Here is a 230,686-nt window from a genome sequence, read left to right on the forward strand (position 1 = left end):
AAGCAGCGATTAAAGAAAAAATTAGGCGATAAATATGATCTCTTGTTTGAAATGATAGATTATAATAGCTAAATGTATCAAATGTATTGGTCGACAATTATTACATAAAACATTTATAGATTATCAATGAATGGTATTAGTATCGAATAGCCCGAAGGCTGGTTTATTTGAGAAAAAAGATATTTGATTTAAAAGAAAAAAAAAGAATCTGTCCTGTTGGGCAGATTCTTTTTAAGTTTATAATAGCAATGTATTTGTTATCTCAATCTTCCAACAAATATTAAACTACCACCAATTGCTTCAGAAACAGCTTCAAATTCAGCAGCTCCTTTTTGCTTTAAAAGACTGAATTTACCATCAGGAGCAGTGATATTACCATAATATTCTACACCATCAATTGTACCAACTGTATAAACAGTACCATATTTTTCAAAAGAAGTAAAAGGCTCAACTTTTAGCGTTTTTAAATCTACAAGTGCAAATTTCGTTGGAGCATTGTACCAGTCAGCTGGTTTTGCCGGTGGCGTAAAAGTATTGTCAAGATACTGTGCAAGAGCTTTATCTCCATGTACATAAGCAACTACGTTTACTGAATGTGCATTTAGAGGTGCTTTTAAATCTACGAAAAAGTTAGGATCAAATGTTCCGTTAGGATTTACCTTTAAAAGTGCGCCCGCAGGAGGAGCACTAGTTACAGTACTGTAATCCAGTGACAGAGATGTAGCACGTGAAGGTCTGTAGTACAAAGTACCATCATTTCCTTTTGCAAACGTATCATAACCCATTGACATACGAGTATCTTTAACATAAGTAACCACTTTTGAAGCGATATCAAAAACCGCAATTTGAGCATATTGTGGAAACTTATTAAAATCAGTTGGTGTTGCCGCTACAGGTAAAATGATTTTTTTTGCAGAAGTCACATAGCTCATGTAAGTAGATGTTTTAACATCAGCATCGTTGCTTAATGGTAATGGAGTAACAGTTATAGTTTCAGTTATAGTCATAGTTGCCGGATTGAACTTAATAATTTTTCCATCATTTAAAGCGAAAAAATAAGCTTCTGTTTCAGATACGAAAGCAGGTGGTCCAAAAGTACCGCTTACACCAGTGCCGGCAAGACTTAAAGCGTCTGCACTCGAAATTTTCATATCATTACTTACATTGTATTTGGTTAAAGTCGAAGCCGTACCATTCCAAACGTAAGGATGTTCGCCATAAGAATAGATTGTTGCACCCGGACCAATCTCAGTCATCGTTTTGTAATCAAGAGTAGAAGGGAATTTATCATATGCTCCTAAATAAAAAACCCTTCCTGAAGGAGTATTTACACGAACTGATGCAATAACAGCCGGATTATTACCCTGACCTTCATCAGTTTTGTTGTCATCTGAACTACATGATGTTAAAGCAAATACCGAACACATTATTGCAGCAACGGTATACTTTGTAAAAAATCGATTTGTTTTCATACTTATCGGTTATATAATTAATTAAAATTGAGTTACTAATTTGATGTTAAATGATCTTCCTGGTTTTTGTACACCAAAAAAGTCATAGTTTTTTTCATTGCTTAAGTTTTGAATTTCTGCAGTTATGGCATATTTTAAACTAGTAAAGCTGCTATGATAAGTCGTGCCAAGATCAAATGTCTGCTGACTTGGGATAACAAATGGATTTACAGAAGCGCTTTCCCAGCTTCTGAAAAATTCATACACATATCTTGCATCAAGAAAAAGAGATAACTTATCCGACTTGCCAATTAGGTTACGAAAAGAATAATTAGCACCTCCATTGGCAAAAAAGTACGGCTGATTAGGTACTCTGTCTCCTTTGTAAGCCGCAAATATTCCTTCGTCTGAATCATTATAAAAGTGCTGGTAGGTACTATTGGCATGAAAGGAAAGTTTATCATTTTTAGAAGTCCAGCTTCCTGAAACTTCAATTCCTTTAGAAGTTGCAGCAAATACATTCTGGAAAGTATTGTTACGGTCTAAGCTCGGCACAAATAAGATTTGATTGTCTATTTTTCTTAAAAAGACATTGGTTTGAACCTGCCAGTTACTTCTCTCATAATTTTCTTTGGACTTAAAGAAAAGCTCAAAATTAACGTTATGGCTTCGCTCCGGTTTTAGGTTCATATTACCTTGTATAAATTGCCCGTCTCCAAATAATTCATCTGTTTGGGGCAAACGTGTAGCGTATTCATAGGTTAATCTGGTAGAAAATTGTTCATTGAATTTAAAACGAAACCCATTTCCAAAACCAAAATAGTTCACGCTTCTGTTTTCTTTGATTACGGAGTTGTTGGAAGGGATTTTCTCTTCAGAATTTACTTTTTGCAGGTAATTTTTAACGAATAAAAGATTCTCTAATTTTTCATTAAATGCATTTATTTTAAAGTCTGCACCATTAACCCATGTAAATAATTCTCTTACAGCGGTCGCTGGATCATATCCGGTAATAAGTCTGTCGTCTCCGGTTTGTTTAGAATAAGTGGGAGCTGAAGTGAAACTTAAGGCATATTGGTTATTGATTTTCCATGAAGCTTTCAAACGGGAAAAAACATCATTATTCCAAGTGTAAGTATCGCTTGGTCCGGTAGATTCTGAAATCTCTCCGCTTACATTTCCGGCAGAACCTTCAATACGTTCGCCATACCAATTGTAGACATAATCAGATACATCTGTAAACTGACGTTCTCTGTAATTGTATCCTGAGACAAAATCTAACATAAAATTTTCACCAAATTCATTGCGATAGGTAAGGACAGTTCCAGCCGATTTGCGATACGTCATGACCTCTCCGTAAGGAACTCCAACCATTAATTGATTGTGTTGAATTTCTTTTGTGTAATCAGTGTAAAAACCTTCGATGCTCAATTGTTTTGCCCAGATTCTGTCTTTAAAACCCGTCATTAACTGTACTCCGAAACCGTCGTATGCATCATGAAATCTTGGTACGGTTACTTTTTTAATCTTACCAAGATTATCAGCAACATCCACATCTACTTTATAATTGTTTTTGGAGGTATCATAAAAACCGCTTCCTTTTATAAAAAATCCGGTCTTTTCATTGTAATTATTAAGTATCAAAGAAGTTCGGTAGGTTCCAAAAGATCCCGCCTGAGCCGAAAAAGAACCACTAAAACCGGATTTAATTCTTGGAGTGATTAAATTAACAGCACCACCAAGAGCATCTGCTCCAAATTCAATTGGAACCACTCCCTTATATACTTCAACACGATCAATTAAATTAACAGGAACCGTCGAAATTCCGAAAGTATAACCGTGATATTCCAACGGAATACCATCTAAGAAGAAACGAATTTGATTGCCTGTTAGTCCATTCATCGAAAAGTTTGTTCTGGAACCTAAACCACCGGTACGCCTAACATTTATACCCTGAGTTTGTGAAAGTACTTCTCCTAAATCTGTCGTTTTAAATTTAGCTTCCCGCATTTCTATTACAGAAACGGCTTGTGCAGTTTCTTCTTTTTTTATTTTTTCAGATTTACTTTTTACTACTACATCATTTAATTTCTCTGCGTTGTTCGATGTTTTTGCTGTTTTTTCTAAAATAATGTCAACAGAAATAGTTTGAGAATTTTCTAAAACAACGGAATGCTTTTTTGAAATGTATTCCTCTGAGCTAACTTCAATAGTATATCTACCATTTACCAGATTTTCTATCTGATAAAATCCGTTAGTATTTGTTTTTGCAATTGTTTCTGTGCCTAAAAGCTGAACAGTAACTCCTGATAATGGACTTCCTGATTCATTACTTACTTTACCTGATATTTTGTTTTGTCCTAGTAAAAATGTCGACGAAAAAATAAAGAGCAACGCTATTTTGAGTTTCATGAAATACGATTAGATTTTGTATTGTTTTTATTTAGAATGAATAAAAACAATACGAAAGTATGAAATTATTTATTAATAATATACTAAGAGTATATAAAAAATGTAATAATGAATCTGATGTGGGTTTGGTAGAATATTTTGTTAAGAAAATGAAGAGAATCAATGAGGTATAATAATATCAAACAAAGTACTGTATGTATTTTTCGTCATTGCTGCTAATTGTTTTATTATATTTGAAATGCTGCATAAACGAAAGGGAAGTTTTTGCATAGACTTATAGTGTACGGTAAATTTGATAGTATTATGAAAATTAAATTTTTTTTGGCTATTTCAATTTTGTGGATAGCAGGTTGTTCCGGACAGGAGGTTTCTTCAAATAAAGTATTTAAAGAGATCGCTCTGGTGAACAGGATAGAATTTGTAAACCCGAAGTATGACCAGCCAAAATTCAGTTGTGGCTTTCTTATAAAATATAACAATGAAACTTTTGCTGTTACAGCAAAACACATACTTAAGATTATTAAGCCGGAAAGTATGAAAACCCTGTCATTGGAAAAAGATATTAAAAATTGGGCATTATACCCATTGAACAATAAATCCGAAATGGTAATTTGTGATAAATTATTAAATGAAAACAATTCGGAGTTATTAGAAGCGAAGTCTACTTACGACAATGACTGGCTAGTTTTTTCCATAAAGCAAAACACTTCCCATATTATACCTTTGGAAATAAGAAATACGCCTTTAATTCAGGGAGAAAAATTATATGTTGTTGGTTGGACCAGAACGATGGAAAACGGACCCCAAAGGGTGTATGAATTTGCATATTATAAAACAATTTCAAATCGCATTTTATTAAAAGATATTCTGGTACCGGAGAAATTTGGTGGACTTAGCGGAGCTCCATTAGTAGATGAAAATGGTTTACTTGTTGGAATTGTCTCAAATGGAACAGTTGATCCGGAGTCAAACAAGAAGTTTTTCTCTCCATGCTCAGTAACGAATTTAGTAACTTTTATTGAAAACAGGAAGTCTGATAAACAATAAGCTATGGTATAAAGCAACAACTATTCAATAATAATTTGTGCGTAATAAATTCAGCCATTCTATCTGATGACAACTATTAATTATTTGTTTTTTTCATGTGAGGATGGCCTACTTTTGTAAAGACGGATTTATTGTAAATACTTTAAATAAAAAAATGAAACGTCAATTAAGCGGTTTATTTTTAGAAGAATAAAAAAAACGCTAAAACCATAGTTTTAACGTTTTTAAAATAGTGATGATTACGGAACAATTTACAAACTACAAATCGTGAAAAATAGAATCTTTCACGATTTGATTTATTTAATTGTTATGGTTTATGAAGAAACTGTCTTAACACATACTGTAAAATACCATCGTTTCTGTAATATTCAATTTCAATCTGTGAATCAAGTCGTGCAATTGCACTGAAGCTAAATACTTCTCCGTTTTCTTTAACGGCAGTAACAGATAGTTCTTTTAACGGACTAATGTCTTCTGCAATTCCTGTAATAGTAAAGGTTTCTCTTCCAGTAAGTCCAAGACTGGCTGCATTTTCACCATTTTTATACTGAAGTGGTAAAACGCCCATTCCCACTAAGTTGCTGCGATGAATTCTTTCGTAGCTTTCTGCTAATACTGCTTTTACACCAAGAAGAAAAGTTCCTTTGGCTGCCCAGTCTCTCGAAGAACCGCTTCCGTATTCTTTTCCGGCAAGGATAATTAAAGGTATTTCTGCTGCTTTATATTTTTTAGAAGCTTCATAAATGCTCAATTCTTCTCCAGTTGGAAGGAAAGTCGTAAAACCGCCTTCTTGTTTGGCTAAAGCATTTTTGATACGAACATTGGCAAAAGTCCCTCTGATCATAACTTCATCATGGCCACGACGCGAACCATAAGAGTTGAAGTCGTTTTTCTCAACTCCTCGGCTTAATAAATAACTTCCTGCTGCAGAGTTTTCTTTAAAAGAACCTGCAGGGGAAATATGATCTGTAGTAACGCTATCTCCTAAAACCAATAAAGTGCGGGCATTTACAATATCTTGTAACGCTTTAGGCTGATCTGGAAGATCTTTAAAAAATGGCGCTTCTTTGATATAAGTCGAATTCTCATCCCATTGGTAAATTTTTTCTTTAGGAATCTGCAATTGTTGCCAAATTTCATTTCCTTCAAATATGGTTGCATAACTTGACTTGAATTGCTCTGGAGTCAGAACATTGCTGAGCATTTGACGGATTTCATCTTCGGCAGGCCATAAATCTTTTAGATAAACGGGCTGTAGATTAGAATCATACGCAAGCGGTTCGTTTACAATGTCAATATCGACTCTTCCTGCTATGGCAAAAATTACGACAAGCATAGGAGACATCAGGAAATTCATTTTAATCTGCGGATGAATTCTGGCTTCAAAATTTCTATTTCCAGAAAGTACAGACGCCAGTACAAGATCATGTTCGTCTGCCGCTTTAGCCACATGCGGAGGAAGCGGGCCTGAGTTTCCAATACAAGAAGTACAGCCATAACCCACAACGTGAAATTTCAAAGCTTCGAGATCTTTTAGTAAATCTGCTTTAATTAAATAATCGGTTACAACTTTGGATCCTGGAGCCAGTGATGTTTTTACCCAGGGTTTTGTATTTACGCCTCTTTCTCTTGCTTTTTTTGCAATTAATCCGGCACCAATCATAAGGAATGGATTAGAAGTATTCGTGCAGGAAGTGATGGCCGCAATAGCCACAGAACCGTCAGATAAAGTAAAACGTTCTGAACCAATAGTGACTTCAACACTTTTACTGCCATTTTCTATTTTTGGATCAATCTGAATTTCTTCCGGAACTGGTTTACTTTCATTTAAAGGCTGAGAACCGCCTTCTGCCAGCCATGTTTTAATTTGTTTTTCCGGTTTTAGATATTTTCTGCCAAAGTTTTTGTCTAAAGCATCAATAAAAGAAGGTTCAAGATTTTTAAGCAGAATTTTATCCTGCGGTCTTTTTGGGCCTGCAATTACAGGTTCAATAGAAGAAAGATCCAACTCTAAAATATGCGTATAGGTAATATTTTCGTCTCCCTTTCTCCACAACAAATTCGCTTTGCAGTAATCTTCAACCAAATGAATCTGCTCCTCCGATCTGCCGCTGAGTTTCATATATTCTAATGTTTTTTCGTCAGTAGGGAAGAAGGTAACGGTACAGCCAAATTCAGGAGACATATTTCCAATGGTTGCGCGATCAGGAACACTTAAATTGTCAAGACCTGGACCAAATACTTCCACAAATTTACCTACTACGCCAAATTTTCTAAGCAGTTCAGCAATGGTCAGTACCATGTCAGTTGAAGTAGAGCCTAGCGGAATTTTCCCCGTCAATTTCAATCCGATTACTTCGGGCATGATGAAATAAATAGGCTGTCCTAAAATTGCCGCTTCGGCTTCAATACCGCCGACACCCCATGCGATAACCCCAATTCCGTTTACCATTGGTGTATGACTGTCCGTTCCAACAAGCGTATCCGGGAAAACTTCTCCGTTGCGTTCTATAACGCCTTTCGATAAATATTCAAGATTAACCTGGTGACAGATTCCCATTCCCGGAGGTACAACGCTGAAGTTGGTAAACGATTCCTGTGCCCATTTTAAAAACTGATATCTTTCGCCATTACGTTTGTATTCTTCGTCCATATTGCGCAGATACGAATATTCGGTTCCAAAGTAATCTACCTGAACAGAATGATCTACAACAAGATCAACAGGAATCAGCGGATTAATCGCATCCGGATTTTTGCCTCTTCTTGCTGCTTCGGCACGTAATGAAGCAATATCAACTACGGCGGGAACACCTGTAAAATCCTGCATTAAAACTCTTGCAGGTTTAAACGGAATATCTTTGTCTGATGCTTCCGGTTTCCAGTTTAATAAGGTTTCAACGTTTTCTTTGGTAATTGCAAAATCATCGAAATTTCGCAAGGCATTTTCCAAAAGAATTCGGATTGAAAAGGGCATTTTTTCGATTTCAAATCCTTGTTGCTGCATTTCAGCAAGACTGTAATAAGAAAACTCCCTGCCAGAAGTTTTTAATACTTTTTTAATCTGGTAAATGTCGTTTTGCATGTTAGTTATAATTAATTAAAAAGATATTGGTAATTCGTTTTTTGAGTTTTTCTAATTTTATCTTTTGACTTTATTTCGTTAAAAAAATAGGTTTTTACGAAATATAGGAAACAAATAAATCTCAGTTTTACGATAGCTTCTTTAGTTCTCACTTTATTAGTATTTAAAGTTAGACAATTAAAAGCATCAATAAAAGTTTTTTAATTTCAATTTGTTGAAATTCAGTGTCTTGTTTTTTATGTTAAATTACACTGGTCTTTTATTGTTGTATAAAACTCCTAAGTAATAATTCAATCAGTATGCCACTCCTATAGCATTATAAAATTATACTGGTTTGATTAATCTCTTTTTCAAAAGTTAGTTTAAAAGTGACCCCATTTTTATTTTCTATAGATAATGTTCCTTCAAGTGTTTCGCTTAAACCTTTGATAAGTGTCATTCCGAAAGAACTGCTATGCTCCAGTTCTGAAATATCGGCAATACCAATTCCATTGTCTGAAATAATAAGAATACAGTAATTTTCTCTGTCATTTAGTAAGGCAATTTTAATCTCGCAATTTTCTTTATCCTTAAAAGCATATTTTATAGAATTGGTCACGACTTCGTTAATAATTAATCCTAAGGCAATAGCTTGCGAAATATCAAGTTCGATAGGATCAATATTTAATTCGAAGTGAATAAATTCTGAATGGAAAGATTCTTTTAAATAATCGACCAGTTCGTTGCAGTATTCGGGCATGTCTATAGTAGACAAGTTGTTCTCCCGATATAATTTTTGGTGAATTAATGACATGGCATAAATTCGGTTTTGACTGTTTTTTATTGTGTTTATTGCCAAATCATCTTTTAAATAATTCGACTGAGAATTTAACAGACTGATTACAGTTTGAAGATTATTTTTCACACGATGATGAATCTCCTTCAAAAGCCATTCTTTCTCTTCAACCAAACGTTGCAGTTTTATATTTTTAAGGTTAATTTCTTTTTCTTTTTGCTCTAATCGGATGTTATTTTTTTGTTTAATTTTTGATCTGTTATATAATAAAATAATAATGACAAGAAGTAAAAACAGAGAGCTTATCGAAATTATATTTAACAGTTTAGAAGTATGTAATTCTCTAATCTGTAGATTGGATTGTTTTTTTAACAACTTTATATTTTGTTCTTTAGCAGTAGTTTCAAACTGAAATTTTAATACTTCATATTCTCTGTTTTTAATAATATCATCCATTGAATCCTGTAGGATGGTGTAATTTTCAAAATGTTTGATAGAGGAGAAATAGTCTCCGTTTAATGAATCAATTTTAAACAGGGAAAGTTCCAAAATACGACGATTAAAGCCTTCTGCATTTTTTTTTGTAATAGCTATAATCCGATCCGTAACTTCCCGTGCTTTTTCCGGTTTATTAATTTTTGTGTAAAACAGGGCCATCATAGAAGAACTGTTGGCAATGTCTTTAATTGTTTCTGATGAAGTTAATTTTTTTGAAAAAAACTCCATTTTCTGATAAGCAAATTCAGCTTCTTTCAATCTTCCCAATCGTTCGTAACAAATGGCTTTTTGCTCATTAAGAATCATATTATCCAGATTATTTTTAGGAGGATATTTTTTAGAGTTGGTTAGTAGATAATTTAAGGCCTCGCTATATTTATCTCGATTCATCAAGGATCGAACAGCGCCAAAAAAACTTTTGTACCACGTACCAGCATTTATTTCCTTTTGATTGAACTCAATACCTTTTTGATAAAATTTGAGTGCATCTTCACAATATCCGGTTTGGTTGTATATATTTCCCAGACGAATGTAAAAGCTGTCAGCAAAAGCATAATCTTTGGTATTTTCCATAGATTTAACGCTTTTCAGAGCATAATATAATGAACTTCTTAAGTTATTGTGGAGCAATTCGATGTATGAAATTGTAGTTTCAGTATATTGCGTATGCAATAAGCCTACCTTTTTTTGCAGTTTTAGACTTGTTAGACATTCTTGTTTGGCAAGTTCCATATTTCCTGTCCAGAAATGCACCGGTATTATTTTCATTAGGGAGACAAGTTCTTTTTCCTTGTCGTCCAGTTTTTTATAAAGCTGCATCGCTTCAGCCAGAATAACTGCTTTTTTAGGATTATCATTTGGCATAAAAGTGCCTTGATTTTCAATTGCTTCAGCTATTAATTTATCTTTTTTAGTTTTTCTGGCAGTTTTAACAAGTTCCGCAAAAATGCTACTGCTTAATTTGGTGTTTTTTGCCTGAAAGTGATATTTTGCTAATAAAAGTTTGGTTTCAAAAATCCATTTCGGAATTTTTGTTTTTTCTGCAATTTTTTGAGCTTTAATGATATATAACAGAGCATTTTGCATATCACTTGTTTTCGTGCCCGCTCTAAAGAGATAAGCATTACTTATTTGTAATGCCAATTTGATCTGTTCAATTGTTTTGAGTCTGGGAAGCAAAAGTTCGGCGCCGCGAATAAAATTATTAGTAATTAAATCATTTCCGGGAAAATAAGTACCGTCATTATAGCCTTCGTCATTAACCAGAGTGTAAGGAATTTTCTGGGCCTTGCAGGCTAAAATCATAGCGCTGTCAATATCGATACTGCCCTGATTAACACTATGAAGATAAATCCCAATGTTTTGGATCAATAAACGGTTCTTTTGCAGTTTTAAATTAGTGGTCTGGTTTTGGCAAAACGAGGTTATAGAAAAAAAATATAGTAAAGTATGGAGTAGTATTTTTTTCATATTTTGACTTGGTTTCTTGCAGTAAAGCTAACACTTTACAAAAAGATATATTCTTCTAAACTTGTACTTTTTTAGACTTTTTTGGATAATTTATCGATACTTAGAACTTAAGGAAAGATCCTTTTTAAACAGTTTTATATAGCAACACATAAAAGCATTAAAAATTGCTTTTATGTGGTGAAGCTGGCTCCGGATTAATTGATTTTAACCAAATTATTTTCGATGGTTTTTCGATGTGCTTCATATTGAGCAGGAAGTTTTAAGTTTTGGCCCAATTCTTCCAAAGGTTCATCTACAGTAAATCCCGGATTGTCAGTAGCAATTTCAAATAAAACACCTCCCGGTTCTCTAAAATATAAAGAGTGGAAATATTGTCTGTCAATCTGAGGTGTAATTGATAATCCATATTCTTCAATTTTGTCACGGAAATGCATTAAAATTTCATCATTTTTTACGCGGAAAGCGACATGATGTACAGTTCCGTTAGCTACATGACCTTTTTTTTCTTCCGGTATTTCTACCAAATCAACAATAGCGGCATTTTCTACAGTAGCTGTAGCGTAACGGAAACGGTTATCTTCCTGACCGATTAATTTATAACCGAATATTTCTGTTAAAACAGCAGCAGTTGGTTTGACGTCTTTTAATGTCAGTGTAACGTTATGAAAACCTTTTGTAGCCACATTTGCCTTTACTTCCTCTGTTTCCCAGGCTTTTCGGTTATCTTCTGTTTCAGATTCGATTAATTCTAATTTTAAACCGTCCGGGTCCTGAAAACTAAGGTATTTTTCTCCAAATTTCTCAGCAGGTTTTTCATAAGTAACCTTGTACTGATCAAAACGTCTCTGCCAGAAATCAAGACTTCCTTTTGGTACAGAATAACCAATTTTTGTAGCCATTCCCGAACCTTCTCTGCCTTGTTGAATCGCAGACCCCCAAGGGAAAAAAGTTAAAATTGTTCCCGCACTTCCAACCTCATCACCAAAGTAAAAGTGATAGGTTCCCGGATCATCGAAGTTTACGGTTTTTTTGATGAAACGTAATCCTAATATTTTAGAATAAAAATTGAAGTTTTGTTTCGCATCACCTGCAATTGCAGTAATATGGTGTAAGCCTAAAATTTTGTTTTCCATGGTATTTTTATATTAAATGGTTTATTGATTTTTCTATTGCAAGTTTACTTCCGATATAGTTCTGAATCGATTAACATAGATTAAGAAATAAAAAGGCATAGAATATTGTGCCATTACTATTACCCAAATAATATTCCAGTTTAAAAAAGGTATTGTTTATGAGAGGTTTGGCGTTTTATCCAATTTTTCATTAATACGATATATCGTAATTTTATGATTTCAATCTGCATATTTAGAAAAGGAATCACAATTTAATAAAGGCTCTTTCTTAAATTTACGGTATAAAATACCGCGAGAATTTTTTATTTATGGAAAAGCCGAATGACCAAACTCCAATTATGATGAACCGATTGCAGGAAAGAGAAAGAGAACAAATGCTAATTATGTCGTTTTGTTCGGAAATCGGTCAGACTTTAACTAAAGAAGAATTAAATGTGGTGATAGGCCAATTGAAAGAACAAATTTTTTTTGATGATTTTATTTTGGCTTCTTCAAATGAAAGTGAAACAGAATATTCTGTTTTCTGTCAATTCCTTCAGAAAGATAAAGACTTAAAAAAATATCCTGTAAATGATGGTTTTTTCGATACTTGTCTGGATTCTGCCGATGCCGTTGTTTTTGATTTAAAAAATCAGAATTCCTTTCCTGAGTTTATTAAGAAAGCAAATGACAGCGGTTTTAAAAACGGAATCGGTATTTCGCTGCCTTATGCTAAAGGAAAAAGCAATGTTCTTTTTATGTTTTTTAAAAGTGCACAGACTTTTAGCAGAGAATCTAACCGAATTATAAGAGGAATTGCAACTCAGTTATCTATAACCATCCAAAACATTGCTCTTAGTGAGAAATATGAAAGTGAAATTGCCGAACTAAAAAAACTCAAGCAAAGTTCTGTTCAAAAAGAAGAAGAAAAAGAAACTTCAAATGAAACTGACTCAGTAGGAATTGTGGGTGACAGCGCCGTAATGAAACAGGTTTCTGAGTTGATTGCTCAAGTTGCGCCCTCACAATCGACCGTTTTGATTTATGGAGAAACAGGAACCGGAAAAGAATTGGTTGCCGATGCAGTACATCGTTTATCGACGGTTTCAAAAAATAGAATCATAAAAGTAAATTGTGCCTCAATTCCGGTAAATCTAATTGAGAGTGAATTGTTCGGACATGAAAAAGGCGCTTTTACCGGAGCAACCGAACAAAGAATTGGAAAATTTGAACAGGCGCAGGATGGTACTATTTTTCTGGATGAAATAGGGGAGTTGCCTTTGGAACTTCAGGGGAAATTGCTTCGTGTGCTTCAGGAAAAACAGATTGAAAGAATTGGAGGAAAAGAGACGATCAAAGTAAATGCAAGGGTAATTGCTGCAACTAACCGTTCATTAGAAAAAGAAGTTGCAGAAGAAAGATTCAGAAGTGATTTGTATTATCGTTTAAATGTGTTTCCAATTTCACTTCCGCCACTTCGGGAACGAAAAGAAGATATTCGGGTTTTAGGAGAATTTTTTCTGGAAAGGCACAGTTTGAAAATAGGGAAGAAGATAAAAGGCTTCTCTAAGAAAGTATTAAACAGCATGATGGTTTATGAATGGCCCGGAAATGTTAGAGAGCTTGAGAATATCATCGAAAGAAGTATTCTGTTTGCAAAAGATGAGCTAATAAAAGAAATCATTCTCCCTGAAATTTATAAACCGAAGTCTTATACTACAGAACCGGATTTTTATATTAAAACTTTACAGGAAGTAGAGAAAGAGCATATTTTGAAAGTGGTAAAAAAATGCAACGGAAGAATTTCCGGACCTCAGGGTGCTGCGATTTTACTGGGACTTCCAAGTACAACTTTAATTTCCAGAATGCATAAATTAGGCATTAAAAAAAAGCATTTTCTGGATTGATTTATTCTTCGACCATATTAATTTTCCCCGAAGAAACAGCCCAATAAATCAATAAAAGCATGCTGATTGCCAAAGCAGCAGCTGGATAGTGAAACGAAATTCCGAAGGCAATTAAATAAGTCGGGAATCCGTATAGATAATTGTTTCTTATTTTTTTGATTGCTGAATTGGTAATGCCGGGACGTAAAAGTTTTTTATTGTTACTGGCAATAAACCAAAGCAGATTATACGAAATATTGATAAGAACAAAAATTCCGGTATAAATAGCAACCGAAATACTGGAAGCTTCTCCTTCGAAAAATCGCGATAAAAGCGCCGTAGGATAAGATACTGCAGTTACAAGAAAAAGAATTAATCCGTTTGAAAACATAATGGCTGTATTGCGACTATAGATTTGTTTGAAAATCTTGTGATGATTGACCCACATAATAAAAATACTGAAAAACGATAGCGTAAAAGCAAGATACGCTGTCCATTCGTTTTTTAAATACGCTAATAATTCAGCACCATTTTTTACAGTTTGTATGTCCGGAGCATGAAGATCCAGTACCAAAAGCGTAATCGCAATGGCAAAAACAGCATCGCTGAAATTTTCTATTCTAATCGTTTCTTTTTCCATTTTTTTTGATTTTTTTAAATCCGAAGAGACAATACTTTTCCAGCCCATAGGTTTCTATGCGCTTATTGATTCAGGAAATGTGACTTCAGTGTTTCTTAATTGTATCCTTGTTTGATACCTAATTTTTTCATTTTTGAGAACAGCGTCTGTGGCTGCATTTTAAGTAATTCTGCTGCTCCGCCCGGGCCGGAAACTTTACCATTGCAGAGTTGAAGAGCATTCATAATATGCTCTTTTTCCATTTCTTCCATAGATTTTAATCCTCCGGATTTCAATTCTAAAGGTTGTTGATTGTGGGATGGAAGATCAAATTTTTCAATTTCACTGGTTTTGGCGAGCAGGACATTTCTTTCAATCAAATGTTCTAATTCGCGAATATTACCCGGCCAGTCGTACTGCATTAATTGTTCTAAAGCAATCGGACTTATGACTGTTACATTTTTACGGGAACTTATCGCATATTTTTTTACAAAATAATAGGCAAGAGCTTCAATGTCTTCTTTGCGTTCCTTGAGGGTTGGAAGTTGTATTGGAAATACATTTAAACGATAATACAAATCCAGTCTGAAACGACCTTCTGCAACTTCTTTTTCTAAGGTTCTGTTGGTTGCGGCAACAATTCGGACATTGACTTTAATGGTTTTATTACCGCCAAGACGCTGAATTTCCTTTTCCTGTAAAACACGCAATAACTTTACCTGTGAATCAAGTGGTAATTCTCCAATTTCGTCCAGAAAAATAGTGCCTTCATGTGCCTGTTCAAATTTTCCGATTCGCATAGAGTTGGCTCCGGTAAAAGCGCCTTTTTCATGCCCAAAAAGTTCTGATTCTATTAGTGAATGGGGCAAAGCAGCACAGTTTACAACCACAATCGGACTGGATTTGCGCCCGGAAAGTTCGTGTATAGAATGTGCGGCTCTTTCTTTCCCGGTTCCGCTTTCTCCTAAAATTAAGACAGAAGTTTCTGCGGGAGCCACAATTTTTATCTTTTCAATGACTTCTTTTAGAAGTGGGCTGCTGCCAATGATTCCGTCTATTTCCTGATTTTCTTCATGGGTATTTTTATCGGTTAATGTTCCTGTTTCCTGATCAAATCTGTATTTAGCAATATCAAGCATTACGATAAGATCTTTTTCGCGAAAAGGCTTCACCATAAAACCATACGGATGTGTTGCTTTAACAGCTTCGAGCGTACTTTGGTTGGTATTGGCAGAAATATAAAGAAAAGGAAGTTGTAACTCCCGAAGTTCCCATGCGAGATCAATTCCGGTTAGACTGCCTTTTAGCATAATGTCCAGCAATACCCAGTCCGGTTTTTTGTCCTCGATTAACTTTCTGGCCTGAACAACCGATGAAGCAATACCGATTATTTGATAGCCCGCTTTAATTAGCATGATTTTTAAATCATTTGCTACAATAAATTCATCTTCAACAATTAGAATTTTCTCCTTCATTACCTTGATTTATATGATTTCAGAACTTTCGTCTATAACTTCAAATTCTGTATTTCTTGTAAACGTAATCGTGATTTTTAACCCATTGTCATTTTTCATCTCAAAATTTCCATCAATTTGATCTGTCAATCCCATCATTAGATTCATTCCGAGAGAATCTCTTTCGGTGTCATGAAAATCTTCCGGAAGCCCAACACCATTGTCTGCTATAATAAGTTTGTAATCATTATTTTCTATTTTTTTCAGACTAATAATGACTTCTCCTTTTCGGTTTGACGGAAAAGCATATTTAATAGCATTATTTATGGCTTCATTTATAATTAGCCCTAACGGAACCGCTTTAGCAACATCAAGACAGACTTTTTCAGTATCGAGTACAAAATGGATTTTGTTATCAGTATTAAAACATTCTTTCATATAACTGATTAACTCATAAATGTACCAGGACATGTCAATATTAGCCAGATTATCAGACTGATATAGTTTTTGATGAATCAAAGACATAGCGTGCATTCTGTGCTGGCTGTTTTGTATCGCCATTAAGGCATCTTCGTTATCGAGATAAGCAGATTGTGTGTTTAATAAACTAATCACAATCTGAAGATTGTTTTTCACACGATGATGAATTTCTTTTAAAAGCCATTCTTTTTCAATGAGCATTTTTTTGTTCAGCTCGTTTTGTTCGTTAATCTGCTGACGCTGTATTTCTAATGCTTCGTTCTTTTTCTTTTTTATTCTGAAGCTATTATACAAAAACGCTAAAAAAAGTATCAGAACAACAACGCTTCCTATAAAAACAGATCGGATTACATTATCTTTCTGAATCTGTATTTGTTGTACTTTCGCCTGTTGTTGCAGTAAATCTATATTTTTATCTTTCTTCTCGCTTTCAAATTCGATCTGAAGACTGTTAATCTGTTTGCTTTTTTCGCCTTTAAAAACAGAATCAGATAAACTTTTATACAGTTGATAATGTTTGATGGCATTCAGATAATCTCCTCTGGAAGAATCGGCTTTAAACCAGATTAAATAACTTTCTGACCGAATTAAATTGTTTCCTGCGCTTGCCGCCAAAGTGTCCAGTCTTTTTACCGTTCTGTAGAAATCATCGTATTTTTTTATTTGATACTGATAAGAAGCAAAACTTCTTAAAATCGCAATGCTGTTTCCGTTTCGATCTGCATTTTTACCATAGAAATCAGCCAGTTTTCTATAGTAAATTGCAGCCGTTGCATTATCATTTAAGATTCTGTAAATATTAAAAAGCAGGTAATTCTCTTTCATGATTCGTTCCATGTTAGAGCTTGGAAATTTTACCTGCATTTCTTTAATCAGTTTAAGAGCATTTTTTTCTTTTTTCTGACGAATAAGCAATGAACAAAGATTTTCTCCGATTGTTCTAACATACTCTGTATCGTTATGTTTTTTAGCAATTTCAAAGGCTTTATACCAGTATTCTTCTGCATCATCATTTTGGCGCAAGTAATAATAAACAAGTCCAACATGATTGTAAATAGAGCTTAACTGTAGTGAAGTATCATTTACGGCAATAGCTGTTTTTTCTGCTAAAAGTGCAAATTTTAAAGACTCTGGATAATTGCCTTTTTGGGTATTTACTTCCGAAAGCAGATTGTAAACACCTTGCAGCTTTTTGTATTTTATTGTTTTATAAAGTGCAAGAGATTCGAGTAAAAACGATTCTGCTTTATCCGGCTGTTCATTTATACTGTATAATTCACCCAGTTCTTTTAAAGTTGTAGCTTGTTTTTCTTTGGCTCCGGCCTTTTTATAAAACTGAATGGCTAGTTTTTTGTATTTGGCTTTTTGTTCAACATCGGCATCATATATAGAGAATTCGGCATAACTTGCTGCCTGCTGCTCTATAAGATTATTTTTTTTAGAATAGGCAATCGCGTTTTTGGTTTTTTCTAATGCATTTTCGATATCGCCTTTTTCTCTGTAAATCTGAGCCCCTAAAAGAATTGATTTTCCTTTCCCGACTTTATACTTTAAACGATCACTTAATAAATTGGCTTGTGTATTGATACGATCTGCATTGTCCAGATCTGCTTTAATTTCGCCTGTTTTATTGAGATAATAGCTGCTTAACCTTAAAAGCAATTCTACTTTTTTAGTATTGTTTTGAGCTTCAGCTATTTTCTTGTTTAATTCGTCAGGGTTTTCAACAGACTGTGCATTTCCTTTTGTGTTTATAAGAAACATTAAAAATGCAAGACAAAGAAAACAGGAGTAATTTTTCAAGTGGTTTAGGGGATTAAATTTCAATTTTTAAAGATACTCTATTATCAGAAAACTGCAACCTGATGTCAATGTTTTTCTAGCTTTCGCGGTGATACCAATAACAAATTATCATGGCTGTACCGGGAATAATTAAAGTTCCTAATCCAAAAAACTTTCCGGCAACTGCTCCTAAAAAACAGCCTGTAAGAAATCCAATAATAGTAACAAGTTGCTTCTTAAAACTTAAAAGCACATCGACATCTTTTAATCCGTTTTTGAGCAGATTTCCAAGATCAAGAGAAGCCTGAGTTACATTTCCTGTCATCATGGTTGTTGGACCGTAAGTTTCTTTGGCGTAAAGCTTTCCAAAAGCATTCTGAAGTCCCATTGCAAATACAGTTGTCATGGCTATAGCATAAACTGTCCATTCAGCTGTATTTTCTAAGTATCCAAAAATGTAAGAAGCAATACCACTTACTGCCAGAATAACACCTTCCCAGCATAAAATAGTGTAATGATTAGCACTTTTTAAAGCAATTCTTCCACCGGTAATGACGGCTAAGATGAAGACGGGGAAAGTAAGCAGTTTTACCCACGCATGAATGTCTGAGCCTTTGATAATCTGATAAGCAAAGACAATAAAGTTACCCGTAACATGAGCTGAAAATATAGAATCCGCCGCGACAAAGGTTACGGTATCGCAATACCCTGCTATCATCGTGAGAAGCAGGGTTACGTACCAAATGTTTTTTTGTATTTCCATAAAATTATTTTTTAGCTTAAGTGTGCTCTAAGCATCCAGGCCATTTTTTCGTGCGTTTCTAAAAGACCAGTGATATAATCACTTGTTCCGGCATCCTGAAGTTCTGAAGCAAAATTATTGATGTTCTCACGCAAATGAATTAAAATGCTTTCGTGATCCACCAATAACTCTTTAATGTAACTGATGCTGTCGTTTTGACCTTTTAATTCTTCTGTTAAATGCGTTAATGCCAGATATTCTTTTAAAGTTCCCGGAGCGTAGTGTCCTAAAGTTCTGATTCTTTCGGCAACTGCATCAACAATTTCGTCAAGTGCTTCGTATTGCTGTTCAAAGAAAAGATGTTTGTTGTAGAAATCCGGACCTTCAACGTTCCAGTGTGCTTTTTTTGTTTTGGTATACAATACAAATTCGTCAGCTAAGACTTTTGTTAATACATCCACTACTGTTGTGATGCTTTCTTGTTTGATTCCGATGTTTGCTTTCATTTTTAAATAAGGTTTAATAAATAATAATCAAGTGAATAGGTTCCTGCTCCAAGTGCAAGCAGCAGTAATAAGGATAAAGTGTACATATAAGGAACGTCACGGACTTCCAGTGAATCTTTTCGGTGTACTACAAAATAACCAATTGCAGTAACACCAATTGTTGGAAGGACAGCCAAACGGGTTCCTAAGCCTAGTATAATAAAAACAGGAACTACAGTATCTGAAAATGTTGCCATTAACCCGTTTAGTTTTTCCGGTAAATGCAGTGGATTCGGAACATGTTCTTTTTGTCCGTTTTCCAATCTGAATTTTTTCATTCCATGTACTCTGAATAGTTCAACAGCCAGCAGTATTCTAAAAACTAAAATTGCTGTATTGTTCAATGTTGATCCTAAATCGGAGTGCAGGATTAGTTTAATAATTTCGTTCATTTTTTCAGTTTAAAATGCAAAACAGGAACAGCCCAAAGCGCCCCAAAATGCGTTATAATTATTTACAGGAACATTGCTCATTCTGGCAACATCGTGATTGTGAGCGTGAACATCACAACTTCCGGAGCAGCTATGAATTTGTGCTGTCAGTTTTGGTTTTGCATCCGCTTTTGCATTTTTTTCTATAGCACTCTGCAAACCGCTTCTAACAGGATATCCGTTGTAAATATTCGTTGGCGACCAATCAGGTAAAATCGGAATGTGAGGCGGTGAGAATGAAGAAAAATCACCATTTGCATAGACAATTTTTCCATCGACAATCGTTAAATCCGATTCGATTTTTTTGATGTCTTCGTCGTCAATTGTAAAATAATCACGATCCAGGACTACTAGATCCGCAAACATTCCTACTTTAATATCTCCTTTTTTAGTCTGTTCCTGAGAAAACCAGGCGCTTCCTCTAGTATAAAGTTCCAAAGCGGTTTGTCTGTTCAATCTCGTTTCATTGTATAATTGTAGACCTCCAACCGTTTTTCCGACCGTCATCCAATACATGGAAACCCACGGATTGTAACTGCTTACTCTGGTAGCATCTGATCCTGCACCAACAGGAACTTCCATTTCAATCATTTTTTTGATTGGCGGTGTGTTTTCTGCTGCTTTTGCTCCATATCGATCCGTAAAATATTCTCCCTGATACGCCATTCTACTTTGAATTGCAATGCCGCCTCCCAGCGCTTTTACACGTTCGATGTTTCTTTCGTCAATAGTTTCCGCATGGTCAAAAATCCAAGGAAGTCCGTTAAAAGGAATTTCTCTGTTGATTTTTTCAAAAACATTCAAAAAGCGCGTAATACTTTCATTATAAGTAGCATGAAGTCTGAACGGCCAGCGGTTTTCTACCAAAAGACGAACAACCTTTTCCAATTCGGCTTCCATGTTTTCAGGAAGATCAGGTCTTGGTTGTAGAAAATCTTCAAAATCAGCTGCAGAAAAAACTAACATTTCGCCCGCTCCATTATGACGATACATATCATCGCCCTGATATAATTTCACGGTATCAATCCAATCTTCAAAATCTTCAAATTCGTGTTTCGGTTTTTGAGTGAAAAGATTATAGGCAATTCGAACCGTTAATTGTTTCTTTTCGTTCAGTTCATTGACCACTTTATAATCGTCCGGAAAATTCTGGAATCCGCCGCCGGCATCAATAACACTGGTAATTCCAAAACGATTCAGTTCTTTCATAAAATGACGTGTCGAATTGATTTGATGTTCATACGAAAGAGTAGGGCCTTTAGCCAAAGTCGAATACAAAATCATAGCATTTGGTGTTGCAATGATCAATCCGGTTGGTTCGCCTTTTGTATCTCTCTCAATATGTCCTCCCGGCGGGGCAGGTGTATTTTTAGTATAACCAACCGCTTTTAAGGCTGCTCTGTTCATAATGGCTCTATCATACAAATGCAAAATAAAAACCGGAGTTTCAGGAGCTATCGCATTGATTTCTTCAAGAGTTGGCATTCTGCGTTCGGCAAACTGAAATTCAGACCAGCCGCCAACCACACGAACCCATTGCGGATTTGGTGTACGATCTACTTGTTCTTTTAGCATTCGGAGCGCATCTGCAAGTGAAGGAACACCATCCCATCGCAATTCTAAATTATAATTCAAACCACCTCGGATCAGGTGAATGTGAGAATCGTTAATTCCGGGAACCACTCTTTTATTTTGAAGATCGATTATTTTAGTTTCTTCAGATGCCAATTCCATAACACTGCTGTCGTTTCCCACAGCAATAAATTTCCCATCTTTTATGGCAACTGCGGTTACGTTTGGTGTTTCGGTGTTGAAACTATGAATTTTACCGTTGAATAGAATTAGATCTGCTTTCATAATTTCGATTATTTAGCGTTCAATTTTGCAATAGCCTCTTTGATTCCCTCGCCGGCAACAGTATAAAAAGCAGGTCCTGCAAGCAGAATAACTTTTGTTAAAGGTTTGTAGTCAGCTAATTTTTTTGCTTTTAGATAAGATTGTGTTCTATAAGCTTCGAATGAACCTAAAACTACATTTGTAGCCACCAAAGCCGTTGGAGAATCAATTCCTGCATCTTTAATATCACTTGCAAAAGAATAGTTGGAAACGCCCAAACGTAAAGCTTCACGCATAGCGGTGCTTCCAACGCTAATCATTAAATCAGGAGTAAATTTGGTGCGGTCTCCCAATCCAATCAGTAATAATTGTTTTGAAGCCAAAGTTCCTTTTGGAGGTGTAATCAATAAAGTTTCAAGAGAATGACCTGTAAATTTTCCGCTTTTACGTAATTCAGTTATAATACCTTTTAAGGCATCGTCTAAATGTACCATTCCGTTTAAATTTGCCGGAAGAGCAGGAGGATTGAAAATATCACCTTCTGTATATTCAAAAACACAAGCAACCTGAAGGTCAGCTTCTGCAGCGGATGGACCCTGAACCAATCCGTTTACGGCAACTCCATCTACTTTTCCCCAGGTAACTGTAGAACCGATTGAAGCTGTTTGTGCAAAGCCATTAAACGAAAATGTTAGGATTAAAAGAAAGAGATAGGAGTATCTGAATTTGTAAATTGAAGTTTTTGTTTTCATTGTTAAGGGTTTAGTATTGTTAAAATTTGAATCCAAGTCGGGTGTTAAAGAAAACACCATCTTTTGAGTTCGGAATAATGTCATTGATAAAAGCACCAGTTTTAAAGTATTGAATACCACTGACTACTGAAATATATTTGTTTACGTTGTACGTGAAATTAGCCAGATAAGCAGTTCCAATATATTTTTCGTCAGAATCGCTTCCGCGAAGGTTCAGCATGCCGCTTGGCCTGTAAACTCCATCTTGAGTTGAGTATCTCCAGTTTAATACCATATCGACCTGCATCTTAAGTTGTGGCAGTAAATCCATCGTAACATAAGGATGAATGTCGATAAGGTTTACGGGGCCAACCTGAGGGCTAAAGCCAAAATAACCTCCTTTTGGATAAAGCGGATTAAACGTCTGAAGATTTCCATTTCCCTGATTTCTATCTCCTGAGATATAGTCATTTCGGAGATTTATCGTAGGTTTAAATTTTGTGTTTTCAAACATATATCCAATGTCGACAGATCCTGTCCAGGCATTAATATCCCCTGAGCCAAAAGTTCCAAATTGATAGGCCGCTTCCAGATTGTATATAAATCCGCCGCCGTATTTCCATAATCTTGTTCCAATTGTATGACGTCTTTCCGGAGCGATTCCTTCTTCAAAAAGCGATTCGTCTCTTCTTATTCCGAGATAATAAACATCGAGATTTCCTGCTTTTGGAAAGATTATTTTAGAATAAGCTCCCCATAGATTGAATTGTTTAGACATTTTATTGTCAAAAACTCCTGTATGAATTGTATCTGCCATCATCGCAAAGGCATCAACAGATACTCTTGAAGAGTTATACATTAATTTGGCTCCTGTAAAATAAAGTCTTGCATTTGGACCTTCTCTAACAGAAATTAATCTTCCGGAACCATAATCTAATTCCTGTCTTCCGGCACGAATGGTTATTTTTTTGTCTTTTTGCTGCCAGACATTTACATCCAGAAACAAATTCTGAACATTTAACTGATCTTCATCAATTCCTCTTGCTCCGTTTACGCGGCCGTCTTCGAGGGCACTTCTTAACTGAGCAAATACTCTAAAGGTTTTTCCTAAATGAATATCGGCATGAAGATCATAACGTTGCAGTAAAAAATTGTTGTGACCAATATTTAATCTTCCCCAATCTTCATTGTTGAAATCAACATATTCATATCGGGCTTCGCCTCCAAGAGACATATAAATATCTTTCTGTTTGTTTAACGGAATGAATTTTAGTTTTTCATAAAAGTTTCTGTTTGAATCTTTTAGAAATTCATAATTTTCATCGTAACGCAAAAGCTTAAAACTTTGAGCTATTGTCGTTGTTCCAATTAAAAGAAAGCATAAAAGAATAATCCGGAAGAATTTGTTTGGCGATATGGATTTTGATGATTCCAACATAATGAAGCGTAAGAGATTTATAATAAAATGAATTAGTCGAATTAGTGTTTCAGCATGTTGTGAGCATAGTGAATTCCTAAACCATAAGAACCACCGTGTTTTTTCATTAAGTTTGTTACCGGAACATAGGTTTCCTGACGCGCCCAGTCTCTTTGCAGTTCTAAGATATATTGAATAGAAGTCACAGGTTGTGCACCTGCCTGGATCATTCTCTGAATAGCACGTTCATGAGCTTCATCACTCACATCACCACACGCATCTGTGATAACATAAACTTCGTAACCTTCTTCAAGTGCTGATAAAGCCGGACCAACGATGCAAACACCTGTCCATAATCCGGCTAAAACTATTTTTTGTTTTTTTGTTCCCGTAATAGCCTTGTAAGCATTTTCATCTTCCCAGGTATTCATTGTAGTACGATCGATATAACCTGAAGTGGCAATTGGATAATATTCTTCGATTTCCGGAAAAACAGGACCCGCAAAACTTTCTTCAAAAACAGTAGTTACAATAGTGGGTACATTAAAAATTTTAGACGCACCACAGATAATAGCAACATTATTACGAAGTTCACTTATTGCAATATTATTGGTTGCAAAAGCCATTTGTCCTTCAAAATCGATTAATACTAATGCATGGTTATCTGGTGATAATAAGTTTACGGATGGTTTCATGATATTTATTTTTTTAGATTTATAATTAGTCAAGCCAATGAAGTGCCAAACATTCATTTTATTGTATAGCAAGACATTGTGCTATTGGGATGCCAAAAGCATTTACGATATTTCGTGATTTTATTAAGCCTTATTCGTTATACAGGAAAAAGTGTAGAAAGTTTCTGTTTGATTTCAGTTCAAATAGAAACCCTTTTTGGAAGATTTAAAACCGTCGGTAAAGGCGTCCCCTTGCAGACAGTTTTTAGTTTCTTTATTAAGAAAAATTATTCTTTGATAAAAGCAAGAATATCTTTATTGATTGTTTCTGCTTCTGTAGTTGGCATACCATGAGGGAAACCAGGATAAGAAATTAGTTTTCCGTTTTTCAAAAGTTTTGCCGCCCTTGGAGCCTGATCGTAAGGAACAATTTGGTCATCTTCTCCGTGAAGTACCAAAACGGGAATGTCTAAACTTTTAAGATCTTCTTTAAAATCGGATTCTGAGAAAGCTTTGATGCCTTCATAATGAGCATAAACAGATCCCATCATGCCCTGACGCCACCAATTGTGTCTAATTCCTTCTTTAATAGTTTGTCCTTCGCGGTTCCATCCGTAAAATGGAATAGGGAAGTCGTAGAAATATTGCGCTTTGTTGAACCCGGTTCCTTGTCTGATTTCATCAAAAACAGCTAAAGGAACACCTTCAGGATTATCTTCGTTTTGAATCATAATAGGTGTTACAGCGCTTATGATTACTGCTTTTGCAATACGTCCTTTTCCGTATTTTGCAGCGTAACGGATTACTTCTCCACCTCCGGTTGAATGTCCTACGTGAATAGCATCTTTTAAATCAAGTGCTTCAGTTAATGCTGCTACGTCTGAAGCGTAAGTTTCCATGTTATTTCCTTCAGAACTTTGACCAGAGCGACCATGTCCGCGACGATCATGTGCAATAACTCTGTATCCTTGTTTTAGAAAAAACATCATCTGTGCATCCCAGTCATCAGATGATAATGGCCATCCGTGGTGAAAAACAATTGGCTGACCTGTTCCCCAATCTTTGTAAAAAATTTCTGTTCCGTCTTGTGCTTTAATAGTGCTCATCTTAATGTGGTTTTGGATTAATAAATGTTTATATATAATTGTTTAAAATTCTGATCGTAATTAAATCTGATTTTGATTCAATTATGTTGTTGTTTTTTTTTACAAACTTAGAACAGGAATGAAAGTTTGTTGATTAATGTAGATTAAGAAAGAAAAAAATCTCTTTTTTATCTTTTTTTTTTTCGAAGTACTGTTTCCATATTTTTTGATTAAGAATATTTTTGGTACAGTATTTTCAAACAATATGCCGTGTATATTAATTCGCTTGTTTGTAAGGCTTTAAGTGTTTTTGAAGTGTTTTTGAATTTACGATATTTCGTAGATTTATTATCCGCTTTTAATAAAAAAGTATTTTAAACAGCATTTTTTTCGAAAGAGGCTGATTTTGGAAAAGGAATAAAATGAAAGTTTTGAATTGTTTTTTTGATATTTAGGGTCGTCAAACTACCCAATTCTACTTCGATGTTTTACAAAACAGTTTCAGTATTTCAGAAAGATTATATGATAACTCCAAAGCATAGCTTTCCCTTTTATTGCTTTGAAAATCCTGATTAGAACAACGATGTTCAGATTGAATTAAGCAATAATTTTATTTCCGTACTTTAAGAAAACATTATTTTGGTTGGTTTTACTGAAGAATTACATTCGTTTTATCTTTTGGTAAATGGCAGGGTCATGTTTTTTTACTTTTATTTTCACGTATTTAGAGGCTGGCATATTACTTTCTTTCACGACATTATTTACAGATACCAATACATTTGTTTCAGGAAAATAAGTTACCGTATTCCGCTCTGGAATCTGATACGAAACGATAAGGAATAAAGGAGCAATTCGTTCGATTCCATCATTGTAATTGAATAAATCTACTTTGTCTCCCGCTTTGAATCCTGCTTTATCAATATCATTTTGATTCATAAAAATAACGCGTCGTTCATTTTTTATTCCTCTGTAGCGATCATCCATGCCGTAAATAGTAGTGTTAAACTGATCATGCGTGCGCGTTGTAGCCATCATGTATTCATCTGCTTCTAATTCGTTATCGGGAATTTCAGTTAAAGTAAATGCCGCACGATCAGCCGATTCTTTGGCTTTAAATTCGCCATGACGAGGAGCATTTGGCAGATAAAAACCACCTTTTTCCCTAACTCTGACATTGTAATTTTCAAAACCCGGAATACAGTTTTCGATTGCGTCTCTCACGGCATCATAACTGCCATGATACAGCAGCCAATTAACAACAGATTTTTCACCAAGCGTTGCCATGGCCATACGGCAGACAATTTGAGTTTCATTTAGGAATTGGTCTGATATGGGTTGAAGTACGCCTTTTGAAGACTGCACAACACCCATAGAATTTTCGGTACTGATAATCTGTATTTCGTTATTTACGATATCCATATCACTTCGGGAAAGCGTTGGCAGTATCAGAGATTCTTTTCCGTGTATTAAATGACCTCTGTTGAGTTTCGTAGATACACAAACCAAAAGTTTCAGTTTTCTAAGTGCTTCAGCAGTATAAGTAGTATCTGGCGCAGCCGATAGAAAATTTCCTCCCATGCAGAACATCACTTTTACTTTCTCTTCATGAATTGCTTTTATAGTTCCAACGACATCATAACCGTGATTTCTTGGTGGATTAAATCCAAAATAAGCTTGCAGACGGTCTAATTGTTCGTTTGTAGGTTTCTCATCAATAAGCATCGTTCGGTTTCCCTGCACATTACTGTGTCCGCGAACCGGACAGACACCGGCGCCGGGTTTTCCAATACTGCCTTTAATCAATAGAATATTGACAATTTCTCTAATCATGTCAACGCCATTTGGCTGTTGTGTAAGTCCCATTCCCCAGCAAATGATAATTCTTTTTTTGAAAGCAATCATTTCTGCAGCTTCAATAATTAATTCTTTAGAAACTCCGGAAAGAAAGGCAAGATGATCTAAATCTAAATTTTCAAATTGTTTCTGGAAATTTTCAAAACCAGTTGTTTTGTCTCTGATGAATTCATGGTCAAAAACTTCCCCCGGATTTTTCTTTTCCAATTCAATTAACAAAAGTTCAATAGCTTTCAGCAAAGCCATATCGCCGTTGATTTTTATGGGAAGAAAAAGATCGGTTAGTTTTCCGCCAGAACCAATTATTCCTTTTATGGCCTGCGGATTATGAAATCCCATTAAACCAGCTTCAGGCAGCGGATTGACAGCAATGATTTTTGCGCCGTTTTTTTTGCCTTTTTCTAAAGCGCTCAGCATTCGGGGTGCATTAGTTCCTGGATTCTGTCCGATTATTATAATAAGATCAGTATCGTAAAAATCTTCTAAAGTAACTGTTCCTTTTCCAATTCCGATTGTAGTTTTCAAAGCAGTTCCGGAAGTTTCGTGGCACATATTAGAGCAATCCGGCATATTATTGGTTCCAAATTCTTTTGCAAAAAGCTGATAAAGAAACGAAGCTTCATTACTGGTTCTTCCCGAAGTATAAAAAGCAGCTTCATTTGGAGATTCTAGTGCATTTAAATGAGAAGCAATTTTTCCAAAAGCATCCTCCCAGGTGATAGGCTGATAATGCGTTCCGCCAACGGGCAAATACACAGGTTCCGTCAATCTTCCCATTTTTCCAATCTGATAATCATCTAACTGAGAAAGACTGTAAACAGAATTTTCTTTGAAGAAAGCAGCAGTAACTTTTTTGGTTGTAGCTTCTTCAGCTAAAGCTTTTGCTCCGTTTTCGCAATATTCACCCAAAGGAGATCGATCGTCATCAGGATCTGGCCACGCACAGCTCGAGCAGTCAAAACCGCCCATTTGATTCATTTTAAACAAAGCTTTTCCGCCTCTAAGAACTGTTTTGTCTTCAATAAGATCACTTACCGCAGCCATCACCGCAGGAACACCGGCTGCCCATTTTTCAACTTTAGTTAATTTAAGTTTAGAAAGCTGGTATGGATTTTCCGCTTCAGGTAATTTATGGGTTAAATCATCTGTATTTTGTTGCTGATCGTTCTTCATTACATTTTGGTTTAATGGCTATTGTGTTACGATTACGGTTTGATTCGATGAATTGTATATGTTCAATCTGTTATCTTTTAGAAATCCTAAAAGAGTGATATTGAATTCTGCTGCAAGTTCGACTGCCAAACTCGACGGAGCGCCAATAGAAGCAATGATAGAAATTCCGGCCATTGCTGCTTTTTGGATTAATTCAAAACTTGCCCTTCCGCTTAGAAGCAAAATATGTTCGTTTAAAGGCAGTGATTGGTTTATTAATGATCTTCCAATTAATTTGTCTAATGCATTGTGTCTTCCAACATCTTCAGTTAAAAGAATCAAATCGCCTTGACTATTAAAAAGTCCCGAAGCATGCAAACCTCCAGTGGATTCAAAATCACTTTGTGCGATTCTTAATTTTTCAGGAAGTTTATAAAAAACGGATGCATCAATAGCAATTTTTGGTCTCACTAAGTTGCTAAAAGGACTTACCGTTTTTATAGACTGAATCGAACTTTTTCCGCATACGCCGCAACTTGAAGTGGTATAGAAATTTCGATCCGTCTGCATTAAATTTGGACTGAAACTCTCCTTAAGATCAACCTGTACAATGTTTTGCTTTTGAGAAACACAATTCGTTTTTAAAGGATAAGCATCCTGAACATCTTCAAAAGAAGTAATAATTCCTTCTGTAAACAGAAAACCTATTGCCAGATCAATATCATTGCCCGGAGTTCGCATCGTAACCGAAATATTTTTTTGAATTCTCTCTGAATCAGAACCATAAGAAAGCCTGATTTCCAAAGGTTCCTCAACGGAAAGTGTGTCTAAAAACGATGAAATCTCGTTGCCGTCTATTCTTTGGACGTTTACGTGTTTGATGGAAACTAATTCCGAATAATTTATTTCCATATTCTGATAATTAAGGTTCTTACGTAAATTTAATTAAAAATTGGTTCAAAATATAGATTTACTCCGTTAAATAGATACTTATCAGTACTCCTTTATTTCACAATTTCACTTATAAGCAGTAACAGATCATCTGCGCCAGCATTAAATTTCCTTCCGTTAACAAAAAAGGAGGGAGTACCATTGACACCGCTCATGACGCCACTTTCAAAATCAGAATCTACTTTTGCAGCCAGTTCCGGTTTTTTAATATCAGCATTAAATTGATAAGGATCTAGTCCCAATTTATCGGCTAATTCTAATAAAAGGGGTTCGCTTAAAACTCTCTGATTTTCGTAGATGGAATCGTGCATTTCCCAAAACTTTCCCTGCAATGCGGCCGCTTCTGCGACAATTGCCGCAGGACGGGCGTATTGGTGCATTTCTGATAATGGAAAATTTCTAAAAACAAATTCTATCCGTTTGCCGTATTTCTTCATCATTTCTTTAAGAACGGGATAAGCTGCCCCGCAATAAGGGCATTGATAATCTCCGTATTCTACGATTACTATTTTAGCATCTTTTTTTCCTTGTATATGATCAGTTTTACTGACCTCTGGTTGTAGTGACATAATTAGTTGGTTTTAAATTTTTTCTAAAGCTTCCAGAATTCCATCAGCTCCGGGATTTACCGCCATTGGTGAGAGATAACTCCATTGTATAATTCCTTCTTTATCAATTACAAATAGAGCACGATTGCATTCGCCTTCGGTCTCATTGTAGACACCGTATTTTTTTGATATTTCTCCTTTCGGTTCAAAATCTGCCAATAAAGGGAAATGCAGATTTCTGGATTGAGAAAAAGCCATGTGACACCATTTGCTATCTACAGAAATACCGAAAATTGCGGCATTGTATTTCTTGAAAAATTTCAGCATTTCATTGTAAAGTGCCATTTGATCGCTGCAAACCGGACTCCAATCGGCTGGATAAAAAGCCAGAATCACATTTTGTCCTTTAAATTCTGATAAAGTGATTTTTTGGTCGGGTGTTGCAAATAGTGTAAAATCCGGGGCAATGTCATTTTTCTTCAGCATAAGATTTATTTTTAAGGTTAAAGTCAGTTATAAGCAATAGCAATGCACAAATATTTAATAATGCAGCGGGCAGAATTAGTGTCCAGTTTTTTAATAATGGAAGCATAAGCGGAACAACTGATGCTCCGAGTAAAAAGCCAATCCATAATAACAAAAGCCGAAGAGCATTCAGTTTATAAAACTTCCGACTGTTTTTATTGCGGGACAGACTTAGCATTGCTGTATTTCTAGCCAGACTATTTAGAGTTCCTGTTACGAAATCGGTATTTATTTTTTGGTCTCCGACTGTTGTTACAATGGTATTCATAACGCCAGTTGAAAATAGAATTATAGGAATCGACAATCCGTTATTTATAGTATAATAATTGGATGCCATTGTATAGACAATCAGAATACCGGAAACAATATAAAATGGCAGTGTCTGAATTTTAGATTCTCGCCATAACGAAATACAGGTTCCCGCGTATATTCCGAAGACAAAACAGCCAATAACACTTAAAGATGAAATAAGTATGTTTAGTTTACCACTTGATAAAGCGATTCCCAGTTGCGTACTGTTTCCGCTGATAAAAGAAACATATACTTTCCATTTAAGAAAACCTGTAGCATCAAGATAACCAGCAATAAATGCCAAAAAAATGGCTAGTTTTTCCTGTGATCTGGTTTGTTCAGACGAATCAATGAACTGTGTTTCGGCAGCCACAATGCTTACTTTTAAGGTTGAATGAATAATTTACTTTTAGGAAATTTTTCGATTTCACCTTTCGCCAAACCAAAATTCGTTACCACCACATCCTTTGGATTTCCTGAAAGCCATTCGCTCAAATCAATAGATTGATAAACACCACTGTTAAATCCGATTAAAATTTTGCAAACGGTATCTCCTGTGTTTTTGATATAATGTCCGGCGCCCATTGGCACATAACCAACGTCTCCTGCGTTGAATTGTTCCGTTACCACTGTACTTTCTGCTAAAAACACAGACATTTCGGCCTGACCGGAAATATAATACTGCCATTCATCAGCGTTTGGATGCCAGTGCATTTCTCTCAAAGCACCAGGTTGTAGTTCTATAATTGATCCTGCCATTGTTGTACTGATAGGAAATTCTTTGCTCGTTACCAATCTTTGCAAACCACCACCCGGAATTATTCTCGGTTGTTGAGAATGCAATGGATAACGGTGTAAATTGGTTAATTCGACATCAGATTCTTCAGGTCTGGAAGCGGCTGTAAAGGATAGTTCATCCGGAACAATTCCGGCAGCAAAATAAGCTTCTTTTTGAGGTAATGCAGCGACTTCTTCAACTGAGATTCCTAAGTTTTGAGCAACAATTTCCGGTGGCATACAGGATACAAAATCGGTTACGCTAAAGGTATGATCTTCAGAAAAATTACCATTATCGAATATTAAAATAAAATGACATTCTTCTGTTCCTGTTGCTTGTATAGAATGTCCGTATCCTTTTGGGAAATACCAAACATCTCCCGGTTCGAAATTATCAGTATAACTTTTGCCATTTGGATGAATAATAGTCGTACGCACAGTTCCTGAAATAACATAAGCCCATTCGGCTGCATTTGCATGCCAGTGCAATTCGCGCATACTTCCGGGTTGTAATCGCATTGAAACTCCTGCAATGCCAATTGAAGCAGGAAAATCTTTTACAGAAGCTCCTCTTGTTGTGCCGCCATCATTGGTGCGTGGTTCTTTTTTTTCCAGTTCGTATTTGAAACTTAATAATTCGGTAGTCATAATAATAGCTTTTGATGATTAATTATATTGGTTTGTAATTCTATTGTAAAGCTATTAAAGATATACGCGGACTATAGTTTGAATTCGTTGGATGGGCAAAATGAGTCGTTGAAACTTTAGGAAATTATTTGGCTTATTAAACTATAATGAGTTTATTTTTTAAGGATTTAAAATCAAAAATCACTGCAATAAACAGTGATTTTTGATTTTATATAATGGATAGACTTTATTATTTATAAAGCCATTTTTTGATCAGTTTGGTATAATTTGGCATTACGACAAATACCATTAAAAAAACGATGATTCCCGAAATTATTAATCCATCAAAGTAATGATTTTGAGGGATTTTCAAAAAGCTTAGAAAGGGGAGTGCCAACAATGGAATTAAAAGTGACAATGGATAAATGGCTGACCAGGTAACAAGGAATTGTTTCCAGCGGACAGGTACTTTAGTCCCTTCATTTTCGGCATTAAAAAGAAAATCCAACCCCGATTTTATTTGGTAATTGTCATTTTTTCTAAATAAAGGATTTGCTTTTTGAATGAGTATTTTTCGATCTTCGGATTCCATCCATAATTTTAGGTTTTCAATAGTATCAAATCGGATAATGACTGTATAAACAAACGTTAAATGCGGAATTGGTCGCACCATCTGCAAGTCAATAAAACCATTTGAATGTTTCGTAATAGGAACAATTTTATCCAGCCATTTTTCATATTCCTGTTCTTTCCCATCCAGAATGTGGTGCGTAATAACAACAGATGCGCCTTGATTTTCCATAGTACTGTTTTTTAGGTTGCGTTTTCTTTTCAGTAATTATTGAACTAATATAATCTTACCTGTATGGCTGCCGTCTTCTAATAGTCGATGTGCATCAGGAGCTTCTGTGAAAGGAAAAGTTTTATAAATTATTGGTTTAAACTGTTTCGATTCGATCAATGGCCAGACGTTTTTTTGTACTTCTTTAGCTAATTGTCTTTTAAAATCATACTCTCTGCTTCTTAATGTACTTCCGGTAATAATTAAACGCTTTAGCATCACTTTCCAAATATCGAGATCTACGTGACTGCCACTTACGGCATTAATATGCACTAATCTGCCTTCGGGTTTTAGGATGTTTACATTTTTACTAAGGTAATTGCCGCCAATCATATCTAAAATAACATCAACACCTTCTTCCTGCAAAACGGTTTCGAAATCCTGAGTTTTGTAATTGATATAAGAATCAGCACCAAGATCAAGGCACTTTTGACCTTTTTCATCAGATCCGACCGTCACAATTACACGCAGTCCTAAAGCATGAGCGATTTGGATTCCTGTAATACCAATTCCGCTGTTACCGCCATGAATCAAAAGAGTTTCTCCAGATTTAAGAGCTCCTCTTTGGAAAACATTTGACCATACTGTAAAAACCGTTTCGGGCAGACTTGCCGCTTCTGCAAAAGTTAATCCTGATGGAATTGGAAGACATTGACCTTCGCGCACGCTGACATATTCTGCATAACCGCCGCCAGCAAGAATAGCACAGACTTTATCACCAACTTTAAAATCGGTAACATCTGGACCGCATTCGACTATAATTCCAGATACTTCTAAACCGGGAATTTCAGATGAAACTCCGGTTGGCGCAGGATAATTGCCTTCACGCTGGAAAATATCAGAACGGTTTAACCCTGCTGCTTTTACTTCTATTAATACTTTGTCTCCGCTTACTTCCGGAGTCGGATATTCTTGTAATTTTAATACATCTGGACCTCCAGATTGCGTTATGACTATTGCTTTCATTTGGTTTTTGATTAATGGTTTTTATTTGGTTGTCCTATTCTTTTCCAGGTAAGTTTATGAATTACCAAATGCGAATTACTCATAAATGGTTTCTCGGTTTCCAGATGCAGTAATCCATCTTTAAAAAGAACTTTCCTGTTTTGTGTCTGATCTCTCCAATTTTCAAAAAGCGAAACATACATGGTATGACTGACTATCTGTTTTTCGTCATCAGTCTTGAAAGGACCGGAGTAGGCCAGATAAGGTTTATTATTTTTTGTATCAGAATGTTCAAAATCAGTATTCATTATTTGTGCCGACATATAGCCGTCACGATTATAAATGATAATGCCTTTTGGTTTGGTTCCCATTGGATTTGTAATCTCTCCACCCTCTAAAGGTACTTCAATCAGTTCAACTAAAGTCCAAGATCCGACTAGTATTTCAAACAAGTTTTTTTTCATAATACTCAAAATAAAAGGAGCGCACATTGGTGCGCTCGATTTCTATGCTATTAAAATGGCTGATTGTATTTTCCAGTTAATGCTTTGTTCTCGATACTTTTAGCAAAATTTGGAGTTTCTTCGTGGTTGTGTGCGTCAGAAGCAGCTTGTCTTGAAGCTGCCGCGCCTGCTAAATCAACACCATGTTCTTTTAGATATTCAAACATTTCCGGAGTGGCAGTTGCGTGAATTTCATTAGTATAAAGACAGGTATTATCATCGATTTTAGTTGCTTTAAGTTCCCATAAAACCTGAACTTTAGTACGTCCGTTTTTAGTGATTGAATCTGAGACAGACAACATACGGCAATAATCCGGACGGTGGACGGTTGCCACATAGTGCTGTACCATTAAAGCGTCGCCAATTGTTTCTACATTAATTGACATCGGCTCGCCTTCATAAGTGCTCGTAATTCCCGCGCCGATATGCTGTGTAGAACAACGTTGGTATTCTGCATCCGGAAGGTTTAAAAGCCAGTCCGCGATATTTACTTTTTCTATTGGAGCATTAATGATAGCTGTAACTGCTGAATGTGATAATGCGTTTTCTTTGGTTTGGATGATTTCCATGATTTTTTGGTTTTAAATGTTTAACTGAAGTAAATTTACCTCCTTAAAACGGTGAAACATCCTACTATTCATCGAATGGGCAAAAGCACTCGTTGAAAAAGCGAAATCAATCGTTTGTTGTTTTTGAAGTTCAAAATGAAGAGCAAAAAAAGACCTCAATTTGAGCAAGCATTGCCAGTGGTTTCAACCACTGGGGAACAATGATACTCATGTTCATTATTAAAACGAAATTATCGGCGCAATAGGAATTCAATACGTTTCCCGAGGTTGAAACCTCGGGCTATATTTTAATGCAGGAATGGAAAAAGATTTCAGTTTTATAAAACATAGCCAGTGGTTTCAACCACTGGAACACAAAGATGATCACATATAAATAATTAAAACACAATTATCATCACAATCTGAATGCCAAGCTTTTCCCGAGATCGAAATCTTGAGCTATGTTCGAAAAACAAAAAGGAACAAATGAAAAAAGAGACTGTCTTTTGGAACAGTCTCTCAATTGAATAATATATAGTAAGATAATTTGTTTTACTAAAAACGAGTTGTTTTCTTATTTATTTTGCAGCAATTCAAAAAGTATTTTAGCTTCTAAAAGGGATGAGTTCAAAATCTTTTCTACATCGTCTAAAAGCTGCTGCAAAATTGTGTTTTGTTCGACAGCCATTTCAAGAATATCGAGTTTTTCTTCTAAAAGAGGCAGTAAGCCCATTATTGCTGCACTAGATTGCAAATCATGCGCTCTGAGTTTTACAATCTTAAAATCCTCATTTCGATAAGCCGTTTTGAGTTGTTCCAAATGCAGCGGTACATTGTCAACAAACTGTTTAGTCACGGTTTGTTCAAACGTTTTGTTTCCACCGCTTACCGATTGCATATACGAAAGATCGATATGCTCAAAAACAGGATTAGATTGTAGAATTTTTGTTGTTTCTGAATTTGATTCTTTTAGTCCAAAATTGGCAATCAGTTTAAAAAGTTCTTCTTCTTTTATTGGTTTTGAGATGTATTCGTCCATGCCTCGGCTCAAACATCTTTCTCTTTCCCCAGGAAGTGCATGTGCCGTCATGGCAATTATCGGAATATCCAGTTTTAAGATTTCTCTAATTTGCTGTACAGCAGTATAGCCATCCATTTGAGGCATTTGCAGATCCATTAACACCAAATCACAATCTTTTTTTCTCAGATATTCAACTGCTTCCAAACCATTAGAAGCCATATCAAAATCAACATTCCATTGTAAAAGCAAGTGTTTCATTAAACTTTGATTGATCGCATTATCATCTACAACCAAAACTCTCAAAGCAGTGTTCGAGATATCTTTAAAATGGCTAATATTTACAATGGGTTTAGAATTAAGCTGTTCTTTAGCAATGCCATATGGAATATGAAAACTAAAAGTGGTTCCTTTTCCTTGTTCACTACATACTTCAATATCACCGTCTTGTAATAAAATTAGCTTTTTTACTATTGATAAACCAAGACCAGTTCCTCCGTAATTTCGGGTTGTAGAGTCTTCACCCTGATTGAATCTTTCGAAGACTTCGTTAAGTTTTTCTTTATCAATTCCAATTCCGGTGTCTGTGATTTTAAAGCCCACAATAACCTGATTTTCATTTTGCAGTTTGTTGTAAACCTCGATGCTTACAGATCCCTGATGGGTAAATTTTATAGCATTTCCAATAAGGTTTACCAATATCTGCGTCAGTCTGGTAGCATCGCCTATCAAAGTATCCGGAATTGAACTATCGACTTTACTGGAAATGGTTAGTTTTTTTTCTTTTACTCTTTCCAGAAAAAGTGTTTCAACTGAATCTAATAGTCCGTTGATACTGAATATTCCTGGCGTGATACGCATCATTCCGGCCTCAATTTTAGATAAATCGAGTATATCATTAATAATGGTCATTAAATTTTCGCCCGAGCGCTGAATTGAAGTCACAAACTCTGCAGAAGTCTCGTCCAAATTCCTTTTCTGTAATAAATTAGTAAAACCTAAAATACCGCTCAAAGGAGTTCTGATTTCATGACTCATATTCGCCAGAAAATTTTCTTTGGTTTGTGCAGCAATCGATGCTTTTTTTTCTGCAATATCCAATTCTTTGATGAGAAAATGCTGTCTTCTGAATTGTCGCATAATATGATATCCAATAACGGCCCCGCTTACAACTAACAAAACCAATAATGAAATGTCATAGAGTTTGGCTCTTTGTCCCATTTCCAAACTTAGATTTCTAAGTTCAACCATGTGCAATTGGCGCTTGTGATAAATTTTTGCTGTAATGTCGGTAATCTCATTAGAAATTATTCTGGCTCTCGGATTTGCTATCGAGCTGTCATCATCCATATTACCAACAGAATCGTAACGATGCAGCAGTTTTCCTTTTGTCACCATTTTATCCTGTGCCAAAACTCCAAGTCTTTGGATTAATTTTTCTTCTTCAGGATCTGAATTATCTACAGACAATGAATCCAGAAAATTTCTAATCTGTCTGATTTTCTGGTCAATCCCTTCGAGATGCGTAGTGTCATTGGTAGCAATAGAAGCCCGAATTCTGCTTTCGACCCCTAAAATATCACGGTCGATTTCTCTTAAATGATTGCTGGAGCGCAGTTCGTTTAAAAGCGTGTTGTTATTTCGTATGAGTTCTTTAGTATTTTGAGCCGAATTAATTTGTACAGCAATCAATAATATGCTGCATAAAATAAAACTACTGATTATAAAATAACTAAAGTGTTTGTTACCCATTACGGTAGACGTATTTATCATAAAATAAGTGTATATGAAATTGTACTATCTTATCAATAAGACAGGATTCTAGTTTACCCGGCAGACAAAAACGAAATGGTATTTAGAAAACATTCATTCTTGTATTGAGCGCTTTTCGGTAAGCATCTGCAACAGGAATAAATTTTTTATTAATCATAATGCCACCATCTTGTAAAGTATCAATTTTACCAATAGAAACGATATAGGAACGATGTACTCTAATGAAATCATCTTTTGGCAGGCGTTCTTCAGCCGTTTTCATTTTACCGTGTATGGCAAACATTTTTTCTTTCGTGTAAAACTTTACATAGTCGCCCATTGCTTCAGCATAAAAAATATCATCCAGTTTTAAGCGTCTTGTAATATTGGAATCTCTAACGAATAAAAACTCTTCTTTGCCAAACTGCACATTCTCTTTTCTGCTTTCAATGATAGATTGCGCTTTACTTACTGCTTGTAAAAATCTTGCAGGCATAATCGGTTTTAGGATATAGTCTGCAATATTCAGTTCAAATGCTTCGAGCGCATATTCTTTTTTAGAAGAGGTGAAGATGATGATGATATCTTTGCCTGAAAGGTTTTTTGTCAACTCGATTCCTGTCATCTCTGGCATTTCGATATCCAAAAAGATCAAATCTACGTGATTTTCCTGTAAATGATGATAAGCCTCAATGGCATTTGAATATTCATTTACAACAGTAAGATTCGGAATTTGTTTCGCCAAATGTGACAAAGTGGTTCTTGCAATATCGTTGTCATCAACAATTAACGCTTTCATGGTATTTGGTTTTTGGTTTAGACAAATATACTTATTCCTTGTTATTTTATCTAAAGTAAGAGCGTATCATCCATGCCATTTCTTCATGAATTTCTATTAAACCCGTAATAAAATCGCTTGATCCGTAATCTTTGTAATCATCAGCAAAAGGAGTAATGTTACCACGGATAAATTCAATAATGCTTTCATGATCTTTTAATAGATCTTTCATAAATCCTAAACCATCGTTTGTCCTTTCGCTATATTCGGTAAGATGTGTAAGTTCAAGATATGATTTTAAGGTTGCTGGTGCATAGTGACCAATTTTACGCATGCGTTCTGCAACACTGTCAATGATTTCATCCAGCTGTTTGTACTGATTTTCGAAGAAAATGTGATTGGCATGAAAATTATCGCCTGTAACATTCCAGTGTGCATTTCTGGTTTTAGTATAAAGTACAAATTCGTCTGCCAGTAGTTTTGCTAATTCATTAGAAACAGCATCTGTGTTTTTTTCTGTAAGGCCAATGGTTGCTTTCATAATTTCAAGTTTTTAAGTTATAAGCACTAAGGCTTGTTTTTCTTTATGTAAAGGTCATTAGAAAACTTCTTTAAGAGAGATGTTTTTAGGTAAACAGGCAAAATGAGTCGTTGAAATGGAATTCTTGTCTTTTGAGGAAATAGTCTGACTGAAAAAAGTATAATCTTTTTATGTCTGCAAATGTTTATGGAAGTTTGCAGCATTAAATGCTGTTTAAATCTTCTCAGCCAAATTCAAATAATTGTGGAAAGTATTAAATCATTTTAAAACAAGATTTTATTTTCCGAAATTGAACAGTAACCAGAAAAAAGTAAAATATCGTAAATCCATAGTCTCTCTTCATTCTTTGTTAAGTTATTGGATGTCGCTGGTTTTAAATTTTTCATAATAATACTCCATGATTCTGTCACAAAAATTATGCAGGATAAAAATGGTATAAATTACTTAGATTTTTATAGCAGAGAAGGTATCAAGTCCACAAGGTTGAACATATACTTTTTCTATAATAATTAACATTTCTAATACTATTAATAAACTTTCGTTATCATTTCATCTATAGGTAAACGAACTTTTTTTGTAGCTGCCATATAGTCTTTTTCAGAATCGCGATAACCTAAAGCGAGGATAACTGTAGTATGCAGTCCTTTCTCTTTCAGCCCCAAAACCTCATCGATAATAGAGGCATTAAATCCTTCGATAGGAGTGGCGTCTACTTTTAATTCTGCTGCAGCGATAAGTGCAGTTCCTAGTGCAATATAAGCCTGTTTAGACGCCCAAATAGCTTTTTGTTCTGTATCGATAGATCCAAAATAGGAATGTAATCCATTTCTAAATCCTGATAAGGCACCAGCATCAAGACCTCTTTGTTTTTCTGTCATTGCCATGTAATTGTCAATATAAGTCGGAGTCATGTCATTGAAGGCAGCAAAAACCAGTAAATGAGAGCATGAGCTAATCTGTTTATTATACGAATCAGCACCTAATTTGTTTTGGATTTCCGCATTGCTTACAACAAAAACACGGTAAGATTGTAAACCGCAAGAAGATGCTGAAAGATTTATAGCCTCTAAGATCTGATCAACTTTTTCTTCTGCTACTTTAATGTTGGAATAAGCTTTTGCGGCGTAGCGCCATTTTAAATTTTCTATTAAGTTCATTACTGTATCTATCTTAAATTTCAGCAAATATAGATTATATTGTTTTGTTTTTCGAGGCTTGAATTGCTATGGGAAACTTCAAATCGGTCCTATTCTGGTTCTCTAAAGAATAATTATCTGTTTTTCCTTATTATTACATTTGTAAAAAGATTATTAATCTTTTAAAGTGAATAAATAAAGAATAATTATCTGATTTTTTTAGTTTTGTAAAATATTAAATCTTTTATTTTCAAATTTGCAGGGTAAAAAAACTAAACCTTGTCATCAGATGAAAGCGAACATACAAGAAGATTTAAGAATAAGCAAAAAGCAAGATGTTGAAAATATCGGGAATACAACCAATAATGATTTTGCATTCACGCTAAAAAGTACATGTTTAGATGAAAACTATCATCCCTCAAGTAAAACGCGTCTGACAACCAATTTTGCCAACTTGGCCAGAGGGGCTAATCGCCAGCAAAACTTGCGCAATGCCTTAAATATGATTAACAATCGGTTCAATGCATTGGCTCATTTGGATAATCCAAAAGGGGATCGTTACCATGTAGAACTTGAAATCCTCACAGTAACAATGAGTATTGATGATAAAAATGGTAGTAACGATCTGCCGATGATTGAAGTTTTAAAAACGAATATTTTTGACCATAAGACTGGCCAGCAAATCGAAGGGGTTGCCGGGAATAATTATTCCTCTTATGTTCGGGATTATGATTTCAGTATTTTATTGATTGAGCACAATAAAAATAAAGCTGCTTTTTCTATTCCTGAAAATTTTGGTGATTTGCACGGAAAACTTTATAAGTGCTTTGTGAATTCAGTCACTTATAAAGAGCACTTTAAGATGTCACCGATTATTTGTTTAAGTGTATCGAGCAACAAAACGTATACTCGCACGGAGTATCAGCATCCGGTTCTGGGCTTTGAATATTTGCAGAGCGAGTATTCTCTGACTGATCAATATTTCTCTAAAATGGGCTTAAAAGTTCGTTTTTTCATGCCTCCGAATAGTGCGGCACCGATGGCTTTTTATCATTCCGGAGATCTGCTTGCTGACTATACGGATCTTGGATTAATCAGCTCTATCAGTACGATGGAGACTTTCCAGAAGATTTATCGCCCTGAAATTTACAATGCAAATTCAGTGGCTGGGACAATCTACCAGCCTAGTCTTAAACACGAAGATTATTCTCTTACCCGCGTGGATTATGACCGCGAAGAGCGTAGCCGACTGGCTGTCGAACAGGGTAAATATGCAGAAGGTCATTTTATCAAACCTTATAGAAATGTTCTGGAGCAGTGGTCTGCTAATTTTACTCTTTAATTGATTACAACGCATTAAAATTATACTATTATGAAGAAGTTATTATTACCAACTTCAATTGTTGGAAGTTTACCTAAACCAGCCTGGCTTGCACCACCAGAAAAACTTTGGTCGCCGTGGAAATTAGAAGGAGAGCAATTGCTTGAAGGAAAACAGGATGCTCTGCGCATTTCTCTGCAGGAACAACAATTGGCAGGTCTGGATATCATTTGTGATGGAGAGCAGACACGCCAGCATTTTGTAACGACTTTTATCGAGCATTTAAGCGGTGTAGATTTTGAAAATCGTAAGACCGTGAAAATTCGTAATCGTTATGACGCTAGTGTTCCGGTAGTTTTAGGTGAGGTTGCACGCCAGAAAGCAGTTTTTGTGGAGGATGCTAAATTTTTACGTAAACAGACTAATAAGCCTATAAAATGGGCATTACCAGGTCCGCTGACAATGGTAGACACCTTGTACGATGACCATTACAAAAGCCGCGAAAAACTGGCATGGGAATTTGCGAAAGCGCTCAATGAAGAAGCAAGAGAACTTCAGGATGCAGGGGTAGATATTATCCAGTTTGATGAACCTGCGTTTAATGTGTTCTTTGATGAAGTAAACGATTGGGGAATGGCAGCCTTAGAAAGAGCCATTGAAGGTTTACACTGCCAGACTGCGGTACATATTTGCTATGGTTATGGAATACAAGCCAATACGGATTGGAAAAAGACATTAGGTTCAGAGTGGCGTCAATACGAAGAAATTTTTCCGAAAATTCAAAAATCTAAAATTGATGTGGTGTCATTAGAATGTCACAACTCCAATGTGCCTTTAGATTTAATGGAATTGGTTCGCGGTAAAAAAGTAATGGTTGGTGCCATTGATGTGGCAACCAATACTATTGAAACACCAGAAGAAGTAGCCGATACGCTGCGTAAAGCTCTTGAGTTTGTAGATGCCGAAAATCTTTACCCTTCTACAAATTGCGGTATGGCTCCTTTGTCCCGAAGTATAGCCAGCGGTAAGTTAAATGCTTTAAGCGCAGGAGCAGAAATTATTCGTAAAGAACTTGGGATTTAGTCATAAATATATTAATAATGAAATCCATGCCTCTACGGAGGAATAATATTTAAAACACATTGAAGAAATTATTAGAAATATTAAAAAAAGCAGGTTTCGACGGTTTCCTGTTAATGATAGCCACCATGATTCTGATGGCTTATTTTTTGCCAAAGCCAGGTATGATCAAAGAACCTATTTCGCTGGAGGAGATTGCAAATGCTGGCGTTTCGTTGATTTTCTTGTTTTATGGGATGCGACTGAGTGTTGAGAAACTAAAAGCCGGACTTTCCAACTGGAAAATGCATATTATAGTTCAGTTGACAACCTTTTTGTTTTTTCCGCTCATTGTTTTGGCATTTCGTCCTTTGTTTGTCAATAACGGCTTCGAGCTGCTTTGGCTGGGTGTATTTTTTCTGGCAGCTTTACCGTCTACAGTATCGTCTTCTGTTGTCATGGTCTCCATCGCCAGGGGAAATATTCCTGCAGCTATTTTCAATGCGAGCATTTCCAGTTTGATAGGAGTAGTGGTTACGCCGCTTTGGGTTGGATTGTTCATAGCTTCCGCAACAGGTGATTTTGATGTTACTGATATCGTAATAAAGTTGGTTCTTCAAGTTTTGCTACCTGTCATCATTGGGATAAGCCTCAATTCCCGATTTGGTGCCATTGCTGAAAAGTATAAGAAACAGCTTAAATATTTCGATCAGGCAGTCATTCTAACGATTATTTACACATCGTTTTGCAAGTCATTCTCCGAACATCTTTTCGAAGGCTTTACCGCCCTTGAACTTGCCGGACTCGCTGTAGGAATGATGGCGTTATTTTTTGCTGTATTCTTTTGTGTCGGACTACTCAGTCGTTTGCTTGGTTTTTCAGTTGAGGACCGTATTACCGTCTTATTCTGCGGGTCTAAAAAGTCATTGGTACACGGCACCGTTATGTCAAAAGTACTCTTTCAACAGAGTACTATTACCGGAATCGTATTGTTGCCTTTAATGCTTTATCATGCCTTACAATTGATTGCCGCCAGCATTATCGCTCAGGGCATGGCTCGACGAAAAGAAGTATAATTTTTGTTTTATGAAATTAAGTACAGGTTATTATGTTTTTAATTTGTTTAAAATAAGAATTTTGTGTTGTTTTTAGTTGTATTTGAAGAATTTTATTCTAATTTAGAAATAAATTAAACCTAATTTAAAGTAAAATATACTATACTATGGAACAAATAGACGATATTGATCTTCAGTTATTAAATATACTTCATGACAATTCTAAATATACAGTAAAAGAACTCGCAAAGATGGTAAATCTTTCGGCATCACCTGTTTTTGAGCGGATTAAAAGATTGGAGAACAATGGTTATATCAAGAAGTATATAGCACTCCTTGATGCAGAAAAATTAAATCGAGGATTTATAGTTTTCTGTAATATCAAGCTTAAACAGCACGATCGTAATATTGGAAATCAGTTTGTTAGTGATATTATGAAGATAGAAGAAATTGTGGAATGTTACAATATATCAGGAGATTATGATTTTTTAATGAAAGTCTTTGCCAGAGATATGAAGCATTATCAGGATTTTGTCTTTAATAAATTGGGATCAGTTGAAAGTATAGGCAGTACCCAAAGTACTTTTGTTATGTCGGAGATAAAAAATTTGTATGGATAGTGAAAAGATGGTTTATTTATTTGAAATAGCGTAAAAAAATCAGCAGTAAAATGTTAGGCTGCAAAGGCTTAAAAATCTACATTTTGGTTTATAAAAAAAGAGAGATAATTAAAAATAGTTGTCTCTCTTTTTAGTCGTTCAATTGAGGTTAAAAAATTGACTTATTTGTTTATGAAATGGTGCTGTTTTTAATACCGTAAATGATTGCATAATATTTATTCTGATTTTTTTAATCATATCCCTAATTGATATTTTATAAAACCTTCCAATGAAATTATAAGATAAAATTAACCGCCTTTTTTTAAATTTAGGTTGCAATTTAAAAGCAAAGATTATGAGATCAATATGGACAGGTTCGGTGAGTTTTGGATTGATAAATATTCCAATTAAAATATTTTCTGCAGTAGAAGAAAGCAGTCTTGATATGGATATGCTGGATAAAAAAGATCATGCCAATATCAAATTCAAACGTGTAAATGAAGATACGGGCAAAGAAGTCGATTTTGCTAATATTGTTAAAGGATATAAGCTCAATGATAAATATGTGATACTCGAAGATGCTGATTTTGAAGCGGCCGACGCCATTAAAACCAAAACTATTGCTATTGAGAGTTTTGTGTTGGAAAGTGAAATACAGAGTATTTATTATGAACAGCCCTATTATCTGGAACCAGACAAAGGAGCAATGAATGCGTACGGGCTTCTTCGGGATGCATTAGAGGCTTCGGGAAAAGTTGGTGTTACTCGTTTTGTTTTACGAAATAAGGAAAGTCTCGCTATTCTTAAACCTTACAAAGATGTTATTGTGCTGAACAGAATCCGGTTTGAACAGGAAATACGATCAACAAGTGAACTAAAACTACCGCCTGTTTCTAAAAAAGCTACCAAAGAAATGGACATGGCCGAAAAGCTTATTGACCAGCTTACGGAAAAATTTGATATTACGGGCTTTAAAGATGAGTACACTGCCAAGCTTTTGGAAATAATAAAAAAGAAAGCCAAAGGAAAAGCCAGCAAAATTTCGCCTAAACTTAAAGTGGTCCACAAGCAGAGCGATGATCTGATGGAAATGCTAAAAGCGAGTTTAGAAACGAAAAAGAAAAAATCATCCTAAAGATGAATCCTGTTTTTCTTCCAGTTTCTTTATAATTCTTTTGATGTTGGCTCCATTGGAAAGTACAGGCTGCCATAAATCTCCTTTTTTTTCAAAACGTTTTAAAACATTTTTTATAGTAAACTGTGAAGGATGTAATTTTTCTGTGATTTCATCCCACTCAAGCGGTGTTGAAACAGTTGCGCCTGGTTTTGGACGGACAGAATAAGGCGCAGCCAGTGTTTGTCCGCGTCTATTTTGAAGATAATCGATATATAATTTTCCTTTTCTCTTTTTTATGCTTCTCTCAGTTGTAGTACTATTCGGTAGTCTTCCCTGAACTTCTCTCGCCAGTAGTTCTCCCAATATTTTAATGGAATCATAATCGTATTTTGCTCCAAGCGGAATGTAAATATGAAGTCCGGTTGCTCCGGAAGTTTTACACAAACATTCGGTTTCCAGTTCGTCCATTACCTGTTTTACCATTTGGGCAGTCTGAACTACAATAGGAAAGTCAGATGCTGTCGCGGGATCCAGATCCATAACCAGCCAGTCAGGATTGTGAATATGTTTAATTGTTGAATTCCAGGGATTCAGTTCGATGCATCCGAGATTGGCCATATACAACAGTGTTTCTTTATTATTGCAGATCAAGTAATCTATATTTTCATTGTTAGATTCTGAATATATTTTTTTTGTATTCAGCCATTTTGGTGTTTTGTCCAGATCAATATCCTTTTGGTAAAAACTGGGTGCATCAATACCGTTCGGAAATCGATTCATTGATTCAGGACGATCTTTTAAATAGGGAAGAATTAGAGCCGAGACTTCATTGTAATATTGTACAATTTCTCCTTTTGTAATCCCGTCTTTTGGAAAATAAATCTTGTTCTGATTGGTTAAATGAAGTATTGTTTTTCCAATTTTCACATCGTAATCATTTTCCGTTTTATGATCTTTCAATTCTTCCATTTTTCCTTCTTTAAGCGTTGTAATTGTATTTTCTGCTTCATTGGATGAAAATTTCACTTCATTTGCTTTTTTATCTATTCTCAGCCCCAGATAAACCGGATGTCTTAAATGCTGATCCTGTGTCCATTCTGAATATTTAACCTGACAGACCAGTTTTGGATTTACCCACTGAATTTTATCCTTTAATGGTACTTTTTCCTCTAATGGTGATATTTCAATAAAATAAGGCTTAAGCTTGTCATAAAGTTCTTTTAAGACCAATTCTGTAAAACCTGTTCCGCATTTACCAATGTATTGCAATTCTTTTCCTTTGTATTGTCCAAGTAGTATTGCTCCAAAGAATTTTCGTGAATTTTTAGGTTCAGTAATACCGATTATAATGGCTTCTTCTATATTCGAAAGTTTTATTTTGAGCCATTCATTGCTTCTTTTTGATGCCAGATAATGACTGTCAGATTTCTTTGCAATAATACCTTCACTTTTATTTTTTCTTGCTTTTTCAAACTGTTCAATTCCGTTTCCAATGGTGTGTTCAGAATAGAAAACATTTGAAAAAGAATATTTGTTGAATAAGATTTTAAGAAGTTCTTTTCTTTCCAGTAAAGATAATTCGTTGAGTTCATTGCCATCTAAATTCAGCAAATCAAAAACATAATACTTTAAATTTCCAATTCCTGTTTTAAGATAATTTTGAAGCATTTGAAAGTCTGTACGGCCGGTAGGATCTTCGACAACAACTTCTCCGTCTAGAACTACGATATGATCAATTTTAGCAAGTTCGTCTGCAATGGGTTTAAATAATAAGTCAAAAGATATTTTGTTACGGCTGAAAAGCTGGGTATTGTCAGGATTTACAACAGCAATTGTGCGGTATCCGTCATATTTATTCTCAAAAATCCACTGCTCATCATTAAAAGGTTTTTCGCTAGTTCCGGCAAGCATGGGTTTAATAAAGTGTGCCGTTTTTAATTTTGCTGAAGGCTTTTTTTTTAATGTTTCAGAATTCTCTTGTTTTTTGGATTTTTCAGCTGCTTTTTTAGAATTTTCCTGAAGCTCTTCCAGAGTTCTTTTGGAAAGGACAGATTTATTTTTTTCCAAAATATCTATATCTGTTGCATATTTATCCTGCTTCTTGATAAGCAGCCATGCATTTTCCTGTTTTCCGTGAAGCTTTACCAGCGAAAATTCACCTTTCAGTTTTTTTCCATTCAATACAAAACTGAGTCTTCCTTTTTGAAGGTCTGTAAGAAATTGCTTTTCGATGTCCTCGGTTTTCTCATCAGAAGTATATGTGCCATTATCCCATACAATTACATTTCCGGCACCGTAATTTCCTTCAGGAATAGTTCCTTCAAAATCTTTATAACTGTACGGATGATCTTCGACCATCATGGCAAGGCGTTTTACTTCCGGATTTAGGGATGGTCCTTTTGGAACTGCCCAGCTTTTAAGAACGCCACCCATTTCAAGCCTGAAATCATAATGCAAGTGAGACGCAGCATGTTTTTGAATTACAAAAATTAATTCGCCTGCCGATTTTACGGGTTTGCCTTTAGGTTCACGGGTTTGCTTAAAATCCCTTTTTTGGTTGTATTTAGAGAGTGACATACGATTTTATTAGAATTGAAAGTGTTAATGTAATGGAGTATAATACTCTTGCAGTGATGGCAAATATCATGTGAGCAAAGAACAGTTGAATATAATAGCCTTTAAAATTTATTTGAGGATTATAATGTGTCATTTCAAAAATAAACATCCAACTGAGAATACCAATTATCCCACTGGCTGCGCCCAAAAGCAGAACGCGGGCCGGAGAAACAAGTTCGGGATAATCCAGCCATAAGAAGTGGTATCCAAGCACAAATAAAAAGCCTATTGCGTAATGAGATATCCAGCCAGATGTTTTTGCTGTTTTTTCAGCAATTTTAATTTTCATCTTATCAATTGCGTAAGCTAATAGAACGGGTTCTTTATATAATTCCCTGAATTTTTTGGACATCGCGTAGCTGAACCACGTCATGGCCGATGTTGCGCCTGCTGATACTAAAAGTATTTGTAAAAGGGTATAGATCACGTTGTGCAGTTTTTAATTATTCTATCAAATTTACAAACTACATGCTTTTTAAATTTATACTATTAAAATCAAGAACTTATATAATTACAAGATAAATTATTGTATTTCAGCTGTTTTAGATGTAAATGTTGTAAAGCTTGATTTTAATTGTGTACGGCTTTTTTTACATGGAAATTTAACTTTGTGGTACTACTTTACAAATTCTCCATGTATTCAGAGAATTCATAATACAATTAAAATCAAAAGAAAAATGAAAGACTCGAAAAAAACAAACCAGAATTATAATGATGGCAAACAGAAAGATTTGGATGTAAACCGATCCAATGCAGACGACCAGTTTTTGACGACCAATCAAGGTGTTAAAATCAACGATAACAATAACTCTTTAAAATCAGGTGAAAGAGGTCCGTCTTTGCTTGAGGATTTTATTTTAAGGGAAAAAATCACCCATTTTGACCATGAACGCATACCGGAACGTATTGTGCATGCAAGAGGGTCTGCAGCGCACGGCTATTTTGAGCTTTACAAAACCATGGGCAATTATACCAAAGCGGGTTTTTTGAATGATACCAGTATTAAAACACCTGTATTTGTGCGTTTCTCTACCGTTGCAGGTTCGCGAGGGTCTACCGATCTCGCAAGAGATGTCCGTGGGTTTGCTGTGAAGTTCTACACTCAGGAAGGTATTTTTGATTTGGTTGGAAACAATATGCCTGTCTTTTTTATTCAGGATGCCATGAAATTTCCTGATCTGATCCATGCTGTGAAAGCCGAACCACATAATGAAATCCCACAAGCAGCATCTGCTCACGATACTTTTTGGGATTTTATTTCTTTGATGCCCGAATCTATGCATATGATTATGTGGGTAATGAGTGACAGGGCTATTCCCAGAAGTCTGCGTATGATGGAAGGTTTTGGAGTTCATACTTTTCGTTTTATCAATGAAAAAAATGAATCTCATTTTGTGAAATTCCATTGGAAACCTAAATTAGGAACTCATGCCGTGGTATGGGATGAAGCCCAGAAAATTTCAGGAAAAAACTCTGATTTTCATAAACTGGACTTATGGCAGGCAATCGAAGATGGTCATTTTCCGGAATGGGAATTAGGTGTTCAGATTATTCCGGAAAGTGATGAGCATAAATTTGATTTCGACCTTTTGGATCCGACCAAACTCGTTCCTGAAGAAATTGTTCCGGTAACCATTATTGGAAAAATGACACTCAATAAAAATCCGGATAATTTCTTTGCTGAAACAGAACAGGTAGCTTTTCATCCGGGGCACATTGTGCCGGGAATTGATTTCACAAATGATCCACTGTTGCAGGGGCGTCTGTTTTCTTATACAGATACCCAACTGTCCAGACTAGGAAGTCCTAATTTTCATGAAATCCCGATCAATCGTACTATAGCACCGAAACACAACCATCAGAGAGACGGACACATGCGCCAGGAAATCGCTGTGGGAAAGGTAAGCTATCATCCTAATTCTCTTGGAGGTGGTTGTCCTTTTCAGGCAAAAATTGACGAAGGAGGTTTTAGCAGTTTTAATGAAAGGATCGATGCACAGAAAATACGAGAAAGAAGTAGCAGCTTTTCGGATCATTTTAGTCAGGCCACATTGTTTTATAATAGCCAGACACCGATCGAGCAGGAACATATCGCAGCTGCCTTATCCTTTGAGCTTGGAAAGTTAGAAACTCCTGCTATCAGGGAAAGAATGCTTGGACTGCTTAATCAGGTAAGTAGTTCATTGGCTGCCAAAGTAAGCAAATCACTTGGGATGACTGTTCCAAAAACACCGGAAAAGCCCCTTAACCATGGCGTGGGAGCCGATGATACTGGAGCGCATGAACCTGTTAAAGTAAAACAAAGCATTGAGAGCTCGGATGCTTTGAGTATACTTAAAAATCCAAATTCATCTAAAACTATCAGCACAAGACAGATTGCTTTTTTATGCACAGACGGAGTTAGCAAAGCATCCGTAAAAACAATGAAAACAGCACTGGAGAATGAAGGTGCAAAGGCAGTAATTATAGCTCCGCATTTAGGAAATATACAAACTGCTGAAGGTTCTGAAATTCCAGTAGACCAGACTTATAAAATTGCTGCCTCTGTTCTTTTTGACGGTGTTTTTATTCCGGCGGGTAAAGGAATACCTGAGCTGTCCAAAATCAGGGAAGTGAAAGAATTCATAAACGATTCGTACAATCACTGCAAGATTATTGCGGCAGAGTCGGAAGGTGCCAAAATACTAAAAGATAAAAATGAAATAGATGACAAGGACGGAGGCATTTTAACCAGCAATTCGATGGGAGATAAAACTTTGGCAGAATCTTTTATAAAAGCACTCGAAAATCACCGTTATTGGGAACGCGAAAAAACACTTTCCTGAATCTAGCTTTAGATAATAATTTTAATAAAATTCGAAACTTACAACTATGAAAACAAATAATCAAAATCAGAATCCTGTAAAGAAAGAGGGAACTGATAATAGAAGAGACACGAGAAAACACGAGTATAAAGATCACGATGAAATTCTAACTAACGATGAAAATTATGACAGTAATACTAACAAGTTTAAAGGAAAAGAGCCCGATTTTGAGGATAGACTCAATAATGAAGAGAAAAAATAGTTAAAAGAAAACGTCCCTGAATATTTTTAGGGACGTTTTTTATTGGTAGAGTTCAAATATTTAATGTTCTTCATACATGAATAAAAATTAGGACATGGCTTTTGATTTATTTGTAGCCCAAATTAATGCTGCACTGATTCCGAGTTGGCAGTTGTAAGAGTTGGATTTCCACTCATTGTTGACGGAAATGTAATTGGTGCAATTGGAGATTGAATTTGTGTGGATATTTTCGTATTGGAATTACTATATTTGTTATCAATATTTTAGGATAAGATGGAAGGAAGAAAAATCTATATCCTTAAGGGAAATGCGAACCATCGTTCAGCTCCGATTAATTCTCTAATAGCACCAACTTTAAGACTGTTTATTTCAAGCATACTAAGAATTTCTTGTGAAAAAATCGAAGCACAAATGTTAGACTGAAAAGACTTGAAAAATCTGCACATTAGGGCAAAAAAAAGAGACAACTATTTAGGTTTTGTGGTACAAAAGTAATCCCAGTTGGAAGATATAAATGATTACTGTACAGAATCTATTATGTTAGAATTTTGAAATAATTGATGGCTCATTTCTTAAGAAATTTTCTGAAATAATTTTTCAGATTAAGAAATTTCTGAGTCGTAAAGTTTTGAATCAAGATATTAGTATACTATTTTATTTGTGTAAGTTTCTTATTATTAGCTGTTTAATAGGTGTTAGTGTCATTTAGATAAAAAAAATGACAAAAGGCACGATATTAATATCTATTAACTTTATAGAGTTTGTGTATATTTGTATTCTTTAATTTGAAGTTTTTAATTAATTTTTAAATGTTTATATTGAGCTGCTAACTAACAGTATAATCTCACATTTATCATTTTTAACTATTTTGAATTTTTAATATTTTCCAACGGCAGAAATGAAAACATTAACATTAAAAGAATATAAATACACATTTGACAGTTTGTATACTAGTTTATGCCTCTTTGCCAATAAGTATGTTGGAAATCTTGAAACCTCAGAAGATTTAGTTCAAGATGTTTTTATCAGGATATGGGAAGAAAAAATTGCCTTTACGAATGACAAAGCTATTAAGTCATATTTATATGTAGCAGTTAAAAATCAGTCTCTCGATTATTTGAAGAGTACTTATGTAAGAACAACTCAATCTTTAGACGCAGAAGACATATCTAAATGGGAAACGGATCAGTTTTTTCATAGCGAAGTAGTTATCTCCGACACCAATCATATATTAGAAAAAGCCATAACATCTTTACCTGAAAAATGTGCTCAAGTTATAAGATTGAGTATGAAAGGAATGAGTAACCCAGAAATTGCTGAGGAACTTGAAATTTCTATAAATACCATTAAACTACAAAAAAAGATTGCCTACAAGCGTTTGCGTCCTTTACTAAAAGATTATTTCTTTTTATTTGCTTTTATAGCCGAATTGAAAAATTAGCTGCATATTGTGCAGTGTTATCTCGTTTTTGTTATGGATATTTAGGTGTTTTTTTTAAAACATTAAAAAAAATATTTTTTTTTTCTATACCCACTTTAGGTTTTTAGTCGTCTTAGTATAAAAAACAAACTAAAATGACGACTTTAAATAAACTTTATAAACTTTCGAGACAGATTGCTCTATCGTTGATCAAAGAAGAAGATCCTAAAGAATTAAAAGAGACGGATCTTTTTGAGCAAAAGTATAAAGATTACATTTTTGAAAACATAAACAGTCCTGAAAAAAGAAGACAGCGACAGTTATTAGCACAACAAGTAAATAAAAAAAGGGCTTGGAAAAATGTCCAAAAAGCCATTGGTGTAGCTAAACCGCCTATATGGAAGTATGTCGCAGCCGCAGTAATTGTCTTAGGAACTCTATTCTATTTTGCTCAGTATAATTCGGTAGGAAAAATTGAAACCACAGTTGCATCTGGTAAACCTGCTATTGCACCAGGTACAGATAAAGCGACCTTACTTTTAGGAAATGGACAAACTATAGTTTTAGGAAACGGAAATACTTATAAGGGTAATGGAGTAGCTGCAAATGATAAATCAGTAACCTACTCAGATAATAATGCATCTATAGAGTACAATTATCTAACCATTCCGCGTGCAGGACAATTCTCTTTATTATTAGCTGATGGAACAAAGGTTAGACTTAACTCTGAAACTCAGCTAAAATTTCCTAATCGTTTTATCGACGGTAAACCTCGTTTTGTAGAGCTGGTATATGGTGAAGCCTTTTTTGAAGTATCTCCAAGTACAGCTCATAAAGGGGCACACTTCAACGTAAAAACCAAGGGACAAAATGTTGAAGTACTCGGTACCCAATTCAATATCAAAGCCTATAAAGATGAAGAAAATCTAATAACCACCTTAAAAGAGGGGAAGGTTGTTATTGATTACGCTGCTATAAAAGAACAATTAAGCCCTGGAGAACAATCTGTCGTAAATGTAATGGCTTCTTCTTTGAGAATAACCCCTGCAAATCTAGACAGGGAATTAGCTTGGTTGGATGGTCAATTTGTTTTTGATAATTTGACATTAAAGGATATTGTAAAAGTTTTATCCCGATGGTATGATGTGGAATTCATTATAAAAGGGGAAACGATTAAAAATGAAAAATTTAAAGGACAATTCAGCAAAAATCAAAACCTTGAAGTAATACTAGAATTAATTAAAACTACTAACCAAATTAAATCCTATGAAATAAAAGAAAAGACTGTAATTTTTAAATAAATATAAAAAGAGGGAAAGCATATAAACTTTGGCCGGTGTATAACAATCCCCCTTTTTGATTCCCAATGACCAATTATTTTTAATAACCAATCACCATTACAAATTTATGAAAATTAACCAAACCATTTTTCGTCCCTCTTATCGGGATCGATATTTTATTTTTATGATTCGAACCATATTGTTATTTAGCTGCCTCACTGCTTTTAGTATGTCGCCAACAATAGCTTTTTCTCAGAATGAAAAAATTGTGATAAAGAAAGACGTGACAATTAGTGTTAATGAAATATTTGACTTAATTATCCAGCAAACCAATTACAATTTTATCTATTCTCAAGATTTGTTTTTAAATGCACCCAAGGTAAATTTAAAAAAGGGAACAGTTAAAATTTCAGATTTACTTGAAAAGTGTGTTACAGCTAATAAGCTTGAGTTTTCATTAGCTGGAAATAACACTATTGTAATCAAACCTTCTCTTGTAGCAATTCCGCGTAATTCTAATCAGCAAATAGAAATTCAGATATCTGGTATTGTAACAGATGTTAAGGGTTTGGCTATACCGGGAGTAAGTGTAACTTCAAAAAAGACAAAAAATACTGAAGTTACAGACTTGAATGGACAATTTACTATACAAGTTGCTGAAAATGATATTCTTCAATTTTCATATATAGGTTATAAAACTAAAGAAGTTCCAATTAGTAATAGTAGGCAGATTAAAGTAGTTTTAGAAGAAGACGTTACAGAACTTCAGGCAGTAAAAATTGTATCTACTGGAATCTATACCAGAAATAAGGAAAGTTTTACCGGCGCGGCATCTACATTCACTGCCGCAGAATTGAGAACTATAGGAAATCAGAACTTAATTCAAAGTTTAAAAATACTGGATCCTTCATTTGTTCAAATAGATAATATAGCCGCAGGTTCGAATCCGAATATTTTACCGGACGTACAGATCAGGGGAGCTAACAGCTTACCAGGTTTAAGTGGCGAATATGCAAATAACCCCAATTCCCCTTTGTTTATCTTGGATGGGTTTGAGACTACTCTGCAGAAAATTTACGACCTGGATATGAACAGGGTAGCTGCTGTAACGATCCTTAAAGATGCCGCTGCAAAAGCTATTTATGGATCCAGAGCCGCAAACGGAGTTGTTGTAGTTGAAACTAAAAGACCTCAAAAAGGGAAACTGAGAGTAAGCTACACGGGTGATCTAAATGTAACCGCCCCGGATTTGAGCAGTTATCATCTAACCAATGCCGACCAAAAACTTCAGGTAGAATTAAATGCCGGGAGGTATAGTTCTAATTTTTATTATAGTGAACAATTACTCAAAGAGCAATATAATCGAACCTATGCTGAGGTGGCAAGGGGAGTGAACACTTATTGGCTTTCTCAACCCTTAACAACAGCTGTGGGGCATAAAAGTACATTGTCTTTAGAAGGAGGAGATGATAATTTTACTTACGGAGCAGATTTAACATATAACTCCATACCGGGAGTTATGAAAGAATCAGGGCGCAGAACGACTTCGGGCAATATATTTTTATCGTATCGTGTCAGTGATTTTATTTTTAGAAATATTCTGACGGTTACCGGCAATCATGCCTACGATTCTCCTTATGGTTCATTTTCGGAATACACAAGATTAAATCCGTATTGGACACCATATGATGATAATGGCAATATTAAAAAATTATTAGGGCAGTTTAATTCCGGATCTGGAACTCCTGTAAACTATTATAATCCATTATTTAATGCCACGTTAGGAACTAAAAATTTTAGTGATTACATTGATATTACCAATAATTTTCAAGCAGAGTGGACTGTTTCCAAGGCACTTAAAATTGTTGGTCGTATCGGCTATACGCAGATTCATGAAACCAGAGAAGATTTTTATCCTGCCAATCATACCCGCTATGCTGAATATTCGGAAGAAGATTTCTATAGAAGAGGGGATTATACCATAACCGATGGTATAAGCCATTCTATTAAAACAGATCTTACGCTAAATTATTCCAAAACGATCAATAAACACCTTTTTTACCTAAATGCAGGATGGAATTTATATGAAGTGGGAAGCGAAAGCCATGGCGTGCATGCTCAAGGATTTTTAAATGACAGAGTGGATTATATCAATTTTGCAAGACAATATGCTCAAGATGAGCGACCTTCAGGTTCTGATGCTCTTACTCGGGAAACGGGGTTACTTTCTGCATTAAACTATTCATACGACGACCGCTATTTGGCAGATCTTACTTATCGTTTGCAAGGATCCAGCATATTTGGTGCCGATAACCGATGGGGAAGCTTCTGGTCGGTTGGTTTAGGATGGAATATCCATAAAGAAAAATTCTTCAAACAAGATTGGATCACGCAGTTAAAATTACGCACATCTACTGGATATACTGGAAGCCAGAATTTTAATCCCTATCAGGCCATGGCTACTTACAACTATTTTACAGATAGTTATTATGATAATATAGTGGGAGCAAAATTAATAGGTCTGGCAAACGATCAGTTGAAGTGGCAGCAGACGCAAGATTATAACTTTGGTCTGGATTTAGGGTTATGGAGCAAATTATCTTTACGATTTGATTATTACATAAGTCTCACTAACAACCTGCTGACACAGGTAGCCATGCCGGGCTCAGTTGGGTTTAGCACTATTTCAGAAAATTTAGGCGAAATAAGAAATAATGGTGTCGATGCCACTTTAAACTATAAAGTGTGGAGTAATCCTTCCAGTAATAGTTTTGTTAATTTATTTTTAAACGTTGGATCTAATAAAAACAAATTAGTTAAAATTTCAGATGCACTGAACTCAGTTAATGATGAATTAGAAGCAGATAGAGGCACATCTACAAAACCCTTTGTAAGATATCAGGAAGGAAAATCTACTACTGCTATTTGGGCCGTTCGATCTATGGGAATTGATCCTGCTACGGGAAGTGAAATTTTTGTAAAAAAGAATGGAGAGCTAACTTATGTCTGGGATCCAAATGATCAGGTAGCTGTAGGAGAATCTACTCCTAAAGTTCGAGGAAGTTTTGGATTTAATGCACAATACAAAGGTTTTGGTATCAACTGTGCATTTTCGTATCGTCTAGGAGCCCAATATTACAATCAAACATTAGTGGATAGGGTAGAGAATGTGGATATTCAATATAATGTGGATGAACGTGTATTTACTGATACATGGAAAAACCCGGGGGATAATGCTTTTTTTAAAGCAATTGGCCGTACCCCAACCCGAACCAACCCAAGCTCCCGATTTGTTCAGGATCTTGATGAATTACTGTTAAATTCTGTTAATATTTCTTATGATTTTAGAAATAAAAACTTTTTAGAAAAAGCGAGGTTGAGCAGATTAAGAGTTACACTATTTGGCAACGATTTAGCAAGAATGTCAACCATTAGAGCCGAACGAGGATTAGATTTTCCTTTTGCAAGAACGTTTTCTTTTTCTGTCCAGGCATCATTTTAACAGATGCAATATTAACGTATAAAGTTTTAAATCATGAAAGTATATAAAATATTTCCCCAAATAATAGTCTTAACTCTATCGTTAGTTTTGAGTTCTTGTACAGACTGGCTCGATGTTGAACCCAAGTCCCAAGTTCGCGATAGTAATTTATTTTCATCCGAAAGCGGCTTCAAAGAGGCATTGGCAGGCGTTTACACGACTTTGGCCTACGAACCCTTATATGGAAGAGAAATGACCTTCGGTTTAATTGGAGTTTTGGGGGCTGAGTGGGATTTTCAAAGTATTTCTTATGACTTTGATAAAACCTATGATTATAAAAATAGCACTACTTCCTTAAACAGAATTGATGCTATTTGGAATCAAATGTATAATGCAATAGCCAATGACAATAAATTATTAGAAGAAATTGATGCTAAAAAAGGAGTCTTTAGAGATAATAATTTTGACATTATAAAAGGAGAGGCTTTAGCACTAAGAGCATGGATTCATTTTGACCTTCTTCGTGTATTTGGGGCAAGCTATAAGGAAAACCCAAACAAATTGTCTATTCCGTATTTCACAAAAGCGAGTAAGGAAATTGCAACGCAGCTTTCAGTAGATGCCGTAATTACTAATGTTATTAGTGATTTGAACCAAGCAGCAGAGTTATTGAAAAACGATCCTATAGTAACAGGCCGGCAAATTACTATTGCAGATGATAATGGATATTTAATGAATCGTCAGGTGCATTTAAATTATTATGCAGTCAAAGGACTCCTGGCAAGAGTTTATCTCTACAAACATGATCATGCTCAAGCAGTATCGAATGCTATGGAGGTAATAAATTCTGCGAAATTCCCTTGGATTACTCAAAACAGCCTGGTAGATGCAAATAATGCAGACCTTATATTTTCTACAGAACATTTGTTTGCTTTAAATATAGTTCGTATGAATACCATTTACGAAAACTCATTTACCACAACAGGCGGAAGTAATGTTTTTTATATGTTTCCTGCAACCAGAACCGAATATTACGATAGTAACTCAGACGACTACAGATATCTATACTGGTACAGAGCAAACAATGAAGGGAATTATTTTTTAAGAAAGTACGAACAGTTAGAAAGTACAAGCTGGCCGACTGCTTATCGCAATAAAATGCCAATTATCAAATTGTCTGAAATGTACTTTATTGCTGCGGAAGCTCTCAAAGATACAGATATTACAAAGGCTTCAACATTGATTAATGAGGTACGCGTACATAGAGGGCTTAGTGCAATGACTATCGACAGATCTGTATTTGATACTGTTTTATTACAAGAGTTTAGAAAGGATGTTGTAGGCGAAGGACAACTCTTCTTTTTCCATAAAAGATTAAACTCAAGCCGTATTCCTCGTTCGCCGATTAATGATATTATAGCTGTTAAAGGTTACAAATTGCCAATTCCAGTAAGTGAGCTTAATAATGCACCTGGCAGAGTAGATAATCAATAATTAAAAAACACATTTCATCACTATGAAAAATATAACATTTGCAATACTAATCTGCTCCTTGCTATTTATAGGATGTGAAGAGGAACCCAAATCTTTATTTCCTGAAGATTTCAGTGGATTGAACTTATGGTTAGGCACTAATACTATGAAACCAGATAGTTTGGAGTACAACTATGCTTTTAAATCACTAAACAGCGTCGACAGTATAATGTTTTCTGTTAGACTAACTGGATTCTCTAGTACTCAAGACAGAACTTTCAGGTTAAAGCCAATAGGTGGAGATACCACTGCAATTGTAGAAGGAGTGCATTATAAGTTAAAAGACTATGTACTGAAAGCAAATACCTATCAGGATGTCTTTCCTGTTTATATCTATCGCTCTTCTGATTTTAAAAATAAGTCTGCTAAGATTGTTTTTGGCCTTAAAGAAAATGAAAACTTTAAAAAGGGAATTACGGAACGTTCTGATTTAAAAATTGTTTTCAGGGACAAATTTAGTAAACCGGCTCATTGGGATGTAGACCCGCTTCCTTATTACAGGTTATCTACCTTTTTTGGCGTTTACTCTGATGTGAAATTTCAATTTATTACAACAATAATCGGTGAAGCTCCTGTATTCAAAGTTCGTTATACAGGCACGCCTGTTTCTCCTAATGAAATTAGTTATACACGTGCCCAGTATTACCAAAATCGCTGCAAAAGCGAATTAATAAGGTACAATCAAGAGCACAGTCAGCCTTTGAGAGATGAAAATAATGTATTAGTTGTTTTTCCATAATTTTTGGATAAGACTAATTAAAAAAAGTAAAAATGAGAAAAGCAAATATATTTAAGTTGTTAAGCTTCTTATTTCTAATGATTATAATGGTTTCCTGCTATGATGATAAAGGGAATTATGAGTATCAAAAGTTAGATGAAGTAACTATTGATGTTTCTGAAATGGAAACCTCTTATTCTATTTTACGTTATGATACCTTAACGTTGCAGCCTAAAGTAATCTATAAGGGCACACAAGTAAATCCTCAAAATCCTCAGTTTAAGGAATTAAGTTTCAGCTGGGAAATGTATCCTGCTCAGATCAATAGAGATATTCAGGAAAGACATGATTTAGCAACTACTTTGCACCTTCATAAAGAGATTACAGCCAATGAATTAGTTTGGGAGGTGCTTTTTACAGTAACCAATACAAATACAGGAGTAAAAACATTTGCAAAATTTCCTGTGGCTGTCACTCCTTCTTTAGCCGAAGGCTGGATGGTGCTCTATGAAAAAGACGGCAATACAGATGTTGGTTTAATAACTAATAATGAAATTTCTAAAACCGCCACTAATGAACGAGTATATTATGATTTATATGCAAATGCCAATGGAGCTCCAATACCAGGTAAACCAGGCTCACTGATTTATTCACTTGCTAACCTTACAGGAGCTCATGCCTTGTATATTCAAAGTTCTAATGATGCCGTTCGCGTTGATCCCACAACATTTAGAAGTACTGCCGTTTTTAATGATAAATTATTTTGGACGCCTCCAGCGGTAAAAACTCCCGAATTTGTTACTGCAACTATAGCCAGAAAGGAATTTCTAATAAATAACAATCAGCTCCACGTGGTTGATTACACCATTATTGCACCTGGAGACAGAGCGTTTAATGATGCCTTAGCCGGTAGTTATGGAAAATTAGCACCCTGGATGGCCACTGCAACGAGCGCTGCTTTTGATGCCATTTTATATGACCAGACCAATAAGAGGTTTGTAAAAGTGGTTTCCAGAGGCGCAGAAATTATTCCTATTGCAACTGCACAGGCTGCAACGGCAGCATTTGATGTCAATAATGTCGGTTTAGAATTAATCGATTCTGATTTAGGATTCAGCAATTTCGAACATATTCTTATGAAAGATGCTGTTGGCAGTTATTTTTTACTAACCGCAAATTTTATTGGCGGAGAGACCACTACAATTGGACGAGGTAAATATAACATGAGTTTGTGCCCCGAAATAGCTAGTGTTAATGCTATTACCGCAGGGGCATATGGCGAAGTGTTTTACTATAGTTCTCCTAATAATTTATATCAATTTAAATACACGCCTGGCACTACAGATAGACTTTGGGCTCCTCCGGCAGGCGAAAGCATAACTACAATTTCTTTGCAAAAATATTACAATCAGAATAGAGCTACTGGTGTTATATACGATCCTAAGAATTTTTGTAAAATTTTATACATAGCCACTTATAATGAAAGCACAAAAATAGGATCGGTTTATCAAATGGGGGTAAATGAAACCAATGGGGCAATAATAACTGGTACAGAAAAAAAATACACAGGGTTTGGTAAAATTAAAGCCATGGCATGGAAACCATTTATTGTCAGGTAATCCATCTTATCCCGATATGCTACAAAGGTATCGGGATAAAATAATAAGTAATTAATAACAAAAAACAATAAAACTAAATAAATGAAAAAGTTTATAATTTCAGTGATAATGTGTTCTGCTGCAATTGCAGTTAGTGCACAAGATTTTACCATTAAAGGAAAAATTAAAGGACAAGGCAACGAGCAAATAATTGTTCCCGGGCCTGAAGGAGATATTAAAGTACAAGCAAAAAATGATGTATTTGAATTGAGCGGTAAAGCAGCAGATGAGCCTATCGTTACTCAATTAAGAACAAGTTACGATCGCAACATCTATTTAGGTGGAGGTAAAACAGGGATGTATATGCCAGCTCCAGGTTTAGAAATTGTCCTTAGTAAAGGAGCAAATATTACTGTCAATGGTAATGTAGAGGAACTGCATCTGGCGGAAGTAACAGGCGATATCCATAATGACGGTTTTACAAAACTAAGAAAATTACAAGCCAAAAACATAAAAGAAATGATGGCGCTTCAACAGCAATTCACAGAAATACGTATGATGGGTATTAAAGAAGAAACCGAGAAACATATAAAAAAGATGATGGCCAACCGAAAGGCTATTGAAGATGGTAAAAATGCTTTTATTAAAGAAAATCCCGATTTACTTGCCAGTATTTATTACTTAAATCAAACATCCAAAAGTTATTCTGAAAACGAGTTGGAACAGGCATTCAATGCCTTGTCTCCAACATACAAAAATACCAGATATGGTCAGGGTATAAAATCTAAGATCGAGGCCAATAAAATAATAAGTGATGGTGGTGCGATGCCTGATTTTACTAAACCTGATGTAAATGGAAAGCTGGTTAAACTTTCAGATTTTAAAGGAAAATATGTACTGTTAGATTTTTGGGGTAGCTGGTGTGGCCCGTGTCGTGCCGCTAATCCTCATTTAAAAGAATTATATGCTAAATACAAATCGTTAGGTTTTGAAATTTTAGGTGTTGCAAGTGAAAAGGTTCAAAGTCAGACTATAGCTGAAAAAAATTGGAAAGGAGCTATTGAAAAAGATGGCTTAACCTGGACAAATGTTATTAACAACGAAATTAATCTAAAACAGGATGTTGTTGAAATGTATAGTATAGAGGCATATCCTACACAAATTTTATTAGATAAAGAAGGACGATTAGTTAAACGTTGGAAAGGCGCCGGGCACGAAGAACTAGATCAAACATTAAAAGAAATATTTAAACAATAAATAGATATGATACCATTAAAAAAAATATATTCCTTTTATCTAAGTCTTATTCTTTTCTTTTTCGCATCAGCTGTCTTACAGGCACAATCGGAGAAATCAATTGCTGTTTACGGACATGTTCAGAATCTAAACCCGGAGATTTTTAAAAAATACAATAAAATCTGGTTGTATGAAGGAATTGGGAATCAAAGAAAACTTATCGATTCAGCAGTAGTAAATGAGCAGGGAGATTTCAAACTAAAAACGAATAAAAAACAAACGTTATATTCCTTAGATATTTTAAAATGGCAGACCGCATCTTTTTGGGCCGATGCAGATGTAAAAGTTTTGGCTCGTGGTTATGATACGTCTAAATTTAAAATGAAAAATTCTGGTTTTGTTGAGCTGCAAAGTGGTTCTAAAGCAACTCGAATTATTAATGCGGCGGATTACAATCAATATCTTGCTTCCGAAGAAATGAAAATATTGAATGATGAATGGCTTGTGGCAAATCGTACGGCACAGCAAGATTCAACCTGGAGAAAATACATAAAGAGTGACGGGTTTATCAAAAAATCAGGAGAATTTAACAGACTTCGTTTGGAAAAATTTATTGAAGTTAACTCCGATAGCCCGGCCATCGCTTATTTACTGAGTTTGTACCCTACTGATGCCGATAGTGCGTTTTTTGAATCAAACATACAGCAGGCACTTAAAAAATATCCGCAATCCGAAAATCTGAAATATCTGGATAAGGAGTACCAAACCAAAAAAAATATTAGAAATTCATTAAAAAATAAAAGTCAAATACCTGCATTTGCCTATCCTTCTCCTAATGGAGATGTAATTAACATAGAGTCTTTTAAAGGTAAATATGTTCTGATTGACTTTTGGGCAAGCTGGTGCGGTCCCTGCAGAAAAGCTATTCCTGCAGTAAAAGAGCTTTACGCTAAATATAAAGACAAAGGATTCGACGTGCTGAGTGTTTCCGTAGATTCTAATGAAGAGGCATGGCGCAAAGCTATGGCACAAGAAAATATGCCTTGGCCACAAGTGTTAAGTCCTGATAAAGAAAAGACACTAAAAGAATTTATGATTGTGGGTATACCAACCTTATTTTTAATTGACAGAGAAGGTAAAATAATTCAGAAATTTACTGGTTTCAGCGAATCCTTAAAAGACCAGTTAGCTAAAGCAATTGAAAGTGAAAAGTAAAAAAATAGCATTTTTTCTACTGAAAAAAATATTTGTATTGCTGCTGTTAATCCACAGCGTTTTAACAGCACAGAATACAGAAAATCAGAACAAAATCGTCAAAAAAGTTTTAGAACAGTCATATCCTGCAGCTGTAAAACTGTGGGGTATTGATAGTTTAAACTTAAAACAAAACAGCCCGCAGTTTTCGGGTGTCGTGGTGACAAAGGAAGGAATTATTTTAACTGCAGCTCATGCAATTCATCCGGGTAATTTTTACAGGGTACATTTTCCTGATGGAAAAACGGTGAAAGCTAAAGCTATGGGAAGAATGGGAATTAAATCGATGCAGGGGAGACCGGATATAGGAATGCTTAAAATAATTGATCCGGGAGCTTATCCTTTTGCAGAAATGGGCTGGTCTGACAGCATGAGTACTAATAATTTGTGTGTCAGTATAGCTTATCCAACAACACTCAATCAAGATATTCCAACAATACGTGTAGGCAAAATAGCAACAGTACTGGATCCATGGGGATTCATGGTTTCAACCTGCAAAATGGAACCTGGAGATTCTGGAGGTCCGCTTTTTGATAACTTGGGAAGAGTAATTGCAATTCACAGTCGTATAGCTGTAGATGAAGATATTAATTACGAATCGCCTGTCAACCTTTTTAGAGAATATTGGGAATATCTACTACAGCCGGTCAATTATGCGGAACTGCCTTCAGATAAACTGCAGTTTGCACCTGATACTTTAAATAATAAACTTATAGATAATGATAATCTAATTGTTATTCCTCATAACTTAGCTGTAAAAGGGATAGCTGAAATAGTAAGTAAGGCCGATAAGACCAAAGTAATAGCTTTTGGCACTCTCATTAAACCCGAGAATAAAACAGGAAAATTTACATGGATTGTTACCAAAAACAGTCTGCTCACAAGCGCTGTTTTAGTTAAAATTGACGGTAAATTTCACGATACAAAAATTTTTGCCACCAGTATTTCGAATGATTTAGCGTTGCTAAAAATTAATAAAACAAATAAAGAAGAAATTTCCAAAACTAAGGTTGTTGACTCATTTGAAAATCCTGGAACAACCCTTGTCAGTTTTTTAAGTGATAATAAAAATGAATTAAGTTCATTAGGATCTAGAGTCTTTGAATTTAAGACCAAACCTGCTAAAGGTTACTTTGGTGCAGGTGCCAATTTTATTAAAGGAAATATAACTATTACGAGTTTAGGCCCAGATAGTCCAGCAGCAAAAGCAGGTCTCAAGGTACAGGATCAGGTTAAATTTATTAACGGAATTGCTGTTATTAAACCTGAAGATTATGGTAGGGAATTAATGCAGTATGTGGTTGGAGATACTATTTCGATAAAGGGATTAAGAAACGGAGAAGAGTTTGATTATACTGTAGTATTAGGAGAATTTCCTTTAAGTGATCATCCTTCTAATAAATTTCAGGGTGGTAGAAGTGAACGATTTGATAATTTTGAATCTGTTTTTGCCCATGATGCAAAGTTGCAACCTTATCAATGTGGAGGACCTGTTTTTAAAATTGACGGAACTTTTATGGGAATTAATATAGCCCGGTTCAGTCGCACTTGTTCTCTGGCAATACCCGCTGAGGTGATTTTTAATTTTGTGGAATCCTCTTTAAATACTGAAATTTAATTTGCCTTAAAGAAAACGGCTGTCTCACTATATTCCCCCATTGGTTTAGACGAGTATATAATTAAATTTGGCAATGATGAGCTCGATATTGTATTGAGCTCATCCTTTTTAGGTTATGTTTTGTTCTTTCATAATTGTAATAAGCAATAAATTTATTTTTGCTAACGAGTTAATAGTTTTAAAATCAAACACTTTAACTGTACCTAGCGGTTTCCAATTTAATCTTTATATTTGATAATTAAACTAATAAAATGAGCGAAAAAACTAAACCGTATGCCTTAATAACAGGCGCAAGTAAAGGCATTGGAAAATCTATTGCTTATGAATTGGCTGAACAGGGTTATTCACTATTACTTGTTGCAAGAAGTGAAGAGGAATTAAAAGCGCTATCCGATGAACTTGAAGTTAAATACGGCATCAAAGCTTTTATTTTTTCAATTGATCTGTCTACAAGTGGCGCATCACAAAAAGTAACCGATTGGATAAAAATCAGTAATTATCCAGTTGGAGTTCTGATTAATAATGCAGGTTATGGTGTGTGGGGAGATTTTAGCGAGTCTTCTCTAAGTGATCAGCTTGGCATGATGCAGCTTAATATGAATGTAGTTGTAGAACTTTCGCATTTATTAGTACCTATACTTTCACAAGAAAAACAAGCTTACATTTTAAATATTGCGAGTACTGCCGCATACCAGGCTGTACCTACGCTGGCTATTTACTCCGCTACAAAGGCTTTTGTTTTATCGTTTACGCGTGCTTTGCGTTTCGAACTTGCAAAAACTTCAATTTCAGTAACCTGTTTTAGTCCGGGGCCAGTTGATACGGGTTTTGCTGCAAGAGCAGGTTTAAGCGCTTTAAATAAAATGGCTGAAAAGTTTAATATGCAGCCTGATGAAGTTGCAAAGATTGCAGTAAAAGCTATGTTCAACAAAAAATCAGAAGTTATTCCGGGTTTTACCAATATCATTTCGGTGTACGCCAATCGTGTACTGCCAAAGGCATTTATCGAAAAAACTGCAGCTGGGATTTATAAAATTTAAATTTTTTAGAAAAAAAAATAAAAAAATATTCTTTGTAAATGAGAAATTATATTACATTTGCCTAAATATCTACTAATTCTATAGAGTATGTCAAATAAAAGAAATATGTTTAATTTATCTGAAAGCCGAATGCACGCAAACATGCTAATGTTTTGTTGCTGTTGTTGTTGCATGCTGTCGGATAAAATTACAAACACTATTATTTCATTTATTAAATCTATATTATCATGGTATCTTCTTATAAAACCTTTACCCTTACTGAGCAATTAACTAATGAGCAAATTGCCTTTTTTAACGAATATGGCTTTATCCATTTCAAAAAATTTATAAATCCGGAAACTGTTTCATCCATCATTGATGCCTCGAAAGAAGTGGAGCAACATTGGATTGAAAACGATCTTCAAAAAATAAACGGTGTTCCAATTAAATACGGAAAAGATTTAGATGGCTCTGCTATTGTACAGCGTTTTGCTTTTATCAATCAACATCATCAAACCTTAAGCGGTCTTTTACTTGATCCAAGATTTAATGGTTTATTACCATTGGCAGGTGATGGCGCAAGATTAGGAACGGAAGAAAAAGACGGAATGGTTTTTAATCATTACATCAATGGACCGGAAAGCAAGTTTACTAAAATGGGCTGGCATACAGATGGTTTGAGAGATATTTTTTATGGTGCAAAATTGAATCCGATGCTAAATGTGGGTATTCACTTAAGCACTTTAAAACCTGAAAACGGCGGGCTTAAAATTATTCCGGGTACTCACAAGCAAAGTATTTATCAAATGCTTTTCCGTAAAAAATACTTTTTGGATAATAAGCCCGATTCAGAGGAAATTTCCATCAATCCGGAAGCTGGGGATTTAACTATTCACGATGGACGTTTGTGGCACAGAGTTGCAGAATCATCTATTCGTGGTGAAGAAAGTAGAAGAAGAGTTATATATATCCCAATTATAGCAGGAAAGTATGCCCCTAAAAATGAAAACAGTCCAACGGTTTTCTATCAACGTTTTGCAGGTATTGTTAAATAATTATGCTAATTATTATCGCATTTAGTTATCTGGTTAGATCAGGTAAACTAAAAAGTACCACCGATTTTTTTAAAAATACGCAGAGAAGAATAAAAGTAAAAATTGCAAAACTAGAATTGGCAATACTATCTGGGATTCAAATATTGAGCTGATAATGGGAAAAAAAACAAAGGCTGAAGATTATAATATAATCGCACAAAGAACATTTTCAGACCGTAAGCGAACTAATATTTTAAAAAAATCGGAACAGTCAGCAATTGTATTTTTGCTTCCAAAGGTGCCTAAATTCATTTCGCCAAACTTACTCACTTTAATTGGTACACTTGGTTCGGGGTTCGTTTTTTTAGCTTTTGTTTTAGGAACTTATGTAGCAAATTGGTATTTACTTTTTGGTATTATCGGGTTGGCTATAAATTGGCTGGGCGATTCTTTAGACGGAAGATTGGCTTATTATAGAAATATTCCGCGTCGCTGGTATGGTTTTGCGCTCGATATTATTGCTGATTGGATTGGTATTGTACTTATTGGCTTTGGTTACTACATATATGCTGAAAATGACACACAATTAGTAGCCTTTGCTTTTGTTTCATTCTATGGCTGGTCTATAATCATTAGTCAGTTACGTTATAAAATTACAAACCAATACAGTATAGATTCTGGTTTTGTAGGCCCAACTGAACTTAGATTTATTATTGCTTTAATTTTAATCATAGAAGTTTTATTGCACGGATCCATTGCTTATTTGGCTGGCTTAATCACTGTTCTGTTATTTGTGATTAATATTATAGACAGCATAAAACTTTTACAATTGGGTGATTTAAAAGATAAAGACCAAGACTGAAATGTTCAGGAAAGAAGCTGTTTTCACTTTCCTGCGGGCACAAGTTTCTGCATTTTTAGGCGGCCTAACCGATTATGTCCTAATGGTTCTATTAACAGAAGTATTTAAACTGCATTTCAGCTTTTCTATCCTAATCTCTGGAATCGTTGGAGCAATTATCAATTTCAGCATCAATAGATTTTGGGTGTTTAAAAATCAATGTAGTTATAATAGCCGCGTCAATAGTCAGCTTTTTAAATTTGCATTGGTTGTATTGGGAAGCATTTCCTTAAAATCATTCGGCACCCTTGTTTTACAAAAAGTATTTCAAATCGATTACAGAATCGGCAGATTAATCACCGATAGTTTTGTTTCTTATGGATTTAATTACCCGCTGATTAAATATTGGGTTTTTAGAACAAACAAGAAGCAGGATCCAGTCGATTAAAATTAGTTTATAAATGTTTTATCATGAATAAAAGATCATTTAAATATTTTACAAAATCACTTATCGTTATAACGATTCTACTGAATATAATTTCTGGAAATCTGCTGGCACAATCCAAAAATCCTTCACCATTAAATTTTCCAACACCCAAAAACATAGATCATATGCTGTTTTACATTCAGCGGGATCCAAATATAAATACCGCCATTTATGCAGTAAACTATCAGGAAAATGGAAAAATAAATCAGAGCAATCCCATAAAAGCGTACTGGATTCGATATGCTGAGAAAGGAGAGAAAAAAGAGTTTAATTATATGCAACGTAAATTTGCCTACGGAATAGAAAGTAAAACCCTAAATAATGAGGAGTTTGAGCTCTTGTTTGTTTCGTATAAAAAGTTACCCTTAATCTTGAAAAAACTAGATTCAGATCAAAAGTATCATGTTTTTGCAAATGTAAATCAGAAAAAAATACAGGTAGAAAAAATATTTGTACGTATTGAGGGCGGTTCTTTTTGGTTGCCAAATGTAAAATATGCCGAGGTTACTGGAATTGATACTGCCTCAAATAAAACAATTACTGAAAGAATGTTGTTGTAATGAGTTGGCTAAATGACTTTTATATCTAAGTTTAAAATACTAAGACAAAAAAATCCCATTTCGTAAGAAGTGGGATTTTAGTTTTGCGACCCCGACGGGACAAATTTCAACATTTTTTTTGGATGATTTGAAGAAATTGGCTTTCTATATGTAGTGTCTGTCTTCCATTGGCTATGTAAATTTGGTTCAGATGTCCTGTTGGGGATTGAAGGAGATGTGCCTTCAAAAAACAAATCGCTAACCTCTTTTATTAAAACCGCCTTATCTTTTTGTGGCAAAATTAGAGGTAACTTCACCGTCCTACTGATACTCCTATGACAGCAATAGCAAGAACAATTAAAATCAATATAAAAGAGTTATTAAAAGAATTGGAAATACCTAAATTGCAAGAGCCGGAAAATTTTTATTTATCATAAACCTTCAAAACCAATCACAAATGAAAACATTAACCAAAGAAATGCAGGCCGCAATAACTCCTTCCAAGGCTTTAGAGCTTTTAAAAGAAGGAAACCAGAGATTTGTAAGCAACCTGAAAATAAACCGTAATCTTCTGCAGCAGGCCAATGAAACTTCAGACGGACAGCATCCTTTCGCTGTAATTCTGAGCTGTATAGACAGCCGAACTTCTGCCGAATTAATTTTCGACCAGGGACTTGGCGATATTTTCAGTGTGCGTATTGCCGGAAACATTATCAATGAGGACATTTTAGGCAGCATGGAGTTTGGCTGTAAAGTGGCAGGTTCAAAAATAATTGTAGTATTAGGCCATACAAAATGCGGAGCTGTAAAAGGTGCCTGTGACCATGTTGAAATGGGTAACCTCACAGCGCTGCTGACCAAAATAAGACTGGCAGTTGATGATGAAACCCAGACCAAAGAAAACCGCAATTCAGGCAATGCTGCTTTTGTAGAGAATGTGTCTGTCATTAATGTTAAACGTACCGTTTCATCGATAATGCAGCGCAGTCCGATATTGAAAGAAATGATTGAAAACGGAGAAATTGGAATTGTTGGAGGATCACACGACATTACTACAGGTGAAGTGACATTTTTTCCTGAAACTATTAAATTCGGATCGTAAAAAGTAAGGACAGCAGATTCTCTCAATACTGAAAATAAGCAGTGCGAAAAAAGGGCATTCATCGTAGATTAAAATGACATTTTTTCATAGTGAATAATGAAAAAATGTCAGAATTAGCCCCTGGCATATTATTTGTTTTTTTCTTGGTGCACACCTTTGTGCAAGTTCAAAAATTTATTGTATAACAATTTTAAAAATTACTGTTATGAATCTTATTAAAAGAAATGGAGGCCATATGCCGGCTTTCCAACGTTTGTTTTTTGATGATGTTTTTGGCCGCGATCTTTTCAATTGGGAAAACAACAATTTTTCAACCACAAGCACCACACTGCCTTCAGTGAATATTAAGGAAACTGACGAAAATTATGAAGTGGAGGTTGCCGCTCCCGGTATGAGCAAGGATGACTTCAAGGTTACCCTTGATAATGGACAGCTGCTTATTTCTTCGTCTAAACAGGAACATGTAAATCAAGAGGAAGAAAATTACACCCGCAGAGAGTTCAGTTATCAATCTTTCCAGAGAAGTTTTATACTGCCTAAAAATGTAGTGGACGAAGATAGAATTCGTGCCCGTTACGAAAATGGAATTTTACTGCTGTCGATTCCAAAACTGGAACAGGCCAGACAAAAGTCACCAAGGATGATAGAGATTTCTTAAAAATTTTTATCAATTTTTTATTGAAAGCTGCCCCCATAAAGGCAGCTTTCTTGATAATAATTTAAAAATATGCTGTCACAATTATTCTCGGGGATAGCTGTGCTTTCCCTTATTGTCTTATTGTTGATTTTATTGCTTCGACGTTTAAAGCAGCCTTACTTTATCGCTTACATAGCGGCCGGTGTACTTTTAGGTCCTCAGGTATTTAATATTATTCACAAACCTGATGTGATATCAGAACTTGGTGAGATAGGTATCATTATTATGATGTTTTCTATAGGAAGCGAGATTGACCTTCAATACCTCACGCGTAATTTTTACAAGCCGCTGATGATTTCAGTTGTTCAGATTTTGCTTAGTTTTATCTGCATGTATTTTGTAGGATCATATGCAGGATGGGAAATTACAACAATTGTACTGACTGCTTTTACAATCAGCATCAGTAGTTCGGCAATTGTATTTCAGTATCTGACCAGAACAGGCGAAATTAAAAGTCAGCTCGGCATGATTACCTGCGGTGTATTATTAATACAGGATATATTGGTTATACCTATGATACTGGTATTGAATTTTATGTCAGGTGCCGCTGTATCATTAGTCCAATTGATAAAAGTATGCGCAGGAGGTGTATTAATGATTCTTTTTTTGAAAGGGGCTCTGACTAAAAAACTTTTTAAAATTCCGATGCAGAAAGAGATTACTGCTGACCATGAACTGCAGGTTTTTATCGGCTTTAGTATTTGTTTCACAATGGCCTGGATCAGCGGATGGTTTGGCTTGTCTACTGCTTTTGGTGCTTTTGCTTCAGGAATATTGATCGGGCATGATAAGGCAACGCACTGGCTGGGCAGTTCCCTTATTCCTTTTAGGGTATTTTTTATGGCTTTCTTTTTCTTAGCTGTAGGACTACAGTTAGATATTAATTTTTTTATTCAAAATGCAGGTACAATTATATTGATTTCATTTTCAGTACTCTTTATAAGCAGCCTGATCAATACCATTCTTTTTAAACTGACTAAGAACTCCTGGCGAGACAGTTTATATGCAGGGGCACTCTTATCGCAGATAGGGGAATTCAGTTTTATTTTAATGACCATGGCAGCTTCTTTAAAATTAGTAGAAAATTATACGTATCAAATAACATTGGCTGTAATTACTTCAACTATGATGCTGACTACAATCTGGCTTATGATTATTCAGCAGCTAATTTACAGGCTAAAATAGAAAGGAAAGGTTGTTTTTTCTTTTGACCCTGCAGGACTGTAATTTCTTTTTCCGAGAATTGTTTTTTTTATAAGGCCCAAAGAAAAAATATGTCAGTGATGAATTGATTGTGAACGGCCTGTCTAAGATAATATGAAATCCTATTAGCATCATAATTTATACTATGATTGACAGTGTTTGTTTTTTAGGAGCTTTTCCCGCTATACGTTGCGATCTTTTGTGCCTAACGCCGGCGAAAAATGATTTCACTGCACACGAGCGAAGCGAACTGGTGAAGCAGTCAGGCTAGGGCTGCTCAGGTGCCCTTTTTGTCTTGGAGAACTGCAATTCAAAACCAATTGTTGTACTTCTAATCAATAACCAATCACCTTTTTATACTGATGCAATAGAACATAGCCTGCGGCGGCTTTTTAGATTAATAAAAAAACAGAAGGTTATAATAAAAAAGGCGCCAATTGCCTTCAATTGGCGCCTTTTGGCTGTGATGAATTTCAACAAAATTTATGGAAGCTTTGAAGAGATTGGCGTATTATATTTAGTGTCTGTCTTTCATTGGCTTTATAAATTTGGTTTGGATGTCCAGTTACGGATTTGTGGAAAATGTAGCATCAAAAAAATAAAATATTATCCTATTTTTAGTAAAACCGCCTTAGCTTTTTTGTGGTAAAATCAGAAGCTACTCCAATATTTGCATGGTACGATTTTGCCAGAAAAATTAGAATGGTCAAATATTTTGTTTCATTTTATAAGATGAAACGTATTTTTTTTCAATTTGTAAGGGTAAGTGAACTTTTATAAATAATTTTAAATAACGATTTTGATATTTAACTATTTAAAATATTTTTATGAAAAAATCATTTCTATACCTCTCTATGTTTTTATTATTACTGTCTTGTAAAAAAGAACAAAAAGTAATTGATAATAAGAATGTATCTAAAGCTGAAGCATTATCAGATAATGATATTTCAGATGCCTATTTGTATCTGCTTGGGAGAGCATTTGTACTTAGACAACAGCGTCTTGATTTTGAAAAAGAAGGTTTTCAATGGAATAAAATTCAGTATCGCGCACCGGGTGGAGTTAACTGGGCGAATCCAAATTTGGACGTAGTCTATATGGAAGCCTGGATAGCGGTTGATGAGAATAATTATGTTATATTGGAAATTCCTAAAATTGAGGGACGTTATTACACCTGGCATATGCTAAATGGATGGGGAGAAACCATACTTAATATTAACGAGAGAACCTTTCCTCAAAAACCTTACGGTAAATATGCTTTATGCTTGAAAGGCAGTAATCCAAAAATACCGGGTGATGCACTTCGAGTTGATCTTCCCGTGAAAACATCGCGGGTTTTGGCGCGTTTGGAACTAGGTAAAAATGTTCAGGAGGCGGTAATTCTTGAAAAGCAGTTTAAAGTAATTGAAAGCGGTAAACCACAGATAAGGCCATTTTATAAGTTAGCTCACTTTACAAATGATAAATTGCCGGGAGCAGAACTATTTGATGACGCCAGTGGAATTTTAAACAGCGAGCCAGATATTAACAAAGGAATGGAAAATGTACGAGCTAAAGTTAAGGAGGTAGAAAAATTGGTAAAATCAGGAAGTGAAGCTAGAACCAGAGTGGATCAGATAATTAAACAGAAGTCATTAAAGGAGCTTGCTGAATTAATTAAAACGCCCGGAGAAAAACAAAATGGATGGTCGCATCCTGTTGGAATAGGAAATTATGGATCAAACTTTAAAACCCGAACCGTGGTTAATCTGGGAGGAATCTGGGCTAATAATTTACGAGAAGCCATTTACTTTATCAGAACAGGAAATGATGGAAGTGCAGTCTACACTCAGACTTTCGCTAAAAATGAGCTGCCTCAGTCCAAAGTAAAATATTTCTGGTCTGTGATCTGTGTTGACGGAAAAGAGTTTAAGGTGATTCCAAATCCTCTGAAAAGATATCTTTTAAATAATCAATCACCATTAAAATTCAATAATGACGGTTCACTGACTATTATTTATAGCCCTAAAAAACCTCAAAATTTGCCGGAATCCAACTGGATACCGACGCCTGAGGGTAAAAAATACAACCTAACTTTTAGATATTATGGACCATCGCAGGATATAATCGATGGCAGTTATTCTCCGCCGGATTTACTAAAGCAACAAACGTCAAAAATTAATTAACTATAATTATATGATCTCGAGGCTAAGTTAATAAGAGTAGAAAAATATAAAAGAAATTAAACTCACTAGTTCTACTTTATTTTCTTAGGAATCAACAATGATTCAAAGCTAGTCTATGTTAATATGGTAAATGGAAAAAAGGCGCCAATTGTCTTCAATTGACGCCTTTTGGCTTTGTGACGGGGACAGGACAAATTACAACATCATTTTTGGATGATTTGAAGAAATTGGCTTTTTATATGTAATGTCTGTCTTCCATTGGCTTTGTAAATTTGGTTTAGATGTCCCGTCGGGATTCATGGGAAAATCTATTTGATTTCTAAATTGATTAAATGAATATTAGTATTTTTATTATTTCGTATCAGATATATTGTTTGCTCATTTGTGTACGTGAAATAAAAGTTTAATTTTACTTTTTAAACTATACACCTTTTCCTGTTTGTCATTTAAAAAATAATCCTTCCTAATTATTTAGACAAACGCGATTAAAGAATGCATTTTAAATGCTTATTTTTTATTTACAAAACTCAAAATTTCATGTATCAATTTGTAAAATATATTTTGATGCTCATTTTGGCATCTTTAAGTTTAATATCCTGTAAACAAAAACAGGGAGACAAAATTAGAGTTGGTTTCTCACAGGCGATGACGACGGACGATTGGCGCAAGCAAATGAACAGTTCAATAAAAATTGAAGCTTCTTTGCGACCTGAAGTCGATTTGACAATCAAAGACGCCAATAATAATGTCGATAAACAAATCGAAGATATCGAGCGTTTTATTTCTAATAAAGTGGATGTTATTATTGTATCGCCAATTCAGTCCAAACCTTTAACGGCAGTTGTCGAAAAATCAATAAAAGCAGGAATTCCTGTTCTTGTTGTCGATCGAAAAATTGAAGGAGAAAGTTACACAGCTTATCTCGGAGCAGATAATATTGAAATTGGACGAATCGCCGGTCGCTACATTATCTCGCACAGTAAAGCTTCTGGCAATATTATAGAAATTACAGGCGCCAGCGGATCATCTCCGGCTTACGAAAGAACGCTTGGTTTCAATCAGATTATCAACGAGAATAAGCGTTTTAAAATTGTAAATACCATTCAGGGCGATTGGGAAAAAGAATCAGTTAAAGCGCCTTTAAAGGCCATTCTTCTGCAAAATCCAAATGTTGAATATATCTTCGCTCATAACGACAGAATGGCTTTAAGCGCCTGGGAAACTGCTAAAACCCTGGGACTTGAAAAGAAAATAAAGTTTATTGGTGTGGATGCCTTAAACTCCGTAAATGGTGGTATTGAGTTGGTAAAAAGTGGCGTTCTTGATGGAACGATTTTATACCCAACCGGAGGAAACGAGGCTCTAAAACTGGCATTGAAAATGTACAACAAAGAATCGATTTCCAGAAACAATATCTTAAATACGATTGTTATTGATAAAAACAATGCTGAAATTATCGAAAACCAAATGGATAAAGTCGATCAACAGCAATTGGTAATCGAATCACAGCAAGGTGCTATTAAAGTTCAGGAAAGAGAATATGCTTCGCAGAATAATTTGGTAAGATTGCTTAGCTTTTTTCTTGTAATTATTTTGAGCTTAACGATTTACAGTATTTATTCTACAATTTCGATTTCAAAAAAGAAAAAACAATTAGAAAGAATTAATCAAACGGTAATTGACCAAAACAATGAAATTCAGGAAATGGCTCAGATTGCAGCTAAAAGCAACGAAGCAAAACTGAATTTCTTCACCGGACTTTCGCATGAATTTAAAACTCCTATCACTTTAATAATGAGTTATGTGGAATCTTTAATAGAAAATGATAAAATTAAAGGAACTGCATTGATTGACGAAGTTAAATTAATCCATAAAAATTCTAACCGCTTATTGCGATTAATTAATCAATTGTTAGATTTCAGAAAAATCGAAGAGCAAAAATTTACTTTAAGAGCTTCCAATACTAAGATTTACGATTTTACGAATGAAGTCATGATTAATTTCAAAGGTGAAGCTGCGCGCAGAAATATTGATTTTCAGTTAAGCTGTAAAAACAAAAATATGGAACTGTTTATTGATCGCGGTTTAATGGATAAAGTGTATTTTAATTTATTGTCAAATGCGTTTAAATTTACGCCGGATAATGGTAAAATTAGTATTTCAATTGTCGAAAATCAGGATAATACGGTAAAGATACATTTTAAAGATTCCGGAATTGGAATTCCTGACGATGAGCTTTCAAATGTTTTTGATCCATTTTTCAGGGCTTCAAATAATAATAAAAATAGTTCAGGAATTGGTTTGCATTTGTCTAAAGAGTTTGTGCTTTTGCATCAGGGAACTATTGAACTGAAATCTAAACAAGGGAGCGAATTTGTAATTACTTTATTAAAAGGAAACAGTCATTTGCAGCCTAGTGAAATTATTCAGAAAGTCGAAAGCCTGACCAGTATTCCGAATTTAATTACCGATAATTTAAACATAGAACCCGATTTAAAAGAATCAAATACGATTTCAGATTCTGAAAAACATTCGCTGCTAATTATTGAAGACAATGTAGATTTGGTTAATTTTCTAAAAGCAAAACTTTCCAATGAATATGTAGTTTACAATTCTGACGGAAGCGATGCCATTGAAAAAGCATTGGAAATTATTCCGGACATTATTATTTGCGATATTAATTTAGTTGATAAAGATGGTTACGAAATTAGCAAAGAACTAAAGAAAGACCTTCGTTCCTCACATATTCCTATTATAATTCTAACGGCGCAAAGTAACAAAGAATCTGTTTTAAAAGGCTTGCAGAGTGGAGTAGATCAATATTTGACAAAACCTTTTAGCCTTTCAATTCTAAAACAATCTCTATCGAGTTTGCTTTTCAATAGAGAAAAACTACGCTATTATTACACCAATAATATTTACAGAGTTGAACCTGAATCTAAGTTTGGAAATCAGGAACAGTCCTTTATTACCAAAATGAATGACATTATTAAAAAGAATGTTGAGAATCCAAAGTTTTCGGTTGAAGATTTGGCGGATAAATTGGGTGTTTCGAGAGTTCAGCTGTATAGAAAAGTGAAAGCAATTATCGGAATTAATATTAGCGATCATATTAATAATGTCAAATTAGAGAAAGCAGCAGAGCTTTTGAAGTCAAATGACATGAATATTTCTGAAATTGCCTACTCGTTAGGTTTCTCTTCTCCAAACTATTTTTCTACAGCTTTTAAGAATAAATTTGGAATTTCTCCTAAAGAATATAAAACGACCAGCTAATTTGTCTTTGAAATTGTTTCTTTTAAAGTATCAATTTTGAAGGTTATGTAACAAAATCGAAACTACAAGGTTTTCGTAAAAGTTTTTTAATTTGTGTAAAACCTTGTAAATAAAGGCTTTGAGTTTAAAGTGCTAAACTATCAATATTTATAGAAATAAATTGTAACATCATTAAAAATAAGTTGTTTTTTTTGCAGATATCTTAGCAACAAGTTTTTAATACATGTACAATGAATAAGATATTGATTTGGTCTGTTACTGCTGCACTGGCAGGTTTTCTTTTCGGTTTTGATACCGTAGTTATTTCTGGAGCTGATAAACAATTACAGCTTCTGTGGCACTCGTCAGATGCCTTTCATGGTTCAGTTGTTATGGCAATGGCATTATGGGGAACTGTAGTTGGTGCAATCTTTGGAGGAATCCCAACAAATAAAATAGGACGTAAAAAAACGTTGTTCTGGATTGGGATTTTATATTTCGCTTCAGCAATTGGTGCCGCTTTCGCTAATGATCCGTTTGTTTTTGCTGCCTTTAGATTTATTGGAGGTTTAGGAGTTGGTGCTTCTACTATTGCTGCTCCGGCTTATGTATCAGAAATTGCTCCGGCAGACAAAAGAGGAAGATTGGTTGCTTTGTATCAGTTTAATATTGTATTAGGTATTTTAATTGCTTTTATCTCTAATTACTTTTTAAAAGATATTGGAGAAAATGCCTGGAGATGGATGATTGGGGTTCAGGCAATTCCTTCTCTTATCTATATTCTTTTTATTTTGACAATTCCAGAAAGTCCGAGATGGCTTTTGTCTAAAAATCGTGACGAAGAAGCTCGTAGGGTTCTATATAACATTGATCCGTCTGCAAATATTTCAGACTTGATGGACGATTCCCGTGAAAACGGTGTTACGAAACATGAAAATATTTTCATGAAGAAATACCGCTTTCCTTTGATTCTGGCTTTCTTAATTGCCTTTTTCAATCAGTTTTCAGGAATTAATGCATTTCTTTATTATGCGCCAAGAATTTTTGAAGAAGCCGGCTTAGGACAAAATACAGCCTTATTAAGCAGTATCGGAATTGGAGTTACAAATCTTATTTTCACCTTAATTGGTGTGGCATTAATTGACAAATTAGGAAGAAAGTTGTTAATGTACATTGGTTCTGTTGGATATATTATTTCACTCGGACTAGTATCGGCTTCTTTCTATTACAATTGGGGAGGTTTATCAGTTCCTATTTTCCTTTTCCTTTTCATTGCTTCACATGCAATTGGTCAGGGCGCGGTAATTTGGGTTTTTATTTCAGAAATTTTTCCAAATCATATTCGCGCATCTGGACAAGCATTTGGAAGTTCAGTACATTGGGTTTTGGCAGCGATTATTCCGTCTTTAATTCCGATGTTGTTTTCAGAAATCGGACCCGAAGTTGTATTCCTTATTTTTACATTGATGATGGTACTGCAGCTGTTGTTTGTAATTTTTCTGATGCCGGAAACAAAAGGAATCTCTTTAGAAGCTTTAAGCGAAACACTAACTAAAAAAAATAACCACAAAAATGAAATCAAAGAAACATCTGCCGTTAGCTCTTTATAGTGCTGCCTTACTGTCGATAGTAGGATTAAAACCGTCTTCTGCAACTGCACAAACTTCTGCCGTAACTGTATCGAACACCGCGGAAGAACAAATGTATCGCCCAAATTTTCATTTTACGCCAAAAAAAGGTTGGATGAACGATCCTAACGGAATGTTTTTCGCCAATGGATATTATCATTTGTTTTACCAGCATTATCCTGATGGAAATACATGGGGACCAATGCATTGGGGACATGCCATTTCTAAAGATTTAATTAAATGGGAAGAACAGCCAATTGCGCTTTACCCAGATAAAGACAAATATATATTTTCAGGAAGTGCCGTTGTCGACACCCACAACACATCTGGATTAGGAACTGGAAAAGCAGCTCCGATTGTTGCCATTTATACTTTGCATGATATGACAAAGGAAAAAGCAGGCAAAATTGATGTGGAACAGCAGGATATTGCTTTTTCTAATGATAACGGTTTTACATGGCAGAAATTTGAGGAAGGAAATCCTGTCGTGAAAAACCCTGGAATTAGAGATTTTAGAGATCCAAAAGTATCTTGGGATGAAACTCATAAGCAATGGATTATGGCTTTGGCAGCTCAGGATCGAATTCATTTTTACAAATCAGCGAATCTAAAAAACTGGGAATTTGCATCTGAATTTGGAAAAAATATTGGTGCTCATGGAGGTGTTTGGGAATGTCCTGATTTCTTCGAAATAAAAGTAGAAGGTACAAAAGAAACCAAATGGGTTTTAATCGTAAATCTTAATCCGGGCGGACCAAACGGAGGTTCCGGAGTTCAATATTTTGTTGGGGATTTTGATGGCAAAACTTTTACAATGGACACTACTTTTGCTGAAAGAGTAAATAATGAAAAAGCAGTCTGGGCAGATTATGGAAAAGATAATTATGCCGGAGTAACGTGGAATAATGTTCCAACTTCAGACGGAAGAAGACTGTTTATCGGATGGATGTCAAACTGGGATTATGCACAGCAGGTTCCAACAACAACATGGAGAAGCAGTACGACGATTCCGCGCGAATTGAAATTGGTAAAAAAAGGAAACCATTATAATTTGGTTAGCACTCCGGTGAAAGAAATTAATAATTATGTTTCTAAAACCATTAAAACAAAAAGTGCAAACGGTAAGGGAACTTTAAGTTTAATAGAAAATGGTAAAATTGACCTTACTCAGGCAATTTTAAGTTTAGATTTAAAAAACTTAAAACAGGAAGATTACACTTTTACACTTTCAAATACAAATGGAGAATCTTTAAGTTTCGGTTTAAACAACAAAGAAAATTATTTGTTTGTTGATCGTTCTAAAGCCGGTAAAATTGATTTCTCAGATAAGTTTGCTTTACCAGTAAGCAAAGCATTTTTGGAAGGAAGCCAAAAAAGTGCCGCTTTTAAAATTATTCTGGATAAAACCTCAATTGAAATATTCTACAATAATGGCGAAAAAGTGATGACGGAAATCTTTTTTCTAAATAAACCATTCTCAGCTTTATCTATTTCTTCGAAAGAAAAAATAGAGATAAACAATTTTAAAATTCAAGAACTAAATTTTTCTAAAAGTCATTAAAAAAGAATAGCAAAAGCACTTTTTCTTTAGTGAAGAAATGACTGCTAAAGCTTGAAAACATTCGAAAGATTATTCCTTTCTGACCTTTTATGCTTTATTCTGAAATAGATCGGCCACTTAAAATTGGCATTCGAAATACTAACTACGTAATTAACCAATTAAATATAACCAAAACCATTAATTTATGAAAAGTAAGATTATTTATTTTCTATTTTTCTTCTTTCCGATGCTGATGATGACGGCTCAGGAAAACGGAATAAAAGGAACGGTCTTTTCGTCTGATGACGGAATGCCGCTTCCTGGAGCGACAGTAATTATTTCAGGAACCAATACCAGTTCAGTAACTGACTTTGACGGAAATTTTTCCTTGCCGAATGTTGCTCCAGATGCTGTGCTTGTAGTTTCTTTTATAGGATATGCACCGCAATCGATTTCAGTTAAAGGGCAAAAAACAATCAATATAACACTAAAAGTCGACAACAATCAATTGAATGAAGTTGTTGTAACAGGATACTCTAAACAAAAGAAAACAGATATCACAGGCGCAGTTGCCGTTGTAAACATGAAGGAAGTCATGAAACAGCCAGAGCCAAACCCGATCAAAGCTTTACAAGGAAGAATTGCAGGAGTAAAAGTATCGTCGGATGGTTCGCCAAGTGGAGGAAATACAAAAGTGGTGATTCGTGGCGTGGGGACGCTGAACAATACAGATCCGCTTTATGTAATTGACGGAATGCCGACAAAATCCGGAATGCATGAATTAAACCCTAATGATATAGAAACGATTCAGGTTTTGAAAGATGCTTCTTCGGCAAGTATTTACGGTTCCCGAGCTTCAAACGGTGTCATTATCATTACAACCAAAAAAGGAAAAGAAGGTAAAATGAGAATCAATTTCAGTACCTATGCTTCCTTTTCTGATTATTCAAGAAAGCTAGATGTACTAAATGCAAACCAATTTGGGCAGGCGCTTTGGCAGGCCAATATCAACGACGGTTTAAATCCGAATAATAATAATTTACGCTATCAGTTTGACTGGTCGGTTAATAACAATAAACCGCAATTGAATAAAGTTTTAGTTCCGGAATATTTAGATGCAGAACAAACCATAAAAGCATCAAATACAGATTGGTACGATGCAATTTCTCAAACCGGAGTTGCCAATTCTTATGATTTGTCTGTTTCGAATGCTTCTGACAAAGGAAATTATGTTTTCTCTCTGGGTTATTATGGAAATGAAGGTGTTGTAAAAACGACTGATTTTGAAAGAATTTCTGCGAGAATGAACAGTTCTTATAAATATTTTGATGGTAAATTAGTTATCGGAGAAAACTTCAGTTTAAACCGTACCAACGAAGTGACAGATCCAGGTGTTTTAGATCCTGCACTTAGAGCTTTGCCAATTATTCCGGTGCATACTGTAGACGGAATAGGCTGGGGAGGACCGGTTGGAGGAATGAACGACAGACAAAATCCGGTTCGTCTCTTAGAATATAATAAAGACAATAATTACGATTATTTGCGTCTTTTTGGTAACGCTTACGCGGATTTGGAAATCATTAAAAACCTGCACATCAAAACCAGTTTCGGAATGGATTATGGTTTTTACAAAAAACGCACGTTACAAAGAAGCTATAAATCAGGTTATCTGCAAAATGATCAAACGTCTGTTACAATCGACCAATCGATCAGCGACAAATGGACTTGGACGAATACAGCAATTTATAGCTTAAACTTTGGAAAAAGCAATCTGAATTTGATGGCGGGAACGGAGATGTATAAAGACACTTACGATACAAATACATTACGTAAAAATGACTTTTTGATCGAAACGCCGGATTATATGTATCCAGATGCAGGAACGGGAGAATCTTTTACAAGCGGAACTTCGACTGTATATTCTTTGCTTTCTTATTTTGGAAAAGCAGATTACGAGTTTGATAATCGTTATTTGGTTTCGGCTACAATTCGTCGTGATGGTTCTTCTCGTTTTGGAAAAAACAATCAATTCGGAACATTCCCGGCAGTTTCAGCGGGATGGAGAATCAGCAATGAAAATTTCATTAAAAATAGTGCTCCTGTTTTTTCAGACTTAAAATTAAGAGCAGGATGGGGACAAACCGGAAATCAGGAAATCAGTAATACGGCTGTTTATTCGCTTTATCTAGCAAGTTATGCAGGCGGAAGTCCAACTTGGGCAACGTCTTACGGAACAGCTTACGATATTGCAGGAAACGGAAACGGATTACTTCCGTCTGGTTTTATCGCAACGCAATCAGGAAATGATGATTTGAAATGGGAAACGACTACACAAACCAATATTGGTTTGGACTTTGGTTTATTCAAACAAAAATTAAGCGGATCTATAGATTATTATATCAAGAAAACAGATGATATTTTGGTTTTGCCACCTTATTTAGGAGTTATTGGAGAAGGTGGAAATCGTTGGGTAAACGGAGCATCTATGGAAAATAAAGGTTGGGAATTTTCTTTAGGCTATCACGACGAAACTTCATTTGGATTGAAATATGATATTTCTGGAAACATTTCGGCAAACAAAAATAAGATTACAAAATTGCCGGATGAAGTAAAAAACAACTACGGAGGCGACGGATTGGATGATAATATTTTAGGACGTCCAATTAATTCGATGTACGGATATGTTACTGACGGATTATTTACAAGTCAGGATCAGGTTGATAATTCAGCTATTCAGGAAGGAAAAGGACTTGGAAGAATTCGTTACAAAGACTTAAATGGCGACGGAACAATTACGGATAAAGACCGCACGTGGATTGGAAATCCTAATCCGGGATTGTTGTACGGAATCAATTTAAACTTGTCTTATAAAAACTTTGATTTTACCACTTTTTGGGAAGGTGCAACTGACGTTGATGTGATTAACAACACAAAATATCAGACTGATTTTTGGAGTGTTGATGACGTAGGATCAAATAAAGGAACTCGTTTACTGAATGCTTGGTCTTTGGATAATCCAAATTCAACTATTCCGGCACTGACAACAGTTGACAGAAATGCGGAGTCAAGATTTTCAACTTATTATGTAGAAAACGGAAGTTATCTAAAACTGAGAGTTTTACAGTTTGGCTACAGTCTGCCAAAAGATTTACTGAAAAAACTAAGCATGGAAAGTTTCAGGTTTTATATCAGCGGTCAAAATTTATTGATTATTGATGCTAAAAACTTTACGGGAGTTGATCCGGAAAATGCAGGTTTTGGATATCCTCAGCCAACAACTTTTACGGCAGGTCTTAATTTTACTTTATAATAAAAGATTTAAAAATGAAAAAAATATTATATATAGCAGGATTTTTAGCGATAGGTTTCTTCGCTTCCTGTTCCGATTTTTTAGAAAATGATCCGCGTGGCGTTTTGTCAGAAAAAGATATTGTAACGCCTGAGAATGTTGAAGGATTTATGAATGCTGCTTACGCTCAATTAGGAAATGATCATTACGATTCTCCGTATAGTTTATGGCCGTTTGGAAATGTTCGTTCTGATGATGCCTACAAAGGCGGAAGCGGTACAAATGATATCCAAGATTTTCACTTTTTTGAAGTTTCAAATAATATCCGTCCTGATTTTGGAGAGTTGGATAGTTTCTGGTACATCAGTTATGTGGGTGTTTCAAGAGCCAATAAAGCGTTGAAAGCTTTGGAACAAATCTCAGAAGCCGATTATCCATTGAAGAAAACACGTATGGCTGAAATGCGTTTTTTAAGAGGACATTTTTATTTTATGCTGAAAATCATGTTTAGAAATGTGCCTTATATTACCGAAGATGTTCCGGTAGAGGATTATAAAACGATTTCAAACAAAGCACTTTCAAACGAAGAACTTTGGAATAAAATTGCTGAAGATTTTCAGGCTGCAGCCGATAATTTGCCAGATACACAGCCACAAGTGGGGCGTGCAACTAAAAAAGCAGCTTATGCTTATTTGGCAAAAACAAGATTGTACCAAGCGTACACACAGGATGAAACATTCAAAGTTACAGGAATAAACCAGCAGCATCTGCAGGAAGTAATCGTGGCAACAGATAACGTAATTGGAAAAGCAAGTTTGGAGCCTGATTTTGCAAACAACTTCCTGCCGGGAACTTACGAAAACGGAGCAGAATCTATTTTCTCAATTCAGTTTTCTGATAATGATGGAACGCTTTACGGAAGATTGAATTTTTCTGATGTTCTTTCTACGCCACAAGGTTTAGGTTGTTGCGATTTTCATAAACCAAGTCAAAACTTGGTGAATGCTTTTAAAACAGGAGCAAATGGTTTGCCTGAGTTTGACACGTACAACAACGAAGATTTTGATTATAAAAATATTGATGCCAATACAGTTGATCCAAGACTATATCATACCGTTGCGATGCCAGGTTTGCCTTATAAATATGATCCTGAATTTTTATATGTTGAAGCTTGGGTTCGTTCTCCGGGAACGTATGGTTATTTTGCTTCATTAAAAGAAAACGTTGCTCCAAATTGCACTTGTGTCGTAAATATTGATCCGTTTTACGGAAATTCTAAAAATAGAATTCAGATTCGTTATGCTGATGTGATTTTGATGCGTGCAGAAGCTTTGATTGAATTAGGAAGACAATCTGAAGCTTTACCATTAATTAATGAAATCAGAGAAAGAGCAGCGCAAAGTACGGGAAGACTGCCGTATGTGAGTAACTTCAAAATCAATACGTATGTGGATGGAAGCAATTGTAACTGGACACAAGATTTTGCCCGTAAAGCGTTGCGTTGGGAACGTCGTTTAGAATTGGCAATGGAAGGAAGCCGATTCTTCGACCTTGTCCGTTGGGGAATTACTGATCAGGTTATGAATGATTTTTATGCTAAAGAAAAAACAAAACGTACGTATTATCAGGATGCCTTTTTTGATGCGCACAAAGAGGAGTATTGCCCAATTCCGTTGAAGCAAATTAATTTCAGTCAGGGATTGTACAAACAAAATCCAGGTTATTAATCTTTAAAGAATCAGCAATATGAAAAAAGCTTTAAATAAATATTGGACAAAAATGTCTATAGTATTGGCAATGATTTTTATGATTACTGCCTGCGAAAACAGTTTTGAAACTGGCGGATTAGATGTGAGTTCGCCTTCAAATGTACTTTCATTCAAATTAAATGGAGTTTCAGGAAACATTGATCAGGCAACAGGAAAAATTACTGTTGTAATGCCTTACGGATCTGACATAACAGCCATAAAACCGGAAGTTGTTTTTGTCGATGGCGCAACATCAAATCCAGAATTAAATTCGGCGATGAATTTTACAAATCCGGTAAAATTCAGAGTGGTTAATGGTAATTTATACAAAGATTATACTGTCACCACAACCGTTTTAAGCCCAATTAAGAGTTTTACAATTAATGGCGTTGCAGCGACTGTAAACGACATTAGCAAAACCATTAATATGACGCTTCCTGAAAATACAGATTTGACAGCGCTTAAACCCGTAATTGAAGTTACAACGGGTGTAACCATTTCACCAGCTTCAGGAGCAACGGTTGATTTTACAAATGCAGTTACTTTTGTAATAACATCAAACGGAAAAAGCGTTAATTATACAGCAAATGTTGGAGTTCCGGTTACAGGATTAACTGTGGCGTTTTTAGGAACTGCGGCTACAAGATTCGGAATCACAAATATGGATGAAGTTACGGCTTCAAACTGGTTGTTTGATAACTTCCCAGGAGCTAAATATATTTCTTTCGAAAGTATACAAAACGGTGCCGATTTAAGTGATATCGATGTGATTTGGTGGCACTTTGATTCGGCTGCAAATTTACCTTCTGTGGCTTATAATCCTGCGGTTACAAACGCATTGAAAAATTTCAGAACAAATGGCGGAAATTTACTTTTGACTTCATTTGCTTCGCAATATGTTGATGCTTTAGGAATTGTTCCGTTAGGAAAAGGACCGAATAATGTTTTTGGAGATTTTCCTCCAAATGGATTTGTAGACGGTAATTCGTGGGGAATGTCATTCGTTGGTCATGAAGGTCATCCAATTTTCCAAGGCCTAACCACTTTTGAAGCCGGAAAAGCCAATTTATTGCAAAGCGGAACTTTTAGATTAAATCATACGGCTTGGTGGTTTTTACCGGAATGGGGAGGCTACAATAATGGAGAAGGCTGGAGAAACCAAACAGGAGGAACTAATCTGGCAAGTGAAGCCTGGGATAATGAACTGAATGGAAGAGTAACCATTGCAGAATTTCCAAATACAAGCACAAATAAAAATGTAATTGTTATTTCTATGGGGGCTTACGATTGGTACAATGAAACCAATAGCAGCGGAGTACCAAGTCAGGCAAACGAGTTTATTACAAATATCAAACTGCTGACACAAAACAGTATCAATTATCTAGCGGCAAAATAAATCACCTTGAATTTAATTAAAATGAAATATAGAAATATAATCACAATAGCCTCTGTTTTCTTTTCGCTGGTTTCGTGTAGTCAGGATGAAAATTATATTGGAGGTTCTATTTCAGGAGGGAATTCTGAAATTACAAGTGTTTTCCCTGTTCCGCCGGCACAATGGATGGGCACCACTGATCCCTATTACAGTGCAGGTTATACAGGAGATATTATGCCTTTTTTCGATAACGGAAAATTCCATATTTACTTTCTGCATGATGCGCAGAATAAACCTGCCGGAAAAGGATTTCATGATATTCATGAATATCAAAGTACAGATTTGGCACATTTTACTTATGAAGGTCAAACCATTTCGTATGGTACAACCTTAGAACCTGATTTTGCTATTGGCACAGGATCAGTTGTCAAAGTGGGTAATCTTTATTACTTTTATTATACAGGGCACAATGAAAATCCGGCTTTTGTTCAGTCGAATGCGAGAGAAAGTGTATTGTCTGCAACCAGTAGTGATTTGAAGAAATGGACAAAAGTTCCGTCTTTTAAAATTACAGCTCCGGCGGGATATTACAACTATGATTTCAGAGATCCGCATGTGTTTTATAATGATGAATTGAAAAAATATTCAATGTTAGTAAGCACACAGACAGAACCAGGAAGAAAAGCTGTTTTGTTACATTTTACAAGCGCGGACCCTGCATCAGGGAAATGGGATGTTGAAGCTCCAATTTATACCACAACTCCTGAAGATAATTATCTGATGATGGAATGTGCGGATATTTTCAAAATGGGAAGCAATTGGTATTTAATTTTTTCTGAGAATTGGAGCGGAAACAAAGGAACGCATTACAGAATTTCATCATCAATAAACGGTCCTTGGACAAAACCGGAAAATGACAGAATTGACGGAGAATATTTTTATGCAGGAAAAACAGCTTCTGACGGAAATAAAAGATATGTTTTTGGATGGAATGCCAGAAAAACACCTGAAAATGATTTAGGAAATAAGGATTGGGCTGGAAATATGGTTATTCATGAATTGATTCAAAATTCAGATGGAACTTTAGGAACGCAATCACCGAAATCGGTTAAGGATTTATTTTCGAAAAAGAATGCTACTGCAGAAGTAGATGCCATTTCAGCAAATGCAACAGCTAATAATGGAACTTATTCTTTATCTGGAGAAACAGAAAAAGCAATGGTTACTTTTAAAAGCAATGGAAAGAAAGTTAAAATAAAAGCCGAAATCACTTTAGCGAAAGCTAACGGAACAGCCGGATTTGTTTTTCATACCAATGATACAGGAAGTTATTATAAAGTGGTTTTGGATATTGCTAATGGAAAAATAAGCGGTTTTAATTCGGCTTCACAGGAAGTAACGCGTTTGCCATTTGCTTTTCAAATCAATACAAAATACAATGTTGAAATAATTGCTGAAGGAAGTGTTGTCGTAGTTTACATAAACGGAAAAGTAGCGCTCACCAACCGTATTTACGGAAGAGACAAAAACAAATGGGGTTTAATTGCTGAAGGACAAACGAGTACAATCTCAAATCTTCAGATAACCCAGCCTGAATAAGAACAATAATAAAATATTTTAGAATGAATAACGGAAAAAACCTTAAGTCGGTGGCATACGGAGAGGTACTTTGGGATGTTTTTGCCAATGAAAAAAAGATTGGCGGAGCACCATTGAATGTTGCCCTGCGAATGAAAACGCTGGGTTGCGAAGTGGCCATGATAAGCTGTGTAGGCAATGATGAAGACGGGAGAGCAATAAAAGAGCAAGTGAAACAACTGGGACTTGAAACGGATACAATTGTAGTTTCTGAAGATTTTCCAACTGGTTTGGTCAACGTAACTTTAAATGAGCGCGGATCGGCAAGTTATGAAATCAGTTACCCGTCTGCATGGGATAAAATTGAATTGAATGATTTGGCGAGGAATTCAGTTGCTAATGCGGATGTTTTAATTTATGGCAGTTTAGTTTGCCGGGATGACGTTTCAAGGCTTTCACTGGAAGAAATGCTGCAAAAAAAAGTCTATAAGGTTTTTGATGTGAATTTAAGAAAACCGCATTATTCTTATGAAATGCTGGAACGCCTCATGCAATCAGCTGATTTTATAAAGTTTAATGATGAGGAATTATTAGAAATTACTGCTGCTATGTCCTCGCCGTTTACAAGTCTGGAGGACAATATGAATTTTATAGCTGAACGAAGTAAAGTAACTGGAATGTGTGTAACGAGAGGCAAACACGGAGCCTTGCTAATGTGGGAAGGCCGACTTTATGAAAATGAGGGATATCCTGTCGAGGTTGCCGACACGGTAGGTGCTGGAGATTCATTTCTGGCGGCTTTGATAGCTTCATTGTTAAGTGGAAAAGAACCTCAGTATTCAATTGATTTTGCCTGTGCAGTAGGTGCATTAGTAGCTGAATCTCCTGGTGCTAATCCCGAAATTTCACTTTCCAGAATTGAAAAGATGATGTTAAAAATGAAAATTTAACTTTTATGAAATTTAAATGAAATATGAGTTAGTTAAAACAAAATTTTTGCAATTGGCCTTGTTAACAGCAATTTAAATATTCGCTTTTTGAAGTAAAGCCTGATATCTTTTAGATATTAGGCTTTTATCATGATATTATAAAACTTGGAAGCAAATACATGTAGGAGATGTGTTGGATTTTATTTTTTCGGATAAAAATGTCTAAGAATTTGTTTAGGTGTTTTAACAACTTCTTTACTGATTGGGTCAAACCATTTTACTTCTTTTATTACTTCTGCACAACACTCGTTTTTCGAGTTAAAAAAACAGCTTTTAATATTGATTTTATCCGCTAAGTAACAATGCTTCATTTCAACTAAAAAATGTTCTGTAAACATTAGGTTTTTATAGATGATTAATTCATGACTTCCTTCCTGTAAACCTAAATGCATATAATTAAGCTTTTCTTTGGAAAAACCATTGTAAAACAAAAATTGGTATAACAATCTGACAGTATATGAGATATATGCGGTATCTTCCATAACCATATAATCATTTACATCTTCTCCGGTAACAACATAATTTTTACAGATCATTTTAATATAATTTAAGGTTTAAAAAAGAGACCGGCGTAATCAATTTACCGGCCTCCAGAACATTAGTCATGTTTAAAACTCTTTTAAATCTGAATGAATCAGATACTTAAATAGGATTATTTAGCTAATAAAAAATTGTAATTAATCTTTATTTTGTCAGCAATTTTCTTTCTCACAAGACTTGGTATTTCAATATCAAAATCTTCTGGTTTTGCTTCAAATGTGCCAATAGCGGTGACACCGTTTGGAGCTTTTGAAATTTTTACAATCACTGTGACTGCTTTTGTTTTTCCATGAATAGTAAGATCTCCTTTTAGTGTGAAATTTTTAGGAGAACTTGTAATTTTAGAACTATTAAAATCTTCTATTTTACCTTTGAATGTTGCTTTCGGAAATTTTTCAGATTCCATATAATTTTCATTAAAGTGCTCCTCCATTAAAGCTACTTTAAATCGAAAACCTTTTATAAGAACTAAACTCGCAAAATCTCCCGTTGTCTGATCCAGAACTGCTGATACTGATTTACTTTCGGCTGCGACTTCTTCGTAAGAAGGCATTGATGCTTGAAATTTTATATTCCCTGTTTTTGTAATTAGTTTTTGTGCAAATCCACTAGTGTTTGCAATTATAACGAGCAATAATGCAAAGAAATTTATGAATGATTTTTTCATAATAATTAATTTTCTTTTAGACCATCGGTGTTCCATTTCACAATTAGATCAATATTAGCCTGAGCCATTCTGCCGCCTTGAGGCATAAGTCCCTGCTGGCCGCTTTGAAGCTGGATTCTCCCTAATAAACCAGCACTTTCTACGGCAGCTTTTACCTGAGCAAAAGTAGTCAGCGGTCTAAAAGCTGCAGACCTTCCGCTTGAGTGGCAGCTTACACAGTTGGCGTCAATAATAGATTTTACATCTTTATTGTAGGTAACCGCAGTTGTTGGATTTGTTGGTGTAGTAGGTGGTGTTTCGATATCCTCATAGGTGTCAGAATCACTACAGCTTGCAAATACAGCCAATAAAATTGTAAGTAAGATTGTTTTTTTCATGATTTATTGTTTTTAATTGTTAGAATACTCTGTAAAGGTTAAAGCCAAAGAAGAAATCTCCTTTGCCCCAGTCTCCAGAGGCATTAGTAAGGTATCCGCTCTCACTCATAGATTGTGAATTGGTAAAAATTAATTGAAATACGTGTCCGCCAGTTTCTACATCAAGACCTACAGACAACGGATTTTTATAAAAGTCAGGTTTGTCAAAATTGTGCATGTATTCTAAATTGACAGATAACCTTTTCGTGATTTTATAGCGCCCGCCACCGCCAAAAGAAAACTGATTATCTCTTTCGATATCAGGGTTGTAAAGATTTTTGTGTATGAAGGATGGGACTAACTCTAATGAGAATTTTTCACTGATTTTTCTAGATAGTAAAACCTGCTGCACATACGTCATGCGATGCTTAAATTCTAAACCAGGATATTGGTCTTTTTCTAAAAAAGTATTGATATCCGCAACGCTATACCCAACAATATCCAGCGGAAAATTATCATTTTGTCTTGCTACTCGATATTTCAATCCAGTTTCATACATTTTATTTAATGTATGTCTCGAAAGGCTGACAGCTAACCAATCTGTAACACCATAAATTCCCCCAAGTTTTGTGGTTGCATTGTCAAGTCCAAAAAAACTGTCAAAACCATCTTTTACAGTGCCAAAACGATGCGAAACCACAAAATAAAATTCTTTTTTAGCAGGCATTTTGGTGGTCTGTAAGGTTACCAGCTGTAAAGCTTTAAAAGTAGCTGTAGAATAGCTTTCTTCTGTTTGTGTAGAATCAAGACTCTTCAATAAATCATCTTGAGAATAAGCCAGTGTAACTAAAAACAGGCAGAACGGAACTAGAATTTTCTTCATAAATTAATTATTATTTGTTTGGTTTATTTAACAGTGCATTGGTCTATTTTGACTTCCATAAATAGTTCGTCATAACCAATGCATTTGCCTTTAATGGTAGTTTTATTATTCATCATTTTGACTTTCAGTTTTTCTTTAAAAAGACAGAAAATGGTATTTTCAAGTATAATTACAGAGTCGGTTTCTTTGGTAACTTTACCTGTTATTTCAATAGTTTTATTGAGGTATACTGAATCTGATTTTTTAGGATCTGCGTTATAATCTTCAAACAGTTTTTTTGCCGTTATGCTAAAATCTGGCGCTTCAGATGCTATATTTCGGGCTTCTTTAAATACTATTCCATAATAAAAGTAGATTCCGGCAGAAACCATTAACAGTAATACCGCAGTTACAATTGTTATTTTTTTTCTTTTCATATTTTGTTTTTAGTTTTTTTTGATGTGATAATCATTCAGCGCTTTTTTTTAAATAGCTTTTCCATAAACGTCAGGATTATTGGAATTCTCCATTTTCCGTTTATAATGTAAAGAGCATCCATAATGGGCACTATTTCAGATTTGTATTTTGACGTAAATCTGATCTGACGCTTATTATCTGATGCATTTTCTTGTGTATTCATACTTTAAAACTATCTCAAATCAAATGATGATTCTATAGTGAAACAGCCTTAGCGTAGATTACCCTACCAAAGAATTGTAATTTTTTGAAAAAAAAGTAAAAAGGAAGAATGAGAGCTTTAAAATCTTTTGTAGAAACGATATTAAAATGAAACTCTAAAGCTCAGATTTGGAGTTCTTTGCAATGAAAAAGTATCAACTTCTTCTATAGAATTGGTTAAAGAATTAATTCTATAATATTCGCTGATTTCATTTCTTCTGTTAAGAATATTTAGGATTGAGATTCCTATTTTGTATTGAATTCCGTCTGCGGTTTCCCATTTATAAGTTGACGAAAGATTAACCTGAGAAAACATATTCAGATTACTGTCGTTTGGTTTGTTGTAAACCAGTACAGGATCAGAAAGATCAATTTGAGATAAATTTGGAGATGTTTTTGGTCTTCCAGAAGTCCATTTTGTTCCTAAAGCAATCTTGAAATTGTTTTTCTCATAAATTGCCGCCCACGACAAAGTGTGTGTCAACTCAAAGTTGTTTGGAAAACGAGAGTATTCATAATTCGGAAAATTATAATTGTTTTGATTGTAAGTATAACTCAACCACGTAAGAAAGTGATTTATTTTTTTCTGAACCAACATTTCTGTTCCCCAGATTTCATAACCACCTGTAGTTCTAACAAATTCCAGCTGATTCTGGAAACCTTGACTAGGAGTGATTATTCCCGTTACTTTTTTATAAAAGTTTTCGATATCCAAAAGCCAGTCGTTTTTTTTATAAAACAAGTTTAAGGATAACTGTCTGCTCTTTTGAATAGGAATTGTGCCATTATTGGAGATAATCCAGCGTCTTTTTTCTATGCCGAAATAATCTTTCTGAAGATCAATAATCTGCTGGGAATTTTGGCTTTTGAGTTCGCCGAGAAATTCAAAAGTCACACTTTTATTAAGTCCGTAACCCAATTGAACTCTAGGTTCTGCAATATATTTTTTGAATTTTTCAATATAATTAAGCCGCATTCCGCCCTTAAAGTATACTCGAGAAATGGTATCGTTATATTTTCCTTCTAAAATTAAAGCGTGTGTTCTTAAAACGTCTTTTACTTTACGATAAAAATCAGGATTAGTTACCTGTTCTAAATTAGTAATACCAATTTCATTAAATTGATAGCCATCGCTGAAACTAAATTTAGAGTTTAAAATATGATTGTTTTCTAGATTCACGCCATTATTGTTGACTGTATTTTCTTGAATAACAATCTGGTTTTCATAAATTGACTTCTGATCGGCTAGAAGTTCATACGAAGAATTGTAAACATTAATTTTGATGGTGTTGAAGTTATTCCAGTTTCTTCTCCAAGACAAATTTCCGCCATAATTCTGCTGGCGTAAAATATTGTTTTGTGCTTTATTTATATTGTATGAAACAGCACTTTTAGTAACTTCCAAGTTATCTTTTATGGTTATTAAATCCAGTACTATTTGATCTTTAATTCCTATTTTTTGAGCATATTTTATGGTAGCATCATAAAAACCAAATTTTTTATCGCTTTTATAATTAAGATTTTGGTTCTGCGAAAAATCTGTTATGGTAGTGTTTTGAAATACTTTATTGAAATATTCTTTATAAGTAGGAGTTTCTACAAAATCAGTAATCGATTTGCGCGCCGAAATTTCTATATAACTTTTTTTAGAAAGATTATACTTTCCATAAACATCAGCATTAATCATGTTGATTCCCGCGCTGAATGAGTTTTTTTCTGCTTTTTCTGGCGTAGAAGAAATCGCGACTACGCTTGAAACGCTTTCTCCGTAAAAAGCAGAACTTCCGTTTTTATAGATGGAAATCGTATGTCCAAGATTTGGATTAAAAACAGATATTAAACCAAAAAAATGTCCCGTTTGAAACATTCGTATTCCATTCCACAAAAATAAATTCTGATCGTGCGTGCCACCGCGAACATTAATACTTGAGACACTTTCATCGAGACTGTTTACGCCCGGAATCTGCTGCATAGTCTGTAACGCATCGGGTTCAATAAGACCGGGAAGAATTCCAAATTTTTTGGGCTTAATTTCAAGAGATCCATCGGTGTTTTTAGAAATACCCGAAGCTAAAATGGCATTGGTTTTAATTTCGCGCAATTCTGTAATTTCAGGTTGTAATACAATTTGAAGACAATTTTTAGCGTCTGGATTTCCTGCCGTAATTCTCTTTGAGGCAAAACCAACATGACTAATTATAAAAGGGTTTTTATCTTCTTTACTGAATTCAAAATAACCTTCGGAATCAGTTGTAATGTGAGTTTTATTATTTAAACTAACATTAGCATTCTCAATAGGTTTTTTATCGATGCTGGAAAAAACATAGCCGCAAATTATAGAACTTTCATTGTTCTTTTTATAGATATTGATGAACTTGTTTCCTATGTTTTCAAAAGATAAATGAGTTCTTTTTCTTAAATATTCTAGTTTTTGTTCTAATGAAAGTGATTTTTTTGGAGGATTTAATTGGAGACCTTCAATATTATCTTCGGTATAATTAAAACTTACACCATGCTGTTCTTCAATATCAATTATTATTTTTTTAATGGGCATCACTTTTCCTTTGTCCTGAGCAAAAAGATTCAGGGCAAGAAAAAAGAGAAAAAACAAAAAATGAAATTGTTTGGGGCGGAACATTTATTTTTCGTCAAAAATTATTTTGTTGTCAGATACTTTTTTAGCCTCCAAATGATACGTTGTACTAATAATCTGCAAAGCTGTATTTAGATTTTTTGCCGGTAATTTACCTGTAAACAAGGAGATAGTATCTTTTGTATTTAGTTCAATCTTAATATTATATTGTCTTTCTACTTCATCAAGAAGGCTTCTGATATTTTCTTTATAAAAACAAATCTGATCGTTCATCCATTCTGGTTGTAATGCATTTACAGTTCTTTGAATCTGTTTTCCATTTTCAAAACGAACGCTCTGCCCGTGAGTTAATAAAACTTGAATGTTGTTATAATTTACTTTGACACGACCTTCATAGCACACAACGTCGAACCTATTTTTTCTGGCTTTAACGTTAAATTGTGTTCCTAAAACGGTTACTTTTCCGAGATTCGTTTGTACTTCAAATTTTCTGCCTTTTGCGACTTTAAAATAAGCTTCTCCTTTTAGTTCAAGATGTCTGTTTTTATCCCAATTCCACTTTTTATAGTGTATTTCAGAACCTGAATTTAAAACCACTTCAGAATTATCGGGTAATGAAAAAGCAGTCTTTTTTCCAAAATCGGCAGTTTCGGTTTGAGGGACAAAAACTTTCATCGCAAATGTAATTCCGAGAGCCAGCACAAATATGGCGGCAGCTTTAAATGCCCATTTTTTGTAAAGCGGAACTACTTTTGTTACTGTTTTTTTCTGGCTTAAAATGTTAGACAGCATAGCATTTTCATCCAAATCACCTGTTTCAAGATGAGCGGTATAATTTTTTATCTTTTGGTATTTTTCAAAATCGGGGCTTGCCTCAAATTCAGCCAATTCGTCCGGAGACAAATCGTCGTTGAGCCATTTTGCTAATAAGCGATTTTTTTTCATTTTATCGTATTATTTAATTAAAACAATTAGAACTAAATTTACCCTACTTTTTATAAATCAATTTCTTTACGTAAGCTTAACAGAGCCAAATGAATGCGTTTTTCCACAGCCTTTACGCTAATGTTGAGCTCTATGGCGATTTCGCTGTATTTTTTTCCGTCAATTCTGTGCATCAAAAAGGCGGTGCGCTGTTTTTCGTTTAAGTTTTCGATTGCTTTTAAAAGTTTGGCTTGAAATTGTTTTTCCTCCAAGAGATATTCGGGATTTTCGTTTGTTTTGTCTAAACCGCTGAAGTTTTTTTCATATTTCAAAACTACTTTTTGGTGTGCAATTTGATTAAGACTGCTGTTGTTTGCAATCGTATAAAGGTATGATTTTGCTTTTTCTAAAGGTACAGAAGCACAATTCTGCCAAAGCTTTACAAATGCTTCCTGAGTTACATCTTCTGCTTGTTCTGCGTTTCCAAATTTGTAAAAAAGAAAATTCCGAAGTGCTTTTACATGACTTTTGAAGAAAGACGAAAAAATGATTTCATCGCAGGTATTAGATTGGTTTTTATCTGGCATTTAGAGTTTCAGTTTGTAAAGCGCAAAAGTATTTGTTTTTAATGTAAGTAGGGTAAAAGTAAAGATGATTGTTTTATAGAAGAATAAAATGCTATTGGATTTTGATAATTTAGTATAGATGAAAATTATGAACCTTTTGATGTTGGTTCATTAAAAAATAGTTTCTTTTAAAATTTATTTACCTTTGTAAAAACATAAATATGTTCCTTTTGAAAAAATATTTATCAATCGCAGTTTTCCTGTTGTTATTGTTTTCTTGTCAAAGTGAAATAGACGAACAAAACAATAATTCGCAGGGGACAATTACTACTGTTTCTCCGCTCACTACTTATCTGCAAAGAGTTGCTATGGTTAGAACTGTACAAGATAATATGATCGACGGATCGAGCTACTGCACCATAAAACTCCCCTATACTGTTTCAGTAAATAATGAACAGATTGCAGTAAATACCACAGCTGATTATCAGAAAGTTTTGGATAATATCAACGCAAGCAATTATGATGATGATATTGTAAAAATAGATTTTCCTGTAACGATGGTATACTACAATTACATCGAAAAACTTATTCCAAATCAGGCAGATTTTGATTCTTTAATCGATTACTGGAATCTTTATCCAGATCTTTTATCTAAAATCAACGGTCTGAATATCAATTATCCGATAACAATTAACATCTATAACAGCGCGAATCAAGCAGGCAGTTCTCAATCGATAGTAAGTGACCAGGCCTTTTTTAATTTCATTAAAAATTTAAATGAAAGCCAGTACATATCTTTAAAATATCCTATCACAATTGCTGATTACAATAATCAGATAAAAACGATTTCAAATAATCAGGATTTCGAAAATGCTATTAAATATGCCATAGATTATTGCCCAGAAAATAATCTTGTGACACTAGATTTTTCTACAACCATCACAAAAGATTCTTGGGAAATTCCCTATTTTTATGACGGTACTGTTAGGACTTCAAATTACAGTGATTATACATTTGTATTTAAAACCGATCAATCTGTAGTTGCCACCAAAAATGGAGTTTCGGAAACGGGACAGTGGGAAAGTTCAGTCCAAAGCGGAGTTACAGAAGTAAAGATAAGTTTTAGTACTGGAGTGCTTTCTAAATTAAATTTTAACTGGAAGCTTTTTGAATTTAATAATTCTCAGATAAGATTGCGAGATGAAGGTACAACGACAAATTATCTTTACTTTCAGAAAAAACACTAACGGCTTTTTTTCTTTCTTCCCTACCAATAAGAAGTCCTGTAATGGGTAATGTTGCAGCAAATAAGCAAACTAAAAAGGTAAAATTTTTGTTGGATAACCATAGATATTTCCTGTGTGAATTGGGTAAATTAAGCGTCGTATTTTATCGCCATTGCTAAAGGATTCATAAGGTCTTATTTTCAAAAGTTTACCCGTGTATTTGTCAAAATAAGCCATACTTGAAATATTTGGAATAGATTTTTCAAGATTCAATTTAATAACCATAATACTGTTTATGGTATCAGAAGGGATTCTGATCTGTGTATCTTCCTTATCGTGTGATATTTCCATTCAAATCAATTTCGATACCTTTCGATTCCTCCTCACCAAATAAAAAATGGCGCCAATTGAATTCAATTGGCGCCATACTATCTGTTCTTTTTTATTTCCGAGCTTATATATATCAGAATCATATATAGCTAACATATATGAATCATTTAGTGGCAGGAAAAGCTGCAGTCCTTTTAATCCAAAATCTCTCTGGCTGCCAAACTTCCAGTTTCTTTTTTCTAAAAACTGATTATACATGACAAGCGGATTATCCGAAATAATAAAAGGATTTGAGGTTTTATTTTTAATGAGCTTATATTTCAGACCTAAAAGATCTGGCACCAGTAGTTCGGCAGACTTTAGCAAATTCAGTTTGCCTTTATCGGATTGTTGTTCCTGTAATCCTGGAATCATATCGGTAGAAACATTACCTTCACTGATTTTGGATTTAGTATTTGGAAGTTTTTGCTCAAAGTTTTTTAGAATTTTGAAATGAATAGAATTTCGAAGATCCAAAATAATCAGGAAATGCAACATTTTAGAATGATTAGGACTTTGTGGAATAGGCAGTTTTTCTCCTTCCCACATTTCTCTAAAGATTGGCGCAGAATCTGATTCGAGCTTTGCAAGCCACTCTTCAAGCTCGCCATCACTTCCATAAAAATGTTTTCTGCCTAGATGCGAGGATATTTTTACATGACTTTTAAAAACATTCCTATTAGTCTCGAACATGCCGATGGTTTTTCCATTATTCTCAAAGGAGAAGAAACGCTGGAAAAATTGTGGTACGAAGTGCTGTATTTTCGGAATTTGTTTTTTTTGTGCCATTTTGCATTCTCTTTATAAAACAGAATAACTATTGTTATGCTTTGCTTAAATTTAGTAATTAAAAGCTGTGAATACGATATCATTTTAAAAAGAAAAGCTATTGAATTTTAATGGGTTGTATATATTTTTATTATGTATAGCGTTTTACTAGAACAACATGATAACTTTTTTATTAATAAGTTAATGTATAAAAATATTAAGTAGTAAATCTAACCAATATATTATTATATGAAATCAGCCTATTTATACGTTCGTGTAAGTACGGACGAACAAAAAAGAAAAGGATACTCCCTGCCAGAACAGGAGGACAGACTATTGAAGTATTGTAAATATTACGATATCGAAGTCAAAGGAATTTACCGCGAAGATTACTCAGCCAAGAATTTCAATAGGCCAGAATGGAACCGATTGTTTTCAGAAATCAAAAAAAAATCCTCAGGCGAAGACAAAAATATATTATTTATCAAATGGGATCGATTCAGCCGCAATGTTGAATATGCCTACGAAATGATTGGAAAGCTCCGGAAATACAAAACAACAGCAAAGGCTATTGATCAGCCAATTGATTTTTCTGTGCCGGAAAGCACAGTAATGCTGGCTGTGTATTTGGCTGTTCCGGAAGCAGAAAATGCGAGAAGGGCTCAAAACACTTCAAATGGTATTCGTCGGGCGAAGCTGATGGGTAGACATCCTAGTAAGGCACCATTAGGATTTATCAATTTGACAATGATGGATGGTAGGAAAGGTATTGCTCCTAAAGAGCCTGAAGCCGAAATTATAAAATGGGCTTTTTATCAAGTTGCGAGGAACGATCATAAAATATCCAAAATCATTAAAATAGTCAATGAGAAAGGATTGGTATGCTCAAGATCACACTTTTTCAGGATTTTACATAATCCTGTTTATTGCGGGCTTATACCGGTAACACTTGACTCTGGTAATGAGGGAGTGGTAAAAGCATTACACGAACCATTGATTTCTGAGTCATTGTTTAATCAGGTTCAGTCCGTTATTAATACAAGAAGAAGAATTACTGCCAAGAAAGATGATTTACAATCATTATTTTTTCTTAGAAGTTTTTTAATATGCCCTGTTTGTAATCGAAAACTTTGCGGAAGTGTTTCAAAAGGCAGATCAGAAAACTATCCATATTATCATTGTCATAATGGATGTAGAACAAGAATAAATGCATTATTCCTTAATGACTGCTATTATAACAAGCTTCGAGAATTAATGCTCTCAAAGAATGCAGTTGAATTATTTAAAAAAGTTTTGGAAGATCAGAATATAAAAACACAGAAAGCAAGTTATTTATGCACCCAAAAGGTATTGGAGAGGAAAATAAATGAGGAGGAGCTGACCCTTTCTCGAGGCAGAAAATTATTTATAGCTGGAATATTAAAAATTGATGACTACAACCAATTAAGAAAAGAGAATCAAGTCAGCACTAAAAATCTTAAAAAGGAAGTGCAGGATATTGCCGTTAAATTAAAAGGGATTGATAGAAAAAATCAAATAGAAGAAAAAGCATTAGTTGAAATCTTTCAAAGATTTTCTGAATTTGAGGCTTCAGATAAAAGACATCTTGTTAATCTTATTCCACCCAATAATGTTGATTATAAAACAGGAGATCTAACTTTAGACTTAAATAAAGCATTTTTAAAAATATTATCAAAAAAGAGAAACCGAAAAAACAATAGAAAAAATGAATTTCATTGAGAAGAATGTTTCAATAGAGAAAGCCGTTATTATTCTTTCCAAAAACGGCATTCAGGTAGATGAGAAGGAAGCTAAAATTATTTTGGAATTACTGTATTTAGTATCAAAAAATTACGATAAACCAAAAGAGAAAAAAATCCTATATCCTTAACGGGATTTCGAACCGTCGTTCAGCTTCGATTAAATCTCTGATAGCGCCACTTTAAGACTGTTTATTTCAAACAGACTAAGAATTTCTTGTGAAAAAATCGAACCACAAATATTATGCTGTGAAGGCTTGAAAAATCTACGTATTAGGGCATAAAAAAAGAGACAACTATTTGCTAGTTGTCTCTTTAAGTGATCGACGGGACAAATTTCAACATTTTTTTTGGATGATTTGAGGAAATTGGCTAATTATATTTAGGGTCTGTCTTTGATTGGCTTAAAGAATATGGTTTGAATGTCCTGTTGGGGATTGATTGAAAAATTAAGCAATAGAAATTAAAGAATTGCAGTATCGTTTCTTGCAGTTAGAGTGTTTTGGATGAAAATTGAGATTAGAGCATTTTAAACAGGTTTGAATTTCTTAACTTTGTAAAATGAAAGAGAAGATAATAAGAGAAGTTTCTAAGTTTAATAATGAACTGAAACTGCAAGGATTTAAAGCATTTCAGATAGAAGATGATGGTGCCGAAACCAGAACTTACAGCAGAAAAGAATTTTATAAAATCTGCTTGACAACAGGTAAAAGCAAGATTCATTATTCTGATAAAACCTATGAGCAGGAAGGTACAATTCTCTTTTTTGGAAATCCGCACATTCCATATTCTTGGGAAACAATTTCTACGACTTATATTGGATATACTATTTTGTTTTCAGAAGAGTTTTTTAAGAACTCAGAACGTTCTGAAAGTCTGCAGCAATCTTCTTTTTTTAAAATTGGTGGAACACCAGTTTTGAAAATCACAGAAGAACAAAGAGTTTTTCTTAATACCATTTTTCATAAAATGATTGCGGAACAGGAAAGTGATTATGTTTTTAAAGATGAGCTGATTCGCAATTATATCAGTCTCATTATACATGAATCTTTGAAGATGGAACCTTCTGAAAATTTCGAACGAAATAAGAATGCATCTTCCAGATTGTCCTCTGTATTTTTGGAATTATTGGAAAGACAATTTCCAATTGAAACTACTTCCAAACCACTTCAATTAAGAACAGCCCAATATTATGCCCAACATTTGAATGTGCATGTCAATTACCTGAATCGAGCCGTAAAAGAAGTAACCGGAAAATCAACAACAGCTCATATTACAGAGCGGATTATAACAGAAGCCAAAGCTCTATTGCTCCATACTGATTGGAGTGTTTCTGAAATCGGTTATGCACTTGGGTTTGATTATCCTACTTACTTCAATAATTTCTTCAAAAAAAATACCGGCACTAATCCTTCCGCATTTCGTCTATTGGAAGTTTGAATTTCTTAATCTTTGGTTTGATAATCGTTATTGCCTTGCATAAAGGCAGTCTTACCTTTGTATCTGGTTATTTAATTCAAATATTATGTCAGATCCAAATTCTATTTCCGATGCTGTGCCATTTCAAAAAGATATTTTTGAGAGGCTTTTGGCGGGTGAAACCATACTTCCTAATGATTCGCAAATAGGTAGATTGAGAGAAGAAGTATTCGCTGTGAAAGCATTACTAACTCAGATGAACAATTCTTCAAATCCTGAAGAAATTACGCAGATACTAAGCAGGATTTTAGATAAAGAACTTCAGGATGTTGACGTATTTACTCCTATTTATATCAATTGTGGAAAACACATTACAATTGGTAAAAACGTATTCATCAATTTTGACTGCACCTTTTTGGCATTAGGCGGAATTACCATTGAAGACGACGTTTTAATTGGCCCAAAAGTCAGTCTCATTACCGAAAATCACCCATTAAACCCTGAGGATAGAAAAGGACTAGCTGGAAAACCAATAGTCATCAAAAAAAATGCATGGATTGGTGCCAATGCTACTATTTTGCCTGGCGTAACAATTGGAGAAAATGCAGTTGTCGCAGCAGGAGCAGTAGTTTCTAAAGATGTTCCCGACAATACCATCGTTGGTGGTATTCCTGCAAAATTCATTAAAAATGTTTAACCTTAAAGAGATAATTATGAAACTGAAATCTTTAGTAACAATTATCACTATTCTTTTCGCTTTCTCTTTTTGCAATGCAAGTTGTAGTAATGACAATGAAGCGCTACCAAAACAAAATAATGAGAATGGAAATAATAATAATTCAACAACTAAAATGAAAATTACAATTGGTACAGCAGTTTTTACAGCAACATTGTATGACAACCCAAGTGTAGCTGTATTGAAAGCAATGCTTCCACTTACCATAAATATGACCGAACTAAATGGTAATGAGAAGTATTACGATTTCCCTAGACCGCTTCCAACAAATACTTCAGTTGGAGGAGGTATAAAGGTAGGCGATTTAACGCTTTACGGAAACAATGTGTTGGTGCTTTTTTATAAAAGTTTCAACACTTCCTATAGTTATACAAAACTTGGATATATTGACAATCCTGCAGGACTAGCTACTGAATTGGGTGCGGGAAATGTAGTAGTGAAATTTGAAAATAATTAAAATCAAATCATTATGAAAAATATAAAATTGGAAACGATTCAGAATAAAATGAAAAAAGCATTCGCAATCGCAATATTATTCCTGATAACAGGGCAAATATTTGCACAAAAAGTAAAATCAGATTTAGAAAAAATGAATACATCAAAAGAACATTATACATTCCAACTTAGTGACAAAGTAATACGTCAAAAAGTGAGCTTCAAAAACCGTTACGGCATTACATTAAGTGGCGATTTATACCTTCCGAAAAATGTAGGAGATGAAAAATTGTCTACATTAGCAATCAGTGGACCGTTTGGAGCTGTGAAACAACAATCATCTGGATTATATGCCAACCAAATGGCAGAACGTGGTTTTATAGCTTTGGCTTTCGACCCATCCTATACAGGTGAAAGTGGAGGCGAACCACGAAATTTAGCATCTCCGGAAATCAATACAGAAGATTTCAGTGCTGCGGTTGATTTTTTAGGATTACAAAAAAAGGTGGATAGAAATAAAATTGGTATCATCGGGATTTGTGGTTTTGGCGGGTTTGCTTTAAATGCAACTGCTATTGATAAACGAGTAAAAGCCGTTGCTGCTACAAGTTTGTATGATATGACCAGAGTAATATCAAAAGGATATAATGATTCTGTAACTCCGGAACAGAGAAGTAAAACATTGGAAGCTTTAGGTCAGCAGCGTTGGAAAGATGCCGAAAATGGAAAACGGGCAGATGGTCCAAGAAATTTACCGGAAAAATTGAAAGGCGATGAACCGCAATTTGTAAAAGAATATTTTGATTATTATAGAACACAGCGTGGTTTTCAAGTTAATTCTGTGAACTCAAATGGATCTTGGCTGGTAACCAATCCGATATCTTTTATGAATATGCCAATACTAACTTATGTAAAAGAAATTTCGCCAAGACCAATGCTTTTAATTGCAGGAGAAAATGCGCACTCAAGATATTTTAGTGAAGACATTTTTAAAGTGGCAAATGAACCAAAAGAATTAATAATTGTTCCAAATGCGGTTCACGTTGATTTGTATGACAAAGTGGATGTGATTCCTTTTGATAAGTTAAAAAGTTTCTTTAATAATAATTTGAAATAATATATTAGATGGCGATTTGACACAAAGTCAAATAGGGTGCTGAAAGCAAATTATAAATCTCCAAAGTCAATTGTTTTTTTTTGTTCAGAAAACCTTGAGTTGAGGTTTTCGTCTTGATCCAAACTAACTTTATTAATAGGGTATATGAAAAAAGGCGCCAATTGAATTCAATTGGCGCCATTTGGCTTTGTGACGGGGACAGGACAAATTTCAACATCATTTTTGGATGATTTGAAGAGATTGGCTTTCTATATGTAATGTCTGTCTTTCATTGGCGTTAAAAAATTGGTTCGGATGTCCTGAGTAGGATTGATGCAAAAATTGTAAAAACTCAATTGATCCATCGCATTAAACTGATATATAAATTTACAAAATTTATGCAGGATTTTAAAAGATTGTTTAAGTTAAGGCAGGATTGTCTTTCTTTGGCTGTATGAATTATTTGATTGTTGTTCCACTGGAGCATTTCTATCCTAATTGGTGCTTTTAAATGAGTTTTTCGTAAAAGCAATAAGCCCGAAACAAATCGGGCTTATTGTCTTCAAATTTAATTATAATTCTAAACTTTTGGATGCATCGTAATTAAACTAGTTTTTTGCAAGTTATGCAAGACTTTCTCCTATTCGGAGATGGGTACTGAGAACAACCCTGTTCCAAAGATTGATTGTTATGATGGCCGTTATTATATCTGCTATCTGGCTTTCACTGAAATACTGTAAGGCCTTTGTATAGGTTTCATCCGTTAATCCGTTCTCATGAATTAATGTTATCTCTTCAGTTACCGCGAGCACCACTTTTTCCTCTTCTGTAAAAATGTCCCCAGCTTCTCTCCAAGCACTCAAGAGAAAAATGCGCTGGTTTGACTCGCCGTTTTTAACGGCGTCCTGAGTGTGGATGTTGATGCAGTAGGCACAGCCGTTGATCTGCGAGGCACGTATCTTTATGAGTTCTTTGGCTGTCTTGGATATGGAAATTTTTGAAAGGTAGCTTTCAAGTCCTATCATCGCTTTTAGTGCATCCGGAGCGGCCTGCTTAATGTTAAGTCGTTTTTGCATTGTATTATTCTTTTAAAATTGTTCAATGCAAAATTCAATAATAGGGAAAGGAAAAAACTTAAACTGGTTTAAGAAAGAAGCCTTTTGCGTATTTCGCTCAAGTATTCGGGCGTGAATCCTAGATAGGAAGCGATGAGGTATTGGGGAACACGCTGGATGAATTCGGGGTGGTTTCTGACTGCCTGGAAATAAAACTCTTCCTTAGAGAACGAGAAAAGAAATTTGATGCGTTTCTGTGCGGCTGCATAAGCCCTCTGGTAGACAAAACGGAAATAGCGCTCCATTACCGGAAACTCTTCCAGTAGCTTCTGCTGCTTCTCCAAAGTGATGTAAAGCAATGTTGATTTCTCTACTGCCTGAATATAAAATTCTGTCGCGAGCTGGTTCTCGTAGGCAAAGTTATCGGTAAGCCACCATGTTTCTATGGCAAATTCCGTGGTTTGTTCGGTACCTTTCTCGTTAATATAAAACTTTCTAAGCAGGCCGTCCAAAACAAAATAATGATGACGGCAGATCTGTCCCTCCTTTAGCAGGTTCTCTTTTTTACACGTTTGTTTTATGTCGAAGAATTTTTTGATTTGCTCAAAGTCATTGTCTGATACCTGTGCAAATTTGGCTATATGGTTTTTGAGTATATTGGACATCTGGAGTAAATGACATATTGGTTTTGACTGTTCGGCCAGCTTTTTTAATCGGAATGGCATCGCTGGCAGGCTCTTAAGCAAATATAGCAATAATATACTTAAATACGTTTTGAAATCAGATTTCATTATTTGTCATTAAATAGTAATTGAAAGCAATTTGGAGATTATATAGAGTCAATTTCTATAATATTCTGGGGGTTCGAATCCTGTTAAGTTATCGAATGATAAATTAACTATTTGTATTATTTTTCATCTAAATATACACGCTGAAGCAATTTTTCTATTATTTTAGAGAAAGAAAATAAAAGCAAAAATGACTCAAAGCCACCGTATTTATTAGTGTAAATGAAAAAATGGCGCCAATTGTCTTCAATTGGCGCCATCTGGCTGAGTGACCCCGACGGGACAAATTTCAACATTTTTTTTGGATGATTTGAAGAAATTGGCTTACTACATGTAATGTTTGTCTTTCATTGGCTTTAGAGTTTTGGTTTAGATGTACTGTTGGGGATTGAAGCAAAAATATATTTAGTTTTATGTATTATTTTACCAAAAATAAAAAGAGACAGCCTTAATCTTTTGCAAAAAAAAGATATCAATTCCTTATATTTAAAGTTTTGAGCTGGCAATAAAATGGTAATCAAAATCTCTAATACAATTGACTATTACTATTTTGTCGCATAGTAATTATATAAAAAGCCCTGAAATTTCAGGGCTTAATTGTAATTTATTTTCAGCAAACTACATTTTTGGAAGCAGTACTGCGTCCACTACATGTATGACACCATTAGATTGATTTACATCTGAAATTGTAACTTTAGCTTTATTGCCACTTTCGTCACTAATGTACAAATCTTTTCCATCCATCCAGGCAGTTAGAGTTCCGCCGCTAACTGTTTTTAAAGAAGCTTTTCCTTTACCAGCTTTTATTGCTTTTGCAATATCAGAACTATTCATTTTACCGGCCACTACATGATATGTCAATATAGTTTGTAATGATTTAATATTCTCAGGTTTCAATAATGTTTCAACAGTTCCAGCCGGCAATTTACTAAATGCTTCATTTGTTGGTGCAAAAACAGTAAATGGGCCTTTACCTTGTAAAGTTTCAACTAATCCTGCTGCTTTTACTGCTGCTACCAAGGTGGTATGATCCTTTGAGTTTACCGCATTTTCTATAATATTTTTATTAGGATACATAGCTGCTCCACCAACCATTACTGTTTTTTGTGCAAATGATGTCAATCCAAATCCTAATGCCAGGATTGCTGCTGCTAAAAATTTTCTAGTTTTCATAATTACTTTTTTTAAGTTATAAAGTCATTTACGCTTTAATATTCTTTTTGGTTTTAAAAGAGGTAAAAAAATAAATTAAAATGAATACAAGAGGCGAATTGATATATTAATAATGAAAGCTCCAATATTCCCTATTGTTATTTTAGCATTATTCAGCCCACTCATTAATCCAGTTGCTAACAGTCTGGCACCACTTCTGGTCGTCATTCAAACAGGGAATAGCCAGGAAATTTTCCCCTCCATTTTTCTCAAAATCTTCTTTGGCGCGCATGGCGATTTCTTCGAGCGTTTCTAAACAATCCGAAACGAAAGCAGGTGTTACAACAGCCAGATTTTTAATTCCTTTTGCCGGCATTTTGTCAATTTCAATATCAGTATAAGGCTCTAACCATTTATCTCCCGCCAAACGCGATTGAAATGTCAGACTGTATTTATCTTCGGGAAGCCCTAATAATTTTACAACTTGCCTTGTTGTTTCGTAACATTGGTGACGATAACAGAAATCGTGTGCCGGAGATGGCGCACTGCAACAAGAACCGTCAATTTTACAATGTGATTTTGTAACGTCGGTTTTGCGAATGTGACGCTCTGGAATTCCGTGATAAGAAAACAACAAATGATCATATTCAAAACCAACTAAATGTTTTTGAATTGAATCTGCCAAATTCTTGATGTAATCCGGTTTGTTATAAAATGCCGGAACATCAGTAAATGTAATGTGCGGGAATTTCTTCTTGCGGATTTCTTCGGCCTTTACCAAAATAGTCAAAGTCGAAGCCATTGCATATTGCGGATACAGCGGAAAAAGCAGTACTTCAGTAACGCCTTTATCATGCAATTGCTGGAGTCCTTTCTCGATTGTCATGCTTCCGTAACGCATTGCAAGTTCAACCGGTACATTTACTAAAGTCTGTACTTTTTTCTGCATTCTTTCTGAAAGAACAACTAATGGAGAACCTTCTTCCCACCAGATTTTCGCATAAGCGTGCGCAGATTCTTCTGGCCTTTTTCTTAAAATAATGCCGCGAACCAATAAAACTCTCAATAAATACGGAACATCGATCACGTATTTATCCATTAAAAATTCATCTAAATACGGTTTAACATCTTTTGGTGCGGGACTTTCGGGAGATCCCAAATTTACTAATAATACGCCTTTCATTATCGTTTTTGTTTTAATTTTCCTCAAACTCATTACTTGTTGCTTCTTAAAATTAATCAAATATATTTTTATTTATGCCTTAATCTATAAAAGCGAAACTGTTTTTATGATTGGTATTAATGGACATTATATATCTTTTTGGGGTTGTGGAAAATTTTTTCTTGAATCCCGCAATAAAGTGGCTTCCGGTGCTGTATCCTATTTTCAGCCCGACTTCATTTACATTGTAAGAACCGCTGTCCAATAGTTTTAAGGCGAAATCCATTTTGTAGTCAAACAGAAAACCGTATACCGTATCACCATAAATTTGTTTGAAGCCTGTTTTTAATTTTTTCATATTCAGCCCAATTTCATCTGCCAGCTGCTGCAGTCCTGGCGGTTCGGCCATATTGGCGATAAGTATTTCTCTGGCTTTTTTGATTTTCAGCACGTTATCTTCATCAGTCAAAAATGGACATTGCACTGCGTTTGGATCTTCCATTTTATTGAAATACAGACTCAATAATTCATATGCTTTTCCTTTATAATAAAGGTTCTTTAGGGAAGGATGAAGGCTGTAATGAAACAGCTGGCTCAAAACAACAGCCATAGCAGGACTGATGTACCCTTCGGTATAATACTTTTTTTTCTTCTTATCGGGGCTTAAAATAGAAATATAATCTGCTTGAACGGAAAATAACGAGTGAAATTTATTAATCGAAACAATAACAGAAATCATCCATGAATTTGGAGAAAGTTCTAACTTAAGCAATGACTGATGCTGCAGATTGCACAAAATCAGTGATTTTTCCTCTTTCAATTCTAATGTGCAATGATCCTGACTGGACAAAAAAAATGCATTGCCTTTTAGTGCGAAATGAAACTGTATCAGGCCGGCACCTATTTCGTGCTGTGCAGAAAAAGATTCTGAGCTGTCGTTCTGGAAACGGATAAGGGTAAGGCCGTCCTCAATTTGTATTTCTTCCTCCATTTTTTTGATATAAAAAATTATTGACTTTTCGAGATAGTTTCCAGCTGGTTATTGTTTATTGGCTTCTAAAACTGCGGCAAACTGGATATTTATTTTATTGGAAAGCTTGCTTTTAACCAAATTTGGGATTTCGATATTAAAATCACTGGCATTTACGCTGAAATTACATGAAATGCTGACCCCTGATGGTGATCTGCTTATCTTTGCATCAGTATTTATATCCCTGGATTTACCGTGGAGTTGTAATTTGCCTTTAATGATAAAATCCTTAGCATCTGCGCTTAGGCTTTGAAGATCAAATCCTTCTATCTTTCCTTTAAATATGGCTTTTGGATATTGGTCACTTTCGATGTAATTTTCATTGAAGTGTTCTTCCATTAAGGCAACCTTAAACTGGAAACCTTTCATCAGGGCTAAACTTGCAATCTCTCCTGTTGCTGGATTCAAAACAAAAGTAACATTCCGATTCACTGCTTTAACTTCTTCAAAAGAAGGAACGGAAGCTTCAAAAATGACTTTTGCCGATTTACTGACCATTTTTTCTTGTGATACGCCAATGGCGCAAAGACACAGCATTGCAATAAGTATTGTTTTTTTCATTATTTCGCCTTTATTTTTTTATAAAATCATCCTGTTTTGCGCAGTCTTATTTTAAAACTGCAATAATTTGAATTTTGACTTTATTATCCAGTTTATATTTAATAAGCGCTGGAATCGGAATGTTAAAATCACTTGCATTTATTTCAAAATCAGATATAAGGGTGACTCTGGAACCCGATCTTGTAATTTTTGCATCGGCACTTATATCCTTGGATTTTCCATGCACTTCTAATTTTCCTTTTATGGTGTAATCTTTATAATCTTCAGTTAGATTTTTAATGTCGAATCCTTCTATTTGCCCTCTAAAAATAGCTTTTGGATACTTATTGGTTTCCATGTAATTTTCATTAAAATGTTCTTCCATCAATGCCATTTCAAATTCAAATCCTTTCATTAAAGCCAGACTTGCCACTTCTCCAGTTGCGGGATTCAAAACAAAAGTTACATTGCTGTTAGTTCCTGCAACCGGCTGAAAAGAAGGTACTGAAGCTTCCAGAGTTATTGTTGCAGATTTAGTTACTATTTTTTCCTGTGAAAAAACAATAAAAGAAGCCAATAGCATTGGCATTATTATGATTTTCTTCATGTTGCTGTTATAGATTATTTTTCTAATAATCCATCCTGATTCCATTTTTTTATAATGTCGATAGTAGCTTGAGGCAATCTTGGTCCACCTTGCGGCATTAAGGAACTATCTCCATTTTCTAAAGAAATTCGTGTCAGCAGTCCTCTATTTAAAACTGCATTTTTCACCTGTTCATAAGTAACTAAAGACATTGGCGCGCCATTTTTAGGAACTGCCGCATGGCATACAACACAGTTATTATCAATAATAGATTTTACATTTTGGTTGTATGTTGCCAAACCATTAATTGGTGTAGAGTCAATTAAAGTACTTGGATCATCGTTGGCACAACTTACAAAGATTGAAGCTAATGATGAGATGGCCAGAAGGGTTTTTAAATTCATAAGATTGGTTTTTAGTTATAAATAAATGCATGTTTTTTTTAAGGATCATCAGGCATTTCAAAATCATATACGTTGAAAAGAATAATACAGATTTGGCAAGAGGCATATTTAATGTTTTAAATCCAATAGGTATTTTTTAACGTAGATAATTTGAAATACTAAAAACCAGTTATGAGAAAAAAAATACTAATTACAATTTTCCTTTTTATAATAATCGGAATTTCAACGTACCTCTACCTCTACAAAGGACATAGGGATATAGAATCGGAAACTGCCGATTATGCTGTAACGGTCAGCGGACTGGAGAGAGAGTTTACCTCAAACGACTCTCTGGCTTACATCAAATATCAGGACAAAACAATTGAACTATCTGCACGGGTAACCAGTATCGATAAAGCCGGCAATGGTATTGTTATGGGCGAAAAAGTATTTGTGACATTCAAAGACCGTTTGCCGCAAAATATTATATCCGGGAAAACCCTAAAAATTAAAGGGCGTTTTTTAGGATATGACGAACTGCTCCAGGAATTTAAAATAGACCAATCTTCAGTTGTACACTAATACAAATAACAATTTAAAACTAACCTCATGAAAAACTTTATCCTATTATTTTTTTTATTTCCGCTGTTAACCTTCTCCCAAACCGATTTATTGTCCGGGGTAGAAACTCCTTCTGCAAAAGAAAAAGTGACATCTGCATTCAAAGCCTTAAAAATCGTTAATCTCGAATCTACAAAATTGGCAGCAAAAGGCGATTTGTATTTTGTTGTTGCACACCGATTCGGCTCTATTAAAGATGGCTTTGAAGGTTTCTATGGACTGGATAATGCCAATACGCAGATTAAATTTATTTACGGTCTAACAAATGGACTCAACGTAAGTGCCGCCAGAAGTGAATTTGCTTATGACTTTGCAACAAAATATATGCTGTTTCCTCAAATAAAAGACGGCTTTCCTGTTACTATTGCCGGTTTTAATAGTTTATCTATTAATAACACATTAAAAGAAAGTCTGTATCCGAAACTTCAATTTAAAGACAGGCTGACTTATGTTGCGCAGCTGCTGATTTCAAGAAAATTTTCTGAAAAGCTGTCTTTAGAAATTGTGCCGTCATTCTTTCATCAAAATTTTGTTGAAGATGTAGATCAAAGCAATTCCCAATATGCCATAGGATTTGGAGGGAGGTATAAATTCGCTAAGCGCTGGTCCTTAAATATGGATTATGCGGCGCATTTAAACAGAGCGCCAAATTCACTTTATAAAAATCCGCTGTCTATTGGTTTTGATCTGGAAACGGGCGGACATGTTTTCCAGATGCATTTTACCAGTTCACAGGCAATTGATGAGGCTGGATATCTAGGAAGAACCACTGGCGACTGGACAAAAGGAGATATATTTTTTGGATTTAATCTTGCCAGGGTTTTCTAGTATCTACTTTATAATTAAATTATTAGGTAATTTCTGTATTTAAAATGATTCTAAATTAATCGATTTTCTATTATTTCTAAAACCGCAGCTCTAAAGTACACGTAGATAATTTTAAAACCATAAAAAAATTATGAAGACTAATAAAATAATCAAAAAAGGACTTTTAATTCTGAGCGGCATATTTGTACTGTTTGCCGCGATTTTGCTTTTTCACATTATAACGGCCAAACCGCCCGTTTATGACACCCCAAATCTCCAAGTAAGCAGAATCGATTTTAAATCAGATATTGATTCTCTGCAGGCCAGAAAAATTTGTGCCGACCTTAGAAGCATAAAAGGCCTGACATCAGACTCTATCATCGTTAAAAGAAATGTTGTGGTGTATTTCCACAATAATAAAATTACAAACTCGGAGAAAGTTTTCAACGAGTTGATGGCTAAAGGACGTTACGATGCGCAGCGCTATATTTTACCGGCAAATTTAGCAGACAAAGAAGTCTGCCCAATGAATCAAAATAGTTTGAGCTATAAACTGTCTCAAAAGATAAATCGTTTTTTTAATTAACCCTTTAATACTTTAAATTTATGAAAGTTTATTCAAAACTTACACTTAGTGTACTAATTGCTGCATCGGCAGCTATGATTTCCTGCAGCAGTAATGACGACGAAACCCCAGCACCGGTTAAGGCTTCTATCTACGAGCGTTTAGGCGGAACTAAAATGGTTTCTGATCCTGATAATTCCGGCCAGATGATCGAGCAGGGGCGTTTGAGTTTCCGCAAAGTGGTAAATTCAACTATCGGATTGATTGTTGCTGATATCCAATCGAACGCGTCGGGTAATCTGCAGGCACATTTTGCCCCTTTATTAGCAGAAACTGGAACTACCCAGTCTACCAATATTGCTAAATTATCAGATAACCTTACTGATTTCTTTTCGTTTAATACCGGAGGTACCAATGCTGTAAATACATATTCTGGTTTGAGTATGTCGGCTGCGCATGATCCCGCAAAAAATCCTCGTATGGGAACAAAATCAAGCAATGCAGATTATACGAAATTTGAAGGATATGTTGGAGCTGCGGCCAATGCGAATGGCGTTGCTTCGAATACAGAACTTTATACTGATATTGTTGCTGTTTTAGAATCATTGAGAACTCCTATAGTTCAAAAATAAATTTCTTCTCAAAACGCTGCCTGAAAAAGGCAGCGTTTTATATTTCAATACTATTTGAAGTATATAAATATTTTTCAAAACCTGTTAGTTAGCTTTATAATTCCTGGAAATTATCTAAAACCGCAGTTTAGGTCCATTTATTCCATAGTGATCTAAAAAGCATTTCCGGCGCTGTTATATAAATCTGCAGGCAATAATTTTTGAACCTTTTAAGGAAACCATAAATATGGAAAATTTTAATATGTCCAGATCCTCCACTTTTTATGCATTGGGGTTAAGCTACAAGAAAGCAGATGCAGTTATCAGAGGAAAATTTAGTCTAGATGCTAAATCACAATCTGATTTATTGCTGCAGGCCAAGGCAGAAGGGATAGAATCATTGGTAGTTACTTCTACCTGCAATAGAACTGAAATTTATGGTTTTGCCCATCATCCTTATCAACTCATCAAACTGCTTTGCGAGAACAGCAATGGCTCTGTAGAAGAATTTCGGCAGGCTGCTTATATATATAAGAATGAAGAAGCTGTCAGCCATATGTTCCGGGTAGGAACAGGTTTAGACAGTCAGATTCTGGGTGATTTTGAAATCATCAGCCAGATTAAAACCGCCTTTAACAATAGTAAACGGGAAGGTTTGGTCAATACATTTCTGGACCGGCTGGTAAATACAGTTATTCAGGCGAGCAAAAAAGTTAAAACGGAGACGAAAATTTCTTCTGGTGCAACATCGGTTTCTTTTGCATCAGTGCAGTATATTATCCGAAATGTGGCGGATATTGGAAACAAAAATATTTTGCTGTTCGGAACGGGGAAAATAGGAAGAAATACGTGCGAAAACTTAGTAAAACATACTAAAAACAGCCATATTGCCCTTATAAACAGAACAAAAAACAAAGCCGAATTACTGGCTGGCAAGCTGAATGTTATTGTAAAAGATTATGCTGATTTAAAACAGGAACTGCAGCAGGCCGATGTGCTGGTTGTAGCTACAGGAGCACAAAATCCCACTATTGACAAAACATCGCTTGCTTTACAGAAACCCTTATTGATTCTGGATTTATCCATCCCGCGCAATGTAGATGCCAATGTAGAAGAAATCCCCGGTGTAACTTTAATACATCTGGATGATCTGTCTCAAATTACGGATGACACGCTGGAAAAGAGAAAACAGCATATTCCTGCTGCAGAAGCCATTATTGATGATCTGAAATTAGAACTGAATACCTGGGTGAACGGCCGAAAATGTGCTCCGACTATTCATGCCTTAAAATCCAAGCTAAATGATATTGTATCAGCAGAATTTGCTTTTCAAAAAAGGAAAACAACCCATTTTGATGATGCACAGATGGATTTAATCAGTTCAAGAATTATTCAAAAATTAACAAACCATTTTGCCAGCCATTTAAAAAATGAAAACACTTCAGTGGATCAAAGCATTGAATTCATTGAAAAAGTATTTCAGATAGGACAGCTTGCACCGAATAAGGCTTCTTCACCAATAGAAGAAAAATACAAAATCAATCTGTCATAAATGCTTAATCAGTTTCAGTTTCAAAGCTTACCAGAGTACTGAAACAAGCCATGCAAAAATAGAACCCGTCAGCTGCGGTGCACGCTGCGACGGGCTTGTCCATAAACATAATCTTCCAAAAAATGTTTACTTAATTCTGCATGGGAGTAATCAATTCCTCATTTGGTAAAGTTAGACTAATTAATTTGGTGATAATTACATGATTATTAATTAATTTTATAATCAGCTTTTTTACTATAAATTGCCTCACGTCATTGATCCATGTTATAAAAAAGGCGGGCCGGCGTACCAAACGCTTGAGGAGTAAACTAATTTTCTGCCTCAGCTGAGCAATAATTGATAATCAGAGAGTGAGAGTGGAAAATTCAATAAATGATAAATAGTTAACGATTTAATGGGTTTTCATTATTTCAATTACTAGAAATTTTAAAAAAAGAAGTATGGGGTCTATTCCATTTTTGGCGTTCGAATCCTGTTAACTTTTAACTTACGCTAAGTTTCAATTTATCTTATTTTTCAAGTGAATTTGGAAGATTACTATTTGAAATTGTTGGTCAAAAACAGTTTATAAACATCCTCGAGGGTTAAACGCTAAAAAACGTTAAGCTTAAACTTTTTAATTAAATAAAGTATAAGTCGAAAGTATCTAATTATTGAAAGGATGCTTTAAAATTCTACTTTGGCTGCACAAATTTAAACTATTAACAGAGAAACTATTCAAGTCAAAATTTGACGATGATTTTAGATTTTTTTACTATGGCTAAGGGGTTTGGTTAAAGTTCCGCCAGAGTGCAGATCGAATCCCAAAAAGCGCATATTGAACAGGATCAATATGCGCTTTTTATTTAGGTCTTTTTATGGAATTAGACTTTTCCTAAAGTATAAAGCTGTTCCATTGTAGGTGTGAGGCTTCCCCCTGCAGGTTCCAGCGTGATGCCAAAAGCTTCAGCTGAATCGGTTTGGCTTACAGCGAAGATTTTTTGAGAGTTTTCTTCAAAATTATCCAGCAGACCAATACTTGTCGGTGTAAGCACCGTACTTAGTTTTAAAGACCAAACCTGGTAAACCATTCCTTTTGGAGGGTTTGGCAGACCTGCCGCGTCGATATAAGTCGTTTTTGTTTCTTTGTTCCAGTACACTTTTGCAAATGATGCCGGAGATACTGATTGTCCGCCCAGAGTAACGCTTGTATTTTTAATGTCTCTCACAATGCTCAGATTTTTCTCAGTCTGTTTATTCTGCTGGTCTAAAATAGCATATTCTCTTTCAATTTTATTTTTTTTGCCTCCAGCCTCAGAGACTGCCTGTTTGGATTTTGCCAGTTCTAAAGTCTGATATCCAAAACCTAGCAATAATAATAATGCAGCCGCCCAGCCGAAGTATTGCGGCAGGTTTGATGCTGGTTTTATATCGACAACTTTAGTATGTTTAAGCTCTAAACGCGCTTTTATTTTCTCGAAATTGGCAGCCGAATGGAAAGGTGAGAAGCTTGATGATAAGGCTGAAACAGCTTTTTCTATAGAAATGATTTCACTTTCAATCTCAGGGTTTTTTCTGGCCAGTTCGGCAATTTCCAGGTTCTCTTTTTCTGTCAGCAGGCCGTAAACGTAAAGTTCTAAAATGCCTGATTCAATATATTGCTTATCTTCCATTATATCTTTAAATAATTTCTTAAATCGTTGATACAGTTTCTGTTTTGTGTCTTTACAGTTCCCAAAGGTATAGCTAATTCTTCTGAAGCTTCCTGCTGGGTATATCCCTTAAAGAATAGCAGATCAATAATCTCGATACATTTTGGTTTCAGTTTTTTAACGAACTCCTGAATGCCAATTGCATCTAGTTTATTAGCTAATTTATTACTGTCATCTAACAGATTTACGAAATTATCCGAAGAAAGGTTTTTTTGGGTGTTGTTGAAATTTTTGGATCGCAGCTTGTCAATAGATGTATTCCTTGCAATATTAAGGATCCAGGTGTAGAACCGGCCCTTGCTTTCGCTGTAGCTATCGATGTTTTTCCAGATTTTTACAAAGACTTCCTGCAGGACATCTTCGGCTTCTTCGCGGTTTTTTACCAGAACATTTATGACCGAAAACAAGCTTTTTGAATACATATCATAGAGATGGGTGAAAGCCCTTTCATCTTTTTTGCGGATTAATACCAATAATTCTTCTTGGCTCATAGGATTGGATTTAAAGCTTAAATAAATTTTGATTTCTTAGAAAGTGGTAATGCCGGATAAAGGTAATTTATTTTTTACGTAACTGGCCCAAAAGCAGAAATAAAGGATATCACTTTCAAAATGCCAATTTTCGTGGGGTCATATTAATGATTTTTAGGAGCTCTTCCCGCTATACGTTCCAATCTTTTGCGCCGAACCCCGCCGAAAAAGGATTTCCACTGCTATCGGGGCTAAAAAGTTAAAAAGACAATTCGGAAACAAACCAATTTTTTGCTTTAGTGAAGCAACAGTTATATTTGAAAAAATGAGAGCGGGAAATTCAGTGGCTTTACAAATTTGTTTTAGTTATCCTGTTAAGGATTGATGTAAAATGAAAAAAACAACCTATTTATTGGGTAAGATTGTCGTGACATTGCCACGACAATTGATCTTCAATTATGTCTTGACGGTCGCATTATTATGGTTATGCAATTGTTCTTTATTAGATTAACTTTTTAATGTTAACACCTTGAATTATGTTAAAAAAAAACAGGTGTGAGAGAACCGTTTTAATCCCAAGTATTATAAATAGACAAAGTGGTGTTTTTTGGTAAAGAAAACAAGAACTTTATTTAAGATAAAAACAAAAAAGAGTACTTTTGCGCTCCATAAACAAAACAATAACTTTGAAAAAGTATCTAATCGTATTGCTTGGCTGCATTATTTTAGTGCCATCATTTGGCAGTGTTTTTGTTTATGTATCTTTTAAACTAGAGCAGCAAGAAATTGTAAAAACAATCTGCGTACAGCGAAAAATGGTTTTTAATACCTGTAACGGACGCTGTGAACTTCAAAAAAGTCTAAAGAAATACGACGACAACGAAAAGAAAATGCAGAACAACCTTAAAGAAAAAACAGAGTTGGCTTACATTTTAAACACTTCAAATAAGACTTTCAAATTATTAGAACCTATTGAAATCAAAGCTGGCTTTTCGGCTAGATTCGACAATAAGCCTGTTTCTGTTTTAACAGAGACTTTCCGTCCCCCTTCTCTTTTTATATAAATTATAATTTCCATTGCAATTCCTATTGGAATAATTTTTCATTGTTGTATAACAATGAAAGATTGCTTGCACTTTAATAAAATTACAATTATATAAAAATTACAAAATGAAAAAAGTACTATTTTTTGCGGCAGCTTTGACGGCTTCACTACAAATCTATGCGCAAAAAAAAGACAGCATATCGGGCAAATATACCTTAATGGACGAGGTGATTATTGGAGGAGTCAGAAAGTCCAAAGATGTTTCCAGTGAACTGGCTTCTAAATTGCCACTCAAGAACCTGGAAAATCCTCAGGTGACCGCTTCGGTCTCACCGCAGCTTATTAAAAACAGAAATTTTTTCACTCAAGGCGAAATGCTCAAAAATGCCACAGGTGTTGCGCCCAGCTGGGCAGGAATTTCACCTTATTATTCCATCCGGGGATTTCGTACCCGATCGAGCTTCAGAAATGGCGTAAACGGTTATGTGGCCTCTGATATGGATCCGGCAAACATCGCCCAGTTAGAAGTAATCAAAGGACCAAGCGCTGTAATTTTTGGCGGAGGCGGCGCAACTATGATTACTTTTGGAGGACTAATTAATCGGGTTACCCTAAAACCACAACAGACCACTTTTGCTGACATTACTGTAATGGGCGGATCTTACAATCTGCAACGTGCAACTCTTGATATCAATACACCTCTTGACAAAGATGGAAAGGTTCTTGCCCGTTTAACCGGCGCTTATAACTACAATGATACTTTTCGGGACCAGGGTTTTTCAAAAACATTTTTTTTAGCTCCAAGTATTTCTTATAAAATCAGCGATGATTTAAATATTCAGCTTGATGCCGAAATTTTAAACAAAACCGCTACCAACAATCCGCTTTACCAGGTGGCTTTGGGGACTGCTAAATCAGCAGATGAACTCCATTTGGATTATTACCGTTCTTTCAATGACAACTCACTTACACTCAATAATAAGGCAGTAAATATTTACGGAAAAGTCATTTACAGGCTTTCAGAGAATTGGAAATCGGAAACCAATTTAATTTCAGTCAATAATAAAACTCCGGGCGATTACATCCGATTAAGATTAGATGATAACAGCCAGAATGTGACGCGAAGAGTGTACAGAATGTATCCGGAAAACATTACCAGCCAGCAGATCCAGCAGGATTTTGTGGGGAATTTCAAAATTGGCAGTGTGAAAAACCGGCTGATTGCGGGGGTTGAATACTATCATTATCTCTATGGGATTGCCAGTAAATCTATGAATTTTACTAAAGTTTCAGCTGCTGGGACAGATCCTGAGAATGCTAATTTTAATAATGAATACATTTCCGGTCAATTGGCCTTAAAACCCTATGGAGAGAATTATAAGGCAATTCAGGATCATTATTCCCTATATATTTCAGACGTTATCAACCCTTTGGAGAATTTAAGTGTAATGCTTAGTGCCCGAATCAATTACATCAATAACAAAGGGACTGAGGATTTATTAACAGCGACAACTACCGGGGATTACACACAAACGGCTGTTTCTCCGAAATTGGGAATCAATTACCAGATTATCCCTGAAAGAATAGCATTATTTGCTAATTATATGAATGGTTTTCAGCCGCAGGCACCGCAGTCGGTAAACGGGCAGATGACCAATTTCCAGCCCGTTTATGGAAACCAGTGGGAATCGGGAGTTAAAGTTTCCCTGAAAAAGAACCTGTTGGATGCCGTTTTGAGCTATTATAATATTGATCTAACCAATGCGGTAAGACAAAATCCAAATGATACGGCTTCCTATCTGCAGGATGGCGAGCAGCGCAGTAAAGGTTTTGAAGCAGATTTAGAATCAAATCCGATGAAAGGACTGTTTTTGCATGCTGGTTTTGCTTATAATGACAGTAAACTTATTGTTTCCGATGCACTTACTCAAGGGCTAAGGCCTGTAGATGCCGGTCCCAAACTTTCCGGAACCTGGTACGTGAATTACGCTCCGCAGTCAAAAGCTTTAAATGGCTTTTCATTAGGTATAGGCGGCAGTCATTATGGTAAAGATCTGATGATCAATAATATCAATGGCTCTTTTTATACGAATCCTTATATAGTAATCAACTCGGTGCTGAGTTTTGAGAAAACCCGTTATGTATTTTCGCTTTCTGCCAATAACCTGCTCAACGAACATTATTGGTATGGCGGCCGTGGTATGGTTACTCCGGGAACCCTTCGCCAGGTGATTTTATCTTTGAAATTAAAATTGTAATGCTGTAATTCAGAACTTCCATTGAAAAAAATTACAAAGACCTCATTTAAACTGCACAGCTGCCTCGGATTGTTTTTCGGGGTACTGTATCTGTTTTTTGGAATTTCGGGCGCTTTATTGGTTTTTAAAAAAGAGATTGAGTATTTCAATAATCCGCCAATGCATTGCTGTGTAAAGGGCAGTAAAACCATTTCATTAAACCAGATGTATCATAAAGTCTCTGAGAGGTATCCCCAGGCGCGGCAGATCATGCTGCAGACTTTTCCCAGAAATAGCTGCGACACCTATGAATTTATGATTTTTAATTATCAGGATAATGTCAGCGATAATTATCTCTATTGCTGTATGGTAGACCCTTATTCTGGAAAAATTGTAGCAGAAGGCAGTTTTAGCTCTTTACAATCGCCTTTTTTCCGCTGGCTGTATGCTGCGCATTATTCCCTTTTAATTGATAAACCAGGCAGGCTTATAACGGCCATTGCGGCCATTGCATTAATTTTAAACTTAATTACAGGTGTGATCATTTATCGCAAAAAGATATTTGCTGTACTTGTTTTTAAAGAGAAGTTAAATCGTAAATCTTCCAGAACCCTTTATTCTTCGCTGCACAGGATTATTGGTGTCTGGACCCTGTTGCTTAATTTTATTCTTTTTTTTACAGGTTTCTGGATGAATAAAAGTCTTTTTTTACCTTCTGAATGGGAATTAATTTCTAAGAAAGAACAGAATTATCGGACAAGGGCAAATATTGACCAGGTGATAAAACATGCCTGGGAAATTCCAAATTTCAATCCAATTGCCGTAAAAATAGCTGCTGATAAAAAAACGGATATTATAGTAAGCGGTGAGTTCTCTGATACCCAAAACCCGCTGTATTTTGGTAAAGGCAGCGACGTTTATTATGACAGTGATAACGGAACTTGGATCAAAACCATACGCATTGAAGAAAAATCATTTTCCGACCGGTTTTATTGGATCATGAAACAGCTTCACAGGGGGGATTATGACAGTTTTTGGATAAAAATTTTGTATGTAATTGCCGGATTCAGTCCTGCAATACTTTCTATTACGGGATTTATTCTTTGGAAAAGAAAAGGCAGAAAAGAAATATCTAAAAAACACAAATAATAAAATGCCTGTTTTGTGATTTTAAAACTCGTTTAAATGGGGCTCCTGCTATGAGTTTAAAAATGTTTTTAATGCTCTTACATGCACTAATACGATAATTGAACAAATAGCGTGCAATGCCATTTTCCTTATTATCTAATAGATTTCTAAGGCTAAAATTAAATATAAATTTAAAATTTTTGTTTAATTACTGGATATAAATGTTGAATAAAACGCCCTTGTTTAAATTACCATCAGCGGTTATAATTCCATTATGATTTTCTACAATTTTCTTTACAATAGCCAGACCAATTCCCGTTCCGGGATATTCCTCAATGTGATGGAGTCTTTGAAATATGATAAAGACAGTCTCGTTGTATTGAGCTTCAAAGCCAATTCCATTATCTTTAAAAGTAAGATTCCAATAGTCACAAACCTGCGTACTACCTGGCAGATTAAGCAGCTTGAATTCACTGTACTTAATTATAGTAGATTGTATGGTAATATGAAGTTCAATATCAGGTATAGAGAACTTTAAGGAGTTTGATATCAGGTTATAGATAAGCTGGCGAAATTGGAATGGCCTTATATAGGCAGGCACTAATCCGTTTATTTTAAAAACAGCTTTTTTTTGATCAATTGCATCTGAAAATTCTGATTTAATATCTTCGATTACAGCACTCAAATCACTCACTTCATAGGGATGTTCCAGTACACTCACTTTTGAAAATTCCAGTAAATCTTCAATAAGCTGTCTCATTCTTGTTGCCGAGACATGTATGCGTTTCAAATTGTTTTTTCCCGCCTCAGTCATCGTGTTGATCTCTTTTTCCATTATAATGGAAATGAAAGTCTGAATTTTTCGCAGCGGTTCCTGCAGGTCATGGCTTGAGATAAAATTAAAAGCAAGCAGTTCTTTATTTGCATTCAATAGCTCAATTGCTCTTTTTTCCTTCTCCGCATTTTGGAGTTCGAGTTCCTGATTTGCCTTAAGCAGTGCTGCAGTCTGTATTTTTAGTTTTTCAATAAGCTCTTCTTTCTGAACTAATTCTTCTGCTTCTTTCAGGGCACGATTTATTTTTTGGATCAGGGATGAGAAATTATTTTTGGAAACATAATCCGTAACACCTTCTTTTATAAGCATGACAGCATTTTCTTCCCCAATAGTACCTGAAATTATGACAAAGGGTATATTAAGGCTCCTGTCTTTTACTATTTTAAACGCAGAAACAGCATCAAATGAAGGCAGCGTATAATCTGATAGGATAATATCGGGCAAAAATGTATCAAGAGATTCTTCAAAAACATTTCTTGAATCGACTATTTTTGTTACAAACGACACCCCTGATTTTCTCAAGTGACGGATTCATAAATCTGCATCAGAAGTATTGTCTTCTAATATCAATGCTCTAATATCTTTTTTCATTTACTATAGAATCATAGTTTTAGGAATATAAGTTAAATCCTTAATTAGCAGGCTGGCTCAGGATCATCCAATACATCCCAAGTTCTTTTATTGCATTAAAAAAGTTGTTGCTGTCTACAGGTTTTACAATGTAACTGTTAGCACCAAGACTATAACATTCTGCAATGTCCGGATCTTCCTGGGAAGAGGTAAGAATGACTATTGGAATAGATTTAAGCGCATCATCGCTTTTGACTTTTTCCAATACCTGCATTCCTGACATCTTGGGCATTTTTAAATCCAAGAGAAGAAGTTTGGGATGTAATTTTGGATTTCTCTTTGAATAGATTCCCCTGCAGTACAGAAAATCAAGCGCTTCGGCGCCATCCTTGACATGCAGGAGTTTGTTTGTAAAGCCGCTTTTATTAAGAGCGCGCACGGTCAGCATAGCATCTTCCATGCTGTCTTCGGCAAATAAAATTTCAATATCTTCGTAATCCATTTTTTTTGTTTTTTTAATGTTTAATATTCGGCAGGCTGAAGTAAAATTCAGCACCTTCATCTAGTTTTGATTCTGCCCAAACTGCTCCCGAATGCCGGCTGACAATTTTTTGCACAATCGCCAGTCCAATGCCTGTTCCTTTAAATTCTTCCTGCGAGTGCAGACGCTGGAAAACGCCAAACAATTTATCATAATAAGCCATATCGAATCCTGCACCCCAATCTTTTATACTGTAGATGATTTTGTGGTCTTGCAACGTTGATGCTATTTTGATTTTTATCTCTGGCTTGTATTTTGAATATTTTATAGCATTAGAGATTAGATTGATCCAAACCTGTTTGATCAGTGAGGAATCTCCATTTGCTGGGGCAAGTTCTTCAATTTCAAAAATGGGTGTATTTTCACCTTTTTCAAATGTTATATCATTTATGACTCCATTTACTAGTGAGGTCATATTTATATTGCTAGATGAGACCTCTTTGCGTCCTAATTTGCTGAAAGCAAGCAGGTCATCGATCAATATTCCCATTTTATTGGAGTTGTTGACTATGGCTTGGATGATTTTTTTTCCATCATCATCTATTGAATCTGCATGGTCCTCTATCAGTATTTGTGTATAACCGTTAATCGCCCGAATAGGTGCACGCAGATCATGTGAAACTGAGTAGGAAAATGATCCCAGTTCTTCCTGCGCTTTTTTTAGTTCATCATTAGCCAGGGTCAGTTCACTGCTTCGCTTTTCCTGATAGGCAAGTTCTCTGTTTTTAACTATTAATTCTGCAGCCCTTTTTAGCTTTTCCACTTTTCTTTTCTCTTTCAAAATCTTTTCTGAAGCAAGTTTTTTGTTGGCTATTATAAGTTCAGCAGCACGTTTTTCTTTTTCAATACTCTGAATAGCCAGTTCTTTATTGGCGTTAATTAATTCTTCTGCTCGTTTTTCTTTTTGTTCATTCTGAAAATTTTAATTCTTTATTTGCAATGATTAATTCTGCAGCACGGTCTTCCTTTTCCTTATTTTGAAAAGCAAGTTCTTTATTTGCAATAACTAACTCAGATGATCTTTTTTCCTTTTCCTGAGCTTGGACAGCCAGCTGTAAAAATTGTGTTTTGGAAAGTGTTATGTCTGTTGCTATTTTTAAGACCTTATAAGGTTTCCCTTGAGTATTGAAAATAGGATTATAACTGCCCGAAAACCATATTAATTTGCCGTTTTTCGCCGTCAGGATAAATTCGTCCCTTTGATGAATACCTTTTTTCAGGCTGTTCCAAAAAAACTGATACGCATTTGATTTTGAATAGGAGGGATCAACTAAAAGACTATGATGCTTTCCCAGCAAATCTTTTGCAGTGTAGCCCATAATTTTGAGGAAATTTTTATTGGCATTTAAAATATTGCCATCCATATCGAACTCAACAGATGCGTTTGTGGTGTTTATAGCATTTGTTAGATTTAACAAATACTGTTCATTTGCATCAAGTTGTTCTTTAAGTGCTAAAATTTCAGGTTCTATTTGCTTATTGTGAAATTCGGCTTTAATGCTGTTGCTAAAAGGCTGAACTGCTTTTTTTGATATTTTGATTTTCTGAAGTGGTAACTTTTCTCCTGTGGGATGTACCTTATTCTCTGAATTATTTTCATCAGAAAGCACTACTTCCTTAATACCATTTTTTTCTTTAATGCTCATAGTAAGCGATGTTTTATTTGAAAAATAACGGCAGTAATTTGCTGGAAAAGCACCTATATTTTAATAATTATTTAGAACGTATACCTTGATGGTAAATGAGGTAATTTTTATACTAAGCGAATATAGGTAAATAAAATGGTTATACAAGTTAATATCTTAGGTAGCGGCTATAATGCATATAATTTAGATATTTATTATAATTAGATTAATGGTAATTACAGCTATAAATCTGAACTGGAATTAATGTCAAAAAATTACCATAAATCAAGAGAGAAAAATACCTATAAACTTAGAGTGACTTCGAATCATAGATCAGCTTAGATTAAATCTTTAATAAAGCTACATTAAGACTATTGGGGATTGATGTAAAATGCTTTCTAAACATTGATGAACATATAATAGTAATGTGCAAAGTCATTTGATTTGGATTTTTCTTTTCGAAAAGTATGGAAGCTGAACTCTTGCTGTTCTCACCGATCCTGATGATTAAAAATATGGTGAATGGCAAAACTGGCATAGTGCCTTTAACTTCAGGGATGGATGATGAAATGAGGGAAATTTCTAAAGATCCAGATGTGCAACAGAAACTTAAATTTTCATTTGTTGGCCCTAAGAATACTGTAAAAAAAATGACTTTTATCTTTCCTTAAGCACAATAAAATCAATGAAAGCATAAGTGTTTCAACTATTTTTAATTTTAAAGACAGAATTAAGTTCACCCAGCTTTCACTGAAGTAATGAAAGAAATCAATGGTACTTTTGCAAGTTTAGATCTAACAAATTAAATTCGAGCTGTCCATAAAAATTGTATAAAATACGTGTAAATTTAAGTTAGTTACAAAGGACCTTAATTCTATTGCAATAGTGCTTATTATTTTTGAATAAAAGTCAGTTATAAATATCAATTCCTTTCTGATTTATTTGTAAATTAACATCTGTTTCATGGAAAGGGTTCATTGTACTTAAATTAAGTCATGAACCCTTTTTTTATGAATCTAAATCATTGCAGCCGTTTTAAAACCGATCTGTAAAATAGACTGATTGAATAGCTTTTATGGATTATATTTTAAAATATGAGGTATTGGCTGCTCTTTGAAGATAAAAAAAGAGGCTCCCCAAAGCCTCTTTTAAATTAATGTTTACCATTTCCTTTTCCCTTGCCATTTCCATTATGGTTTCCATTATCATGGTGGCTTTTATCTTTATTGTTTCCTTTTCCTGGCTTTTGTCCTATTGTTTTTTGAGGTTTTCCTTTATAGCCCTTTGCATATTTTACTTTATGGGATTTAAAGCTGTCGTAAGGCCTGTCTCCTCTGTAATCAGTCAGTACTACTTTATATTCATTATAAAGATCATAGTTTCGATAGGCAGAGGGAAGTGATCTGGTTCGCACCCATTTTCCGTTATTGAGATAAACATAATTGGACGTGCTTACATCGTAATAGGTTTCAAGATCCGGCAGATAATAATAACGGGCATCCGCATAACCGGCAGGTCCCCAGGCAGGAGGTGTTCCTATGTTTACATTTACTGATACCTGAGCCTGAGCGTAACCAAATGAAAGGAATAATACCCCGATCAAAAAATATTTTAAAGTTTTCATGATTTTACTTTTAAATTCATTATTATATTTGGATAAAAACAATAAACATGCCGTAAATTCATATCCATTACACTTGTTTGATTATGTGTTATTTATATTTTATGTTGATGCTGATAATATCAGAAGTCATATTGGTAGTTCTGGTATAATGCCCATAACGAATCTCCAGCGTATTCCAATGCTTGAGCCCAAAAATTCCATTAAGAGGTGTGAATTTCATTCCCATCCCAAAGAAACTGCTGTCAAACTTAGACAAATCATAGTTGCTGGTATAATATTCATCAGAAGCGGTGTGTTCGCCGTACGGTTTAAAATATTTCGTTCCTGTCTGTGTATAATACCTGTAGAACGGACTCACAGAAAACGCCTGTGTTAATTTTACAGGAATTTCAAGGTCAGCCGTATGTGCTTTCAGGCTCCAGTCATCGGTATAATATCTGTAATAAGCGCGAATAATTACGTTATCTCCCAAGAAATAACTGGCCCTTATTCCCAATGGGATTTTAAGTCTTGTATCGGGCATTTTTTCCTGATGGACAGAGCCGTCAGCAAAATAAACCCTGTGAAAAGGAAGACTTAAATAGCCATTCTGGCTGATGACGTCCCCTACAAGCATTAGCTGCAGGTTTTTGTTTACAACCTGGGAGTAGCTCAAAGTCCCTGCAAAAGTATTTCTGTTAGCACTTTCATAACCTTCACTTCCCGGAGCACGAAGTTCAACGGGCTCAATTAATTTGAGCTGATCTATAAAGGTCTGGAATTTGGCCGTGAATTCCCCGTTTCTGTCTTTTGTTTTCTGCGAGAAGGCAATATTTCCTCCAAAAGACTGGTAATCAAATTCCGTTGATGATGAAACGCCGATTCCAAGCGTTCTTCCTTTTTCTTCATTTTCCCTAAGGTAGGTCAAAGAAGGGTAGAAGCGGTTGTCTGAAGACGATGCAGATGAATTAGCGCTCAGGTCAATCATATCTGATGAAGCAGAGGTATAATGGTCAATACCGGCTTCAATATCAAAGGTATGCTTGATTCCGGTCTGGCCGTATTTTACCAGCTTAACATCAATGGTATTGGCAATATCAGTTAGATGCTCAGAACCGATTCCACCCGTAACGGCTGAATTGTTTCCGTCTTGTTTATAATAGCTCGAAACCAGATTAACTTCTTCCAATTTTAATTTATTGCTTTTATAACTGGTAGAATCGGCCGGGACATTCTGCGCCCTTGCCTGAAATAATGCCAATAATGCAAATCCTGTAATGAATATTCTTTTCATTTTTTGATCGTATGAAAATTAGTTACAGCCACAGCCGCCGCCGCTTTTTCCTGAATTGGCCCCGGAAGCTCCCTCACGGTAGGATTGAAAACTAAGTTCTGTCTTTTCTATTTTCCTGTTGGAAAGTACCATTTCAGAATCGTTGATTTTTCCTTTCTGGTATTCCTTTACAGAGGTGCAGGATGTGAGAAGAATGCCTGTTAAAGCAATACTGCATAAAAGCACGAGATTTTTTTGCCTTGGCTTTTTCATTTCAGGTTAATGTTTTTAGAAGTGTAAATTTTGTTGTTGTCGTCAATTATAATACAAAATAGATCCGGTATCTGATCTATTAAAAACAAGCCTGCTTTAATCCCCATTACCGCTATAGGAGTTGCCATAGCATCTGCAAATTCTGCATTTGAGGCGATAATGGTCACGCTTTTTATTCCCGATATCGGAAGTCCTGTTTTTGGGTCAATGGTATGCGAATATTTTTTTCCGTTAATGGTCACGAATTTTTCATAATTGCCCGAGGTTGCCACCGCCTTATTTGAGATTTCCATATAGGAGAATGCCGCATTTGGCGAGTCAGGATCAGCCACACCGATGGTCCATTTTTTGCCGTTGGGCTGCAGTCCCCATGCCGAAAGATCTCCGCTGGCATTAATTATGCCGCTCTGTACATTATGTTTTATAAGAATTTGTTTTGCCATCTCGGCAGCATATCCTTTTCCGATACCTCCAAAACCAATCCGCATTCCTTTTTCTTTTAGAAATACTGTTGTATTTTCCCTGTCAAGTATAATATTTCGGTAATCAATAAGGTGTACCATTTTGAGAGCGGTCTGGGCATCAGGAAGACTGGTCATGGATTTGTCAAAATTCCACAGACTTTTGTCGATACTTCCATAAGAAATATCAAATGCACCTTGTGTGATTCTCGAAATTCCGATAGATCTTTCAATAAGATTAAAAACCTCCAAATCTACTTTAACGGGTGCTATTCCTGCGTTATCATTGATCAGATTGGTCTGGCTGTCCTGTTTATAGGTAGTCAAAAGTTTTTCAATCCGTTTGATTTCCTGGGTGGCAAGTGCAATATTCTCATTTCCTGTTTTTTCATTTTCAGCAACAACTGTTATGGTAAAGCTGTTCCCCATGAGTTTTAGGGACTCGGAATATTTTTGGTTTTTAAGCATGTTATTTTCGGCTCTCACAGATCGCTTTTATTTCGGCAGTCCACTGTTCAGGAGTAGATTCGGGTTTTCCATGCCAGGTTTTAAGCACTTTTCCATCGGCATCCAAAAGAAGCGTCAGGGGAAAATTTCCTTCCTTGTTGTATATTTCGGCTAAATCTTCATTTCGTTTAACCTGCTGCGGTGTTCCGATATTTTTCTTTTTCCTTGGAAAATCAGCATTAACAAGTACCAGATTTTCATTTGCCATCTCTGAGAATACCTGGCTTTCAAGATAATCTCTGCGCGTCACAATGCAGGGTCCGCACCAGTCTGAACCCGAGAAGTTGAGCAGTATTAATTCATGTTTTTCTTTTGCTGTTTTTTTTGCATTATTAAAATCAGGTTCCCAGTTAATGGGAAGCACGGTCATTAAAAGCAATAATGTAATTAGTTTCATTTTGCAGTCTGTTTTTAGGTATATACGAAATAACGCATTGCTGCGATTCTTATTTTTTTTAATTGCTTAAGATTCAATTAATTTTTACTCCGGCTTCAGGACTGTTTTTCTTAAGCCGTATGAACCCCGAAAATATAACCGACCAAGGCTGAGGCTGCCATTGCAAAAGTTCCCCAGATGCAGATACGCATTACAGCTTTCAGCGTATGGGATCCCCCGGCCTTAGCGGCCAGCATTCCCGATAATGCCAAAAAGAGTATTGAAAAACCATACTGGTACAATACCATTTCTTTTATGGGAGCGAAAATAGCCACCAGCAGCGGCAGCAAGCCCCCTATGACAAAAGATACAGCTGATGCGAAAGCGGCCATTAAAGGATTAGCCTGGGTAATTTCATTGATTCCGAGCTCATCTCTCGCATGTGTTTGAAGTGCATTATGGGCTGTCAATTCGACTGCAACCTGTTTTGCCAGTTCACTGTTCAGCCCGCGCTTCATATAAATATGGGTCAGTTCCTCAAGCTCTGATTCAGGCATATTTTTAAGTTCCTCTTTCTCGCGGGTAAGATCAGCAGTTTCAACATCAGCCTGAGAGCTTACCGATACGTATTCGCCTGCGGCCATGGACAATGCACCTGCCACTAAACCGGCTGTTGCCGCCAGCAGAATAGGTTCTCTGCTCACGCTTGCAGCTGCCACGCCAATAGCCAGGCTGGTGGTGGATAAAATTCCGTCATTGGCGCCCAGAACTGCTGCCCTCAGCCACCCGCTTCTGGTGATGTAATGATTTTCAGCTTCCATGATTTTTTTGCATTAATTTAACCCAGTCCCGATTTTCAGATATTTTTGGACTGCCTCCAAAATTGGTTTTCAGCAGTTCCCTGATCTGAAATTGTGTCTTGTTCCGGGTGCTGTTTTTCCATTCATTAAAATCGTAAATATGAATCTGCTCTGCATTAGGATTTGCAATAAAAGAGATTCGGGATATGGAATACTTATATTTCTTCAGTTCATTTAAAGTACTGCGGCTGGGAACCACAATAAGTATGTTTTCCCAGTTCAGATAATCTTTAGCAATGTCATCTCTTTGCTCCAGTCCCAGAGACTCAAAGAAGGCTTTAATTTTTTGATTATTTAACCCTTCAATTTTTTTATCTATGTTTTTAAGAGTGTCCGAGAGAATCTCTCTATCCATAACATCCATTTTCATAGGTCTATAATTTCCAAATAAAATTACTTCAAAATACCTTTGGTTATCAGGCTGCTGCCGTTAGAATGATTCTAAATTTTATTCAGGCTTTTATTGCAGGATTAAATTGCAGTAAGTTAGCAGTACAATAACAGTATCGGCTTTTTAAAATGATGCGGCTCCTGGTCATGGCATCAGTAATGAAACATAATGAAATCAGGGTAACTTTTTAAAATTGAATAGGAGAATTAAATTTAACAAAGGAAAGTCTTCATGTATACCATAAATACACAGCTGGCATATTTTAACTGCAGTTTTAATTCTAAAAGGTTAATTCTAAATCTCAAATGGTTCAGACTTGACAAGGCCGATAGTTCCAGTTTAAACGCACTGTGCTTTAATAGTACTGAGCTTGAGCAGTTTCAGGCTTTTATAGGGCAAAATCCACTTAACTTTCCAGGTCAGTCTTTTGTGGAGCCCACTAAAATAGAAGAATTTGTTTTTTTTATAAACGGTAATGTTCCGCAGGGAATATTGTCATTTTACCCTGTTCTTTCAAAAAATGCAGATACAGACACTCATCCTTCAATTCATCAGGTCATGAAAATTGTCCTCACCGATGAAAATTATCAGCCTGCTGCCCATTACACATTGGATTTTGATGTGATTGGCAAGATTGAAATTTACAGGAATGCAAAATAAAAAAAATATGTGTTTATGAAGCTGTCTAATATTATTTTATCAGACAGATTGCTGTTATTTGTAAAATTGCTCTAACGGCGGGAAGTTGTAAATTTCAATTTCTACAGCGTATCGGCTTTTTGTTGTAAAGGAAGGGTCACCGTAAATTCAGCGCCGTTGTCCTTTTCCCCGGCTGCAGTTATTTTACCATTATGCCTTTCGGCAATCTTTCTGCACAGGGCAAGCCCAAGGCCATTTCCCTCGTACTGGTCTTTGGAATGCAGTCTTTCAAATGCCGTAAAAATCTTTTCTGCAAATTCAGCCTCAATTCCAATACCATTATCCTTTATTTTTATCTGTACAAAATCCTGGCCGTCACTATTGATGATGCTGCTTGTTATGATAATCCTTGGAGGCTGGTCCGCTTTGGAAAATTTTAAGGCATTTTGCAGGAGGTTATAGAAAAGCTGGTTAATTAAAATCGGCGCTCCCTGAATCTGTGGAAGATCAGAAGTAACTAAAATAGCACCTTTTTCCCTTATTATGAGCTCAAGGTCTATTTTTATGTCTTCAATAACCTTATTAAGATTAATTGTTTCTATAACCTGTGAAGTTTTGTCAAGGGTGGAATAGGTCAAAATTCCCTCTATGATATTTTCCATTCTCTGGGCAGACTGGCTTACTTTATGAAGGTATTTTTTAGATTTTTCATTAACATTTTCTTCTATGTCATTTCGTAAGAGTGTATTGAAAATTTTAATTTTTCGCAGCGGCTCTCGAAGATCGTGGCTCACTACGCTGGCAAAATGCATCAGATCACGATTGGAACGCGTGAGCTCATTTGTACGGCTTGCGACCTGCTTTTTTAGTTCCTCCTGAAATTCCTTATGCTCGTGTATATCCTGAACAATACCAATGATGGTCTTTGCAGACCCGTCTTTGTCCTTGATAATCTTTCCATTGATTTTAGCCCAGCGGTAGGAGCCGTCATCATTTAAAATCCGCGCCTCATAGCATATTTTTCCCGTTGCCTCCGCCTGCTGATGGGCTTTTTCGCGCGCATGAAGGTCCTCTGGGTGCAGCTTTGCAATTAAATCGTCATTTGTTGTTTCGCTTCCAATCGAGCAGATCGTATTGAAATTTGCTGAAGTCTTGATTTTTTTGGTTTCAAGGTCTATTTCATAACTTCCTATCCCGGAACTTTCTATGGCTATGGTTAATTTTTCATTTGCTTTCAGGGTTTCTTCTTTTGCTTTGTGCAGATCTGTGATGTCAGCGCCGGTGTTAAGCACGCCATAGACTTTTCCATGCTCGTCAAAAAGCGGAATAAAACTATAATTAAAGTAATATTCGGTCATAATTCCCTGCATGACCAGATCTACTTTTCTGCCCACAGCATGAAAAGCTGTTCCGGTTTTAAAAACGCCAAGGGCCTCATCGAGAATCTGCTGGTTTTCAATTTCAGGAACAACACTCAGATAGGTTTTTCCAAGTACATCATTTCCTTTGCCCCATGTTTTGATCATGGCATCATTGGCCAGTGCAATTTCTAAATTATCTCCCACATATACCCCGATGGGAAAGGGAATAGCATCAATTATATTTTGTAGAAGCCCTGGATTTCGGTACATAGCGTTAGGTTTGATTAGTGTTTTGGTCTTTAATGGCGAATATACTGGTTTTTAAAAAGTTTCCTGTTACAGGGATTCCATATTTTTTATCATAATTCCAATAATTGGCAGGTAATCATTTTTATTATTTCTTCTTTGCTATTTTGTTATTGGAAATGCCCCGCTGCTCTCTGCACTTAAAGCGGCTGATCTGCTCACAGCGTTTCTGCAGATGCTTTGTTTTACAATTTTCTACCCTTTTACGCCAAAGTATATAACTGCCGGTTTTGAGTTCCTTCTTCATTAAAGTTTTTACATCAGCTTCCTTAAGAGCAAACTGGTGTTCAATAGCCTCAAAAGGGGTTCTGTCTTCCCATGCCATTTCAATAATGCGGTCCAGGTCACGATCAGCAAACTGCTGTTTTAATTTTTTCATGATTGTATTTTTTGAGGGATTCTCCTTGAAGAATTGAGAAGAGCATAGCTAATTTAGATAAAATAATTTTTATTTTGTTTAATATTTATTTAAAATTGTCAAACAATTGTTATCTTTAAGATACTAAGATAACTTTATGCTAAAACACAGTTTAGCTTTTTTGATAATTAATAAAGAATATCTTATTTTATTGACAATCATAGCACAAACAGTCCTCCCAGCTCTTAAATTTAATCTTAAAAAAATGAAAACTATTGTAATTGTTGGCGGCAGTAAAGGAATAGGGAATGCTGTTTTAATGCAGAATCTGGAAAACTGCCGGATTATCAATATCAGCAGGACAGCTCCTGATATTACCCATCCGAATTTAATTCATTTTGCAATCGATGTGCTCGGGGATCCTTTGCCTGAATTTGAAAGTATGGATGCCCTGGTTTATTGTCCGGGATCTATAAACCTGAAACCCATTCTGGGCTTAAGTCTGGATGATTTCAGAAATGATTTTGAAATTAATGTGGTGGGAGCAGTCAAAGTGATTCAGCATTATCTGCCTGCGTTAAAGAAAGGGGAAAACCCTTCTATTGTTTTATTCAGCAGTGTTGCGGCAAAACTCGGAATGCCTTTTCATGCCAGTATTGCGGCCTCGAAAGCAGCAGTAGAGGGTCTGGTTAAATCGCTCGGCGCCGAGCTTGCCCCGTTAATCCGTATCAATGCTATTGCCCCGACTATTACAGAGACTTCTTTATCAGCATCTATTTTAAGAAACGACAGGATGAAGGAAAATATGAAGGAACGACACCCCTTGAAAAATTATCTAAAACCCGAGGAGGTTGGACGTATGGCTGGCTATCTTATCTCTGAAGATGCAGCATCAATTTCAGGCCAGGTTTTCGCGATGGATTATGGTTTGGTAAGCTTTAAATTGTAAAACAGCTCAGAGATGAAAATTCTTTTAACAGGCGCTACAGGTTATATCGGCAAGAGGCTGCTGCCCTTGCTGCTGGATCACGGAAATGAAGTAATCTGCTGCGTTCGGGATAAAAACAGGTTTTACTTTCCTGAACAATTTGAAAATAAAATACAGGTCATTGAAGCTGATTTTCTGGATCCGGAAAGCCTGAAGAGTATTCCCGATGATATAGACGCGGCCTATTACCTGATCCATTCCATGTCCGGCGCTTCCAATTATGATCAGCTGGAAAGCATTTCGGCACATTATTTTATAGAAAAAATAAACCAGACAAATGCAAAACAGATTATTTACCTCAGCGGAATTGTAAATGATAAGTCATTATCCAAACATTTGTCATCAAGGAAGGCGGTGGAAGATATTTTAAAGACTGCAGCATTGCCCTTAACGGTGCTTCGGGCCGGAATAATAGTAGGATCGGGAAGCGCCTCTTTTGAAATAATACGTGATCTGGTGGATAAACTGCCCCTTATGATTACCCCAAAATGGCTCAATACCAAATGCCAGCCGATTGCCATCAGCGATGTTTTGGAGTTTTTAATCCGCTCGCTGTTAAATCCGGCAGTTTATGGTGAAAGTTTTGATATCGGGGGACCTGATATTTTGACCTACAAGGAAATGCTGCTGGAGTTTGCCAGAGCAAAAAAACTACGGAGATACATTTACACCGTACCGGTGATGACCCCAAAATTATCGTCCTACTGGCTGTATTTTGTGACTTCAACTTCCTTTAAGCTGGCCTCGGCGCTGGTTAGCAGCATGAAAGTGGAAGTCATCTGCCGAGATAACAGGATTAACAGCCTGCTGGGCGTTACACCTATTACTTACCGGCAGGCATTAGAGAGGGCTTTGAAAAAAATCAGTGATGATGATATCATCTCGAGCTGGAAAGACTCCCGTGTCAGCGGACAGTTCAAAGGAAATGTTTCCCAATACCTGAAGGTCCCAAAAAAGGGCTGTTACATTGACAGAAGAAAAAGAGCAGTCATAAACAGGGAATATACAATTGCTCGGATCTGGTCCATAGGAGGAGAGACCGGGTGGTATTACGCCGACTGGCTCTGGGAGCTGCGCGGATTCATCGATAAGGTTTTTGGCGGTGTGGGCACCAGAAGGGGAAGGACGCATAAAACGCAGATACATGCAGGGGATGCACTGGATTTCTGGAGGGTTGTATATGCCGATAAGAAGCAGGGCAAACTGGTTTTGTATGCCGAGATGAAACTTCCGGGCGAAGCCTGGCTGGAATTTAAAATAATCAACAATACCTTATATCAGGCGGCCACTTTTAAACCCCACGGGCTTATGGGAAGACTATACTGGTATGCCGTGCTGCCGTTTCATGGTTTTATATTTGACGGCATGCTTAAAAAACTCATTTAAGGGTTTGTGGATAATGTGAGCTTGGCCTGCGGACTATTTTACAGCTGGGGGTATTGTACTGATATAATGCTGTTTTCAATATCCTGCAGTTTAAAAAGGTTTGTAAAATGAGATCCTGTGAGCATTAATTTTGTACGCCATAATTTCATTTGGGCATTTTTAGTACATTTGGAAATTATAAAACCGCTTCAATATGATAACTGATGAAAATCCGGATGCAGAAAGCCCAAAAGAAAAAGAGCCGGTAAAAATCTTATTGGCCGAGGATGATAAGGACGACCAGGAATTATTCATCGATGCCCTGGAGGCGGCGGATGTTCCCTCTGAGGTAACGGCCCTTGAAAACGGGCAGGAACTCGTGGATACACTCAGAGATAAATCCCAGCCCGATCCGGATATTATTTTTATCGATGTCAATATGCCTGTTAAAGGCGGAAAGCAGGCGCTGGAAGAAATAAAGGGAGACAAAGAGTTAAGGGACATTCCTGCCGTTATGCTCTCCACCTGGGATCATCCTGCAGATATTGAAGACACCTTTGATAAGGGGGCGGACCTATATGTCCAGAAGCCCAATTCTTTTAATGGCTTTGTGTTGGTACTAAAGAAGGTCTTTTTTCTGCACTGGGCCAAAGCTTTATTGGGTCCGGTTAAAAATTTATTTTTTGTTTATGAAAAGAACATCTCCCAGGGAGATTCTTAAGCCCACCTGTGTTATACCTTTATTTTGTCCTTGCGATACTGCTTTAGCCATTTTTCTGGAGAAGCTGGATTTCCTTTGGATCCCCTGATGGGTTTGACTAATGCAGTTTCGAACTTAAATCTGCTAGGTCTTGATTTATATGACTTTGTAGTTCTCAAAAATGCCAAGTGCCACGAATCTGCCTTAAACTTAGAATGGTTAAATATCGCTAAAAGCCGCCTTAACTTTTTGTGGCAAAAAAGGTATCCACTCCAAAGTTTCTAGCTTCAAAAAGCACCACGTGCCTCGATTTTGTCGCAAAACTTTATACTGGTGAAATATTTTAAGATCCACCTTAAGGTACTTATAAAAAAGTATCCACTCCAAAGTAAGTTTTATAATCATAAATCTATTAAATCATTTTTCATAAGAGATAAGTACAAATACCTTATTTTGGGTTCTGTCGCATCTGGGAATAACTTTTATCTTTAGAATTTTAAACCGATCAAAAGATGAATACTAAGGTCATTGTTATCCAAAATACATAATTCTTCAGGCAGTATATTTCAAGCTAAGATTTACACTTAGTTACCGTGATGTTGAAGAACTAATGAAGATTAGAGGAGTCATTGTGGATCATGCGACGATTCAGCGTTGGGTTTACAAGTTTGCACCTTTGCTTGAGGCAGAAATGAAGAAGAGAAAAGGCAGAGTGGGGGAGAGTTGGAGATTGGATGAGACCTACATCAAAGTAAAAGGTATTTGGTGTTATTTATATAAGGCAGTAGATAAATTAGGCAATACGGTTGATTTTCTTTTGACCAGAAAAAGACAAAGAATGAGTGCGCAGTCATTTCTAATTAAAGCAATTAGTAATAACTACAGACCAAGAGTAGTAAACATTGATAAAAGCGGTTCTAATACTGCCGCTATCAAAGTCTATAACAAACGTTCATTCACAAAGATTAAAATCCGGCAGTGTAAATATCTTAACAATATTGTCGAACAGGACCATCGATTTATAAAATGGAGGATACAAAATGGGTTAGGCTTTAAAAGTTTTGAATCGGCAAGACGAACATTGAGCGGAATTGAAGTTGTACATATGCTGAGAAAGAATCAAATGGTTAGACCAGGGATAACTATGTTTAAATCATTCTGTAAATTGGCGGGCTAACTTTTAAATTACTTCAATTTTTATATTTGATTCTGACAGATGCGACAGAACCGGGTTTAATGTTAAAAAACGTTAAAAGATGTGATTTCATTAATTCAATAAATGGAGCTATTAATATTAATATACTTGTAAAATGAAACTACATAACTTAGCATTTAAATGGATAACTTAAATAAGTTTTTAGCAAAATTAAATAATAGTTTTGAGATTATTTAGGTCAAAATTTGATGATTATTTCTGCCGATTTTGATGAAAATAATAAATATTTTTCCACTTATTTATTGTTCTTCCACAGAAGCTAAAAATTGATTTATTTCCCTTGGCGGCGACCAGAATCTTAAAGCCTAAAGCAAAGGTTCTTCTCGTATTTGTCATGCCGTGAAAATTAGCACTCATAAAGTTAGCTTTCAATAAGAAATTCTAAGTGCTATATGGTTCTTTTTTACTCCTTCAGATAAACACTCACCAATCTTTTAGTTGCGAAAAAGGTAGCAACTCCAAAATAGGAACATGACATAATATGGGCTGATTTAATAAATCGCATAAATGGCTAATCTCTCATAGTCTGTAAGTTCAAATCCGATTTTGAGGAAATAAGTTCGTTGCACTTTCTATTTTTTTGTTGCAAATTATAAAATGAAACCTTTTTACCGTTATTCTGTGTGGGTTCTTTCTTTAAATTTATAATTCCTTGCAAATGAGCGGACGCTTAAGCACAAAAAAATCTTTAATCATTTTTTAATCAGTTCTTCCATGACATAACAAATTAATCTCTAGTATAATTATAAATCTCTTATTATGAAAAAAAGAAGACATCTATTATCAATATTGGCGCTCTCGTTATTTACGTGCGCTGCTATTGATGCCCAGACGAAAAAAAGCCCGAACATTATTATTCTGCTGTCAGATGATACAGGATGGGGTGATTTAGGCCCTTATGGTGGAGGGGAAGCCAGAGGCGCAGCCACTCCTAATATCGACCGCATGGCAAACGAAGGAATGCAGTTCTGGTCCTTTTACGGCCAGCCAAGCTGCACACCGGGGAGAGCTGCCCTGATAACCGGAAGAATTCCCAACCGCAGCGGTATGACAACAGTTGCTTTTCCAGGAGATGGAGGGGGGCTTCCAAAAGCCGAATGGACTTTGGCGTCTTTATTGAAACGCAAAAATTACAATACTTTTTTCGCTGGGAAATGGCATCTTGGCGAGGAAGATTATTCTATGCCCATTGCGCAGGGTTTTGATGTGATGAAAAATGTAACATTATATCACTTGAATGCCTACACCTATACGGATCCGGATTGGAATGCGGACATGCCGGATGATATCAGAGCAACGTGGGTTAAAGGGACTAAAGGCGCACTCGAAGGAGAGGCAGGCAAACCTTATAGAGAAGTAAGAAAAATCGATGGAAAAGTGATTCCATTTTTAGATCAGTATACGGAAGAGGAATCCATTAAATGGCTGAAAGAGAATGCTAAAAAGGACAAGCCTTTTTTTATGGAAATTTCTTTTGCCAAAAACCACCAGCCTAACCTGCCTCATCCGGATTATGTGGGGAAATCTGCCGGAAAAAATAAATATGCCGACTGTATTGTCGAACTGGATTCAAGAATAGGCCGCATTATGGACGAGGTGCGCAATCTTGGAATTGCTGAAAACACTTTGGTTATCTACACAGTTGATAACGGCACTTGGCAGGATGTATACCCTGATTGCGGCTATACGCCTTTCAGAGGAACTAAAGGGACAGACCGTGAAGGGGGAAGCCGTATTCCGACCTTGGCTTGGTGGCCAGGGAAAATCAAGGCAAACAGTAAGAACAGTGACATTTTAGGAACACTTGATTTTATGGCAACATTTGCCGCTTTATCAGGACAGGAGCTGCCAACTGTAGACAGGGAAGGAAAACCGACTATTTTTGACAGCTATGATATGTCGCCGGTTTTATTTGGCACAGGCAAATCAAAAAGAAATATGTGGCTTTATTTTACGGAAGACGAATTGGCTCCGGGAGCAATCCGAATTGGTAAATTCAAGGCGGTATTTAATCTGCGTGGCGATGATGGCGCCCATACGGGAGGTCTGGCAGTAGATGCCAATTTAGGGTGGAAAGGGCCAGCAAGTTATGTGGCTACCGTACCGCAGATATTTGATTTATGGGCAGATCCCCAAGAACGCTATGATTTGTTTATGAATAACTTTACCGAGAAGACATGGTTTTTGCCAACTGTTCAAAACATTCTTGCGGATTTTGTCAAAACATATGAAAAATATCCGCCAAGTCCATTGCAGAGCCAAATGTATCCTGGACCAATAACAATCAATGATTACATAATGATGAAAAATGTTCAGGAAAAACTTAAAGCCACAACTACTGCAAAAAGAAGCGGAGGCGGGTGATAAAATATCGGCTGAAGATTGAAAGCTATTATTTGGCTGCCATGAAATATGTGATTTGTTTTAAGAAAGGGCCAGCTATGCTTGCGTATAAGCAGCTGGCTCTTTTTCTAATGCCGTCCCTCAAAGGTTTCTTAGCATGCAGAAGCATATGAAGCAAGCGAGAATGTTTGAGGTTTGGAAATGGCAGGGAAGAGCAAAAAAAGCCTCTCAAATCGTTATGTAGTGCCTTAACTTTAGCTTAATAAAGAAGGGAATGAAAGATTTCAAATTTTTATTAAGGTCATATTTTGACCACGAGCAAAATTAAATCAGATAAGATGAAAAAAGTAAATAATACAGCAGGCCTTAAATTATTCCTTTCCGTTGTTTTGCTGATCGCTGCAGCAGGATGCAAAAAAGAAGGGATTAAAGAAGACAGTACCGCCAAGGAAAAAGCTCCGACAGCCGTCTCAAGCGGTGATCATCTGCCATCATGGAACGATACAAAAGTAAAACAGGACATCATTGCCTATGTAAAAGATGTAACCAATACAGAAAGCCCTAATTTTATACCTGTAAAGGACCGCATCGCAACTTTTGACAATGACGGTACTTTATGGGCTGAACAGCCTTTTTATTTCCAGCTTTTCTTCGCCTTGGATCAGGTCAAAGCCTTAGCTCCCAAACATCTGGAATGGAAGAGCAAGCAGCCTTTTAAAGCAGTGCTGGAAAATAATATGGGGGAACTGATGAAGCAGGGCAAAGCAGGATTGATGCAGATAGTGGCCGTCAGCCATGCGGGAATGTCTACCGATGAATTTGAGGCTAGCGTAGGCAGATGGATCAGCACGGCGAAGCATCCGACAAAGAAAAAACTTTACAGAGAACTCATTTACCAGCCTATGCTTGAATTGGTCAAATATCTGCAGGATAACCAATTCAAAGTATTTATTGTTTCAGGAGGCGGTATTGATTTCATGCGCGCATGGGCTGAGGACGTCTACGGAATCCCAAAAGACCAGATTGTGGGCAGCACACTCCAGGCGAAATATGACTACAACAATGGCAAACCGGTGATAACAAAACTGCCTGCCCTGGATTTTAATGATGACAAAGAGGGAAAACCAGTTGCAATAGAAAAGTATATTGGAAAAAAACCGGTTTTCTCGGCAGGAAATTCAGACGGCGACCTTCAGATGCTGCAGTGGGCGGCTTCCAATAAATACAAGAATTTTGAATTGTATGTCCACCACACAGATTCTATCCGCGAATGGGCATATGACAGAAAATCTCCAGTGGGTACACTCGATAAAGGGCTTGACGAGGGAAAGGCTAAAAATTGGGCTTTTGCGGACATGAAAAAGGATTGGAAAGTGATTTTTCCTGGCAATTAACTAATTAAAATGCAAGCTATGAAATTAAAAATATTTAACCGGGAAGCAGAAGGCTCCAGAGACTATGCTGCGTGATTAGTGATGCTCTTCGCGGGGTGCATTGCTGGGGCTGCGCAGGAAACTGAAGAAAACAAGGAACTGCAGAGCGGTGCCACTTCGGTAAAACTATCGCAGGAAGTGATGAATCCCACCACTTTAGCCAGGCAGCTGCAATTGGAAGAATATGCAATTTTTAAGACTGAGGGACAGGATGGATTCGCACAAAATTTTCGTTTTAGGGGGATAATTCCTTTGAAAGAAGGATTTTTAATAAAAGTGCCGCAGCTGATAAGGGTTATTACTTTTTTAAATACGGCGCCAGACGGCAAAACTGGATTGGGAGATCTGACTTTGAATAGGTTTTTTCTCCTCACCAAGAAAGGCTGGGGGGAGTTTGGTGCGGGATGGAATATTCAGATCCCTACAAGAACCGACGACCAGCTGGGTTCTCCCCAGTGGAGTATCGGGCCGGCTTTCACAGTAATTTTCACGGATCTTTGAAAATGGCAGATGTATTGGATATGGGAAAATTTTTTCTCCATATCTGGAAATGACACGTATGGAGCTTTTGTCAAAGAAGCAATGCTAGTCTCTTTTGCTTTCATTGTTTAGCTGATGGACCAGCCGATCACTTTGCGGTCAAAAAGATCTAGCACCACAGTGAGATACAGCCAGCCTTCTTCTGTTTCTACGTAGGTCATATCAGAAACCCAGACTTCATTATTTCTGCCTGCTTTAAAAATCTGTTCCAATCAGTTTTCGACGACCTTGCTATTGAGGAATGAGTTAGTAGTCCTTTTGTATTTCGATTTTGCAATGCTGCTCAGATGGTTTTCCTTCATGATCTCACCGACAAATTTCCTGGAAACTTTTATCCCGATAGTATCCAATTCTTTAGCAATTCTCGGACTTCCGTATCGGCACTGGCTCCATTGGTAGATTCTAATAATTTCGTTTATGACGAAAGTTTTTCGCTGGGCCCCTGCGGTGGGTATTCTTTTGCGCCATCGGAAAAAACTGCTTTTGTGGATCTGAAAAATCCGGCACATCTTCTCAACGGGAAATTATTTCGAGTTTTCTCTGATGAATTCATATTTCACCCGCCGCTCTTGGAGAAGATATTTTGACACTTTTTTAGGATGTCTCTTTCAATTTCCAGCTCTTTGATCCGTTTTCGCAGTTTAATTAACTCATTTATATGAGATGCTTCAGCTGAGGTTCTTTTAATGTTAAATCTGCCTTCCTGATAGAGCTTTTTCCATTGCTGCAGTGTGCTTGTGCTGATATTGAGCTCTTTTACCACCTCAGAGACGCTTCCGCAGTGGCTGCTCATGGTGGCTTCCAGAATCTTGAAGCCTAAAGTAAAGGTTCTCCTCGTATTTTTCATGCCTGTAAAAATAAGAATTCATAAAGTTAGCTTTCAATAAGAAATTCTAAGTACTGCATCCTACTTTTTTACACTTTCTGATCGATACTGTCTAAGCTTTTAGTCGCGAAAAAGGTAGCAACTCCAATCTTAATTTTTAGTCACAAAAAGGCATCAACTCCAAATTTTTGATTGTAAAAAAGTATATTAAAAGTAAATTATTATTCTAAAAATGTTCGCATCACAATATTGTAATTGTGTCTTCTCTAAATTTGATTTTCCACCTTGTCTTAGTTCAAGGTTTTATAAATCCCAATAAAGCTTCTGTTAATCTATTAAGAATATTTATTTTCTCTAAATTTGCATAAATTTCCAAGAATTTTCGAACATAATGATACGAGTACTACCTATATTCTTACTTTTTACTTCTTTTTTTCTTCATTCTCAATCTTCAACAAAAGAATTGATTGACAGCTTAAATGCTATTGATGATCATGAAAAAAAGGTCAATTTATGTCGAATAATAGCAACTCAATTGCAGTCTACTGACTGGAATAGAGCGATAAAATATATTGAGTTAGCAGAAAGTGAAGCCAAGAAAACAGTAAAGCCAGCAGAAACTTTAGCTGGAATATATACAACTGCCGGAGACCTGTACTATTCAAAAGATGTTTTAGATGTTGCTCTTCAATACTACTTAAAATCATACGATATCTATAAAGAGAAAAACAATGTTCAGGAAATTGCAAATACAGAAAACAATCTTGCCATTGTATATGCTAAAAGTAATAATCAAGAAAAAGCTTTGAAGTTTTTTTCTCATGTTTACAAATATCAAAAAGCGAAGAAGGATTCTGCGAAGCTCGTTAAAATCCTAAATAATATTGGAACAATTTATCTTGATAAAAATGCCGATTCATCATTGCATTATTATCAGAAAGCCCATTTGATTACTACTAAATTAAAGGATAATACTTTGGCCGTATATATTTATACCAATTTAGCAAGGACTTATACTTTAAAAAAGAATCAGAAAAACACAAAATTCTATTTTGAAAAAGCTTTTTCTCTTTTAGATTCAATTACTGACAATTCTCTAAAGTCATTTGTTTACGAATCTTTTTCTGAATATAATTTAAAAGACAGGAGGTTTGAAAATTCTATTGAAAACGCCAAAAAAGCTTTAGGATACAATAAAGAAAAAGCATTTGGTTTTTCAAGCATGCGTTTAAATAAAATACTCTATGAAGCTTATCTAGGTAAAGAAGATTATAAAAATGCAGTACATTATTTTCAGAAATACAACCAGATAAGCGACAGTATCGACATAGAGCAGAAAGCCGTAAATCTTGAACGAATAAGGCTCGAGCAAGATTATAAAGTACGAAGCCAAATTAGATCCTTAGTCGAAGAAAAAACAAGATTTAAATATTATGTTGTTGGATTAATTCTAGTTGTCGGGATTTTGACTTTGATTCTTTTATTAATTCGTTATCGTAACAGAAATATTAAGAATCAATTAGAAAAAGAGAAGCTAAAAGCCAAACAGCAAGAACTAAAACAAAGTCTGGAAGCAAAAAACATGGTTTTGATCGGAAAAGCAATGTCGGAAATACATCGTACAGACAATATCAATGAAATCCTGACAGATCTGAAGAAGATCAAGCTCCAAACGGCCAATAAAGAAATGCAAAATGCGATCGACATAGTTTTAAAACGTCTGGAAAAAGACTTAAATACAGATATCTGGAAGGAATTTGAAATAAGTTTTGAGCAGGTTCATAAATCTTTCTTCGATAAACTTGCAGTTGACTATCCTTCACTAACTCCAAAAGACCGAAGATTATGTGCACTGCTGTATCTTGATTTAACTACAAAAGAAATTTGCCAAATAACAGGACAATCGTACAAATCTATCGAAAGCGCCAGAGCAAGACTTCGCAAAAAGTTTGATTTAACCAACGAGAAAGTAAATCTATCTACTTATTTAACTACGCTAAAACACAACGAGTCATAAAAATAATTTAAAAATTAAGTGTTTGATTTATTGTGTGTTATGTAAAAAAGAATGTTTTTGAAGGGTACTTTTTTTGCCCGCGAATGTTTTTACATAACTCCTTTTTTTTAGCATTTCTGAGTCTCACTTTATATTCGCCGAATCTATTATAAAAAAGGATTGGATGAATACTAAGAAAAAAAAGGAACAGACTAAAAGTCTGGATGAGCTACTGGAAGAAACAAAAACAAAGAAGAGTGCACTCTTAAAAATTCTACAAAAAATTACAAAAGCAAATTCTAATAATCAGCCTCCAGGATGATTTTTAGCATTTGCTTTTGTTGCTTGTTATCAACCCTAAAAAAAAACGTGAGTTTTCATTTAATCAAACAACCTTAATATTAACTTTTAAATTAAAAAAATGAACCAAACCTACTCTAAGCCCAGGTATTTGTTTGTTTTGTTGAGTTTCTTTGTCTTTTCCTTTGGAATGGCTCAGTCGCCTTTGCAAAAAAACAAATCGGCTAATGTGCAAATGGCGATTCAAACGCCAGGAAAAACCACAACAAAGGATCAAGTTTCTAAGAAAACAAGCGATTCAAATGCTTTTCAGGAAGCTGACGCCAATGATCCTCTTCTTCCAAAACAAGAAGATATTAATGGTAAGAAACTTTCACAAAAAGAAAGTGAAGCCGTTAATCAGCAATTTAAGGCAAGCCAAAAGCTTTTTAAACCAAATGCAAGTTCGGCTAAAAGTAAAGCAACTGCCCAGGATAGTATTTTGAAGGTCAAGTCTTTTGCAAAATCTGCAAATTTAACTTCCAGAAATGTTTTTGAAGTTAAAAAAGCCGCTTTTGGGCTAAGCAGTTCAGATAAAATGCAATTGAAATCTGTTTCAGACAAAAATGGCAGAAGTCTGGCTACCTATCAGCAATTGCATAATTCTATTCCTGTAGAAGGAGCTATTTATAAAGTCAGAGAGAACAAAACCAAAATTGATGCTTTTGGGCAAATTACCAGCAAACTTCCTGCTAACAGTTCTTATAAAGTAAATGCTTCTCAAGGGTTAGAATATGCCTTGAAAGATGTAAACGCCAAAGAATATCTTTGGCAAAGCAAAAAATTAAGCTCTTTGGTGAATAAAAAAATAAGCCAAAAACCGCAAGGTGAACTGGTTTACGTAGGGCCAAGTTTTTCTTCTGAATTGAAAGAATATCATTTGGCTTGGAAGTACGATGTTTTTGCAACTAATCCGCAATCGAGCCAAACTATTTACGTTGACGCAAATTCTGGTAAAACAATTTTAAAGATTGATTTAAACAGAGATGTTCGTTCAGCTTCTTCTGCTCCTGTTGATGGCCGAGCAGCTATTGGTAATGGAAAAGCAAGATTTGCAGGAAACGTTACTTTTGGAACGACTCAATATGCTGAAGGTTATAAATTGGAAACTTTAGAGGGTAAATTCAAAGTGCCGATTTATACTTTAAATATGAATCATGCCGAGCATGCATCTGATGAAGTGCTTACAGAATATATTGATGAGGATAACAACTGGAATGATTTATACAACAAAGATCACGATGAAGCGGCGATTGATATTCATTGGGGATTGCAAACAACATTAAACTATTACGAAGAAAAATTTAACCGTAATAGTGTTGATGATAAAGGAATGACCATTTTTGGACTTGCGCATTTAGGAACTCATGTTCAAAATGCATCGTGGACTGGCGGATGGGCACAGTTTGGCGATGGAGATACGCAGCCTTTTGTGAGTTTAGGAATTACGGGTCATGAGATGACACACGCGGTAACGCAATTTTCAGCCGGTTTGATTTATCTTGGAGAATCTGGAGCTATGAATGAATCATTCAGTGATATTTTTGGTATTTCTATTGAGCTGTACGCTGGAAAAGATTCTAAGAATGACATTTGGATGCTGGGTGATGAATTGTACAAACACGGAAGTTTGAGAAGCATGGCAGACCCAAAAGCGGCCGGCCAGCCTGATACTTACGGAGGCGAATTTTGGGCAGATCCTGCAAATACAAGTTATGATAATGGCGGTGTTCACCAAAACAGCGGAATTACCAACTATTGGTATTATCTTTTGGTCGAAGGTGGACAAGGAGTTAATGATCTTGACAATAGCTATACTATTAAAGGCCTTGGTTTAGCTAAAGCAGAGAAAATTGCATATCTAACGCTTACAGAATATTTGTCGCCTTCTTCAAATTTTAGCGACATGCGTCAGGCTTCTTTATTGGTTGCAGAAGATTTGTACGGACTAGGTTCTGAAGAATACAAACAAGTTACCAATGCATGGTATGCAATTGGTGTTGGCGCTGCTTATTCAGATAAACAGCTTTCGCTTGTTTCTGTTCAAGATCCTTCTTTGCCATGTGGGCAATTAAAAGGTGATGAACCTTTTTATGTGACTCTTAAAAATACTGGATCCACTCTAATTAAAGCAAACGAAGTTCTAAATTACAAATTGAGAGCAATGGCAGGTGCTTTAGGCAGACTTATTGAGTTTTATTCTAATGATGGTACAGTTACTTTTGATAAGGATCTAGGTGTTGGAGAAGAAATTACTATCGAAATTAAAGATAATATTCCATATCAGGTGGGAGGTGCCACAAATTACATAGAAGTGAAAATGGATCTTAACCCAATTGCTGAATTTGGCCAAAAAGATGGGTATTCGTTTACTTCACAAATCATAGTTCCAGCAGCTCAAAAAGATTTTGATATTAAAGTAACAAATCTGGAGATTCCGGATTATACAGGTGATGCGCTTACAGCAAATCATACTTTGGCAATTTCGCTATATAATTTAGGCTGTCAGGATATTCCGGCTGGAACTAAGTTAAAAATTGGATATGCAGATACGACTCCGGGAAGTGTTACTGTTTGGAAAGATATTACTTTAGAGACAGACTTTAAAGGAAAATCAGAAATCAAAATTCCATTTGACACAACAGTAGATTTATCAGCAATTGGCTTGCATACGTACGAAGCTTATGTAACATTTGATAAAGATCCCGTTACAGCAAATAACAGTATTTTGAATGCTGCTTACAGTGGTACTGTTACTCAATTCCCATATGTTCAAGGCTTTGAAAGAACTCCTGGAGGATGGAATTCAAAGGCTTTGAGTGAAAACCAGAAATTCATATTTCAGAATTATCCGGCATCATTTAGATCTGTTAAGTCGCAGTATATGTGGGGAATGGTAGACTTTAAAAGCAATGACAGAATGGGACTTAATTCTGATTTCGTTTTAGAATCGCCAATCTTTGATTTTACTAATGTGGTTTCTCCATATGTTGAGTTCGATTTATATTATTTACTGCATAGAACATATGACGGTTTAATTGTTGAATATTCTGAAGATAAAGGCAAAAACTGGAAAAAAGTAACTACAGTTAATTATCCGGAAACAGAACATAACAATGATCTATTTGATGGCGGCTGGTTTACAGGGGTAAATAATAGTCTGAGAAAAGACCCTTATCAAATACGTTTAAATGAACTTGCCGGAAAAAAAGCTGCAATTCGTTTTCGTGTAAAATCTGATGACTATTATGACGGCTTTATAGGAGGATTTATAGATAATATTTTAGTGAAAGACGCACCCTATGATTTAGAAGTAGTATCTGCGAAATTAGACGCTGGTAAATGCGACATCAACAATAATAATGCTGCCGTAAGTATTAAAGTGACTAACAATTTTGCTACAGCTAGCCAGGCCGTAAATGTTACGACTAAAATTCTGGATGCCGCTCAAAATGAAATTTTTTCACAGACAGAAAAGAGAACTTTAGTTTTTGCTAAATTTAAAGATACAATTACGATAAGCGTTCCAAATATCAATTTGAAAACTGAAGGCGAGCATACTGTAGCAGTTTCTGTCTTCCCGGAAGATATGCTGCAAGATGTAAAGCAAGCCAATAATTCCTATGTACTTACATATGACAATTGGAACAATGATGACATGAAAGTATCTGTACTGCCATACAAAATGGATTTTGAAGATGCTTCTAAGTACAAAGGCTGGAGAACTTCTGAAAATAAGGGAGCGGCCGGCTGGAAATACGGAGAGCGTGCCGATTTAGGTTCGCCAGGATGGTTTATTGAGGATCATACTCATTTTATGGCTAGTAATGATGACAAATGCAATTGCGATTCATCGAACGATATGCTGGTTTCGCCTGTATTTGATTTGACAAATTATAAAGAAGCGCATTTATCATTTGACGGTTTTGGAGATCCTCAACAGTGGTCAGATGGGTATGTAAAAGTAAGTACAGACGGAGGTCAGACCTGGAAAGAAGTATTTCACACGCCATATTATGGCGCTTGGTGGGAATATGGTGTTGATTTAACAGAATATGCTGGAAAATCTTGCGTAATGATAGCGTTCCAACACAATGATAATGGATTTTTTGCGAACGGCTTTGCAGTAGATAATATCCAAATCAAAGAAGCTAAATCGAATTTAAGGCCTTCTAATTTAGTCGTTGCAGAAACGGTTTACGAAGATGCACCTTCACATGAATTCAATATAAACCTTCGAAATTCGGCTTACAAAACATTAGATAAATTTACAATTGAATATCAAATTTCTCAAAACGGAACTGCTGTTGGAAAACCTGTTTCTGTTGAAAAAAGCGAGGAAATACTAGTTGGACAAACTATCACATACAAAATAGATGGTTTGCCAAAACTAGCTCCGGGCAAATATGATATTGCTGTAAAAGCATTCACAGCCAATGAGTCTAAAGATCAGGCTCAGGTTTTAAAAGGATCTTTTGAAGTTATTGAAAAAGCACCGGAATTTACTGTTGAAACTTTCTCAACTGTACCAAGCGGTTCATTATTTGGGCAAAAAGGTTTTGTTTCGAGTTTAAGTGATGATAATTATCCATGGAGAGTTGTGGTTAATCCGGACAATGAATATTTGACCGTACCTCAAAAAGATCATACAGGAGATACTGCGGCAAACATGCTTTATAGCCAGCTGGAAGGTTTGTCTTATTACAGCGAGTTGGTTTCTCCAATGTATAAATTAGATGAGAATGCAAGCGCTTTTGAGTTTTATTATGCAATGCAAAGTAATGCTAATGACATTTTCCTTGTCGATATTAAAACGGTAGGAGGTACCTGGACGGAATTATGGAGAACAAACAAAGAAGGTTCTTTTGTTGACACCGAGTGGAAGAAAGTCGATTTGAATATTACTAGATATAAAGGAAAATCAGTAATGTTCCGTTTCAGACACGCTAAGTCAGATGGCTATTCATACATGGTTTTAGATGATTTAAAAGTCTTTAACGAGGCTGTTACAGATGTTTCTATGCAGATTTTATCGCCAAAGGATGTTTGCGGAAACGAAGAATATAAAGTTAAATTGACAAATGAAGGTCAGATTGCTATTAAAGAGAATTCTATTGAGGTAGAAGTAGAATATTTGAATACTTCAGAGAAAATCTCAGAAGCGGTGGCGGCAGGAATTCCAGTGGGAGGAAGTATTGAATATACTTTTAAAACAAAACCAAAATTAATTCAGAATGGTGATTCCCAAGTTTTCAATTTTACAGCAAAATTAGAAAATGACATCATTGCCCAGAATAATACAATTGAGGATTATACCTATCAGGGAGTGGCAGGAGATTTTAAATTATTTGACAATCCATCAGTCCACGGGTACGCAGGAAAAAGCGTTTATCTTAATGCCGAATCTAATTTGTTAATCAGAGAACTTGATGCAACTTCATATAAATGGAGTACGGGAGAAAATACTTCTGCTATCGAAGTAACAAAAGCCGGTGATTATATTGTAACCGCTATTTTGAAAAACGGATGTTCAATTACAGAAAAAGTAAATGTAACATTTGACACTTTTGAATCTGAACTAGTAAGTGGAGATGTTTGTGGGCCAATAGTGGTTTTAAATCCAGGAAAATACAAAGCCTACGAATGGTTCGACGGTTCAACCGATCCAACTTACAGCACAACAGAAAGCGGTGATTATTATGTAACCGTTTACAATGAAAATGGATTAGGTAAAATTTTCAACACAACAATTACAGTTCTTGAAAATATTGCACCTCAAATTGAAGTTGTAGGCGAAAAGAAAATTGCTGCAACGGCTGATGCTCCTGCTTACCAATGGTATTTAAATGGAAGAATCATTCCAAACGCAACTCATAAAACAATTGTGGCAATTTGGGAAGGAATATACAGTCTTCAGACCACAAATAGTAATGGCTGCAGCAGCATGTCAGAACCAATCGATTCTAAAGGTTTGATTATCGGAAAATTAACAAATCCGTTCAGAGTTTTCCCGAATCCGATTGTTGACACGGCAAATATCTTCCTTGCAGAAAATGTTGATGGACAAACACAAATAAAATTGTATGGTATGAATGGTAATGTATTATGGAATAAAAACTATTCTAGCATGCCGTCGACAATAAATATTAGTGAATTACCTGCGGGCGTGTATGTTTTAGATTGTACAGTACAAGGTAAAAAGTACACAACTAAAATTATCAAGAAGTAACAAAATTACAGATAGAAACGGTAACTCTATAAAAATAGAGTTACCATTCTTAAAACCAATTAAATTTTATGAAAAAATCCATGCTAATTATGTGTACACTTATATTGTGTGCGACTGTAACAGCTCAAACCAAAAAGGTCAGACTGGGCGTGAAAGCTGGCTTAAATATTTCCAGTCTTAGTTTTGACGAGAGTGAAATAAACTCTTCAAATAAAAGCGGATTTAATGCTGGTTTAATGGCTGAGATTCCTGTTGCGAAAAAATTTTCTATTCAACCCGAATTAGTATACAGCCAGCAAGGAATGAAGTTTTCTTATGCTGATGCAGAGGTCGAAAATTCGCATTACAAAAGTACCATAAGTTTAAACTACATCAATATTCCGGTGATGTTAAAATATTATGTTGTAAAAGGATTTAGCATTCAGGCAGGACCGCAAATAGGAATACTTTTGAAAGCTAAAAACGAATATCAAGACAATTTTTTAGGATATGAAAATCGTGAAAATCTTAATTTGAAAGACTATACAAATGGAATAGATACTTCTGTAAATTTTGGCTTAGGCTATCAATTTAAAGATAAGTTCTACGCCGATGCAAGATATAATATCTCGTATTCAGATATATTCAAAGAAGCAAATCCGACAGGAAATTACATCATCAACAGCGATATGAAGAATAGAGTTTTTCAGATAACCATTGGTTATTTTTTTAATTAGAGTTAGTACCCTTCATATTTATAGAATCCGCTCATAGAGCGGATTTTTTTATTTGATAGTTTGAAAAATTCAGCACGTGCAAAGAGATTTGTCCATCTAGTTCGAGCTGCCGGGACTATCTTTTTTTCTGATTCAAGGTGCATCTGGTTTATTTTCGAATGTCTTTAAGGTTTATGAATTTGCCTAAGAATTGTCCTGTAAAAAAAAATGTCCTTACTTAATTTTTTTTGAATAGAGAGACATCTTTAACCTTCAGCCGTTCATTGAGCCATTCAGCTAATCGGGCATTATCTGTCTTGCTCAGCTCCGTGCTGCTTCCATATATCACAGCTGTTAAAGTAGTGATGCTGTCCCTTTGATTGATCATTGTACTTTTGGTAATAGAGATTGAGCTGACAGATGGAAATAATGCAGATGTTTCTTTTAATATTTGGCGATTATCAATTTTATTACTTTCGATTTCTTTCTCAAGCTGCATTATTTTGACATCTTTTAGGTTCATCTCATTTTCACTGCCTTTAATCTGATTTAAAATATCTCCTTTTAATGTATTGAAGCGGTCGGTAGTGTCCTGTCGGATTTCTAATTGTGTATCCGAAAGGTATTCATTGCTCTCCAGCTTGGTTTTAAGGTTTTCTATTTCTGAGGGGGAAAAACGTTTAGAAAGAAAGGCCAGCTCAAGATTTTTGGCATTGGCAGTATAGTCTGTTTTTTTATAGACGATCGTATATCCCTTGTCAGTAAATTCATTTTCAATAAATATGTTTATATTTTTTTTAAACTGCTGTTCCTGATAAAGCGAATAGGCAAGGTAGCTGCTTGGCAGGAGCATAATTATTATTAGAAAAACGATAATGTATTTAACGCGTTTCTGACTCTTTTCGTCAACTTGTTTGACAGCTCTATAATTAAGATATTTAATAATTAAAAATGTAGCAATTCCAATAAAGACGCAATTGATGCAATAAAGATAAAATGCCCCTAAAAAAAATGACCATTGCGCTGTTGCAAGACCGTAGCCGGCGGTACAAAGCGGAGGCATTAGGGCAGTTGCAATGGCAACACCGGGGATAGGGTTTCCTTTCTCTGATCTTGTTACGGCAATCACTCCGACAACTCCTCCAAAAAATGCAATAAGGATATCATAAATATTTGGAGAGGTTCGGGCCAGTAATTCCGACTGCACGTCTTTGAAGGGACTGAGATAAAAATAAAGCGTGGAAACTGCAAGGCTTACTGCCGTAGCATTCAGCAGATTTTTAAGTGATTTTTTAAGCAATACAAAATCATAAATACCCAGTGCAAATCCTGCTCCTACTATGGGGCCCATAAGAGGAGATATCAGCATTGCTCCAATTATGACAGCTGTTGAATTAACATTCAGTCCTACTGAGGCTATAATAATGGCACAGGCTAGAATCCAAAGATTGGCACCTTCAAAGGTTATATTCCTTCTTACGGTTTCCAATGTTTTTGCCCTGTCATCTTCTCCTTCCCTTAAATTGAATAAGTCTGTGATTTTTCTCATAATTTTTCTATTGACATTTAAAATATAGATAATGCTTTTTTAAAGGTTTTTAAATATTTAAAATGAATCAGCATAAATATTTAAAAACCAGAAAGATATGCTCTGTTTTGAGCGCTTAAATCAAATTTACACTTTTAGCCGCAAAAAACTATCAAATCTATTTTGAGAGATGTTCAAAAATTGTTTTTAGTTAAGCCAAATATATGGTGAGCGTCCCTTTGATTTTGTTTCATATCCTACAACTTTGTTTCATTTTACAATTTGAAACAATAAACTGGCCCTGATATTCTGGAGTTGGATAAACAAATTTTTATTTTAGCTAGCGTAGGAATTTTAGCTAGCTATTCGGCATTCTTATGTTAATGCTTAAGTTAATTTCTTATAGCTCTTACCAAACATGGGACGCAAACATTTTTGATATTCAACTTAAAGCAAATAAAAGCCAAATTTGCTATTGTCAGAAATCACATTTGGAAATTTTCATGATTTTAAGAAACGTTTTAAATTTTTGCGGAATGTCTCCATGAGAAACCTCATCTTACTAATACTACAAACTTTCAAAGCAAAAATGAGAGAACGAGTTTTTTTTGAAGTGTATAGAAAAGTGCAAAGATAATTGCTGAAAAAAGAGAATAAAATTTCGAAATAGTGCTGCGTTTTTTACTATTATGACTCAAAAAAAAGTAAGCAATTAAATTTTTTCTTGTTGTGAGAGAGTTATAGAATATTAAAAAAAATGAATATTAACCATCTAATGATAATCATATATGAAAAAGATAATTTTAATGGCAGCAGTAAGTTTTTCAATAACAGCTATTTGTCAAAATCAAAAAAAAGGAAGTGAAAAGTATTTAACAGATGCCAGTCAAAAAGAGGCCTCCAAATTTACGAAAGAACTTAATGAGGCTGTATATAAGCAGTTAGCGTTTGATGATAAAACTGCTTTTAAGGATGTTGATAGGGGATTTATTGCCCCCTTAATTAACAATGGGGATATTAAAGACGTAATCAGCGCAACCGAGATGAACTTTATGCAAAATAAGGAAGCGCCTTCTACGGTCAATCCTAGCTTATGGCGCCATGCCCAATTGGTAAATCGAGGTGGTTTGTACAAGGTAATTGATAATATTTATCAAGTGCGGGGGCAGGACTTGGTTAACCTTTGAATAATTGAGACTAACAATGGAATTATCCTATTTGATATTGAATATTCCCCGGAGACTTTGGCAAAGTCAATCGAACTTTATGAAAAAAATCGTGGGAAACGACCGCTAAAAGCTGTTATCATTTCTCACAGCCATGCAGACCATTTTGGAGGAATTGACGGTATATTTAAAGCAGGACTTGCCACTCCTGAAGACTTTTCCAGTGGTCGCATTCCATTGATAGCACCTGAACATTTTGTAGAGGAAGCTGTAAGCGAAAACGTGATGGCTGGTAATGTGATGGCTCGCAGAGCAGGTTATCAATATGGCAATATCCTTGAATCTGGGCCAAAAGGCAAGGTTACCGCTGCTCTTGGAGTAGTTTTGGCAGATGGAGCTTCTGGACTTCCGATTCCTAATAAGCTGATTAAAAAGAATTGGGAAACTGTCGATATTGATGGGGTGAATTTTGAATTCTTTTTAACTCCCCATGCGGAGGCTCCAGCTGAAATGGTGTTTTTTATCAGAAAATGGAAAGCGCTGTCTATGGCCGAGGACCTGAACCATCTGCAGCACAACATCTACACCTTGCGTGGTGCAAAATCGAGAGATGCAAACTTGTGGGCACATTACTTAGGCGAGGTTATTGCCCGATGGGGAGATGAGGTGGAGGTAAACTTTGGACCACACACCTGGCCAGTTTGGGATAATAAAAATGTGATAGAGTATATGAAAACTCAAAGAGATTTGTATCAATCTATTTATAATACAGTATTGCGCTATGCCAATTATGGTTATGGTCCGGATGAAATTGCTGAAGAAGCAAAGTTACCCGATCCGGTATCGAATAGTTGGTATAATCGCCCATATTATGGTCATCTCAAAAATAACCTAAAGGCAACATATATTCTTAATCTCGGGTGGTTTGACGGAAATGCAGCCAAGCTTGCTACCTACCCTGATGATGCAAGAGGGAAGCGTTATGTAGAAGTAATGGGGGGAGAGAGAAAAGTGGTGGATGCTGCGTTTAAATCATTTAACCTAGGCGACTATCGCTTTACTGTTGATTTGCTAAATAATATTGTCGCATACAATGGCGGCAATACAGAAGCAAATTATTTGATGGCTGATGCTTTGGAACAGCTTGGTTATCAGGAAGAAAATGCGCTTTATCGAAACCTTTACCTTTCTTGTGCTTATGAACTAAGGATTGGCGGGAATGTGCCGAATGATCTTAGCACAATTTCGCCAGAGGTTGTCGGGGCATTACCGCCAGAACTGCTTATCTCGTATTTGAGCATGGCAGTTGATCCAAAAAAGGCTTTAGCACTAGGCAATCTAAATATTAACCTTGTAATAAAAGGAGAAGCCAAATTCGGTTTGGAATTGCATAATGGCGTGTTGAATAGCGTATCAGATTACCAAAGTAAAAATCCAATGGCGACACTTGAAATTTCCAAGAGCGATTTGCTTTCTCTTATGACTGGAAAAGTGGAGTTGGACAAGTTAGTATCCGGCGGCAAAGCCAAGATCGGTGGGGATGGAGAAGTACTAAAGAAACTGCGCACTATTTTTGACCTTAACATAAAAAACAATATGAATTTAGTGCTGCCATTGCAGGCGGAGAACAGAATTAAATAATTGTTGTGAAATTTGCTGCTGAGATAAGATCAAGATCGCTGCTTCCAAATTTATCTTTTAGTGCGTTGATATTTGATGCTGCAAATACAATTTCGGCAAATTATTATAAAATAAGTCTTAATTTGAGGTTTTCCGTTAAATTAAGACCTGCCATAATACAATAAAAATAGGTAGCTGTACTTTGTGAAAGCATGTGTTTTTTAAAGATTTCCCTAAAAGAAAAAGCCTTTAAACAATGATGTTTAAAGGCTTTTGGCTTTTAAGTTTTCTTTTGGAACGCCTACTGGCCGAGTTTGCTTTTCATTTTTTGATATATGGATTATAAGCTAGTAATGATTCGAACTTAAGGCTTCAAGTGATTGTTAGACGGTGTTTTCGGTTTTATTTTGAAATAGGTGCGCCGATTCTGCACCTGGAGAAAGGAGCGGTAATTTAGTTGGAGCCTCTTACTGCTGAAGAATATCATAAATGAGAAGGATTATCTCAGGCCCACTACATTGCCTTCAAGCTTTTCAAATTTTTTCAAGCTCTCTTGTCATAGTCATTTTATGTCCGTTATTTAAACTTTTTAGACTGTATTTCCAATAGATATTTTATAAAACCTTCCAGTGAAATTGTAATATTTTTACAGCTGGTGTTTTTTAAATCTAGGATAAAATTTAAAAACGAAGATTATGAGATCAATATGGACAGGTTCGGTGAGTTTTGGATTGATAAATATTCCAATCAAGATCTTTTCAGCAGTAGAACAGAGCAGTCTGGATATGGACATGCTGGATAAAAAGGGGCATGCCGATATCAAATTCAGACGTGCAAATGAAGAAACGGGCAAAGAAGCCGATTTTGCCAAATTTGCAGCGCTTTTTTTAAAAAATTAGCCGTATATTTGCTTTTCACCATACATCAAGACATAATTCTATCGTTTGCCTATTTGCAGAGCCTTATTGATTCTTTAACCATAACTCCTGCAGATTGCCAAGGCCCCCTTGCCTTGGACTGCCCTAAATGTGAAAGCGATGGCACATCAGAATACCCCTAAAATTATTTATCACGCAGATGACGATGAAGACGACAGGCTGCTGTTTTTGGATGCTCTGGAGGATTTAAGCCTTCCTGCTGTGGTCCAGGGCGCCCGCGACGGGCAGGAACTGCTCCATACCCTTGACAAGAACAAGGGCCGCCTGCCTGATATGATTTTTCTGGACATCAATATGCCGATCAAGAACGGATTTGACTGCCTTGCGGAAATCCGCAGAAGGGAGGATGCCCTGAAAGAAGTGAGGATCATTATGCTCTCCACAAGCAAAAGCCCCGATAATATCGAGCTCTGCCATAAGCTCGGCGCTGATTTCTATGCCGTCAAGCCAAGCAGCTTTCAGGGGCTCAAGGACCTTTTGCAGAAAGTATTTGAGATGGACTGGGGAAGCGTGCAGAAAAGCGGCAGCAGATTTCTGCTTGTCTGATATATCAGATAAGGTGCTGTCTGCAGCAAATCATAAATCAATCCATTTTTCGGCAGGTCTTCTACTAGCCGGCTAATGACCTGTTTCTTGAATGCTATTTTCTTCTGCTGGCATAGCTTGTTCTGCTGAAGGATTCTCCTGGGATGCTGCAGAATTCAGTTGCGGCGTTTTTTTCATGAGAAGATAAAAATCCCTCAGGTGCCACCACGCGGGGCATCTCTCCACAGGTCCGCTGAAGTTTCTGATGGTCAAATAGCAGCTCCTTAGGAATACCTGGGTATCGGTGATATTGGCCCACTCGGTAAGTCTTACTTCTTTCGGAGGCGGATTATGCTCAAAATATCTTTTTATCTCTTCAGGGTTCATAGGGCAAAATTAGGCAAAAAGTGATGTCCTGTCAAGGGATGCGGGGGAGCGGAGGCGGGTTTTTGAAGGTGTCGCTTCGCGTTTTTTTCAAGGGGTCTGGCGCACAGAGGACTGGCTGTCTGTTTATTTATTTATTTATTTATTTATTGAAGCGTTTATATGATGTTATTTTTTAGGGCTGGTTTTTAGGTTTAGTTTTTAGAGTTGGTTTTTTTTTTGGAGCTTTTTCCCGCTATTCGCTGCAATCTTCTGCGCCGAACACCGGCGCAGAAGGATTTCCGCTGCTATCGGGGCTAGGGGCAGCTGTATGGTGAGTTTTGTTTTTGGAGAGTTAAATATTGACATCTCTTTGCTTAATTAAAAATTACGAGTTGTCACTTAAAAAAAGAAATGGCACCAATTCTCTTCAATTGGCGCCATTTGGCTTTGTGACCTCTACGGGACAAATTACAATAAATTTTTTGGAAGATTTGAAGAGATTGGCGTACTACATGTAGTGTCTGTCTTTCATTGGCTATATTATTTTGGTTTAGATGTACCGTTGGGGATTGATGTAAAAATTATACAAACTCAATTGATTCATAGCATTAAACAAATATAAATTTACAAATTTTATCAAGGATTAAAAAAAATGTTTTAGTTAGGGTAGGATTGTTTTTCTTCAGCTTTATGAATTACTCTCAGATTTTTTATATTAATGATTTTTAGGAGCGTTTCCAGCTATCAGTACCAATCTTTTGTCTCGATGTAAAAGAATTTGTGTTGCTATTAGGACCAAAAAAATTGATGTATGTTTTGTGATAAATAGAGGAATGTCAGCAATTTGCCGTCTTTCGGAAACATTAAAATGTTTGCTAATTGGTTATCCTAAATAAGTTTTTCGTAAAAGCAATAAGCCCGAAACAAATCGGGCCTATCGTCTTCAAATTTAATTGTAATTCTAAAATTTTTGATGCATCGTAATTAAACTATTTTTTTTTTTTGCAATGTTATGCAAGACTTTCTCCTATACGGAGATGGGTGCTGAGAACAACCCTGTTCCAAAGATTGATTGTAATTACGGCCGTTATTATATCTGCTATCTGGCTTTCACTGAAATACTGCAAGGCCTTTGTATAGGTTTCATCCGTTAATCCATTCTCATGGATTAATGTTATTTCTTCAGTTACAGCAAGAACTGCTTTTTCCTCTTCTGTAAAAATGTCCCCAGCTTCCTTCCAGGCACTCAAGAGAAAAATACGCTGGTTTGACTCGCCGTTTTTAACGGCGTCCTGGGTGTGGATGTTGATGCAGTATGCACAGCCGTTAATCTGCGAGGCACGTATCTTTATGAGTTCTTTGGCTGTCTTGGATATGGAAATCTTTGAAAGGTAGCTTTCAAGGCCGATCATCGCTTTCAGTGCATCTGGAGCGGCCTGCTTAATGTTAAGTCGTTTTTGCATTGTATTATTATTTTTAAATTGTTCCATGCAAAATTGAACAATAAGGAAAGGAAAAAACTTAAACTGGTTTAAGAAAGAAGCCTTTTGCGTATTTCGCTCAAGTATTCGGGTGTGAATCCTAGATAGGAAGCAATCAGGTATTGGGGAACGCGCTGGATGAATTCGGGGTGGTTTCTGACTGCCTGGAAATAAAACTCTTCCTTAGAGAACGAGAAAAGGAATTTAATGCGTTTTTGGGCCGCCGCATATGCCCTCTGGTAAACAAAACGGAAATAGCGCTCCATTACCGGAAACTCTTCCAGCAACTTCTGCTGCTTCTCCAAAGTGATGTAAAGCAATGTTGATTTCTCTACTGCCTGAATATAAAATTCTGTCGCGAGCTGGTTCTCGTAGGCAAAGTTATCGGTAAGCCACCATGTTTCTATGGCAAATTCCGTGGTTTGTTCGGTACCTTTCTCGTTAATATAAAACTTTCTAAGCAGGCCGTCCAAAACAAAATAATGATGCCGGCAGATCTGTCCCTCCTTTAGAAGGTTCTCTTTTTTATAAGTTTCTTTAATGTCGAAGAATTTTTTGATCTGCTCAAAGTCATTGTCTGAGACCTGTGCAAATTTGGCTATATGGTTTTTGAGTATATTGGACATCTGGCGTAAATGACATATTGGTTTTGACTGTTTGGCCAGCTTTTTAATCGGAATGGCATCGCTGGCAGGCTCTTAAGCAAATATAGCAATAATATGCTTAGATACTTTTTGAAATCAGATTTCATTATTTGTCATTGAATAGTAATTGAAAGCAATTTGGAGATTATATAGAGTCACTTTCTATTATATTCTGGGGGTTCGAATCCTGTTAGGTTATCGAGTGGCAAATCGACTATTTGTGCTGTTTTTTATATAGTATATACTTTGATGCAATTTGGCTATTGTTTGAAATAAAGAAAATAAAAGCAAAAATGATTGAAAGTTAGCGTATTTATTAGTGTAGATAAAAAAATGGCGCCAATTGTCTTCAATTGGCGCCATTTGGCTTTCTAGTGACGGGGACAGGACAAATTACAACATCATTTTTGGATGATTTGAAGAAATTGGCTTTCTATATGTAGTGTCTGTCTTCCATTGGCTTTCTGCATTTGGTTTAGATGTCCTGTTGGGGATTGATGCAAAAATTATAAAAACTCAATTGGTTCATGCTGTAAACTAACATACAATTCTACAAATATTAGGGAGGATTTGCGAAAGATTGTTATACTTTACTGTAGAGTTGTCTTTCTTTGGCTCTACGAATTACTGTCTGGAGTTTAAAAATAAATCTTTTTATTTTTTTATATGGTTGGATAAGTCTTCCTTATATCTTATCCAGAAGAAGTAGTGGAATGGTTAGCTAAACTTATTTAATATTGTCATTAAAATTTTATGGTATAATAGTATCAAGTCGAGAGCAAAAATTGCCATGAGTTGGCATAAGTAGAAAACGATACTTAGACCCAATCTTGAGAGTTAAAGTTGTTGATGTTTAAATACTTGTGTCTAAAATGAATAAAATTAAAAAAAATATTGTAGCTTTAAACTGTATAAAAATGGATATTGTTTATTTCTTATTACAGCATATAAGGTTTCGCCAACATCACTGACAGACTTTAACATCTTGCACTTTGGATTTCTATTCATTTTGACATTTTACTAAATATATTTACGTAAATAGTGAAGGAGAAATGATAAAATATGAAATAATAAAATTTGTAACCACTAATAAATTGCTATTATGAAAAACAAGTTTATTCTTTTACTATTAATTTTGTTAAGCTCAGCCTGCACCAAAAAGACCACAGTAAATGAGTCCGAGAACACAACTGCAAGTGACACTGCAATTTCCAATTTTAAGCCCGCAAATATTCAGGAACAGATTCTATATCAGCGCGGAATAGAAGCTGCTATTTGGGGCATGCCGGCAGTAAATTTTCAGCTGATGGCTGATGCTTTTTTTAAAATCAATGGAAAAGACAATCAGGTCGTAATCTGGCCAAAACTGTTGGACTGGAAAAATCAGACTTTGACTCCAAATCCGGACGTGATTTATTTAATGCCCTTTTTCAATACAGAAAAAACAGGACCAGTTGTGCTTGAAATTCCGCCTGCAGATGGTGGCGTATTTAATGGAAGCATTATGACCTATTGGCAGAATTCTCTTGAAGATGTTGGTCCCGGAGGAGTTGATAAAGGCAAGGGAGGGAAATACTTATTTCTTCCTCCAGGCTATGATAGGGGTAAAATCCCGTCGGGGTATATCCCATTACAGTCAGATACTTATAGAGGTTATGCGCTGTTGAGATCCGTTTTGAAGAGCGGCAGTGCTGAGGATGTAGCCGCTGCTGTTGAGTATTCCAAACGTATAAAGGTTTATCCGTTAAGTGAGGCTTCAAAAAATCCAGCGACTGTTTTTGTGGATGCCAGCGAAAAAGTCTTTGACTCAGCTATTCCATATGATATCAGTTTTTATGAATCCTTAAACAGAATTGTACAATCTGAGCCTTGGCTGGAAAGGGACAGGGCCCAGATTGATATTCTAAAAACGGTTGGCATACAACGAGGAAAATCTTTTAATCCTGATGCTAGAACTAAAGAGATTCTTACAGCATCAGTGAAGGCAGCGAGAGAATGGCTGAATGTCAATCTTGAGGCTATGCCTCCTTTTTATAGAGATACACACTGGGTTTTTCCTGCGACGAAAGATTTTGCTGATAATATTAAAAATAACTATGATGTTGCTGAATCCTATCCAGTAGACAACAGGGGCCTTGTATATATGATCATTTTTTTCAGTGCCAAGCATATTGGAGAATCCCAGTATTATCTGATACAGATTGTCGATAAGCAGGGAAATGTTTTAGATGGAAAAAGTTCTTATAAACTCCACGTGCCTGCCAATGTGCCGGTAAAACAATATTGGTCAATGACGGTTTACAATCGTGAAACCCATACTTTCATTAAAAATGCCAAGCGTGTAGGTCGCTCTTCACAGAGTCCCGGGCTTAAAACCAACAGCGACGGTTCTGTAGACCTTTATTTTGGCCCAGAAGCGCCTGAATCCGGCGAATCGAATTGGATTCCAACGGATCCTAAAGGAAAATTTGAAATTTTAGCACGTTTTTACGGTCCTACTCCGAAGCTGTATGATCAGAGCTGGAAATTAAATGACGTTGAAAAAATCAAATAATTAAGGGGTTATTTTTTAAAATTTTAAGGATGAAGAATAAACTGATTTTGATGATTGCAATTCTTGCACTGGCATCCTGCAATCAGAATAAAGGCGATAAAAATGGAGCATTATCTTCTGAAGAAACTAATGCTGATACTGAAGGCAAATTTTCAGATTCACTGCCTCCTGGCCCAGATGTAAATGTGAAGATTACAGAATCTTATGCAAGACAGGTCGCAAGAGATGCCTATTTCTGGGCATGGCCGATGGAAAACATCTATAACCGCCGCCTTGCTTTCAAGCAGTCGCCTAAAGTCGGCCTTATGAATGGCGTACTGCCATTTGCGCCATTAAATTCTTTGGCAATGCTTCATGATTATATCAAGCCTGAGCAGCGCTGGGTAGCCTGTCCGAATCAGGATGTGGTTTATGGAGCGGCCATTGCCGCCCTTGATGAAACTCCGGTTGTAATTCAGGTTCCGGATTTCGGCGAGCGCTTCTGGGTATATCAGGTGGTGGATCTGCGCACAGATGCTTTTGCGCAGCTTGGGAAGATGTATGGCACGAAGCCTGGGTTTTACATGCTGGCGGGTCCCCAATGGAAAGGAAAGGTGCCTAAAGGAATCACTAAAGTATTCTATAGCAAGACAGGAACAGCCTTTATTGTACCTAGAGTTTTTCAGGATGATACGCCCTCAGATAAAAATGCAGTCCAGGCCATAATTAATTCTATTGATGTCTATGCGCTGGATAAATTTGACGGAAAAATGAAACAGCAGGACTGGAGCAGGCTTCCATCCTTAGGTTCGCCGACAAAAGATGGCGGATCTGAAGAAACGAAATGGGTCTTTCCGGATACCTTTTTCGACCAGCTTGCTGTGGTATTGAAAGACGCACCTCCATTACCCGGCGAGGAAGCTCGTTACGCACAGGTACTGGCTGTAATCGAAGCGGCAAAGAAAGATCCTGCATTGAAAAAAGCGATGATTGAGGAAGCCCATAAGGCAGACAAGGAACTGGTTGATCCATTGCTGCAATTCCGCAATTGGGGAATACCTCTTGCAGGGAACTGGACCACTGCCGATAACTGTGCTGCTTTCGGAACGGATTATTTCACACGTACAGCCATAGCAAAATCCAATATACTGGTAAATGCAGGAAAGGAAACAAAATATTTTTATCAGGATCTCGATTCAAAAGGAGTTAGACTGAATGGTTCTAAACAGTATACCCTGACATTTGCAAAAGGCAACCTCCCGCCTGTAGACGGCTTCTGGTCCCTCACGCTTTATGACGAGTATCACTTTTTCTATCCCAATGCCATAAAACGCTATTCAGTTGGAACCAAAAACAGGGATTTAAAGTATAATGCCGATGGCTCGCTTACCTTATACGTGCAGCATGCGGAGCCGCAAGGGGACAAAAAATCCAATTGGCTGCCGAGTCCTGCAAAAGATTTCTGTTTATATTTCAGATGCTACGGCCCAAAGCAGTCAGTTATTAAAAATCAATGGACGCCTCCGTCTGTAGTAAAAATTTAATTTCAGTTAAAAAGAGAAGATAAAAGAAAAAATTATTTTAAGATTATTGTATAGTAATACAAATAAAAAATGGCGCCAATTGTCTTCAATTGGCGCCATTTGGCGTTGTGACCTCGACAGGATTCAAACCTGTAACCTTCTGAGCCGTAATCAGATGCGCTATTCAGTTGCGCCACGAGGCCTGTTTTTGCTATCATTAAGCTAATTTTTTGTAGCTTTGTTGATTGCTTATTGCGGGTGCAAAGATAGACATAAATGTGAGATAAACAAGGAAAAAATAACAGAAAATTAAAAAAAAATGAAGATTGAAAAGTATATACGTGATATTCAGGGTTTTCCTAAAGAAGGAATTTTGTTTAAAGATATCACGCCACTGCTAATTAACCCCGAAGCAAGAACAAATTGCCTAAAAATTCTGGTTGATTCTTTAGAAGGAAAGAAAATTGATAAAGTTGTGGGGGCAGAATCCCGTGGTTTTTTCTTAGGAATGTTATTAGCTCAGGAATTAAATGCCGGATTTGTTCCAGTGAGAAAACCTAAAAAGCTTCCGTATGAAACAATTTCTGCTTTTTATGAATTAGAATATGGTTCTGATAGTCTGGAAATGCACATAGATGCCATTAAAAAAGGAGATCGCGTATTAATTCATGATGATGTTCTCGCAACTGGCGGAACAGCAAAAGCAGTCTGCGAATTGGTTGAAAAATTAGGAGGCGAAATTGTACAGTGCAATTTCTTAATGGAGTTGACTTTCCTTAACGGAAGAGAAAAAATAAAAGAATATCCTGTTTTTGCTGCATTGACTTATTGATTCAGACCAAAACAATTTTATGCTTAATGGCATAAAGCACTAATCCGATTCGGGTTTTTATTTCAAGTTTGTCAAAAAGTATTTCACGGTAACCGTCAATAGTTTTAGGGCTTAAACACATTTCTGATGCAATTTCTTTATAAGTCATTTCAGTGCAGGCGTGTTTGATAAAGACAATTTCTTTTTCCTTTAAATTGATTTTTTTGTTATCGCTATTTACTTTATTGATGAGCATTCCGGAAACCAATTCGGTGAAATAAAAGCCCTTTTCCATTACACATTCTATCGCTTCTCTAAAAATTTCAGGTGAAGTGTCTTTCAGTAAATAACCTTTGGCGCCGTTGGTAATCATTTTGATAATAATTTCATCATCGTCATTAACCGATAAAGCAATTACTTTCAGGTCTGGTCGGTTTTCTTTCAACCATTTCATAGTACTTAATCCGTCCAAAACAGGCATATTCACATCAAGCAAAATAAGATCAATTTCAGCCAATGTATTTTCTTCAAGATAATCAATAAACACTTTGCCATTTTCAAAACGTTCTATTACTTCATAATCACCAAAACTTTTGATTAAAAGTTCTAAAGACTGGGAAAATAGCAAATGATCATCTACAATTATAATTTTATTTTTTGAGTTAGTTTTCATGGCCTTGAGTTAAAGGGTATTCGATAGTTACACTTGTTCCGGTTTCATCAGAATTCAAAATTAGTCTGGCACCAATTAGCTTGGCTCTCAGTTTCATATTGTTTAAGCCTAAACCCGAATTTGATTTTTTAAGATCATATCCAATTCCGAAATCTTTTAGTTTTAATCTGAAAACCGTCTCGGTAGTTTCGATAAAAACATCAAATAAATCACTTCTGGAATGTTTTAGGCTGTTATGAAGCGCTTCCTGAAAGATTCTGTAAATAATTAATTCATGTTCTTCATTTATCGCTGGTACGGTTCCAATCTGATTTAAATTGTATTTTATTTTTTTAAGTTTCTTAATCCTTTCCAGATCCTGCTGAATGGCTTCCAAGAAATTGTTCTGCAGTAAATTGTCTTTATTGATAATTCGGGACAGAATTCTTAATTCGTCCAGCGATTTGGCTAAAACGGCTTTTAAATCTTTAAGTTCTTCAATATTTACATTTTTATTGCTGATTGAAATATTAAGTTGCATAATGGCGACCGAAATAATCTGACCGATATTATCATGCAGTTCTTTACTGATTTCGGATAAGGTCTGATCTTTTATCTCGATTCTGGTTTTGACTAATTCGGACTGGAAATACAAATCGGCTTCCATTTTCTCAACTACGAAATTGTTTTTCTTCTTTAAAAAATAGAAGAAAATGATAACTAAAACGATAATGAGGGTAAAGAAAACGATACCCAGTGAAATGACTAATAATTGTATTTCTTTTCGCTCCATAGAAATCCGATTATAAAACAGCTGTGTGCCAGAAAATTTAAAATAAACAAAACGAGACTAAAAATAGATTCGTCCTGTTTGATTAAAAACCAGTTTATTGCCAGCATAAATGGTGTAAAAGGAACATGAAATACCAGTATTCCTAAAACATACCAGAAAAAGACCGATTTTTTAAAATTTAATATTTTTTCAGAATTAAAAATCTCAATCAGATATAAACAGGATAATATCAATACTAGTAAAACGCCAATTGCAAAGCTGTAGGTAAAAGAACGATTCATATCGTCTTTAAAATACAGCAGGTTTAAGAAATAAGCAATTATAAATAAGATAAAAAAGACAATTGAGGCAATTCGGTTATTGTGTTTGGTTAATAAGGCTCTTAGAAGTAAAATATAGGCAGAAAAACTGGCAAACATGTAGAAATTGTAAACATAATAATTTAGCAAACCTGTCCATTGCGTAAAATAGTAACCTACAATTTCGGTTATGATTGAAAACCAGATTAAAAGTACTAAAAATTTAGCTTTATTACCAGGAAGTTTTGGCAGTGAAAGTACACCAACGATTCCTGATAATAAAGCCAGATAAATGATATAAGATCTTAAAAATTCAAACATAGATATATTAATATAATAAGCTTGGCGGTCTTCCGATGTTTCCGTAATTCATTGGTTCAAGACTTTGAATATCAGATGAAGCAGCTTCTTGTTTTAAAGCAAAACTTTGAACTTTAGTTGTGCTGTTATCTATCTTTTTTCCGGTTGGAACTAAGAATAAAGTAGTCAATCCTGCTTTTTCGCCATGTTTTTCATCATCAGGATAAACTCCAAAATAAAAACGGATTCCATCTACATTATAACCGTCTTTTGTTCCGTTGGTTTTGATGTAATGAATATAGTTTTCTAATTCTTCCAAAGAGTACCAAATGGCATTTGCATCTTCTTTTTCTGCTTTTTTAGCTGTAAGCGAAGCTCTTTTATTGTTGTAATTCACATTTAACTGTCGGGCAAATTCTTTTGTAATTAACTGACTCGGTTTTGCGGGAGGATTTCTCATAATTAATTATTATTTATTGGTTAAGGATTTAGTTAGCAGTATTTTGACTACTGTTGAGGACAAAATTATCGGAATGCTAAAATTTGGACAAGGGGAAATATACCCTTTTTTCGTTGGGTAAATTTATTTGAAAAAATGGGTTAAAGTGCTGTTACATAATATTTTGTGAAGTAAGAATTTTACATCGTCAGTTTTATGTCAAAAACAGACAGCAAAAAAAATGTAAAACCTTATTAAGTATTTAACTAAAAAATTAAAATTATGTCACAACCAACACCCCTGGGTTATCCTCATGCAGGAGCCGGAACAGTAGAAATTCTATTAGAGAAAGAAGATGGAGCAGATTATGCAGTGCTTTTCTCACCAGATCCTAACAATATGTTATTGAGAGATGCCGGTCTGCCAATGCAGTTTTATTATTATCCAAAAGCGCCACGTTTAGCGAAACATCCTGACGGTAGATTTAAGTTTGCAATGCAGGTTTTTAAATCAGAAGGAGATTCTACCACAGTAATTGGTGCAGAAGGATTAGAAGAAGAGGCAGGAGCTTACACTACCTTAACCAGTACGATTGATTTGCCGGAAGCTTTATTAAAGAAAGCAATTGATAAATTGAAAACGAGACTGAATTCTGATTACAAAAATCATAGAAAATCAACTCTTTTTGGATTGTTTTCTTTCTTAATTGGAGTAGATAAAGATTTTAATACCACTAATGTCAGACCAATTCAGCTCACAGAGAACAATATCGCGATGCATGTTGTGGGCGAAAAATCACCTAATAATCCTTTTGGAGGCGCCAATCCGTGGACATTTAATATTCAGGGAGAAGGAGCTGGAACTACTTTTGGACTTGGTGACAATGCTCTTTCTGTTTTAATGGGAAGAAATAGTGCTTCACTGGTGAAAAATGCATTGGAAATTGGAAGCAACAATCTTGTTGTCGAAAATAACATAAAGTACAAAGCATACATGCCAACTACGGTTATTAAAACAACAATTGATGTTAAAAAAGTGCATACTTATTTTTCTGCTAAAACAAGTGTGAGCTGGTCTTTTGTAGATTTAAACTGGGAACATGAATACGAAAAAATCCTTACGGAAGGTGGTATTACAAGTGAAGTAATAACAGATGACCAATTTTCTAATGAAGAAAAGAAAAAAGTAGAAGATTCGTTACTGCAAAAACAAAGAGAATTTGCTTTTGAAATGGTGAAAAAACAAATATTCGATGCGCCTGAAAAACAATTTACACCGGTTACATCTCCTGAAAAACCAAACGGATTTTTCAGATTGTTTATGGGACTTGGAAGCGTTGGAATGAATCTTAAATCAGGAAGCCAGATTCGTGCGGTTAAATTTACAGATGAAATCAAATTCTCTGCGATTCAGGTTTTGGATTCAAAAATCAGTGGAAATCTGACTCCGTTGACTTTGAAAACCGGAGCAGAGGCAAAAGCAGATTTGAAAAATTATATTACTGAAATTCAGCTAGACGAAGATTTTTCTAAAGTTCAGGTGATTGCTTCTTTAAACGGAGGTTTAATTAAACTGGACAAAGACAGTGATATTGTAAATGATAGTCCGGTAAGTCAGGTTTCTATTGAAGTTGGATATCCGGATTCTAAAGGTAAAATGATTTGGAAAAGTTCCGGAAGAATGATTGCTCCTGAAGGAACTCCGTTTGTAAAAAATACCAACAAGTCCGGAAAAGAAATTGATGCTATTTTCCCTGCAACCTGGAATGATAAATCGAGAGAAAAGAATGCTTTTGTGTTTGATTTTGTAAAAAATAATGGTTCGACTAAAGTTAAAGTTCGTCAGGAAGTAATGTACGAGAAAGACAAGAGAATCAAGCTAAAAGATACAACTCGAGAGTATGAATTTGAAGGAACTAAAATCTTCGTTCCACTTCCAATTCAGAACATGATTAATTATACTTTATCAACAGAAGTGCTTTATGATTGCGATACATTGGAAGTGACTTTAAAGGTAGATAAAATGGCATCTAAAAAGTTCAAATTCACTGTTGATAATTTTGAAGATGCGATTCCGTATAGAGCATGGTACGAGTCGGATTACACGATTAAACCAACAGAGTATAAAGTGAAATATACCTGTAGTGGGAAAATTGGTAAGAAATCTAAAAAGGTTTCTCTTTCTACAGATTACATCAAAATCGATTATCAGGAAGGAGATGTGTTGTTTGAAATTCCAACCGGAACCGATGCTCAAAACGCTGATATCGAAAAAATCAGAGCTCCATTTATGGAATAATTTTTTTGAGACAATTTGCAAAAGGGACGTAATGTCCCTTTTGTTTCATAAGTCACTAATTATTAAACCTAAACGTTATGCCAGATTTAAATACATTTAAGCTCGACGGAACTAAATTGGTTCCCATAAACAGATTTAATCTTGAGCCCGCCAAACCGAGTACTGCTTTTACAACGGTCAATTTGAAAAAAGAAGCAGAATTTAAGGTGATAGAACATCCTATAATCCATTCTATCGACATCAGGCCAATTATTGTAGCGTTTCCTTTTATTGAGAATTATTTCCCGCTTATAGAAGGTGATAAAGCAATTACAGAGAATGATTCCTTTAAGGATTATTTTAAAAATGATATTACGCTATTCTTCCCACATGTTGAAATTGAACCTAATAACGGAACCGTTTTTTATTATGAAAATGTACCGGATAAATCTGGAAATAAAGGCGGGATTTTAGGAAAAGTTACTTTGAAATATAAGCTGAAAGACAAAGTATTACAGACTAATCAAAAAAGTATTACTTTAAATCTAAAAGAAGCGGTTTTAAATCTCAAAGTAAACCATGATTTTGTAAAGGTAAACGGAATTGTTAATATAGCGACACAGGAAATTCAGTTTGATTTAATTGATGAAGCAGTAAAAATTGCGTTCTTAAATTTAGTATCCAACTTAAATGATTTAAAATGCAATATTGATCTTTTTTTTGATTTTAAAGGATATTCTAAAATTAAAAGAAATTTTCTGTTTGCCAGAGATATTTCCGTTTTAAAAAGCGGTACTATTCTGAAAAAAGATTTGACTTCTCCTAAAACAACAATACAGTCTAAAGCAACACTTATTAGTAGTCCGCTAATGGTGAAGGCTAATTTATCCACAACGATAGCTCCAAAGACAGCTATTTCAGAAATACAACGAGAAAATAGTATAAAAGCAGATGTACAGGAAGAATACGTAAAAAGTACTTTTCTGCTTAAAATAAATAAAACCTTAAGTTATCCAATTGGAGCAGATCCGGGAACAAGTTTATATAAGACAATTGGAGGCGGTTTCATCAATATTCCTTTTAACCTGAATGAGGATTTTTCGCAGTTCAAGCAAATCTTTGTAACAGGTTTTAATTTTAGTAAACTTTCCATTTATAAATCGATGGTGCAGCCGAATACTTTTTTGCTGATTTCCAAAGTGTATAGTTTGTCGAAAGATTTAAATACGATGAAACCTTGTATTTCTACCATTTTTCATGCGTATGAAGAAGGAGCGGGAACTTCAGAGGAAATTTCAAAAATCAGTTTTCAGTTTGCGATTGGTCCAAACCTTTCCGATTTTGATTTGGCTAAACTGAAAATCGCTTTGCTTCAGAATAATTTTATTGACGGAGATGTTACAGATTATTTTGATAAAGTGCAGTTTTTGTTTCCAAATGATATTTCGGCTGAATATGAAGTTAGCGGTAACTATTTTTTACAACAATCGGATATTTCAACAGATGGAAAGCACTTTCTCTTTAATCTTTCAACCGAAAATTTATCGGAAGCCAGTATCATGATTAATGCCTTAAATAATACCATTACGCAGTACGCCAATATCAATTTTAAATATAAAGAAATTAAAGATTCCAGCATTATAGAATTGAATATCGAACAAACTATTGGTGAAATCCTGGAAACGCTGATTGATAATACAGCGAAGAAAATTCAAATTAACAATCAGTCTATTTCAAACTGCAAGCTTAATTCGATATTGCTGGTTTACAATCAAAATGCTACTTATCTGAACAGTGTCTTTTTTAAAAATTATCCTCAGCTTATCAGTAATGATACCAAACTTTTAGATTTTTCAGCAGTAAATCCATCTGCTTCGGGTGAATTAAAAGATGCTTTTTTCGATTTTGAAAACATAGAAAATATAAGTTCTGAATTTAATCAGGTTGTTTCGCAGTCAACGGCTTACAACAGATATATTCAAGTTCAGATTAAAAGTCAGACCGCAGCGACAAACAGAATTACGATTGAATTGACGGTACAGGAAACAGGAAGTAAATTTGCAGTTGAACGTTTAAAATCGGAATTCGCGACCTCTATATTGTTCAATTTTATTGTTAAGAATACAGCGGACAATACTACTTTGATTTCATACAAAGTCAATTATTTTGACAAAAACGACAATCTCATCGGTACAAAAAATGAAGTTTTTGATTTCTCAAAAGCATCAATTCTAATCATAAACAAAAAATAATGAGAACAATAAAAGCAGGAGCAAAGTCTCCGGAAGTTTATTATTTGAATGAACTTTTAGCTAAATTAAAATACAATGTAATAGTTTCAGATTATTTTGGAACAGCAACAGATAAAGCAATCAGGGATTTTCAGTCCAAAAACAATCTTGTTGTAGATGGTGTAGTCGGACTAAAAACATGGTCTTCGCTTTTGGAAAAAAGTAAAAATGGTTTTTCGTCTAATTCTAAGTTACTTTCCGAACAAGACTTAATCAATTTCTCGAATCAGTTTAATTTGGAGCTTGCAGTGGTGAAAGCCGTAAACGAAGTAGAAAGCAATGGAAAAGGTTTTCTGATTGACGGACGTCCGAAGATTTTGTTTGAAGGGCATATTTTCTGGAGAGAACTCGAAAAAAGAGGAATTAATCCAAGATCTTATATGAACTCAAATAATCAGGATATTTTGTTTGAAAATTACACGAAGAAATATTATGTAGGAGGAACAGCTGAATACACTCGTCTTGAAAAAGGTAAAAACCTCGGTCAGGACAAAAAAATTATTGACGCAGCAAATAGTTCTGCTTCTTGGGGATTGTTTCAAATTATGGGATTTAATGCAATTCCTATTGGTTACAATAGCATAGATGAATTCGTGGAAAAAATGAATCAAAACGAAGGCGAACATTTAAAAGCTTTTGGGTTATTCTTAGAGAAAAACAATTTAATCACACTTTTAAGAAACAGAAACTGGGCATCATTTGCTTTAAAATACAATGGGCCAGCCTATAAAACGAATAAATATGACGAGAAGCTGATGAAAGCCTATCATAAATATTCAAGATAAATAAAAGTGTTTCAGGTTTGAAGTTTCAAGTTTTACTATGAACATAGTTTTTTTACCGCAAAGAGCGCAAGGTTTTTTTCTATGTAAATGTTAAGAGAGCGTAGAAAAAGTTCGCAAAGCTTTGTGAGCTAATTTTTAAACTTAAACTTCGCGAACCTTTGCGAAAAATCTTTGCGCTCTTTGCGGTAAAACTACACTCAAAGTATAGCAATAACAATGTTTTTTATGTAAACTTTTAATGAAAACATAAAAAAGGTTCGAAAAGCTTTATAAATAAAAACTTTGCGAACCTTTGCGTAAATCTTTGCGCTCTTTGCGGTAAAACTATGTTCAAAGTGTAGTAAACTTTAAACCTGAGACCTGAAACAAAAAAAATTATCTTAAACTAGCACCAAGCTCAGTTTCGAATGTTTGCTGTAATTTAGACATGATTTTATCGATCTGAGAATCAGTTAACGTTTTACTGTTGTCCTGAATTGTAAAGCTTAAAGCATAAGATTTCTTTCCTTCCGGTAATTTGTTACCCTGATAAACATCAAACAAATTAACGTCTTTTAAAAGTGTTTTTTCTGTTTGTTTCGCCAGGTTGAAAATACTTTCGTAAGTTGTACTTTCATCAATTAATAAAGCTAAATCTCTACGAACTTCAGGATATTTAGGGATTTCAGTGTACTTAATTTTTCCTGTAATGATTTTTAAAACCAAATCCCAGTTAAAATCAGCATAATAAACATCTTGTTTGATGCCGAAATGTTTTAAAATAGGCTTTTTAACTACACCCATTTCAACTAAAATATCATTATTGTAAGTAATAGCAGTTCCTTCAGAATAAATATCAGACTGAACCGGAGCATTTGAAATTTTCTCAATTCCTAAACGAGACAAAATTGCTTTTACGTATCCTTTCAACAAGAAGAAATCTGTTGTTTTTTGTGGACTTGTCCAGGTTTCTTTGTTTCTGTTTCCTGAAATTAATAAAGAAAGATGTTTGTGCTCCTCAAATCCGTTTAAGTATTTGTGATATGTTTTTCCGAATTCAAATAACTTTAAATCAGAATTTTTTCTGTTGATGTTGTATGAAACAGCTTCTAAACCAGAGAATAATAAAGACTGACGAAGTGTAGCTAAGTCACTGCTCAACGGATTTAGCATAGAAACATTATGTTCTTCTTTTAATGAAGTTGATAATTTTGCATAAGCTGCTGTTGTCAATGAATTCGCCATCATTTCGTGGAAACCTTGAGAATTCAATTGAGAAGCAATGGTGTTTTGTACTTTATAGTCTTCTGTTCTTGGAGAATTCGCTACAGTTGCATTGAATTTCTTAGAGAAATTAATATTGTTATAACCGTAAACTCTAAGAATTTCTTCAATTACGTCAATTTCTCGTTGTACATCTACACGATAAGCAGGAATAGTTAAGCCTAAACCAGAATCAGATACGCTGTTTACTTTAATATCTAAAGAAACTAAAATCTTTTTGATGGTATCTTTTGAAATTTCCTGACCAATAATTTTAGATACATGGCTAAAATTTAATAAGACAGAGAAATCTTCTACTTTTTTAGGATAAACTTCTACAACATCAGAGGTGATTTTTCCACCAGCTACTTCCTGAATTAAAAGTGCTGCACGTTTTAAAGCATATTCTGTAATGGTCGGATCAATTCCTCTTTCAAATCTAAAAGAAGCATCTGTACTTAATTGATGTCTTTTTGCAGTTTTACGAATGCTAACCGGATCGAAATAAGCACTTTCTAAGAAAATAGTTGTTGTTCCTTCCGAAACTCCAGATTTTTTACCTCCAAAAACTCCAGCAATGCAAAGTGGCCCTTTTTCGTCGCAGATCATTAAATCTTCTTTGTGAAGCGTTCTTTCTACGTCGTCAAGAGTTACAAACTTAGTTCCTTCAGCCACCGTTTTTACAATGATTTTCCCATTGATTTTCGCAGCGTCAAAAGCGTGTAAAGGCTGTCCTAATTCATGAAGCACATAATTAGTAACGTCAACGATATTATTTTTTGGAGTCAGGCCAATAGCTTTTAAGCGATCTTGTAACCAGCTTGGAGATTCGTGAACCGAAATTCCAGAGATAGTTACCCCGCAATATCTTGGAGCTAAATGAGTATCTTCAACATTTACATCAATTTTTAACGTACGCATGTCCACTCTGAAGTTGCTTACAGATGGTGTAATTAACTCTATGTTTACACCGCGTTGCAGCATTCCGGCTCTCAAGTCGCGTGCCGTTCCGTAATGACTCATTGCATCAGCACGGTTAGGTGTTAATCCGATTTCGAAAACCTCATCATTTGCAATTTTGAATACTTCAGAAGCAGGAGTTCCCGGAACTAAATCATCGGCCAAAACCATAATTCCTTCATGGCTTGTTCCTAATCCCAGTTCGTCCTCAGCGCAGATCATTCCGTGACTTTCCTGTCCGCGAATCTTTCCTTTTTTGATGGTAAATTCTGCACCATCTTTATCGTATAAAATAGTTCCGATTGTAGCAACTGGTACTTTTTGTCCTGCAGCGACGTTAGCAGCACCACATACAATTTGTATTGGAGCTTCCAAACCAACATTTACTGTAGTCACTTTCAATCTATCGGCATCGGGGTGTTTTTCGCAAGTCAGAACGTGTCCAACCACAACTCCTTCTAATCCTCCTTTTATAGATTGGTATTTTTCGACAACTTCAACTTCCAAACCAAGATCTGTAAGTAATTCTGAAGTCTGTTCAGATGTCCAATCTGTTTTAATAAATTGTTTTAACCAGTTGTAAGATATTTTCATTGTAACTTTTTTATTCTTAAATCAAGGTTACAAATATAAGGATTGCGTCGTGGAGTAAGAAAAAAATATTTGGTTTTTTCTTGCTGTTTTTTTGTGACTGGAAAATGCTGTCAACTAAGTATTTGATAATTTATCTATTAAAATTTTATTAAATAAATAGTATAAAAGACTAAAAAAATCGAATGTGTAATTTTTGTGCTATAAGATGAATGATTAGTGCTATTCTGTTTCTTTTTATGAGACTAAATTTGGATTAAATCAAAAAAGAATATCTTATGAGTACCACAGCAAAAAGACCTGAATTCAAGGCAAAATACGATAATTATATTGGTGGAAAATTCGTCGCACCAATTAAAGGAGAATATTTTGATGTACTTTCTCCAATTGATGGAAAAGTATTTACAAAAGCAGCACATTCCGGAAAAGAAGATTTAGAACTGGCTGTTGACACGGCTTATGAAGCATTTAAAATCTGGGGAAAAACTTCTGTAACAGAAAGAAGTATTCTGTTAAATAAGATTGCTCAAAAAATTGAAGATAACTTAGAGTATATCGCAATAGTTGAAACGATTGATAACGGAAAACCAATCCGTGAAACGTTGGCGGCAGATATTCCATTGGCAATAGATCACTTTAGATATTTTGCCGGAGTAATCCGTGCCGAAGAAAGTTCTATTGCAGAACTGGATTCGCAAACCGTTTCCATTGCATTAAGTGAACCTCTTGGTGTTGTTGCTCAGATTATTCCATGGAATTTCCCAATCTTAATGGCAGTTTGGAAAATTGCTCCGGCTCTTGCTGCAGGAAACACGATTGTTTTAAAACCGGCAGAAAGTACACCAATTTCTATTATGGTTTTAATGGAATTAATTGGGAATCTTCTTCCTCCGGGAGTTCTGAATATTGTAAATGGTTTTGGGGCAGAATTAGGCCGTCCGTTAGTTACGAATAAAAAAGTGGCTAAAGCAGCATTTACAGGTTCAACTACGACAGGACGTTTGGTAATGCAATATGCGACAGAAAATATTATTCCTGTAACATTAGAACTAGGTGGAAAATCTCCAAATATTTTCTTTCCGTCTGTAGCAGATCATGATGATGATTTCTTTGATAAAGCGGTTGAAGGTGCTGTTTTATTCGCTTTAAACCAAGGAGAAATCTGTACATGCCCTTCCAGATTATTAATTCACGAAGATATTTACGACAAGTTTATTGCGAAAGTAATTGAAAGAACGGAAGCGATTGTAGCAGGAAATCCGTTGGATAAATCGACTATGATTGGTGCTCAGACTTCAATTGTTCAGAAAGAAAAAATAATGTCTTATATCAAATTAGGTAAAGAAGAAGGAGCAGAAGTTTTAACCGGAGGTGATGAAAATAAATTAGGAGGAGAATTGGAAGGTGGCTATTACATTAAACCAACTTTATTTAAAGGTCACAACAAAATGAGAATCTTTCAGGAAGAGATTTTCGGACCTGTTTTGGCGGTAACGACTTTTAAGACTACGGAAGAAGCCATTGAAATCGCAAACGATACCATGTATGGTTTAGGAGCAGGAGTCTGGACTCGTGATGCGCATGAAATTTATCAGGTTCCAAGAGCGATTCAGTCTGGTCGTGTCTGGATTAATCAATACCATTCTTATCCTGCGGGTGCTCCATTTGGCGGATACAAACAATCCGGAATAGGTCGTGAAAACCACAAAATGATGTTGAGTCAATACCGTCAAACCAAAAACATGCTGATTTCTTATGACAAAAAGAAATTAGGTTTCTTCTAAAGAAAGAACAGGACTATCCATTCCTTGTGCTAATTTTTAAAAGGGCACACGGATGATACTGATTCGCTAAAGCGAAGGCAGGGATTGAGACGGATTTTATATTAATCTGAATAAAATCCGTTTTATCAGCGTCATTTAATTATTAGTTCGTTTGGTAGATAGTTCATAAAAAAGAATATAAACCTGAGAATAGAATTTCGATAGATTTTCTATTCTCGTAAACCATAGAATTATGCTTCCAAAAACAATGAAAGCCGCAGTCGTCAGAGAATTTGGATCTCTTTTAAAAATTGAAGAGGTCGAAGTAAAACGCCCAGGCAGAAATGAAATTCTAGTAAAAGTAATTGCAAGCGGTGTATGCCATACCGATTTACATGCTGTAGATGGAGACTGGCCGGTTAAACCTAAAATGCCTTTAATTCCGGGGCACGAAGCTGTTGGTTATGTTGCCGCGGTGGGACAGGATGTTAAAAACGTAAAAGAAGGCGATGCCGTTGGTGTGCCTTGGCTGTATAGCGCTTGTGGTGGCTGTGATCATTGCATTACAGGCTGGGAAACATTATGCGAAAGTCAGCAGAATGGGGGGTACAGTGTTGATGGCGGATTTGCAGAATTTGTTATTGCAGATGCCAGATATGTTGGAATTTTACCTTCGAATGTAAACTTTATCGAAATGGCTCCGATTTTGTGTGCTGGTGTTACTGTTTACAAAGGATTAAAAGAAACGGAGGTTAAACCTGGCGAATGGGTGGCGATTTCTGGAATTGGAGGCTTAGGTCACGTTGCTGTTCAATATGCGAAAGCGATGGGAATGAATGTGGCTGCAATTGATATTGGAGATGATAAATTGGAACTGGCAAAAAAACTAGGTGCCGATTTGGTTGTGAATGCGAAAAATCAAAATCCTGGAGAATTCTTAAAGAAAGAAGTTGGTGGAATGCATGGGGCGTTGATTACCGCAGTTTCTCCAATTGCTTTCAAACAAGGGCTTGAAACATTGAGAAGAAAAGGTACAATGGCATTAAACGGACTTCCTCCAGGCAATTTTGATTTGTCTATTTTCGATACGGTTTTGAATAGAATTACGATTAGAGGTTCAATTGTTGGAACCCGAAAAGACATGAAAGAAGCAATCGAATTTGCAGCGGATGGAAAAGTTAAAGCAACCGTAACAACTTCTAAATTGGAAGATGTAAACACCGTTTTTGATAAAATGAAAAAAGGACAGATTGAAGGAAGAATTGTCCTGGATATCGCAAGTTCTTAAATAGTTGGTTATGTTAAGAGGCTGTTCAATAGTTTTGGACAGCCTTTTCTGATTAAGAAAGATTCGCTTCGGAGAAGCGAAATATTTATAGAAATAGTTTTTAGTATTGATGGTAAAGCTCCAGAGGAGCGACATTTTTTTACAATGCTATTATATTTCGCTCCTCCGGAGCTCCTTTACATAATGTGTTATTGAATTTCTATAAATATCTTGCCTCTCTGAGGCTTGATAAAAAAGCTGAAATATAAATGAAATAAAAGCTGTTTAATCTATTAGCGGGCAGTTTTATTAAATTAAAAAAATTATGATTAAACGTATTGATGCCACAGAAAAAGCAGTTGAACTAATCAATATCCTAAAAGAAAAACACGGAGATTTGATGTTTTATCAGGCAGGAGGATGTTGTGAAGGCACGCAGCCACAATGTTTTGAAAAAGGAGGTTATTATCAGCGTACCGGAGACGTTTGTATTGGTACTGTTGAAGACGTAGAATTTTGGGTAGACAAAGATTTATTCGAATACTGGAAACATGCTCATTTTACTTTGACCGTAATTGATGCATTTGGAGTAGGAGGTTTTTCTCTAGAAACCCCACTAAAAAAGACGTTCCAAATAGAATACAGAATTTTTACTCCCGAAGAAGAAAAAGATTTAGAACCTGTTACTAGGATTGAGTAGAAGTTTTTTGTTTCAAGTTTCAAGTTTTACAAAAACTTAGAAACTTAGCGTCTCAGTATCTTAGTTCCTTAAAAAAACTTTGCGCCTTTGCATCTTTGTCACTTTGTACCTAATTTATAAAAAGTAACTGATACTGTTTTGGTGTAATTCCTTCGTATTTTTTAAATAATCGGATGAAATAATTAGCGTCTTCAAAACCTGCCAGATAACAGACTTCATTAATTTGAAGCGTTGGGTTCTTCAATAAATTTTTAGCACATTTAATTTTTTCATTTAAAATATACTCAATTGGACTCATTCCGAGTTCACGTTTAAAGAAACGATAAAAAGAAGTAGTGCTCATACAGGCTTTTTCGCTAAGCGATTTCAAACTCATATTTTCTTTCAAATTCTGTTTGATGTATTCTGTAACTTCTGTTATTGGATTATTGATTTCATGAAATTTTCCTTCATCTAAAGATTTTACGGTTTGTGTCTGAATAATTCTGATCAGTAATTCTTTTAATGTTAAATCGGCTAAAATATCTTTAGTAATCGAAGTACTCATACATTCTTTGATGAGTTTATTGATGGTTGCCGCCATTTCAACATTATTGTAAAAGAAATAATTCTGGTAGTTTAACTGCCAAAACATATTGTTTCCTTCTTTCGGATATTGTTCGTTTAAGAAGTTTAGAATTTCAGCAATTTTATCCTGATCAATAGCCAATGCCAGACATTGGGTTGGATTATTTTTAGAAGCTTCCGGAAAATCAATTTTCATTTCTACATTCGAAGGAACAATTACAGTTTCTCCAGGCAGATATTCAAATTCAGGATCGTCAAAAAGATGCATAACTTTCTTTCCGCGAAGCATGCTGGTCACAACCAAATCATTAAATTTTAACGGAACCATTTTAGTCGATTCGTAGGTTTCAAACAAATTCAGTTCACAATGATTAAGATTGTAAATTGTTCTGTTCTCCACAAGAGTCTTCAATGATTTTTCTTGTGATAATTGAAGAGGATTAACTAGAAAACGTTGGTTGTTCATTGAAATTTAAGTTTTGGTGAAGACTCTAAATTTAATGAAAAATAGAATATAAAATGGCAGATTTAACGTTTTATTAAATCAATTCTTCTACATGTTTTTTGATGTTTTCTGAGATTTTTTTAGTTGGTAAATCATTTTCATCGTCACCAAAAGGATCTTCAATTTCTTCAGCAATCAACTCTAAACTCGCCAATACATAAAATATAAAAACAACAACTGGAGCAACTAGATAACCTAAGCTAACAGAGTAACCAAACGGCAGTGTCATGGTATAAAAGAAAATGAATTTTTTTATAAAGGCACTGTAAGAGTAGGGAATAGGTGTGTTTTTGATACGTTCACAAGCGCCACAGATATCGGTAAAAGCAACCAATTCATCATTCAAGGTAATTAGTTGATCGCCAGAAATTTTCCCTGCATCATACAAATCATTAATTTTATGATACATGATTCTTTTTAACTGATTTGGCTTGTGTTTGTGCTGGTCGATTTCTAACTCTACATCTTCAAAGAGTTGTTTACTGGTATCTTCATCTTTTAAATGTTTGTGTAAAATGTCAGCGTACATCGGAATGTATTTTCTGAAAAACTTTTGGTCATTTTCGTCTTTTAAAATTGCCGAAAGTTTTATGGCAAAATTACGACTGTTGTTTACCAGTCCGCCCCAAAGTTTACGGCCTTCCCACCAACGGTCATAAGCAGTATTGGTTCTAAAAACAAGTAAAAGGGAAATTACAAAACCAAGCATTCCATGCATAATAGGAAGACTATGGATATAATCATTTTTAGTAACTTTAAAATAATGAAGTTCCAGATAACATACAATTGCAGAATAAATCCCAATAGCAATCATAATTGGGAACAGTTTACGAACTGTATCTGACTTATGAAAATGAAAAATAAAAGTAAACCAGTCTTTGGTATTGTAGGTAATCATTTAAGTTTGTTTTGAAACAAATTTAGCTTAAAAAATAGCTCATTTGTATAAAAAGGAAAAAATATTTTAACTCAAAACAGTATAGTTTTGGATGAAATTTAGAGCCGTGTAATTTACTTATATGTATAAAAAAAAATCTGCTAATCTGCTAAATCTGCGAGAGTAAATTTAGCTCGCAGATTTAGCAGATTAGCAGATACTATATTTTTAAGAAAAACTAGAAACTCATATTTCCTGCTAGTTCTTTTAGTGCAATTTCAGATAACTTAGCCTCATATTGAGCATTACTGTAACGCACTTTAGCATTAACATAATTAAGCTGCGCTGTTCTAAAATCCAGAGTTGTAATGGTTCCGATTCTGAATTTATCCAGTGTGATATCTAAATTTTGCTTGGCAATTGCTTCGTTATCTTCTTCCAGATCAATTAATTCCAGATTGGTTAAATAAGTTTGGAAAGCAGTACTTAATTGTGTGTTCAAAATCATGTTTTGCTGTTCTATTGCAATCTGCGAATTTTCGATCTGCATTTTGGCTACTTTTTCATTTCTGTGCTGATTAAAACCATCAAAAATATTCATGGAAGCATTAAATCCGTAGTTTAAACCTCTGGATGAAGTTTCACTGGTAAAACCTAAACTAGATTGACTTTCAGCAAAATTGTAACCAGTGGTTAGTCTTAACGTCGGATAACGATCCGCTTTTACTTGTTTTAGTTGCAGTTCGGCTATACGTTTATTAATAATTTGCGATTCAAGCGCAGGATTTTGTTTTTGGGCTAATTCCATTAAATCTGCTAAAACCAGTTTATTGTCAACATTCACCTCATCAGTAACTTTGAAATCAATTTTTGGATCACGGGCTAAATATTGGTTTAATAGAATTTTTGCATTCGCATAAGATTCTTTTTGTCTCAGTAATGCAACCTGATCCGAATTTAAATCAACTTGTGCATTTAAAACTTCTAATTTTGAGGCTTTTCCGATACTGAATCTGTTTTTAGCCAAAGTTAATCTCTGATTAGAAATCACAATTGTAGTGTCTAAAGCCGCTAATTGATGTTGTTGTTGTACCAGATCATAATAGGCCGAATTTACCTGTCCTATTTTAACTAAAATAGTTCTTTTAAGTTCGGAGTCTCCTAATTTTTGAAGCTCTTTCAGCTGATCTAACCGCGCAAACATTTTCATACCGTCAAAAACGGTCCAGCCTAAACTAACGCCATAATTTAAACTGTTGTTTTTAGCATTGTTTAATGTAGTTGATGTACCATCCTGACGAACTTGTGTTGAATTCGTAAGGTTGTTATTATCAGTAATATTTGCTGTAGCTGTTGGCAACATTCCGGCATTTCCTATTGTAACGTTTGTTTCGCTTATTTTAGAATTATTTTTTGCGATTTTAATTTCAAAATTATTCTCCAAAGCTATTGTCATAGCTTGTTCAATAGTCAGAACTTCCTGTGCATTCGTTTTAACAATGCAGGTAAAGAGAATTATTAAGGTATAGTATATGTTTTTGATATTCATTTTTATTTTCTTTTGCCAAAGCATCACGAATTTAGAAAAAACAAAACTCGTGATTTTTTGGTTTCTATTTTATACTTTCTCTTTCGTATTCTTCGATACGGTCAAATTCAGGATAGTGTTTTCTGGCTTTCGACCACATTAAATAGATGGCAGGAATTACGAAAAGCGTTAAGGCTAACGAAAAGATTGTTCCCCCAACAATTACAACTCCCATACCAATTCTACTGGTTGACGCGGCTCCAAGTGACATTGCGATAGGAAGTGCTCCCAAAGCAATTGCTAAACTGGTCATTAAAATTGGACGTAAACGTGCTTCTGAAGCTTCTAAAATAGCTTCTAATTTCGGTTTTCCCTGTTCGCGTAACTGATTGGCAAATTCGACAATCAAAATACCATTTTTAGTCACCAGACCAATCAACATTACTGTACCAATCTGGCTGAAAATATTCCAGGTTTGGTTGAATAACCACAATGAGAATAATGCTCCTGCAACCGCCATTGGAACAGTAAGGATAATAATAAAAGGATCAATAAAACTTTCAAATTGCGCAGCAAGAATCAGAAATATTAATAACAGAGCTAATCCAAAGGCAAAAGAAGTATTCGAGCTACTTTCTACGAAATCTCGAGATTCCCCGGCTAAATCGGTTGTGAAACTTTCGTCTAAAACTTTAGCTTTAATTCGGTCCATTTCTTTAATTCCGTCTCCCATACTTTTTCCTGGGGCTAAACCAGCGGCAACAGTTGCCGACATATAACGATTGTTATGATACAATTGTGGCGGATTACTTTGTTCATAAACCTTTACAACGTTATCCATTTGAATCAATTCGCCATTTTTATTTTTTACAAACATCGAAGTTAAGTCCAAAGGCTTAGATCTGTCCTTTTGGTCAAATTGTCCAATTACCTGATATTGTTTTCCATTTTTAATGAAATAGCCAAAACGTTGTCCACTCAAAGAAAGCTGTAAAGTTTGCGCAATATCCAAAATAGAGATTCCTAAACTTTCTGCTTTTGCACGGTCAATTGTTACGTTGACCTCCGGTTTATTGAATTTTAAATTGACATCGGTAGTAGAAAAAACGTCACTTTTAGTTACTTCATTCATAAAAAGCGGAATTTTTTCTCTTAATTTATCAAAGTTTGGAGCCTGAATAATGTACTGAATCGGCAAACCTCCACGCCTGTTTACTGCAATTGTAGGCTGCTGAATTACAGATATTTTAGCATCTGGATATTTTTTTGTCCATTTGTTTAGTTTATCGGCAATATCTTTTTGAGATCTGTGTCTTTCTTCAGGTTCTGTGAGTGAAAGTCTTACGAAACCTGAGTTAGTTGCGGAACCTCCGGAACCTCCGGCAGTAATAACTAAACTTACTTTTTTTTCTGGAATAGAATCATCAACCAATTTTGATATTTCCTGCATGAAGCGGTAGGTATAATCGTAGGAAGAGCCTTCAGGTGTAGTCATACGCATTGTTACAGAGCTTCTGTCGTCATAAGGAGCAGTTTCTTTCGGAAGGATCGTAAAAAACAAATAAATGATTCCAAAACAAGCAATTAGAATAGGGAAGCTTATCCATTTTTTTGCCATAAATTTTGACAAAGCTTCAGCATAATTGCTATTCATTTTTTCAAAGAAAGGTTCAGTTTTAATGTAGAATTTCGATTTCTTTTGCTCTCCGCCTTTCATCAAATAGGCATTTAGCATAGGTGTTAATGTCAATGAAACAAAGGCAGAAATTAATACCGCAGCTCCAATGACGACTCCAAATTCTCTAAATAATCTTCCGACAAATCCTTCTAAGAAAATCACAGGTAAAAATACCGCTGCAAGAGTAACTGAAATCGAAATTACGGCATAAAAAATTTCGTTAGAACCTTTAATCGCGGCTTCAATAGGCGACATTCCTTCTTCTACTTTTTTGAAAATATTTTCAGTCACCACGATTCCGTCATCTACCACCAGACCTGTTGCGAGAACAATAGCTAAAAGTGTCAATACATTAATTGAAAATCCGAAAAGCCACATAATAAAGAATGTAGCAATCAACGAAACAGGAATATCAATTAAAGGTCTGAAAGCAATTGCCCAGTCTCTAAAAAATAAATAAATAATAATAATTACCAATATGATTGAAATTCCTAAAGTTTCGGCAACTTCTAAAACAGATTTTTTAACAAATCTTGTATTATCAAGAGCAATGTTAAGTTTGATATCTTTAGGTAAATCTTTTTTTAAAGCGTCGAATTTTTTGTAAAATTCTGTTGAAATATCTAAGTAATTTGCTCCGGGCATTGGCACAATTGCCATACCAATCATTGGAAGTCCAGAAGACATTAAGGAGGTCTCTATGTTTTCCGGTCCTAATTCGGCACCTCCAATATCACTTAAGCGAACAATTTTATCACCATCTGTACGAATGATAATATTGTTGAATTCTTCCGGTTTAGAGAGGTTTCCAACTGTTTTTACGGTTAATTCGGTATTGTTTCCGGTTAATTTTCCTGAAGGCAATTCTACGTTTTGTGCATTTAATGCTGAACGAACTTCAGCAACCGTACAGCCGTAAGCAGCTAATTTTGCAGGATCGATCCATAAGCGCATGGCGTAACGTTTTTGTCCCCAAATTTGTACGCCGCTCACACCAGGAATAGTTTCTAAGCGTTGAGAAATAACATTTTCGGCGTAATCGCTAAGTTCTAAAGAACTTCTGCTGTCACTTTGAACGGTCATAGAAATAATTGATTCACTGTCTGCATCTGCTTTAGATACGACAGGTGGAGCATCTATGTCCTGAGGAAGATTTCTAATTGCCTGCGAAACCTTATCACGAACATCGTTGGCAGCTTCTTCTAAATCTTTATCTAAATTAAATTCGATTGTAATTGTACTGCTTCCCTGGTTGCTGGAAGATGTAATATTTCTAATTCCGTCAATTGCATTTACAGCTTTTTCAAGAGGTTCAGTAATTTGTGATTCGATAATGTCTGAGTTCGCACCTGTATAATTGGTACGAATCGATACCTGTGCCGGATCGATAGAAGGGAATTCTCTAACGCCCAAAAAAGTATAACCAATAAAACCGAATAGAATAATTAGTAAATTCAGTACAATGGTTAAAACGGGTCTTCTTATACTTGTAGTTGATAAACTCATGTTTGATTTTAGATTTTAGAGTTCAGATTTTAGATTTTAGATTTAATGAGATTTAAAACTCTTAACTCATAATCTGTAACTCATAACTCATAATTATTTTACTTTAACTTTAATTGGCGCTTCATTTTTTAATGACATCACACCGCTTGTAATTAAAGTATCTCCGGCTTTTAATCCTGATAAAATTAAGATAGAAGAATCTGTTCTTGTTGTTGCATCAACCATTACTTCTTTGGCTTGACCATTATTAGCAATAAAAACTTTTTTACCATCCTGAATTGGAATAATAGCCTGAGATGGGACTACAATTGCATCTTTAATAATGTTTAAAGGTAATTTAATGTCAGCAAAAGTTCCAGGGAAAAGTTTTCCGTCTGTATTGTCTGCAATGGCACGAATTTGAAGTGTACGTGTCGCAACTGCAACTTCAGGTTCGATTGCATAAATTTTGGCATTGTAAGTTTTAGTAGATCCGGAAACTGTAAAATCGATTACTGAACCTGATTGTACCTGAGAAGCATATTTTTCAGGAATTGAAAAAGTAATTTTTAGTTTACTTGTATTAACCAATTTAGCTACTAAAACTGTCGGTGTAATATAAGTTCCGGGAGAGATATTTCGCAATCCAATTTTTCCGGAAAATGGTGCTCTGACAGAAGTTTTAGAAATTTGCGCTCTGATTAATTGACTTTGTGCCTGAGCAGAAGCATGATCTGCTCTGGCGACATCTGCTTCTTCCTGACTGATAGCTTCTTTTTGAAGTAAAAGTTTAGCTCTTCTTTCATTTTCGGCTGCAAGTCCTTCTTTGGTTACAGCTTGTCTTAATTGTGCTTTTAGTTCAATATCGTTTACTTTCAAAAGAACTTGTCCTTTGGTTACATAAGAACCTTCATTAAAAAATATTCCTTCTACAATTCCTGAAACCTCACTATGAATTTCGACTTGTTCATTGGCTTCTATTGAGCCTGAAAGTGATAAATTATTGTCAAAAGTGGCTGTTTTTATTACAATTCCATTAACAGTTGTTGGAGAATTTTTATCATTAAATTTTTTAGAGTCATCGTTTTTGCTCTTGTTTGATATAATTCTGTAGGTAATAAAACCTCCAATTGCTATAATTAAAAGGGTGTAAATGAGGTGTTTTACTTTCATAAAATTGAGGTGAATATAGTATTTAAGGTTTCTGTTTTTAGTAAGCTTACAAATTTAACTTTTTGACATGAAATCAGATGCTGTTAGCTTTTATTTAACATTTGTATGTACAATGGTTAGTATTTAGACTGAAAAGAGATTAAAAGGTTTAATTAAAGATTAAATTTTTTGATGTAGACAAACAATCATTTTTTTAAGGTTTACAATAGCTTAAGAAGAATTTTACAAAATAGAAGTTTAAGCGAAATAATGCTAAAATTAAATTTTATGCATTTTGTCTGATTTTTTTTGCACTTTATCGATTTTATTTGTAACATTGGTATGTTAAACAAAAACATTGTTTTTCTTGATAATACTGATATGAACTACGGTAGTTATTGTTAAAATTAAGGTTTAGAAGTTGTTTTTTAAGTTTTTTACAGAATATGGTTAATAATTATATTAACAATTGTTTAGTTTTTTTTTGTTAAACTAATATAAAAGATGCTTTATGAAGAAAAATTTACTCCTAACATTATGGTTTACGTTATTACTTCTTGCGATTGGTTATTTATTTTGGCAAAATGAGTTCAAGTACAGTCTTCCAACGCCAATACCTCAAAATTATAAAGCTATAGCAATGGGGTCTAAGATCGAATTAGGAGCCTGTTGTCCATTTAATCAAAAGCCTGTTTTTATACATTTTTTCAATCCCGATTGTCCTTGTTCCCGCTTTAATGTTCCTCATGTTAAGGATTTAATTAAAAAGTACGCCAATCAGGTTAATTTTAAAATTGTAGTGTTAAACAAAGAAAAGAATTTTACAATTGCTGAAATTCAGGAAAAGTTTGATGCTAAGATTCCGGTGTATTTTGAAGAATCAATTGCAAAAAGATGTGGTGTTTTCTCTACACCTCAGGCCGTTTTGCTGGATCCTTCACATAATTTGTATTATCGTGGTAATTACAATAAAACGAGATATTGTACAGATGCCAAAACTAATTACGCTCAAATGGCAATTGATGCTTATTTAAGTGAAAAACACAAACCTTCTTTTGATGCTTTTGCTATGAAAGCATACGGATGTTCGTTACCAAAATGTACCAAATAAATCTATTTCCAAAAATCCAAAAACTAAAACCTATGAAAACAAAAGCTAGCTTAAACGAACAAGATTATCTGCACAGTTTTATGTCTACTATGACTCAGAAGTCAGATACAATTATTAATTATGTTCTTGCCGTATATTTTCTTCTCGGTATAGGACTATCTTTTAAATATGACACTTTCGAAATTGGCGTTGGAGTAGGGACGCTCAATCTTCTGGCCTATTATTCGGCCAAGTTCTTCATTAAGAATTCTAAATTTTATCAGTATGTGTTGTCGGTTGTTTTGGCTATTTTTATGGCACAGTATATTTATCAGATGCATGGTATGTTCGAGATGCATTTTACGGTTTTTATAGCCAGTACGATCTTAATTGTGTATCAAAACTGGAAATTACAAATTCCTTTAACGCTTTTGGTTGTATTACATCACGCAGGTTTGGCGTATCTGCAAAATTTTGTTTATAATGATGCCAACGGACTTCAGGTTTACTTTTCTCAGGTCAACTTTGATTTAGAAACATTAATTATTCACACAGTTTTGGCTGCAGTTGTATTTTTTATGAATGGTTATTGGGCGTATTATTTTAAAGAACACAGTGAAAATCATATTTCAAAAATTTCTGACGAATATGAATTAGAGAATATGAAACTGGCTTCTGCAAAATACAGTTCAATGTCAGCAACAAAAGACTACAACGATTTTATTCACAGAACTACTTTAGATTTAAAACTGCCGGTAAATTCGGTTTTAAAACTTATTGATGTTTCCAAAGGTCATACAGACAATGATAAACTGTTGTCTTATTTGGAAATGATGAGAGAAAGTGCAAAAAAAATTGATGATTTAGTTAATGATATTCATGTCAAATCTACAAACAGCAGAAACTAGCCCTCCTAATTAAATTTTTCCCCAAATATTAATTTTTATAACCCTGTTGTATGTTTAAGTATGATTTGCCTACTGCAGTTCCTACACTGCATAATTTGAAAAAAACTATTGACCATTTTTTAAGCGACACTATAACATTAAATTCAATTGACAAAATTGGAGCCAATTCAGAATTTGCTTCAGAAGTTGCCGATATTCTTAAAGGATACAGAGAGAATTCTCAGGTGTACAATCTCGACTTTCAGTATAAAAGACTAGTTCAGATTATAAACGATATTCATAATCTTAATCTGGTGGTTAATAATGAAATTCCGGAATGGCTTGAGTATGAATTAGGAATTGTATTTCACAAAATCAGAAATATTCTGCTTGCTTTAGAAATTGAATTGAATTAAAAATTATTTAAAGATTCTTTTATGCGCTTAATCGAATTGTAAATTAATTTAAATGTAAAAGCTATGGATACCAGAATTAATCGTCCAACACCTTCAGACAGAGAAGTAGATTGGAACAAGAATAAAGTGCTGCTCAGTAAAACCGATAAGAAAGGAACCATATTATATGCCAATGAGGACTTTATAGATGTTTCTGGTTATGATGAATTTGAACTTGTTGGCCAGCCTCATAATATTGTCAGACATCCCGATATGCCCAAAGTGATTTTTAAATTCTTATGGGACAGTATTAAATCCAGTGAAAACATTCATGTAATTATAAAAAACATGGCCAAAACAGGCCGCTATTATTGGGTAGTTACCGATTTTAAAATTATTGCAGACACCGATGGAGAAATTGTAGGCTTCTTTGGAACCCGAAAATCGGTTCCCAATGATATTATTGTCAAGTTTATTGAGCCTTTATACAAAAAACTTTTACAGATTGAAGAAACGAGTGGCATTCATGCTTCTGAGGAATATCTTGTTGGGTTTTTAGAGGAACGTAGAAAAACTTATATGGAGTATATAGATCATTTAATTGCGACTGGAAAAGACGATAAAAACAAAATAAGCAAAGGTCTTTTCAGTGGTTTATTTGATAAGAGTTCTCCAAAGAAATAAAAATTCCTAAGAATATGCTTCATTGTGTCAATTTGAATATTCAACCCAAATTTGCCCCCCAACAAATCTAAATCGCCTGAATATTTAAAAACTTATTTTAAGTGAGATGCAGTGAAGTGTGTTTTTTTGAGGTACAAAGTAACAGAGTTACAAAGCTTTATAAAGTTACTTAAACCAAGTACTTTGTAACTTTGTCACTCTGAATCTTTGTCCCTTTACGAAATATAATTCCAAATATTTTTCTTCTTAGTCAATTCAATAAAAATGGCTCTTAAAATGGTATTTTCAGGTTTTTGAAGGGCTGAATCTTCTTTTAAGATTTTCATGGCATAATTTCTTGCCAGAGACAGAATTTCTCTGTCTTTAACAATATCAGCTATTTGAAGGTTCAGGACACCGCTTTGCTGTGTTCCCATTAAATCGCCGGGACCGCGAAGTTTAAGATCAACTTCGGCTATTTCAAAACCATCATTGGTCTGAACCATAGTTTCCATTCTGGTTTTACTGTCAGAACTTAATTTATGTCCCGTCATTAAAATACAATAGCTCTGTTCGGCACCACGTCCAACACGTCCGCGCAATTGGTGTAATTGCGAAAGACCAAATCGTTCGGCACTTTCTATAATCATTACACTGGCATTTGGAACATTTACACCAACTTCAATAACTGTTGTAGCCACCATTATGTTGGTTTTTCCTTCAGAAAAACGTTTCATTTCGGCATCTTTATCTGCTGGTTTCATTTTTCCATGCAGGATCGAAATCGAATATTGAGGCAACGGAAAATCCCGGGAAATACTTTCGTAACCGTCCATTAAATCCTTATAATCCATTTTTTCAGATTCCTGAATTAAGGGATAAACGATATAAATTTGTCTTCCTTTTGCAATTTCATCACGAAGAAATTTCCAGACTTTTAATCGATTAGAATCAAAACGATGTACAGTTTGAATTGGTTTTCTTCCGGGAGGCAATTCATCAATTACAGAAATATCCAAATCGCCGTATAAACTCATTGCCAAAGTTCTCGGAATTGGCGTAGCAGTCATGACCAAAACGTGTGGCGGAATCTCATTTTTCTTCCACAATTTAGAGCGTTGTTCTACACCAAAACGATGCTGTTCATCAATTACGGACAGACCTAAATTTTGAAATTTTACTTTATCTTCCAGTAATGCATGAGTTCCAATCAGAATTTTCAGAGTTCCGTTTTCGAGTTCTTCATGGATAATTTTTCTTTCAGAAGTTTTAGTAGAACCCGTCAATATTCTAATATTGATACCAAGCATTTCAGCAAAATGAGATAATCCAAGATAATGCTGATTAGCCAAAATCTCTGTTGGGGCCATTAAACAAGCCTGAAAACCATTGTCAATAGCCAAAAGCATACTCATAAAAGCAACAATCGTTTTTCCGGAACCTACGTCACCTTGCAAAAGACGATTCATTTGGGCATTGCTTCCCATGTCAGTTCTAATTTCTTTGATTACTCTTTTTTGAGCATTGGTTAAATCAAAAGGCAAATGGTTTTTGTAAAATGCATTAAAAAGTTCGCCCACTTTTGTAAATGGATGCCCTTTGATTTTATGTTTTCTAATAAGATTTTTGGTAATTAACTGCAACTGAATAAAGAACAATTCTTCGAACTTCAATCGGAATTGTGCTTTTGCTAAAATATCGGCACTTTTTGGAAAATGAATATTAAATAACGCAGCTCTTTTTGGAATCAGTTTTAATTCTTCGATTAAAGAGGACGGAAAAGTTTCTGTAAAAAGTGCTTGTGTTTCTAGAAACAATTGTTCCATCATTTTATTGATAGTACGATTCGAAATACCTTTGTTTGTTAAAGCTTCTGTAGAAGGATAAACTGGCTGCATTGCTGAACGCAGGCTTCTTTCATGTTCACTCAGTAATTCGATTTCAGGATGAGCCATACTGAATTGACTTCCGTATAAAGAACATTTTCCAAAAATAACCAGAGGTTCGTTTAATTTTAAACTTTCCCTAATCCATTTATGTCCCTGAAACCAATTGAGATCAATTTGTCCGGTATCATCAACAAAACTGGCTACTAAACGTTTTTTGTTTTTAGCAAATTCAACCGTTTTGATGTTGATTATTTTTCCAATAATCTGTACTTCAGAACCTGTATTCTGTAATTCATTAATCTTATAATAACGCGTTCTGTCAATGTATCGATTGGGATAAAAATTGACTAAATCCCCATATTTGTGAATACCCAATTCCTTACGAAGCAACTGACCACGACTGGGGCCAACACCTTTTAAGTATTCAATTGGGGTTTCTAGAAGATTATTAGACATTAAATTATTTTAGATTTTAGATTGTTGATTTTAGATTGTTGATTTTAGATTGGAAAGAGTTGGAATTTGGATTTTTTGAATTGGAATTTAATTAAAAAGCGAAGATAGATTTTAATTAGGAATTTTGAAAATCAATTATAGTGCTTAAGGTTTTGAATATTAAGTTATCATTAAGCTGTAAAAATAAACGCAACCATCTTAAGAAAGATTAATCTTAATAATAGTTAACCTTTAAAAACTATAAAAATGAAAAAAACTGGACTTTTGATTGTAATGTTTGTTTCTTTAATTTCTTGTTCTAGCGACGATTCAAACAATAAAGCGGATGCTGTTGTGACAGACTATTATGGGAAATGGGTGCAATACACAGAGGCTAAGTATGCTAACGACCCTTCTTCAAAACAGTATTCTTATGTATTTAATAAAGATAATACATTTTCAAAAATGAGATCGTATGAAAACATTAATATAACGCTGACAGGAACTTTTGAAACTATAATCAAAGAAGATATAACACGTTTTGTATTAACATATAAGGAGAAAAAGGAAAATTCATTCATTTCAAACTGTACAGGCAGTTTGATTGAAAGTTTTACGTTGGATAAGTCAGGACGTTTGATTGATGATGCCCGTGCATGTGACGCTGCTTTTGTGTTTAAAAAGGCAAATTAAAGCTCGATATATTTAAATTGTAAACTCCGTTGGTTTTCTAACGGAGTTTTTTATTTTTATTCAGTAAAATTATAATAAAAAAAGATATTTGTTAGATTTGTTTAAACATTCAAATTATAAGCCAATATAATGAAAGAAGAAAAAGTTCCTTTTGCCACTATTTTGTTTTCAGGTATTACTTTCAAAGTAATCAATCGATATGAAGCACACGAAATTATTGGAAATCTTACTGATTTTAAAGATCAAAAAATCTATAATGTCTTTGAAGATACCTGGCGTTTTCCGGATTATGAAGAAAATCCAATATTTCTTTTAGCAGAAGAAGATGTAGAAATGGAATCTTTTGAAATGGATTTCAGTACAGAAGAACATCCGGATATTTTTATACTTGGCTTTATTTTTAAAGGGAATTTAAATGTAACCAAATTAATAACCTCTTATGATACCGATAATTCGCCTGCGTTAATCGTATTTGGGGAAACTACCACTGTTAATATTACTTTATTTGGTGGCGTACATTATTTGGGTGGTGGTTTAAAATGTGATGTACTTACAGGAGAATACAACCACGGTGAGCTTTTTGTAAAAGGTGATGTTACAGCCTGGTTAATCTACAGTGATGATATGTGGATGCATTTTGAACGTTTTACGAATGTCCAGTCAATCATTAACGTAAACAGACCAGATGTGTTAATTTGTAGCAATGTAACAGATACAGACGGATCTGTTATTACGGTCGAAAACTACTTTCCGTCAACTCATAAATTATCAGATATTGTAAACGATGATTTTATTGAATATACAAGTTACGGCACAGAAATATTAGGCAATAACTATTTAGAAGTTTTTGCAGCAGGACTTTCTGTTATAGATCATGATAAAGCAGAAAAGTATTTGTACACTGATTTTCGCAATCAGTTTATAGAAATGGTTCAGGTTTTATCTAAAAAAAGCGAAGGCAGAATTCGTGAAAAGCTTTCTGAGACGGAATATCAATATGTTCCTTTTGTTTATGAGGGACTGAATTACAGCCAGATTTCGGAAGAAATAGGAAATGGGTTTAATATTCAAATGAGAGCTTTATGGTGTCATGATAATGAAGAAATTATGCTGATTTTAGAATATCAGGATGAAGAAAGAAATCCAAAATACCAATGGATTAACAACGAAACGGCACCTGGAATAGAAATGTATTGTGTAAAAGCAGCTGCTACAAAAGCTTTTGAAGTTCTTACAGCAGAAAGAGGAGAGGATGATAACGAAGAAGATGAAGATAATACTGAATATGCTGATTATGACAGTAGTTTTTCTTTGCAAGATTTTGCAATTCAGTTTGGTAATTATGCAATACCGGAAGATTTAGTGAAATTGTATGAATTTCAGAAAGAATATGGTTCAGAAACTTATTCGGAATGTTTTGGTTTATTGATGATTAACGATAAAACAGGAATTAAAACCTGGTCTGAAGAAGAAGAATTTTATAACAGTTTTATTGAATTTGCGGGAGCAAATGGTTCTGGAAGTTCCTATGCTTATTGGCTTATTGATGATGATTTAAATAATTGTCCGATAGTTGTTTTTGGTGACGAGGGAGGAATTCATGTTGTAGCAGAGAACATTCGCAAATTAATTCATTTACTGACTCTTGATACAGAAATTTCAGTTGATTTTGATTACTGTTATTTTTATAAAGATGAAGAATATTATAGCGAAAATGAAAATAAAGAAGAATTTCACGAATGGGTTAAAAGAGAATTTAATCTTAACGCAATAGAATCAAATGAAGAAACAGAAGTCATTATAAATGAAGCAAAAGAAAAGTATAAAACAAAGCTAAATGATTTTCTAACCAAGTTTGATATTGAAATAGGAGAAGAAGAGGAATAATCCTAAAAAAGGAATTTTTATCTTTGAAAAAAAATAAAATTAAATGACAACACATTTAGCACTTTTACGCGGAATCAATGTTTCCGGACATAATATGATGAAAATGGATGCTTTGAAAACAATGCTGGAAAATCTGGGTTTTCAAAATATCAGAACTTATCTGCAATCCGGAAATGTTTTTGTAGACAGCGAAGAAGATGCAGCTAAAGTTGGCTTTATGATTAAACAGGAAATTTTTAAAGTTTTTGGACATGAAGTTCCGGTAGTAATGATTACCAAAGAAAATTTAGAATCTTGCTTTGCAAATAGCCCTTTTTTAAAAGAAAAAGATATAGATACTAAAAAACTTTATGTAGCTTTTGTTTCAGCTTCGCTAAAAAAAGAAAACATAAATGATCTTAAAATCAGTCAGTTTAAACCTGATGAAGCCAGTATTGATGAAAACAAAATCTTTATAAAATACGCCGTTGGAGCCGGAAAAACACGTTTTGATCAAAAATATATCGAGAAAAAATTAAATGTAATTGCAACTATTAGAAACTGGAACACCGTGACTAATTTGCTTAATATGTATTCAGAATAATGAAAAAGTACTTTTTAATGTTTTTTGTTTTAATAGCGAGTTTAAGTTCTGCTTCTTATGCTCAAAATACAAAAACAACTGTGGAAGATTTTAATATCTTTTTCGATAAGTTTAATTCGGATTCTAAATTTCAGGTGAGCAGAGTGATTTTTCCTCTAAAATATCAGGTGAATAATGAAGATTTTGAATTGACTGATTATACAATGTCAAAAGATAAATATAAAGTTTTAACCTTAAACAGAAAATCTGATGAAAAGTACTTAAAACGTACATTATCAATTAAAAAGCATAAAGCTACACTTCAGCAACGTGGTCTGGATAATGGAATTTATGTAGATTATATTTTCGAATTAAAAGACAATAAATGGTTTCTAAAAACCTGGATCGATCAATCTACTTAATTAAAGTCTTTTTTAAATATAAAGTATCCATTTTATGTAATGCCCCTTTTTTCATTCCACCTCCAAAAGGCTGCATAAACTGAATGTGTTGTGATTCATAACCTTCTTTATTGACAGGTTCATTAACGGATAAAGTTGGCGCTTCAAAAGCGAAGAAAGTAAATTGGTGATAACGTTTTTCATTCAAAGAAAAATAACCATTTTGGTTACTTAAAGTTTCGCCAACTTTACAATTTTCAATAGGCTGTTTGGTTTCCGCATCGTAAACATAACCTGTAATTTGAGGTCTTTTACATCTGTTAACTAAGCAGCTTTGAAATGAAAAAGAAACGAGAATCAGAGTTATTGCAAAACAAGTTTTAGTATAAACAGTATTCATTATTTTTTAATTAAATCACAATACCAAAACCCAAAATCAAAAGCAGTGTCATCGTTGGTATCGCATGCTGAATTTGACGAATCCTGGCTTTCAGGTTTTTCATATTTTCGATAAACAGTTTCGCCAATTTCAAAATCTATACGTTTCGAAAAAATGGGACCGTCAAATGTAAAAGTATGAAATTCACCATTTTCACCACAGACATCTACATTATCGGGTAAATCATTTATAAAATCCTGATCGATTATTCTGCCCACAAAACTTTTGTCTAAATATTTTTCATTTACGCACACAACAATAGTTTTAAATCCCAGTGAAATAAATTCCTGAATCAAGTCTTTTGTTGCAATTTTCCAAATAGGGAAAAGACCTATGAAATCTAGTCTGGCCAATTGCTTCTCTCGATACAATCGTAAATCTTCCAGAAAAATATCTCCAAATACAGAATATTGTATACCCTGATCTTTTAATGCTGTCAAAGTTTCCATCATTACATTTTCATAAACTTCCATTGTTGGCATTTCGGGAATTTCCATGATTTTTAATGGAATTCCAATGCTTTCGGCTTGTGCCTGCAATAATTCTACGCGAACCCCATGCATGGAAATTCTTTGATATTGCTGGTTTACACTAGTCAGCAAATATTCAATTTTGAAATCGGGATTTTGTAATATTTTAAAAAGAGCCAATGCAGAATCTTTTCCGCTGCTCCAGTTAAATAAGGCTTTTTGGGGTGTAGGCACAATTTTTTATTTTATAATGTAAACTTACAAATTTCATTCTATTTGTTTGTGAAAGGTTTGTAACTTTGGGATTTTAGCCTTTACATTAATTTTATATGAAATACATTTTCCTATTATTTACAGGTTATATTTTTGCCCAGCAAACCCAGAATGTTGATTTCAAATCGGTTTCAGGGCAATTATCTTTAAATCCAAAAGAAAAAACAATTTCCGGTGCCGTTGATTTTCAGTTTGAGGTTTTAAAGGATTGTGACACTATTTCGCTTGACGCTAAAAACATGGATTTTTCTAATGTGAAAATCAATGATAAAGAGGTGATTTTTCTAAACGATACTAAACAATTAAAACTGATCTCTCATTTTGCAAAAGGCGAGAATCATTTGACTTTTAGTTATAAAACAAAACCAAAACAAGCCTTATATTTTGTTGACATTGAAAATAATGAAATACAAATCTGGACACAAGGGCAGGGAAGGTACACGAGCAATTGGTTTCCAAGTTTTGATGATGTGAATGAGAAACTGATTTTCAATTTAGGAATTTCGTTTGATAAGGAATATGAGGTTGTTTCAAATGGGGTTTTAAAGGAGAAAAAAGAAGAAGGTAATTTAACTCATTGGCAATTTAAAATGGAAAAACCAATGAGTTCTTATTTATTAATGCTGGCAATTGGAAAATTTGATAAAAAAGAGTTTAAATCTAAAAGTAGAATTCCGTTGGAGTATTATTATGAGCCAAAAGATTCCAATCGTTTTGAGCCGACTTATCGTTATTCAAAACGAATTTTTGATTTTCTGGAGAAAGAAATCGGAGTTAAATATCCCTGGCAGATTAACCGACAAATTCCGGTTCGTGATTTTCTTTATGCCGGAATGGAAAACACAACCGCGACACTTTTTGCAACTCGTTATGTCGTAGATTCTATTGGTTTCTGTGATCGAAATTACACTAATGTTGATGCTCACGAATTAGCACATCATTGGTTTGGCGATTTAATTACAGCTGAAAGTAGTACGCATCATTGGCTTCAGGAGGGATTTGCGACTTATTTTGCTCTACTGGCAGAAAAAGATATTTATGGAGAAGATTATTTTTATTCTAAATTATACGACACGGCACAGCAAATCAAATTTGCTTCTAGAACCGATACAATTCCGGTTTTAAATCCTAAAGCGAGTTCATTAACATTTTACGAAAAAGGAGCGTGGACTTTGTTTGTTTTGCATGAATCAATTGGTGACAAAGCGTTTAAAAAAGCGATAAAAAGTTATCTGAACAAATACGCTTATAAAACAGTAAACACACAAAATTTCTTTGATGAAATTAAAAAAGTATCTGATTTTGATTTGGAAAAATTTCAAAAAACATGGCTGGAATCAACTGCTTTTGATACACCAACGGCTAATGCTTTGCTGAGTAAAAACAAAACGATTCAAAAAAGACTGGAAATCGATAAATTAAAGAAAACACCTTTAGCGGAGAAAATGGATGTTCTAAAAACTACTTTAGAATCCAATGTTTATCGTTCAGTAAAAGAAGCCGTTATAGATCAATTGGAAAATGAAAAATATGAAGCAAAGAAATCACTTTTGCTTTTAGCATTACAAACCAATGATATTCAGGTTCGTCAGAATGTTGCCGAAACTTTGACTAAAATTCCGGAAGATTTTAGAACAAATTATGAAAGCTTATTGGATGATAAATCTTATCAAACACAGGAAATAGCATTGTATTGGCTTTGGAGAAATTTCCCCAATCACAGAGCAGAATATTTAGATAAATCAAAAAACTGGATTGGATTTAATGATTACAATCTTCGAACTTTATGGCTTTCACTGGCATTATCAACTACAGGTTACAGTATTGATCCTGAATCTCTTATTAACGAATTAATAGCTTTTTCATCTACTAAATACGAAGCGACAACAAGGCAAAATGCTTTAGAAAAATTAATTGCTTTTAAAATAATTAACGATCAGGTTCTGAGTAATTTAGTTGGAGCAACTACACATCATATGTGGCAGTTTTCGAAATTTGGCAGAGATACAATCCGATTTTTATTAAAAAATCCTGAAATGCGTGCTTCATTTAATAGAATTTTGCCTAATTTGAACCCCGATGAAAAATTTCAATTAGATCGTTTGTTGAAAGAGTAGAGAATAGAAAGTGGAGCATAGAAAATAGAGCAAAGAGAATAGATTCAGTAGAAGGTCTATATTGTATTTTCTATATTCTTTTCTCTTAAATAAAATCCAAAAATAAAACCTACATACATTTTATGAGAGCATTGGTTATTTCAGGTGGTGGCAGTAAAGGCGCTTTTGCCGGCGGTGTTGCCCAGTATTTAATAGAAGAAAAAAAGCACGAATACGATTTGTTTTTAGGAACTTCAACAGGAAGTTTATTAATTCCGCATTTAGCTCTCGGTCATATTAAGAAAATACATTCTGTTTATACCAATGTAACGATGGCGAGTATTTTTAATATTTGTCCTTTTGTTGTTAAAAGTAAAGATGGAGTAGATATAGTAACCATAAATCACTTTAATGTTTTACGTCAGTTTTTTAAAGGAAAAAGAACCTTTGGCGAAAGCAAAGGTTTAAAGAAATATATTCAAAATAACTTTTCTCTTTCTGATTTCAACAAACTTAAAAAACTGAAAACCGATGTAATTGTTACAGTAACCAATTTTACCAAAAACGAATCAGAATATAAATCGGTTAAAGATTGCACTTATGAAGAGTTTTGTGAATGGTCCTGGATTTCCAGTAACTATGTTCCGTTTATGAGTTTGGTTGAAAAAAATAATTGTGAATATGGGGACGGAGGATTTTCAAGTTTGGTTCCAATTCGTGAAGCAATTAACAGGGGCGCTACTGAAATTGATGTAATTGTTTTGGAAACAGAAGTAAATACAACCAAAACAGTTATAGGTAAAAATCCGTTTTCATTGATGATTGATTTGTTTCGAATTGCGTTGGATCAGGTTGAAAAACACGATATTGCTATAGGAAAACTTATGGCAACGAATAAGAATGTAAAACTTAACTTATATTATACTCCGATAAAATTAACCGATAACGCTCTTATTTTTAATAAAGATGTTATGAAAGAATGGTGGGAACAGGGGTATGAATATGCTCAGAATAAATCGGAAGTGATGAGTGATAATAAGATATTGATTTGAGAAAAATTGTTGTAATTGTTTGTTTCTTTTTGAGTTTCAGTACATGGAGCCAAAGTTTGTGCAGAACTCAAATTGTGCCAAAAGAGGAATTATTTTCTAAAAATGAAATCAATAAGTATCTGAAATATAATTTTTCAAACTTATGGAAGAAAACAGATAATAATTTGGTTTATGGTATTATTGGAGATAATTATGAAAGAATACTAATTAAATTTACTTCAGTAGAAAAAAGTAAAGAGAAAGCAAACGAGTATTTGATCTCCGGAAAATCAATGGTGAAATCTAATATTTGCACCTTTAAAGGAAAAATAAAGATTCTGGAGATTAATGAACTAAAAGAACCAAAGTTTGGTGTTGATGATGAATACAAAACTGCCGGAATAAAGAAACAAGGTGCTTTGATTGCCATTTATGAGTTTATGGAAGATGAAAAACAAAAAGGTTCAGGCAAGTTTTCCGGAAAATTAGAATCGATATGGTACCTGGATAAAAACGATTTGATTCAGTATAATAATATCGAAATCGATTCAGACAAGTATTTTAATAATGCCTTTACAGGAGTCTGGAAATCAAATAACACTGGAAAAGAAAAAGTATGTAATTGGGGAGATTACAGAGTGCCAAATGTAAATTGTGATTTTGATAAAGGAAGTGCAGAAATAAGTGTTTCCGAAAAATACCAAAAGAATGGCTGGTGGATAAAACCAAAATTAAATTGGTGGTTATAAAAAAAAAGCAGAATTTATATGCATTTCAATAAAATTCTGCCTTTATTATTTAGTACCAAAGTTCAGCTACTTCGCTTTTAATAAAACTTAAAGCAGCATTACTTGGAGATTGTTTTTCTAATAAATCATTCAAAATTACTTCACGTAATTTATCTGCATTTTCGACTTTATCGCTCATAGCAGCTTTACGGATCATTTGGATTGTGGCATTCTTTGCAGTTGTTATGATTGTCCAGCATTCTTCAGACATATAAATTTGCTGAGTTAAATTGTGCTCAAATTCATTTTCAATTTGTTCGATTAAAAAGTTTTCATAATCGTGTTTATTTTGAGAAATAGGAGCTATTCTAATCAATAATTTAGTCAGATTGATGCGCTCCAAAAACAAAGTCATACGTTCGAAAGCCTGTAAACGTACAGGAAGCGATTCCTTGTGAGCTTGCTTATTTAGTAAAAAAGCACGTTTTCTGTCATTGTTTTTAATGTGCAGTTCGAAAAAACGATATGCTACAAATCCTGTAACTAAAGCTGGTAAAGTATAACTGGCAAGTTCTATAATTTTATTAAAATCCATTGGTGTAATTTTTAAGCAAAAATATACTTTTTGGTGAGAAATCCATTTTAAATTTATAACAATAAACAAAAAGGAAGCTGTACTTTTGCAACTTGTTTTTTAACGTTGGCAAAATATATTTTTAATGGATTCATACATAATACTTTTTCTTTGTTTAGCTGCGTTTGCTGCAGGTTTTATTGATGCAATTGTAGGCGGTGGCGGATTAATTCAAACTCCGATGGGATTAATTTTATTGCCTAATCTTCCAGTTTCTACAGTTATTGGAACGCTAAAAATTCCAGCTTTCAGCGGAACTGCATTTGCTGCTTTTCAGTATTTAAAGAAAGTGGTAATTAAATGGAAATTATTAATCATCATGATGTGTCTGGCAGTTCCTTCCGCATTTTTAGGATCTACTGTTTTAACGCTTGTTAGTAATGATTTCATGAAACCACTGTTATTGGTAGTTTTGTCCTTATTATTTATTTATACTTATGCCAAGAAAAACTTCGGACAGCATGTAGCTAAAGATCATTCCGAAACAACTCAAATAATTTATGCTGTTGTAATTAGTATAATTGTTGGTTTTTATGACGGATTTATTGGTCCGGGAACAGGAAGTTTTTTTGTAGTGGCTTTTATTGCGCTTTTAGGGTTCGATTTTCTTCACGCTTCCGCGAATGCCAAAATGGTTAATCTGGCAACTAATTTTGGTTCAATTTGCCTTTTTATGATAAAAGGGAAAATCATTTGGACAATCGCAATTCCGATGGCAATAAGCAACGGACTTGGCGGATGGCTTGGTGCAAAACTAGCAATCAATAAAGGAAATGGTTTTATTCGAATTTTCTTTTTGATTGTGGTCGTGGGAACTTTAATCCGATTTGCTTATGATGTGTTTTTTAAATAAAAAAACTGCTAAAATTCTATTTTAGCAGTTTTACAGTATTCCCGAAGCGAGAGATTAGTTTTTAATAACTTTGATGATTGAACTTTTGTCGCCAGCGTATATTTTTGTAAAATAAAGACCTGACTGTAAAGTTGTAAAGTCGATTTCTATTTTATTTTTATCGTAGTTTTTATTCGACAAAAGCTGTCCTAGTATGTTGTAAATTTCTATTTTAGTTATGTTTTCAGTGTTTGAAACACTATAAAAATCTTTTACAGGATTTGGGTAAGTAATTAAGTTTGGAAGTTGATTTTCTTTCAAGCCTAATGTGGAAGAATAAACAGTAACAGGAAGCCTATAACCACTCTCCACATTGTTTACAGTTTGAGATGCAAAATAAGTTGTACCATTAACAAGAACTGTTGACGATGGAAGAACTTCTTCGCTCATGCCTTTATTAGTCAATTTGTTATTAATACCGCAATTACTTTGAGTTGAATACCATTTTATATCTGTCCCGTTTATTTTTAGATCAGCTAATGTTTGACCGTTTGTAAAAGGTTGAAAAATTTCTCCTTCAGGATTTACGCTAGTATTAGTATTAGAAAATTTAAAGCGTACAATTCCGTGATTATTTTGATTGTTTACTTTTGTAAAATAACCATAAGAAATTACATCCTCACAGTTCTGAATTTCGAAATTGGATATTGAATTAATGCTAAAGGTTTCTGTACTCAGGAGTTTACCTTCGGAGCTAAGTGTTATTTTTTTATTAGTATTATTTTCAGTTACAGCTAAAATATTTATTGCTCCGTTTTCGTAAAAATCATAATAATACACGTTACTTGTTCCAAAATTATAAGGAGTAAAAGTAGGATCTACAGTTCCATTTGCATTTACACGACTTAGTACATTTGAAACTGTAACAAGAAGCTGACCATTATTAAGCTCTTTTGTTTTGTAGTAACCTTGAGAACTTGGTTTGAAAGAAGTATCTACTACACCATCTTTGTTTATTTTTAAAATTGCGGAGTACGTATATGCATAATTATCCTGTGCAAAGGAAACTAAGAAATTATCGTTACTTAGACTATGTAGTATGTATGGTTTGTGATAGAAGACCGCTTTAAAACTGGAATCTATAGAGCCATCAGTGTTTAAACGAATTAAATTATAAGAGGAATATTTTTCTGTAGTATTTTTGAATATTTTACTTGAACCAATTAGTAAAATTTTACCATCACTAATTTGTTTCATGCCAACAATACTACCTCCTTCAATAGGACTATTAAAGCTAGAGTCAAGACTGCCATCACTGTTGAGTCTAATTATACTTTTCCAGGTATTATTTACTTTTAAACCATCCTCATGAAGTAAAATTACCTTACCGTCTTTTTGTTGAATGAAAATGTATTTATTAGTGATATCTGCATCTATTGTAATCGCCGGATCTAAATTAAAATTGGAATCTAGATCTCCATTTTGTTGAAGTCTGCAAATATTTCGAACGGGAAAATCATTATAGGTTGTAAAATTTCCAACACATAGTATCTTTTGATCGGCTAAAACTTTTGATACAAAAGGATATGTATTAAAATCGTCCCATTGATCAAAAAATAAATTAAATCCAGAATGAGGATTAAAAGTAAGATCTAAACTTCCGTTTTCATTTATTCTATGAATTCCGGATCTGGTTATACCTTGTAGATCTTTAAAATGAGCACTGATGATCATTTTGTTTCCCTGAAAAGAAAATTCTCCTTTATTGAGAAAACCAACAGTGTTTATGTATTTGAAAGTATTATCTGTTTCGCCATTACTTTCTAAACGTATAAAAGTCTCATGATTTAGATCAAGAACAATTTTATTGTCTTTTTGTAAATAAACATTATCAGCTCTCAGAGTTCGGCTGTCCAGAGATTTAAATTCTTTGTCTCTAGTACCATCATTATTCAGTCTTACAATAGAATAAGAAATTGTTTTTCCATTTTCTTTATAATTACAACCTACAGCAATTATTTTTCCGTCCGGTTGTACTGTCACATCCTGAATACTACTGTTGTTTTCTGTTTCAAAACCGTTTGTAACGAAGTTTAATTTTGGATCAATTGTAGCAACAACCTTAAATGTGTTGTCGATTTTTCCGTTTGGCAGTAATCGTATAAGCCCGGAAGCTCCCCTTAAAGCAAAAATATATTTTCCATCACTTTGGATAGCCATTGCATTTGGAGTGTAATCGCTTTTAAAAGTGTTATCAATACTTCCATCTGCATTTAAGCGTACACAGCCTCCAGTGTATTCTCCGTTAACTGTTTGAAAAGAACCGTAAACAATTACTTTTCCATCTTCCTGATAAACAACATTTTTGATGGACATTGTCATTGTTGTAGAAAGAATACCAAATGTAGTAGTAATGAAGTTAGAATTAGCGGTTCCATTTGCATTAAAACCCTTTAGTTTTCCATTATAGTCCAAAGTTAAAAACTGACCATCTGATTTAGCATAGAGTTTTATAGAAGTCCTGGTATAAGAATCGGTTGTATTGAAGTTTTTATCAAGGCTGCCATCTTCATTCAGAAGTAATACATTGTAGTCATAAGAATGTTCAAATACAGTTAGTATTTTCTTATTAGAAAGAACAATTCCCTGACTGCCTATATCTTGTTGATAGGTTCCTGTTTCTTTTTTATTGAATGTCGGATCGATTTCCTGATTTTGGGATGCTAATTTTAGAGTTAATAAAAGAAATACAAATAGGTAGTTTTTTCTCATAAAGATAGATTTTGTTTTTGGTTAGTCAAATGTAGTTTTTATTCCGATAAATCTTATTATTTTAGAAGAAATCTCGATAATATTTAATAACGTAATATTTTATTGTGATAAAAGTGCGGATTGATTGTTTTGTAGCCCCGATTGAGGCGTTATCCTCGTAGCGTAGAGATAAAGCCGAAAGCGGGAATCCATGCTGATAAAAATGCCCAATGTTTGGCTTCATAAAAAACTTAGAACCTTAGCGCCTCAGTATCTTAGGAACTTTCTTTTTTAATTCTTAATTTTGCATAAAAGGAGAAAAATTACATGCAGAAATATATTGACCAGCTCAACGAAGCACAGAGAGCGCCTGTTTTAAAGAAAGACGGGCCAATGATTATTATTGCTGGTGCAGGTTCGGGAAAAACCCGTGTTTTAACAATTAGGATTGCGTATTTGATGGCTCAAGGAATTGATGCTTTCAATATTTTGTCGCTTACTTTTACCAATAAAGCGGCTCGTGAGATGAAACACAGGATTTCGGATATTGTGGGAGCATCCGAAGCAAAAAATCTTTGGATGGGAACTTTTCACTCGATTTTTGCGCGTATTCTTCGCGCAGAATCGGATCATTTAGGTTATCCTTCTAATTTTACTATTTACGATTCTCAGGATTCAGCGAGATTAATTTCTTCGATTATCAAAGAAATGCAGCTGGATCGTGATGTATATAAACCAAAACAAATTTTGGGGCGTATATCTAATTATAAGAACAGTTTGATTACGGTTAAAGCATACTTTAATAATCCGGAATTGGTTGAAGCCGATGCAATGGCAAAAAGACCAAGGTTAGGAGAGATATACCAACAATATGTGGAACGCTGTTTTAAAGCCGGAGCAATGGATTTTGATGATTTATTGTTGAAGACCAATGAATTACTGAATCGTTTTCCAGAAGTTTTAGCTAAATATCAGGACCGTTTTCGTTATATTCTGGTTGATGAGTACCAAGACACGAACCACTCTCAGTATTTGATTGTTAGGGCTTTATCGGACAGATTTCAGAATATTTGTGTGGTTGGAGATGATGCGCAGAGTATCTATGCTTTCCGTGGAGCGAATATCAATAATATTTTGAATTTCCAGAAAGACTATGAAGGGGTTATAATGTTCCGTTTGGAGCAGAATTACCGTTCGACGCGAAATATTGTAGAAGCGGCAAACACCGTGATGGAGCATAATAAAACCAAACTGGATAAAGTGGTTTGGACAGCTAACGAATTTGGACCAAAAATTAAAGTCCACCGAAGTTTAACAGATGCTGAGGAAGGTCGTTTTGTAGCTAGTACGATTTTTGAGCAGAAAATGCAGCATCAGTTGCATAATGGATCTTTTGCAATTTTGTATCGTACCAATGCACAGTCACGTGCAATGGAGGATGCTTTAAGAAAGCGTGATATTCCGTATCGAATTTATGGAGGTTTGTCTTTCTACCAACGCAAAGAGATTAAAGATGTTTTGTGTTATCTGCGTTTGGTTTTGAATCCGAAAGATGAGGAAGCATTAATTCGTGTGATCAATTATCCGGCTCGTGGAATTGGAGATACAACTGTAGAAAAGCTGACTATTGCAGCAAATCACTACAAACGTTCGATTTGGGAAGTAATGGTGAATATTGATAAAATTGATCTGAAATTAAACGCCGGAACGAAAAACAAACTGAAAGACTTTGTGACGATGATTCAGAGTTTTCAGGTAATTGATCAAAATCAGGATGCCTTTTATATTACGGATCACGTTGCTAAGAAAACAGGTTTAGTTCAGGAATTGAAGAAAGATGCGACTCCGGAAGGAATGGCAAAAATTCAGAATATCGAAGAGCTTTTAAACGGTATTAAAGATTTTACAGAAGGACAAAGAGAAATTGACGGAGCAAGAGGAGCACTTTCTGAGTTTATGGAAGATGTGGCTCTTGCAACAGATTTAGATAAAGATACCAATGATGATGATCGTGTAGCATTGATGACCATTCACTTAGCAAAAGGATTGGAGTTTCCTCATGTTTTTGTGGTGGGTATGGAAGAAGATTTGTTTCCGAGTGCCATGAGTATGAGTACAAGAAGTGAATTGGAAGAAGAACGACGTTTGTTTTATGTAGCCTTAACAAGAGCAGAACATCAGGCGTATTTGACTTATGCGCAATCGCGTTACCGTTGGGGAAAACTAACAGATAGTGAACCTTCCAGATTTATTGAAGAGATTGAAGATCAGTATTTGGAATATCTAACTCCTTCTGAAACCAATTATCGTTATAAATCACCAATTGATGGTGATATATTTGGAGATGTTGATAAATCTAAATTGAGATTAAACAAACCTGTTGCAGGAACTCCTCCAAAGAATATTACAGATAATAACCCGAAACCGGATCTTAATATTAGAAAACTAAAACCTGTTACAGGAACTAATCCAAATGCAAGTGCTGCAAATTTATTTGATAACAAATTGACAATTGGGAATATAGTATTGCACGAACGTTTTGGAAAAGGTGAGGTTATTAACCTGGAAGGGGTTGGTGCTGACAGAAAAGCAGAAATAAAATTTGAAGTCGGCGGAATTAAGAAATTGTTGCTAAGATTTGCTAAATTAGATGTGGTAGGATAAAAAAATATTGTTTCAAGTTTCATGTTTCACGTTTGAAGTTATGGAGCTAAAACTTGAAACAAATAAAAACTTGAAACAAAAACAAAAATGGCAGAATTTATAAAAATATATCCGGACAAACCAAGTGAAGCGGCAATTGCAAAAGTGGTAAAAGTGCTTCAGAATGGTGGATTGGTAATTTATCCAACAGATACTGTGTACGGTTTAGGTTGTGATATTACCAATTCGAGAGCATTAGAAAAAATTGCTAAAATTAAAGGTGTGAAACTGGAGAAAGCAAACCTCTCTTTTATTTGCCATGATTTGAGTAATCTTTCAGATTATGTACGCCAGATTAATACTTCGACTTTTAAAATCTTAAAGAGGGCATTGCCTGGGCCTTATACTTTTATTTTACCGGGAAATAATAATCTTCCAAAGGAATTTAAAAAGAAAACAACAGTGGGTATTCGTGTTCCTGATAATAACATTATTTTGGAAATCGTTCGTCAATTGGGAAACCCGGTGGTTTCAACTTCGATTCGTGATGAAGATGATGTAATCGAATATACTACAGATCCGGAATTAATTTTCGAGAAATGGCAGCATCTGGTTGATATGGTAATTGATGGAGGTTACGGAGATAATGTGGGTTCGACTATTATCGATCTTTCTGAACATGAGCCGGTTATTGTAAGGGAAGGAAAAGGTGATATTGATATTTTGTAAATAAATACTTTAATTGTATAAATTTATAAAAATAATGACTAACTTTATTACAGTTAAAATTTAGTTAGTTATCTAAAATACTTTTATTCTTTTGAGAATACAAAAAAGCAGGTCAATTGACCTGCTTTTGTGCTTTTTATGAAATCTGAAACAAGATTATTTAGCCTGCTTTTTCATTTCTTTTTCAATCATATCATAGAATTGATCGATTTTTGGCATAACTACGATACGAGTTCTTCTGTTACGAGCTTTGTTCTCAGCAGAATCATTAGCAACTAATGGTACGTAAGAGCTTCTACCAGCAGCGATTAATTTAGCTGGGTTAACTCCAAGATCGTTTGTTAATACACGAACGATAGAAGTAGAACGTTTTACACTTAAATCCCAGTTGTCTAAGATAATTCCGTTGCTTTTGTATGGAACATCATCAGTATGACCTTCAACCATACATTCGAAATCTGGTTTATCATTTACAACTTTAGCAACTTTAGCTAAAACAGTTTTAGCTTTGTCACTTACGTCGTAGCTTCCGCTTTTGAATAATAATTTATCAGCGATAGAGATAAATACAACTCCTTTTTCAACGTTGATTTCGATGTCCGGATCGTTGATTCCAACTGCTCCTTTTAAGCTTGTAACTAAAGCTAAAGTAACACTGTCTTTTTTAGTTAAAGCGTCTTGAAGTCTAGAGATTTTCAAATCTTTTTCTTTTAAGCTTTCAAGAGATTTTTCCAGGTTTTCAGCACCTTTAGTTGTTAAGATTGTTAAATCTTTAGAACTGTTGATTAAGTCTTGATTATGTTGTTTGTAGCTTTCAGCTGTAGCAGCTAATCCAGCTTTTTCTTCTAAGCACGTGTTTAATTTTACAGTACAAGAGTTTAACAAATCTTGAGTCTCTTTGTTTTTAGCTTCTAATTCCGCGTATTTCTTTTTAGAAACACATGACGTTAGTGCCATTAATACTGATAGTGCGATAACTATTTTTCTCATAAATTTAATTTTAATTAGACTTGATTACAAATTTAGTTTTTAATATTTTGAATACTGTTAAAGATTTCTTTAAATAGGGTCATTTTCTTTATATAATAAAGGAAAACGATGCTTTTTACCATATAGTATTGCTGAATCTGAAATTCTTTTCGTTTCCCGAGATATTTTAAAGATAAGCAATAAAATGAAAAATGTGCCTTTAAAATAGCAAAAGTATGTCCGATTTTACCTTGTGTAAGAAAACGGATACCCGCTATACCGTCTAAAACCATACGAAAAAAAATCACCCAGAATAATCCTCTTTTTGGTAGATTTTTGACGAGCATTAATAATGAATTTCTAAAATTCAGATAGGTTTTTTTAGGATTTCCTTGTTGTAAAGTTGCCCCGCCAACATGGTAAACAACAGACTGATAATTGTATTTTATAATGTGCCCTTCGTTTGCAGCACGCCAGCATAAATCTATTTCTTCCTGATGAGCAAAAAAGCTTTCATCAAAACCTCCTAATTCGTGATAAACATTTTTTCTGATAAAGAAACAAGCGCCAGAAGCCCAGAACAATTCGCTGTTATTGTCGTATTGTCCGTTATCTTTTTCTAAGGTTTCGAAAATTCTTCCTCTACAGAAAGGAAACCCATATTTATCAATAAAACCACCCGCTGCGCCAGCATATTCAAAATATTCTTTGTTTTTAAAGTCAAGAATTTTTGGCTGAATAATAGCAGTTTGTTTTTCGTTCTCGAAAGTTTCTAAAATAGGTTTAAGCCAATTTTCAGTTACTTCAATATCTGAATTTACTAATGCATAAATTTCAGCATCAATATGTTGTAAAGCATCATTATAGCCTTTTGCAAAGCCATGATTACCTGAGTTTTTTACAATTTTAATTGTAGGGAAATTTTGTTGAACAAATTCAACAGAGTTATCTGTAGAATCATTGTCTGCAACGTAAATTGTTGCACCTTCTGAAAACTGAATAACAGATGGTAAAAACTGCTCCAGCAATTTTACTCCGTTCCAATTTAAAATGACAACTGCTATCTTATCCAAAAGTACTTTAATTATTTATTTTTAATGGTTTTCTTTATAGTCAGGCAGGCTTCTCAAAAACTCATATTTTTCGTTTTCAAAATCCATTTGACAATAAAAATGGTTTAGTCCGTTTGTGACATTCAAAAACCGTGCCTGCATTGTCATATTGTAACGGGCAATTTGATCAAAAGTTGCCTGAGAGATTTTAACTTCGGGTGCTTTACATTCTACAAGTATGTGTATTGTGCCATCTGGATTGAATACCACAACATCGTAGCGCTTTCGTAATCCATTGACAGTTAAAACTTTCTCTACATTGATTAAAGATTTGGGATATTTCTTTTCATGCATCAGAAAATGAACGACATGCTGGCGAACCCATTCTTCCGGTGTGAGAATTATAAATTTTTTCCTGATTTCATCAAAAATAGACACTTTATTTTCGTTATTTTTGAATCGGAAACTATAAGCAGGGAAGTTAAGTTTAATCATAAAGCAAAAATAAAAAATAGTTTTTCGTTTCAAACGAATTTGAAACTTTAAACTTGAAACAATAATTAAATGGACGAAGTAATTAAAATTGTCAACGATATTAAAGCCGGAGATATAAAGCCGATTTATTTTTTAATGGGTGAAGAACCTTATTATATAGATAAGTTATCGGAGTATATTGAAGAGAATGTTTTAGCCGAAGAAGAAAAAGGTTTTAATCAGACGGTTTTGTATGGAAGAGATGTTTCTGTAGATGATATTGTTTCAACGGCCAAGCGCTATCCGATGATGGCTGATCGTCAGGTTGTTATTGTAAAAGAAGCTCAGGAATTATCCCGAACAATTGATAAAATTGAATCTTACGTAGATAATCCTATGCAAACCACCGTTTTAGTATTTTGTTATAAATATAAAACGCTTGACAAACGTAAAAAAGTTACTAAGTTACTAGGGCAAAAAGGAGTGGTTTTCGAAAGTAAAAAATTATACGAAAATCAGGTTGGAGACTGGATTAAACGTGTTTTAGCAGGAAAAAAATATACTATTGATCCAAAAGCAAATGCTATGCTTGTGGAGTTTTTGGGAACAGATTTGAGTAAAATTAATAATGAACTGGAAAAACTGCAGATTATTTTGCCGAAAGGCACCATGATTACGGCAGAACATATTGAAGAAAATATTGGTTTTAGTAAAGATTATAATGTTTTTGAACTTCGAAAAGCAATTGGAGAGCGCAATCAGTTGAAAGCTTACAAGATAGCAGATAATTTTGCTCATAACCCAAAAGAATATCCATTAGTTATGACAACCGGATTGGTTTTTGGATTTTTTGTACAACTTTTAAAATATCATGGATTAAAAGATAAAAATCCTAAAAATGTGGCATCGGTTCTTGGAGTGAATCCGTTCTTTTTAAAAGAGTATGATTTGGCTGTGAAAAATTATCCAATGCGAAAGGTAAGTCAGATCGTAGGCGCTTTGCGGGATATCGATATTAAAAGTAAAGGAGTGGGAGCGAATGGTTTACCGCAATCTGATCTCTTAAAAGAAATGCTTTATAAAATATTTAATTAAGCCATTAAAATTCACGATATTTGCGTTTCTGAAAATTTTACTACTTTAAAATTATTACACAATTATGGGAATGAATAAAAATACTGTCTTAGGCTGGGCAACTTTTATAATGGTACTAATGGGATTCTTACTTATAGGTCTCGGGGCTTTTAGATATAGTGATGTTTCAGGCTGGGGATTTGGAGCTGTAGGAGTTGGGTTTTTAGCTAATGCATGGGTTTTTAATGCATTAAAAGGTAGGGTGTAAAATATTCAATGGCAATAACAATTGTAATATCAATAGAAAAATAAATAATTTAAAATTAAAAATAAAAAATGTCAGACGATAAGAAAGTAATTTTCTCAATGCAGAAATTGAGTAAAACCTATCAGGGAGCAGACAAACCAGTACTTAAAAATATTTATTTGAGTTTCTTTTATGGAGCAAAAATTGGTATTTTAGGTCTTAACGGTTCTGGAAAATCTTCTCTTTTAAAAATTATAGCAGGAGTTGATAAAAATTACCAAGGAGATGTAGTTTTTCAGCCAGGTTATACAGTTGGATATTTAGAGCAGGAACCGATTCTTGATGATTCTAAAACCGTTATCGAAATTGTTCGTGAAGGTGCTGCTGAAACTATGGCAGTTTTAGAAGAATACAACCAAATTAATGATTTGTTTGGTCTTGAAGAAAATTATTCAGATCCAGATAAAATGGATAAATTAATGGATCGTCAAGCGGCATTGCAAGATAAAATCGATGCTCTTGGTGCTTGGGAAATCGATACCAAACTTGAAATTGCAATGGATGCGTTGCGTACTCCAGATGGCGATACGCCAATTAAAAATCTTTCTGGGGGTGAGCGTCGTCGTGTAGCTTTATGTCGTTTGTTATTGCAACAACCAGATGTATTGTTATTGGATGAACCTACCAACCACCTTGATGCTGAGTCAGTTCTTTGGTTAGAGCAACATTTAGCGCAATATTCAGGAACTGTAATTGCTGTAACGCACGATAGATATTTCCTTGATAATGTGGCCGGTTGGATTTTAGAGTTAGATAGAGGAGAGGGTATTCCTTGGAAAGGAAATTATTCTTCTTGGTTAGATCAAAAATCAAACCGTATGGCTCAGGAAGAAAAAGTAGCTTCAAAGCGTAGAAAAACTTTAGAACGTGAGTTGGAGTGGGTTCGTCAAGGTGCAAAAGGTCGTCAGACAAAACAAAAAGCGCGTTTACAGAATTACGATAAATTATTAAATGAAGATCAAAAACAACTAGATGAAAATCTAGAGATCTATATCCCGAATGGACCTCGTTTAGGAACAAATGTTATTGAAGCTAAAAATGTGGCAAAAGCATTTGGTGATAAATTACTATATGATAATTTGAATTTTACTTTGCCACAAGCTGGTATTGTTGGAATTATCGGACCAAACGGTGCTGGTAAATCTACTATTTTCAAAATGATTATGGGAGAGCAAGCTACTGATAGTGGAGAATTTACGGTTGGTGAAACAGTAAAAATCGCTTACGTAGATCAGTCTCACGCTAATATTGATCCTAACAAATCTATCTGGGAAAACTTTGCTGACGGTCAGGAGTTGATTATGATGGGAGGAAAGCAAGTGAACTCAAGAGCTTACTTATCACGTTTCAATTTTGGTGGTGGAGAGCAAAACAAAAAAGTATCCATGTTATCGGGTGGTGAGCGTAACCGTTTGCACTTAGCAATGACTTTAAAAGAAGAAGGAAACGTACTTTTGCTGGATGAGCCTACGAATGACCTTGATGTAAATACACTTCGTGCATTGGAAGAAGGTTTGGAAAATTTCGCTGGTTGTGCTGTAATTATTTCTCACGACAGATGGTTCTTAGATAGAATTTGTACGCACATCTTAGCTTTCGAAGGTGATTCTGAAGTTTATTTCTTTGAAGGAAGTTTCACAGAATACGAAGAAAACAAAAAGAAACGTCTTGGTGGTGACTTAACTCCAAAACGTATTAAATACAGAAAATTGATTAGATAATCTTTTTAATTTTCAAATTTTAAAATCCCAAATTCCAATTTCTAGGAGTTTGGGATTTTTTATCTTATGAAGCTTTTCGCTTAGTTTGTCATTTCGACGAAGGAGAAATCTTCGCAAGTAACTCCGCAATCAGAAGCCAATCTTTGTAGAGTTTCTCGTGGAGATTTCTCCTTCGTCGAAATGACAATATCATGGAAATTGAAATTCTGATTTTGGAATTTAAAAAATTGGAATTTTCTACAAAAACTTTGATTTCAATTCCGGAGTAGGAATCATGCAGCTTTCTTTTTTGCCATACCAGTTATATCTGTTTTTGGCAACATAATCGTAAATTCTGTCGCTGATAAAAATAGGCACAATTCTAAAGATTAAAAGTAATTTCCAAAAACCACCAAAATTTTTTGCAATTTCAATTACAGCTGAAGATTTATAAAAATAGGCAGTTCCGGGATTGTATAAAATAATACTGTCCATTTTTGAAAAACCAATTCCGAGGTGTTTGCAAATTTTAACACCTAATTCTGATTGCAATGCAACAAATCTGAAAATATCTTTCTTGTCATGTTTGATAATAAACTGGACAGCAGAATCACAGAGATTGCAAACTCCATCAAAAAGAATTATTTTTTTATCTTTTGGAAGACTTTCCATTAAAAACAGAATTTTAGATTTAATATTTCAAGTTTTAATACGTGTAAAAAGTATTAAAATAGACGAGAAAAACAGATTATGGAGGTTGTATTTTTAAAATCTATTGAATTTTAATTTTTTATAATTTTTACATATCAAAATAGACTTTCATAAATTGATTTTAATGTGTTTTTAAAAAATATCGACCTCTTTTGTTGTTTGTTTTTTTATCGTTTCTTAAATCGCTTTATTTTAATTTTGACTATTTTTTATTTTTTTTTTAGACTAAAAATTGTATTGGCGACTGAAAAAATTATTTTTTAACTGCTTCAACTAATTCAAGTTCATCCAAACTTACTTTTGAAGTAAAAATGCCATAATTTACAGTTGCTTTATTTTTTTCTATCGAATCGATACTTCCAACAGATCTTCCGTCAAGCATTCTAACTCGATCACCTACTTTTAAAATTGGTTTTGGTTTTTCGACAACAGGTTTTAGTTTTTTTTCTTTTTTCTCTTTTCGAATTTCTTCTACTTTTACCTGAACTTCAGCAATAATTTCTTTTTGCTTTTCAACTTTAGCTTTGACTTCTTTTGGAGTCGCTTTTTTACGTTTAGAATTTTCAATCTCAACAATTTTCAAAAATTCACCAATAAGTTCTTTTTTGTTTTTGTTGTTGAAATATTTTTCAGCGATGTCATCAATTTTTTGCCCAATGTAAATTATTTTTTGATTACTGTCATATAATTCCTGATAGCTTTCTAATTTCTGCTGGATTTTAGTATTGATGTTTTCCATCTTTTTACTTTCTTCACGAGCACGAGTTTCTTCTTCTTTTAAATTCAAAGAAGTTTTTTCGAGTTTCGATCTTTCTTTTTGAAGTGTTGCGATTGTTTTATCAAAACGAACTTTTCCAACTTCAATTTTCTTTTTCGCACGATTGATCAATCCAAATGGAATTCCGTTTTTTTGAGCAACTTCAAAAGTAAATGAACTTCCAGCCTGACCCAAAGCTAATTTATACATTGGTTCAAGTGATTTTTCATCAAACATCATATTCGCATTTGTTGCGTATGGTAATTCGTTTGCTAAAATTTTCAGATTAGAATAATGTGTTGTGATAATTCCGAAAGCTTCACGATGATAAAATTCTTCCAGGAAAATTTCAGCCAAAGCTCCTCCCAATTCCGGATCAGAACCTGTACCAAATTCGTCAATTAAAAACATGGTTTTTTTATTACATTTCTTTAAAAAGTAATTCATGTTTTTTAATCGATAACTATATGTACTTAAGTGGTTTTCGATAGATTGGTTATCACCAATGTCAGTTAAGATTCTATCAAACAAGAAAGTTTCACTTCTTTCATGAACTGGAATTAGAATTCCGGATTGTAACATCAATTGTAATAAACCAACTGTTTTTAAGGAAATAGTCTTTCCTCCAGCATTTGGTCCCGAGATTACAATAATTCTATTTTCTTGTTTTAACTCAATTGTTTGTGGATAAGTAACTTCCTTTTTTTGTTTGTTGTTCAAATACAAAATTGGGTGATATGCTTCTCTGAAGAATAATCTTCTTTCTTCCGTAATGGTTGGTAAGATGGCATTAATACGATTTGCATATTTTGCTTTACCGGCAACGACATCTATATCACTTAAAAAATCCTGATATTCAATCAATAAAGGAAGATAAGGACGAATTACATTAGATAGATTTTTTAAAATTCTTGTAATTTCTTCTTTTTCCTCATATTCTAGATTTGCTAATTCACGAGAATATTTTAAAGTGGCTTCCGGTTCGATATAGGCAATACTTCCAGTCTTGGAACTTCCTAAAATAGAACCTTTTACTTTTCGACGATACATTGCCAGAACTGCCAAAACTCTACGATTTTGAACAAAGCTTTCTTTAATATCATCTAAATATCCTAAACTATTATATTGTGTTAAGGCTGAACCAAAACTCTGATTCACTTTTCCGCGAACCAAATTCGTATTCTGGCGAATTCCAGCCAGAGCAGGAGAGGCGTTGTCTTTTATTTCTCCATATTTGTCTACAATAGTATCAATTGCAGTAATGATATCTTTGGTTAATTCTACTCTTGAAGCTCTGGCATTAAGATTAGGATAATAGTCATCGAACTTTTTTAAGAAATTCAGCAAGACATTTGTTGTTGCAGAAAGATTGGCGATTTTTCTAAAACTGCCTACTTCAAGAAAACTGTCTTCAATAGCCAGAAATTTTATTTCATGAGTAATCGCATCAAATCCATGGTTTGGAATTGCGTTATTATTTTGAAAAGAAGATACATATTCTGATGTCTGCATTAAAGACTGCATCAATTCTTCTTTATCTCGGATTGGTTTTATTTGTAAAGCTTTTTCTTTTCCAATATCGGTGTTGCATCCATCAGAAATGGTTTCTAGAACGGTTGGAAATTGTAAGTCTTGTAACGTTTTTTCGGTAATACTGATCATTTAATAACTTTATGAAAGTAAAGGCAAAAGTACAAAAACATTATGATTGAAATCGAAATTTATGTTCGCATAAATATGATTTTTAGTATTAATTTCTGAAATTCGCAAAAAAAAAGTTATGGACGTAAAAATGCATTCTTCTTGGAAACCAGTTTTGAATGAAGAATTTGAAAAACCCTATTTCAATGCTTTAATTGATTTTGTAAAATCAGAATATGCAACAAAAGTTTGTTATCCAAAAGGGAATCAGATTTTTTCGGCTTTTGATCATTGTCATTTTGATCAGGTAAAAGTGGTAATTATTGGACAGGATCCTTACCACGGACCAAACCAGGCCAACGGATTGTGTTTTTCTGTAAATGACGGAATTCCGTTTCCTCCTTCATTATATAATATTTTTAGAGAAATCGAAACCGATTTGGGTAAGCCGTTACCAAAAACCGGAAATTTGGAGCGTTGGGCAGATCAGGGTGTTTTTCTTTTAAATGCTACTTTAACCGTAAGACAGTCTGAAGCCGGAAGCCATCAAGGAAAAGGCTGGGAAAAATTTACAGATGCAGTAATTAAACAAATTTCAGCTGAATCTGAAAATGTTGTGTTTTTACTTTGGGGTGGTTTCGCTCAGAAAAAAGCTTCTTTGATTGATGCATCAAAACATTATATTTTAAAATCGGGACATCCTTCGCCGTTGAGCGCTAATAGAGGTTTTTGGTTTGGAAACAAACACTTTAGCCAGACAAATGAATTCTTAAAATCGAAAGGATTGAAAGAAATTGAGTGGTAAATTTTTTTTAAGTTACAAAGTTTCAGAGTGATAAAGGGGCAAAGGGAAAAACTTTGCTTTTTTTCTCAATTTTGTCATTTCGACTGAAAGGAGAAATCGCACTAGAAGCTCTACAAAGATTGAATTTTACTTTGCGGAAATTCTAGTGCGATTTCTCCTTTCAGTCGAAATGACAGAAAAATTATTTTTTTACAATTTCTTCTAAAACAGCTTTGTTTTCGTAATTCACTACTTTTAAAATAATTGGCTGATTTTTTACTGTTTTTCCTTCAATAATATACAGTTTTCCTTTTTTGAAAGGAACATTGCTTTGGTCAAAATCCACATCTCCGTAAGTTAAGGTATTTTTTACATCAGCAGTATCAACCCATTTTTCGCTTAGGGTTTGAACAGCTTTTTCTGAATATTGAAAAGGTTTTGTTCGAAGATTATTTAAAACTCGGGCATTTGGGAAATAATTGCAACGGGTGTCTTTACCAATAAAAAATCCTGAAACAATAAAACAACCCATAATTAGGCCGATTAAGTAATATGCAAAACGGTGTACGAACTTCATGAAATAATTTTTTTGCAAAGGTACATTAAAGTTCCTTTAAAAAACAAGTAAATTAATATCGTTATCAGGTAAATCGAACCAGTCGCCAATGGCTTTGTTTGTTAGGATTCCGTGATACAGATATATTCCATTTTTAAGTCCTTTGTTGCATCTTATAGCGCTTTCTAAACCACCATCTTCAGCTATCTGATGAAGGTAAGGTGTTAAAATGTTACTTATTGATAATGAAGCAGTTTTGGAATAACGTGATGGGATATTGGGTACACAATAATGTAAAACATTATTTTTTATAAAGGTTGGTTTTTCGTGAGTCGTAACTTCAGAAGTTTCAAAACAACCTCCTGTATCGATACTCACATCAACAATTACAGCGCCTTTTTTCATGTGTTCCACCATAGTTTCGCTTACTACGATTGGGCATCTTTCTTTTCCGCGCATGGCACCAATTGCGACATCACAACGTCTTAAAGCTTTTAAAAGACCTTTTTGTTGTATGGTAGAAGTGAAAATTCGTTGACTTAAATTATTTTGAAGACGACGAAGTTTGGTAATTGAATTGTCAAAAACTTTTACGTTTGCACCTAATCCTATTGCGGTTTTTGCTGCGAATTCGCCAACAGTTCCGGCTCCAAGAATTACAACTTCAGTAGGAGGGACGCCGGTTATATTTCCAAATAAAAGTCCTTTTCCGAATTCATTTGTAATCATTAATTCGGCTGCGATTAGAACAGAAGCAGTTCCTGCAATTTCGCTTAAAGATTTAACGGCAGGGTAAGAGCCATCTTCGTCTTTTATATATTCAAAAGCTAAAGCTGTGATTTTCTTTTTTGCTAATGCTTCAAAGTATTCTTTCTTTTTGGTTTTAAGCTGAATAGCCGAAATGATAGTCGTTTCGGGATTAATCATTTCAATTTCAGCTAATGTAGGCGGTTCTACTTTTAATAAAATAGGACAGCCAAAAACTCTTTTAGTATCTTTTGTGATTTCGGCACCTGCATCTGCATATTCCTTGTCAGTATAGCTTGAACTTTCTCCTGCTCCGGACTCGATCATTACACGGTGTCCTGCATAAGTTAGAGAATTTACCGCGTCAGGAGTAAGACAGATACGACGTTCCTGATAACTGGTTTCCTTAGGAATTCCTATAAATAATTCTCTTTTAAAACGACCAACCTCAAGTTTTTCTTCTTGCGGTATTAATTGTTGTTTTGTAAACGGAGTTAAGGTAATTGACATGGATTGCGCAAAAAATTAAAGGTACAAATTACGTAAAAAGTTTTAAAATTAATGCAAAAATTCTGCTAATACTGTAAATGGGAATGTTAAGAAATTTTTTATACTTCTCAGGCGATAAATTTTTTTTTATATATCGCTCTGTCGCTTTATTCCACAAAGATTCTCAGAGTTGACACAGAGATTCACAAAGATTTTAACTTAGATTCAATTCTCTTTTTCCGTCAGAAAGTAATTTGATATTTATTGTAGAATGTTCTTCTGGAATTAAACTCGCAATTTTTTCTGACCATTCGATAAAACACCAGTTCCCAGAGTATAAGTAATCGTCAACTCCCATATCCAGAGCTTCGGTTTCTTTATTTAATCGGTAAAAATCAAAATGATACACAATTTGATTGTTGCTGGCAGAATACTCGTTAACTAAAGAAAATGTTGGACTGCTGGTTGCGTCCTGAACCCCTAAAGTTTTACATAATTGCTTGATTAATGTAGTTTTTCCAACTCCCATTTCTCCATTAAAGAGGATAATTTTTTTAGGATTTGAATCTATAATTTGCTGTGCAACTTCCTGAATTTGGTCTAATGAAAAAACGATGTTCATTGTTGTTTTATTTTTGCCACGAATTTCACTAATTTTCACGAATTAAAACTTGTTTTCTTGACAAATTATCAAAATAAATTAGTGATAATTTGTGTAATTCGTGGCGATATACTTTTTATTTCGGATTAAATACTAAAAACGGAATAATCATTTCTTCTAATGAAATTCCTCCGTGTTGGTACGTGTTTTTGTAATAACTTACATAATGATTGTAGTTGTTTACATAAGCCAGGAAAAAATCATTTTTAGCAAAAATAAACGAACTACTCATGTTTATTGCAGGAAGTCCAATTGTTTTTGGTTCTTTAACTACATAAACATCTTTTTGCTCGTACGTCAAACTACGACCCGTTTTGTAACGCAAATTTAGACTTGTATTTTTATCTCCCACAACTTTCGACGGATTTTTTACATTAATTGTTCCGTGGTCTGTGGTTAGGATCAATTTAAAGCCTAAAAGCTGTGCTTGTTGAATAATTTCTAATAAAGGAGAATTTTTAAACCAGCTTAAGGTTAATGAGCGATACGCCTTGTCGTCTGAAGCTAATTCTTTTACAACTTCCATTTCGGTTTTAGCATGTGAAAGCATGTCGACGAAATTGTAAACTACCGTTACTAAGTCGTTTCCTTTTAAAGCTTTAAAGTTTTCGGCTAACTTTTTACCTCCTGAATAATTCGTAATTTTAAAATAATCCTCCTTAATGTTTAAGCCTAAACGCTTTAATTGTGCTGAAAGAAATTCTGCTTCATAAAGATTTTTTCCTCCATCTTCCACATCATTTTTCCAATATTGAGGAAACTGCTTTTCCATTTCAACAGGCATTAAACCTGAGAAAATGGAGTTTCTCGCATATTGTGTAGCGGTTGGAAGAATAGAATAATAAGGTACTTCTTTTTCTAATTTGTAATAATTGGCTACAACAGATTCAAAGGCTTTCCATTGATCGTATCTAAGGTTGTCAATTACAACAAAAAGAATTGGTTTTTCCTTCTTTTTAAGTTCAGGGACAACCAGTTCCTTAAATAAGTTGTTAGACATAATAGGTTTGTCAGCCTTTGGCGCAAACCAGTCTTCGTAATTTCGTTCAATAAATTTTCCAAATTGCGAGTTAGCTTCTACTTTTTGAGATTCCAGAATTTCGATCATCGCTGTATCGTTGATGTCTTCCAATTTTAATTCCCAGAACAATAACTTTTTATACAATTCAACCCAATCTTCATAAGAATTGACCATTGCTAATTCCATTGCGATTTTTCTAAATTCTTTCTGGTAATCCAAAGTAGTTTTTTCTGTAATTAATCTCGAATCATCCAGATTCTTTTTTAAGCTTAATAAAATCTGATTCGGATTAACCGGTTTGATTAAGTAGTCGGCGATTTTTGAACCAATGGCTTCTTCCATAATATATTCTTCTTCGCTTTTAGTAATCATAATCATTGGAATGGCAGATTTTTTTTCTTTCATTTCAGAAAGCGTTTCCAAGCCACTCATTCCAGGCATGTTTTCATCCAGAAAAACAATATCGAAATTATCTTCTTCAAATAAAGCAATGGCATCGAGTCCATTATTACAAGTAGTAACTTCGTAGTTTTTCTTTTCCAGAAATAATATGTGGGGCTTTAAAAGATCGATTTCATCATCGACCCAAAGTATTTTGATCTTATCCATAAAGTAAATTAATTTATACTGCAATTTAAAAGTAATAGAACTTAAAAACTATTAAAAATAGTATAAAATTACCAAAGCTGAGCTATGAATTTATTTTAAAAATTAACATTTTTTAATCTATTTTATTGATAATCATTAGAATTTGGACTTTCATTTTTAAATAAAAAACTCCAATCTCTTTATACTTATTTACTTATATTTGTTGACCTAAAAAATATCGCACTAGTGACTCATATCAACAAACTTAAAATATTCAACGATCCTATATATGGCTTTATAACGATTCCGAATGAGCTGGTTTACGATTTAATCCAGCATCCGTATTTTCAGCGTTTACGTAGAATCTCTCAAATGGGATTGTCGTATTTGGTGTATCCGGGAGCGAATCATACTCGTTTTCATCACGCTTTAGGATGTATGCATTTGATGAAAAAAGCAATTGATACGCTTCGTTTTAAAGATGTGGTAATATCTGAAGAAGAAGAAAATGCGCTGTTAATTGCGATTTTGCTTCACGATATTGGGCACGGACCATTTTCTCATGCAATGGAAAGAAGTATTGTGGAAGATGTGCATCACGAGGCTATTTCATTATTATTTATGAATCAGCTGAATGACGAATTTGATGGGAGATTAAGTTTAGCAATTCAGGTATTTAAAGGAGAATATCATAGAAAATTCATGTTGCAGTTGATTTCCAGTCAATTGGATATGGATCGAATGGATTACTTAAAACGTGATAGTTTTTATACAGGAGTTGCAGAAGGAAATGTGAATTCTGAACGTTTGATTCAGATGATGAATGTGGAAAACGATGTTTTGGTTATTGAAGAAAAAGGAATTTATTCTGTAGAAAAATTTCTGCTTTCAAGAAGATTAATGTACTGGCAGGCTTATTTGCATAAAACGAGTTTGGTTGCCGAATTAATTTTGATGAAAGTCCTAAAAAGAGCGAAAGAATTAACATTAAAAGGGGTTAAATTGCCTTGTAGTGAACCTCTTTCGTATTTTATGCATAATAAGGTTACACTTGAAGACTTTGATGCCGAAAATCTGGATTTGTTTTCTCAATTGGACGATTTTGATATTATAAGTGCCTTAAAAGCCTGGCAAAAACATACTGATTTTATACTTTCTACTTTAAGTAAAATGATCATTAACAGAGATTTGTTGAAAATTAAACTAAGTGCAGAAAAGATTCCGGTAGAAGAATCACAATCTTTGAAAGAAGAATTTGCCGAAGCACATCATATTTCGGCAGTAGATGCGGGTTATTTTATTTTTAGAGGAAAAATTAAAAATCAGGCATACAGTAAAGAAGCGGAACCTATCCGAATTCTGAAAAAAGATAAAACAATTGAGGATGTTGTGGAAGCTTCTGATCAGCTGAATTTGAAATCGTTATCAAAATTGGTAACAAAATATTATATCTGTTTCCCAAAACAACTTATCTAAAATTAACATTTAAAACCTATTTTTTATATTTTTGTCGCGATGAAATTTACAGCAGAACAAATAGCAGGAATTTTAGAAGGAGAAGTTGTTGGGAATCCCAATGCAGAAGTTTCTAAACTTTCTAAAATAGAAGAAGGCGATGAGGGGTCGCTAACTTTTTTGGCTAATCCAAAGTATATCAAGTATATATATACAACAAAAGCGACAGTAACAATTGTTAATGACAGCTTTGTTCCCGAACAGGAAATTATTACTACTTTAATAAAAGTAGAAGATGCTTATGCGGCGTTTTCTAAACTTTTACATTTTTATAATCAGGTAAAACTAAATAAAACAGGTATCGAACCTCAGTCTTTTATGTCTGAAGGAACTAAATATGGTGAAAATTTATACCTGGGAAGTTTTAGTTATATAGGACAAAATGTAGTCTTGGGTGATAATGTTAAGATTTATCCAAACAGTTTTATTGGAGATAATGTGGTTATTGGTAATAATGTTTTCATTTTTGCCGGAGCTAAAATTTATTCTGAAACTGTAATTGGCAACAATTGTACTGTTCACTCAGGAGTTATTATTGGTGCTGATGGTTTTGGTTTCGCACCAAATGAAAATGGAGAATATAGTAAAGTACCTCAGATTGGTAATGTTATAATAGAAGATAACGTAGATATTGGTGCAAATACAACGATCGACAGAGCAACTCTTGGATCTACAGTAATCCGAAAAGGAGTTAAATTAGATAATCAGATTCAGATTGCACACAATGTTGAAATTGGAAAAAATACTGTGATTGCTGCTCAAAGTGGTGTAGCAGGTTCAACAAAAATCGGTGAAAACTGTATAATTGGTGGTCAGGTAGGTATCGCAGGTCATTTAACTATAGGGAATAATGTTAGGCTTCAGGCGCAGTCTGGAGTTGCCAGAAACATTAAAGATGATGAAGTTTTGCAAGGAACCCCATCGTTAGGATATAATGATTTTAATAAATCGTATGTTCACTTTAAAAATCTTCCTAAGATAGTGGCCGAAGTTCAAGAATTAAAAAAACAAATAATAAACCCAAAAAATGGAAATAATGGTTAAACAGAAGACCATCAAAAATGAAATTTCACTAACAGGAGTTGGATTGCATACTGGAAAAGAAGTTACAATGACTTTTAAACCTGCTCCCGTTAATAATGGTTTCACTTTTGTAAGAGTAGATTTGCAAGGTCAACCAGTCATTGAGGCTGATGCTAATTATGTTGTTAATACTCAAAGAGGAACAAATCTTGAGAAATTAGGAGTAAAAATTCAAACACCTGAACACGTTTTAGCTGCAGTAGTTGGCTGCGATTTGGATAATATTATTATTGAATTGAATGCCTCTGAACTTCCAATTATGGACGGTTCATCAAAATATTTTGTTGAAGCTATTGAAAAAGCTGGTATTGAAGAACAAGATGCTCAGCGTAATGTTTATGTGGTAAAAGAAGTAATTTCTTTTACAGACGAAGCTACAGGAAGTGAAATCCTGGTTATGCCAAGTGACGAATATCAAGTAACTGCAATGGTTGATTTTGGTACTAAAGTTTTAGGAACTCAAAATGCAACTTTAAAAAGTTTATCAGATTTTAAACAAGAAATTGCAAGTTCAAGAACTTTTAGTTTCTTACATGAGTTAGAATCTTTATTAGAACATGGTCTAATAAAAGGTGGAGATTTAAATAATGCAATCGTTTATGTAGATAAAGAAATCTCTGAATCTACAATGGAAAATCTTAAAAAAGCATTTGGTAAAGACGAAATTTCGGTTAAACCAAATGGTGTTTTAGATAACCTTACTTTACACTATCCAAACGAAGCTGCAAGACATAAATTACTTGATGTAATTGGGGATTTATCTTTGATTGGTGTTCGTATTCAGGGAAAAATTATTGCTAATAAACCAGGTCATTTTGTTAATACGCAATTTGCTAAAAAACTGGCTAAAATTATCAAAATAGAGCAAAGAAATCATGTTCCAACTTATGATTTACATCAGGAACCATTGATGGATATTCATAAAATTATGTCAATGCTGCCTCATAGACCTCCATTTTTGTTAATTGACAGAATTATAGAAATGTCGGATCGTCACGTAGTTGGATTGAAAAATGTGACTATGAACGAGAATTTCTTCGTAGGACACTTTCCGGAAGCTCCGGTTATGCCAGGTGTTTTAATTGTAGAAGCAATGGCACAAACAGGAGGAATCTTAGTTTTAAGTACAGTTCCGGATCCGGAAAACTATTTAACATACTTTATGAAAATTGACAACGTTAAATTTAAACATAAAGTACTGCCGGGAGATACGTTAATTTTCAAATGTGAATTGATTTCTCCAATCAGAAGAGGAATTTGTCATATGCAGGCAAACGCTTATGCAAATGGTAAATTAGTAACTGAGGCAGAATTAATGGCACAAATTGCAAGAAAACAATAATAAATTATCAAATTTATTGTTTAGGTTTGTTGCCTCAATTAGACTATTTTAATTTAAAATATAAAACATAGATGAATCAACCATTAGCATATGTTCATCCTGGCGCGAAAATCGCTAAAAACGTTGTAATCGAACCATTTACAACAATTCACAATAATGTTGTTATTGGTGACGGTACGTGGATTGGTTCGAATGTGACCATCATGGAAGGCGCTCGAATTGGAAAAAATTGTAATATTTTTCCGGGAGCAGTAATTTCAGCTGTGCCACAAGATTTAAAATTTGGAGGAGAAGATTCTCTTGCTATTATTGGAGATAATTGTACTATTAGAGAGTGCGTTACTATAAACAGAGGAACAATTGCTTCAGGACAAACAGTTATTGGAAATAATTGTTTAGTAATGGCTTATGCCCACATTGCACACGATTGCGAAATTGGAAATAATGCAATTATCGTTAATGGAGTCGCTTTGGCTGGTCACGTAGTTGTTGGTAATCATGCAGTTATTGGTGGTTTAGCAGCTATTCACCAATTCATTCATATTGGAGATCACGCCATGATTTCTGGTGGATCTTTGGTTAGAAAAGATGTTCCTCCATACACAAAGGCAGCAAAAGAGCCATTGTCTTATGTTGGAATCAACTCTGTTGGTTTAAGAAGAAGAGGTTTCAGTACTGAAAAAATTAGAGAGATTCAAGAAATCTATAGAATTTTATACCAAAAGAATTATAATACAACTCAAGCTTTAAGTATTATTGAAGCAGAAATGGAAGCGACTCCTGAAAGAGATGAAATTCTTGATTTTATCAGAAATTCTTCTCGAGGAATTATGAAAGGTTATTCTGGGAACTATTAATTGTTTTAGAGTTTAGATTTCTGATTTTAGATTTCTGAACTTTGAACTAAATTTGAATAAATATTAAAAAATGAAGATTGGTTCTTTAGATAAGAATCTAAAATCAATATTCTAAAATCTAAAATAAAAAAAAACAAATGGCATCTACATCAGATATTAGAAACGGATTGTGTATTAAATTTAATCACGATATCTATAAAATCATTGAATTTCTTCACGTAAAACCTGGGAAAGGACCAGCTTTCGTAAGAACAAAACTAAAAAGTTTAACTTCAGGTAAAGTATTAGATAATACTTTCTCTGCAGGTCACAAAATTGATGTTATCCGTGTTGAGACACATACGTTCCAGTATCTGTATCCAGAAGGTGATGAATTTCACTTTATGAATGCTGAAACGTTTGAACAAATTTCTTTAAACAAAAATATTTTGGATGCTCCGGATTTGTTAAAAGAAGGAACAAACGTAATGGTGCAAATCAATACAGAAACAGATTTACCATTATCAGTAGATATGCCTGCATCTGTAATTCTTGAAGTTACTTATGCTGAACCAGGTGTAAAAGGAAATACTGCTACAAATGCAACGAAAAACGCTACTGTAGAAACTGGTGCAAACATCAACGTTCCTTTGTTTATCAATGAAGGAGATAAAATCAAAATCGATACAGCTTCAGGTTCTTACATGGAGCGTGTAAAAGAATAATTTTTTTTAATTAAGATAATTTGACAATGAGTCAGTTAGATAATTTGTGAATCGACATAATTTTGTATATTCATATTCTAATTGACTCATTTTCTAATTGACAGTTTTTTTAATTAAGATAATTTGACAATGAGACAATCAGATAATTTCCGAACTAACACAATTTTGTTTATTGATTTTCTAATTGACTCATTTTCTAATTGACAAATTTTCTAATTATACTATATGAAATTTCAAAAGATTCATTCTTTACAAGAAATTGCAAATTTGCTTAACTGCAAATTTATTGGTGACAAAGACTTCCAGGTTTTAGGCATGAACGAGATACATGTGGTTGAACCAGGTGATATTGTTTTTGTTGACCATCCAAAATACTACGATAAAGCTTTACAATCTGCTGCTACAATTGTTTTGATTAACAAAGAAGTAGAATGCCCGGAAGGTAAAGCACTTCTAATTTCTGATGATCCGTTTAGAGATTTCAATATTTTAACGAGACACTTTAAACCTTTTCAATTTGCAAATGTGGCGATTGCACCTACAGCAGAAATAGGAGAGGGAACTATCATACAACCTAATACTTTTGTTGGTAACCACGTAAAAATTGGAAAGAATTGTTTAATTCATTCTAACGTTTCCATTTATGATTATACAGTCATTGGTGATAACGTAATTATTCACGCAGGAACTATTTTGGGAGCTGATGCTTTTTATTATAAAAAGCGACCAGAAGGTTTTGATCAATTAGTTTCGGGTGGACGAGTAGTTATTGAAGATAATGTTGGTATTGGCGCACTTTGTACAATTGACAAAGGAGTTACTGGAGATACCACTATTGGTGCAGGAACAAAACTAGATAACCAGGTGCATGTTGGTCATGATACTGTTATTGGTAAAAAATGTTTGATAGCTTCGCAGACTGGTATTGCCGGCTGTGTAATTATTGAAGACGAAGTTACGATGTGGGGGCAAGTAGGAACGACAAGCGGTATTACTATTGGAACAAAAGCTGTCGTAATGGGACAAACCGGCGTTACGAAGTCAGTTGAAGGAGGAAAATCCTATTTTGGTACTCCAATTGAAGAATCCAGAGAAAAATTGAAACAATTAGCCAATATTAAGAAGATTCCTGAAATTTTAAGTAAATTGAAGTAATATGTCTATCAAAGAGTTTGTTCAGAAATTTTATAAGTCAGATGCCTTAATTGATAGTGAAATTTTAAAAACATATCTGCATCCTGACGTTACACTGGAATGGAACAGCAGTAAAGGTTTCATTCAAATGGATTATGATTCTATAATAGAGATGGCAAATGATTTGAGCCGTGCTTATGTACGATCAAAGGTTAGAATTAGCCATATTATTAGTGAAGATGATTTAGTATCAGTACGTTACTCTCATTTTGTAAAAACAATAGAAAATCCGAGAGAGGAGATGCTTTTAGCGCATTTTTCAACAATTTGGCAGATTAAAGATGATAAACTTTACAGAGGTTATCAAATGAGTCAATTTTCTTAATATTTTTTTGACAATAAAAGAGGCAAAATACATTACAAAACCTTATTTTTGCAACACAAATTTAAAAACTACATAAAATATATATCATGAGTGTTTTAGTTAATAAAGATTCCAAAATAATTGTTCAGGGATTTACAGGAAGCGAAGGAACTTTCCACGCTTCTCAAATGATTGAGTACGGTACTAATGTTGTTGGAGGTGTTACTCCAGGAAAAGGTGGAACAAGCCACTTAGACCGTCCGGTTTTTAATACAGTAAAAGATGCTGTTGATCAGGCTGGAGCAGATACTTCTATCATTTTCGTTCCGCCAGCTTTTGCTGCTGATGCAATTATGGAAGCTGCTGATGCTGGAATTAAAGTAATTATTGCTATTACAGAAGGAATTCCTGTAGCAGATATGATTAAAGCAAATAATTATGTTAAAGAAAGAAATTCAAGATTAATTGGTCCAAACTGTCCAGGTGTAATTACTCCGGG

200 protein-coding genes, 1 tRNA gene and 1 pseudogene (2 of these 202 only partly in view) are annotated in these 230,686 nt (G+C 34.9%); 103 read left to right on the forward strand and 99 right to left on the reverse strand.

Annotated elements, in window-relative coordinates; all coding sequences use genetic code 11:
- Window positions 1-72, forward strand: partial view of a tetratricopeptide repeat protein gene (locus HYN56_RS16650; protein WP_109193209.1) — the 3' end only. It extends 1,656 nt beyond the left edge of the window; 72 of the gene's 1,728 nt are visible here — the last part of the coding sequence; its start codon lies beyond the left edge, outside the window; it ends in the stop codon at window positions 70-72.
- 185 nt (window positions 73-257) lie between these two features.
- On the opposite strand, the gene HYN56_RS16655 is transcribed toward HYN56_RS16650, so the two are convergent.
- A complete protein-coding gene (locus tag HYN56_RS16655) occupies window positions 258-1,472 on the reverse strand; it encodes a hypothetical protein (protein ID WP_109193210.1) in 1,215 nt (404 codons plus the stop codon).
- A 21-nt stretch (window positions 1,473-1,493) separates the two neighbouring features.
- Complete coding sequence (locus HYN56_RS16660) at window positions 1,494-3,863, reverse strand: TonB-dependent receptor (RefSeq protein ID WP_109193211.1); 2,370 nt, start codon at window positions 3,861-3,863, stop codon at window positions 1,494-1,496.
- Between the two features lie 303 nt (window positions 3,864-4,166).
- Here HYN56_RS16660 and HYN56_RS16665 point away from each other — a divergent pair, with 303 nt between their 5' ends.
- On the forward strand, window positions 4,167-4,910 hold the full coding sequence (locus tag HYN56_RS16665; RefSeq protein ID WP_109193212.1) for a trypsin-like serine protease: 744 nt from the start codon (window positions 4,167-4,169) through the stop codon (window positions 4,908-4,910).
- A gap of 307 nt (window positions 4,911-5,217) precedes the next feature.
- On the opposite strand, the gene acnA is transcribed toward HYN56_RS16665, so the two are convergent.
- From acnA to HYN56_RS16680, 3 genes are all read right to left on the reverse strand, one after another.
- A complete protein-coding gene (acnA, locus tag HYN56_RS16670; RefSeq protein WP_109193213.1) occupies window positions 5,218-7,992 on the reverse strand; it encodes an aconitate hydratase AcnA in 2,775 nt (924 codons plus the stop codon).
- 316 nt (window positions 7,993-8,308) lie between these two features.
- Window positions 8,309-10,735 (reverse strand): tetratricopeptide repeat-containing sensor histidine kinase, encoded by a 2,427-nt coding sequence (locus HYN56_RS16675; protein WP_109193214.1) that lies wholly within the window; start codon window positions 10,733-10,735, stop codon window positions 8,309-8,311.
- Between the two features lie 194 nt (window positions 10,736-10,929).
- Entirely contained in the window at window positions 10,930-11,868 is a 939-nt protein-coding gene (locus HYN56_RS16680; protein WP_109193215.1) for a ring-cleaving dioxygenase, read from the reverse strand.
- 308 nt (window positions 11,869-12,176) lie between these two features.
- Here HYN56_RS16680 and HYN56_RS16685 point away from each other — a divergent pair, with 308 nt between their 5' ends.
- Window positions 12,177-13,754, forward strand: coding sequence for a sigma-54 interaction domain-containing protein (locus tag HYN56_RS16685; protein WP_109193216.1), 1,578 nt, complete (start codon window positions 12,177-12,179; stop codon window positions 13,752-13,754).
- Window position 13,755: 1 nt separating this feature from the next.
- Here the strand turns inward: HYN56_RS16685 and HYN56_RS16690 are convergent, their stop codons facing one another.
- The 25 genes from HYN56_RS16690 to HYN56_RS16810 form a co-directional block, all read right to left on the reverse strand.
- Window positions 13,756-14,373, reverse strand: a complete 618-nt coding sequence (locus tag HYN56_RS16690; protein WP_109194843.1) for a TMEM175 family protein — start codon at window positions 14,371-14,373, stop codon at window positions 13,756-13,758.
- A 95-nt stretch (window positions 14,374-14,468) separates the two neighbouring features.
- The gene (locus HYN56_RS16695; RefSeq protein ID WP_109193217.1) at window positions 14,469-15,827 is read right to left on the reverse strand and encodes a sigma-54-dependent transcriptional regulator; all 1,359 of its coding nucleotides are present in this window, start codon (window positions 15,825-15,827) and stop codon (window positions 14,469-14,471) included.
- 9 nt (window positions 15,828-15,836) lie between these two features.
- Window positions 15,837-18,050 carry a tetratricopeptide repeat-containing sensor histidine kinase gene (locus tag HYN56_RS16700; RefSeq protein ID WP_109193218.1) on the reverse strand — a complete coding sequence of 738 codons (2,214 nt, stop codon included), beginning with the start codon at window positions 18,048-18,050 and terminating at the stop codon, window positions 15,837-15,839.
- Between the two features lie 115 nt (window positions 18,051-18,165).
- Window positions 18,166-18,831 (reverse strand): YoaK family protein, encoded by a 666-nt coding sequence (locus tag HYN56_RS16705; protein WP_109193219.1) that lies wholly within the window; start codon window positions 18,829-18,831, stop codon window positions 18,166-18,168.
- Between the two features lie 11 nt (window positions 18,832-18,842).
- Entirely contained in the window at window positions 18,843-19,316 is a 474-nt protein-coding gene (locus HYN56_RS16710) for a Dps family protein (protein WP_091498535.1), read from the reverse strand.
- 2 nt (window positions 19,317-19,318) lie between these two features.
- Window positions 19,319-19,747, reverse strand: a complete 429-nt coding sequence (locus HYN56_RS16715) for a DoxX family protein (protein WP_109193220.1) — start codon at window positions 19,745-19,747, stop codon at window positions 19,319-19,321.
- A 9-nt stretch (window positions 19,748-19,756) separates the two neighbouring features.
- Window positions 19,757-21,643: an amidohydrolase gene (locus HYN56_RS16720; RefSeq protein ID WP_109193221.1), complete on the reverse strand. Its 1,887-nt coding sequence runs from the start codon at window positions 21,641-21,643 to the stop codon at window positions 19,757-19,759.
- Window positions 21,644-21,651: 8 nt separating this feature from the next.
- Window positions 21,652-22,374 carry a M17 family peptidase N-terminal domain-containing protein gene (locus HYN56_RS16725; protein WP_109194844.1) on the reverse strand — a complete coding sequence of 241 codons (723 nt, stop codon included), beginning with the start codon at window positions 22,372-22,374 and terminating at the stop codon, window positions 21,652-21,654.
- Window positions 22,375-22,393: 19 nt separating this feature from the next.
- The gene (locus tag HYN56_RS16730) at window positions 22,394-23,791 is read right to left on the reverse strand and encodes an alginate export family protein (RefSeq protein ID WP_109193222.1); all 1,398 of its coding nucleotides are present in this window, start codon (window positions 23,789-23,791) and stop codon (window positions 22,394-22,396) included.
- A gap of 41 nt (window positions 23,792-23,832) precedes the next feature.
- Entirely contained in the window at window positions 23,833-24,465 is a 633-nt protein-coding gene (locus HYN56_RS16735; protein WP_109194845.1) for a hydrolase, read from the reverse strand.
- A 266-nt stretch (window positions 24,466-24,731) separates the two neighbouring features.
- Entirely contained in the window at window positions 24,732-25,550 is an 819-nt protein-coding gene (locus HYN56_RS16740) for an alpha/beta fold hydrolase (protein ID WP_109193223.1), read from the reverse strand.
- 639 nt (window positions 25,551-26,189) lie between these two features.
- Window positions 26,190-28,556 (reverse strand): FdhF/YdeP family oxidoreductase, encoded by a 2,367-nt coding sequence (locus HYN56_RS16745; protein WP_109193224.1) that lies wholly within the window; start codon window positions 28,554-28,556, stop codon window positions 26,190-26,192.
- An 18-nt stretch (window positions 28,557-28,574) separates the two neighbouring features.
- Complete coding sequence (gene fdhD, locus HYN56_RS16750) at window positions 28,575-29,447, reverse strand: formate dehydrogenase accessory sulfurtransferase FdhD (RefSeq protein WP_109193225.1); 873 nt, start codon at window positions 29,445-29,447, stop codon at window positions 28,575-28,577.
- 92 nt (window positions 29,448-29,539) lie between these two features.
- Window positions 29,540-30,055 (reverse strand): DsbA family protein, encoded by a 516-nt coding sequence (locus HYN56_RS16755; RefSeq protein ID WP_109193226.1) that lies wholly within the window; start codon window positions 30,053-30,055, stop codon window positions 29,540-29,542.
- Window positions 30,056-30,067: 12 nt separating this feature from the next.
- On the reverse strand, window positions 30,068-30,520 hold the full coding sequence (locus HYN56_RS16760) for a redoxin domain-containing protein (RefSeq protein ID WP_109193227.1): 453 nt from the start codon (window positions 30,518-30,520) through the stop codon (window positions 30,068-30,070).
- Window positions 30,504-31,223 (reverse strand): YoaK family protein, encoded by a 720-nt coding sequence (locus tag HYN56_RS16765; RefSeq protein WP_167398325.1) that lies wholly within the window; start codon window positions 31,221-31,223, stop codon window positions 30,504-30,506. Before HYN56_RS16765 ends, HYN56_RS16760 begins: the two co-directional genes overlap by 17 nt.
- 11 nt (window positions 31,224-31,234) lie before the next feature.
- Window positions 31,235-32,275 carry a cupin domain-containing protein gene (locus tag HYN56_RS16770; RefSeq protein WP_205727621.1) on the reverse strand — a complete coding sequence of 347 codons (1,041 nt, stop codon included), beginning with the start codon at window positions 32,273-32,275 and terminating at the stop codon, window positions 31,235-31,237.
- A gap of 229 nt (window positions 32,276-32,504) precedes the next feature.
- A complete protein-coding gene (locus HYN56_RS16775; RefSeq protein ID WP_109193230.1) occupies window positions 32,505-33,056 on the reverse strand; it encodes an antibiotic biosynthesis monooxygenase in 552 nt (183 codons plus the stop codon).
- A gap of 36 nt (window positions 33,057-33,092) precedes the next feature.
- Complete coding sequence (locus tag HYN56_RS16780; RefSeq protein ID WP_109193231.1) at window positions 33,093-34,061, reverse strand: NAD(P)H-quinone oxidoreductase; 969 nt, start codon at window positions 34,059-34,061, stop codon at window positions 33,093-33,095.
- 11 nt (window positions 34,062-34,072) lie between these two features.
- Window positions 34,073-34,504, reverse strand: coding sequence for a lipocalin-like domain-containing protein (locus HYN56_RS16785; RefSeq protein ID WP_167398326.1), 432 nt, complete (start codon window positions 34,502-34,504; stop codon window positions 34,073-34,075).
- 50 nt (window positions 34,505-34,554) lie between these two features.
- Window positions 34,555-35,112, reverse strand: a complete 558-nt coding sequence (locus HYN56_RS16790; RefSeq protein ID WP_109193233.1) for a hypothetical protein — start codon at window positions 35,110-35,112, stop codon at window positions 34,555-34,557.
- A gap of 553 nt (window positions 35,113-35,665) precedes the next feature.
- Window positions 35,666-37,882: a hybrid sensor histidine kinase/response regulator gene (locus HYN56_RS16795; RefSeq protein ID WP_109193234.1), complete on the reverse strand. Its 2,217-nt coding sequence runs from the start codon at window positions 37,880-37,882 to the stop codon at window positions 35,666-35,668.
- Between the two features lie 82 nt (window positions 37,883-37,964).
- Window positions 37,965-38,660 (reverse strand): LytR/AlgR family response regulator transcription factor, encoded by a 696-nt coding sequence (locus HYN56_RS16800; protein WP_109193235.1) that lies wholly within the window; start codon window positions 38,658-38,660, stop codon window positions 37,965-37,967.
- Between the two features lie 46 nt (window positions 38,661-38,706).
- Window positions 38,707-39,180, reverse strand: a complete 474-nt coding sequence (locus HYN56_RS16805) for a Dps family protein (RefSeq protein ID WP_035644102.1) — start codon at window positions 39,178-39,180, stop codon at window positions 38,707-38,709.
- A gap of 527 nt (window positions 39,181-39,707) precedes the next feature.
- Window positions 39,708-40,337, reverse strand: a complete 630-nt coding sequence (locus HYN56_RS16810; RefSeq protein ID WP_109193236.1) for a nitroreductase family protein — start codon at window positions 40,335-40,337, stop codon at window positions 39,708-39,710.
- A gap of 268 nt (window positions 40,338-40,605) precedes the next feature.
- Here HYN56_RS16810 and HYN56_RS16815 point away from each other — a divergent pair, with 268 nt between their 5' ends.
- From HYN56_RS16815 to ku, 5 genes are all read left to right on the forward strand, one after another.
- On the forward strand, window positions 40,606-41,658 hold the full coding sequence (locus HYN56_RS16815) for a DUF1852 domain-containing protein (RefSeq protein WP_205727622.1): 1,053 nt from the start codon (window positions 40,606-40,608) through the stop codon (window positions 41,656-41,658).
- A gap of 30 nt (window positions 41,659-41,688) precedes the next feature.
- Window positions 41,689-42,720: a methionine synthase gene (locus HYN56_RS16820; protein WP_109193237.1), complete on the forward strand. Its 1,032-nt coding sequence runs from the start codon at window positions 41,689-41,691 to the stop codon at window positions 42,718-42,720.
- A gap of 59 nt (window positions 42,721-42,779) precedes the next feature.
- A complete protein-coding gene (locus HYN56_RS16825; protein WP_109193238.1) occupies window positions 42,780-43,772 on the forward strand; it encodes a bile acid:sodium symporter family protein in 993 nt (330 codons plus the stop codon).
- 146 nt (window positions 43,773-43,918) lie between these two features.
- Window positions 43,919-44,371, forward strand: coding sequence for an Lrp/AsnC family transcriptional regulator (locus HYN56_RS16830; protein WP_109193239.1), 453 nt, complete (start codon window positions 43,919-43,921; stop codon window positions 44,369-44,371).
- Between the two features lie 334 nt (window positions 44,372-44,705).
- Window positions 44,706-45,485 (forward strand): non-homologous end joining protein Ku, encoded by a 780-nt coding sequence (gene ku / locus HYN56_RS16835; protein ID WP_109193240.1) that lies wholly within the window; start codon window positions 44,706-44,708, stop codon window positions 45,483-45,485.
- On the opposite strand, the gene ligD is transcribed toward ku, so the two are convergent.
- Window positions 45,477-48,044, reverse strand: a complete 2,568-nt coding sequence (gene ligD / locus HYN56_RS16840; protein ID WP_109193241.1) for a DNA ligase D — start codon at window positions 48,042-48,044, stop codon at window positions 45,477-45,479. The genes ku and ligD overlap by 9 nt on opposite strands.
- Entirely contained in the window at window positions 48,031-48,510 is a 480-nt protein-coding gene (locus HYN56_RS16845; protein ID WP_240622571.1) for a hypothetical protein, read from the reverse strand. Before HYN56_RS16845 ends, ligD begins: the two co-directional genes overlap by 14 nt.
- Window positions 48,511-48,760: 250 nt before the next feature.
- On the opposite strand from HYN56_RS16845, the gene HYN56_RS16850 reads away from it, so the two are divergent.
- The 11 genes from HYN56_RS16850 to HYN56_RS16900 all read left to right on the forward strand — a co-directional run bounded on the left by HYN56_RS16850 (window position 48,761) and on the right by HYN56_RS16900 (window position 65,287).
- Window positions 48,761-50,908, forward strand: a complete 2,148-nt coding sequence (locus tag HYN56_RS16850; protein ID WP_109194847.1) for a catalase — start codon at window positions 48,761-48,763, stop codon at window positions 50,906-50,908.
- Between the two features lie 46 nt (window positions 50,909-50,954).
- Window positions 50,955-51,149 (forward strand): hypothetical protein, encoded by a 195-nt coding sequence (locus tag HYN56_RS16855; protein ID WP_109193243.1) that lies wholly within the window; start codon window positions 50,955-50,957, stop codon window positions 51,147-51,149.
- An 898-nt stretch (window positions 51,150-52,047) separates the two neighbouring features.
- Window positions 52,048-52,590, forward strand: coding sequence for an RNA polymerase sigma-70 factor (locus tag HYN56_RS16860; protein ID WP_109193244.1), 543 nt, complete (start codon window positions 52,048-52,050; stop codon window positions 52,588-52,590).
- A 134-nt stretch (window positions 52,591-52,724) separates the two neighbouring features.
- Complete coding sequence (locus HYN56_RS16865) at window positions 52,725-53,870, forward strand: FecR family protein (RefSeq protein WP_109193245.1); 1,146 nt, start codon at window positions 52,725-52,727, stop codon at window positions 53,868-53,870.
- Window positions 53,871-54,078: 208 nt separating this feature from the next.
- Window positions 54,079-57,351 carry a SusC/RagA family TonB-linked outer membrane protein gene (locus tag HYN56_RS16870; protein WP_205727623.1) on the forward strand — a complete coding sequence of 1,091 codons (3,273 nt, stop codon included), beginning with the start codon at window positions 54,079-54,081 and terminating at the stop codon, window positions 57,349-57,351.
- An 87-nt stretch (window positions 57,352-57,438) separates the two neighbouring features.
- Window positions 57,439-58,824 (forward strand): RagB/SusD family nutrient uptake outer membrane protein, encoded by a 1,386-nt coding sequence (locus tag HYN56_RS16875; RefSeq protein WP_205727624.1) that lies wholly within the window; start codon window positions 57,439-57,441, stop codon window positions 58,822-58,824.
- A gap of 145 nt (window positions 58,825-58,969) precedes the next feature.
- Window positions 58,970-59,602, forward strand: coding sequence for a DUF4843 domain-containing protein (locus HYN56_RS16880; protein WP_167398327.1), 633 nt, complete (start codon window positions 58,970-58,972; stop codon window positions 59,600-59,602).
- Window positions 59,603-59,634: 32 nt separating this feature from the next.
- Complete coding sequence (locus tag HYN56_RS16885; RefSeq protein ID WP_109193249.1) at window positions 59,635-61,200, forward strand: PKD-like family lipoprotein; 1,566 nt, start codon at window positions 59,635-59,637, stop codon at window positions 61,198-61,200.
- A gap of 81 nt (window positions 61,201-61,281) precedes the next feature.
- Window positions 61,282-62,436: a peroxiredoxin family protein gene (locus HYN56_RS16890; protein ID WP_109193250.1), complete on the forward strand. Its 1,155-nt coding sequence runs from the start codon at window positions 61,282-61,284 to the stop codon at window positions 62,434-62,436.
- 6 nt (window positions 62,437-62,442) lie between these two features.
- Window positions 62,443-63,630, forward strand: coding sequence for a TlpA family protein disulfide reductase (locus HYN56_RS16895; RefSeq protein ID WP_109193251.1), 1,188 nt, complete (start codon window positions 62,443-62,445; stop codon window positions 63,628-63,630).
- Complete coding sequence (locus HYN56_RS16900) at window positions 63,620-65,287, forward strand: S1C family serine protease (protein WP_167398328.1); 1,668 nt, start codon at window positions 63,620-63,622, stop codon at window positions 65,285-65,287. Before HYN56_RS16895 ends, HYN56_RS16900 begins: the two co-directional genes overlap by 11 nt.
- Before the next feature lie 61 nt (window positions 65,288-65,348).
- On the opposite strand, the gene HYN56_RS25315 is transcribed toward HYN56_RS16900, so the two are convergent.
- Window positions 65,349-65,435: an IS3 family transposase gene (locus HYN56_RS25315; protein WP_109194848.1), complete on the reverse strand. Its 87-nt coding sequence runs from the start codon at window positions 65,433-65,435 to the stop codon at window positions 65,349-65,351.
- A gap of 103 nt (window positions 65,436-65,538) precedes the next feature.
- Between HYN56_RS25315 and HYN56_RS16910 the strand changes: the two genes are divergently transcribed.
- From HYN56_RS16910 to HYN56_RS16995, 17 genes are all read left to right on the forward strand, one after another.
- Window positions 65,539-66,327 (forward strand): SDR family NAD(P)-dependent oxidoreductase, encoded by a 789-nt coding sequence (locus HYN56_RS16910; protein ID WP_109193253.1) that lies wholly within the window; start codon window positions 65,539-65,541, stop codon window positions 66,325-66,327.
- 227 nt (window positions 66,328-66,554) lie between these two features.
- Complete coding sequence (locus HYN56_RS16915; RefSeq protein ID WP_109193254.1) at window positions 66,555-67,361, forward strand: phytanoyl-CoA dioxygenase family protein; 807 nt, start codon at window positions 66,555-66,557, stop codon at window positions 67,359-67,361.
- A 154-nt stretch (window positions 67,362-67,515) separates the two neighbouring features.
- Window positions 67,516-68,202, forward strand: coding sequence for a CDP-alcohol phosphatidyltransferase family protein (locus tag HYN56_RS16920; protein WP_109193255.1), 687 nt, complete (start codon window positions 67,516-67,518; stop codon window positions 68,200-68,202).
- Window position 68,203: 1 nt separating this feature from the next.
- Window positions 68,204-68,629 carry a GtrA family protein gene (locus tag HYN56_RS16925; RefSeq protein WP_109193256.1) on the forward strand — a complete coding sequence of 142 codons (426 nt, stop codon included), beginning with the start codon at window positions 68,204-68,206 and terminating at the stop codon, window positions 68,627-68,629.
- 23 nt (window positions 68,630-68,652) lie between these two features.
- The gene (locus HYN56_RS16930; protein ID WP_109193257.1) at window positions 68,653-69,228 is read left to right on the forward strand and encodes a DUF4833 domain-containing protein; all 576 of its coding nucleotides are present in this window, start codon (window positions 68,653-68,655) and stop codon (window positions 69,226-69,228) included.
- A gap of 412 nt (window positions 69,229-69,640) precedes the next feature.
- Window positions 69,641-70,309 (forward strand): carbonic anhydrase family protein, encoded by a 669-nt coding sequence (locus HYN56_RS16935; protein WP_394336282.1) that lies wholly within the window; start codon window positions 69,641-69,643, stop codon window positions 70,307-70,309.
- A gap of 205 nt (window positions 70,310-70,514) precedes the next feature.
- Complete coding sequence (locus tag HYN56_RS16940) at window positions 70,515-70,967, forward strand: Hsp20/alpha crystallin family protein (RefSeq protein WP_109193259.1); 453 nt, start codon at window positions 70,515-70,517, stop codon at window positions 70,965-70,967.
- Window positions 70,968-71,036: 69 nt separating this feature from the next.
- Complete coding sequence (locus HYN56_RS16945) at window positions 71,037-72,191, forward strand: cation:proton antiporter (protein WP_109193260.1); 1,155 nt, start codon at window positions 71,037-71,039, stop codon at window positions 72,189-72,191.
- An 845-nt stretch (window positions 72,192-73,036) separates the two neighbouring features.
- Window positions 73,037-74,374: a DUF1214 domain-containing protein gene (locus HYN56_RS16955; protein ID WP_240622572.1), complete on the forward strand. Its 1,338-nt coding sequence runs from the start codon at window positions 73,037-73,039 to the stop codon at window positions 74,372-74,374.
- A 537-nt stretch (window positions 74,375-74,911) separates the two neighbouring features.
- Entirely contained in the window at window positions 74,912-77,650 is a 2,739-nt protein-coding gene (locus HYN56_RS16960) for a substrate-binding domain-containing protein (protein WP_109193263.1), read from the forward strand.
- Between the two features lie 230 nt (window positions 77,651-77,880).
- A complete protein-coding gene (locus tag HYN56_RS16965; RefSeq protein ID WP_109193264.1) occupies window positions 77,881-79,239 on the forward strand; it encodes a sugar porter family MFS transporter in 1,359 nt (452 codons plus the stop codon).
- On the forward strand, window positions 79,202-80,818 hold the full coding sequence (locus HYN56_RS16970) for a glycoside hydrolase family 32 protein (protein ID WP_109193265.1): 1,617 nt from the start codon (window positions 79,202-79,204) through the stop codon (window positions 80,816-80,818). The genes HYN56_RS16965 and HYN56_RS16970 overlap by 38 nt, the downstream gene beginning before the upstream one ends.
- A gap of 184 nt (window positions 80,819-81,002) precedes the next feature.
- Window positions 81,003-84,107 (forward strand): SusC/RagA family TonB-linked outer membrane protein, encoded by a 3,105-nt coding sequence (locus HYN56_RS16975; RefSeq protein WP_109193266.1) that lies wholly within the window; start codon window positions 81,003-81,005, stop codon window positions 84,105-84,107.
- A gap of 14 nt (window positions 84,108-84,121) precedes the next feature.
- Window positions 84,122-85,813 (forward strand): RagB/SusD family nutrient uptake outer membrane protein, encoded by a 1,692-nt coding sequence (locus HYN56_RS16980; protein ID WP_109193267.1) that lies wholly within the window; start codon window positions 84,122-84,124, stop codon window positions 85,811-85,813.
- A gap of 19 nt (window positions 85,814-85,832) precedes the next feature.
- Complete coding sequence (locus tag HYN56_RS16985) at window positions 85,833-87,230, forward strand: DUF4960 domain-containing protein (protein WP_109193268.1); 1,398 nt, start codon at window positions 85,833-85,835, stop codon at window positions 87,228-87,230.
- Between the two features lie 21 nt (window positions 87,231-87,251).
- Window positions 87,252-88,808: a glycoside hydrolase family 32 protein gene (locus HYN56_RS16990; protein WP_109193269.1), complete on the forward strand. Its 1,557-nt coding sequence runs from the start codon at window positions 87,252-87,254 to the stop codon at window positions 88,806-88,808.
- Window positions 88,809-88,831: 23 nt separating this feature from the next.
- Window positions 88,832-89,737 (forward strand): carbohydrate kinase family protein, encoded by a 906-nt coding sequence (locus HYN56_RS16995; RefSeq protein ID WP_109193270.1) that lies wholly within the window; start codon window positions 88,832-88,834, stop codon window positions 89,735-89,737.
- A 179-nt stretch (window positions 89,738-89,916) separates the two neighbouring features.
- Here the strand turns inward: HYN56_RS16995 and HYN56_RS17000 are convergent, their stop codons facing one another.
- From HYN56_RS17000 to HYN56_RS17035, 9 genes are all read right to left on the reverse strand, one after another.
- The gene (locus tag HYN56_RS17000; protein ID WP_109193271.1) at window positions 89,917-90,312 is read right to left on the reverse strand and encodes a hypothetical protein; all 396 of its coding nucleotides are present in this window, start codon (window positions 90,310-90,312) and stop codon (window positions 89,917-89,919) included.
- A gap of 116 nt (window positions 90,313-90,428) precedes the next feature.
- Complete coding sequence (locus HYN56_RS17005) at window positions 90,429-90,983, reverse strand: YceI family protein (protein ID WP_240622573.1); 555 nt, start codon at window positions 90,981-90,983, stop codon at window positions 90,429-90,431.
- Window positions 90,984-90,988: 5 nt separating this feature from the next.
- Window positions 90,989-91,360, reverse strand: a complete 372-nt coding sequence (locus tag HYN56_RS17010; RefSeq protein ID WP_109193273.1) for a hypothetical protein — start codon at window positions 91,358-91,360, stop codon at window positions 90,989-90,991.
- 19 nt (window positions 91,361-91,379) lie between these two features.
- Window positions 91,380-92,222 (reverse strand): DUF5777 family beta-barrel protein, encoded by an 843-nt coding sequence (locus HYN56_RS17015; RefSeq protein WP_109193274.1) that lies wholly within the window; start codon window positions 92,220-92,222, stop codon window positions 91,380-91,382.
- Window positions 92,223-92,245: 23 nt separating this feature from the next.
- Window positions 92,246-92,638 (reverse strand): OB-fold protein, encoded by a 393-nt coding sequence (locus tag HYN56_RS17020; protein ID WP_109193275.1) that lies wholly within the window; start codon window positions 92,636-92,638, stop codon window positions 92,246-92,248.
- Between the two features lie 35 nt (window positions 92,639-92,673).
- Window positions 92,674-92,841 (reverse strand): hypothetical protein, encoded by a 168-nt coding sequence (locus HYN56_RS25095; RefSeq protein WP_167398329.1) that lies wholly within the window; start codon window positions 92,839-92,841, stop codon window positions 92,674-92,676.
- Window positions 92,842-92,982: 141 nt separating this feature from the next.
- Complete coding sequence (locus tag HYN56_RS17025) at window positions 92,983-95,490, reverse strand: TonB-dependent receptor (protein WP_240622574.1); 2,508 nt, start codon at window positions 95,488-95,490, stop codon at window positions 92,983-92,985.
- 27 nt (window positions 95,491-95,517) lie between these two features.
- A complete protein-coding gene (locus HYN56_RS17030) occupies window positions 95,518-96,417 on the reverse strand; it encodes a FecR family protein (RefSeq protein WP_109193277.1) in 900 nt (299 codons plus the stop codon).
- Between the two features lie 50 nt (window positions 96,418-96,467).
- Window positions 96,468-96,983, reverse strand: coding sequence for an RNA polymerase sigma factor (locus HYN56_RS17035; RefSeq protein WP_109193278.1), 516 nt, complete (start codon window positions 96,981-96,983; stop codon window positions 96,468-96,470).
- Between the two features lie 200 nt (window positions 96,984-97,183).
- Here HYN56_RS17035 and HYN56_RS17040 point away from each other — a divergent pair, with 200 nt between their 5' ends.
- On the forward strand, window positions 97,184-98,209 hold the full coding sequence (locus tag HYN56_RS17040; RefSeq protein ID WP_109193279.1) for a hypothetical protein: 1,026 nt from the start codon (window positions 97,184-97,186) through the stop codon (window positions 98,207-98,209).
- A 69-nt stretch (window positions 98,210-98,278) separates the two neighbouring features.
- On the opposite strand, the gene HYN56_RS17045 is transcribed toward HYN56_RS17040, so the two are convergent.
- Together HYN56_RS17045 and HYN56_RS17050 are read right to left on the reverse strand one after the other, a co-directional pair.
- Window positions 98,279-98,539 carry a PepSY-associated TM helix domain-containing protein gene (locus HYN56_RS17045; protein ID WP_240622575.1) on the reverse strand — a complete coding sequence of 87 codons (261 nt, stop codon included), beginning with the start codon at window positions 98,537-98,539 and terminating at the stop codon, window positions 98,279-98,281.
- Entirely contained in the window at window positions 98,540-99,346 is an 807-nt protein-coding gene (locus HYN56_RS17050) for a DUF4238 domain-containing protein (protein ID WP_109193280.1), read from the reverse strand.
- A 228-nt stretch (window positions 99,347-99,574) separates the two neighbouring features.
- Between HYN56_RS17050 and HYN56_RS17055 the strand changes: the two genes are divergently transcribed.
- The 6 genes from HYN56_RS17055 to HYN56_RS17080 all read left to right on the forward strand — a co-directional run bounded on the left by HYN56_RS17055 (window position 99,575) and on the right by HYN56_RS17080 (window position 104,792).
- Window positions 99,575-101,065, forward strand: a complete 1,491-nt coding sequence (locus HYN56_RS17055) for a recombinase family protein (protein ID WP_109193281.1) — start codon at window positions 99,575-99,577, stop codon at window positions 101,063-101,065.
- Window positions 101,052-101,216 (forward strand): PTS sugar transporter subunit IIBC, encoded by a 165-nt coding sequence (locus tag HYN56_RS17060; protein WP_109193282.1) that lies wholly within the window; start codon window positions 101,052-101,054, stop codon window positions 101,214-101,216. Before HYN56_RS17055 ends, HYN56_RS17060 begins: the two co-directional genes overlap by 14 nt.
- 430 nt (window positions 101,217-101,646) lie before the next feature.
- On the forward strand, window positions 101,647-102,525 hold the full coding sequence (locus HYN56_RS17065; RefSeq protein WP_109193283.1) for a helix-turn-helix domain-containing protein: 879 nt from the start codon (window positions 101,647-101,649) through the stop codon (window positions 102,523-102,525).
- A gap of 85 nt (window positions 102,526-102,610) precedes the next feature.
- Window positions 102,611-103,201 (forward strand): DapH/DapD/GlmU-related protein, encoded by a 591-nt coding sequence (locus tag HYN56_RS17070; protein WP_109193284.1) that lies wholly within the window; start codon window positions 102,611-102,613, stop codon window positions 103,199-103,201.
- 16 nt (window positions 103,202-103,217) lie between these two features.
- On the forward strand, window positions 103,218-103,697 hold the full coding sequence (locus HYN56_RS17075) for a cyclophilin-like fold protein (RefSeq protein ID WP_109194849.1): 480 nt from the start codon (window positions 103,218-103,220) through the stop codon (window positions 103,695-103,697).
- 12 nt (window positions 103,698-103,709) lie between these two features.
- Window positions 103,710-104,792, forward strand: coding sequence for an alpha/beta hydrolase (locus HYN56_RS17080; RefSeq protein ID WP_394336247.1), 1,083 nt, complete (start codon window positions 103,710-103,712; stop codon window positions 104,790-104,792).
- A 602-nt stretch (window positions 104,793-105,394) separates the two neighbouring features.
- Here the strand turns inward: HYN56_RS17080 and HYN56_RS17085 are convergent.
- The 8 genes from HYN56_RS17085 to HYN56_RS17120 all read right to left on the reverse strand — a co-directional run bounded on the left by HYN56_RS17085 (window position 105,395) and on the right by HYN56_RS17120 (window position 111,488).
- The gene (locus HYN56_RS17085; RefSeq protein WP_109193285.1) at window positions 105,395-105,847 is read right to left on the reverse strand and encodes a carboxymuconolactone decarboxylase family protein; all 453 of its coding nucleotides are present in this window, start codon (window positions 105,845-105,847) and stop codon (window positions 105,395-105,397) included.
- A gap of 68 nt (window positions 105,848-105,915) precedes the next feature.
- Window positions 105,916-106,491, reverse strand: a complete 576-nt coding sequence (locus HYN56_RS17090) for a Crp/Fnr family transcriptional regulator (RefSeq protein ID WP_026729722.1) — start codon at window positions 106,489-106,491, stop codon at window positions 105,916-105,918.
- A gap of 741 nt (window positions 106,492-107,232) precedes the next feature.
- Window positions 107,233-107,787, reverse strand: a complete 555-nt coding sequence (locus HYN56_RS17095) for a fasciclin domain-containing protein (RefSeq protein WP_109193286.1) — start codon at window positions 107,785-107,787, stop codon at window positions 107,233-107,235.
- A 148-nt stretch (window positions 107,788-107,935) separates the two neighbouring features.
- The gene (hemH, locus tag HYN56_RS17100; protein ID WP_109193287.1) at window positions 107,936-108,949 is read right to left on the reverse strand and encodes a ferrochelatase; all 1,014 of its coding nucleotides are present in this window, start codon (window positions 108,947-108,949) and stop codon (window positions 107,936-107,938) included.
- Between the two features lie 79 nt (window positions 108,950-109,028).
- Window positions 109,029-109,919, reverse strand: coding sequence for an AraC family transcriptional regulator (locus HYN56_RS17105; protein ID WP_109193288.1), 891 nt, complete (start codon window positions 109,917-109,919; stop codon window positions 109,029-109,031).
- Window positions 109,920-109,967: 48 nt separating this feature from the next.
- Complete coding sequence (locus HYN56_RS17110) at window positions 109,968-110,519, reverse strand: YceI family protein (protein ID WP_109193289.1); 552 nt, start codon at window positions 110,517-110,519, stop codon at window positions 109,968-109,970.
- 46 nt (window positions 110,520-110,565) lie between these two features.
- On the reverse strand, window positions 110,566-111,105 hold the full coding sequence (locus tag HYN56_RS17115; RefSeq protein ID WP_109194851.1) for a YceI family protein: 540 nt from the start codon (window positions 111,103-111,105) through the stop codon (window positions 110,566-110,568).
- A 14-nt stretch (window positions 111,106-111,119) separates the two neighbouring features.
- A complete protein-coding gene (locus HYN56_RS17120; protein ID WP_109193290.1) occupies window positions 111,120-111,488 on the reverse strand; it encodes a hypothetical protein in 369 nt (122 codons plus the stop codon).
- A gap of 171 nt (window positions 111,489-111,659) precedes the next feature.
- Between HYN56_RS17120 and HYN56_RS17125 the strand changes: the two genes are divergently transcribed.
- The 5 genes from HYN56_RS17125 to hemA all read left to right on the forward strand — a co-directional run bounded on the left by HYN56_RS17125 (window position 111,660) and on the right by hemA (window position 115,623).
- Window positions 111,660-112,049 (forward strand): hypothetical protein, encoded by a 390-nt coding sequence (locus HYN56_RS17125; RefSeq protein ID WP_109193291.1) that lies wholly within the window; start codon window positions 111,660-111,662, stop codon window positions 112,047-112,049.
- 27 nt (window positions 112,050-112,076) lie between these two features.
- Window positions 112,077-112,916, forward strand: coding sequence for a DUF5777 family beta-barrel protein (locus HYN56_RS17130; protein WP_109193292.1), 840 nt, complete (start codon window positions 112,077-112,079; stop codon window positions 112,914-112,916).
- 130 nt (window positions 112,917-113,046) lie between these two features.
- Window positions 113,047-113,481, forward strand: coding sequence for a hypothetical protein (locus HYN56_RS17135; protein ID WP_109193293.1), 435 nt, complete (start codon window positions 113,047-113,049; stop codon window positions 113,479-113,481).
- Window positions 113,482-113,501: 20 nt separating this feature from the next.
- Window positions 113,502-114,092: a globin family protein gene (locus HYN56_RS17140; RefSeq protein WP_091490987.1), complete on the forward strand. Its 591-nt coding sequence runs from the start codon at window positions 113,502-113,504 to the stop codon at window positions 114,090-114,092.
- A 226-nt stretch (window positions 114,093-114,318) separates the two neighbouring features.
- Complete coding sequence (hemA, locus tag HYN56_RS17145) at window positions 114,319-115,623, forward strand: glutamyl-tRNA reductase (protein ID WP_109193294.1); 1,305 nt, start codon at window positions 114,319-114,321, stop codon at window positions 115,621-115,623.
- Between the two features lie 863 nt (window positions 115,624-116,486).
- Here hemA and HYN56_RS17150 read toward each other — a convergent pair.
- Window positions 116,487-117,275 (reverse strand): anti-sigma factor, encoded by a 789-nt coding sequence (locus tag HYN56_RS17150; RefSeq protein ID WP_109193295.1) that lies wholly within the window; start codon window positions 117,273-117,275, stop codon window positions 116,487-116,489.
- Window positions 117,275-117,805 carry an RNA polymerase sigma factor gene (locus tag HYN56_RS17155; protein WP_109193296.1) on the reverse strand — a complete coding sequence of 177 codons (531 nt, stop codon included), beginning with the start codon at window positions 117,803-117,805 and terminating at the stop codon, window positions 117,275-117,277. The genes HYN56_RS17150 and HYN56_RS17155 overlap by 1 nt, the downstream gene beginning before the upstream one ends.
- A 665-nt stretch (window positions 117,806-118,470) precedes the next feature.
- Here HYN56_RS17155 and HYN56_RS17160 point away from each other — a divergent pair.
- The 3 genes from HYN56_RS17160 (at window position 118,471) to HYN56_RS17170 (ending at window position 122,215) form a co-directional block, all read left to right on the forward strand.
- Window positions 118,471-118,848: a hypothetical protein gene (locus HYN56_RS17160; protein WP_240622576.1), complete on the forward strand. Its 378-nt coding sequence runs from the start codon at window positions 118,471-118,473 to the stop codon at window positions 118,846-118,848.
- 106 nt (window positions 118,849-118,954) lie between these two features.
- On the forward strand, window positions 118,955-121,087 hold the full coding sequence (locus HYN56_RS17165) for a TonB-dependent siderophore receptor (RefSeq protein WP_109193297.1): 2,133 nt from the start codon (window positions 118,955-118,957) through the stop codon (window positions 121,085-121,087).
- A 21-nt stretch (window positions 121,088-121,108) separates the two neighbouring features.
- Window positions 121,109-122,215, forward strand: coding sequence for a PepSY-associated TM helix domain-containing protein (locus HYN56_RS17170; protein ID WP_109193298.1), 1,107 nt, complete (start codon window positions 121,109-121,111; stop codon window positions 122,213-122,215).
- A 187-nt stretch (window positions 122,216-122,402) separates the two neighbouring features.
- Here HYN56_RS17170 and HYN56_RS17175 read toward each other — a convergent pair whose 3' ends face one another.
- The 4 genes from HYN56_RS17175 to HYN56_RS17190 form a co-directional block, all read right to left on the reverse strand.
- A complete protein-coding gene (locus tag HYN56_RS17175; protein WP_109193299.1) occupies window positions 122,403-123,551 on the reverse strand; it encodes a hybrid sensor histidine kinase/response regulator in 1,149 nt (382 codons plus the stop codon).
- Window positions 123,552-123,660: 109 nt separating this feature from the next.
- Entirely contained in the window at window positions 123,661-124,101 is a 441-nt protein-coding gene (locus HYN56_RS17180) for a response regulator (protein ID WP_109194853.1), read from the reverse strand.
- Window positions 124,102-124,114: 13 nt separating this feature from the next.
- A complete protein-coding gene (locus HYN56_RS17185) occupies window positions 124,115-124,921 on the reverse strand; it encodes a sensor histidine kinase (protein ID WP_240622577.1) in 807 nt (268 codons plus the stop codon).
- 127 nt (window positions 124,922-125,048) lie between these two features.
- Window positions 125,049-125,786 (reverse strand): PAS domain-containing protein, encoded by a 738-nt coding sequence (locus HYN56_RS17190; RefSeq protein ID WP_109193301.1) that lies wholly within the window; start codon window positions 125,784-125,786, stop codon window positions 125,049-125,051.
- 446 nt (window positions 125,787-126,232) lie between these two features.
- Here HYN56_RS17190 and HYN56_RS17195 point away from each other — a divergent pair, with 446 nt between their 5' ends.
- Window positions 126,233-126,436: a hypothetical protein gene (locus HYN56_RS17195; RefSeq protein ID WP_109193302.1), complete on the forward strand. Its 204-nt coding sequence runs from the start codon at window positions 126,233-126,235 to the stop codon at window positions 126,434-126,436.
- 482 nt (window positions 126,437-126,918) lie between these two features.
- Here HYN56_RS17195 and HYN56_RS17200 read toward each other — a convergent pair whose 3' ends face one another.
- The 7 genes from HYN56_RS17200 to HYN56_RS17230 form a co-directional block, all read right to left on the reverse strand.
- Window positions 126,919-127,389: a hypothetical protein gene (locus HYN56_RS17200; RefSeq protein ID WP_109193303.1), complete on the reverse strand. Its 471-nt coding sequence runs from the start codon at window positions 127,387-127,389 to the stop codon at window positions 126,919-126,921.
- A gap of 88 nt (window positions 127,390-127,477) precedes the next feature.
- Entirely contained in the window at window positions 127,478-128,662 is a 1,185-nt protein-coding gene (locus HYN56_RS17205; RefSeq protein WP_109193304.1) for a DUF3570 domain-containing protein, read from the reverse strand.
- Between the two features lie 18 nt (window positions 128,663-128,680).
- Window positions 128,681-128,914 carry a DUF4266 domain-containing protein gene (locus HYN56_RS17210; protein WP_109193305.1) on the reverse strand — a complete coding sequence of 78 codons (234 nt, stop codon included), beginning with the start codon at window positions 128,912-128,914 and terminating at the stop codon, window positions 128,681-128,683.
- Entirely contained in the window at window positions 128,911-129,804 is an 894-nt protein-coding gene (locus tag HYN56_RS17215) for an FAD:protein FMN transferase (protein WP_317047875.1), read from the reverse strand. Before HYN56_RS17215 ends, HYN56_RS17210 begins: the two co-directional genes overlap by 4 nt.
- A 40-nt stretch (window positions 129,805-129,844) precedes the next feature.
- Entirely contained in the window at window positions 129,845-130,279 is a 435-nt protein-coding gene (locus tag HYN56_RS17220) for a thioredoxin family protein (RefSeq protein WP_109193307.1), read from the reverse strand.
- Window positions 130,280-130,389: 110 nt separating this feature from the next.
- Window positions 130,390-131,079, reverse strand: coding sequence for a VIT1/CCC1 transporter family protein (locus HYN56_RS17225; protein ID WP_109193308.1), 690 nt, complete (start codon window positions 131,077-131,079; stop codon window positions 130,390-130,392).
- A complete protein-coding gene (locus HYN56_RS17230; RefSeq protein WP_240622578.1) occupies window positions 131,069-131,488 on the reverse strand; it encodes a hypothetical protein in 420 nt (139 codons plus the stop codon). The genes HYN56_RS17225 and HYN56_RS17230 overlap by 11 nt, the downstream gene beginning before the upstream one ends.
- 252 nt (window positions 131,489-131,740) lie before the next feature.
- On the opposite strand from HYN56_RS17230, the gene HYN56_RS17235 reads away from it, so the two are divergent.
- Window positions 131,741-132,169, forward strand: coding sequence for a hypothetical protein (locus HYN56_RS17235; protein WP_109193309.1), 429 nt, complete (start codon window positions 131,741-131,743; stop codon window positions 132,167-132,169).
- Window positions 132,170-132,270: 101 nt separating this feature from the next.
- Here the strand turns inward: HYN56_RS17235 and HYN56_RS17240 are convergent, their stop codons facing one another.
- Together HYN56_RS17240 and HYN56_RS17245 are read right to left on the reverse strand one after the other, a co-directional pair.
- On the reverse strand, window positions 132,271-133,779 hold the full coding sequence (locus tag HYN56_RS17240; RefSeq protein WP_109193310.1) for a sensor histidine kinase: 1,509 nt from the start codon (window positions 133,777-133,779) through the stop codon (window positions 132,271-132,273).
- A gap of 124 nt (window positions 133,780-133,903) precedes the next feature.
- A complete protein-coding gene (locus HYN56_RS17245; protein ID WP_109193311.1) occupies window positions 133,904-134,194 on the reverse strand; it encodes a TIGR03643 family protein in 291 nt (96 codons plus the stop codon).
- Between the two features lie 244 nt (window positions 134,195-134,438).
- Between HYN56_RS17245 and HYN56_RS17250 the strand changes: the two genes are divergently transcribed.
- The 7 genes and pseudogenes from HYN56_RS17250 (at window position 134,439) to HYN56_RS17285 (ending at window position 142,719) form a co-directional block, all read left to right on the forward strand.
- Entirely contained in the window at window positions 134,439-135,122 is a 684-nt protein-coding gene (locus tag HYN56_RS17250; RefSeq protein WP_109194855.1) for an SDR family NAD(P)-dependent oxidoreductase, read from the forward strand.
- Between the two features lie 12 nt (window positions 135,123-135,134).
- On the forward strand, window positions 135,135-136,547 hold the full coding sequence (locus HYN56_RS17255) for an SDR family oxidoreductase (protein ID WP_109193312.1): 1,413 nt from the start codon (window positions 135,135-135,137) through the stop codon (window positions 136,545-136,547).
- A gap of 193 nt (window positions 136,548-136,740) precedes the next feature.
- Window positions 136,741-137,247, forward strand: coding sequence for a response regulator (locus HYN56_RS17260; protein WP_109193313.1), 507 nt, complete (start codon window positions 136,741-136,743; stop codon window positions 137,245-137,247).
- Window positions 137,248-137,758: 511 nt separating this feature from the next.
- Window positions 137,759-138,403: pseudogene (locus HYN56_RS17270) on the forward strand (IS6 family transposase); the annotation flags it as partial.
- 798 nt (window positions 138,404-139,201) lie between these two features.
- A complete protein-coding gene (locus HYN56_RS17275; RefSeq protein WP_109193316.1) occupies window positions 139,202-140,806 on the forward strand; it encodes an arylsulfatase in 1,605 nt (534 codons plus the stop codon).
- A gap of 317 nt (window positions 140,807-141,123) precedes the next feature.
- The gene (locus HYN56_RS17280; protein WP_109193317.1) at window positions 141,124-142,179 is read left to right on the forward strand and encodes an HAD family hydrolase; all 1,056 of its coding nucleotides are present in this window, start codon (window positions 141,124-141,126) and stop codon (window positions 142,177-142,179) included.
- 78 nt (window positions 142,180-142,257) lie between these two features.
- Window positions 142,258-142,719, forward strand: coding sequence for a hypothetical protein (locus HYN56_RS17285; RefSeq protein ID WP_146194605.1), 462 nt, complete (start codon window positions 142,258-142,260; stop codon window positions 142,717-142,719).
- Window positions 142,720-142,826: 107 nt separating this feature from the next.
- On the opposite strand, the gene HYN56_RS17290 is transcribed toward HYN56_RS17285, so the two are convergent.
- From HYN56_RS17290 to HYN56_RS17300, 3 genes are read right to left on the reverse strand one after another with little or no spacing between them, the layout of a single operon-like run.
- Window positions 142,827-142,970 carry a DDE-type integrase/transposase/recombinase gene (locus tag HYN56_RS17290; RefSeq protein WP_109193319.1) on the reverse strand — a complete coding sequence of 48 codons (144 nt, stop codon included), beginning with the start codon at window positions 142,968-142,970 and terminating at the stop codon, window positions 142,827-142,829.
- Window positions 142,971-143,267 carry an IS3 family transposase gene (locus HYN56_RS25320; RefSeq protein ID WP_109193320.1) on the reverse strand — a complete coding sequence of 99 codons (297 nt, stop codon included), beginning with the start codon at window positions 143,265-143,267 and terminating at the stop codon, window positions 142,971-142,973.
- 47 nt (window positions 143,268-143,314) lie between these two features.
- The gene (locus HYN56_RS17300) at window positions 143,315-143,605 is read right to left on the reverse strand and encodes a transposase (protein WP_109193321.1); all 291 of its coding nucleotides are present in this window, start codon (window positions 143,603-143,605) and stop codon (window positions 143,315-143,317) included.
- Between the two features lie 370 nt (window positions 143,606-143,975).
- Here HYN56_RS17300 and HYN56_RS17305 point away from each other — a divergent pair, with 370 nt between their 5' ends.
- From HYN56_RS17305 to HYN56_RS17315, 4 genes are all read left to right on the forward strand, one after another.
- A complete protein-coding gene (locus HYN56_RS17305) occupies window positions 143,976-145,601 on the forward strand; it encodes a tetratricopeptide repeat protein (protein ID WP_109193322.1) in 1,626 nt (541 codons plus the stop codon).
- A gap of 163 nt (window positions 145,602-145,764) precedes the next feature.
- Window positions 145,765-145,902: a hypothetical protein gene (locus HYN56_RS25100; protein ID WP_167398330.1), complete on the forward strand. Its 138-nt coding sequence runs from the start codon at window positions 145,765-145,767 to the stop codon at window positions 145,900-145,902.
- 99 nt (window positions 145,903-146,001) lie between these two features.
- Window positions 146,002-152,148, forward strand: a complete 6,147-nt coding sequence (locus HYN56_RS17310) for a M4 family metallopeptidase (RefSeq protein ID WP_109193323.1) — start codon at window positions 146,002-146,004, stop codon at window positions 152,146-152,148.
- 68 nt (window positions 152,149-152,216) lie between these two features.
- Window positions 152,217-152,864: a porin family protein gene (locus HYN56_RS17315; RefSeq protein ID WP_109193324.1), complete on the forward strand. Its 648-nt coding sequence runs from the start codon at window positions 152,217-152,219 to the stop codon at window positions 152,862-152,864.
- Window positions 152,865-153,081: 217 nt separating this feature from the next.
- Here the strand turns inward: HYN56_RS17315 and HYN56_RS17320 are convergent, their stop codons facing one another.
- Window positions 153,082-154,392 carry a DUF389 domain-containing protein gene (locus HYN56_RS17320; RefSeq protein WP_109193325.1) on the reverse strand — a complete coding sequence of 437 codons (1,311 nt, stop codon included), beginning with the start codon at window positions 154,390-154,392 and terminating at the stop codon, window positions 153,082-153,084.
- 767 nt (window positions 154,393-155,159) lie between these two features.
- Between HYN56_RS17320 and HYN56_RS17325 the strand changes: the two genes are divergently transcribed.
- The 4 genes from HYN56_RS17325 (at window position 155,160) to HYN56_RS17340 (ending at window position 158,641) form a co-directional block, all read left to right on the forward strand.
- Window positions 155,160-155,558, forward strand: coding sequence for a hypothetical protein (locus tag HYN56_RS17325; RefSeq protein WP_109193326.1), 399 nt, complete (start codon window positions 155,160-155,162; stop codon window positions 155,556-155,558).
- 3 nt (window positions 155,559-155,561) lie between these two features.
- Window positions 155,562-157,178: an alkyl/aryl-sulfatase gene (locus HYN56_RS17330; RefSeq protein ID WP_394336283.1), complete on the forward strand. Its 1,617-nt coding sequence runs from the start codon at window positions 155,562-155,564 to the stop codon at window positions 157,176-157,178.
- A 674-nt stretch (window positions 157,179-157,852) separates the two neighbouring features.
- Window positions 157,853-158,056 carry a Ku family protein gene (locus HYN56_RS17335; protein ID WP_240622579.1) on the forward strand — a complete coding sequence of 68 codons (204 nt, stop codon included), beginning with the start codon at window positions 157,853-157,855 and terminating at the stop codon, window positions 158,054-158,056.
- A gap of 138 nt (window positions 158,057-158,194) precedes the next feature.
- A complete protein-coding gene (locus HYN56_RS17340) occupies window positions 158,195-158,641 on the forward strand; it encodes a response regulator (protein WP_109194856.1) in 447 nt (148 codons plus the stop codon).
- 72 nt (window positions 158,642-158,713) lie between these two features.
- Here HYN56_RS17340 and HYN56_RS17345 read toward each other — a convergent pair whose 3' ends face one another.
- The 3 genes from HYN56_RS17345 to HYN56_RS17355 all read right to left on the reverse strand — a co-directional run bounded on the left by HYN56_RS17345 (window position 158,714) and on the right by HYN56_RS17355 (window position 161,093).
- The gene (locus tag HYN56_RS17345) at window positions 158,714-159,007 is read right to left on the reverse strand and encodes a DUF6965 family protein (protein ID WP_109193328.1); all 294 of its coding nucleotides are present in this window, start codon (window positions 159,005-159,007) and stop codon (window positions 158,714-158,716) included.
- 989 nt (window positions 159,008-159,996) lie between these two features.
- Window positions 159,997-160,449 (reverse strand): carboxymuconolactone decarboxylase family protein, encoded by a 453-nt coding sequence (locus tag HYN56_RS17350; protein ID WP_053471468.1) that lies wholly within the window; start codon window positions 160,447-160,449, stop codon window positions 159,997-159,999.
- 68 nt (window positions 160,450-160,517) lie between these two features.
- A complete protein-coding gene (locus tag HYN56_RS17355) occupies window positions 160,518-161,093 on the reverse strand; it encodes a Crp/Fnr family transcriptional regulator (protein ID WP_053471291.1) in 576 nt (191 codons plus the stop codon).
- A gap of 1,120 nt (window positions 161,094-162,213) precedes the next feature.
- Between HYN56_RS17355 and HYN56_RS17360 the strand changes: the two genes are divergently transcribed.
- Window positions 162,214-163,665, forward strand: a complete 1,452-nt coding sequence (locus HYN56_RS17360) for a DUF1254 domain-containing protein (RefSeq protein ID WP_109193329.1) — start codon at window positions 162,214-162,216, stop codon at window positions 163,663-163,665.
- 29 nt (window positions 163,666-163,694) lie between these two features.
- The gene (locus tag HYN56_RS17365; protein WP_205727625.1) at window positions 163,695-165,188 is read left to right on the forward strand and encodes a DUF1254 domain-containing protein; all 1,494 of its coding nucleotides are present in this window, start codon (window positions 163,695-163,697) and stop codon (window positions 165,186-165,188) included.
- Between the two features lie 108 nt (window positions 165,189-165,296).
- On the opposite strand, the gene HYN56_RS17370 is transcribed toward HYN56_RS17365, so the two are convergent.
- A tRNA-Arg gene (locus HYN56_RS17370) sits at window positions 165,297-165,370 on the reverse strand.
- A gap of 116 nt (window positions 165,371-165,486) precedes the next feature.
- Between HYN56_RS17370 and HYN56_RS17375 the strand changes: the two genes are divergently transcribed.
- Complete coding sequence (locus HYN56_RS17375; RefSeq protein WP_109193330.1) at window positions 165,487-165,999, forward strand: adenine phosphoribosyltransferase; 513 nt, start codon at window positions 165,487-165,489, stop codon at window positions 165,997-165,999.
- A 1-nt stretch (window position 166,000) separates the two neighbouring features.
- On the opposite strand, the gene HYN56_RS17380 is transcribed toward HYN56_RS17375, so the two are convergent.
- From HYN56_RS17380 to HYN56_RS17395, 4 genes are read right to left on the reverse strand one after another with little or no spacing between them, the layout of a single operon-like run.
- Window positions 166,001-166,651, reverse strand: coding sequence for a response regulator transcription factor (locus HYN56_RS17380; RefSeq protein ID WP_109193331.1), 651 nt, complete (start codon window positions 166,649-166,651; stop codon window positions 166,001-166,003).
- Window positions 166,641-167,423 carry a sensor histidine kinase gene (locus HYN56_RS17385; RefSeq protein ID WP_109193332.1) on the reverse strand — a complete coding sequence of 261 codons (783 nt, stop codon included), beginning with the start codon at window positions 167,421-167,423 and terminating at the stop codon, window positions 166,641-166,643. Before HYN56_RS17385 ends, HYN56_RS17380 begins: the two co-directional genes overlap by 11 nt.
- Complete coding sequence (locus tag HYN56_RS17390) at window positions 167,396-168,043, reverse strand: hypothetical protein (RefSeq protein WP_109193333.1); 648 nt, start codon at window positions 168,041-168,043, stop codon at window positions 167,396-167,398. Before HYN56_RS17390 ends, HYN56_RS17385 begins: the two co-directional genes overlap by 28 nt.
- Window positions 168,044-168,050: 7 nt before the next feature.
- Window positions 168,051-168,482: a hypothetical protein gene (locus HYN56_RS17395; protein WP_109193334.1), complete on the reverse strand. Its 432-nt coding sequence runs from the start codon at window positions 168,480-168,482 to the stop codon at window positions 168,051-168,053.
- 261 nt (window positions 168,483-168,743) lie between these two features.
- Between HYN56_RS17395 and HYN56_RS17400 the strand changes: the two genes are divergently transcribed.
- The 3 genes from HYN56_RS17400 (at window position 168,744) to HYN56_RS17410 (ending at window position 173,814) form a co-directional block, all read left to right on the forward strand.
- Window positions 168,744-170,759 carry a hypothetical protein gene (locus HYN56_RS17400; RefSeq protein WP_109193335.1) on the forward strand — a complete coding sequence of 672 codons (2,016 nt, stop codon included), beginning with the start codon at window positions 168,744-168,746 and terminating at the stop codon, window positions 170,757-170,759.
- Between the two features lie 77 nt (window positions 170,760-170,836).
- Entirely contained in the window at window positions 170,837-172,990 is a 2,154-nt protein-coding gene (locus tag HYN56_RS17405; RefSeq protein ID WP_109193336.1) for a hypothetical protein, read from the forward strand.
- Window positions 172,990-173,814, forward strand: a complete 825-nt coding sequence (locus HYN56_RS17410; protein WP_109193337.1) for an N-acetylmuramidase domain-containing protein — start codon at window positions 172,990-172,992, stop codon at window positions 173,812-173,814. Before HYN56_RS17405 ends, HYN56_RS17410 begins: the two co-directional genes overlap by 1 nt.
- A gap of 375 nt (window positions 173,815-174,189) precedes the next feature.
- On the opposite strand, the gene pheT is transcribed toward HYN56_RS17410, so the two are convergent.
- On the reverse strand, window positions 174,190-176,610 hold the full coding sequence (gene pheT / locus HYN56_RS17415) for a phenylalanine--tRNA ligase subunit beta (protein ID WP_109193338.1): 2,421 nt from the start codon (window positions 176,608-176,610) through the stop codon (window positions 174,190-174,192).
- Window positions 176,611-176,885: 275 nt separating this feature from the next.
- Here pheT and HYN56_RS17420 point away from each other — a divergent pair, with 275 nt between their 5' ends.
- The 3 genes from HYN56_RS17420 (at window position 176,886) to HYN56_RS17430 (ending at window position 180,337) form a co-directional block, all read left to right on the forward strand.
- A complete protein-coding gene (locus tag HYN56_RS17420) occupies window positions 176,886-178,391 on the forward strand; it encodes an aldehyde dehydrogenase family protein (protein ID WP_109193339.1) in 1,506 nt (501 codons plus the stop codon).
- A 247-nt stretch (window positions 178,392-178,638) separates the two neighbouring features.
- Complete coding sequence (adhP, locus tag HYN56_RS17425; protein WP_240622580.1) at window positions 178,639-179,658, forward strand: alcohol dehydrogenase AdhP; 1,020 nt, start codon at window positions 178,639-178,641, stop codon at window positions 179,656-179,658.
- Window positions 179,659-179,962: 304 nt separating this feature from the next.
- Complete coding sequence (locus tag HYN56_RS17430) at window positions 179,963-180,337, forward strand: DUF779 domain-containing protein (RefSeq protein WP_109193340.1); 375 nt, start codon at window positions 179,963-179,965, stop codon at window positions 180,335-180,337.
- Between the two features lie 109 nt (window positions 180,338-180,446).
- Here the strand turns inward: HYN56_RS17430 and HYN56_RS17435 are convergent, their stop codons facing one another.
- From HYN56_RS17435 to HYN56_RS17455, 5 genes are all read right to left on the reverse strand, one after another.
- Complete coding sequence (locus HYN56_RS17435; protein ID WP_109193341.1) at window positions 180,447-181,370, reverse strand: AraC family transcriptional regulator; 924 nt, start codon at window positions 181,368-181,370, stop codon at window positions 180,447-180,449.
- Window positions 181,371-181,443: 73 nt separating this feature from the next.
- Window positions 181,444-182,307: a bestrophin family protein gene (locus HYN56_RS17440; protein ID WP_109193342.1), complete on the reverse strand. Its 864-nt coding sequence runs from the start codon at window positions 182,305-182,307 to the stop codon at window positions 181,444-181,446.
- Window positions 182,308-182,524: 217 nt separating this feature from the next.
- Entirely contained in the window at window positions 182,525-183,835 is a 1,311-nt protein-coding gene (locus HYN56_RS17445) for a TolC family protein (protein WP_109194858.1), read from the reverse strand.
- A gap of 64 nt (window positions 183,836-183,899) precedes the next feature.
- A complete protein-coding gene (locus HYN56_RS17450) occupies window positions 183,900-186,998 on the reverse strand; it encodes an efflux RND transporter permease subunit (protein ID WP_109193343.1) in 3,099 nt (1,032 codons plus the stop codon).
- 93 nt (window positions 186,999-187,091) lie between these two features.
- Window positions 187,092-188,150 carry an efflux RND transporter periplasmic adaptor subunit gene (locus HYN56_RS17455; protein WP_109193344.1) on the reverse strand — a complete coding sequence of 353 codons (1,059 nt, stop codon included), beginning with the start codon at window positions 188,148-188,150 and terminating at the stop codon, window positions 187,092-187,094.
- A 490-nt stretch (window positions 188,151-188,640) separates the two neighbouring features.
- Between HYN56_RS17455 and HYN56_RS17460 the strand changes: the two genes are divergently transcribed.
- From HYN56_RS17460 to HYN56_RS17475, 4 genes are all read left to right on the forward strand, one after another.
- Complete coding sequence (locus HYN56_RS17460; RefSeq protein WP_109193345.1) at window positions 188,641-189,240, forward strand: TlpA family protein disulfide reductase; 600 nt, start codon at window positions 188,641-188,643, stop codon at window positions 189,238-189,240.
- A gap of 32 nt (window positions 189,241-189,272) precedes the next feature.
- On the forward strand, window positions 189,273-190,127 hold the full coding sequence (locus tag HYN56_RS17465) for a histidine kinase (protein ID WP_109194859.1): 855 nt from the start codon (window positions 189,273-189,275) through the stop codon (window positions 190,125-190,127).
- A gap of 50 nt (window positions 190,128-190,177) precedes the next feature.
- Window positions 190,178-190,522 carry a hypothetical protein gene (locus HYN56_RS17470; protein WP_109193346.1) on the forward strand — a complete coding sequence of 115 codons (345 nt, stop codon included), beginning with the start codon at window positions 190,178-190,180 and terminating at the stop codon, window positions 190,520-190,522.
- 63 nt (window positions 190,523-190,585) lie between these two features.
- On the forward strand, window positions 190,586-191,185 hold the full coding sequence (locus HYN56_RS17475; protein WP_109193347.1) for a PAS domain-containing protein: 600 nt from the start codon (window positions 190,586-190,588) through the stop codon (window positions 191,183-191,185).
- A gap of 215 nt (window positions 191,186-191,400) precedes the next feature.
- Here HYN56_RS17475 and recG read toward each other — a convergent pair whose 3' ends face one another.
- Window positions 191,401-193,509 (reverse strand): ATP-dependent DNA helicase RecG, encoded by a 2,109-nt coding sequence (gene recG / locus HYN56_RS17480; RefSeq protein ID WP_109193348.1) that lies wholly within the window; start codon window positions 193,507-193,509, stop codon window positions 191,401-191,403.
- A gap of 246 nt (window positions 193,510-193,755) precedes the next feature.
- Between recG and HYN56_RS17485 the strand changes: the two genes are divergently transcribed.
- From HYN56_RS17485 to HYN56_RS17500, 4 genes are all read left to right on the forward strand, one after another.
- Window positions 193,756-194,181 (forward strand): hypothetical protein, encoded by a 426-nt coding sequence (locus HYN56_RS17485; protein ID WP_109193349.1) that lies wholly within the window; start codon window positions 193,756-193,758, stop codon window positions 194,179-194,181.
- Window positions 194,182-194,310: 129 nt separating this feature from the next.
- Window positions 194,311-196,068 (forward strand): hypothetical protein, encoded by a 1,758-nt coding sequence (locus tag HYN56_RS17490; protein ID WP_109193350.1) that lies wholly within the window; start codon window positions 194,311-194,313, stop codon window positions 196,066-196,068.
- Between the two features lie 43 nt (window positions 196,069-196,111).
- Complete coding sequence (locus HYN56_RS17495; protein WP_109193351.1) at window positions 196,112-196,651, forward strand: DUF1697 domain-containing protein; 540 nt, start codon at window positions 196,112-196,114, stop codon at window positions 196,649-196,651.
- Complete coding sequence (locus tag HYN56_RS17500) at window positions 196,651-197,052, forward strand: DUF4348 domain-containing protein (RefSeq protein WP_109193352.1); 402 nt, start codon at window positions 196,651-196,653, stop codon at window positions 197,050-197,052. Before HYN56_RS17495 ends, HYN56_RS17500 begins: the two co-directional genes overlap by 1 nt.
- Here the strand turns inward: HYN56_RS17500 and HYN56_RS17505 are convergent.
- Both HYN56_RS17505 and HYN56_RS17510 read right to left on the reverse strand, forming a co-directional pair.
- Window positions 197,045-197,431: a hypothetical protein gene (locus HYN56_RS17505; protein ID WP_109193353.1), complete on the reverse strand. Its 387-nt coding sequence runs from the start codon at window positions 197,429-197,431 to the stop codon at window positions 197,045-197,047. The genes HYN56_RS17500 and HYN56_RS17505 overlap by 8 nt on opposite strands.
- Window positions 197,431-198,174 (reverse strand): Dph6-related ATP pyrophosphatase, encoded by a 744-nt coding sequence (locus tag HYN56_RS17510; RefSeq protein ID WP_109193354.1) that lies wholly within the window; start codon window positions 198,172-198,174, stop codon window positions 197,431-197,433. Before HYN56_RS17510 ends, HYN56_RS17505 begins: the two co-directional genes overlap by 1 nt.
- Before the next feature lie 95 nt (window positions 198,175-198,269).
- Between HYN56_RS17510 and HYN56_RS17515 the strand changes: the two genes are divergently transcribed.
- The 3 genes from HYN56_RS17515 to HYN56_RS17525 all read left to right on the forward strand — a co-directional run bounded on the left by HYN56_RS17515 (window position 198,270) and on the right by HYN56_RS17525 (window position 202,089).
- Window positions 198,270-200,330, forward strand: a complete 2,061-nt coding sequence (locus tag HYN56_RS17515; RefSeq protein WP_109193355.1) for a M1 family metallopeptidase — start codon at window positions 198,270-198,272, stop codon at window positions 200,328-200,330.
- Window positions 200,331-200,452: 122 nt separating this feature from the next.
- Complete coding sequence (locus HYN56_RS17520; protein ID WP_109193356.1) at window positions 200,453-201,361, forward strand: patatin-like phospholipase family protein; 909 nt, start codon at window positions 200,453-200,455, stop codon at window positions 201,359-201,361.
- On the forward strand, window positions 201,358-202,089 hold the full coding sequence (locus tag HYN56_RS17525) for a hypothetical protein (protein WP_146194606.1): 732 nt from the start codon (window positions 201,358-201,360) through the stop codon (window positions 202,087-202,089). The genes HYN56_RS17520 and HYN56_RS17525 overlap by 4 nt, the downstream gene beginning before the upstream one ends.
- A gap of 49 nt (window positions 202,090-202,138) precedes the next feature.
- Here HYN56_RS17525 and HYN56_RS17530 read toward each other — a convergent pair whose 3' ends face one another.
- The gene (locus HYN56_RS17530) at window positions 202,139-202,663 is read right to left on the reverse strand and encodes a DUF7935 family protein (protein WP_109193358.1); all 525 of its coding nucleotides are present in this window, start codon (window positions 202,661-202,663) and stop codon (window positions 202,139-202,141) included.
- 124 nt (window positions 202,664-202,787) lie between these two features.
- Here HYN56_RS17530 and HYN56_RS17535 point away from each other — a divergent pair, with 124 nt between their 5' ends.
- Window positions 202,788-203,555, forward strand: a complete 768-nt coding sequence (locus tag HYN56_RS17535) for a sulfite exporter TauE/SafE family protein (protein WP_109193359.1) — start codon at window positions 202,788-202,790, stop codon at window positions 203,553-203,555.
- A 54-nt stretch (window positions 203,556-203,609) separates the two neighbouring features.
- On the opposite strand, the gene HYN56_RS17540 is transcribed toward HYN56_RS17535, so the two are convergent.
- Complete coding sequence (locus tag HYN56_RS17540; RefSeq protein ID WP_109193360.1) at window positions 203,610-206,306, reverse strand: T9SS type A sorting domain-containing protein; 2,697 nt, start codon at window positions 206,304-206,306, stop codon at window positions 203,610-203,612.
- Between the two features lie 306 nt (window positions 206,307-206,612).
- Here HYN56_RS17540 and HYN56_RS17545 point away from each other — a divergent pair, with 306 nt between their 5' ends.
- Both HYN56_RS17545 and HYN56_RS17550 read left to right on the forward strand, forming a co-directional pair.
- Window positions 206,613-208,949: an ATP-dependent helicase gene (locus HYN56_RS17545; protein ID WP_109193361.1), complete on the forward strand. Its 2,337-nt coding sequence runs from the start codon at window positions 206,613-206,615 to the stop codon at window positions 208,947-208,949.
- A gap of 87 nt (window positions 208,950-209,036) precedes the next feature.
- On the forward strand, window positions 209,037-209,657 hold the full coding sequence (locus tag HYN56_RS17550; RefSeq protein WP_109193362.1) for an L-threonylcarbamoyladenylate synthase: 621 nt from the start codon (window positions 209,037-209,039) through the stop codon (window positions 209,655-209,657).
- A 156-nt stretch (window positions 209,658-209,813) separates the two neighbouring features.
- Here HYN56_RS17550 and HYN56_RS17555 read toward each other — a convergent pair whose 3' ends face one another.
- From HYN56_RS17555 to HYN56_RS17565, 3 genes are read right to left on the reverse strand one after another with little or no spacing between them, the layout of a single operon-like run.
- Window positions 209,814-210,647 carry an OmpA/MotB family protein gene (locus HYN56_RS17555; protein ID WP_109193363.1) on the reverse strand — a complete coding sequence of 278 codons (834 nt, stop codon included), beginning with the start codon at window positions 210,645-210,647 and terminating at the stop codon, window positions 209,814-209,816.
- A 32-nt stretch (window positions 210,648-210,679) separates the two neighbouring features.
- Window positions 210,680-211,699, reverse strand: a complete 1,020-nt coding sequence (locus tag HYN56_RS17560; protein WP_109193364.1) for a glycosyltransferase family 2 protein — start codon at window positions 211,697-211,699, stop codon at window positions 210,680-210,682.
- Window positions 211,700-211,720: 21 nt separating this feature from the next.
- Window positions 211,721-212,173: a type I restriction enzyme HsdR N-terminal domain-containing protein gene (locus tag HYN56_RS17565; protein ID WP_109193365.1), complete on the reverse strand. Its 453-nt coding sequence runs from the start codon at window positions 212,171-212,173 to the stop codon at window positions 211,721-211,723.
- Between the two features lie 69 nt (window positions 212,174-212,242).
- Here HYN56_RS17565 and holA point away from each other — a divergent pair, with 69 nt between their 5' ends.
- The 3 genes from holA (at window position 212,243) to ettA (ending at window position 215,254) form a co-directional block, all read left to right on the forward strand.
- Window positions 212,243-213,247, forward strand: a complete 1,005-nt coding sequence (gene holA / locus HYN56_RS17570) for a DNA polymerase III subunit delta (protein WP_109193366.1) — start codon at window positions 212,243-212,245, stop codon at window positions 213,245-213,247.
- Window positions 213,248-213,311: 64 nt separating this feature from the next.
- A complete protein-coding gene (locus tag HYN56_RS17575) occupies window positions 213,312-213,494 on the forward strand; it encodes a CAL67264 family membrane protein (RefSeq protein ID WP_091497659.1) in 183 nt (60 codons plus the stop codon).
- Between the two features lie 68 nt (window positions 213,495-213,562).
- Window positions 213,563-215,254, forward strand: a complete 1,692-nt coding sequence (ettA, locus tag HYN56_RS17580) for an energy-dependent translational throttle protein EttA (RefSeq protein WP_109193367.1) — start codon at window positions 213,563-213,565, stop codon at window positions 215,252-215,254.
- 237 nt (window positions 215,255-215,491) lie between these two features.
- On the opposite strand, the gene HYN56_RS17585 is transcribed toward ettA, so the two are convergent.
- Together HYN56_RS17585 and HYN56_RS17590 are read right to left on the reverse strand one after the other, a co-directional pair.
- Window positions 215,492-215,905, reverse strand: coding sequence for a thiol-disulfide oxidoreductase DCC family protein (locus HYN56_RS17585; protein ID WP_109193368.1), 414 nt, complete (start codon window positions 215,903-215,905; stop codon window positions 215,492-215,494).
- Between the two features lie 292 nt (window positions 215,906-216,197).
- Window positions 216,198-218,363, reverse strand: a complete 2,166-nt coding sequence (locus HYN56_RS17590; protein ID WP_109193369.1) for an endonuclease MutS2 — start codon at window positions 218,361-218,363, stop codon at window positions 216,198-216,200.
- 118 nt (window positions 218,364-218,481) lie between these two features.
- Between HYN56_RS17590 and HYN56_RS17595 the strand changes: the two genes are divergently transcribed.
- Window positions 218,482-219,147 carry a uracil-DNA glycosylase gene (locus tag HYN56_RS17595; RefSeq protein WP_109193370.1) on the forward strand — a complete coding sequence of 222 codons (666 nt, stop codon included), beginning with the start codon at window positions 218,482-218,484 and terminating at the stop codon, window positions 219,145-219,147.
- Between the two features lie 181 nt (window positions 219,148-219,328).
- On the opposite strand, the gene HYN56_RS17600 is transcribed toward HYN56_RS17595, so the two are convergent.
- From HYN56_RS17600 to porX, 4 genes are all read right to left on the reverse strand, one after another.
- Window positions 219,329-219,703: a DUF4258 domain-containing protein gene (locus HYN56_RS17600; protein WP_109193371.1), complete on the reverse strand. Its 375-nt coding sequence runs from the start codon at window positions 219,701-219,703 to the stop codon at window positions 219,329-219,331.
- 36 nt (window positions 219,704-219,739) lie between these two features.
- On the reverse strand, window positions 219,740-220,939 hold the full coding sequence (locus tag HYN56_RS17605; RefSeq protein WP_167365481.1) for an alanine dehydrogenase: 1,200 nt from the start codon (window positions 220,937-220,939) through the stop codon (window positions 219,740-219,742).
- Window positions 220,940-221,132: 193 nt separating this feature from the next.
- Window positions 221,133-221,540 carry a tRNA (adenosine(37)-N6)-threonylcarbamoyltransferase complex ATPase subunit type 1 TsaE gene (tsaE, locus tag HYN56_RS17610; protein ID WP_091497916.1) on the reverse strand — a complete coding sequence of 136 codons (408 nt, stop codon included), beginning with the start codon at window positions 221,538-221,540 and terminating at the stop codon, window positions 221,133-221,135.
- Between the two features lie 115 nt (window positions 221,541-221,655).
- The gene (porX, locus tag HYN56_RS17615) at window positions 221,656-223,209 is read right to left on the reverse strand and encodes a T9SS response regulator signal transducer PorX (protein WP_109193372.1); all 1,554 of its coding nucleotides are present in this window, start codon (window positions 223,207-223,209) and stop codon (window positions 221,656-221,658) included.
- A 225-nt stretch (window positions 223,210-223,434) separates the two neighbouring features.
- Between porX and HYN56_RS17620 the strand changes: the two genes are divergently transcribed.
- From HYN56_RS17620 to sucD, 8 genes are all read left to right on the forward strand, one after another.
- Complete coding sequence (locus HYN56_RS17620) at window positions 223,435-224,664, forward strand: HD domain-containing protein (protein ID WP_109193373.1); 1,230 nt, start codon at window positions 223,435-223,437, stop codon at window positions 224,662-224,664.
- Window positions 224,665-224,703: 39 nt separating this feature from the next.
- On the forward strand, window positions 224,704-225,747 hold the full coding sequence (gene lpxD, locus HYN56_RS17625; protein ID WP_109193374.1) for a UDP-3-O-(3-hydroxymyristoyl)glucosamine N-acyltransferase: 1,044 nt from the start codon (window positions 224,704-224,706) through the stop codon (window positions 225,745-225,747).
- Window positions 225,740-227,128 carry a bifunctional UDP-3-O-[3-hydroxymyristoyl] N-acetylglucosamine deacetylase/3-hydroxyacyl-ACP dehydratase gene (locus HYN56_RS17630; RefSeq protein WP_109194860.1) on the forward strand — a complete coding sequence of 463 codons (1,389 nt, stop codon included), beginning with the start codon at window positions 225,740-225,742 and terminating at the stop codon, window positions 227,126-227,128. The genes lpxD and HYN56_RS17630 overlap by 8 nt, the downstream gene beginning before the upstream one ends.
- Window positions 227,129-227,199: 71 nt before the next feature.
- Window positions 227,200-227,985 carry an acyl-ACP--UDP-N-acetylglucosamine O-acyltransferase gene (lpxA, locus tag HYN56_RS17635; RefSeq protein WP_109193375.1) on the forward strand — a complete coding sequence of 262 codons (786 nt, stop codon included), beginning with the start codon at window positions 227,200-227,202 and terminating at the stop codon, window positions 227,983-227,985.
- A 137-nt stretch (window positions 227,986-228,122) separates the two neighbouring features.
- Window positions 228,123-228,689, forward strand: a complete 567-nt coding sequence (gene efp / locus HYN56_RS17640) for an elongation factor P (RefSeq protein ID WP_095929274.1) — start codon at window positions 228,123-228,125, stop codon at window positions 228,687-228,689.
- 225 nt (window positions 228,690-228,914) lie between these two features.
- Entirely contained in the window at window positions 228,915-229,844 is a 930-nt protein-coding gene (locus tag HYN56_RS17645; RefSeq protein WP_109193376.1) for a UDP-3-O-(3-hydroxymyristoyl)glucosamine N-acyltransferase, read from the forward strand.
- Window position 229,845: 1 nt separating this feature from the next.
- On the forward strand, window positions 229,846-230,208 hold the full coding sequence (locus HYN56_RS17650) for a nuclear transport factor 2 family protein (protein ID WP_109193377.1): 363 nt from the start codon (window positions 229,846-229,848) through the stop codon (window positions 230,206-230,208).
- Between the two features lie 86 nt (window positions 230,209-230,294).
- Window positions 230,295-230,686, forward strand: the 5' portion of a protein-coding gene (gene sucD, locus HYN56_RS17655; protein WP_057118027.1) for a succinate--CoA ligase subunit alpha. 481 nt of this gene lie beyond the right edge of the window; the window shows 392 of its 873 coding nt (coding positions 1-392); its start codon is at window positions 230,295-230,297; the stop codon falls past the right edge of the window.

The organism is Flavobacterium crocinum (genome assembly GCF_003122385.1).
In the GTDB taxonomy this organism is placed as follows: Bacteria; Bacteroidota; Bacteroidia; order Flavobacteriales; family Flavobacteriaceae; genus Flavobacterium; species Flavobacterium crocinum.

Coding starts and splice junctions, on each gene's coding strand:
- HYN56_RS17345 (WP_109193328.1), bottom strand. CDS start 159,007: ATGAACCCTGAAGAGATAAAAAGATATTTTGAGCATAATCCGCCTCCG.
- HYN56_RS17315 (WP_109193324.1), top strand. CDS start 152,217: ATGAAAAAATCCATGCTAATTATGTGTACACTTATATTGTGTGCGACT.
- HYN56_RS17080 (WP_394336247.1), top strand. CDS start 103,710: ATGAAAAATATAAAATTGGAAACGATTCAGAATAAAATGAAAAAAGCA.
- HYN56_RS16695 (WP_109193217.1), bottom strand. CDS start 15,827: ATGAAGGAGAAAATTCTAATTGTTGAAGATGAATTTATTGTAGCAAAT.
- HYN56_RS16965 (WP_109193264.1), top strand. CDS start 77,881: ATGAATAAGATATTGATTTGGTCTGTTACTGCTGCACTGGCAGGTTTT.
- HYN56_RS17230 (WP_240622578.1), bottom strand. CDS start 131,488: ATGAAAATGGATGTTATGGATAGAGAGATTCTCTCGGACACTCTTAAA.
- HYN56_RS17135 (WP_109193293.1), top strand. CDS start 113,047: ATGAAGACTAATAAAATAATCAAAAAAGGACTTTTAATTCTGAGCGGC.
- HYN56_RS17420 (WP_109193339.1), top strand. CDS start 176,886: ATGAGTACCACAGCAAAAAGACCTGAATTCAAGGCAAAATACGATAAT.
- HYN56_RS17050 (WP_109193280.1), bottom strand. CDS start 99,346: ATGGCACAAAAAAAACAAATTCCGAAAATACAGCACTTCGTACCACAA.
- HYN56_RS17375 (WP_109193330.1), top strand. CDS start 165,487: ATGAAGATTGAAAAGTATATACGTGATATTCAGGGTTTTCCTAAAGAA.
- HYN56_RS17035 (WP_109193278.1), bottom strand. CDS start 96,983: ATGCCAGATAAAAACCAATCTAATACCTGCGATGAAATCATTTTTTCG.
- acnA (WP_109193213.1), bottom strand. CDS start 7,992: ATGCAAAACGACATTTACCAGATTAAAAAAGTATTAAAAACTTCTGGC.
- HYN56_RS17545 (WP_109193361.1), top strand. CDS start 206,613: ATGCAGAAATATATTGACCAGCTCAACGAAGCACAGAGAGCGCCTGTT.
- HYN56_RS17195 (WP_109193302.1), top strand. CDS start 126,233: ATGGAAGCTGAACTCTTGCTGTTCTCACCGATCCTGATGATTAAAAAT.
- HYN56_RS17430 (WP_109193340.1), top strand. CDS start 179,963: ATGATTAAACGTATTGATGCCACAGAAAAAGCAGTTGAACTAATCAAT.
- pheT (WP_109193338.1), bottom strand. CDS start 176,610: ATGAAAATATCTTACAACTGGTTAAAACAATTTATTAAAACAGATTGG.
- HYN56_RS16870 (WP_205727623.1), top strand. CDS start 54,079: ATGTCGCCAACAATAGCTTTTTCTCAGAATGAAAAAATTGTGATAAAG.
- HYN56_RS17200 (WP_109193303.1), bottom strand. CDS start 127,389: ATGAAAACTTTAAAATATTTTTTGATCGGGGTATTATTCCTTTCATTT.
- HYN56_RS16800 (WP_109193235.1), bottom strand. CDS start 38,660: ATGAAAGCGTTAATTGTTGATGACAACGATATTGCAAGAACCACTTTG.
- HYN56_RS17435 (WP_109193341.1), bottom strand. CDS start 181,370: ATGAACAACCAACGTTTTCTAGTTAATCCTCTTCAATTATCACAAGAA.
- HYN56_RS16760 (WP_109193227.1), bottom strand. CDS start 30,520: ATGCTGAAGAAAAATGACATTGCCCCGGATTTTACACTATTTGCAACA.
- HYN56_RS17495 (WP_109193351.1), top strand. CDS start 196,112: ATGACAACACATTTAGCACTTTTACGCGGAATCAATGTTTCCGGACAT.
- HYN56_RS17005 (WP_240622573.1), bottom strand. CDS start 90,983: ATGAAAAAATCATTCATAAATTTCTTTGCATTATTGCTCGTTATAATT.
- HYN56_RS17585 (WP_109193368.1), bottom strand. CDS start 215,905: ATGGAAAGTCTTCCAAAAGATAAAAAAATAATTCTTTTTGATGGAGTT.
- HYN56_RS17095 (WP_109193286.1), bottom strand. CDS start 107,787: ATGAAAACTAGAAAATTTTTAGCAGCAGCAATCCTGGCATTAGGATTT.
- HYN56_RS17455 (WP_109193344.1), bottom strand. CDS start 188,150: ATGAAAGTAAAACACCTCATTTACACCCTTTTAATTATAGCAATTGGA.
- HYN56_RS17300 (WP_109193321.1), bottom strand. CDS start 143,605: ATGAAAAATACGAGGAGAACCTTTACTTTAGGCTTCAAGATTCTGGAA.
- HYN56_RS17335 (WP_240622579.1), top strand. CDS start 157,853: ATGAGATCAATATGGACAGGTTCGGTGAGTTTTGGATTGATAAATATT.
- HYN56_RS17460 (WP_109193345.1), top strand. CDS start 188,641: ATGAAGAAAAATTTACTCCTAACATTATGGTTTACGTTATTACTTCTT.
- tsaE (WP_091497916.1), bottom strand. CDS start 221,540: ATGAACATCGTTTTTTCATTAGACCAAATTCAGGAAGTTGCACAGCAA.
- HYN56_RS16990 (WP_109193269.1), top strand. CDS start 87,252: ATGAAATATAGAAATATAATCACAATAGCCTCTGTTTTCTTTTCGCTG.
- HYN56_RS16745 (WP_109193224.1), bottom strand. CDS start 28,556: ATGAAGAACGATCAGCAACAAAATACAGATGATTTAACCCATAAATTA.
- HYN56_RS16860 (WP_109193244.1), top strand. CDS start 52,048: ATGAAAACATTAACATTAAAAGAATATAAATACACATTTGACAGTTTG.
- HYN56_RS16995 (WP_109193270.1), top strand. CDS start 88,832: ATGAATAACGGAAAAAACCTTAAGTCGGTGGCATACGGAGAGGTACTT.
- HYN56_RS17255 (WP_109193312.1), top strand. CDS start 135,135: ATGAAAATTCTTTTAACAGGCGCTACAGGTTATATCGGCAAGAGGCTG.
- recG (WP_109193348.1), bottom strand. CDS start 193,509: ATGTCTAATAATCTTCTAGAAACCCCAATTGAATACTTAAAAGGTGTT.
- HYN56_RS16980 (WP_109193267.1), top strand. CDS start 84,122: ATGAAAAAAATATTATATATAGCAGGATTTTTAGCGATAGGTTTCTTC.
- HYN56_RS16955 (WP_240622572.1), top strand. CDS start 73,037: ATGAAAAAATCATTTCTATACCTCTCTATGTTTTTATTATTACTGTCT.
- HYN56_RS17075 (WP_109194849.1), top strand. CDS start 103,218: ATGAAACTGAAATCTTTAGTAACAATTATCACTATTCTTTTCGCTTTC.
- HYN56_RS16705 (WP_109193219.1), bottom strand. CDS start 18,831: ATGGAAATACAAAAAAACATTTGGTACGTAACCCTGCTTCTCACGATG.
- HYN56_RS16795 (WP_109193234.1), bottom strand. CDS start 37,882: ATGATAAATACGTCTACCGTAATGGGTAACAAACACTTTAGTTATTTT.
- HYN56_RS17070 (WP_109193284.1), top strand. CDS start 102,611: ATGTCAGATCCAAATTCTATTTCCGATGCTGTGCCATTTCAAAAAGAT.
- HYN56_RS17565 (WP_109193365.1), bottom strand. CDS start 212,173: ATGATTAAACTTAACTTCCCTGCTTATAGTTTCCGATTCAAAAATAAC.
- HYN56_RS17065 (WP_109193283.1), top strand. CDS start 101,647: ATGAAAGAGAAGATAATAAGAGAAGTTTCTAAGTTTAATAATGAACTG.
- HYN56_RS17155 (WP_109193296.1), bottom strand. CDS start 117,805: ATGAGCCAAGAAGAATTATTGGTATTAATCCGCAAAAAAGATGAAAGG.
- HYN56_RS17360 (WP_109193329.1), top strand. CDS start 162,214: ATGAAAAACAAGTTTATTCTTTTACTATTAATTTTGTTAAGCTCAGCC.
- HYN56_RS16855 (WP_109193243.1), top strand. CDS start 50,955: ATGAAAACAAATAATCAAAATCAGAATCCTGTAAAGAAAGAGGGAACT.
- HYN56_RS17450 (WP_109193343.1), bottom strand. CDS start 186,998: ATGAGTTTATCAACTACAAGTATAAGAAGACCCGTTTTAACCATTGTA.
- HYN56_RS16700 (WP_109193218.1), bottom strand. CDS start 18,050: ATGTTTCTTATAAACACAAAAGGAAATGCACAGTCTGTTGAAAACCCT.
- HYN56_RS16975 (WP_109193266.1), top strand. CDS start 81,003: ATGAAAAGTAAGATTATTTATTTTCTATTTTTCTTCTTTCCGATGCTG.
- porX (WP_109193372.1), bottom strand. CDS start 223,209: ATGGATAAGATCAAAATACTTTGGGTCGATGATGAAATCGATCTTTTA.
- HYN56_RS17260 (WP_109193313.1), top strand. CDS start 136,741: ATGATAACTGATGAAAATCCGGATGCAGAAAGCCCAAAAGAAAAAGAG.
- HYN56_RS17385 (WP_109193332.1), bottom strand. CDS start 167,423: ATGGAGCGAAAAGAAATACAATTATTAGTCATTTCACTGGGTATCGTT.
- HYN56_RS17550 (WP_109193362.1), top strand. CDS start 209,037: ATGGCAGAATTTATAAAAATATATCCGGACAAACCAAGTGAAGCGGCA.
- HYN56_RS17490 (WP_109193350.1), top strand. CDS start 194,311: ATGAAAGAAGAAAAAGTTCCTTTTGCCACTATTTTGTTTTCAGGTATT.
- HYN56_RS16895 (WP_109193251.1), top strand. CDS start 62,443: ATGATACCATTAAAAAAAATATATTCCTTTTATCTAAGTCTTATTCTT.
- HYN56_RS16780 (WP_109193231.1), bottom strand. CDS start 34,061: ATGAAAGCAATAGTCATAACGCAATCTGGAGGTCCAGATGTATTAAAA.
- HYN56_RS16720 (WP_109193221.1), bottom strand. CDS start 21,643: ATGAAAGCAGATCTAATTCTATTCAACGGTAAAATTCATAGTTTCAAC.
- HYN56_RS17590 (WP_109193369.1), bottom strand. CDS start 218,363: ATGATCAGTATTACCGAAAAAACGTTACAAGACTTACAATTTCCAACC.
- HYN56_RS17010 (WP_109193273.1), bottom strand. CDS start 91,360: ATGAAAAAAACAATCTTACTTACAATTTTATTGGCTGTATTTGCAAGC.
- HYN56_RS16685 (WP_109193216.1), top strand. CDS start 12,177: ATGGAAAAGCCGAATGACCAAACTCCAATTATGATGAACCGATTGCAG.
- HYN56_RS17040 (WP_109193279.1), top strand. CDS start 97,184: ATGTTCCTTTTGAAAAAATATTTATCAATCGCAGTTTTCCTGTTGTTA.
- HYN56_RS17310 (WP_109193323.1), top strand. CDS start 146,002: ATGAACCAAACCTACTCTAAGCCCAGGTATTTGTTTGTTTTGTTGAGT.
- HYN56_RS16915 (WP_109193254.1), top strand. CDS start 66,555: ATGGTATCTTCTTATAAAACCTTTACCCTTACTGAGCAATTAACTAAT.
- hemH (WP_109193287.1), bottom strand. CDS start 108,949: ATGAAAGGCGTATTATTAGTAAATTTGGGATCTCCCGAAAGTCCCGCA.
- HYN56_RS17030 (WP_109193277.1), bottom strand. CDS start 96,417: ATGAAAAAAAATCGCTTATTAGCAAAATGGCTCAACGACGATTTGTCT.
- HYN56_RS16725 (WP_109194844.1), bottom strand. CDS start 22,374: ATGAAAACAAAAACTTCAATTTACAAATTCAGATACTCCTATCTCTTT.
- HYN56_RS17115 (WP_109194851.1), bottom strand. CDS start 111,105: ATGAAGAAAATCATAATAATGCCAATGCTATTGGCTTCTTTTATTGTT.
- HYN56_RS17440 (WP_109193342.1), bottom strand. CDS start 182,307: ATGATTACCTACAATACCAAAGACTGGTTTACTTTTATTTTTCATTTT.
- HYN56_RS17500 (WP_109193352.1), top strand. CDS start 196,651: ATGAAAAAGTACTTTTTAATGTTTTTTGTTTTAATAGCGAGTTTAAGT.
- HYN56_RS16910 (WP_109193253.1), top strand. CDS start 65,539: ATGAGCGAAAAAACTAAACCGTATGCCTTAATAACAGGCGCAAGTAAA.
- HYN56_RS17630 (WP_109194860.1), top strand. CDS start 225,740: ATGGTTAAACAGAAGACCATCAAAAATGAAATTTCACTAACAGGAGTT.
- HYN56_RS17485 (WP_109193349.1), top strand. CDS start 193,756: ATGAAAAAAACTGGACTTTTGATTGTAATGTTTGTTTCTTTAATTTCT.
- HYN56_RS17475 (WP_109193347.1), top strand. CDS start 190,586: ATGGATACCAGAATTAATCGTCCAACACCTTCAGACAGAGAAGTAGAT.
- HYN56_RS17445 (WP_109194858.1), bottom strand. CDS start 183,835: ATGAATATCAAAAACATATACTATACCTTAATAATTCTCTTTACCTGC.
- HYN56_RS17535 (WP_109193359.1), top strand. CDS start 202,788: ATGGATTCATACATAATACTTTTTCTTTGTTTAGCTGCGTTTGCTGCA.
- HYN56_RS16815 (WP_205727622.1), top strand. CDS start 40,606: ATGAAAGCGAACATACAAGAAGATTTAAGAATAAGCAAAAAGCAAGAT.
- HYN56_RS16820 (WP_109193237.1), top strand. CDS start 41,689: ATGAAGAAGTTATTATTACCAACTTCAATTGTTGGAAGTTTACCTAAA.
- HYN56_RS17090 (WP_026729722.1), bottom strand. CDS start 106,491: ATGTCCAATATACTCAAAAACCATATAGCCAAATTTGCACAGGTATCA.
- fdhD (WP_109193225.1), bottom strand. CDS start 29,447: ATGGAAATAAATTATTCGGAATTAGTTTCCATCAAACACGTAAACGTC.
- HYN56_RS16735 (WP_109194845.1), bottom strand. CDS start 24,465: ATGAAACCATCCGTAAACTTATTATCACCAGATAACCATGCATTAGTA.
- HYN56_RS25095 (WP_167398329.1), bottom strand. CDS start 92,841: ATGAATACACAAGAAAATGCATCAGATAATAAGCGTCAGATCAGATTT.
- HYN56_RS16850 (WP_109194847.1), top strand. CDS start 48,761: ATGAAAGACTCGAAAAAAACAAACCAGAATTATAATGATGGCAAACAG.
- hemA (WP_109193294.1), top strand. CDS start 114,319: ATGGAAAATTTTAATATGTCCAGATCCTCCACTTTTTATGCATTGGGG.
- HYN56_RS16940 (WP_109193259.1), top strand. CDS start 70,515: ATGAATCTTATTAAAAGAAATGGAGGCCATATGCCGGCTTTCCAACGT.
- HYN56_RS16770 (WP_205727621.1), bottom strand. CDS start 32,275: ATGACTACCGAATTATTAAGTTTCAAATACGAACTGGAAAAAAAAGAA.
- HYN56_RS16665 (WP_109193212.1), top strand. CDS start 4,167: ATGAAAATTAAATTTTTTTTGGCTATTTCAATTTTGTGGATAGCAGGT.
- HYN56_RS16690 (WP_109194843.1), bottom strand. CDS start 14,373: ATGGAAAAAGAAACGATTAGAATAGAAAATTTCAGCGATGCTGTTTTT.
- HYN56_RS17060 (WP_109193282.1), top strand. CDS start 101,052: ATGAATTTCATTGAGAAGAATGTTTCAATAGAGAAAGCCGTTATTATT.
- HYN56_RS17250 (WP_109194855.1), top strand. CDS start 134,439: ATGAAAACTATTGTAATTGTTGGCGGCAGTAAAGGAATAGGGAATGCT.
- HYN56_RS16830 (WP_109193239.1), top strand. CDS start 43,919: ATGGAACAAATAGACGATATTGATCTTCAGTTATTAAATATACTTCAT.
- HYN56_RS16790 (WP_109193233.1), bottom strand. CDS start 35,112: ATGGAAATCATCCAAACCAAAGAAAACGCATTATCACATTCAGCAGTT.
- HYN56_RS17280 (WP_109193317.1), top strand. CDS start 141,124: ATGAAAAAAGTAAATAATACAGCAGGCCTTAAATTATTCCTTTCCGTT.
- HYN56_RS17355 (WP_053471291.1), bottom strand. CDS start 161,093: ATGTCCAATATACTCAAAAACCATATAGCCAAATTTGCACAGGTCTCA.
- HYN56_RS16865 (WP_109193245.1), top strand. CDS start 52,725: ATGACGACTTTAAATAAACTTTATAAACTTTCGAGACAGATTGCTCTA.
- HYN56_RS17045 (WP_240622575.1), bottom strand. CDS start 98,539: ATGGAAATATCACACGATAAGGAAGATACACAGATCAGAATCCCTTCT.
- ligD (WP_109193241.1), bottom strand. CDS start 48,044: ATGTCACTCTCTAAATACAACCAAAAAAGGGATTTTAAGCAAACCCGT.
- HYN56_RS16960 (WP_109193263.1), top strand. CDS start 74,912: ATGTATCAATTTGTAAAATATATTTTGATGCTCATTTTGGCATCTTTA.
- HYN56_RS17410 (WP_109193337.1), top strand. CDS start 172,990: ATGAGAACAATAAAAGCAGGAGCAAAGTCTCCGGAAGTTTATTATTTG.
- lpxD (WP_109193374.1), top strand. CDS start 224,704: ATGAAATTTACAGCAGAACAAATAGCAGGAATTTTAGAAGGAGAAGTT.
- HYN56_RS16880 (WP_167398327.1), top strand. CDS start 58,970: ATGAAACCAGATAGTTTGGAGTACAACTATGCTTTTAAATCACTAAAC.
- HYN56_RS17340 (WP_109194856.1), top strand. CDS start 158,195: ATGGCACATCAGAATACCCCTAAAATTATTTATCACGCAGATGACGAT.
- HYN56_RS17240 (WP_109193310.1), bottom strand. CDS start 133,779: ATGTACCGAAATCCAGGGCTTCTACAAAATATAATTGATGCTATTCCC.
- ettA (WP_109193367.1), top strand. CDS start 213,563: ATGTCAGACGATAAGAAAGTAATTTTCTCAATGCAGAAATTGAGTAAA.
- HYN56_RS17125 (WP_109193291.1), top strand. CDS start 111,660: ATGAGAAAAAAAATACTAATTACAATTTTCCTTTTTATAATAATCGGA.
- HYN56_RS17380 (WP_109193331.1), bottom strand. CDS start 166,651: ATGAAAACTAACTCAAAAAATAAAATTATAATTGTAGATGATCATTTG.
- HYN56_RS17395 (WP_109193334.1), bottom strand. CDS start 168,482: ATGAGAAATCCTCCCGCAAAACCGAGTCAGTTAATTACAAAAGAATTT.
- HYN56_RS17470 (WP_109193346.1), top strand. CDS start 190,178: ATGTTTAAGTATGATTTGCCTACTGCAGTTCCTACACTGCATAATTTG.
- HYN56_RS16710 (WP_091498535.1), bottom strand. CDS start 19,316: ATGAAAGCAAACATCGGAATCAAACAAGAAAGCATCACAACAGTAGTG.
- HYN56_RS17400 (WP_109193335.1), top strand. CDS start 168,744: ATGTCACAACCAACACCCCTGGGTTATCCTCATGCAGGAGCCGGAACA.
- HYN56_RS17405 (WP_109193336.1), top strand. CDS start 170,837: ATGCCAGATTTAAATACATTTAAGCTCGACGGAACTAAATTGGTTCCC.
- HYN56_RS17325 (WP_109193326.1), top strand. CDS start 155,160: ATGAAAAAGATAATTTTAATGGCAGCAGTAAGTTTTTCAATAACAGCT.
- HYN56_RS16655 (WP_109193210.1), bottom strand. CDS start 1,472: ATGAAAACAAATCGATTTTTTACAAAGTATACCGTTGCTGCAATAATG.
- HYN56_RS17085 (WP_109193285.1), bottom strand. CDS start 105,847: ATGCAAAAACGACTTAACATTAAGCAGGCCGCTCCGGATGCACTAAAA.
- HYN56_RS17225 (WP_109193308.1), bottom strand. CDS start 131,079: ATGGAAGCTGAAAATCATTACATCACCAGAAGCGGGTGGCTGAGGGCA.
- HYN56_RS17365 (WP_205727625.1), top strand. CDS start 163,695: ATGAAGAATAAACTGATTTTGATGATTGCAATTCTTGCACTGGCATCC.
- HYN56_RS17600 (WP_109193371.1), bottom strand. CDS start 219,703: ATGAAGTTCGTACACCGTTTTGCATATTACTTAATCGGCCTAATTATG.
- HYN56_RS17645 (WP_109193376.1), top strand. CDS start 228,915: ATGAAATTTCAAAAGATTCATTCTTTACAAGAAATTGCAAATTTGCTT.
- HYN56_RS17000 (WP_109193271.1), bottom strand. CDS start 90,312: ATGATCTGTAAAAATTATGTTGTTACCGGAGAAGATGTAAATGATTAT.
- HYN56_RS17520 (WP_109193356.1), top strand. CDS start 200,453: ATGAGAGCATTGGTTATTTCAGGTGGTGGCAGTAAAGGCGCTTTTGCC.
- HYN56_RS17220 (WP_109193307.1), bottom strand. CDS start 130,279: ATGAAACTAATTACATTATTGCTTTTAATGACCGTGCTTCCCATTAAC.
- HYN56_RS17165 (WP_109193297.1), top strand. CDS start 118,955: ATGAAAAAAGTACTATTTTTTGCGGCAGCTTTGACGGCTTCACTACAA.
- HYN56_RS17105 (WP_109193288.1), bottom strand. CDS start 109,919: ATGGAGGAAGAAATACAAATTGAGGACGGCCTTACCCTTATCCGTTTC.
- HYN56_RS16785 (WP_167398326.1), bottom strand. CDS start 34,504: ATGAAAAAAAACTTGTTTGAAATACTAGTCGGATCTTGGACTTTAGTT.
- HYN56_RS17190 (WP_109193301.1), bottom strand. CDS start 125,786: ATGAGCATTAAAGAAAAAAATGGTATTAAGGAAGTAGTGCTTTCTGAT.
- HYN56_RS17210 (WP_109193305.1), bottom strand. CDS start 128,914: ATGAAAAAGCCAAGGCAAAAAAATCTCGTGCTTTTATGCAGTATTGCT.
- HYN56_RS17245 (WP_109193311.1), bottom strand. CDS start 134,194: ATGAAAAAATTAAAACAGCAGTTTGCTGATCGTGACCTGGACCGCATT.
- HYN56_RS17130 (WP_109193292.1), top strand. CDS start 112,077: ATGAAAAACTTTATCCTATTATTTTTTTTATTTCCGCTGTTAACCTTC.
- HYN56_RS17150 (WP_109193295.1), bottom strand. CDS start 117,275: ATGGAAGATAAGCAATATATTGAATCAGGCATTTTAGAACTTTACGTT.
- HYN56_RS17180 (WP_109194853.1), bottom strand. CDS start 124,101: ATGGATTACGAAGATATTGAAATTTTATTTGCCGAAGACAGCATGGAA.
- HYN56_RS16675 (WP_109193214.1), bottom strand. CDS start 10,735: ATGAAAAAAATACTACTCCATACTTTACTATATTTTTTTTCTATAACC.
- HYN56_RS25320 (WP_109193320.1), bottom strand. CDS start 143,267: ATGTGCCGGATTTTTCAGATCCACAAAAGCAGTTTTTTCCGATGGCGC.
- HYN56_RS17605 (WP_167365481.1), bottom strand. CDS start 220,939: ATGTCAATTACCTTAACTCCGTTTACAAAACAACAATTAATACCGCAA.
- HYN56_RS17215 (WP_317047875.1), bottom strand. CDS start 129,804: ATGGGGAACAGCTTTACCATAACAGTTGTTGCTGAAAATGAAAAAACA.
- HYN56_RS16730 (WP_109193222.1), bottom strand. CDS start 23,791: ATGTTGGAATCATCAAAATCCATATCGCCAAACAAATTCTTCCGGATT.
- HYN56_RS17540 (WP_109193360.1), bottom strand. CDS start 206,306: ATGAGAAAAAACTACCTATTTGTATTTCTTTTATTAACTCTAAAATTA.
- HYN56_RS17205 (WP_109193304.1), bottom strand. CDS start 128,662: ATGAAAAGAATATTCATTACAGGATTTGCATTATTGGCATTATTTCAG.
- HYN56_RS17555 (WP_109193363.1), bottom strand. CDS start 210,647: ATGAGAAAAATAGTTATCGCACTATCAGTATTAATGGCACTAACGTCA.
- HYN56_RS16970 (WP_109193265.1), top strand. CDS start 79,202: ATGAAATCAAAGAAACATCTGCCGTTAGCTCTTTATAGTGCTGCCTTA.
- HYN56_RS17120 (WP_109193290.1), bottom strand. CDS start 111,488: ATGAATTTAAAAACCCTTCTGGCCATCTCATCATTAGCTTCAATCTTT.
- efp (WP_095929274.1), top strand. CDS start 228,123: ATGGCATCTACATCAGATATTAGAAACGGATTGTGTATTAAATTTAAT.
- HYN56_RS16930 (WP_109193257.1), top strand. CDS start 68,653: ATGAATAAAAGATCATTTAAATATTTTACAAAATCACTTATCGTTATA.
- HYN56_RS16810 (WP_109193236.1), bottom strand. CDS start 40,337: ATGAACTTAATAGAAAATTTAAAATGGCGCTACGCCGCAAAAGCTTAT.
- HYN56_RS16680 (WP_109193215.1), bottom strand. CDS start 11,868: ATGGAAAACAAAATTTTAGGCTTACACCATATTACTGCAATTGCAGGT.
- HYN56_RS17350 (WP_053471468.1), bottom strand. CDS start 160,449: ATGCAAAAACGACTTAACATTAAGCAGGCCGCTCCAGATGCACTGAAA.
- HYN56_RS17505 (WP_109193353.1), bottom strand. CDS start 197,431: ATGAATACTGTTTATACTAAAACTTGTTTTGCAATAACTCTGATTCTC.
- HYN56_RS17320 (WP_109193325.1), bottom strand. CDS start 154,392: ATGAGAAAAATCACAGACTTATTCAATTTAAGGGAAGGAGAAGATGAC.
- HYN56_RS17390 (WP_109193333.1), bottom strand. CDS start 168,043: ATGTTTGAATTTTTAAGATCTTATATCATTTATCTGGCTTTATTATCA.
- HYN56_RS17575 (WP_091497659.1), top strand. CDS start 213,312: ATGGGAATGAATAAAAATACTGTCTTAGGCTGGGCAACTTTTATAATG.
- HYN56_RS16890 (WP_109193250.1), top strand. CDS start 61,282: ATGAAAAAGTTTATAATTTCAGTGATAATGTGTTCTGCTGCAATTGCA.
- HYN56_RS16885 (WP_109193249.1), top strand. CDS start 59,635: ATGAGAAAAGCAAATATATTTAAGTTGTTAAGCTTCTTATTTCTAATG.
- HYN56_RS17515 (WP_109193355.1), top strand. CDS start 198,270: ATGAAATACATTTTCCTATTATTTACAGGTTATATTTTTGCCCAGCAA.
- HYN56_RS16945 (WP_109193260.1), top strand. CDS start 71,037: ATGCTGTCACAATTATTCTCGGGGATAGCTGTGCTTTCCCTTATTGTC.
- HYN56_RS17020 (WP_109193275.1), bottom strand. CDS start 92,638: ATGAAAAGAAAAAAAATAACAATTGTAACTGCGGTATTACTGTTAATG.
- holA (WP_109193366.1), top strand. CDS start 212,243: ATGGACGAAGTAATTAAAATTGTCAACGATATTAAAGCCGGAGATATA.
- HYN56_RS17650 (WP_109193377.1), top strand. CDS start 229,846: ATGTCTATCAAAGAGTTTGTTCAGAAATTTTATAAGTCAGATGCCTTA.
- HYN56_RS16775 (WP_109193230.1), bottom strand. CDS start 33,056: ATGGAAAATCAAGGCGCATCTGTTGTTATTACGCACCACATTCTGGAT.
- HYN56_RS16925 (WP_109193256.1), top strand. CDS start 68,204: ATGTTCAGGAAAGAAGCTGTTTTCACTTTCCTGCGGGCACAAGTTTCT.
- HYN56_RS17110 (WP_109193289.1), bottom strand. CDS start 110,519: ATGAAAAAAACAATACTTATTGCAATGCTGTGTCTTTGCGCCATTGGC.
- HYN56_RS16740 (WP_109193223.1), bottom strand. CDS start 25,550: ATGAGCACTATTAAAGCACAAGACGGAACAGAAATTTTTTACAAAGAT.
- HYN56_RS16805 (WP_035644102.1), bottom strand. CDS start 39,180: ATGAAAGCAACCATTGGCCTTACAGAAAAAAACACAGATGCTGTTTCT.
- HYN56_RS16660 (WP_109193211.1), bottom strand. CDS start 3,863: ATGAAACTCAAAATAGCGTTGCTCTTTATTTTTTCGTCGACATTTTTA.
- HYN56_RS25100 (WP_167398330.1), top strand. CDS start 145,765: ATGAATACTAAGAAAAAAAAGGAACAGACTAAAAGTCTGGATGAGCTA.
- HYN56_RS17275 (WP_109193316.1), top strand. CDS start 139,202: ATGAAAAAAAGAAGACATCTATTATCAATATTGGCGCTCTCGTTATTT.
- HYN56_RS16920 (WP_109193255.1), top strand. CDS start 67,516: ATGGGAAAAAAAACAAAGGCTGAAGATTATAATATAATCGCACAAAGA.
- HYN56_RS17015 (WP_109193274.1), bottom strand. CDS start 92,222: ATGAAGAAAATTCTAGTTCCGTTCTGCCTGTTTTTAGTTACACTGGCT.
- HYN56_RS16755 (WP_109193226.1), bottom strand. CDS start 30,055: ATGTCACTACAACCAGAGGTCAGTAAAACTGATCATATACAAGGAAAA.
- lpxA (WP_109193375.1), top strand. CDS start 227,200: ATGAATCAACCATTAGCATATGTTCATCCTGGCGCGAAAATCGCTAAA.
- HYN56_RS17235 (WP_109193309.1), top strand. CDS start 131,741: ATGTATACCATAAATACACAGCTGGCATATTTTAACTGCAGTTTTAAT.
- HYN56_RS17055 (WP_109193281.1), top strand. CDS start 99,575: ATGAAATCAGCCTATTTATACGTTCGTGTAAGTACGGACGAACAAAAA.
- ku (WP_109193240.1), top strand. CDS start 44,706: ATGAGATCAATATGGACAGGTTCGGTGAGTTTTGGATTGATAAATATT.
- HYN56_RS17465 (WP_109194859.1), top strand. CDS start 189,273: ATGAAAACAAAAGCTAGCTTAAACGAACAAGATTATCTGCACAGTTTT.
- HYN56_RS17595 (WP_109193370.1), top strand. CDS start 218,482: ATGGACGTAAAAATGCATTCTTCTTGGAAACCAGTTTTGAATGAAGAA.
- HYN56_RS17140 (WP_091490987.1), top strand. CDS start 113,502: ATGAAAGTTTATTCAAAACTTACACTTAGTGTACTAATTGCTGCATCG.
- adhP (WP_240622580.1), top strand. CDS start 178,639: ATGAAAGCCGCAGTCGTCAGAGAATTTGGATCTCTTTTAAAAATTGAA.
- HYN56_RS16715 (WP_109193220.1), bottom strand. CDS start 19,747: ATGAACGAAATTATTAAACTAATCCTGCACTCCGATTTAGGATCAACA.
- HYN56_RS16985 (WP_109193268.1), top strand. CDS start 85,833: ATGAAAAAAGCTTTAAATAAATATTGGACAAAAATGTCTATAGTATTG.
- HYN56_RS17530 (WP_109193358.1), bottom strand. CDS start 202,663: ATGGATTTTAATAAAATTATAGAACTTGCCAGTTATACTTTACCAGCT.
- HYN56_RS17305 (WP_109193322.1), top strand. CDS start 143,976: ATGATACGAGTACTACCTATATTCTTACTTTTTACTTCTTTTTTTCTT.